Raw genomic sequence first — 221,015 nt, 5'->3', positions numbered from 1 at the left:
TAGCGGTCGGTGTCGCGCTGCTGGCGGCGCTCGGCGAGCACCCGCTCGGTGATGTCCGTGACCATCACGAAGAAACCCTGAACCCCGCCGTCGCTCAGGTCCGGCATGTAGGAGACCTCGGCGAAACGCGTCGCACCTGCGGCATCCGTGAGCGTGCGCTTGAAAAGCTGCGGCTCGCCGTCGAGCACCTTGGAAATGTGGGGGTAGTTGGCCTCGTACACAGCGTCGCTGAGCAAATCCCGGATGTGGATGCCGTGCAGTTCCTCGGGGGAGACCCCGAACCACTCGCGGTACGCGTCGTTGGCCAGCCGGTTGCGCAGCTCGGCGTCCCAGTAGCCCACCATCGCCGGAATGCCGTTGAGCACGGCCCGCAGCTGGGCGGGTACCTCCGGCAGCGGCGGCTGCCGTGCGTTCTCCCGGGCGAGAGCGCTGTGAATATTCATTGCCCCAGTATCTATTGCGGCGGCTCCCGACGGAAAACCGGGGCTGCCGCCCGCGCGGCCGCCCGGGCGGCCGTCTCTATCCTGTTCCGGTGGGCCGCCCAATCCTCGCCGGTACGCAGCGTCAGGTTTGGGTCGCCGGGTCCTTTCCCGGCCGTCCCGTCGATGAGTTCGCGGAGGATGTCCGCATGGCCCAGATGCTGCGCCGTTTCAACGCACAAGTGGACCAGGATCTGCTGCAGCGTGACGTGCCGGCGGTCCTCGGCCCACCATGGAACCTCGCCCGGGGCGTCCAGCGGAAGGGCCTCGATGGTGGCATCGCTGTGGGCAGCGGCGGCGTGGTGCAGTTCCACAATCTGGTCCCGGGTCTCGTCCGGGGTCGCCCACAAGTCGGCATCCGGTTCGGCACCCTCTTCCAGCCAGGGCAGGGGCTGGGCGTGGGGGCGGCCGAACACTTCGCCGAAGTAGCCGATCTCGACGCTGGCCACGTGCTTGACCAGGCCCAGGAGGTTGGTTCCGGTGGGCGTCACGGGCCGGCGGACGTCGTACTCATCCAGACCGTCCAGCTTGGCCAGCAGTTCGGCGCGGCGCAGGCGCAGGTACCGGTGCAGAATCTCCTTCTCGTCCATGCCCGGAATCCTACCGGGCCGCCCCCGCTTCAGGGCTGGAAGCGGTAGCCGATCCCGGCCTCGGTGAGCAGGTGCCGGGGTGCGGCGGCATCCGGTTCCAGCTTGCGGCGGAGCTGGGCCATGTACACCCGGAGGTAGTTGGTCTCCTTCGCGTAGGCCGGACCCCATACCTCGGACAGCAGCTGTTGCTGGGTGATGAGCTTCTCCGGGTTACGGACCAGCACTTCCAGCATTTTCCACTCCGTTGGGGTCAGGCGGACGTCCTCGCCGTCGCGGGTGACCCGGCGCTTGCCGAGGTCCACGGTGAAAGCGTCGGTTGTGACCACCGGTTCGTGCTCCGGATCGGCGCTGCGGCGCAGCAGCGCGCGCAGCCGGGCCAGCAGCTCGTCCAGCCCGAACGGCTTGGTGATGTAGTCGTCGGCGCCGGCGTCGAGGGCCTGGACTTTGTCGTCCGAGCCATGGCGGGCGGACAGCACGAGAACGGGAGCCTGGGTCCAGCTGCGGAGTTTCGCGAGGACTTCGGTGCCGTCCATGTCCGGGAGGCCAAGGTCCAAGACGATCAGCGCGGGCGGGATTCGGGCCGCAGCCAGGAGCGCGGACCGGCCATCCGACGCCGCAGTGACGTCATAGCCGTGGGCCCGCAGCGTGATCCGCAGGGCGCGCAACAGGTAGGGGTCGTCGTCGACCACCAGCACTGCGGTCATGGCACGTCCGTGGGGGAAGAGAGGATCGGCGGTGCATGGTGGCGCCGGACCAGCGCGGACTGGGGCTCGAGCGGCGCCTGGTCCGGGTCCTCCCGGAAGGGTGCACCCTCGGAGATCGGCAGGCTGATGACCATGGTCAGGCCGCCTCCCGGCGTGGCCTCCGCGCTGAGCCGGCCGCCCATGGCCTCGGTGAACCCTTTAGCCACGGCCAGGCCGAGGCCGACGCCGCTGGCCCGGCTCGCGTCATCCAGACGCTGGAAGGGACGGAACATCTCCACGACCTTCTCCGCCGGGACTCCCGTGCCGTGGTCGATGATCCGCATCTCCCCGGCGGGCCGGCCACCCACCATTGCGGGACTGAGTCCGCCGCTGCTGCCCGTGAGCACAATGTCCGAATCCGGGGCGTACTTCACGGCATTTTCCACGATGTTCGCGATGACACGCTCAAGCATTCCGGGATCCGCCTCCACCTCCGGCATGTTCGCCGGCAGCTCCACCCGGACCCGTCCGGCCGGGACTCCGTGCAGGCCGCCGCCCACCACCTCGTACCAGCGCACGGGCCGGAGCATGGGGGTGACGGAATCGGAGGTGATCCGGGACATGTCCAGCAAGTTTCCCACCAGGCTATCGAGCCGGTCGGAGCACTCGTCGATGGTCGCCAGCAGCTCCTGTTCCTCTTCCCGGCTGTAGCGGACACCGGGCTGACGCAAGCCCCCGACCGCGAGCTTAATGCCGGCCAATGGGGTGCGGAGGTCATGCGAGACGGCGCGGAGCAGCGAGGTGCGTACCGTGTTGCTTTCAGCAAGGCGGGCCAGCTGGCTCCGGCTGGCCTGCAGTTGCTGGTTCTCCAGCTGGGCCAGCAGGTGCACGCCAAACGCTCCAAGCAGACGCCGGTCGCTGGCCGGAAGCACCCGCCCGGAAAGGACCAGCCGGGTGGTGGCATTGATCTGTTCGACGTTGTCCCCGGACGGTCCGTCAGTGGTCGACGGGCCCCCGCCCTGGCGGGCTGCCACGGGTGGAAAGTCGCCGACGCCGGCCAGCAGCCGCCACTGCGCTGGTCCCGGCTCGGCGTCGACGTCGCCGCCAGCCAGGCCGAACAGGGCGGCGCCGCGGACCTGGAAGACGTCCAGAGCCTGTTCCAGCAGGCCCGTGACGGTGTCTTCGGAACCCGCTGCGCCGCGTGACAACTCGGCCAGCGTAGTTGCTTCGGCCCTGGCCCGGGCGGCCTCCTTGGAGCGCCGCGCGGAGAGGTCGACGACGACGGCGACGGCGGCGGACACGCCCACAAAGACCAGCAGGGCGAGAACATTCTGGGCGTCGCTGATGGTCAGGTTGCCCAACGGTGGGGTGGAGAAGTAGTTCACCAGCAGGCTGCTCCACAGCGCGGCGAAGATCGCAGGCCACAGCCCTCCGACCAGCGCCACAGCCACGGAACCCGTCAGCTGCACCAGCATGGACGTGGCCAGGTTCTTGTCCGGATTGACCGCCAGCAGCAGCTGGAGCAGCGCAGGAACAACAACAGCGAGGCCGAAGCCGACGCTGACGCGGAGCCTGCCCAGGTCCCTGTGCCGGTTCCGGCGCACACCGCTTGGGGCACGCTCCTGCGGCACGAGATGGACATCGATGCCGGCGGAAGCGCGGAGCACCCTGGCGGTGGTGCCCCCGCCACGGAGGCCCGCCATCAGGCGGGCTGCAGGGTCCTTGCGGGAGACGCCAAGGACCAGCTGGGAGGCATTGACGCTGCGCGCGAACTCCAGCAGCGCCTCAGCCGGATCCTCGCCGGTGACCACGTGGTAGCTGCCGCCAAGGTCCTGGACCAGCTGCCGCTGCCCTTCAAGGGCCTGCGGCGACTCGTCCGCGATCCCTTCGGAGGCCCTGACATGGACGGCCAGCAGGTCGATGCCGCTGACGCGGTGGAGCAACCGGGCGCCGCGGCGGATCAGCGCCTCGCCCTCGGTGCCCCCGGCCAGTCCGACCACGACCCGTTCCCGGGCCGGCCAGCTGTTGCTGATCCGCTTACCCTCCCGGTAGCTGGCCAAGCCCTCGTCCACCCGGTCGGCCAGCCACAACAGCGCGAGTTCGCGCAGGGCCGCCAGGTTCCCGGGGCGGAAGTAGTTGGACAGTGCCGCGTCCACCCGGTCCGGCGGCACAATTTTGCCGGCCGCCACACGCTGCCGCAGGAGGTCGGGGGAGAGGTCCACGAGTTGGAGCTGGTCGGCCCGCCGGACGACCCCGTCGGGGACGGTTTCCGCGGGACGGCCCTGGGTGATCGCACTGACGACGTCGGCCAGGGAGGCAAGCTGGTGGATGTCGAGGGTGGACAGGACGTTGATCCCGGCCGCCAACAGTTCGTCGATGTCCTGCCAGCGGTGCCGGTTCCTGCTGCCGGGGGCGTTGGAGTGGGCGTACTCGTCCACCAGGGCGGTGGCCGGCGCCCGGAGCAGGACGGCGTCCAGGTCCAGTTCCTCGACGTCGAGCCGGCCAAGGGGCACCCGGCTTGGCCCAAGCACTTCGAGACCCGCCAGCAGTGCGCGGGTCTCGCGGCGGCCCCGGTCGCGGGCGAAGGCGACGACCACATCCTCGCCGGCGCCCTGGAGCCGGTGCCCTTCCCGGAGCATGGCGTAGGTCTTGCCCACGCCCGGGGCGGACCCCAGGAAGATGCGCAGCGTTCCACGTGCCATGCAGCCATTCTTCCATTCCGACCAAGCCCCGGCGGAGGAGCGCGGCGTAAAGGATTCATCAAGATCCGCGCCAGGGGGGCTGCCGGAGTCCCGGCCGCTGCTAGCTTCGCAACTGAGGGGCAGAATGCGGCGCCCGCCCGTGAGAGAGGCGCCGTGAGGAAAGGACGAGATGACCACCCTGAGCAGGCCGCCGGTAGACCCGTCGGCGCCGAAGCCCGCCCGCCGGACCATCCTGCGGAATTGGCTGCTGGTGGGGCTGCAGGACAGCAAGGGCGCGCACCAGGGCCCCGGCGGCGTGCCCACGGCCCAGGAGAAGAAGCACACCTGGTGGCAGGTCATGTGCCTGACCGGCGTCGACTACTTCTCCACCCTGGGCTACCAGCCGGCCATCGCCGCGCTCGCCGCGGGGGTGATTTCGCCGCTCGCGACGCTCGTCCTGGTGGCGATTACGCTGCTCGGCGCGCTGCCGGTCTACCGCCGCGTCGCCGGCGAGAGCCACCGCGGCGAAGGGTCCATCGCCATGCTGGAACGGCTGATGCCGCGCTGGGGCGGAAAGCTCTTCGTCCTGGTCCTTCTCGGCTTCGCCGCGACTGACTTCATGATCACGATGACGCTGTCCGCCGCTGACGCCACCGCCCACCTGGTCCAGAACCCGGTGGCGCCCGGTTGGCTGCAGGGACAAAACGTCCCCGTCACCCTGATCCTGCTGGCCCTCCTCGGAGCGGTGTTCCTGCGCGGCTTCAAGGAAGCGATCGGCGTCGCCGTCGTGATCGTCGGACTCTATCTGGGCCTGAACGTCGTGGTCGTCGCCGCGTCGCTTTGGGAGGTGCTGAGCCATCCGCTGGCCGTGGACAACTGGTGGCAGGCCATCTCCACCTCGCACGGAAACCCGCTGCTGGCGGTCGGGTTCGCGCTGCTGGTCTTCCCCAAACTCGCCCTGGGCCTCTCCGGGTTCGAAACCGGCGTCGCCGTAATGCCGCAGATCAAGGGCCATGCCGACGATACCGAAGAGTACCCGGCCGGCCGGATCCAGGGCGCGCGCAAACTGCTGACCACCGCCGCCCTGATCATGAGCACCTTCCTGATCGTCAGCAGCTTCACCACCGTGGTGCTGATTCCGGAGCAGGAGTTCCAGCCCGGCGGCCAGGCCAACGGGCGCGCCCTGGCCTTCCTGGCCCACGAACACCTCGGCGTGGGCTTCGGCACCGTCTACGACATCTCCACGATCGCCATCCTCTGGTTCGCCGGCGCCTCCGCCATGGCCGGGCTGCTCAACCTCGTGCCGCGCTACCTGCCCCGCTACGGGATGGCCCCCGGCTGGGCCCGGGCCGTGCGTCCCCTGGTCCTGGTCTTCACCCTCATCGGTTTCCTGATCACATGGCTCTTCGACGCCGACGTCGACGCGCAGGGCGGCGCGTACGCCACCGGCGTGCTGGTGCTGATGACCTCGGCGGCCGTGGCCGTGACCCTTTCGGCCCGCCGCCAGCGGCAACGCAAGCGCACCGTGGGCTTCGGCGTCATTGCGGTCGTGTTCATCTACACCACCGTGGCCAACATCATCGAACGCCCCGAAGGCATCCGGATCGCGTCGATCTTCATCCTGGGCATCATCGTGATTTCCCTGCTCTCCCGCGCCCGCCGGTCCTTCGAGCTGCATGCCACGCACGTCCATCTGGACCGGCAGGCGCTGGAGTTCATGTCCGACGAGCTGGAAGGGCCGCTCCGGATCGTCGCCCACGAGCCGCTGCGCCTCAGCGCGGAGGCGTACCGGCAAAAACTGGAGTCCGCGATTGAGGTCAGCCACCTGCCGCTGGACTACCGGGCGCTGTTCCTGGAGGTCATCGTGGATGATTCCTCGGACTTCGAAACCGAACTGGAGGTCCGCGGCATCACCCGGCACGGCTACCGGATCCTTGAAGTGCACGGCCCCGTGGTCCCCAACACGATCGCCTCGGTGCTGCTGCACATCCGGGACGTGACCGGGCTGATGCCGCACATCTATTTCCGCTGGACCGAGGGGAACCCGCTCACCAACCTGCTGCGCTTCCTCGCGTTCGGCGAAGGAGAAATCGCGCCGGTCACCCGCGAGGTGCTGCGCGAGGCCGAACCCGATGTCACACGGCGGCCCTGGGTGCACGTCGGCTAGGACTGGGCGGCAACCAGTGGCTCGGGCTGGGGGCGCTACAGGGTAGGAAGATCCTGGCTCTTCGCATCCCTGGGCGTGGCCGTGGCGCGCTCGACGATTTCGCTGGCAATGGCGGTGACCTTGCGGTTCGTGTCGGCGCTCAACTGGCTGATGAGCCCGAATGCTTCATCTGCGTTGACCCCCGTGCGCCCCATGAGGATGCCTTTCGCCTGTTCGATAACCGCCCGGTTGCGGGCGGATGCCGCGACGGCTTCTGTGGCGAGTTGATGGCGGTCAGTATGGATTGATTGGGTGAGGTCCACGATGACGCCCCAGACACCGACGGGTGTAGTGCCTTCGAGGATGTAGTCCGCGGAGAAGAGCAACTTGTGCTGCCGGTTCTTTTTGTCGCGGATTGAGACGTAGATGGACGATGGCCCGCCCACGGTCGCCACGCGTTCCCAGTAGGCCTGGACTTTTGGCCGGTCTTCGGGCTCGAGGTGGGGGAAGACCATTTCCATGGACGGGACCACTTCGCCCCGTTCATACCCGTAGATTCGGTAGAGGCCGTCAGACCAGCGGAAAACGCCGTCGGCGAAGTAGTACTCGACCAGCCCGGTGGGGCAGTCGAGGAAGTCGTCGTTGGGGGCCCGGTCAGGGACTGACCCCGGATATTTGCTCTTTGATGTCATGGGCCGGGCCGTTCGACGTACTGCGCCCGGCGTTCCTGCGTCTGGGCCTGAAAGGTCCAGAATATCGCAGGGCCACTGTCTGACAACGAAACAAAGCCCCTCCGGAGTGACTCCGGAGGGGCTTCATGTTTTCTAGGAGAAGTGTTCCGGCAGGCCGGGCCTTCCTGAAAGCTTAGAGCGGGCGGATGTTCTCAGCCTGGGGGCCCTTCGGACCCTGGGTGACGTCGAACTCGACCTTCTGGTTCTCGTCCAGCGAGCGGTAGCCGCTGGAAGCGATTGCCGAGTAGTGGGCGAAAACGTCGGCCGACCCGTCATCCGGGGCAATGAAGCCAAAACCCTTTTCGGCGTTGAACCATTTAACTGTGCCTGTAGCCATGCCTTTATCCTTCTGAAATGCTGCTGATCTCCGGCGGCCACGGAAGGCCAACGGCTGCGGAGACATTCGTCCGCTGTCCCCAACGTACGGGGCGCAGGGCCGCGGTGCAAGAGGCTGAGTGCGGGAGTTAATCCCGGGCTGGAGCTATAGTCGGCTCACCATGACAACAATCTCGGTGGTCATTCCCACCCGGAACGATGCGCAGATGCTCGCCGCGTGCCTGGCGGCACTCGGCAGGCAGAGCCGCCGCGCCGACGAGGTGATCGTGGTGGACAACGGCAGCACCGACAACACTGCCGCGGTCTGCACGGCCGCCGGGGCGCGGCGGATCGTCGTTGACCTGCCCGGAATCGCGGCGGCTACCGCCCGCGGATTCGACGAGGCGGACTCGGAAATCATCGCGCGCCTGGATGCCGACTCCGTCCCGCCCGCCGACTGGCTGGAACGTGTCGAAGCCATCCTGGACAAGGCCGGTCCGCTGACCGCGGTGAGCGGGCCCGGGAACTTCTACGGCGGGACGCGGTTTGCGCGCTGGGTGGGCCGGAACATCTGGATTGCCGGTTACTTCTGGGCCATCGGTCTCCTGCTGGGGCATCCGCCGCTGTTTGGCTCAAATTTCGCCCTGCGGGCCGACGTCTGGGAAAAGATCCGCGGCACGGTCCACCGGGGCAGGCCGCCGGTGCACGACGACCTCGACATTTCCTACCAGATCCCGCCGGAGGTGTCCGTGCTCTGGGAGCCGGCGCTGCGGGTAGGCGTCTCGGCCCGGCCGTTCGAAAGCCGGCACGCCGTCGGGCGCCGGCTGTCGATGGCGTGGACGACGTTCGGCGTCGAGTTCAGGTCCGAGCGCCCGCTGCGCCGGCGCCGCCGCCGCAAGCGGTGGGAACGCGCCCACCGGCGCTAGCTGCCTGGCGGCGCCCCGTCGGCGTCGGCGTAGAGCGCGATCAGGTCCCGGCTCATCTGGTGCGGCGACGTTTCGCTGGGGCTGTGGCCGCCGCGGTAGACGGAGATCTTCGCGCCGATCGCCTGCGCAAAGCGGCGGTGCAGTGCGAGCGGCCAGAGGTCGTGTTCGCCGACGGCGACGAACTTCGGCAGCGCCGCCGCGGCCAGGACCGGCCGGAGGTCCGGGGCGTGCTGCATCAGCCCGAAAATGTCGTTCACAGCCTTCCGGCGGGTGAAGCGGAAGCGGTATCTCACGAAACGGATCCGGTTCTGCCCCACGCGGACCACGTTGCTGCGGATGCCCGCGATCATCAGCGCCGCGCCGACCCTGGCGCTGGCCCAGCCGCTGAACCGGCCGATCCGCTGGACCCCCCGGAAGCTGTTGCCGGGCTCGGGTGGGCAGCTGAGCAGCGTGAGGCTGCGGAACAGCTCCGGCCGTTGCGCGAACGCCACCTGCGCGACGATCGCGGCGAAGGAGTAGCCGACGACGTGCGCGGCGCCCTCCCCGTCCTCCAGCAGGGCGATCAGGTCGTCGGTGAAGAGCTGGTAGTCGTAGTGCTCCCGCGGCGGGTCGAGGTGCTCGGGGCCGGCGTCGGCGGACTCATACTGGCCCGCGATGTCGCAGCTGAGCACAAAGTAGCCGGCGGCCGCGAGCCGGGGCAGCATCAGCGAGAAGTCTTCCTTGGACCCCGTCGCGCCCGGGACCATCAGCACCCGTGGATGGGCCGGGTTGCCCATGGACAAGGTCGCCAGCTCACCGCTCGGCGCATGGAAGGTCCCGCGGACAGAGCCCGACGGCGGGGCGAACCAGTCGACGTCGGGCAGGGCGGCGTCCAGCCGGGCGGCCTCGTCGATGAGCCCCGAGCCGAAGACCCCGGGGTCCGGTTCCGGTGTGCCCGGAAGGTTGCGGCCTGTTGACGCCATGGACTAAACATAGCCCCCGGCGCGGGGGCGGTTCCCGGACGGCGGTCCGCCGGGGTCCTCAGGCGCCGGCCACCCTGCGCACGAACGCGTGCAGGCGGCGGTAGACCTCCTGCGACTCCGGGTAACGGAAGTCTTGCTGCCACGTGTGTTCGGTGTTTGGGGAGTCCCAGCCGTAAATCAGGGTGTCAACGTGCACCTCGTGCTTCCGCAGGCGCTCTATGAAGTTCAGGTTGGCGGCGTAGAAGAAGTCGCGTTCCGAGGTGGTCACGAAGACCGGCGGGAACCGGGCGTCGAGCCACTCGATCGGGGACAGGAAGCCGGCCGCCCTGCGCAGCTCCGCGATGCGGCGTCGGCCAGGGCGGCGCGCTGCCCGGGGCAGGAGCATCCGGACGAAGTCCAGGCTGAGGACGAAGCCCTTGTCGAAGAACACGGAGAAGTCCACGACGCTGCAATGCTGCACCAGCCCGCGCAGGCTTGAGGCGGGGGTTGCCGGCGCCAGCGCGTAATGGCCGGCCAGTTCGGGACGGAAGCTGGCAGCGGCAAGGAGAGCGGCGATCTGGCCGCCGGCGGAGTCGCCGCCGAGGACAATCCTGGCGGGGTCGCCGCCGAAGCCCGCGATGTTGTCGCGGACCCAGGCCAGCGCAGCGTTGGCGTCCTGGAGGACGTGGGCCATGTGGAAGCGCGGGGCCCGGCGGTAGTTCACGTTGACGGCGACCATCCCGCCCTCCGCTTGGCTGGCGCAGTACTTGGTCAGCGAGGCCTTGTCGCCCGAGGTCCAGCCTCCGCCGTGGAAGTAGACATAGACCGGCTGCGGCCCGGCGCCGTCCGCAGGAGCGGCCCCAGCGGCGGACGGGGTGATGACGTCCAGGCGGTGAGCCCTGATGCCGTCGCCCACGAAGTCAATGTCGTGGAAGTAGTCGACGCCGGTGACGGGGTCGGCGTTGAAGCGGGCCTTTTCGCTCGGGCCCAGCGAGTGCATCAGGACCCGCCAGGCCCACACCGGAACCCGGCGGAGCACGCCGCGCGCGCGGCGTGCGAGGCCGAAGGCGCCGCCGGCCCGCTGTGCAGGGTATTGCACGGGCTGCTGCGGGAAGGGTTGCTGGGGTGGGGGCTGGACCGCCGGGGTCATGCTGCCATTCTAGCTGGCACGGCTGTGCTACCACGGTGAGGACAGCCTGTTCCCGGCGGCACCCGGGGCTACGCCCCGGGCCTCAGCCTGGGTGCGGCTGAGCTCAGTCCGGCAGTTCCTGGACCGTGCCGGCGGCGCCGTCCACGGTGACCCGCTGGCCGGTGTGCAGCCTCGTGGTGGCATCCGGCACGCCCACCACCGCCGGGATCCCGTACTCACGGGCGACCACGGCCCCGTGCGAGATGACGCCGCCCATCTCCATGACCAGGGCACCGGCCGTCATGAAGAGCGGGGTCCAGCCGGGGTCGGTCGAAGGGGCCACCAGGATTTCGCCGGGCTCGAGGCGGGCGCCTACCGGGTCCAGGATCACCCTGACCAGCCCGGTGGCGGTGCCGGCCGATGCCGGGGTCCCGGACAGGGCGCCGGTGGCCGGACGCTTCGCCATCACGGCGGCCTCCACGTCGGTCCCGTCCGAGAGCAACACCCGCGGGATGTGGCGGCGGCGCAGTTCGACGTCGTACAGGCGGCGGCGGCTCGCGACGAGAGGCTGCATTCCGGCACCCCGCAGGGCCACCCGGAGCTCGGCGAAGTCCAGGAAGAACACATCGTCGGGCGCCGCGATAACCCCGGCACGCACCAGCTCTTCGCCAACCAGCAACAGCTGCCGGTGCATTTCGCCGAGGATCTTGACGATGTGGAACTTGGGCAGCTCGCGCAGGCCGGACAGCTCCCGGACCCGGCGCAGGCACAGCTCGAGCAGCCGGGCCCGCCACTGGCCCCGGGCGCCGGCGCGCTCCACGAGACTGCGGATCCTCTCCTCCGCGTGCTCGGCGGCCCGGCGGAATTGCCGGTCCGGGGCCTGCTCGGGGTCCTCGACGCGCAGGTAGTTGGAGATCATTCCCAGGATGTGGTCCGGCTGGTCCGACCAGCGCGGCATGCCCAGATCGATCTCGGCCACCGCCCGGTGGCCGTACCGGACCAGGAAGTCACGGACCCCGGCCTGCGCCGGCGCGGGAAGCGAGCCGGCGCGGTATGCCGCCGCGAGCCGCGCCGGGTCCTGCGCCAGGAAGACGTCCCGCGAGTCGGGATCGGCGCCGATCCCGACGGCCAGTTGCCAGAGTTCCAGGTCCATCTCGGTGGTCACATTGTGCGGCAGCCCGCGCAGTACCGCCTCCAGCTCGCGCGGCGGGGCGATGCCGCGAAGCAGCCGCCGTGCCACGGCCAGCATGATGTAGCCCACGGATGGCCCGGGCAGGGTGGCGCGGATCAGCCCGTCAATGGTCCGATTGGTGATCAGTTCGGTGTAGTCGAGCCGCTGCACGGCGGTGGCGGGCTCGGGCAGCACCAGCTCCGCTTCGAGGCGTTTTCCGTAGGCCTCGGCCCGGCGAAGTTCGGCCTCAGGCCGGAGGGCGGCGCCAAACAGCGCCGGGATCAGGCCGAGGAGCATGGCCAGGGTGGTGCTGGCCTCGGCGCCTTGGACCTGCCCACCGCCGGTGGCCCGGGCGGGCCGGGGGAGGGCCTTCCGGGGGCGTTGCCTGAGCGCGAATCGCGGATCCGCCAGCAGTTCGGGGAAGATCGCGGCCGATCTGCCGTCCGCCAGCGGCAGCACCCGCGTCAGGTAGCGGCGGCCCCACTTGTTCTGCACAATCGCGGTGAGGTCCACGTACATTCGCAGCCCGGGGTTGACGTACCGCCAGGGGCCCTTGCGGTTCCGCATCAGGCCGAGGGCCGCGAGCCCGATCGGCGTGATCGGTCGGGTGAGCCCCTGGAACAGGGTGCCGCAGAGGTAGACGCGCGCCCCGGCCGAGGGCGGATCAATGGGGGTCGGGGTGTTGGAGAACGGATCCTCCAGCGGATACAGCGTGGTGATCGGACGGGACTGCGTCAGCCAGGCCTTGCCCGCGGCGTCGATGACCCACTCCACATCCTGCGGCGCGCCGAAGAGACGCTGGACTGCGTCGCCCAGGCGGGTCAGTTCGGTGAGTTCGGCGTCCGCCAGGCTCCAGCCGCGTGCGGGACCGCCGTCGCCCGGAACCCGGGCCAGGACCGCCGCCGTCGCGGTGTCCACGGTGAACTGGTCAGGATTTACGGCGCCCGACACCACAGCCTGCCCCGCGCCGGGGCTGGCGTTGATCACCGTCTCGGTCCGGGTTCCGGTCACCGGGTTGGCGGTGAACATCACGCCTGCAGTGGCGGCGTCGACCATGAGCTGGACGACGACGGCGAGCCCCACCTCGCGGTGGCTGATCCCGTTGGCGGACCGGTAGGCCACCGCCCGGTCGGTCCATAGCGAAGCCCAGCAGCGCCGCACGGCGTCGACGACGGCGTCGGCGCCGCTGACGCCGGTGAACGAGTCCTGCTGGCCGGCGAAGCTTGCAAAGGGCAGGTCCTCGGCCGTGGCCGAGGACCGCACCGCGACGGCCGGCTGCGCGCCCAGCAAGCCGTAGGCCTCCCGCAGCGCCGCGTCGACGCCGGGCGGAACCGGCGCTGACAGGATCAGCTCTCGGGCGCTGGCCGCCAGGCGGTCCAGTTCCGCCGGCCCCGGACCGGCCGCCTGGCCAGCCGCTGCGCCGGTAGCGCTGTCGGCGGGCGCGCCGTCGGCAGCCGCGTCGAGCCGGGCGGCCAGGGCTGCCAGCGCGGGCGGGGCCGCGAGGCGGTAGGCGTCGGTGGTGAGGCAGAAGCCGCGCGGCACCGGAAAGTCCGCGGCGGTGAGCCTGCCAAGGTTCAGCGCCTTACCGCCGACCGACCGCAGGGGAGCGGAGGCGGTCCGGCCAAGGTCCAGCACGAACTCGTCCGGCGCAGCGGCGTCCGGCTCACCGTCGTCCGCTTCGGAGCGCATGGCTTGCGCGCCTAGTCGCTCGCCGGGTCGCCGGCGTCCTCCCACTGGACGTCCAGGTTGCGGAACACCGGCGGCGAATCGCACAGGGCCGCCATGCGCGCCGCGAATTCGGAGGTTTCCGGCCGCCGGGAATTCTCCATCGCCGACTCGTAGGAATCGAACTCGACGATGGTGAGGTACGTGCCGGGCCGGTCACGGTCCGCGGTGTTCAGGATCCGACGGAAGGTCGGGGCGGTTTCACCCTCGGTCCGGGAGGGCCTGCCGAGCGCTTCGATCTCCTCAATGCGGGACGACTGGTATTCGATGATCTGCACAAACCTGGCCATGACGGCTCCTTGACGGCTGCGGGTGCTGATGCGCATCACGCTAGACCCGCCGTCCCGGCAGTGCAAGGGCCGCACGATCCCCTGCCCGTTCGGCTAGGGCGTCAGCAGGACCTTGATGGCGCGCCGTTCGTCCATGGCGCGGTAGGCCTCCGGCGCCTCCTCCAGCGGCATGACGACGTCGAACACCCGGCCGGGGTTGATGCTGCCGTCCAGCACGTCGGCGAGCAGTTCCGGAATGTAGGTCCGGGCGGGAGCCATCCCGCCGCCGATCGAGATGTTGGTGTCGAACAGGTAGCGCAGCGGAATCTGGGCGCCGCCGGTCGGCACGCCCACGAAGCCGAGGGCGCCGCCCGGGCGGATGCTGTGCAGCGCCTGCTCCATGGATTCCTTGGTGCCGACGCATTCCAGCACGGAATCGGCCAGCACTCCGCCGAGCAGTTCGCGGACCTTCGCGACGCCGTCGTCCCCGCGCTCCGCGACGATGTCCGTGGCGCCGAACTCCCGGGCGATGGCTTGCCGGTCGGCGTGCCGGGACATGGCGATGATCCGTTCCGCGCCCAGCCGCTTGGCGGCCAGGACTCCACAGAGGCCCACGGCGCCGTCGCCCACCACGACGACGGTCCGGCCCGGTCCCGCTTTTGCCGCGAGGGCTGCGTGGTGGCCGGTGGCCATGACGTCGGAGAGGGTCAGCAGGCTGGCGCGCAGCGCGTCGTCGGGCTCGGTGATGCCAGGAACCTTGACGAGGGTGGCGTCGGCGAGCGGGACCCGGACTGCCTGGCCCTGGCCTCCGTCGATGGCCAGCCCGGCGTCGTCCTTGCCGCCCCAGCCGGCCAGGTGGTCGCAGGCGACCGAGACACCGTTGAGGCACTGCGGGCACTTGCCGCAGCTGACCACGAACGGCGCGATCACCAGGTCCCCCACGGCCAGATCGGTCACCGCGTCGCCGATGCTTTCGACCAGGCCGATGAACTCATGGCCGATCGCACGCGGCTCGTGCGTGGGCCGCACGCCGCGGTACGGCCACAGATCGGAGCCGCAGACGCAGGAGGCGGTGACCTTGACGACGGCGTCGGTGGGCTGCTGGACGGTGGGGTAGTCGCGGTCTTCAACCCGGATGTCGCCGGGGCCGTGGATGATGGTGGCGCGCATGGGGGCTCCTCGCCTGGTCGTGGATGGGGTGGAAACGAGTCTAGTCCTGGACGTCGGTGGCGGTCCCGGGGCGGAGCAGCCGGCTGATCCGGTCCTGGACCCTCAATTCCGGGGCGGACTCATGGTTGAACAGGATGCGGTAGATGACCGGCGCCACCACGGTGTCGATAATCTCCCGGGCCGCCGGCGCGGTTTCGCCGCGGGCTTCGGCCAGCCTCCGGAGCTCCTCGACATGGCCCTGCATAAGAGCGAAGTAGTCCCGGGTCACGGCGCCGTCCGCGAGCATGTCCCGCAGCACCTGCCGCCCCAGCGGGGAGGAAAATTCCTCGACGTAGGGGACGAACCAGGCCTCCATGTCCCCCCTGAGCGACCCGGTGTCCTCCACCTGCTCGGGCAGCATCCGGTTGGACGCGACGGCGGCGAGCAGCCGCGGCAGGTCCCCCCACCGCCGATAGATGGTCGAGGAGTTCACGCCGGCGCGTTCCGCCACCAGCGGCACCGACAGGGCCGAGCGGTCGCCGTCGTTCTCCTCCAGCAGCGCCCGGACCGCCTGGTGCACTGCCTGCTGGACGCGGGCGCTGCGGCCGCCGGGTCGCGGAGTCGCTGTAGCCATCATCACACCATGCTAAGGCACAACTTCTGCTTTAGTGGCGGCGTCCGGTGCTAGTCTCTTAATGCACAGATTGTGCGTTAGTTATCTGGTTGGCAGGCAGGGAAAGCATTGAAGAACACCGGTACCGCGTTCTGGCTTCACGCGGCGCTCCTGACGGTCTTTATCGGGGCCTCGTCGGCGCCGTCGCCGTTGTACGAGTTTTACGCTCGGGAATGGGGGCTCGGCTCCGCCGCTGTGACGGTCGTCTTCGCGGTGTACGCGGTGGCCGTGCTGCTGACGCTGCTGGTGGTCGGGTCGCTGGCGGACCATCTCGGCACGCGGCCCGTGCTGCTGGGGGCCGTGGCGCTGCAGATCGGGGCCATGATGACCTTCGCCTTCGCTCCCGGTCCGGAAATGCTCCTTGCGGCGAGGGCCCTGCAGGGTGTCGCTACCGGCGCGGCCATGGGCGCGGCCGGCGCCGCTCTGCTGGCCTTCGAAGGCGCCGGCCGCCGGGGCCGTGGTTCCCTCGTGAACAGTGCCGCTTCGCCGGTCGGGCTCTCCATCGGCGCGCTCGGCTCGGCGTCCCTTGTCCGGTTCCTGCCGGAACCGACCAAGACCGTGTACTTTTTCCTCGCGGCCCTGCTGCTGGTTCTCGGGACCGCCCTGCTGTGGCTGCCGAGCGCGGGGCGGAAAGCCCCCGGCTGGCTCCGTTCCCTGGTTCCCGAGGCGAAGGTCCCCAGTTCCGCGCGCAAGACAATGGCTGCGACCATGCCGGTGGCGGCCGCGACCTGGGCGCTCGCAGGCTTCTACCTCTCCCTCGGCCCTGCCCTTGCGCATTCGATCACGAAGGACAGTTCCGTGCTGGTGGGCGGGCTGGCCCTGTTCGCCCTCTTCGTCCCGGGGGCGCTGGCAATCCTCGTCGTCCGCCGCTGGTCCGACCGGAACACGCTCCTGACCGGCGTCGTCTCCCTGATCGCCGGGATATCCCTGACAGTCCTCGCCGTGCAGCTGGGGTCCGCGCCGCTCTACTTCACCGGCACCATGGTGGCCGGCGTCGGATTCGGCAGCGGCTACTTCGGCGCGATGCGGATGACGCTGCCGCTGTGCGGGCCGCACGAGCGCATCGGGATGCTCTCCAGCATCTACCTGATTTGTTACCTCGGCTTCAGCGTCCCGGCCGTGGCCGCCGGGCTGCTGGTCGCCGTGGCAGGGATGAAGGGGACGACGCTGATCTATGGTGCCGCGCTGGTGCTGGCCGCCGTCCCCGCCCTGGTGCTGACCGCCAAGGCGACGACCCGCAACAACCCCATCAACCCGGTTGCTGGACCGTCAGCAGCCTCCTGAAAGGAACTGACATGAGCTTCACCCTTCCGGCCGACATTGCAGGCCGACCCATCACCGTGATCGGCGGCGGCACGCTGGGCCGCCGCATCGCGCTGATGCTCTCGCTCCGGGGCGCCGAGGTGCGCGTCTTCGACACGAACCTTGCCGTGGCCCAGGCCGCCGTCGACTACATCGGAACCGAGCGTCCCGGCGTCGCGGATGAGTTCGGCGGCACTGCCGAGGGGCGGTTCACGGCCGGCGATGACCTTGCCGCAGCCCTCCGGGACGCCTGGCTCGTTGTCGAGGCGGTGCCGGAAAAGCTCGAACTCAAGAAGAAGATCTTCGCTGATCTTGACCGGCTGGCCGCGCCCGACGCCGTGCTGGCGAGCAATTCCTCCTCGTTCGCTTCGGCCGAATTCATCGACGGGGTGGACGCGCCGGAACGCGTCCTGAACCTGCACTTTTACATGCCGCCGGCGGTGCGCTCGGTGGAGCTGATGTCCAGCGGCCGCACCGATCCGGCGATCATTGAGCTGCTGATGGCCGAGCTGCCGAAATACGCGCTGACCCCGCACCTGGTCCGCAAGCAGAGCACCGGCTTCATCTTCAACCGCGTCTGGGCCGCGATCAAGCGCGAGTCCCTGCTGGTTGTGGCGGAGGGGGTTGCCGAACCCGAAGACGTCGACGCCTTGTTCCTCGACGTGTTCAAGGCCGACACCGCACCGTTCCGCTTCATGGACCAGGTGGGCCTGGACGTGGTTCTCGACATCGAAAACCACTACTGCGGGCTGGCCGGCGTGGAGAACAAGTCGGCGCCGCTGTTGCAGGACTACATCGAAAAGGGCTGGCTGGGGGTCAAGAGCGGCCGCGGTTTCTACAACGACTACTCCTGACCTTTGTTGCCCTAATCGTTGCCCTAGAAGCCCAGTGAGATGCCGCCGTCGACCCGCAGTTCGATCCCGGTGACGTAGGCGGACTCGTCGCTGGCCAGGAAGACTGCGGCATTGGCGACGTCCCAGGCGGTGCCCATGTGGCCCATGGGCACCTGGGCGTGCCGCTTCTTCAGCATCTCCTCGCGCTGCCCGTCCGCGTAGGCGCCGGCCAACTCGGCGGATTCGGTCACCATGGGCGTTTCCATCAGCCCCGGCAGGATGGCGTTGACCCGCACGTGCTTCGCCGCGTACTCCGCCGCGGTGGTGCGGCTCAGGTGGTTCAGCGCCGCCTTGGAGGAGTAGTAGGTGGCGTACGGGACGCCGGTCCAGCGGATGCCCGCCAGCGAGGAAATGTTGATGATGGAGCCGCCGCCCTGGGCAACCATGTGCGGGATGACGTGCTTCATGGTCAGGAACGGGCCCTTCAGGTTGATCGCGTGGACCCGGTCCCACTCGGCCTCGTCGAGTTCAACCACGCCGCCTACCTTGGCGATGCCGACGTTGTTGTCGAGGACGTCGATCCGGCCGAATTCTTCGATGACGGACGCGACGGCGCGGCCCACCGCGGCCGAGTCCGTCACATCGAAGGCGAGATGCCGTGCCTGGCCGCCCTCGGCCAGGATCAGGCCCTCCGTCTCCTTCGCTGCCGCCTCGTTGACGTCCGCGCACACCACCGTGGCGCCCTCGCGGGCAAACGCGATGGCCGTGGCCTTGCCGTTGCCCATTCCCGGGGCGCTCGAACCGGCGCCCACCACGAGGGCAATCTTTCCCTGCAGTCTCTTCGTCATCAGTGTTCTCCTAGATCTTGGATTTCTCGTTGCGCCAAAAAGTTTCGCGGATGTTCTTCTTCAGGACTTTGCCGTTGACACTGCGCGGCAGCGCGGGGACCAGGTGTACGGCTTTCGGTGCCCGGATGCTGCCCAGTTCCTGCTTGCACAGGGCGATGACTTCCGCCTCTGTGACGGTGCAGCCCTCGTTCAGTTCGACGACGGCGGTCACCGCCTCGCCCCAATCAGGGTGCGGGGAACCGACGACCGCGCAGTCGCGCACGGCCGGGTGGCTCCAGATCACCTGCTCGACTTCGCTCGGGTAGACGTTGAAGCCGCCGGAGATGATCAGGTCCCGCCGCCGGTCGGTCAGGTGCAGGTAGCCCTCCTCGTCGAAGACGCCGATGTCGCCGGTGTGCAGCCAGCCGTCGCGCAGCGCCTGCGCCGTTTGATCCGGGTTCTTGTAGTAGCCCTTCATGACCAGGTCGCCGCGGACGCAGATCTCGCCGGGGGTCCCGGCCGGAAGCGCCTGGCCGTCGTCGTCGCGGATCTCGACCTCGACCAGCGGATACGGCCGGCCGCAGGAGGAGAGCCGGGAGTCCGGGGCGATCGCGCCGGCCACGAAGTGCTCATCCGGGCGCAGGAAGGTCACCGACGCCGGCGCCTCCATCTGTCCGTAGAGTTCCATCATCACCGGACCGATCGCCGTCAGTGCCTGGCGCAGCTTCTCGACCGACATCGGGGCCGCGCCGTAGATCAGGTAGTGCAGCGAGGAGAGGTCCCGTGGTTGTTCCTTGAGGACCTCCAGGAGCCGGTAGATCACGGTGGGAGGCAGGAACAGGTCCGTCACCGCGTACCCCTCGATCGCGTCGAGGACTGCGCGGGGGTTCGCCTTGGGCAGGACCACCACGGTCCCGCCGCGGGCCGTGGCGGCCAGGCTCAGCAGGCCCGCGGTGTGCGTCATCGGCGCGGCGGCGAGGTTCACCACGGCATCCTCCGAGCCGTAGTGGGCCGCCATCATCAGGTGCGCCACAAACGCGGACAGGCTCCGGTTGGTGTTCATGACGCCCTTCGGCAAACCCGTGGTGCCGCCGGTGGGGGCCAGTGAGACCACGTCCTCCGGGGCCGCGTCGACGGCCGGCTTGGTCGCCGGCTGGGCCGCGATCCACTGGCTGAAGGGGGTTGTCCCGGGCGTCCCGGGTGCGGCGGAACCCGCGGCCTCGGCGGCGGCGTCCGGCCCGAACCGGATCCAGTGACGGACCCCGGGCAGCCCGTCCTGGAGCTGCCGGACCGGCTCGTCCAGGCCGGCATGGAAGATCACCAGTTCCGCGTCGAATCCGGCCAGCAGCTGCGCCGTTTCACCGGTCGGGCTCGCCGGGTTGGCCGGGATCCAGGTCAGTCCCGCCCGCCAGACGCCGAGCACACAGATCCACGCGAGGGGATCGTTCGGGGAGAGCACCGCGATCTTGGCATCGGGGGAGAGGCCCGAGTCCAGCAGTGCGTTGGCGATCCGGCAGGACAGTTCGCCGGCCTCGGTGAAGGTGAAGGCGGTTTCTTCCTGCACGTAGGCGACGCCATTCGGGTTGCAGCTCCAGCCGCGGTCAAAGAATCCGATCACGCTCACTGCGGCAGCCCCGTCCGGTAGCTCTCCTTGAGGCGCAGGAAGACCGCCGTCGTGATCGCAGCGAGGATGGTCAGGTACCAGCCGAAGGCGTCGATCATCTTGGCATCGGCCAGCCAGGTGGCCACGTACGGTCCCGTGCCGCCGACCAGCGCCACGCCCAGGGCGTAGGGGAGGCCGATGCCGGCGGCCCTGATCCGGGCCGGGAAGAGCTCGCACATCACGGCGGAGGTGATGGAGGTGTAGCAGGCGAGCAGCGTCAGGGCGGCCATCTGAACCAGCAGCAGGGACAGGAAGCTGTTCTGCAGCATGTGGAGCAGGGGGATGGTCAGCACGGTGAAGCCGACGCCGGACGCCAGCAGCAGCGGCTTGCGTCCGATCCGGTCCGAGAGGATGCCCATCAGCGGCTGCAGGACCGCGAAGTAGCTCAGCGAGATCAGGCCAACGAAAAGTGCGTTCTTCATGTCGAAGCCCACCGTGATGTGCGCGTAAGTAGGCAGGTAGGAGGAGAAGACGTAGAAGAACAGGGTCGGCGCGGCGTTGATGCCAAACACCAGCAGGCATTCCTTGGGGTGGGTGCGCATGAACTCGAAGGCCGAGGGCCGGGCGGGCTTGGCACCGGGCGGGACGGACGAATCGGCGGCGTCGTCGAGCGCCAGCGTTTCTTCGGCGAAGCGGCGGATGAACAGGCCGGCCACCGCGCCGAGGGTTCCGATGGCGAACGGCACGCGCCAGCCCCATTCGTGCATGGCGTCGTCCGGGAGCCCGGCCACGAGGAGCGCCACGGAGCCGATCGCCACCACGTTGCCGAGCGTCGCGCCGATGTAGAGGAAGCTGGAGAAGAAGCCGCGGCGGCCCTCCGGAGCCGACTCGACCAGGAACGTCGAGGAGGCAGCAAATTCGCCGCCGGTGGAGAGGCCCTGCAGGAGCCTGGCCACCACCAGCAGGATCGGCGAGAGCACGCCGACCTGGTCGTAGGTGGGTGCCACGGCCACCAGCAGGCTGCCGACGCCCATCAACATGACGGTCGCCGTTAGCGCCTTCTTCCGTCCCAGGCGGTCCGCCACCATGCCGCCCAGCAGGCCGCCGAGCGGCCGCATGAAGAAGCCGACGGCGAAGATCGCCATGGCGCTGAGCAGCGGGACCACGGGGTCGCCGGTCTTGGGAAAGAACTGGCTGGAAAAGTACAGCGCCAGCATGGAATAGACGTACCAGTCGAACCATTCGACGATGTTGCCGACCGTTGCGGCCGCGAGTTGACGGGTCCTGCTGACGGGTGGTGCTGCGGTGATGACGCTCATCCGGTGACTCCCAGATCCGATGGGCCCGGACGAAGGGTGCCGCATCGTCCGGCCCGTCGGGCACAGGGGTCAGCAGTTCGTCCGGCTGTGATGCAGACCACGCTACGGATGCGCCGCGGCCCCGAACATGGAGCCAGCTCAAAGGGAACGGACCGGGGGTTGTGGATTCCTACAACGGGCCGTCGACGGGCCTGTCTGGGCCGTCCTGGCAGGCCTCGAATGCCCAGCAGAGCTCCACGAGGGTCCCGGTCGCGTCGAGCCGGGTGCCGGTGAGCTGCTCGAACTTCTGCAGCCGGTAACGCAGCGTGTTCTCATGCACGGACAGTGCCCGCGCGGCTGCGGATATCCGGCGGTCGCTGGCCAGGTAGGACCGCACCGAGTCCAGCACGATCCGGCCGAATTCGGCGTCGTCGGCGAAAGGCGCCAGGTAACGCCGGCGCAGTACCTCGGTGACGTCCGGATCGCCGGCCGCGGTGCGCCAGGTCAGGTCCTCCAGGCAATAGGAGCCCCGGTCCGCCCGCCGCCACGCGGCAGCAAAAACGCGGTCGGCGACGGCGTCGGACTGAGCCAGGGCGGTGAGGGGCCGCGGGGGTCCGACGGCGACGGTCGCTGCCGCGCTGCCGGCAGCGGGTTTGGCGGCGAGGAAACCGACGACGTCGCCGGCCAGGACGGTCAACACCCCGTCGCCGCTGCGCAGCGGCGCCACCAGCTCGCCGAGAAGCTCGTCCGGGGACGTCCCCGGCCTGGCACGTGCGCGCAGGGCGCGGAATTCGCGCCGCGGATCGATCCCGAAGTCGGCGGAACGGGACACCAGTTCGGCGCCGGCGAGGGTGCCGGCCAGCACGGCGCGCAGGTAGCCCTGCCGGAGTTCGTGGTCGCGCACGGCCTGCCGGACGCTGCTTTCGCGGTAGGAATGCACCAGGGCCGCCGTGTAGGAATCGCTGACGCCCCAGAGCACCCGGTGCGCGGCGAGGACTTCCCGGTCGCCGAGCCGTAGCTCCTGGGCGATGTCGAGGAAGCGGTCCTGGATCACGGCCATGGAGAGGCGGTAACCGCGCAGCACGTCCTCGATCCGCAGGCCCTGATGAAACCGGACCTGCGCCACCCTGGCTTCGAGGCTGAGCTGCGATGACTCCGGCACGGTCCCGGATTTCACCGCCTGGATGGCCATCCGAAGGTTTTGTTCCACCGAGGAGCTGATGTCCGTCTCGGCCACGCCCCGGTACCCGGCCACGTCGGTGACGCAGCGCTCCACGCTGCTGGCCTTCAGGTACTGCAGGTCCCGGAAGAGCAGGTCGGCCACGTTTTCAATGCTGGACTCAGCCAAGGTTCGCCTCACACCACACTTGGGTCCCGTCGGCCTTATGGAGCATGGCGCGCTCGGCCGAGGTCCAGTACCTGACCCAGAGGATCTTTCCGTCCGGGGTCGCGAGCTCCACCGTTGCGGCGGCCGGGACACGGCCGGGCCGGCGCACCATCACGGGTGCGCCGGCCGCCAGGCCAAGCCAGTTGGTGACCCGTACCAGGTCCGCGGGCGGCGCCTCAGACGGCTTCAAGCACGCTGACGTAGTTCGCAATGCCCACGCCCCCCATATTCTGAACCGCGGCACGTCGCGGGGCGGCCAGCTGCATGTCCCCGGCGGTGCCGGTGAGCTGCATCGCCGCGATGACATGCTGCGAGACGCCGGTGGCCCCGACCGGGTGGCCCTTGGCCTTGAGTCCGCCCGAGACGTTGACCGGCAGCTTGCCGTCCTTGAAGACCCAGCCTTCCTTGACCGCGCGGGCGCCCTGGCCCGGCTCGGTCAGGCCCATGGCCTCGTACATCAGCAGCTCGGCGATGGTGAAGCAGTCGTGCACCTCCGCGAAGTCCAGGTCCTCCAGCCCGACGCCGGCCATGCCCAGGGCCCGCTGCCAGGAGGCGCGGGTCGCGGCAAAGGCGGTGGGGTCGCGGCGGTCGGTCGGGAAGAAATCGTTCGCCTGGCCGAAGCCGGCCAGCCGGACCGGCGCGGTGGCGCCGCCGGTGGGTGCAACGCTGAGCACGACGGCGGCGGCGCCGTCGGAGACGGGGGAGCAGTCGGTGCGGCGCAGCGGGTCGGCGACCATCGGGTTCTTGTCCGAGACGGTCTGGCAGAACTCCTCGCCGAGGTCCTTGCGGAGCTGGGCGTAGGGGTTGTCCACGCCGTTGCGGTGGTTCTTCGCGGCGATCGTGCCGAGCACGTCGGAGAGGTTCCCTGCGCTGGCGCCGTAGCGCTTCTCGTAGTGCTTGGCCACTTCGGCGAAGAGCCCCGTGAAGCCGGTGCTGGAGGGCTTGCCGGCCATGTCGTAGTCCGCACCGAGCAGGGCGGCGCCCACGACGTCGGCGCCGGCCTGGGTCATCTTTTCGGCCCCGATCACCAGGACCGTCTTGGCGGTACCCGCCAGCAGCGACTTGGTGCCCTGCTGGAACGCGGCCGAGCCCGAGGCGCACGCGTTCTCCACCCGCGTCGACGGCACGTTGGCGAGCTGCTCCGAGACCTGCAGTGCGAGCGAGGACGGGAACGCCAGCGGCATCATCCCGGAGTTGAACTGGCCCAGGTAGATCTCGTCGATCTGGCCGGGCTCGATGCCCGCGTTGCCGATCGCCTCGGTGGCAACCTGGACGATCAGGGACTCGAGGGTCTCCTCCGTGAGCTTGCCGAAGCGGCTGTGGCCCCAGCCGGTGAGCAGGACATCCTTGCCGAACTGGTCCTTGAGGCTCATGCCGTGGCTCCTTCCAGGCTGCCGGCTTCACGGGTGACGTCGAGGGAGGGATCGACGTCGAACTCGGCTTCGGTCTTTTCGCGGATCTCCGGCACGGTGGCGCCGGGGGCGAGGCGGGTGAGCGTGAGCTGGCGAACGCCCGTTTCTGCATTTTTCACCAGGTCAAACACTGCGAGGTCGCTGATGATGCGGTCCACGCAGCTCAGCCCGGTGAGCGGCAGGGTGCATTCCTTCACGATCTTGGCGGTGCCGTCCTTGGCGTTGTGTTCGGTGAGGACCACGACGCGCGGGGTGCCGGCCACGAGGTCCATGGCGCCGCCCATGCCCTTGACCATCTTGCCGGGGATGGTCCAGTTGGCCAGGTCGCCGGCGCCGGAGACCTGCATGGCGCCGAGGATGGCGACCTTGACGTGGCCGCCGCGGATCATGCCGAAGGAGGTGGCCGAGTCGAAGATGCTGCCGCCGGGCAGGACGGTGACCGTCTGCTTGCCGGCATTGATCAGGTCCGCGTCCTCCTCGCCCTCGTAGGGGAACGGACCCATGCCGAGCAGGCCGTTCTCGCTCTGCAGCACCACGCGGACGCCCTCGCGCAGGTTGTTGGCGACGAGCGTGGGGATGCCGATGCCGAGGTTGACGTAATCGCCGTCATTGAGTTCTTCGGCCGCGATGGCGGCCATTTCGTTCCGGGTCCAAGCCATGGTGTTTCTCCTGAAAAGTGTGGGTGGCGGCGCTCAGGCCGGATTAGACGGTGACGGCGGAGGCGGCAGCGTTGTCCGTCTCGGCCGCTTCGGCGCGGGGCCGGACGGTGCGCTGCTCGATGTCCTTGGCCCGGTAGCTGGCCTGCACCAGGCGCTGCACGAAGACGCCGGGGGTGACGATGTGGTTGGGATCGAGTGCGCCGGGTTCGACGATCACCTCGGCCTCCGCAACGGTGACGATGCCGGCCGTGGCGACCACGGGATTGAAGTTCTGCGCGGTGTAGCGGTAGATCAGGTTGCCGTCCGTGTCCGCGGTGTGCGCGTGGACCAGGGAGACGTCGGCCTTGATGGCACGCTCCTGGACATACGTTTCGCCGTCGAACTCCGCCAGCGGCTTGCCTTCGGCGACGAGGGTGCCGACGCCGGTCTTGGTGTAGAAGGCCGGGATGCCGGCGCCGCCGGCGCGGAGGCGCTCGGCGAGGGTGCCCTGCGGGGTGAACTCGACCTCCAGCTGGCCGGCGAGGTACTGCTCCGCGAAGAGCTTGTTTTCGCCCACGTAGGAGGCAATGACCTTGCGGACCTGGCCCGCCTCGATGAGCACGCCGAGGCCCTTGCCGTCCACGCCCATGTTGTTGGAGACCACGGTGAGGTCCTTGACGCCGGAGTCCCGGACCGCCTCGATCAGGTCTGCCGGAATGCCGCTGAGGCCGAAGCCGCCGACCGCCAGCGTCATGCCGTCCCGCAGCACGTCCTGCAGCGCCGCTGCCGCGCCGGATTTCACCTTTGACATTTGCATCTCCTCATTGAGCTTCTGAGTAACCGGCGGCCTGGCCACGGGACCGCCGCCGTGATCCACGTTGTGGACTGTTCGCCTGAGGAAGGAGCCTATGGTGTGGCGTAGAGCACTGTCAACGCCGCAAATCCGCAACTTTCCGTGCTTTTTTACAGTGTGGACGCTAGGCTAGGCACTGTCCACAATGTGGATGGTTTGATGATTGTTTTGCGAAATGCGAGGAAAAGATGAACTCCGTCCCCGTACAGGGAGCCCAGGTGGTAAGCCGCGTCGCGGCCCTGCTGAGGATCGTGGGACGGAAGCCGGAAGGCTCCCCGCTCGTGGAACTGGTCCGCGAATCCGGTCTGACGCGTCCCACCGCCCACCGGCTGCTCACTTCCCTGGCCGCCGAGGGACTGCTGGACCAGGATCCGCACAGCGGCAACTGGGTGCTGGGCCCGGAGATCCTGCTGATGGGATCGGTGGCTTCGGCGCGTTTCCCGCTGGAGGACATTGCCCGGCCCAGCCTGCGCCGGCTGGCAGAGGAAACCGGGGAGAGCGCCTTCTTCTCGATCCGCCGCGGCGCCGAGACGGTGTGCCTCCTCCGGGAGGAGGGCAGTTTCCCGGTCCGCTCCTTCGTGCTGCATGAGGGTGTCCGTTTTCCGCTGGGCGTTGCCTCCGCCGGCACCGCCATCATGGCGTTCCTGCCCGCGGCGGAGCAGGAAGAACTGCTGGCCGGCTGGGCCACCCACGCCGGGAGCTTTGCCGCCGCCCACAGCGAGGAAGTGGTCCGCGCGAACCTGGAAGCGACGCGGCAGGCAGGCTATTCGGTCAACCCGGGCCTGGTGCTGGAAGGCAGCTGGGGAATGGGCGCCGCCGTATTCGACCAGCGCGGCCGGCCGGCGTGGGCGCTGTCCCTGACCGGGATTGAACCGCGCTTCCGGGCGGACCGCCGCGAATACCTCGGGCGCCTGCTGATGGACGAAGCGCACCGGATATCCCTGCAGCTGCAGGGCAGTTGAGCCGCCGCCGGCGCCGTCTCGACAAACCGGCTGGCGCGGAGCACGATTGGAATTGCAGCCGTGGCTGCATGCGCTGTAGACAGCGCCCATTCCCCAGTCCGGGTGGCGCGTCTGGCCCAAAAACTACTTCCCCGCCTTAATGCTGGGGGACTGGGAGCAGGAGAAGAGAGCGGCGGACGCGGTCCAGGCCGGAGCGAAACGGCGTCGCGGGAAGCGGCGTCGGCGCACCAGATGAGCCGGGTTCCCGGCCGCAATCCTCCAGCCCCAAAAGGAATGAGTCCCATGACTCGCCGAGCAGAATCCCCTCACGCGCCGCGCTTGCTGCGCGTTCTCATCGCTTTCATCGCCGCGCTCGTGTTGCCAGTTACCGTCAGTGCTCCCGCCGTCAGCGCTGCCGCCGTCGCGGGTGGCGAAGAATCCGCCAGGACGTGGACGGTCCAGGTCGGGTCCGAATCCTCGAGCCAGGCCATCCAGGGCATGGCCTTCCTGCCCGGAAACATCTACATCAACGCGGGCGACCAGGTCACCTGGGAGGCCAACTCCGCCGAGATCCACACCGTGACGTTCCTGGCCAAAGGCCAGTCCCTGAGGTCCACCCAGCCCTTCAACCCATCGCTGCCGCAGAACATCTACCAGCGCGGCGGCAAGGCCTATGACGGGCATTCGTATTACAACTCCGGGGTCATGACGAACGTGTCCGACAGTGGCTTTAAGCAAGTCACGAAATACACCCTGGCATTCCCGCGCAAGGGCAACTTCACCTATTACTGCCTGGTCCACGGCATGGCCATGAAAGGAGTTGTCCACGTCCGGGCGGCCGGAACCGACTACCCGTACAGCCAGGCGCAGTACGACCGCCAGGCGGGGAGGCAGGAACGGGCCATCCTGCGGGACGGACGCCAGGCATGGGAGGACGCCCGGGACCAGGCGGACGAACACACCGTGATCGCGGGAACGGATAACGGAACGTCCATGGTGATGCGCTTCGTCCAGCAGAAGGTCGAAATCCGGGTGGGCGAGAAAGTGACCTTCGTCAACAGCGGCATGGGCGCCCCGCACACCGTCACTTTCGGCAAGGAACCCGCCAATGTCTTCGTCCCCCGGGGCAACCCGGCGAAGTTTGCCGGTGGAGACCTCAACTCAGGAATCATGCCCCCGCACAGCAAGTTCACCGTGACCTTCACCAAGGCCGGCGAGTTCGACTACATCTGCGGCCTGCATGACTTCATGGGCATGGTGGGCACCGTGGAAGTCCGGAGGTGACCGGGCGGAACGATCCGGCCAGGAACCCTTAGCGGAGCGTCACTGCTTCCACCAGGTGTCGAAGATGGTGACCGGGACGGTGCGCTTGTGCCGCGTCCGCAGGTATTTCTGCTCGATCAGCTCGGCCGCGGCGTCGGGGATGTCGCGGCCTTCGAGGTAGTCATCGATGGTGTCGTAGCTCAGGCCGAGTTCTTCCTCATCGGTGCGTCCGGGCTTGTGGTCCAGGAGGTCCGCCGTCGGGACCTTCTCCCAGATGCGGGCCGGGGCGCCGAGTTCGGCCAGCAGGGCGCGGTTCTGGCGCTTGTTCAGGCCGAACAGCGGCAGGATGTCCGCGCCGCCGTCGCCGTATTTGGTGAAGAATCCGGTCACGGATTCGGCGCCGTGGTCGGTGCCGATCACCAGGTAGTTGTGCTCCCCGGCCAGGGCGTACTGGGCGATCATGCGTGTGCGGGCCTTGGTGTTGCCCTTGTGGAAGTCGGAAATGCCGTTGCCCACGGTCTTTTCGAATTCATCCTCGAAGCCGTCCACCGCGGCCGAGATGTTGAAGGTCCACTCCGTTTTGGCCCGCACAAAGTCCAGGGCCGCCTGGGCGTCGTCCTCATCGTGCTGCACGCCGTAGGGAAGCCGCACCGCGACGAAGTTCGCCTCCACGCCCTCGGCGTCGAGCTCCTCGACCGCGAGCTGTGCCAGCCGTCCTGCCAGCGAAGAGTCGAGGCCGCCGGAGATGCCTAGGACGAAGCCCTTGGTGTGGCTCGCCTTGAGGTAGTCCTTGAGGAACATGACGCGTTTGCGCACCTCCCCGGCGGGGTCGATCCGGGGCTGCACGCCCATTTCTTCAATGATCTTCGCCTGGAGTTCACGCATGCCTCACAGCCTAGCCAGCCGAGTCAATCGTGCTCAACTGTTGCCGGCCGGCCGGGTGCCCGGTTTCGCTATGCTTCCGGACCGCCGCTGAGCTTCCGGACGGCCGCTAGGCGGGTCCGCGCTGCGTCTGTCCGGAACCGCCGCCCGAATCCGGAAGCGCCGCCAAGACCCCTCCCCCCGGCACCCCTCGCAGGCGTAGCGTATGGCCATGGAGACGACGGGATGCGTGGTGGCCGGCGGCGGTCCGGCCGGGATGATGCTCGGCTTGCTGCTGGCCCGGGCCGGGGTGCAGGTGACGGTCCTGGAAAAGCACGCGGATTTCCTGCGCGACTTCCGCGGCGACACGGTGCACCCGTCCACCATCCGGCTGATTGACGAACTCGGCCTCGGCCAGGAGTTCCGCCGCCTGCCGCAAAGCCGCCTGAAGAGCGTCGTGTTCCCGGTCCCGGGCGGGCCGCCGGTGACCATGGGCGACTTTGATTCGCTGCGGCCGCCGTACAACTACATCGCCATGATGCCGCAGTGGGATTTCCTCAACTTCCTGGCCGCAGCTGCTGCCGAGGAGCCCGGCTTCACCCTGCTGATGAGCCACACGGCCACCGGGCTGGTTCGCGACGGGGGCCGTGTCCGCGGGATCCGGTTCCGCGACCCGGACGGCGCGCAGGACGAGCTCCGGGCGGACCTGGTGGTCGCGACGGACGGCCGCCACTCCGCGTTGCGTGCCGCCGTCGGGCTGGCGCCGAAAGAGTTTCCGGTTCCTTTCGACACCTGGTGGTTCCGGCTGCCCCGGTATCCCGCCGAACTTGGCGAAGTGGCCGGGCTGGTGCCGGCGTTCGGCCCCGGGGAGGCGCTGGTGGCCTTGTCCCGCAACGATTACTACCAAATGGGCTACCTCGCCCCGAAAGGCACCGACGCCAGGATCCGTGCGGAGGGCGTCGAGGGCTTCCGGCGCCGGATCGCCGGGCTTCGGCCGGACCTCGCGGACCGGGTGGACGCCATCCGTTCCCTCGATGACCTGCACTGGCTCGACGTCCGCCTGGACCGGCTGCAGTCGTGGCACGTCAACGGTCTGCTCTGCATCGGCGACGCCGCGCATGCGATGTCCCCGGCCGGCGGTGTCGGCATCAACCTCGCCATCCAGGACGCCGTGGCGGCGGCGGAAATCCTCGCCCCCGCGCTGCTCCGCGGCCGGGTCACGGCGGCGGACCTCCGACGCGTCGAACGACGACGGCGGCTCCCGACCGTCGTCGTGCAGACGGGACAGCGGCTCATGCACCGCGCGGTCTTTGGCCCGATCATGGCCGGACAACGCACCAAGTTTCCGGCCGTCGCGCTCTTCCTGGCCCGGCGGATTCCAGCGGTCCGCCGCATCATTCCCCGGCTCATCGGCTTCGGACCCCGCCCGGAACACGCCCCCGCCTTCGCGCGCCGCGCCGAGGCCCGGCCCCAGCCGCACGCCTAGCCCCTCACTGACGTCGATGGCTGCGCAGGTGCCCATTGGCGTCACCAAAACGGCGGTTACGGAGCAGCGGATGCGCCTCAGCCGTGCGCGACGAGGTAACTGATCAGGCCGTCGACCGTGGCGACTGCCGGATAGTCGCGCTCCGGGATGTCCACGCCGGTCGCCGTGTCGATGGTTTCAACGAGCCGCAGGAAATCCAGCGAGTCCAGCTCGAGGTCCTGCCGGAGCCGGGCCTCGCCGCCGACGTCGTCCAGCTCAACATCCGGTGCGACTTTCCCCAGCGCGGCACGCACCGCGGCCCGGGCATCCTGTTCATTCATGGTGTCTCCGTCTTCACAGTTCGTCCGGCTTCTGCAGCAGCTCTTGGATCCGGGCAAGGAAGCGGCCGCCGCGCAACCCGTCGCTGACCCGGTGGTCGGCCGAGAGGGTGGCGATCGCGGCGGCCCGGACGCCCAGCATCCCGTTCTCCGCCCAGGGTTGCTCCAGCACGCGGCCAAAGCCCACCATCGCCACCTGCGGCGGATAGATCACCCCGTAGACGCTGTCCACGCCGAGGTCCCCGAGATTCGTCACGGTGATGGTGGGGTCCGCCATCTCGGCGCGCTGCAGCCGTCCGGCCCGCGCGCGGCTGACCAGGTCCCGCAGCTGTTCCATCAGCTCGTCGAGGGCCAGGGTGTCGGCGTCGTGGAGCGCGGGGGCCACCAGGCCACCCTGGCGCAGGGCCACCGCGACGCCCAGATGCACCGCGGCGCTGGGCCGGTACTCCCCGTCCAGATAGAAGCCGTTGACCTCCGGGACTTCCTTGGCCGCGAGCGCCGCCGCCTTGAGCAGGAGGGCGGAGGGCACTAACCGGGACGCCACCGGCCGCTGCGCATTGACGGTCTGCATCCAGCCGACGGCGGCGCGCAGGTCCAGGGTTGTGCTCAGGTAGTAGTGCGGGATGGTCTGCTTGGAGCGCGACATCAGCGCCCCGATGGCCCGGCGCAGGGTGGCCACCCGTTCGCGGGCCTCCGCGGGCTTCTCCGCAGCCTGCGCCGGCGCTTCCGGCGGGGCCGCTTCGGCCTCAGCCGCTTCCGCAGCCTGCGCCGATGCCGCCGGCGCTTCCGCAGCCGCCCCTCGCGGTCCCGCCTCCCGGAGACCGGCCTCCGGCTGGCGGGCTGCGGCGCCCTGCACGTCTTCGACGGTCACGGCGCCCTCCGGTCCGGTGCCGGCGACGGACGAAAGCTCGACGCCGAGTTCGGCGGCGAGCCGTCTGGCCCGCGGCGAGGACCGCACCCGCCCTGCGGCCGCCGGACGGGCTGCCACGGCGTGCTCCACGTCGGCGCGGGTGATCGCGCCATCCTTGCCGGTGCCGTGGATCCGTCCGGTGTCGACGCCGAGCCGGTGCGCGAGGTGCCGGACCGGCGGCGCGATCGGAGGGGCTTCCGGGGGAGGGGCCGGCTTCGCGGCCGCGGGCCGGGGCGGCGGCGCCTCGCGGCTGGGAGCCCCGACCTCGGCCGGGGTCTGCGTGATCCGGGCCAGCGGCGTGCCCACCGGCACGGTCTCGCCGATGTCCACGAGGAGGTCCGCGACCACCCCCTCCTGGAAGGATTCGACGTCCATCACGGTCTTGTCCGTGTCCACCACGGCCACGAGGTCGCCGCGGCGGACGTAGTCGCCGGGCTTGACCAGCCATTCGACGATCTTGCCGTGCTCCATATCGGCCCCGAGCGAGGGCATCAGGAAGTCACCCACGTGTCCCGACCGCCTCCCGCGCTGCCGCGACGACCCGTTCCGCAGAGGGCAGGGCGGCGAGTTCAAGGTGCTTGGAGTAGGGGATCGGCACCTCGGCGCTGCAGACCCGGCCTACGGGCGCGTCCAGCTCGAAAAACGCGTGTTCGCTGATCCGGGCGCTGATTTCGGCGGAGATGCTGCCGCTGCGCCAGCCCTCGTCCACCACCACGGCACGGTGTGTCCTGGCCACCGAGTCGAGGATGGCGGCGTCGTCGAGCGGCCGCAGCGTGCGCAGGTCCAGCACTTCGGCGTCGATGCCTTCGGCGGCGAGCTGCCCGGCGGCCTCGAGGGTGAGGGGGAGCGTCCCGCCGTAGGTGATGAGTGAGACGTCGGCGCCGGGCCGCCGGATGGCGGCGCTGCTGATGTCCACCGCCCCGGCGTCCTCGGCGAGTTCGCCGGGGACGTTGTAGAGCGAGCCGTGTTCGAAGATCAGCACCGGGTCCGGGTCCTGGAGCGCGGTCCACAGCATCCCGCGGGCGTCTTCGAGGGTGGCGGGGGTGAGGATCCGCAGCCCGGGGATGTGCGCGTACCACCCCTCCAGGCTGTGCGAATGCTGGGCACCAAGCTGGCGTCCGGCCCCGGTAGTCATCCGGATCACCAGCGGCACGTGGAACTGGCCGCCGGACATGTGCAGCAGGGATGCGGCGTTGTTCACGATCTGGTCGAGGGCCAGGAGGCTGAAGTTGACGGTCATGATCTCCACGATGGGTCGCATCCCGCCGAGCGCGGCGCCGATCCCGGCGCCGACGAACCCGGACTCGGACAGCGGGGTGTCGCGGATCCGTTCCGGCCCGAACTCCTCCAGCAGGCCCAGGCTTACGGCGAAGGAGCCGCCGTAAGCGCCCACATCCTCGCCCATCAGGAAAACCCGCTCGTCACGCTGTAGGGCGTCGCGGATCCCGGCCCGGAGCGCCTCCCGGTAGCTGGATTTCATGACCCGTCCCCTTCCTGCCAGGCGCCGGGGTCGCTGTACACAAAACGCGTGAGGTCCTCGAACGGCTCCGGCGTGCCGGCCTCCGCAACCTCGACGCCGGCCGCGACTTCCGCTTCGGCGTCGGCCTGCAGTTGCTGCCAGTCCGCTTCGGTCAGCTGGCCGGCGGCCTCCATCGCCGAGCGCAGCAGCGTGATCGGATCCCGCTCCAGCCACCGCGCCACCTCGGCCTTGTCCCGGTACCGTTCCGGGTCGAACATCGAATGCGCCCGGAAACGGTAGGTGCGCAGTTCCAGGAAGTGCGGCCCGCCGCCGGCCCGGACCGCGTCGACGGCGCGACGGGCGGTCTCCTCGACGGCCAGCACGTCCATCCCGTCCACGGCCCAGGCGGCAATCTCGTAGCCGGCCGCCTTCAGCGCGATGTCGGTCTGCGACTCGGAACGGCCCAGCGCCGTGCCCATCGCGTAAAGGTTGTTTTCACAGCAGAACAGCACCGGCAGCTGCCAGAGAGCGGCGAGGTTGAGGCTTTCATGGAACTCGCCCTCCGCGACGGCGCCCTCACCGAAAAAGCACACGGTGACGCGGGACCGGCCGGCCATCTTGTCCGCGAGCGCCAGCCCGACGGCGAGCGGCAGTCCGCCGGCGACGATCGCGTTCCCGCCGTAGAAGCGCGTGGCGGCGTCGAACAGGTGCATGGAGCCGCCGCGGCCTCGGCAGCAGCCCTCCACGAAGCCGTACATCTCGGCCAGGATCGAGCCGGCGGACACGCCGCGCAGCAGGGCGTGGCCGTGCTCCCGGTAGGTGGCGACGACGGCGTCCTCCGGCGCGAGGGTTTCCAGCACCCCGGCCGCCACCGCCTCCTCGCCGATGTAGACGTGCAGGAAGCCGCGGATCTTGGCGGCGCTGTACAGCTCGACGCACTTCTCCTCGAGCTGGCGCACACGCAGCATCTGCAGCAGCAGGTGCCGGCCGTGCGCGGGATCCAGCGGCCCGGCGGACGCCGCCATTGGCCCGGTCACTGCGGTCCCTCCGGCGCCGTGCCGGCTGCCCGTCCCGCAGCGCCGGGCTGCCCGCCGGGCTGGCCGTCGGACAGCCCGTCGGACAGCCCGTCGGGCGCCGCCCCCGGCGGGGACTCGATGGTGGACGTGTCGCCCTCCGGGAGCCCCAGTTCGCGGGCCTTGAGCAGGCGCCGGAGGATCTTCCCGCTGCGGGTTTTCGGCAGCGCCGTGGTGAAGTCCAGCAGCCGGGGTGCCACCGCGGGCCCCAGCCGTTTGCGCGCGAACCCGATGATATCCAGCTGCAGTTCCTCCGACGGCTCCCAGCCGGGGCGCAGCTCCACGAAGGCCTTGACCACCTCGCCTGCCACCGGGTCCGGAACGCCGATCACGCCGGCCTCGGCCACCGCCTCATGTTCCATCAGCGAGCTCTCCACCTCGAACGGGCCGATCAGGTGCCCCGAGGACTTGATCACGTCGTCGCCCCGGCCCACGAACCAGTAGTAGCCGTCGGCGTCGCGCTTGGCGAGGTCGCCGGTGAGGTACCAGCCGCCCACGAAGCACCGCCGGTAGCGCTCCTCCTCGTGCAGGTAGCCGCGGAACATCGAGGGCCAGCCGGGCCGCAGCGCAAGCTCACCCATCGTGTCCGGCGCGGTGACCAGCACCGCCTGCCCGTCCCTGAGCATCGGCTTGTCCTGTGCGTCCCGCACCACCAGCGCGGCTTCGATGCCGGGCAGCGGCCGGCCCATGGAGCCGGGGCGGATCTCGGTGGCCGCGAAGTTCGAAATCATGATGCCGCCGGTTTCGGTCTGCCACCAGTTGTCATGCACCGGCTGGCCGAAGGCTTCCTTGCCCCAGACCACGACCTCCGGATTGAGCGGCTCGCCGACGCTGGCGACAAAGCGCAGGGCGGACAGGTCGTGCCCCGTGGCGCGGTCCACCCCGGCCTTCATCAGCATCCGCAGCGCGGTGGGCGCGGTGTACCAGACGGTCACGTGCTGCTCGGCGAGGATCCGGTACCAGCGGTCCGCGTCCATCTCCTCCTCGTCCACGATGCTCGTCACGCCGTGGCTGAGCGGGGCCAGGACCCCGTAGGACGTGCCGGTCACCCAGCCGGGATCGGCCGTGCACCAGTAGATGTCCTCCGGATGCAGGTCCAGCGCGAAGGTGCCGGTCGCGTGGTGGGCGGTGACGGCGTCGTGGACGTGGATGGCGCCCTTCGGTGTCCCGGTGGTGCCGGACGTGAAGTGCAGCAGCGCCATGTCCTCGGGCCGGGTCGCCGCGATCTGCCCGTCGGCCGGGGCCGTCTGCAGCAGCGCGGCCAGGTCCAGGGTGCCCGGTTCCGGGCTGCCGTCGGCGTCGATCAGCAGCACATGCCGCAGCTCCGGCAGCGAGTCGCGCAGCTGGGCCACTTTCCGCCGGTAGAGCGCCCGGGTGGTGATGAGCGCGCGTCCGGAGCCCAGCTGCAGCCGCTGCCGCACGGGCTCCGGCCCGAAGGCCGAGAAAAGGGGGCAGAACACGCTGGCGTTCTTGAAGGTGCCGAGCATCGCAATGTACAGGGACGGGTTGCGGCCGGTGAGGGAGAAGACGCGCTCGCCGCGCCCGACGCCGAGGCTGCTCAGCACCGCGGCGAACCGGCTGCTTTGCTCTGCCAGCTCCGCGTAGCTGAGCGCATGGCTGCTCCCGTCGGCCCGGATGAAGCGCAGCGCCTCGCGGCCGCCGAGCCCGCCGGCCGCATGCCGGTCGGCCGCCTCGAAGGCGATATTGAGGCCCCGGCCATCCGGCAGGCCGGAGAGCTCCCGGCGGGCGTGATCCCAGGAGAACGCCGCGCAGCTGGCGTCATAGTCCAAGAGGTTGGGCCGAACCCGGAAGCTGCCGGGGTCCTTGGGGATTGCCGGCCAGCGGGTGGAAGGTTCGGTTCCTGCCGTCATGCTTACATCGGACGCCCGCCCCGCGCCGGCTGCCAGTGCCGTAAGTCCCGTGCGGGCGGGCCGGCCCGGGAGGAGGCCGCCGCCTGGCCGACATCTGGCGCCCGGACGGGGATCCGGGCCGGCGCCTGCCACTAAACTGGGTCCCATGACTGCCACCAGTGACTTTGCGGCCGACGCCGCTGCCGCCCGTGCCCGCCTCCTGGAACTGATCAAGGAGCTGGCCGTCGTGCGCGGCAAGGTCATCCTCTCCAGCGGCGCCGAGGCCGACTACTACATCGACCTGCGCCGCATCACCCTGCACCACGAGGCGTCCAAGCTCGTCGGCCAGGTCATGTTGTCCCTGCTGGACGACGCCGGGATCGACTTTGAGTGCGCCGGCGGGCTGACGATGGGGGCGGACCCGGTGGGCACCGCCGTCATGCATGCCGCCGTCGACGCCGGCCGCCCGGTGGACGCCTTCGTGGTCCGCAAGGCCCAGAAGTCCTACGGCATGGGCCGCCAGGTCGAGGGGCCCTCGGTTGAGGGCCGCAAGGTCCTGGTCCTCGAGGACACCTCCACGACGGGCGGCTCCGCGCTGACCGCCGTCGAGGGCGTGCGCAAGGCCGGCGGCAACGTCGTGGCCGTCGCCGTGATCGTGGACCGCGACACCGGCGCCAAGGAAAAGATCGAAGCCGAAGCCGGCGTCCCCTACCTGTTCGCTTTCGGCAAGGACGAACTGGGCCTGAGCTAGGGTTTCACCGGCGGCGGACACGTATGGACGGTGCTTTGGGGGTGACTTATCATTTCTTAAATACCCCCATCGGTACCTCTGTACCCGTAGTTGGAGAAACGCGCTATGCTCCCGCCCCAGGAATACCCTGCAACCGTCAGCACCGTCGACCAGGTCCAGAACCTCATCCTCGACAGCACTGACTTCGAAGAGTTTCTCAACGAACTCGCGCGTTTTTCCGCGCACCAGGTGGCAGGCAAGGGCGACGACGCGCTGTGCGGGATCACCCTGCTGCGGGACCGGAAGGCTGCGACCATCGGCTGGAGCAGCGAATCCGCCCGGGAAGTGGACGAGATCCAGTACCGGCTGGCGCAGGGTCCCTGCCTGACGGCGGCGCAGGAAGAGCGCGAGGTCTACGTCCCGGACCTTTTCGAGGAAGACCGCTGGGGCCCCGATTACGCCACCGCCGTCGCCTCGCACGGGCTGCGCTCGGTGCTTTCGGTGCCGTTCCACCTGCAGGGCGAAGCCCAGGCCGCGCTGAACCTGTATTCGGACGCACCGCACAAGTTCGACGGCGACGTCGCAGACCGGGCGCGTGACTTCACCCGGCAGATCTCCCAGGCGCTGCGCATGGCCGTGCGCTTTTCCCTGCACACGGACAGTGCCACGAACCTGCGGGCCACGCTCGAATCCCGCACGGTCATCGATATGGCGATCGGCATCGTGATGGCGCAGAACCGCTGCAGCCAGGAAACGGCGGTCCAGATCCTCACCGACGCGTCGAGCCACGGCAACGTGAAACTGCGCGACATTGCCACCTCGCTGGTGGAGTCCGTTGGCGGTTCGGCGACGCGGACGCACTTCCAGGAGCCGGGACGGCAGGCCGCCGGCTGACTAGCCGGCTGATCCGGGGACTTGTGCCCGCCCCGTCCCGCCGTTACGCTGATTGAGGTTGAGCCGTCGGCCATAGACACTTTCTTTGGAGTACCTATGGACCAATCTCTCAATGCCCAGGTGAAGCTCGATGTCGCCGCAGACGTCATCCGGATCGATGTCCGGGGCAGCCTCAGCCAGGATTCCCGCCCCGCCCTGATGCAGCTGATCCAGCGCATCCGACGCATGGGCGTCAGTTCACACATCCGCGTCGATCTCGCGCACGCCGACTTCGTGGAATCGGCCGCCCTCGCCGGCCTGCGCAACGACCTCAACGCCATTGACGGAGGAACCGGCCAGTTCGACGTTGCCGGGGCCATGCCTGTTGCTGCCGGGGTTTCGCTTGAACTACAGATGTTCGGCGACGACTTCGGAAAGGTGTTCCAGCCCCTGGACCTCTCCGCGGACTTCGTGGCCTCCATCAACCCGTCCGGGACCCGACCGCTGGCCCGCTACTCCGACGATGAGCTGCTGGCCGCCAGCGACTGTGTCTTCGGCAAGCTGGATGATCCGCGGAACGGTGCGCCCTCGGAGCTCCTGGCCAGGTACGAAGACATCAGCCTGGAGCTCGCCCGGCGCGAAGTCGGCCGCGCGCCCGAACCGGCCTAGGACGATCCCTCCGTTCCGCGACGCGGATAGTCCTCCGGGACGCGGAAAAGTCCGCTCGACGCGGGATTTCCGGCGCGCCAGGAATATTGCGCGTCGCCGGGCCGGAACCGCGTCGCGGATCGCTGTTTCACCCTCCGTTTCTGCTGCACCGTCGCAGTGGCTACGGTAGAGGTGTGCCGCATGAGACGGAAGCGAACGACGGGCGCGAACCCCGGGACGCCGAGGCCCGCGTACTCCGGCATGCCGCTGAACTCGAACGGTTTTCGCGGCGGAACTTCCTGATCGGCGCGGGTGCCGCCTCGGTCCTGGCCGGGGACATGCTGTTCACCCGCCGGGTGCAGGCCGAGCGGCGGGTGAACAAGATCCTCCCGGTGCCCGACGACGTCGCGGAACTGTATTTCCCCCACGCCAGCTGGTTCCTTTTCCCCGGCTACAAGACCAGCTGGGAAGAGGCGCAGTGGATCCTGAACTCGCTGCGCGGCGCGCTGACCAAGCGGGGTCAATTGGCCGCCGTCGGCTATTCCAACCTTGGCCTGGACATCGACAAGATCGTGATCGCGGTCATCGAGCACATCCGCGCCCACCAGCTCGACACCATCTACTTCTACGGCCACAGTTTCGGCGGCATGGTCTCGGTGCAGGTCGCCGCCCGGTTGCTGGAACTGCATGGCGTCAAGGTGGCGTTCATCCTGCTCGACTCCAGCCCTTCCAGCCGGTATGACGTCCTGGACCAGAGCTGGTTCGAGGGGGTGGTGTTCCTGTACGAGAGCGGGTTCCGGTTCCCCACCGTGCTGCGCGGCGGCTACGAGCTCGGCGAACGCATGCTGAACAAGCATGAACGCAGCTGGGGCCAGGTGCTGGACCAGACCCTGGAACAGCTCTCGCCGATTGCCCCGTCCAGCGTGCTGATCCAGACCGAATCGGCCTACATCTACCACTTCGACCTGAACCGCTTCGTCGGCAAGCTGGGGGACGCGAAGATGGCATTCATCGGCAACCCCGGGGACCAGACCGTGAGCTACGAGACGGCGCGGGACACCTGGATGCTGCGGTTCAAGGCGAACATGGTCTCGGATTCATTGCGGACGGACGGGGCGCGGCCGGCGCATGCCAGCCCGCAGTGGAACCCCTCGGTCTACCGGCCGCTCATCGAGGAGCTCCAGGACGAGTTCCTGCCGCTGCCGTCCGGCGGCGGCAAGAAGACCGCCTTCTAGGCCGAGGGCGGACCCCTCGGACTAGTCCGTTCAGATCTGGTTCTTCAGGTCCGCGACCGAGTTCAGGATCTGGTTGGGCCGGAACGGGTAGGCCGCAATGTCGTCCTTGTGCGTGATGCCGCTGAGCACCAGCACCGTGTGCAGCCCCGCCTCCATGCCGGCGATGATGTCCGTGTCCATCCGGTCCCCGATCATGGCGGTGGTCTCCGAGTGCGCGTCGATCTGGTTCATCGCCGAACGGAACATCATCGGGTTCGGCTTGCCCACAATGTAGGGTTCGCGGCCGGTTGCCTTGGTGATGAGCGCGGCGATCGCACCGGTGGCCGGCATCGGTCCGTCCTTGGAAGGCCCGGTGGCGTCGGGGTTGGTCGCGATGAAGCGGGCGCCGCCGAGGATCAGGCGGATGGCCATGGTGATGGCTTCAAAGGAGTAGGTCCGGGTTTCGCCGAGCACCACAAAGTCGGGGTCCTGGTCGGTGAGGATGAAGCCGGCCTCATGCAGCGCCGTCGTCAGCCCGGCCTCGCCGATCGTGTAGGCGCGGTTGCCGGACTCGGAGCCGCGTACCTGGTCCTTGAGGAACTGCGCCGTGGCCAGGGCCGAGGTCCAGATGTTCTCCTCCGGGATTTCCAGGCCGGAACTCTTCAGCCTCGCCGCGAGGTCCCGGGGGGTGAAGATGGAATTGTTGGTCAGGACCAGGAACCGCTTGGACGTGTCCACCCAGCGCTGGATCAGTTCCGAGGCGCCCGGGATCGGCTGGTTCTCGTGGACCAGCACGCCGTCCATGTCCGTCAGCCAGCACTCGATCTCCTGGCCGCTGCGGTACACCGAGGACGTGGACCGCACGTCATCGGAGTCTGAACGCTGGTCTGTCCCTTGGTCTTCATACTGGTCCGCCATGGTGCCCTCCGCCGATAGTGTGCCGCAACAGGTCCCAGTCTAATGTTGAGTCGTGACTGAACCCGAGACTCCCAGCGAACCCACTGCCGGCAGCGCGGCCGTTCCGGACGGCGAGGCGGAGCCCAAGGCGGAGGTCGGCGTCGGCCCCTGGCAGGGGCAGTGGCCGGAGGGCGAACACTGGGACCCTGACCTGCTCGCGGACGGCGACCGCCGCAACGTGGTGGACAAGTACCGCTACTGGAAGCACGAGGCGATTGTCGCCGAGCTGGATTCCCGGCGCCACAACTTCCACATCGCGATTGAAAACTGGCAGCACGACATGAACATCGGCACCGTCGTCCGCACCGCCAACGCGTTCCTGGCCAAGGAAGTCCACATCATCGGACGACGCCGGTGGAACCGCCGCGGGGCGATGGTCACCGACCGCTACCAGCACGTCCGCCACCACGCCACCGTGGAGGACTTTGTCGCCTGGGCGCACGGGGAGGGGCTGGCCGTGATCGGGATCGACATCTTCCCCGATTCCGTCCCGCTGGAAACCTACGAGCTGCCCCGGGACTGCGTGCTGGTATTCGGCCAGGAAGGCCCGGGCCTGACGCCGGAGGTCCACGAGGCCGCCGTCGCGACGCTGTCGATCGAGCAGTTCGGTTCCACCCGCTCGATCAACGCCGCCTCCGCGGCCGCGATCGCGATGCACGCCTGGATCCGCCGGCACGTCTTCAACCAGCTCCCGGGGTAGCGGCGCCCCGCGAAATGGCACTTGACGGCAGTGTCTGCGCCCAACACTGCCGTGAAATGCCACCTCGGCGCGGATTGCGGCAAAGGGCTGTGGATAACCGCATCGGACAGTGCCCGAAGCGGCAAGACTGGGCCCATGCGCCGGGCACCGCTTCCGTTCCATCTGACCACCGGATCCTTCTCACTCCGTGCCGCGGACAAGGCCGGCGTCACCCGCACGCGGACCGCGGCGCGGGATCTGGTGACCGTGTCCCGCGGCATTCGGGTCCCGACGGACTCGGCGGCCGCCGGAGCGGCCGCCCTGCGCGCCTATACCGACCTTGATGACGATTCCATCCTCGCGCTCGGCTCGGCGGCCCGCCTCTGGGAAGCACCGCTGCCGCCCTGGCAGGGCGAAGACTGGCGCATCCACCTTGCCCGCCGCCGCGGCTCCAGCATGCCGCGGCGGGCAAACGTCGTCGGGCATCTTCTGACGCTGCTGCCGGACGAAGTGGTGGAGCTCGACGGCGTCCGGCTCACCTCGCCGGCCCGGACGTGGCTGGACCTGGCCGCGGTTCTGGGGCCGGAGGAACTCGTGGCCGTGGGCGATTCCCTCGTCTGCGAACACGGTCAGGGACATCCGTTTCCCCGCCGGGCATTGTGCAGCGTCGCGGACCTGAGGGAGATGGCGGCCCGGCACCCGGGAGTCCGCGGCGTGCGCAAGGCGAGGACCGCCGCCGAACTCATCCGGGTGGGCGCCGACTCGGCGCCGGAAACGCACATGCGCCTCGCCCTGGTGCGCGCGGGCCTGCCCGAGCCGGTGCTGAATCACGTGGTGTGGGGCGAGCCGATGTGGGGTGGGGACACGGCCCCCGTGCTCTGGCCCGACGCGGCGTACCCGCAGTGGAGGCTCGCGCTGCAGTACGACGGGGCGCACCACAACGGGGAGGAACAGTACCTGAAGGACATCCGCCGGGCCGACACCACCACGAGGTCCGGCTGGCTGGAGCTCCGGGTTTCCCGTTTCGATCTTGCCGGTGACCGCCCCGCCGTCGTCCGCAAGGTCCGGGCGGCGCTGGAGAGCCGGGGCTGGCCCGCGAAATGACAGTTCGCGGCGATGTTGGGCGGCCACACTGCCGCGTGGTGCCATCTCGGCGGGAGGCGACGCAAGGCGCGGGAGCGAGTGTTACAGCCCCCGCGTGACCGGAGACACTGCCGTGCGCAGGAATGGCTAGGATGGTTCGTAGCCGACGAGGTTCACTCCAGGGTCAACCCAGCCCGCAGACGAAATTCACTTTAGGAGTCAGCATGCCCATTGCAACCCCAGAGATCTACTCCGAGATGATCGACCGCGCCAAGACGGGCGGCTTCGCGTTCCCGGCCGTCAACGTCACTTCCTCCCAGACCCTGAACGCCGCCCTGCGCGGCTTCGCCGAGGCCGAGTCCGACGGCATCGTCCAGGTCTCCACCGGCGGCGCCGCCTACTGGTCCGGCGCCTCCACCAAGGACATGGTGGCCGGTTCCCTGGGCTTCGCCGCGTTCGCCCGCGAAGTGGCCAAAAACTACGGCGTCAACATCGCCCTGCACACGGACCACTGCCCCAAGGACAAGCTGGACGGCTTCGTCCTGCCGCTGCTCGCCGCCTCCGAGGCCGAGGTCAAGGCCGGCCGCAACCCGCTCTTCAACTCGCACATGTGGGACGGCTCGGCCGAAACCCTGCAGGAGAACCTCCGGATCGCGCGTGAACTGCTCGCGCGCACCGCCGCGGCCAAGATGATCCTCGAGGTCGAGATCGGCACCGTCGGCGGCGAGGAAGACGGCGTCGAGAACGCCATCAACGACAAGCTCTACACCACGGTCGAGGACGCCCTCGCGACCATCGACGCCCTCGGCTCCGGCGAGAACGGCCGCTACATCACGGCCCTGACCTTCGGCAACGTGCACGGCGTGTACAAGCCGGGCGGCGTCAAGCTGCGTCCGGAAATCCTCAAGGACATCCAGGAGCAGGTCGGCGCGAAGATCGGCAAGGCCAACCCGTTCGACCTCGTCTTCCACGGCGGCTCCGGCTCCTCCGAGCAGGAGATCGCGGACGCCGTCTCCTACGGCGTGATCAAGATGAACATCGACACCGACACCCAGTACGCCTACACCCGCCCGGTGGTGGACCACATGTTCCGCAACTACGACGGCGTCCTGAAGGTCGACGGCGAGGTCGGCAACAAGAAGCTGTACGACCCCCGTGTCTGGGGCGCGTCCGCCGAAGCCGGCCTGGCCGCCCGCGTGGTCGAGGCCGCCCAGCAGCTCGGCTCCACCGGCAAGACGTTCTAGTCATGTCGGACGAGTTCCGCAAGAACCTGATGGGCCCCGAGCCCACGCTGCTGCCTGCCGAGACTGAGGTCAACGCGGGGCTGGATGCGGGCCAGGAGGCGCTGGATCTGGTGGAGAAGCACCCGACGTCCTCGCTGCTCTGGGCCGTGCTGGCCGAGGAAGCGTGGAAGGAAGGCCGGACCATCGATTCCTACGCCTACGCCCGGGTCGGCTACCACCGCGGCCTGGACTCGCTGCGCCGCAACGGCTGGCGCGGCGTGGGCCCGATCCCGTGGGAGCACGAACCGAACCGCGGCTTCCTGCGCGCCCTGTACTCGCTGGGCCGCGCGTCCGCGGCGATCGGCGAGGCCGAGGAGCCCGAGCGGATCGAGAAGTTCCTCAAGGACTCCGACCCCACCGCCAAGGCAGCCATCGAAGCCGAGGGCTGACAGGCACCGCGACTTAACGCAACGCGGGGTCACTTACGGCCCATTCCGCCAGCGCGGATGGGCTGTAAGTGACCCCGCGTTGGGGTTTAAACGACGACGGCGGGCGCGCACCTTTCGGTGGGCGCCCGCCGTCGTTAACGCGGGTGGGTCAGCTGGCCTTGGCCAGTCCGGTGCGGGCCATGGCGTCGGCGTAGGCGACGCGCATGTCCTCGAGGTACTGCTCCTGGCGGGCCGGGGTGCCGGCGAACGCGCGGCCGCTAAGCGAGCGGACCTTGTACGTCTTCAGGCCGCGGCGCCAGATCATCGGCACCTCGGTCTTGAGCAGCAGGTTGGCCAGGCGGTTGGCTTCGGTTCCGTGCGCCACAATGACGGACGCGCGCGGCACCAGGGCGAGGAACTTCAGCAACGGCTTGAGGCCGGCCGAGATCTGGTCCGGGGTGAACTTGCCGTTCGGCTCCTCGCCCACGTGCCACGGGTGGACGTTCCACGGCATGACGAACTCCGGGCGCAGGCCCAGCTTCCACTGGATGCCGAGCATGCGGGTGGCAGCTTCCTCGTCCCCGGCGGTGATGAAGCCGGACGGATCCGCCGTGCCGATGTTGGAGTACAGGCTGATGATGCGGCACTCGTCGATGTCGTGGGCGGGATCCACGTAGGGGACCGTGGTGCCAGCTTTGGCGGTCTGCAGTGCGTCGCACAGTTCGTTGACCGGCGCGACGTTAGCTTCGTAACGGCGGCTCAGGAGCTGTTCGCGGAAATTTTCAGTGGCCAGGGCTGTCATGTATTGCTGGGTCTCCTGCGGATTGGTAAAGCTGCCAGACCGGCTGCGGGCACGCCAAAGACAGGGCGCGCGGAGGCCGGAGTGGTTTGAAAATGTGGTGTGGACCGATTCCTGTTCGGTCTCTACCAGTCTATCAAGCCCCGCGAAATGTCCGGCGAGTTGCCCGGGCCGGCAGCGGCCGGCCGGCCCGGTCCGGCTACCAGAGCCGCTTGCTGGCCCGCCGTGCGCCTTCCCCGAGCGCTTCGAGCTTGGCATAGGCGATCTGTGGATGGACGCGGCCGCCGAGGCCGCAGTCCGTGGACGCAATCACGTTTTCGCGGCCCACCAGGTCCGCGAAGCGCACGATCCGGTCCGCCACCAGGTCCGGGTGCTCCACGACGTTGGTGGCGTGGGAGACGACGCCGGGGATGATCGACTTTCCCTCGGGAAGCTTGGTGTCCTCCCAGACCCGCCATTCGTGCTCGTGCCGCACGTTGGCCGCCTCGAAGGAGTAGGCGCCGGCGTTGATCTGCAGGACGGAGCCGATGATGTCCGCGAAGGGGATGTCCGTCGTGTGCGGTCCGTGCCAGGATCCCCAGCACACGTGCAGCCGGATCTGGTCCTGCGGGAGGTCGCGCAGCGCCCAGTTGGTGGCTTCGACCCGGAGCTGGATGAACTTCAGGTAGTCCTCGAGGCTCGGCTCGGGGTTGATCTGGTCCCAGCTCTCGGCCAGGGAGGGGTCGTCGAGCTGGACGGTCAGGCCGGCGTCGATGATGGCCTTGTATTCCTCGCGCATGGCATCGGCGCAGGCGTAGAGGAGTTCCTCATCGCTCTGGTAATACTCGTTGGCGACGCGGGCGCAGGAACCGGGGGAGAGGGAGGCGACGAACCCCTCGGTGAGGCCGGCCGCGGCCAGGCCGGTCTTGAGGTTGGTGATGTCCGAGGCCACGAGCGCCTGGCCGGTGTACGTCAGCGGCCCGGCGATTTTTGGCTGTGTGACGGCCTTGCGGTGGGCCAGGATCCCGGAGGAGGGGTCGTTGTACGCGTCGTTGAACTTTTGCCGGTCACGGCGGTCCGGGAACGAGGTGAGGACGATGTGGCCCGGCGAGGAACGGTGGACCTTGGCGTCGGCCCAGCGGTCCACCTCGGTGGGTTCCAGTCCGCCGAGCCGGGAGAAGGAGTAGTTCCACCAGGCGCCGTAGTCCACCGTGCTGGACATCGTGTGGCCGTACTCGCCGTCGTTGGGGATGTCGACGCCCAGATCCTTCTGGCGCTGCACGACGTCCACCACCGAGGTCTCCAGCAGATCCAGGAACTCGGGGGTGACGCCGTCGGCTTCCTTGGCCTCGTTCGCGGCGATGAGCTCCGGCGTCCGGGGCAATGAGCCGGCGTGGGTGACGCGGATGTGGTCGGTGTTCTGGGACATGGCGCGGTTCCTTCCATCGGTCCTGGCGGTAGCACCCTCGCTGGCAGGCCGGCCACGGAGGCAGGCTGAGTCCGGCAGGGTTGCTGCGGCGTCAACGGTCCAGGTCCCTCGGCCGCTCGGGATGGTCACTCTCACTTAATTCCACCCACGCCTTTGCCGCAAGTCGTGCCCGCTATGTGTCGCAGTGTCCACGCGGGGAGCAAAAACGGTGCCGGCCACCGATTTCGGCTAAACTTGGGTGGTAAGAGCCCCGGACTCTGGCGTTGATGGTAAGAGCACAGCGGTAGATCCGGGGCATTCTCATGAACGGTGCTGAGCTGCGGTGACCACCTGGTGGATCACACACAGTCCGGCCCGAACGAATGGGGGAGGATCCCATGCCAGCAATCGTGATCGTCGGAGCCCAATGGGGCGACGAAGGCAAAGGTAAGGCCACCGACCTGCTCGGCGGCCGTGTCGACTACGTCGTGAAGCCCAACGGCGGCAACAACGCCGGGCACACCGTCGTCGTGGGCGGTGAGAAGTATGAGCTGAAGCTCCTTCCTGCCGGCATCCTGAGCCCGAACGCAGTCCCGGTGATCGGCAACGGTTGCGTGGTGAACCTTGAAGCCCTGTTCCAGGAGATCGATGGCCTCGAAGCCCGCGGCGCGGACACCTCCAAGCTGCGCGTCTCCGCCAACGCCCACCTCGTGGCGCCCTACCACCAGGTGCTGGACAAGGTCACCGAACGGTTCCTCGGCAGCCGCGCCATCGGCACCACCGGCCGCGGCATCGGCCCCGCCTACATGGACAAGGTGGCCCGCCTCGGCATCCGAGTCCAGGATGTGTTCGACGCCTCCATCCTGCGGCAGAAGGTCGAAGGCTCGCTGCGGCAGAAGAACGAACTGCTGGTCAAGGTCTACAACCGCCGGGACATCGAGGTGGACGAGATCGTGGACTACTTCCTGTCCTTCGCCGAACGCCTGCGCCCGCTGGTCATCGACAGCACCTTCGTGCTGAACAAGGCCCTGGACGAGGGCAAAGTGGTCCTCATGGAGGGCGGCCAGGCCACGTTCCTCGACGTCGACCACGGCACCTACCCGTTCGTGACCTCCTCGAACCCCACCGCGGGCGGAGCCTCCGTGGGCTCGGGCATCGGCCCCACCCGGATCTCGCGCTCCATCGGCATCATCAAGGCCTACACCACCCGTGTCGGCGCCGGACCGTTCCCCACGGAGCTGTTCGATGAGATGGGCCTGTACCTGCAGAAGACCGGCGGCGAGTTCGGCGTTAACACCGGCCGTCCGCGCCGTTGCGGCTGGTACGACGCCGTCCTGGCGCGCCACGCCTCCCGAGTGAACGGCTTCACGGACTACTTCGTGACCAAACTGGACGTGCTCACCGGCATCGAGCAGATCCCCGTTTGCGTGGCCTACGACGTCGACGGCGTCCGCCACGACGAAATGCCGATGACCCAGACCGAGTTCCACCACGCCAAGCCGATTTTCGAGTACTTCGAGGGCTGGACCGAGGACATCACCGGCGCCCGCACCCTGGACGACCTGCCGGAGAACGCCCGGAACTACGTGCTGGCCCTGGAAAAACTCTCCGGCACCCGGTTCTCCGCGATCGGCGTCGGCCCGGACCGCGACCAGACGATCGTGGTCAACGACCTCATCAACGACTGACGCTTCAGCAACCGGCGCACGACGGCGGCGGCGGGTCACCTGCAATGGTGACCCGCCGCCGTCGTCGTTAAAGCCGCAGTTCGGGACCGTCACGGGGGCCGCCCAAAAAACAAAAAAGAAATTCTCATCGATGCGTAACCTTTCGGTGTGCCCCAGCGATTACTCCTTTGTAAGCGCCGCCCGGAGCCCTGGTCCCCCCACCAGGTCCGGCCGGCCTTGTAGCTGAAGATCCGACCGGCGCCTGCCCCCATCAGGCGCCGGGGACTTCGAGAGAGATCCGACGGGCACCTGCCCCATCAGGTGCCGACAGGACTTCGACCGTGAGTGCCGGCTGGCGCCTGCCCCCATCAGGCGCCGGCCAGCCTTCAACCAACCAAAGGATGTACGTTTTTCATGAAGAGTGTTAGCAAGACCACCAAGATTGCTGTCGGCGCCGCGATTCTCGCGGTCGGAGGTTTCTCCGGAATCGGCCTGGCCAACGCGGCCCAGACGTCCAGCACCCAGCAGGCTGAAGTGAACCACGCTACGCCCGCCACCCCCGCTGTTCCGGCCGTTCCGGCTACCACGGAACTGCCCGACGCACCCGCCACCCCGGCCGTTCCGGCCGTTCCGGCTACCCCGAACGCTGACGGGTCCGCCAAGGGCGACGCCGACGTCGAGGGTACCGAGGGTGCCGCTGAGGGCTCCGTGTCCGCCGATAAGGACGGCGTTGCCGTCGACGGTGCCGCCAATGCCAAGGGCGCTGCCGAGGCCAAGGCCCACGCCGGCGTAACCGTCGCCACCCCGGCCGTTCCCGCCGCCAAGGGCGCCCCGGCTGTCAAGGCCGTGCCGGCTGTTCCGTCGGTTGAGCAGCCCAAGCTCGACAAGTAAGCACCAAGCGCCTCTCTTCGGAGGCGACGGGGTGCGGCCGCTAGACTATCGGGGGCCGCACCCCCTGCAGTAACGGAAGGAAAGCCTCTTGGCAGACCAGCTGAGCGACGATGAACTGTCAGCAGCTCTGGCTGGCGACCCGTCAGGATTCAGCGCCGTCTACACCGTGATCTCCCCGGCGGTGCTCGGCTACTTCCGGGCCAAGGGCGTCGACGACGCCGAGGCCCTCACCCAGGACGTCTTCGTGGACGTTCTGCCGAGACTGGCCAACGTCACCGGCGGCCACACCGGGTTGCGGACCTTCATCTTCTCCGTCGCCCATGCCCGGCTGGTCGACCACCACCGGCGCGCCGAACGCACACCGTACCTGGCCGAATATGACCCGCTGAACGACGCGCGGTGTTCCGCTTCCGCGGAGGACGAGGCGCTTGGTTCCCTGGGCGGCCTGTCCCACACACTTGCCCGGCTCAACGAAGAGCAGCGGGAAGTCCTGGTCCTGCGGATCGTCGCAGACCTCTCCATCGATCAGGTGGCCGGCATCATGGGTAAGACCCCGGGTGCCATCAAACAGCTTCAGCGGCGCGGGCTCAGTGCCCTGCGCGAACTTGTAACCGAAAAGGACCACGCAGCATCATGACCGGCACGCGCGACCCCCAGCAGGATGGCAGCATCCAGGCGATGCTCCGTGACTCCGGCCTCGAAGCTGCCGCCGAACTCCGCAGCACCCTCGAGCAGTTGCAGGCCCTGGTGCCGGAGCAGGCACCGGCGCCCCGCGCAGACCTTGCCGCGCTGCTCTCCGCCGGTTCAGCTGATGCGGTGGCCCGCTCCGCCGACGACCTTCCGGCCGGTGTGAGCAGCTTGGCGGACCGGCGGCGCGGCCACAAACGCCGGATGGCCCTGATTGGTGGCGCCGTAATCGGTGCAATGAGCCTCGGCGCCGGCGCCGTGGCGGCCTCCAGCCACGACTTCCGTGAGAATGTGGGCCACACCCTCGGCGTTATCTTCCACCCCGCCGCCCCCAGCCGGACCCCTGCCCCTTCCGGCGGCACGCCCTCGGATCTGCCGGCGGCCCCGGTTCCGGTGCCGGCTGGCACGTCTCCGTCCCTGGCTGGTCCGGCGGCGCCCTCGGCCCCCGCAACGGCGCAGGTCCCGAAGCATGCCGGCCCCGTCGCTACTCCTCCCGCCGTCGGCCGCGGCGGAGTTCTTCCGACGCCGGGACACCGGCCCGTAAAGCCCGGCTCCCAGGGCCAGAACGGCCGGGGCCGTCGTTTTGAGCGCTCAAAACGACAACAACTGCGAGCCAGTTGGGTTAGGGGCCTCGTTTAGGCGAGTACCTGCCGCTTGGAGGAGATGACGCCGGTGTCGAAGCCCGCCAGATGCAGGCCGCCGTGGAAGCGGGCGTGCTCGATCTTCACGCAGCGGTCCATCACGACGTCGAGTCCCGCCGCCTCGGCTTCCTTCGCGACGTCCTCGTGCCACGAGCCCAGCTGCAGCCAGAGCGTCTTGGCACCCGCGGCGACCGCTTCATCCAGCACACCGGGCAGGTCATCATGCTTGCGGAACACGTCGACGATGTCCGGGCTCTCCGGCAGGTCAGCGAGCGAAGCGTACGTCGGCTCGCCCAGGATCTCCTTCACCACCGGGTTCACGAAGTAGACCTTGTAGCGGGTGGAGGACTGCAGGTAGGTCGCGACGAAGTAGCTCGCCCGCGACGGCTTGTCCGAGGCGCCCACAATCGCGATCGACTTGGCCTGGCGCAGCAGGGCCAGCCGCTCGGGCGCCGACGGGCCGGTCCAGGTACGGGTTTCTTCGGTGCTCATGCGTTTGCTCCGATCGTGCAGGTATCCGCGGGAAGGACTTCCCCGGCCGATGTGTCCGGGGCTGGATCTTCGGTTGCCGCGTCCAGAGCCTGGTCAAGGTCCCAGAGGATGTCATCGATGTCCTCCAGGCCGATCGAAATCCGGACGAGGTCCTCCGGAACGCCGGCGGATTCGAGCTGCGCCGGGCTGAGCTGCTGGTGGGTCGTGGAGCCGGGATGGATCACCAGGGTCCGGGAGTCGCCCACGTTGGCCAAGTGCGAGGCCAGCTGCAGGGACTCGATGAACTTCTGGCCCGCGGCTCGGCCGCCCTTGACGCCGAAGGAGAACACCGAGCCGGGGCCCAGCGGCAGGTACTTCCGCGCCCGGTCGAAGTGCGGGTGCGAGGGCAGTCCGGAGTAGTTCACGTAGGCCACCCGCTCGTCGGCTTCAAGCCATTCGGCCACCGCCTGGGCGTTCCTGAGGTGCTCGTCCAGGCGTTGCGGGAGCGTCTCCACGCCCTGCAGCAGCTGGAACGCCGACTGGGGGGACAGTGCGGGTCCGATGTCGCGCAGCTGCTCGCAACGCAGCTTGGTGAGGAAGCCGTACTCGCCGAAGTTCCCCCACCAGGAGACGTTGCCGTAGGAGGCCACCGGTTCGGTCATGGTGGGGAACTTGCCGTTGCCCCAGTTGAAGCGGCCGCTTTCGACGATGACGCCGCCGAGGGTGGTGCCGTGGCCGCCGAGGAACTTCGTGGCGGAGTGGATCACAATGTCCGCGCCGTGCTCGATCGGCCGAACCAGGTACGGGGTGCTCAAGGTGGCGTCGACGACGAGCGGGATGCCGGCGTCGTGTGCAACCTTGGCCAGCCCCTCAAGGTCCTGGACCTCCGACGAGGGGTTGGCCACCACCTCGACGAAGATCGCCTTGGTGTTGTCCCGGACTGCGGCGGCGTAGTCCGCCGGGTCGGTGCCGGCCACGAACGTGGTGTCCACCCCGAAGCGGCGCAGCGTGACGTCCAGCTGAGTCACTGTGCCGCCGTAAAGCTGGGATGCCGCCACAATGTGGTCGCCGGACTGGGTGAGCGCGGCGAAGGTAATGAACTCCGCGGCCATGCCAGAGGATGTGGCCACCGCGCCGATGCCGCCCTCCAGCGAGGCGATGCGCTCTTCAAACGCGGCCACCGTGGGGTTGCCGATCCGGGAGTAGATGTTGCCGTATTTCTGCAGCGCGAACAGGTTGGCGGCGTCTTGGGTGTCCTTGAACACGAAGGACGTCGTCTGGTAGATCGGCACGGCCCGGGCGCCGTGTTCGGCGTCGGGCGTGCCGCCGGCGTGCAGGGCGCGGGTGCGGAAACCGAACTTGCGGTCAGCCATTACGCGTTCACCAGCTTGCTGGCAGTGCCGGTGGCGGCCGGGGTGCCGGACAGGTCGAGCTCGACGCCGTGCTTGCGGGCGAGGTCCGCCTCGAGTTCGCGCACGATCGGCAGGATGTCCGCACCGAACGCGGCGACCTCCTCCTGGAAGTGCAGGTAGCCGGTGAGGAAGAGGTTCACGCCGATCTTCTTGTACTCCACAATCCGCTCGGCGATCTGCTCCGGGGTACCGATCAGCTGGGTCTTGAAACCGTCGTTGTACTGGACCAGGTCCTCGAAGCTGGAGTCGGCCCACATACCCTTGCCGTCCTTGGTGGACGCGCCGGCCTCCTGGACGGCGGCGCGGAAGCCCTCGACGGCGGGCTTGTGCGCCTTCTCGACGATCTCGCGCAGGGTGTCGCGGGCTTCCTTCTCGGAGTCGCGGGCGATGACGAAGCCGTTCAGGCCGAACCTGGGGGAGGGGAGAGCCCCCTCAGCGCCGCGCCCGGTGTCACCGGCAGCGGCAACCACGCCGGCGATGTTCTCCTTGAAGCCTTCCAGGTCCTTGCCGTTGGAGAAGTACCAGTCCGCGACCCGGCCTGCCGTGGCCTGGGCCGCGGTGGAGTTGCCGCCGAAGAAGATCTCCGGGTGCGCCCGCCCGGGCACATCCACGGGTGCCGGCTGCAGGGTGAAGTCGGTGATGTTGTAGTACTTGCCGGACTGGCTGTACTCCTGCTCGGTCCACAGCCCGCGGAGCACGCGGATGAACTCCTCGGTCCGGACGTAGCGCTCGTCGTGTTCGAGCCATTCGAGGCCGAAGTTCTCGAATTCGGCCTTGAGCCAGCCGGAAACGATGTTCACGGCGGCGCGGCCGTTGGAGATGTGGTCCGCGGTGATGATGAATTTAGCCAGCACGCCGGGGTGCCACATGCCCGGGTGGACGGCGGAGATCACCTTGAGCCGCTCGGTGGCGGCCAGCAGGGCGAGGCTGAACGAGGTGGCCTCGTGCTGCTTGTCCGCGCCGTAGGAGGCGGCGTAGCGGGTCTGGGTCAGCGCGTATTCAAAGCCGGAGTTCTCGGCGATCCGGGCCAGCTTCTTGTTGTACTCGAAGTCCCAGCCGGTGCGCTGTTCGATGGTGGACACCACCAGGCCGCCGGAGACGTTGGGGACCCAGTAGGCGAACTTCAGGGGTTCGGAAAGACGGGCGACGCTGCTGGTGTCAGTCATTGGTGTTCCTTACTTCTGGGGTATTTCCGGTGTTATTGCGGTCGCGCAGGACGGTCTGGATGCCGGCGATCGACGGTTCATTCTGCAGGGAGGTCGTGTCGCCGAGCGTGGTTCCTTCGAACAGTTGCGTCAGCAACCGGCGCATGATCTTGCCGCTGCGGGTCTTCGGCACGTCGGGAACGACGACGACGTCGCGCGGCTTCGCGATCGGCCCGATCCTTTCTCCGACCCAAGCCTTCAAATCCGCGGTGATTTCCTCCGTAGCCGCGCATCGCGCGAGCGAGAAACGAGCGAGTAAAGTGATCGGACCGGGGTCCCCGGGCGAGCTTGCGAGCTCGGGGGAGTCCGGGAACGCTAAGCGGCGGGAGGGGATCATCGCCGATTCCCGAAGCACAACGAACGCCACAATCGCGTGCCCGGTCTTCGGGTCGGCGACCGGGCAGACGCCGGCCTCCACGACGTCCGGGTGCGAGACGAGAGCAGATTCGATCTCGATCGTGGAGAGCAGGTGCCCGGAGACGTTGAGGGTGTCGTCCACCCGCCCGAGGATCCAGATGTCGCCGTCGTCGTCGTACTTGGCGCCGTCGCCGGCGAGGAACCAGCCTTGCTCGGCGTACTGGCGCCAGTAGGAATCGAAGTAGCGTTGCGGGTTGCCCCACACGGTCCGGGCGATGGCGGGGCCGGGGGCGTCCACCACGATGAAGCCCTGGACTCCGGGCGGGACGGTGTTGCCCGCCTCGTCCACGATCCGGGTGCCGACGCCGGGCAGCGGCCGGGCCGCGCAGCCGGGTTTGAAGTCGGTGTCCGTCGGGGCGGGGGAGAGGATGGTGGCGCCGGTTTCGGACTGCCACCAGGTGTCCACCACCGGCGCCGTGCCGGCGCCCACGTTCTCCCGGAACCAGCGCCATGCCTCGGGGTTGACGGCTTCGCCGACGGTGCCCAGCAGACGGATGGAGGAGAGGTCGTAGCCGGCCGGGACGCCGTCCGGGAACCAGCCCATCAGCGACCGGACCAGGGTGGGGGCGGTGTAGTACTGCGTGACGCCGTAGCGTTCGATGATTTCGAAGTGCCGGCCCGGGTGCGGGGTGTTGGGCGTGCCCTCGAAGATCACCTGCGTGGCGCCGTTGGAGAGCGGGCCGTAGAGCTCGTAGGTGTGGGCGGTGACCCAGGCCAGGTCCGCCGTGCACCAGTGGACGTCCCGGTCGCGGAGGGCCGGGTCCGGGTTGCTGAAGAGGTGCTCGAAGCTCCAGGACGCCTGCGTGAGGTAGCCGCCGGAGGTGTGGACCAGGCCCTTGGGCTTTCCGGTGGTTCCGGAGGTGTACATGATGAACAGGGGTGTCTCGGCGTCGAACGCCTCGGGTTTGTGGACGTCGGAGGCGGCCCCGACGGCGTCGTGCCACCACACGTCACGGCCTGCGGTCATCGGGACGGCGGCCAGGTGTTCCGGCGCGGTGGTGCGGTTGACCACCAGGACGTGTTCGATCGCGTTGTCCCCGGCGACGGCCGCGTCCGCGTTCGCCTTCACCGGCACGGCGACGCCGCGGCGGAACTGCCCGTCGGTGGTGACCAGCAGCTTGGCGCCCGTGTCTTCCACCCGGAACTTGAGCGCCTCGGCCGAGAAACCGCCGAACACGAGCGAGTGGATGGCGCCGATCCGGGCCACGGCCAGGGTGATGATCACCGTTTCGGGGATCACCGGAAGGTAAATGACCACCCGGTCGCCCTTGGCGATGCCGAGCTCCAGCAGGGCGTTGGCGGCCTTGGCCACGTCGCGCTGCAGTTCGGCGTAGGTGATGGTGCGGCGGTCGCCGGGCTCGCCCTCGAAATGCAGTGCCACCTTGTCGCCGCGTCCCGCCGCTACATGACGGTCGACGCAGTTGTAGGCGACATTGAGCTTCCCGCCGTCGAACCAGCTGATCTGCGGGCCCATGCCGGCCGCGGCGTCGGCCGGGACGCAGCGGTGCGCGGTGTGCCAGGGCTTGTCCTGGCCCGGCACGTCCGCCCAGTCGAGCCGGAGGGCGGCCGCCTCCCAAAACGCGATGCGCTCTTCCCCGATGGCCGGGAGACTGGCCGGTGCTGTCTCGGTAGCTACGCCCATCGTTTCACCGCCCATTTTTCGGCGAGGCCCAGCAGGGCGTCGGTGACCTTGCCGATCACGGCCAGCAGCACGATCGCCAGCAGGAGCCGGTCCGTGCGGCCGTTGTTCTGCGAATCCGTCAGCAGGAAACCGAGCCCCATTGAGGAGGCGATGAGTTCGGCGGCGACCAGGAACAGCCAGGCCTGGGCCAGCGCGAGCCGGAGCCCGGAGAACACGGCCGGCACCACCGCCGGGAGCTGGACCGTGGTCAGCAGCTTCACGCCCTTGAGCCCGAAGGCCCGCGCCGCTTCGACCAGGTTCCGGTCCACGTGACGCAGCGCGAGTGAGACCGTGGTGAAGACCGGGAAGAACGCGCCGATCAGGATCAGGGTGATCTTGGAGTCCTCGCCGATCTTCATCCAGAGGATCAGCAACGGCACCCAGGCCAGCGACGGGACGGCCCGGAGCGCGCCGATGGTGGGCGCGAGCAGGGCATCCGCGAACCGGGACAGGCCCACCAGGGACCCAAACACCAGTCCCAGCGCCGCGCCGGCCGCGAAGCCGATCAGCACGCGCTGGGTGGAGATCGCGATGTGCTGGCCGAGCTGGCCGCGCTGGAGCAGGTCTAGGCCGGCCTCCAGCACCATGGCCGGCGGCGGAAGCTGGACCACGCTGAACACCCCGGCGGCCGTGGAGAGTTGCCAGGCGGCCAGCACCGCAGCGGGAATGATCAGTCCAAGGAGCAGACGCGCCCAGCCGTTGGCCAGGATCCCGGCGGGGGACCATCCGTTCGCCGGGGAGCCGCCTCCACCCGTGACGGGGGAGTCCGGCTGGGCGGCGTCTGCCGGAGTTGCGGGGACGGCTGCAGCGCGCCCGTCCGCAACGTTGTTGCCGGTGAGGTAGGGATTTCCGAGGTGGGTCATCAGGAATCCTTGATGGCGGACGCGTCCGCCTTCTTCACCAGCGAGTCATCGAGAAGCGAGGCGACGGCGTCGTCGATCTGCTTCTGGCTTGCAACGTCCCCGGTTTCCACGAAGGTCGGGCCGATCTTCGCCAGCACCTTGCGCTGGGCCTCGCCCGGCGCCGGGTTGACATCGAGGTTGCTGCGCTGCAGCACCACGGTCTTCGCGACGGCGAGGTCCAGGCCGGCGGCGTCGGCGAGGATCTGTGCGGTTTCCTCCGGGTTGGCCGCCGCCCAGGCACGCGCCTTCTCGTAGGAGTTGACGACGGCCTGCGCCTGCCTGGGCTTCTCCCTAAGGAAGGATTCGGTGGCGTTCAGGAAGCCGTAGGTGTTGAAGGAGAGATTCCGGTAGAAGAGCTTGGCGCCCTTCTGCTCGGCCCCGGCCATGATCGGGTCGAGCCCGGACCACGCATCCACCGAGCCGTTTTCCAGCGCCGCACGGCCGTCGGCGTGCTGCAGGTTCTGCACGGTCACGTCCTTGGCGGACAGGCCGGCTTCGGAGAGCGACTGGAGCAGGAAGAAGTACGGGTCGGTGCCCTTGGTGGCCGCCACCGACTTGCCCTTGAGGTCGGCCACCGTGCTGATGCCGGAGCCCGGCTTGGTTACGAGCGCCGCCCACTCCGGCTGCGAGAAGATGTCGATCGCCTTGATCGGCGATCCGTTGGCCTTGGCCAGGAGGGCAGCCGAGCCGGCGGTGGAGCCGACGTCGATCGCGCCGGACCGCAGCGCCTCGTTGGCCTTGTTCGAGCCGGCGGACTGGACCCAGTTGACGGTGACGCCCTGGTCCTTCAACGCTGTCTCGAGCCAGCCTTTCTTCTTGATCACGAGGCTCAACGGGTTGTAGGTCGCGAAATCGATGTTCAGTGCGGCGGTCCCGGCGGCGCCGCTTGCTGCGGGCTTGCCGGAACCCTCGCCGGCGACGCAGCCGGTGAGGGCCAGGGCGGCGGAGACGGCCGCGGCCGTGAGGACCGAGCGGCGGGTGGTCTTGCGGGCGAAGGGCATGGAGGTTCCTTTGAGAACGGTGGATGCGGATGCGGAGGAGGTGAAGGACGGTGGGGCGGACCGGCGCGGCAGGCTGTGGCTGTGGCGCGGCCCGCGGCCGGTTGTCCGGGGAGCGGTGGGTGGTTAGTGGCCGTCGACGCCGAGGCTGGCCAGGAGCGAGGCCCGCATTCGGGCCAGCTCCGCGGAAGCCCGGTCCCGGGGACGTTCGCCGGGGACGACGACGGTGCGGACAATCGTCGCGCCCGGCGCCGGGGTGCCGGATTCGGTTGCGCGGGCTGGTTCCTTGCCGAGGACGATGATGCGGTCGGCCAGCTGGAGGGCTTCGTCGACGTCGTGGGTCACCAGCAGCACGGTGGTGGGCTCCGCCCGGTGGACCTGCAGCAGCAGGTCCTGCATCTTGATCCGGGTCAGGGCGTCGAGGGCGCCGAAGGGTTCGTCGAGCAGCAGGACGCCCGGGTTGCGCGCCAGGGCGCGGGCCAGGGAGGCACGTTGGGCCATGCCGCCGGAGACCTCGCGCGGCCGGTGCTTGGCGAAATCCTGCAGGCCCACGAGTTCAAGGAGCCGGGCGACCTTGGCCTTGCCGTCCCTGGCGCTGACACCGGTGGGCAGGCCGATGGCGATGTTGGCCTGCAGGGTGTGCCAGGGCAGCAGGCGCGGCTCCTGGAAGGCGAAGGCGCAGCGCGCATCCACACCCTGTACCTGGACGCCGTCGATCTCGACGGCGCCGGCACTGGGGGCATCGAGGCCGGCGGTGGCGCGAAGCAGGGTGGACTTGCCGCAGCCGGACGTGCCCAGGATGGCGAGGACTTCACCGGCCAGGACATCGAAGTCCACGTCGCGGAGCACGGTGTGGGCCTCGCTGCCGGAACCGAACGCTCGGCGCAGGCCGCGGAAGGACACCGGCAGCGCGGGCGTGCGGGTGGTTTCCCCGGCGGAGGCGTCCGCGGACGCGACAGTTGCGGAGGGGGACAGGACAGCAGTCATAGGAGTACTCCATCGGTCCTGGCAGTAGCACCCTACGGAACGAGCCTCCGGCACGGGTGGTCAGTCCGGCCGTTCCCGTGGCTCGCTACCTTGCTATCGGCGGGTTTCGGGGAGGAACTCCGACGACCAGGGTTGCTGCGGCTTCATCGATCCAGGTCTCTCGGCCGCTCGGGATGGTCACTACCCACTAAAACGGAATCACCGATTTCCCCCAAATCCGGCGCGTAATATTCGGACACCTGCCCGCTTCCCCTGGGCTGCCGGTCGATTGTTCGAAATGCGGACCGGGCGGCCCGGTGCGGCACGGTGGTCGGCCATAGGCTGTCTACATGACCCATGTGAACGACCCCGAGGTTATCGAACGGCTCCTGCGCACCAAGGGCAGGTGGGCGATCGTGGGCCTGACCACCAACGAGTGGCGCGCCGCCTATGACACGTCGCTGGATATCCGCGACCGGCTCGGCATGGAGATCATCCCGGTCAATCTTCCAGCGGACCCGGTACACGGCGAGACGGGCTACGCCAGGCTGTCCGACATTCCGGCGGCCAAGCAACCGCTCGACGTCGTGGACTGCTTCGTGAATTCGCACAGGGTGGGGGACGTGGTGGACCAGGCGATAGCCGTCGGAGCGAAGGCTCTCTGGCTGCAGCTGGGCGTCATCGACGAAGCTGCCGCCGCACGTGCCAAGGCGGCCGGCCTGGACGTGGTCATGAACGCGTGCCCGGCCCAGGAGGCGCCGCGCTTGGGGCTCTGACGGCCGCCGTCGCCGACGGCCACCACGGCCGGTAGCTGCGCTGACGGCCGGGCTAGGCTGGGAGCATGGACGCAGCAGCACTCCGCAGGATTTGCCTGGGCTTCCCGGGCGCCTTCGAGGACTATCCGTTCGGCCCCGATACCGCGGTCTTCAAGGTCCGTGCCGCGGTGCCCGGCGGGGCCCGGCACGAGGCCAAGATGTTCGCCCTGTCCGCACTGGACCCCGCGGACTTGGTCGTGAGCTTGAAGTGCGAACCCGCGCTCGCCGAACAGTTGCGGGCCGCGCATCCGGAAATTACCGGCGCCTGGCACCTGAATAAGCGGCACTGGAACGGGGTGCGGCTGGACGTTTCGTTGCCGGATTCCATGGTCCGCGACATGGTGGAGGACTCCTACGACCTTGTGGTCGCCGGCCTGAGCCGCCGCCAGCAGGAGCAGCTCGGCTGGGCCCGGCTGGCCCGCGGGGAGGCTCAGCCGTGACCCGACCGCGGATTGCCGGCGGCGAGCTGAACTATGCGGGGATCGGCGCCACCGAGACCGGCGCGCTGCCGGACGGGATCGAGTGCCTCGTCACCCAGGCCTACGTCGGCGACGGTGAAGCCGCCTACCGCCGGGCGGTGCAGGGCCTGCTGACCTGGCAGCTGCACAAGCGCGCCGGGTTGCGCGTCCGGGCGGAGTCCGGCGTCGTGCGCCCGGGGACGCGCGTGGTGAGCGGGTTCGGCGTCGGCCCGTTCCGGATCAACGCGCCCTGCGAGGTGGTGTGGGTGCGCCGACCCGTCGCTGGCGGCGGCCCGCAGTCCGCGGGATTCGGCTACGGGACCCTGCCCGGGCATCCGGTCCGCGGCGAGGAATCGTTCGAAATTTCGCTCGACGAACAGGGTCTCGTGCTGATCAAAGTCACCGCTTTCGGGGTTCCGGCCAACTGGTTCTACGCGGCCGGGGGCGCCGTCACCGCCGGGGCGCGCCGGATCGTCACTTCCCGATACCTTAGGAGTGCGCAAGAACTGGCCGCAGGTGTGAACTGAGAGGTGCAGAAAATGCTGAATCAACAGACCCTTGACCGCTTCTGGAACTTTGACGACCCCGGCCTTTCGGAGGCCCGCTTTCGCGCGGCGATCGCGGATTCGGCTTACGACGACGACGAACGTGCCGAGCTCGCCACCCAGCTGGGCCGTGCGATCGGCCTGCAGGGCAGGTATGAGGAAGCCGACGCGCTGCTGGACTCCATCGACGGCGACGAACCCACGGTGGCCGTCCGGGTGCTGCTGGAACGCGGCCGAGTGCTGAACAGCAGCGGCCACGCCGAGATGGCGGTCCCGCTGTTTGAGCAGGCCGCCGAACTCGCCGACCACCTGGGCGAGGATTTCCTGGCCGTCGACGCCCTGCACATGCTGGCGATCGCGGACACCGCTCACGCCGAGACGTGGACCCGCAGCGCCCTGGAGTACGCGTCCACGGCGCATGACGCCCGGGCCCGGCGCTGGATGGTGGCGCTGCACAACAACCTCGGCTGGACCCTGCACGAGGCGGGACGCTGCGCCGAGGCCATGGTCGAGTTCCAGCTCGCCGAGCAGTGGGCGGAAAGGGTGGGCACGCCGCAGCAGCAGGAACGCGCCCGGGCGGCCATCGATGCCTGCTGAGGCTCTGCCAGAATTGAAGCTCCGGAATTCCGAATGAAAGGCAACAGCTCGTGATCTTCATTGTCGTTAAATTCAAGGTCAAGCCCGACTGGTCCGATCGCTGGCTCGGCCTCGTGGAGGACTTCACCCAGGCCACCCGGCAGGAGCCCGGCAACCTGTGGTTCGACTGGTCCCGCAGCGTGGAGGACCCCAACGAGTTCGTCCTGGTCGAGGCTTTCAAGGATGACGCCGCCGGCGACCACGTCAACAGCAGCCACTTCAAGCAGGCCATGGCGGACATGCCGCAGGCACTGCAGGAGACGCCCCGGATCATCAGCCGCCAGTTCGACGGCGAGGGCTGGGACCGGATGGGTGAGCTCACCATCTGACCGGCGTCGATTGCTCCGAGCTTGTGAGGCTAGGGAGCCGGTGGGAAGCAGTCGATAGGCTGGGGTCATGTGGATCGGTTGGATTGAATTCGACGTCCTGCTCGGCGACGTTCACAGCCTGAAGGAGAAGCGCTCAGTCGTGCGGCCGGTCTTGGCCGAGCTCAAGCGCCGCTTCGACGTCTCCGTGACCGAGGCGGGATTACACGACCAGTACCGGCGTGCCGAAATCGGCGTCGGTCTGGTTGCGGCTGACCGGGCGCACCTGATCGAGGTGCTTGCCGCCGTCGAACGCTTCATAGCCGCGCGGCCGGAACTCGAGCTGCTCAGCGCCCGCCAGCGCGAACTGCGCAGCGACGATTAAGAAGCAACGCGGGGTCACTTACCGCCCATCCCGAGGGGATTTATGGGCGGTAAGTGACCCCGCGTTGCTTGGAGCCGGAAGTGCTAGCCGAAGTACTTCGGCAGGGTCGCCTCGTGGGCTTCGCGGAGTGCGTCCAGGCCCAGGGTGTCGACGCCGTTGATCTCCAGCTTGCCGCTCTCCGCGTCCACGACGCCGATCCGGACGTGCTCGAAGCCGCGGGCGGTGCACATGTCTTTGAACCGGATTTCCTCCGAGCGGGGCACTGCCACAATGGCGCGGGCCTGGGACTCGGAGAAGAGCGCGGTGAACAGGTCCACGCCGTCGCGGTCCATCACGTCCTGCAGCGAAATGCGGGCACCGACGCCGTAGCGCAGCGCGGACTCGACGAGGGCCGCCGCGAGGCCGCCTTCGGAGAGGTCGTGCGCGGAGTCGACCATGCCGTCGCGTGAGGCGTTGATCAGGATTTCACCGAGCTCGCGTTCCGCGGCGAGGTCCACCTTGGGCGGCAGGCCGCCCAGGTGTCCGCGCAGGTTGGACCATTCCGAGCCGTCCAGTTCCGCCGCCGTCGTGCCCAGCAGGTAGATGGCCTGGCCGTCCTCGCGCCAGCCCGAGGGCGTGCGGCGGGCGACGTCGTCCAGCTTGCCGAGCACGGCGACCACCGGGGAGGGGTGGATCGGCACGCTTCCGGTCTGGTTGTAGAGCGAGACGTTGCCGCCGGTGACCGGGATGCCGAGCACCATGCAGGCGTCGGACAGGCCGCGGATGGCCTCGGCGAGCTGCCACATGACGTCGGGATCCTCGGGGGAGCCGAAGTTCAGGCAGTCGCTGACGGCCATCGGCACGGCGCCGGAGGTGGCCACGTTGCGGTACGCCTCGGCGAGGGCCAGCTGCGCGCCGTGGTACGGATCGAGGTAGGTGTAGCGGCCGTTGGCGTCGGTGGCCAGGGCCACGCCCAGGCCGGTTTCCTCGTCCACCCGCACCACGCCGGCGTCGTCCGGGAACGCCATGGCGGTGTTGCCGCCGACGTAGCGGTCGTACTGGTCGGTGATCCAGGACTTGGAGCACATGTTCGGCGAGGCGACGAGCTCGGTGACCGCGGCGGCCAGTTCCGCCGGGGCGGCGGGGCGGCCGGTGTCCTGCACGGAGCCGGTGAAGGCGTCGGCCTGGACGGCGTCCTGCCACTCCGGGCGGGCGTACGGGCGGTCGTAGACCGGACCGTCGTGGGCCACGGTGCGCGGGTCGACGTCGACAATCACTTCGCCGTCCCAGGTAATGATCAGGCGGCCGGTGTCGGTTACCTCGCCCAGCCATGAGTACTCCACGGCCCACTTGTCCATGACCGCTTCGAACGCGGCGATGTTCTCCGGGGTGACCACGGCCATCATGCGTTCCTGCGACTCGGACATCAGGATCTCGCCCGGCGTCAGCGTGGGGTCGCGCAGCAGCACGGAGGTCAGCTCGACCTCCATGCCGCCGTCGCCGTTGGAGGCGAGCTCGGACGTGGCGCAGGAAATGCCGGCCGCACCCAGGTCCTGGATGCCCTCAACCAGGGATCCCTTGAAGAGTTCCAGGCAGCATTCGATCAGGACCTTCTCGGCGAAGGGGTCGCCCACCTGCACGGCGGGGCGTTTGGAGGGCTTGGTGTCATCGAAGGACTCCGAGGCCAGCACCGAAGCGCCGCCGATCCCGTCGCCGCCGGTGCGGGCACCGAACAGCACCACCTTGTTGCCCTTGCCGGAGGCGTTGGCGAGGCGGATGTCCTCGTGCCGCATGACGCCGACGGCGAGGGCGTTGACCAGCGGGTTGCCCTGGTAAACGGAGTCGAAGACCATTTCGCCGCCGATGTTCGGCAGGCCCAGGGAGTTGCCGTAGCCGCCGATGCCGGCCACGGCGCCGTGCATGACGCGGGCGGTGTCCGGGTGGTCGATGGCGCCGAAGCGCAGCGGGTCCATCACGGCCACCGGGCGGGCGCCCATCGAGATGATGTCGCGGACAATTCCGCCGATGCCGGTCGCGGCACCCTGGTAGGGCTCCACGAACGACGGCGAGTTGTGCGACTCGATCTTGAACGTCACGGCCCAGCCGTCGCCCAGGTTGGTGACACCGGCGTTCTCGCCGATGCCCACGAGCATGTCCTTCTTCATCTCCTCCGTCACCTTTTCGCCGAACTGGCGCAGGTGGTTCTTGGAGGACTTGTAGGAGCAGTGCTCGCTCCACATCACGGAGTACATGGCCAGCTCGGCGCCGGTCGGGCGCCGTCCGAGGACCTTGACGACCTCGTCGAACTCGTTCTGCTTCAGGCCCAGCTCGGCCCAGGGGAGCTCGGTGTCCGGGGTCCGGGCCGCGTTCTCCACGGTGTCGATGTTGAACTTCTTGGCGGTCTCCGCGGGCGCCGCCACTGCGGGTGTCTCCGTCATTTGTTGTCTCCCACGATCTTGTTCAGGACAGAGGTGAAGAAGCCGAGGCCCTCGGTGCCGGAGCCTTCTTCCGGGCCGAAGCCGGCTTCGACGGCGTGCTCGGGGTGCGGCATCAGGCCCACGACGTTCCCGGCGGCGTTGGAGATGCCGGCGATGTCGCGGCGGGAGCCGTTCGGGTTCCAGCCGACGTAACGGAACACCACGCGGCCCTCCGCCTCAAGCGCGTCGAGCGTCTTCTCGTCCGCGATGTACTGCCCGTCCTGGTTCTTCAGCGGCACCGTGATTTCCTGGCCTAGGGCGTAGTCGCGGGTCCAGTCGGTGGTGTTGTTCTCGACCCGCAGGACCTGGTCCCGGCAGAGGAACTTCAGGTGGTCGTTCTTGATCATCGAGCCGGGCAAAAGGTGCGACTCGGTGAGGATCTGGAAGCCGTTGCAGATGCCGAGGACCGGCAGCCTGGCGTCCGAGTTGGCGGCATCGATGACCTTGGCCATCAGCGGCGCGAAGCGGGAGATGGCACCGGCGCGGAGGTAGTCGCCGTAGGAGAAACCGCCGGGGATGACGACGGCGTCGACGTCGCCCAGGCTGGTGTCCGCGTGCCAGAGGGCCACCGGGGTGGCGCCGGCCAGGCGCACCGCGCGGGCGGCGTCGCGGTCATCGAGCGTGCCCGGGAAGGTGACGACGCCGATCTTGGCACCGGCGAGCTGGGGGTGAGCGGCGACGGCCACGGCCTCACCGATCAGGGGAAGTTCAGTCATCTCAGGCCTCGACGACCTCGACGTTGACGACGTCCTCAATGACCGGGTTGGAGAGCAGGGTTTCCGCGGCGTTCCGGGCCTGGGCCAGGATCTCCTCGGTCACCTCGCCGTCGACGGTCAGTTCGAAGCGCTTGCCCTGGCGGACAGAGCTGAAAGCGGTGAAGCCCAGGCGGGGCAGTGCACCCACGATGGCCTTCCCCTGCGGGTCGAGAATCTCGGGCTTGGGCATGACGTCGACAACGATCCGGGGCATCCGGCAACTCCTGTGCGTGAGCATTGGGTAAGGGCGCAGCGGAGTAGTGCCGTCTCACGCCGATCCGCTGTGTGGTGAGGACAACGGTGTTTAACAACAACATGGAACGGGCGCTCCGCGAGCTTGCACGCCCATTCTACCGGGCGGCGTGCATCACGGCGCATTCGTGACCGGGCGGTGCTCCCGGCGGCCCGGGTCTGGGGCGGCTATGGTCTCCGCAGGGTGCGCTCAGTAGGATGAGCCCCATGGCTGAGAAATCGAAATCCGTGTTGCTTCCTGTGATGGCCGCCGCCGTCTTCGCGGGCCTCGGCAGGATGGTGCTGCAGAAGATCAAGGCGGACCGGGCAGCCAGGTCCAGCAATGTGGCCGGCCCCCTTGATGACAAGACGAGGGCCTGGATCAGCGAGGTTGTCCGAACGCCCCGCCAGTAGCCAGCCGGTGCGGCCGGGGCCCAGCAGCCCCCATTAATTTCCCGTTTAAAGCCGAGGCGGCGTCGCCGCCCCGGCTTTGCCATGCCCCGGGAACGCGTCGATTGTCGAGTGATGTGACTAATTTCGATTAGTCACCTGTGGTCTATGTCATATTCAGCTCTCAGTCTGTACTGTATGAATCGGCTGGTATCCGCTGGGGGCGAGAGTCACCTCCTGATCCCGCACCCGAACCAGCCGTCGTCCCCGGCAATGGCGCCGGGACCGTTCCTTCTGAAAGGTTCCAATCACTCGTGAAATCACCAGGAAAGAGCTTCCTTCGAAGCGGGGGACTCCGGAGGGCCGCGGCACTGACCCTGGGCTTGCCGGTTCTCCTTTCAACAGTCGCCATTGCGCCCGCCACCGCGGCGCCGGCCCAAGGATCCGGCGTCGCCGGAATCGCGCAGAAGAATCTGGACCCCGCCAACTACCGGGATGGTCGGTACATCGTCGTGCTGGCTGAGAAACCGGCGGCCACGTACGACGGCGGGACGGCGGGTTTGGCGCCGACCAAGCCGCAGCAAGGCAAGAAGCTGGACACAAAGAAACCGGCCGTCCGGCAGTACGAAGCCCACCTCGAGAAGAAGCAGGCCGAAGTCGCCGGGAAGCAGAACGTCGCGATCAAGCGCCAGTTCACCGCGGCAGTCAACGGCTTTAGTGCGAACCTGACCTCAGACCAAGCAATCAAGCTGGCGAAGAACCCGGACGTGCTGGTGGTTGCACCTGACACCGAGAACGCTCCTGACTACTCCAGCACCGATTTCCTCAAGCTCAGCGGCGCCAATGGCACCTGGAACACCAAGTTCGGCGGCCAGGCGGCGGCCGGCAAGGGCGTCGTCGTCGGTGTTATCGACACCGGTTACACGCCGGGCAGCGCCTTCTTCGCCGGCGACCAGGTCAAGCCGCTCGTCGGCAGCCCGGTGGTCGGTGTGCCGTACCGCACTGAAGACGGCAAGATCGCCATGCTCAAGGCCGATGGAGACACCTTCGTTGGCGAGTGCCAGAAGGGCACCGAAACCGGAGCGGACTTTGACGGCTCGGCCTGCAACTCCAAGGTGCTCGCGGCGCACTACTTTGCCGACGATTTCACGAGCTATGTCAAGCCCGAGAACCGCTCTCCGCTGGAGAAGCTCTCCCCGGTCGACGTCGCCAGCCACGGCACGCACACGGCCAGCACCGCCGCGGGCAACGCCAATGTGGAGACGTTCGTTGACGGCCGCAGCTTCGGCCTGACCAGCGGCATGGCTCCGGCTGCCAAGCTGTCTATCTACAAGGTCTGCTGGGAAGACACGGATCCGAATACCGGCGGCTGCTATTCCTCGGCATCCGTGGCGGCCATCGATCAGGCAATTCAGGACGGCGTCGACGTGCTGAACTACTCGATCTCGGGCTCCACGACCACCACCACCGACCCGGTGTCCATGGCCTTCCTGTCTGCCGCATCGGCGGGTATCTTCGTCTCCGCCTCGGCTGGCAACTCCGGTCCAACCGCGAGCACGGTCAACCATGGCGCTCCGTGGCTGACCACGGTTGCCGCAAGCAGCTTCTCCCAGGAATTGCAGGGCACCGTCGAGTTCTCTGACGGCACCAAGTTCCGCGGCGCCAGCATCATGAACCGCGAGGTCAAGGACGCGGGTGTCGTGCTGGCAGCCAATGCGGCCGCCACCGCCGGGGACGCCAATGCGGCACTGTGCGGACCCGACACCCTGGACCCTGCCAAGGTCGCCGGAAAGGTTGTGGTCTGTGACCGCGGCGTCTTTGACCGCGTTGCCAAGAGCGCGGAGGTCAAGCGCGGCGGCGGCGTCGGCATGATCCTGGTGAACCTGAGCAACTCCTCACTCGATACGGACAAGCACTCCGTTCCGACCGTCCACGTGAACCCGCCGGCCACCGAGGCCATCAAGGCCAAGGTGGCCGCGAACCCGGCCATCAAGGTGTCCCTGATCAACAAGGACACCACCGGGCTTCCGCTTGAGGCGCAGCCGCAGATTGCCGGCTTCTCCTCCCGCGGCCCGCTGCTCGCCACCGGTTCAGACCTGCTGAAGCCGGACGTTGCTGCTCCCGGTGTTGCCGTACTGGCCGGCGTTTCGCCGATCGGCACTGGCGGGGACAACTTCGGCTTCATGTCCGGAACGTCCATGGCTGCACCGCACGTAGCGGGATTCGGCGCGCTGATCCTCGGCAAGAATCCGAAGTGGTCACCGGCCATGGTCAAGTCTGCGATGATGACCACCGCCTCCGACGTCAAGCTTGCCAATGGAAGCAAGGACCCGGACGTCTTCGCGACGGGTGCAGGCCAAGTCGATCCGGCCCGCGTCCTGGATCCGGGCCTCGTCTATGACGCCAATGACGAGGACTACCTGAAGTTCATCCAGGGCACCGGCGTCGACCTCGGCATGCCGGGTCTCGGCGTGACCAAGCCGCGGGATATGAATGTACCGTCCTTCGCGCTGGGCAACCTCACAGGCAAGATCGAGGTCACCCGCACGCTGACCGCACTGACCCCGGGCACCTACCGCGTCAAGGTCGATGTTCCCGGCGTCAAGGTGACCGTTACGCCGTCCATCCTGACCTTCGGCTACGCCGGCGACAAGAAGACCTTCAAGGTCTCGTTCGAAAACCAAAACGCGGCCCTGGGCAAGTTCGCCATGGGCACGCTGACGTGGCAGGGCGCAAACAAGAACGTCGCGTCCCCGGTTGCTGTCCGCCCCCAGGCGGTCGTGGCGGCCAGCGATGTGGCCTTCTCCTCCGAGGGTGGCACCGGCTCCGGCGCCATCAAGGTGGTCTCCGGCAGCAACAGCCCGATCAACATGACCCTCGACGGGCTGTCGAAGGCCGATTCGTCTGCCATCGAGCTGGTGCCCGGCGATGCGATTCTCGGGGCCAATGATGCAGCGAACTTCGGAAAGTCGGTTCAGGTCCCTGCCGGTGCACCGTTGGCCAAGTTCTCCGCCCTGTCCTCGGATCCGAATGCGGACTTCGATATGTACGTCGTGACCCCGGCCAATCAGCTGGTTCAGGTCGCAACGTCCTCGGCGAGTGAGTCCCTGTCCATCCCCAATCCGGCTCCGGGAACTTACCGGATCTTCGTCAACCTCTACGCCAGCCCCAACGGCCAGGCTACGAAAGCAAGCGTCGATGCGGCCGTCCTTGGCGCCAATGTCGGCAATGCGACTCTGACCCCGAACCCGCTGCGGCTCGCGAACGGAACGTCCGGCCAGGTCACCATGAACTGGAAGGGGCTGGCAGTTGGCTCCTACATTGGACGCGTGACCTACGCAGGCGCCAGTGAGCCGACATTTGTCAGCGTGCTGGTGACCCCGGCCGGCGCCGTAGTGGTTCCGCCGACTTCGGAGGACCAGGACAGCAACGACGGCCCCGGGGAGAGCACGGACCAGGGTAAGCACAACGGCAAGGATCACAAGGACAAGAAGGAGAAGGGCAAGAAGGTGAAGAAGGAGAAGGGCAAGATCCAGAATGCGGAGCTGTCCAAGGCTCCGAACAACGCCATCTAGGCGACTGAACACCAAGTAACAGCGATGGTCGGCGGTTTTCACCGCCGGCCATCGCTGTTTCGCTGTGTTCTGACGTGCCTCCGTGTTTAGGCGGCGCCGCCTCAGATGGCCCCGGTTGATCCCGCTGTGCCGCCCAGCAGCGGCGCCATGGCACGCCAGCGGGCAATTTCGCAGCCGTCGGTACGGCTGAATTCGCTACGAACGTCGCGGCCCAGGTAGCGCCCGGTGACCACGGCCACCTGCGGGCCGCCGTACTGCTGGGTGCACAGCCGGGGCGGGCCGGGGAGGGGGAAGAAGATTTCCTCGCCGTGCTGGCGGAGTGCCTCGAGTGCCGCGGCAGGATCCGGCAGGGTGGATGCGGCGGAGGCCCCGCCGTCGTCGGCGACCAGGCGGAAACTGACCTCCGGCGCCCCGGGCGCCTCCGTCAGCGTGATGGTGAGGTCGACGTCGTGCGGGCTGTCCGCTCCGTGGGTGGCCGTCATGGGCGTCCTTCCTGGGCCGCGGGAAGCGGGGGAGCCGCGACGGCGGCGGCCTCCAGCAGCGGCGTGAGTTCCTGCAACAGCCGTCGGCGCAGTTCCTGCGAGGCGTCGGCGAAGGCCCGCTGGTGCTCCACGTATTCGGCTTTGCCATCCGGGGTCTCGATCCGGATCGGCGGGTAACCCCATTCGCTCAGTTCGTAGGGGGAGGCCTGCATGTCCATTGCGCGGATCCGCCAGGAGAGTTCGAAGCAGTCCATGACCAGCTCGCTGGGCAGCGCGGGCGCCAGTTTGTAGGCCCACTTGTACAGGTCCATGTTGGCGTGCAGGCAGCCGGGCTGTTCCATGGTCCGTTGGTTCTCGCGGCTCGGCTTCAGGGTGTTCAGCGGCACCGCGTCCGGGGTGTAGAAGCGGAACGCGTCGAAATGCGAGCACCTGATCCGGTTGTCCTCGACCACCCGGTCCGTCTGCTCGGAACCGAGCCGCAGCTTCAGGTACTCGTGCCGCAGTTCGAATTTGTCCTGACGGTAGACCATGGCCCACTCGTGCAGTCCGAAGCAGCCGAACTGCGCCGGCCGGGCGGCCGTCCCCGCCAGGATGATGCCGGCAAACTGCACGGCGTCGCGCCGCTCGCCGAGGAACCGTTCGACGTCGACCGTCACCGCGTCCGTACCGGGCGCCAGACCCGCGGCGGCGAGTTCGCCGGCGTCGGGCACGCGGTAGTACTTCCAGCCGGAGCGCTCCGCTGCCGCCGGCCCGGACAGCACGACGCCGGCGCCCGGGTGCCAGCGGAGCAGCTGGCCAGGTTTTTGGGTGTAGTACGTGAAGAGGAAGTCTTCCACCGGGTGTTTTTGGCCGGCCGACCTCCGGGCGAGGTAGGGATCGGAATAGGTGCGGACGCGCTGCTGGTGGGCGGCTTCGCGCGCCAGCCAGGCGTCCTGCGGAAGGTGCTGCAGTCTAGACAGCCCCTCCGGTTGAGCCAAGGATGTCCTTGGCGGCCTTCCACTGGGCGATCTCGCAACCGTCCCGCAGGCCGAACTTCGACTCGACTGCCTTACCGTCGACGGAACCGGTGACGGTCGCCTGGTCCGGGCCGCCGTACTGCTGGGTGCACGCCTGGTCGGTGGCCCGGGGTGCGGGGCTGAGGAGCGCCGCATTCTTCTTCAGGGCGGCGCAGGCCGCAGCGGCGCTGGGGTGCTTGCTTTCCGCCGCCGGAACGCCGTTCTGGCAGACTAAGGTGTAGTTGACGGCCTTCGCGCTTTCGGAGGGCTTGATCATGATGGCCAACTCGGCGTTGCCCTGGCCGGGTCCGGCGGTAGGGGCCTCGGCCAACGGCGAGGGAGCCGGCGCGGTGGTTTCGGTGTCGGCGGAGGGGGTGCCGCCCGGCGTCGAGGCGGAGGCAGGGCCGGTGGACGAGGCGCTCGGCGCAGGTCCGCCGCCCGGTGAGCAGGCAGCCAGTCCGACGGCCGTCATCAAGATGAGCGCTGTGGGAATCAGGTTCTTGCGCATGGGCTCTTCTCCTCGGTCTCAGCCCCATTCTAGCGCCGCGGCCGGTCCCGGGCGCGGGGCGGAAGTACCCTAGCTGCGGGTATTGCCGTCCGCCGCCCGGGTGGCGTCGATGAGCCGCATCATGGCGGCATGCAGTTCGCCGACCTGCTCCCGGTCCAGGCCCAGCCGGGCCATCATGGTGCCGGGGACCGCCGTTGCTTGTTCCCTCAGCGCCGCGCCGCGGGGCGTCAGCCGCACGGCGAGGCTGCGCTCGTTGCCCTCGGCCCGTTGCCTGGTGATGTAGCCCGCCGTTTCAAGCCGCCGCAGCAGGGGCGAAATCGTGGCCGGTTCCTGGGCGAGGGCATCGCTGATGTCGCGGACGGTCCGGGGGCTGGATTCCCACAGACAGAGCATCACGAGGTACTGCGGGTGGGTGAGTCCCAGCTTGTCCAGCACCGGTTTGTAGGCGCCGACCACGCTGCGGGACGCGACGGTCAATGCGAAGCAGAGCTGGTGTTCCAGCAGGAGGTCCTCGTCCACGACGGCGGCTGCGGGACTTCCGGGGGTTTCGATGACATCGGTCATCCGGCCTCCTTCAAATAGTTAGTGTACTAATGATTAGCGTACACTGGTGGAACATCAGGTACGAAGGAGTGGGTAGCGATGGCTAAGGACAACACCGCCCAGCGGTTCATGCGGGCGACCGGAAAGCTGCGGGCCGTCTTTGGCCCGGCCAGCCGAACCTCGCTCGGCCATGAGATGACGGAGCAGAACCGCCAGCTGCTGGCCCAGCGGCAGGCCGAGACCCAGCAGTGGGAGACCCTGCACCGGCCAGACGGCAGCACTTACGTTGTGCCCCGCAACCCCGAGGACAAGTCCCTGCGCTAGGCCGGCCCGGCCCGCGCCGCTGCCCAAGCGGCGGGATCCGACCTTCGCACCGGCGAGGGTTCCCACCGCGCATTTTGCCGCAGTCGGGCGTAAAATGGGCACACTGGCGCCGCCCGCGCCACCGCTGTTCCGAATGGCCCATTAGCAGGAAATGGCCTTTCAGTAGGAGAGGGGGTGGGAAATATGGCACATGCGCTGAGGAAGGCTGCACTGAGCCGGCACCTGCACCCATCGTCCTGGGTGCGATTCCTGTTTGGACCCGCCTCGCGGGGGGATACCACCGCTCCGGTCGTGCACAGGCACGATGATTACGAGCTAGCGTCGGAGACCGATCTCGCCGGCTTCGAAGTGGAAACGGACTCGCAGGGACATCATTACGCCGTCCGCCGGGAAGACCTCCCGAAGGAACAAGTCTGACCCGCGCGGGGGCAGGACGGAAACGAAAAAGGGAGCGGCAGGTGCCGCTCCCTTTCTTATCGGCCGCGAAGCGGTCCGTGGCCTCCAGAAGTCCTAGCGGCCCGTGCCGCCGTAAACCGTGGCCTCGTCCTCGCTGTCCAGGTCGAAGGCCTTGTGGATGGCGCGGACGGCGTCGTCCAGCAGGTCGGCGTGGGTCACCACCGAGATGCGGATTTCCGAGGTTGAGATCATGTTGATGTTGATCCCGGCCTCGGAGAGTGCTGCGAAGAACCGTGCTGAGACGCCAGGGTGCGAGCGCATTCCGGCGCCGATCAGGGACAGCTTGCCGATCTTCTCGTTGTATTCGATATTCTCGAAGCCGATCTCGGCCTGTGCGGCGCGGAGCGCGGCGAGGGCGTCGGCGCCTTCCACGATCGGCAGCGTGAACGAGATGTCCGTCCGGCCGGTGCCGTGGGTGGAGACGTTCTGGACGATCATGTCGATGTTGGAGTGCGCGTCGGCGATGACCTGGAAGATGGCCGCAGCCTTGCCGGGGATGTCCGGAACGCCGACCACCGTGACCTTGGCTTCGGAACGGTCGTGTGCAACGCCGGAGATGATTGGCTGCTCCAAGGCAACTCCCTCTTGAATCGTGATCTTGTCATCGGCGCTGGGCAGTACCCAGGTGCCTTCGTTCTGGCTGAATGAGGAGCGGACGTGCAGCGGCACCCCGAAGCGGCGCGCGTATTCCACGCAGCGCAGGTGCAGGATCTTGGCGCCGGAGGCCGCGAGTTCCAGCATTTCCTCGCTGGAGATGCGGTCGATCTTCCTGGCGGACGGGACAACGCGCGGGTCCGCGGTATAGATGCCGTCGACATCGGTGAAGATCTCGCAGACATCGGCGTCGAGGGCCGCGGCCAGCGCCACCGCCGTCGTGTCCGAGCCGCCCCGGCCGAGCGTGGTGATCTCGTTCGTGGTGCGGCTCATGCCTTGGAAGCCGGCGACAATCGCGATGTGCCCCTTGTCCAGGGCCGTGCGGATCCGGTGCGGGTCAACGTCGATGATCCGGGCCTTGCCGTGGATGCCGTCGGTGATCATGCCGGCCTGGGAACCCGTGAAGGACTGGGCGGAGGCGCCGTATTTGTTGATGGCCATCGCGAGCAGGGCCATGGAGATGCGCTCACCGGCGGAGAGGAGCATGTCCATTTCCCGGGCCGGGGCGGAGTCTGTCACCTGGGCGGCCAGGTCGAGGAGTTCGTCGGTGGTGTCGCCCATGGCGGAAACAACGACGACGACTTCATCGCCGGCGTTGTGGGCGTCCACCACGCGCCGGGCGACCCGTTTGATACCTTCCGCGTCCGCCACCGAGGAACCGCCGAACTTCTTCACGACGAGGTGTTTGGTGGCGGCAGGAATCGCGGGCAGCTCCTGCGGCTGCGGTCCGGGGTGGACTTCGGTAGTGGGCAAACTCATGCGCGCACCCTCACTGGATCATCGGGGTTCTGGGCGAAGCTACTAAACGGCGCAGCCGAACGGCGCGACAGCTACTTCTGAACCAAGTTTATCGCCGTCGGCGGCCCGGAGTTGAATTGTGACCGAACGCCGGACGGACCGGGCCGCTGCCGGTGCCCGCTCTTGGTGGACATGCCCGTCGTCCGTCCCGGGGAGAGGACATGTCCCGCTGCGGCCGTGGACATGCCCGTTCGTGGGCGCGGAGGATGTACATATTCGTCGGCGGCCTCTGACATGCCCAGTCCCGTGCGCGGAGGATGGACATGTGCGTTTGCGGCGTTGGACATGTCCACTCCTGTGTTCGGGGGATGGGCATATGGGCACTATGTCCATTCGCGGCAGGGGCCGTTGGGCATGTCCATCGGCCGTGCCCGCCGTGTTTGCCCCGGCCCCCCTGCGCGCGGTAACTGGTTCAGTCGAGCCGGTCGGGCCGGTCGAGCCGGTAGCGCCAGGACGGAAGCTTCTTGCCCGCAGTGTCCTCGGCCGCGGTGAAATAGCGGTCTTGCCGGAAGCCGAGGCTTTCCAGCAGCCTGCGCGAGGGGAGGTTGGGTTCGTAGACGCCGGCGAAGACACTCCGGCTTCCACGGGCGGTGAACAACCATTCCACGAGGGCGCCGGCGGCTTCCCTGCCGAGGCCCAGCCCGTGGTGATCCGGGTGCAGGATGTACCCCAGACTCGCGGCATGGGCAGGGATCCTGCCGGGCAGCGGGGGAGCCTCTGAGTTCCAGGTCCGGCCGTCTCCAATGACCTCCCCGCTTGCCCGGAGCTGGATGGCCCAGGCGAAACTGAACCACTCCGCGGTGGAAGCCGCCGCAGCGGCCTGCACTTTCCGCGACCGGGCGCTGTTCGCGTCCGGGCTGAGGGCTTCGTGGGAGAGATACCGCACGGCATCCGGGTTGCCGCGGAACCGCAGGACGGCGCCGTCGTCGTCGGCGGTCAACGGACGCAGGATCAGGCGCTCGGTGCCGATTGGGGCGGGAGCGCCGCCGTCGGGGGCCACTGGGCCCGTCAGCTCAGCGCGTTGCGGCGGCCTTCGAAGGCGCGGCCCAGCGTGACTTCGTCGGCATATTCGAGGTCGCCGCCGACCGGGAGGCCGGACGCGAGCCGCGTGACGGCGATGCCAATCGACTTGAGCATCCGGGCCAGGTAGGTGGCCGTTGCTTCGCCCTCGAGGTTGGGATCCGTCGCGATGATGATTTCCTGGATGGCGCCGTCGTTGAGCCGGGTGAGCAGCTCGCGGATCCGAAGCTGTTCCGGGCCGATCCCGGCAATCGGGTTAATGGCGCCGCCCAGTACGTGATAGCGGCCGCGGAAGGAACGGGTGCGCTCCACCGCCAGCACGTCCTTGGACTCCTCCACAACGCAGATCACGGAGGGGTCGCGGCGCGGATCCCGGCAGATGTTGCACAGCTCCTGCTCGGTGACGTTGCCGCAGACCGTGCAGAACTTCACCCGCTCCTTCACCGACGTGATGGCCTCGACCAGGCGCTTCATGTCCTGCGGATCGGCTTCGAGGATGTGGAAGGCAAGCCTCTGGGCGGACTTGGGCCCGACGCCGGGAAGGCGGCCGAGCTCGTCGATCAGCTCCTGAACTGCACCTTCGTACACAATTTCCTCGTTCGTTTGGGGGAGTGGCGGCCCGTGCGGCCGCCGGGAGGGCTAGAAGCGCGGCGCCAGCGGGCTTCCGTCCAGGGAACGCTCTTCCAGCAGCTTCCCGCCCAGAATACGCTCGACGGCGGCGCGGCCGAAGACGCCCGACTCCTCGATGGTTTCGTCGTCGGCGCTGGGGACGTCCTGGACGTAGCTGGTGGCGGCGACGGCGGCGCGCGCTGGTGCCTTGGCCCGTCCGGCTTCCGCCTCGGGGCTGTTGGACAGGCGCTGGTAGAGGCTCTGCCGTCCGGAGGCTGCAGGGGCGCCGACCGGAGCCGTGGCCGCGACCGGGGAGGCCGCGGCGGTGATGACCGTGGGCCCGGCGGCGGCAGGGGCGGGCCCGGCCGCAGGTGCCCGGGTGGCAGCGGCGCCGTCGAATCCGGATCCGGATCCGGATCCGGATCCGGCGGAAAAGGCGCCTACCGGCTCCGGGATCTGGGCAGCCGCGGGCTCGTAGTGCGGCGGCTCCGGCTCGGGGGTGCGTTGCGCGGACTCCGCCACGGCCTCCGTGGAGGTGTGCCGCCCCACGTTCAATTCCGTGCCGACGGTCCAGACCCCGGGGGACTGCTCGACGGCGCGTGCCCACGGGTCCTCGGCGGCATCCTTGGCGGCCGGGGCAGGCGCCGGGGCAGATGACCGGGTCGTAGCGGGGGTTTCCTTGCTGGACCGGGCTCGGGCCGGGGTGCGCGCCGGTGCGGGCGCCGCTGGGGACGCGGGCCGGGCGGCTTCCGGGGCTGAGGGATCCCAGTCCAGCGGCGGCTCTTCATCCAGTGGCGGGGCGTCCTCGTCCCGCGGGGGACCCCAGTCGTCGTCCGGGTACGAGTACGAACCACCGGGCTCGGAGGCGGGGCCGTCGGTCGGCTCAGGGGCCGGGCCTGTGGGCGCGGCGGTCGCTGCCGGCGCCGACACCGGCTCGACCGGGGCCGGACGGGCAGGCTCCGGTGAGGGCGCAGATGCGGACTGCGGCGCGGGCGTTTCCGCGGCGGCGGCAGGTCCGGTTTCGACCCCATTGCCAGCCGTCGACGGGGATTCCGGGGCAGCCCCGGTCGCGGCGGGGGCAAGGCCCCATGCCACATCCGCCGACGTGGCCGGGGCCTCCCGGCTAGCGGGCGCTTTTGGGTTTGGCTCAGAGCTCGCTGAGCTGTTGGTGCCGCCGGCGACGGCCGTGATCTGGCAGTCGATGCCGATCGTCTTGTGGATCGCCTGACGCAGGTTCTCGGCGTGGTCCGCCCGGCCGAAAGCGCCGGCGAGCCCGGATGTCGTGAAGGAAAGGGTCAGGACCTGATCCTCGAAGTGCCCCACCTGCGCATTTGGTTCGACGAGAGCCCAGGTGCTGCGCTTGATCTTGGTCAGGGTCTGCAGGATCTCGGGCCACGCACGGCGCAAGACCTCGACGTCGGGTCCGGACCCGGAGACCGCCGCGGGGGCGGGTGCATGGGCTGGGGCGGCCGTCGCTGCAGCGGCGCCGGCCGCGGGGCGCTCGGCCGGTTCTTTCCGAGCCGGTTGGGCCGGTGCCGCCGGTGGGGACGGGGCGGTCTGGGCCGATTCGGTCGGTGCCGGCGGTGCTTGCGCCGGGCGGGAGGCGCCGTTCGGAGTCGCGGATTCCTCCACCGGCCAGTCGCTGGTGCTGACCCGCGGGGCCGTGAGCGCTGGCCGTTCCGGCTGCGCTTCCTGCGGCAGCGCCTCCGGGGCCGGGCTGGCCGAGGGCGCGCTGGTGGCGGCAGCCGGGGTCCGGTCCGAGGTTTCGGCAGGCCGGTTGGAGAGCGGGGCGGGCGGAGTTGCCCGATGTGCCTGAGGTGATGCCGGGGCCGCGGCAGCCGATGCCGCTGCAGGGGCGTGGCCGGGAGGCGTAGGAGCCGGTGCCGGTGCCGGTGCCGGTGCCGGTGCGGCAGCCGGCGACGATACGGGGGCGGGCGTCCCGACGTCGTTCCCGGCGTAATTCAGGCGCCGCTCCACCCGGTCGATCCGGGCGGCGATGCCGCGTTCAGTCTGCTCGGAGCTGGGCAGCAGGATGCGGGCGCACAGCAGCTCGAGGTGCAGCCGGGGGGACGTGGCACCGGTCATCTCGGTGAGCGCCGTGTTGGTCACGTCTGCAGCACGGGACAGTTCGGCCGCGCCGAGGTTGTGTGCCTGGTTTTGCATCCGCGCGATCTGGTCCGCGGGCATGCCGCGCAGGATCGATTGGGCGCTCTCCGGCATGGCCTGCACGATGATCAGGTCACGGAAACGCTCGAGCAGGTCCTCGACGAAGCGGCGGGGGTCGTGGCCGGTCTGGATGACGCGGTCCACGGCGCGGAACACGGTAGCGGCGTCGGACGCGGCGACAGCCTCGACGACGTCGTCCAGCAGGGAGGCATGCGTGTAGCCCAGCAGGGCCACAGCCAGTTCGTAGTCCAGGCCGTTCGGGCCGGCGCCGGCCATGAGCTGGTCCAGCACGGAAAGCGAGTCCCGCACGGAGCCGCCGCCGGCGCGGATGACGAGCGAGAGTACGCCCGGGGCCACAGGTACGTTCTCCTGCCGGCACAGCAGTTCCAGATATGCCATGAGCGGCTCCGGCGGGACCAACCGGAAGGGGTAGTGGTGGGTGCGGGACCGGATGGTGCCGATCACCTTGTCCGGCTCCGTGGTGGCGAAGATGAACTTGATGTGTTCCGGCGGCTCTTCGACGATCTTGAGCAGCGCGTTGAAGCCGGCCGAGGTGACCATGTGGGCTTCGTCAATGATGAAGATCTTGTAGCGGTCGCGGACCGGGGCGTAGGTGGCGCGTTCGCGCAGGTCACGGGCGTCGTCGACGCCGCCGTGGCTCGCGGCGTCGATCTCGATCACGTCGAGCGAACCGGCGCCGCCGCGGGCCAGTTCGATGCAGCTGGGGCACACGCCGCAGGGGGTGTCGGTGGGGCCTTCGGCACAGTTCAGGCAACGCGCAAGGATGCGGGCGGAGGTGGTTTTACCGCAGCCGCGTGGGCCGGAAAAGAGGTAGGCGTGGTTGACGCGGTTCTTCCGCAGGGCCGTCATCAGCGGGTCGGTGACGTGTTCCTGCCCGATAACGTCCGCGAACGAATCGGGGCGGTATCTGCGGTAAAGAGCGGTAGTAACAGTCACAGCTAAACCCTACCAATCGGCACAGACATAAAAGACCCCCCATGCACCCGCCAGAGCCCATTTACCCTTGCTACCTTCCGGTCCTGGGGGAGTTCAACAGGATGACGCCACATGAGGGGCCGTCGATTAGTTTACCCGACGATCGGGCGAGCCCCGAATCCGGGTGTTGGCCTGCTGTTTCGTGGCGGGACATGCCCATTCTTCGGGCCGCGGCGTGGGCATATGGCGACTATGTCCAACGTCCGATGGGAGCGTGGGGCATGTCCCGTGGCCGCAGGGCGGAGGGCTCAATTGGGCGAAGCCGGGAAGTTCAGGTAGTCTAGTATCTGCTTTTGATTCAGAAGCTACTGGAGAATTCGCCTAGCGGCCTATGGCGCACGCCTGGAACGCGTGTTGGGTTAACGCCCTCGGGGGTTCAAATCCCCCATTCTCCGCGGTTGGCCCCGGTCCATCGGACCGGGGCCTTTTTGCGTCCTGAGCCAGCGCGCCGCAGACGCGGGCCCCGCCGCAGTGAGGGTCCGCCGCCCAGTCACACTTACTCCGCGAACCCCAGCCGGCGGAGCCTTTCGCGTGCTGCCTGCTCACTCGGGCCAACCCGCCCCAGAGCGAGATGGACGACGCTTAGGGTGACTTTCGTCGCCAGTTTCACCGGCAGCGGGATCGGGCCCAGCCTTGCGGTCCGAAGCCCCAGCATCTTCCGGTATTTTGGCTCCAGGCTGGACACCGCTGCCGCAAAGAGCACCCGGTACCCTGGCCTGAGTGCGGGGTGGAGCGGGGGATCGCGGATGAAGGCCACGGTTTCGGCAACCTTGGCGCCCGAGGCCAGTTCGCCGTCGTCGTACCAGCGGTCAAGCTGCCGGCGCATGTCAGCCTCGCTCAGCGGCGGCGCCTCCACGCCCATCAGCGTCCCCGCCTGCGCCCACTCGCGGACGTAGGCGTCCGGGCCGCCCGGAATCGGCCCGCCCCAGATCTTGTGCGCGGACAGGAAGGCATCCGTGAAAGCGATGTGCACCCAGCGGAGCAGCTCCGGATCGTTCGCCGCGTAGGGCCGCACGACGCCGTGGCCGTCGGTGAATTCTCCGTGCACCGACTCGTGCAGCCGCAGCACCCAGCCGGACGCGGCGCGGGCGGCCCCCGTGGACCCGTAGGAGACGGTGAAGATCCAGCGGATGGTCCCGGCGAGCCGGCCCAGGGGGTCTTCGCGGAAGCGGGAATGGTCGTGCACCCCGGCCAAAGCCCCCGGGTGCAAGGCCTGCATCAGGAGGGCGCGGATGCCGGCAACAATCGTCGGCATGCCCCCGTGCACCGCCCAGACGGCGGAGCCCGGAAGGTGGAAGCCGGCGTCGTCGCCCTCAGCCAGGCGCCCCACCCACTCCGGGACCGCATCCCGGGTTCCGGTGAACGTCTGTTTGAGCTCGGACTGCCACTCCCTGAGGACATTGCGCATACTCCTATTCTTACCCGGTCGGTGCTGGGCCGGTACCTGTTTTCCCTGCGGGGCTACTGGGGCGCCACCCAATCCGCCGCGCGGTGGCCCGAAACCGCCCCGAACCTCGCGCGGACCCAGGCATTGCGGAGGTTCACAGACCCGGTCGAGTGTGTTCACATAAGGGGGTGGGCCCGTTGGGATGGGGGCCTGACGGAAAAATCGCGGGAGTCACATCGTGGGAAAACACTGGGGAAACTCAACGAGTGCGCAGTCCAAAACTTCGGAGGTCGTCGCGCGCTCTCTGGCGGCAGCCACGGGTCTGGCTCTTGCGGTGCTGGTTTTCGGGCCGTCCGCACCGGCGGGACCGTCAGCCCGGGATGCGGCGGTGCCGCTGGCCACCGGCTCCGCCGGCACGGGTTTGCTCGCTCCCGGGATCGCCGCTGACCCCGGGGGTGCGGCACGGGAGACCTCAAGGCTGACCGCAGACCGGCATGCCCTCATTTCCTTCGCCCGGACCACGGTCCAGACCACGTCCAAAGACGGCAAGGTCGAGCTCCGGGTCGCGTCGGCAGGCCTCTCGCGCCCGCCGAAGGGCTTCCTGATGGCGCCCCTCGAAACACTGCTGGAGTCATCCCCGTTCGGGCTGCGCACCAGCCCGCTGACCGGAACCGCCGGCGAGTTCCACTGGGGCCAGGATTTTGCCGCCCCGTGCGGCACCCGTGTGTATTCGGCCGACGCCGGTGTGGTGCGGGCCGTCGGATGGCACCCCTGGGGCGGCGGCAACCGGGTGGAAATTGACCACGGCAACGGCCTGATCACCACGTACAACCACCTTCAGGGCATCGCCGTGAAGAAGGGCGAATCGGTGGGAGTGGACGAAGTCATCGCCAAGGTGGGGACGACGGGCTCGTCCACGGGCTGCCACCTGCACTTCGAGACGATCCTCAACGGCTCGCACACCAACCCCTTGGACTGGAAGTTCCTCCCCACGCGGCAGGTGGACCGTCTCGACAACATCCAGATGGTCAGCTATGCGCCTGCTGCCGGCAAGCAGGGTGCCGGCAGCGCGGGGAGCGCCGGCGCGGACTGGGCCATTCCGGTGTCCGAAGATCACACCCATGCGGTGACCGGCGGGGTTCAGGAGACACACGTACCCGAGGTTCCGGCCACTGCCGCGGCGAAGCCGTCACCGACCCCCACCGGCTCGCCGCTAGCGACATCGACGCCGCCCGCCGCGCCGGCGCCGCCCGCCGCGCCGGCGCCGCCCGCTCCGCCGACACCGCCCGCCACGCCGACGCCGACCGCTCCGGCGACGACCGCTCCGGCGACGACCGCGCCGACGCCGGTGCCGACCGCTCCGCCGACGACCGCGCCGGCACCGGCCGAGCCCCCGGCCCCCACCCCCACACCCGCGGTGACTGATCCGGCGTCGGACCCGACCCCGCCCGCTCCGGCCCCCACCGCTCCGGCGGTCCCAGCGGAGACCGTCTCCACCGAGCCGACGGGCGCCCTGGAAACCGCGATCTCCCCGACTCCGTAGCCACGGCAGTCCGGCGCGGCCCGTACCCATACCCACGCGCCGTGGCAGCGAATTACCGTCGTGAACTGTTCCTGCCCCCAAGCCCGCGAGGAAACCAAGCCATGACATCCCTGCACTCCATCCCGCTGACCCTCAACGACGGCACCGAAACGGACTTTGGCCGGTTCCGCGGCCAGGTGGTGCTGGTGGTGAACGTGGCATCCCAGTGTGGTTTCACCCCCCAGTACGCAGGCTTGGAGGCGCTCCACAACAAGTTCCGCGAAGAGGGCTTCAGCGTCCTCGGCGTCCCGTGCAACCAGTTCGCCGGGCAGGAGCCGGGCGCCGACGCGGAAATCGCCGAGTTCTGCGAACGCAATTTCGGTGTGACGTTCCCGCTGACCGCCAAGGCCAACGTCCGCGGCAAGAACCAGCATCCGCTCTATGCGCAGCTGACCAAGTTCAAGAACGGCCTGCTGCCGGGCCTGGTGAAGTGGAACTTCGAGAAGTTCCTGGTGAATCGCGACGGCGAGATCGTGGCCCGCTTTGCGCCCACCGTGGAGCCCGACTCAGCCGAGGTCATCGAGGCAGTGCGGCAGGCGCTCGGCTGAGCCGCCGTCGGACCACCGCTGGTCCCTGCCAGCCAGCTTTGGGCGGCGGGGGAATGCAAGGGCACAAGGGGCCCTATCCCTCAGCATGCTTCAGGCCTAGACTGGCGAAACCCTCCGACATTCCGGGCATACCTGCGGCGCAGACACCTCTGCCCGTCGGCCGTGCAGCCGACGTAGCCCCGTGGAGGGCGCATCAGAACGCTTCGTGAGTCACAACTGGGCACTCAACATTGGGGTCCGTGAAACCAGGAGGAAAGTGATGACAGGAAACAAAGCCGTTGCCTACAAAGGGCCAGGAAAAGTCGAACTTATCGACATTGACTACCCCACCTTCGAACTCAAGGACGGCCCGGGGGTCAACCCCGCCAACGTGGGCCGCCCGGTGCGCCATGGCGTAATCCTTAAAACCGTTGCCACGAACATCTGCGGCTCGGACCAGCACATGGTCCGCGGGCGCACCACCGCCCCGGCAGACCTGGTGCTGGGCCACGAAATCACTGGCGAAGTCGTGGAAGTCGGCCCTGACGTCGAGTTCATCAAGGTGGGGGACATCTGTTCCGTCCCCTTCAACATCGCCTGTGGCCGCTGCCGTAACTGCAAGGAGCGCAAGACCGGCATCTGCCTGAACGTCAACCCCGCCCGTCCGGGCGCCGCGTACGGATACGTGGACATGGGCGGCTGGGTCGGCGGCCAGGCCAACTACGTACTGGTCCCGTATGCGGACTGGAACCTGCTGAAGTTCCCCGACCGGGACCAGGCGCTGGAGAAGATCATGGACCTGACCATGCTCTCGGACATCTTCCCGACCGGCTTCCACGGCGCCGTCACTGCCGGCGTTGGTGTGGGCTCCACCGTCTACATCGCCGGGGCCGGACCCGTGGGCCTCGCGGCGGCCACCAGCGCGCAGCTGCTCGGCGCCGCCGTCGTGATTGTCGGTGACATGAACGAGGACCGGCTCAAGCAGGCGCGCAGCTTCGGCTGTGAGACCGTCGACCTGTCCCAAGGCGGACCTGCCGAACAGATCGAGCAGATCCTGGGAGTCCCTGAGGTCGACTGCGGCGTCGACGCCGTCGGCTTCGAAGCCAAGGGGCACGGCCACGACGCCAAGGAGGCCCCGGCGACGGTGCTCAATTCGCTGATGGAACTCACGGCGGCCGGCGGTGCCCTCGGCATCCCCGGACTCTACGTCACGGGGGATCCGGGCGGCATTGACGAGGCAGCCAAGAAGGGGGCCCTTTCCCTGAGCCTGGGCACCGGCTGGGCCAAGTCGCTGAGCTTCACCACCGGGCAGTGCCCCGTGATGAAGTACAACCGCGGGCTCATGATGGCGATCCTGCACGACAAGGTCCACATCGCGAAGAACGTCAACGCCAAGGCGATTTCGCTCGAGGACGCACCGAAGGGCTACGCCGAGTTCGACGCCGGTGCCGCCACAAAGTACGTACTCAACCCGAACGGCTACCTGAGCTAGCCGCGAAGCAACCGAGTAATCCACTTTCCGGCGGACACAGCCTGCATATACGTAAGCAGGTATGTGTCCGCCGGAATACTCGATTTACACCCTTTTTCAAACATGCCTACTGGAGTTTGCACATTGCCGGCCGAATGTCTGGTTGGATAGATCTAACTGAGAGGGACGCTGGAGGCATCTGCCGCCACCCAACCAGGAAGGTTGCAATGGAGCTCATCGAGGCCGAGCACCCCCGGCCACGTCATTTCCTACTCCACCTGAGCGATCCGCATTTGCTGGGCGGTACGGATCCCCTGCACGGCGCGGTGGACGCAGATTCCCGGCTCAGACAACTCTTCGAGCAAGTCCGTGCCTCCGGCGCGCGCCCCGAAGCCGTGATCTTCACCGGCGATCTGGCCGACCGCGGCGAGGCGGAGGCCTACTCCAAGCTGCGCGGCATCGTGGAACCTGCCTGCCGGGCCATGGGCGCCAAAGTCATCTGGGCGATGGGCAATCACGACGACCGGACCAACTTCCGGACCAGGCTGCTGGACCAGCCAGCCGACGACGCACCTGTGGACCACAGCTACTTCATCAACGGCCTCCGGGTCATCACGCTGGACACCTCCGTCCCCGGGTTCCACCACGGCGAACTGAGCGCTGCGCAGCTGGAGTGGCTCGCCGCCGAGCTCGCCACCCCGGCACCCGACGGCACCATCCTGGCCCTGCACCACCCGCCGGTGCCCTCCGTGCTGGATCTTGCCGTACTGGTTGAACTGCGCGGCCAGGCAGCGCTTGCCGGGGTGCTGCGGAACTCCGACGTGCGAACCATCCTGGGCGGCCACCTGCACTATTCAACGACCGCCACGTTTGCCGGCATCCCCGTCTCGGTCGCGTCCGCCACCTGTTACACCCAGGACCTGAACGTCCCGGTGGGCGGAAGCCGGGGCCGGGATAGCGGGCAGTCGTTCAACCTGGTCCACGTCTACGAGCACACGATCGTGCATTCGGTGGTGCAAGTGGGCGACACGATGCCTGCGGTGGGCGAATTCGTTACGGCCGAAGAGGCCCAGCGGCGCATTGCCGCCGCGGGGATCCGGATTCCGCGCCAGGCCAGGCTTGAGGATCCGGCACAAACCCCGGGCCACCGCCGGATCACCACGCGGAACTAGCCGGCAGCTGCTTTCGCCGGCAGCTTCCCCGCGGCTAGTTCCCGTTTCTACTTCTCCCAGGGCGCCTTGATCGGGAAGTACTTCTCCAGGAAGTCCGTCACCAGTTCGGCGCGCTCCTCGGCAGCCACCTCCGGGAAACTTCCGTCGTTGAGGCAGAAGAAATCCATGTTGCGCTTCGAGAGCAGCTTCGGCAGGTAGTTCAGGCCGGCGCGGGCCGTCGTGTCCACGTACCGCACCTTGGCCGCAGTCTGGGTCACGGCCCGGCCGGTCAGCAGCGCGTAGTAGTGGTAGAACGAATTCGTCACGGAGATGTTGTCCGCGGCCCGGAACCGGCTGGCCGCCGTCTTCGCGAATTCGGCCGGGAACTCCTGTTCCATCTGCGCCACGACGCTGCGCCGGAGCGGCGCGGCGGTGTGTTCCAGGTGGCGGGTGGTGATCCGCCCGAACCGGTCCCAGAGCAGCTTGCGGTTCACCCGCGCCGCGTTCTCGAAACCGCTGCGCTCGGCGTCGTTGTCTCCCAGCCCGATCCGCGTCTCCGCCTCAATGAACTTGGTGATCCCGCCCGGGGTGAAGAACATGTCCGGCCGCACTGCCCGGCCGAAGAACATGTCGTCATTGGAATAAAGGAAGTGCTCGGAGAGGCCCTCGATGTGGTGGAGCTGACTCTCGACCGCCTGCGAGTTGTGCGTCGGCAGCACGGAGGGGTCGGCGAAGAACTCCTCGCTGCGGACGATCGTCACGCTCGGGTGGTCCGCGAGCCACTCCGGGGCGGGGGAGTCCGTCGCGATGAAGATCCGCCGGATCCACGGCGCGAACATGTAGACCGAGCGCAGGGCATACTTCAGCTCATTGATCTGGCGGAAGCGGGCCTCGTGGTCGTCTCCCTCTCCCACAACGACGCCTGCCATCCTCGCTCGGCGCGCGGCGATGTACTCGGGCGAGCTGCCGTCCACCCAGGAGAACACCAGATCGACGTCGAAGCTGATGTCGCTGGCGTGGTCGGCGAACATGTTCTCGATGGTGGGCCAGGTGTGGCCGTAGCGTTCGACGGTGCCGCGGACGGCGTCCTGGGCCAGCAGGGTCCGCCGGGTCAGTGAGTTTTCGATCGGCAGGATCAGCTGGTCGCCCTCAAAGCTCCAGAGCTCCAGCTGGACGCCGGCCGAGGCGCCGAACTCGAGGCCGCCGTCCGGTTCCACCCGGGGCCGGTACAGCCGGAAGATCCGGGCCTGGCGGTTGAGTGCAAGCTCACCGTCGGCCACCAGCACGGAGGACTTCTTCTTGGCGTCCACGGTCATCGAGTAGAACGGTTCGTCCCGGCAGGCCTCCACGAGGGCGGCGCGGAGTTCCCGACGGTTCTTCCAGTCCACGGCGATCACGGGGCGGTCGTTGTTGCCGCGGACCAGCAGGTAGTCCAGCTTTGCCCCGGCAAGCACGGAGCGCACGAACAGCAGGTCTTCCACCATGGCCTGGTACGGCGTGCGGTTTTCATTGATCAGCGCATACCTGCCGTGCCGGCGCACCACGTCGGAGCGCGTCCGGAGTCTGGCGACGGCGGCCGGCGAGGTGATCTCCGCGTGGGCGTGGTTGTCTTCGCTCGCCTGGCTGCCGTAGTAAATCTCGTCCTGGATCAATGCGTCTGTAATGTCGATTCTCCGAGTGGTTGAAGGTGCGTGGATCTCTACTTGCATAATAACCCGGGGCGCAAAAACGGCCCGGTGCGGGGCGCTCAGCCGGCCAGGGCGGCGCGCCAGTGACGCAGGAAGGCCGCGCCGGCGTCGTCGTGGATGACCTCGTCGCCGAGCCCCAAGTCGGCCGCGGTCAGGATTCCGTACGGCTTGACCGGCACGCCGTCGGCGGGACGGACGTCCACGTGCTTCACCGGGTGGTCGTTGTGGTGCAGCCAGTCGGCCATGGCGTAGTCGGTGCGCGAGTCGCCCACCGTCCGCCAGGCCTGTGGGGTGATGCCCTGGGCGGCCAGCAGCTCCACAGCCCGGCTCGCGCCGAGGTCCTTGCCCAGCCGGACGGATTCGATGTCGGTGGAGATGATGGTGGGGTCGACCCGGTAGTCGATCTGGTCATCGCTGTTCGGGGCGTGGTGGTCCAGCCGCACCACCCCCAGGCCGTGGCGGCCCATCAGGGCCATGGCGTCGGCGTCGAACAGCGCCTGTTCCTCGCGGTAGTCGGAGTTGGCGACGGCGACGTGCTGTTCCACGGAGACCATGGCCCGTTTGGTCTCGTCGTAGAACATGTGGGCGGAGTAATCCTCCGCGACAAGCCGCCGCACATCGTCCCCGAACGCCTGCGGGATGGCAAGTTCCCGGTCCACGTGCACGGCGCCGGCCCCGGCGGCGGTGTAGCTGAACCAGACGGCGCCCTTCTCGCAAATGGCGTGGATGGTGAGCCCCTCCGGCATTCCGGCAGCGATCATCGGCCCCATAACCTGCTCACGGATGAAGGCATCCGAACGGCCGGTGTTGAAAATGACCGGAATCCCGGCGGCCGCGAGGGCCAGCAGGTCCGCGATGATTCCCGGCTGGACGGTGCGGGTGAGCGGACTGGCCACGGGACCGTCGACGTCGAGCAGCAGGGCCAGCGGCGGGGCCGAAGGCACCAGGGCGGAGGTCTCGGTTGCAGTCATGCCTCCATTCTCTCAGCCGGGCCGGAACTTCGCCTCCGCCGGCGGACTCGTGACGCCGGGGCTCCGGACGGGCTAAAGCCGGAATGACCTTTCTGTGCCCGGCAGTGACAGCACCGGACGTATCGATGACAAATGGTCACTGTTTGGCCACAACCTCCGGCGCCGTGGCGACTTTGATTCCCCTGACCGGTGATCTTCCTTAGGCTTGCATGGTGATCTTCAAAGCTGTGGGCGAGGGACGCCCGTACCCTGACCATGGTTTCAATACGCCCAAGGACTGGGCGGCGTTGCCGCCGCGCCCGGTCCGCCTGGACGAGCTCGTGACCACCAAGCGCACCCTGGACCTGGAAGCGCTGCTGGCCGAGGACTCAACCTTCTTCGGGGACCTCTTCCCGCATGTGGTGGAATTCCGCGGCGTGCTCTATCTCGAGGACGGCCTGCACCGGGCCGTCCGCACCGCCCTGCACCAGCGCACCGCGATCCACGCCCGCGTGCTGGTGATAAATGGCTAGGAAGCCGAAGGATCTCTCGGTCCTGCACGGGCACCACGTCATCACCGGCGCCGATCTGCGGGCCACGTTCGCGGAGCAGGACGAGCTGTACAACCGGGTCCGGAAGCGGCGGCGCATCCTGCACGGCGCGGTCCTGTTGATCCTGCTCGGGCTGCTTGCCGCAGCCATTGTGGTGGCCTTGGCCATCATGAACGGCCAGATCAAGCTCCCGACGGCGGAGCGCAGCCAGGCTGCTGCGCCGCTGTGCCCGGACGCGACGTACGACTACACGCCGCCCGGGAAGATCAAACTGAACGTCTACAACTCCACAAGCCGCCCGGGTTTGGCCCGGACGGTGGCCAACGAGTTTGCGGCGCGCAAGTTCGTGGTGGGGGCGGTCGGCAACACCGAGTCCGGCTACCGCGGTGTGGCACTGGTGGTGTCCGGGGCTGCCGGCCAGTCCGCGGCGTTCAGCGTCCAGCGCAACCTGCCCGGCTCGGACTACGTCCAGGACGGCCGCAGCGACGCCAGCGTGGACGTCATCCTGACCGGGGACTTCAAACAACTGGCCAAGCCGGGGCTCGTGGACCAGACGCCGGGCAAGCTCAGCTGCCCCCGGGAGACCCGCCGGGTAGTCGAAGATCCCAGCCTGCCCGTGGTGCCGACCATCGTCCCGGCCAGCCCCAAGCCCTGAGTCTCCGGGAGGAAGGCGTCCAGGAGGAAGGCTTCCGGGAGGAAGGCTTCCAGGAGGAAGCGGGCGGGCTCGGCTACGCGCTCACGCGCAGGGGGCGGCCGGCGTCGTCGAACCTGGCCCCGGCACCCAGCTGGATGAAGCGTACCGTCCGGGCGATCCGCGCCTCCGCTTCCGGGTCCGCGCCGGCCCCGTCCCCGCGGGCCGCACTGGAGGAGAGCGTGCCGTGGATGAGCTGGGCAAGCTGGGTGATGTCCGCTTCGGGGAGATAGCCCTGGGCCATGCCGTCGCGCAGGATGTCCTGCAGCAGGAGGCTGAGTTCACCGACGTGGTCCGCCAGTTTGGCGAAGGAGGCAGGGGACAGGACAGCCCCCATGGCGGGGCCCGGCGGCAGGTGGCGGCGGCTCAGGTCCGCCACCTGGGCCCGCACGTAGAGCGCCAGCCGCTCCACGGGGTTCTCCAGCGAGGCCAGGGAATCACGCAGTTCGACGAGGAACCGTTCCGTCTCGTCCAGTGCGTAGGCAATGAGCAGCTCTTCGATGTCCGCGTAGTAGTTGTAGACGGCGGTGCGGCCGATCCGGGCGTGCCGGGCGACGTCGGTCATGGTCAGGCCGGGCAGCCCGTGCGTGAACAGCAGTTCGCCGAACGCGGTCAGGATCCGGCGCTGGGTCTCGGCTCGTTGGGCGGCGTTGCTCGCGGCCGAAATCCTGGGCATATGGACACTTTAGCGCGATCTGTCAGTAAAAAGGGGCGAAGCTTCGGCGTGCGTGCGCTCGCCGCCCCCGAGGCTGCCCCCGAAGCTGCCCCGCACCCGTCGGCGGCGTTCGGCGGCAGCCGGAGCCAAACCGGTCCGTGACGCGAGAAAAACATGCACCGGAAACGCCGCCGAAACCTCACCCGTGCATGCTGGTGCCAATGGAGCCCCGACGGAGGGGCTCCGCTGGGGAGGAGTTGGCTATGGGTAGGGAAGGTGCGATCCGGACGTGCGGGGAACTGGCCGCCGGGGACGAGATCGAGGCGTGGCACAACGGCAAGTTGTTCCACCGCGGGCGGGTCACCCAGACAATCCCGCTGATGGAGCTGTTCTGGATCCTGGACGCCCGGACCGGCGCCCGGAAACTGCTCGACGTCGAGGCGCTGGAGATCGTCCGCTGTGCCCCGGCCTCGCGGCTCGGGGTCACCGCAGGCCTGGCTCAGCCCGCCTAGGCCTCGGACGGGGACTCAGACAGGGCACCCGTCCGGGCCGCATGCGACGCCGTCCGAACCGGACGTGCCGGCGTCGACCATAACGAGCGGGTGGCTTTCCTGCCACGCCTGCTCCAGGGCTGCAGTGAAGGTTTCCGCGGGCTGGGCCCCGGAGATGCCGTATTTGCGGTCGATGACGAAGAACGGCACACCGCTGATGCCCAGGGCCCGGGCCTCGGCGAAGTCCTGCCGGACGTCGTCGGCGTACTTGTCCGAACTGAACAGCTCGTCCAGTTCGCCGGCGTCGATCCCGAGGTCGAGGCCCAATGAGGTGAGGTATTCACGGCTGCCGATGTCGCGGCCGTGCTCGAAGTGGTCGCTGAGCAGCCGTTCCTTGGCGGCATCCCGCTGACCGTGCGCGGCGGCGAGGTGGATCAGCCGGTGGGCCGTGAAGCTGTTGGCCACCACGACGGCGTCAAAGCGGTAGTCGAGTCCCTCGGCGCTGGCCAGGGATGCCACGTGCTCGAACATGCCGGCGACCTGGTCCGGGGCCATGCCTTTGCGGGTGCTCAGGTAGTCCAGTTCGGTGCCGTCGTAGTGCTCCGGCAGGGACGGGTCCAGCTGGAAGCTGCGCCACTGCACCTCCACCCCATCGCGGTGCGGGAACGCCGCGAGCGCGGTCTCAAAACGGCGCTTGCCGATATAGCACCAGGGGCAGGCCACGTCGGACCAGATCTCAATCTTCATGCTGGCGACAACCCCGCCGGGCCCGCGCTCATTCCCGTCGGCCCGCCAGCTTCCAAAGTCCGTTCCCGCGGTCAAGGGACGCGGAGGGACGCGGAGGGACGCGGAGGGGCGTGGTCAGGGCGCGAGCGAGCGTTCCATGACGAAGTCGTGCTCCACCGTGCTCCCCAGCCTGAACGACTTCGTGCCGACCTTCCGGAAGCCGGACTTCTCGTAGAACCTGATGGCACGGGCGTTCTGGCTGTTCACGCCGAGCCAGAGGCCGCGGGCGCCCGCGGCCGACGCCGCGACGATGCTGGCCTGCATCAGTTCGGCCGCCGCGCCGAGGCCGTGGTGCTCCGGGTGGACGTAGCACTTGCTTAGCTCCGTGCTCGGCCCGGCCCCGAGGACGGCAACCACGTCCGGATCCTGCGTGGCGCGGTCCAGGAGCAGGCTGTAGCCGCGGAGCGCCCCGCCCGCGTCGAGCACGAGCACGGTGACGTCCGGATCGGCCAAGTAGTCGCGGAAATTGGCTTCGCTGAGTGTGTTGGCCAGGTGCGCGGCGATGTCCTCGGGCTGGGATTCCGGCGGGCAGGCGAGCGGAAAGGTGATGGCGGCGAGTTCGGCCAGCGGGCCCGCGTCGTCGGCCGTTGCCTTCCGGATGAGGTGCGTCATGCGAAAAACCCTAGTCCGCGGACCGCGCTGCTTGACCTTCGTGAAGCTGGCTCCGTCATGTTCCGGCGGGTGCCGGGCGGGCCGCAGCCGCGCGTGATAGCAATGGGACTGATGAAAACATATTTCTGCCCGGATGCCAGTCCGCGGACCGCCGGGTGAGTGCCCTGGCGAAGATCCCGCGCGGCGGGCTCCTGATGATCGCGATCGGACTCATCGCCCTCAACATGCGCGGGCCGTTCGTGGCGGTCGCGCCGGTGGTGGGGAACATGCAGCGCGACCTGGGCTTTTCGCCGGTCGAAATCGGCTTCCTGACGGGCATCCCGGTGCTCTGCTTCGCGCTGGCCGCGCCGCTGGCATCGCTGACGGGCCGGAAGCTGGGGCCGGAGTTCGCAATCACGCTGACCCTGCTGGGCGTACTGCTCGGCGTCGTGGTCCGCTCCGCGGGCGGGGGTGCCCTCGTGATGCTGGGGACCGTGATTCTTGGCATCGCCATCACGATCGGCAACATTGTGGTCCCGCTGATCATCCGGCGCGACTTCAGCCCGGCCAAGCAGGCAGCGGCCATGGGCACCTACACCGCCGCGCTGAATATCGGCTCCTTCGTCACGTCCATGATTACGGCGCCGTTGGCGGAACTGCTCGGCTGGCGTCCGGCCATCGCGGCGTGCGCCCTCTTCGCGGTTGCGGCCGGCGCGGTGTGGGTGCTGGCCGCCGGCAGCAATTCGCTCCGGCCCGAAGCGATCCCGGGGGCGGATCCGACCCGAACGGCGGGGCGGCCCGCGTCCCGCTGGATCACCGTGGCGCTGACCGCGGGATTCGCCGGCCAGGCGTTTTCCTACTATGGGGTCACCGCCTGGCTGCCCAGCCTCCTTGCCGACGAACTGGGGCTGGCGCCGTCGGCGGCCGGCGCCGGATCCTCGCTCTTCCAGATCCTGGCGATCGCGGGCGGCCTAGGCGTCCCGTTCGTGGCGCGTTTTGCCAGCACGACGACGGTCGGACTTACCCTGGGGGCGCTGTGGCTGACGGTGCCGCTGGGGCTCCTGCTGGCGCCCGAGCTGTGGTGGCTCTGGTCCTCCTTCGGCGGCGTGGCCCAGGGCGGCGGCATCACCCTGATCTTCATCGCCATCATCCGGCTGGCCCGCGACCAGGCCTCGGCGGGCCGGATGTCCGCCGTCGTCCAGGGCTCCGGCTACTGTTTCGGCGCCGCGGCTCCCACCCTGCTGGGCTTCGTGCACGGCATCTCGGGCTCGTGGACCGGGCCCCTGCTGATGATCCTGGGCTCGGTGGCCCTGTTCATCCTGGGCTGCGCGCTGTCCCTGCGCCACATCCCGAAGGCGCACTGACCTCACTGAGCCCGGCCGGGCACCCCGGGTGAACGGACACTTGAGGCCCATGTTTTGTGGAAAACATGGGCCTCAAGTGTCCGCTCGACGCCGTTGTCGGGGACGGGGAGGGTCTTCCGTTGCCGGGCTGCCACCCCGGATTTCGGGGTGCCTGTTGCGAAGGGCGTGACAGCCCGGCGGACGGAATTCTTGCGGGGCCCGGTGCGGACGCCGTAGGCGGCGCCCGCACCGGGCCGGGCGGCTAGACGGCCACGAGGTCCTCGCAGTTGGCTGCGATGTCGGCGCTGTCGCGGGCTTCGTGCAGGAAGCGGTCGTAGGCCGGCAACGTCAGGAAGGCGGGGAACTCGTTGCCGAGCGTGACCTCCTCGAAGATGTCCCTGGCATCGGCGAAGCGGTCGCCTTCGAAGCGTTCCAGCTTGGCGAACTCCTCATCCAGCATGTCCTCCACCCACTCGCGGGTGATAACGTCGCCCGCGTCCGTGATGGCCCGGGAGAAGATCCACTGCCACAGCTGCGAGCGGGAGATTTCCGCGGTGGCGGCGTCCTCCATCAGGTTGTGGATAGCCACCGCGCCGTTGCCGCGCAGCCAGGACTCGATGTAGCGGATGCCCACCTCGATGTTGTTCCGCACTCCCTGCTCGGTGATCGTCCCCGTGGTGGAGGAGATGTCGATCAGTGCGCGGTCATCCGGCGTGACATCCTCGCGGAGGCGGTCCAGCTGGTTCGGACGGTCGCCGAGGACGCCGTCGAACACCTCGCGGCACACCGGCACCAGGTCCGGGTGCGCCACCCAGGAGCCGTCGAAGCCGTCGGCCGCCTCGCGGGTCTTGTCGGCGCGCACCTTCTCGAACGCGATGGCGTTGGCTTCCTCGTCCTTGCGGTTGGGGACGGCCGCGGCCATGCCGCCAATCGCCACGGCGCCGCGCTTGTGGCAGGCCCGCACCAGTTGTTCGGTGTAGGCCCGCATGAACGGCTGCGTCATGGTGACCTGGCCGCGGTCCGGCAGGACAAAGCGCGGTCCGCGGGTGCGGAAGTTCTTGATCAGCGAGAAGATGTAGTCCCAGCGGCCGGCGTTCAGGCCCGCGGCGTGCTCGCGCAGTTCGTAGAGGATCTCCTCCATCTCGAACGCGGCCGTGATGGTCTCGATCAGCACCGTGGCGCGGATGGTGCCCTGCGGGATCCCCAGCAGGTCCTGGGCCAGGACGAAGATGTCGTTCCACAGCCGCGCCTCGAGGTGGTTCTCGATCTTCGGCAGGTAGAAGTACGGCCCCTTGCCCTGGGCGATCAGGCGGCGGGCGTTGTGGAAGAAGTAGAGACCGAAGTCCACAATGCCGCCGGCCACCGGGGCGCCGTCAATGAGCATGTGCTTCTCCGGCAGGTGCCAGCCGCGGGGCCGGACCACGATCGTGGGCAGTTCCTCGGCAGCGCGGAGCTTGTACTCCTTGCCTTCCGGGGAGGTGAAGTCGATCCGGTGCTCCAGCGCGTCGGTGAGGTTCAGCTGGCCCTGGATGACGTTGCGCCACGTCGGGGTGGAGGAGTCCTCCATGTCAGCGAGCCACACCTTGGCGCCGGAGTTCAGCGCGTTGATGGTCATCTTCTTGTCCACCGGGCCGGTGATCTCGACCCGGCGGTCGGTCAGTCCCGGTGCCGGGGGAGCGACGCGCCATTCCGGGTCGTTGCGGATGGACTCGGTCTCGGGGAGGAAACGCGGGTCCTGCCCCTTGCTGATCTGCTGGCGGCGTTCCTGCCGGGCCCGCAACAGCTCCTGCCGGCGCTCCGCCGTCGCCCGGTGCAGCTTGGCAACAAAAGCCAGCGCGTCCGGAGTCAGAACCTCGCCCTGCCGGCAAATCGGCTGTGCGGTCAACGTAACCCCGTTGATAGTGAAGTTGTCAGTGAAGCTGTTCATTTCAATCTCTCCTTAGAGAAGAAGCAAGGTCGACGGCGAATGGTGACTCAAGCGCGAGGCCAAAGGTGCCGGGATTGCGGCAGCCTGCGTAAAAGGGGCCCTGTGTCCGGGCCCGTCCTCGCTCAGCGAGGTCGGACCCGGACGCGGGGAATAGCAGGCAGAGCAATGCCGGACCGAAGGCCGGATGCAAGGCCGCCGTCGTGAGTTAGTGGAACTGGCCTTCTTCTGTGGATCCCACGAGGGCCAAAGTGGATGCGTTCGGGTTGAGCGCGGTGGCGATGTCGTCGAAGTAGCCGGTGCCGACTTCGCGCTGGTGCTTAGTGGCGGTGTAGCCGCGGGCTTCGGAGGCGAATTCCTTTTCCTGCAGCTCGACGTAGGCGCTCATGCCTTCCCGGGCGTAACCGTGGGCGAGGTCGAACATCGAGTAGTTCAGGGCGTGGAAGCCGGCCAGGGTGATGAACTGGAAGGTGAAGCCCATGGCGCCGAGTTCACGCTGGAACTTCGCAATCGTGGCGTCGTCGAGGTGCTTGCGCCAGTTGAACGACGGCGAGCAGTTGTACGAAAGCATCTGGTCCGGGAAATCGGCCTTGACCGATTCAGCGAACTTGCGGGCCAGCTCCAGGTCCGGGGTGCCGGTTTCCATCCAGATGAGGTCGGAGTACGGGGCGTAGGCCTTGGCCCGGGCGATGCAGGGTTCGATACCGTTGCGGACCTTGTAGAAGCCCTCGGCGGTCCGTTCGCCCGTGATGAATTCCTGGTCGCGCTCGTCGACGTCGGAGGTGATCAGGGTGGCTGCCTCGGCGTCGGTGCGGGCGATGACGACCGACGGTGTGCCGGCGACGTCGGCGGCGAGACGGGCGGCGTTCAGCGTCCGGACGTGCTGCTGGGTGGGGATCAGGACCTTGCCGCCAAGGTGGCCGCACTTCTTCTCCGAGGCGAGCTGGTCTTCCCAGTGCACGCCCGAAGCGCCGGCCTGGATCATCGACTTCATCAGTTCGTACGCGTTCAGCGGTCCGCCGAAGCCGGCTTCGGCGTCGGCCACGATCGGCACCATCCAGTCCTCGACGGTCTGGATGCCTTCGGAGAACTCGATCTGGTCAGCGCGGAGCAGGGCGTTGTTGATGCGGCGGACCACCGTGGGAACGGAGTTGGCCGGGTACAGGGACTGGTCCGGGTAGGTGTGGCCGGAATTGTTGGCGTCGGCGGCAACCTGCCAGCCGGAGAGGTAGATGGCGCGGAGGCCGGCCTTGACCTGCTGCACGGCCTGGTTGCCGGTCAGGGCGCCGAGGGCGTTGGTGTACTTGCCCTCCTTGTGCTCCTCCGTGAGCTGCTTCCACAGCTTCTCGGAGCCGCGGCGGGCCAGCGTGTGTTCTTCGGAGACGCGGCCGCGGAGGCGGACGACGTCGGACGCCGAGTAATCCCGAGTGACACCTTCCCAGCGCGGGTTGGCAGCCCACTCGAGCTCCAGGGCGGCGGCCTGCTCTGTTGTGTCCTGGCCGGCCGGCTGCTGGGTGGGCTCAAATGCTGCAGTCATCTTTGTCTCCTTGATGGGTCCCGGCCCGCCAGTCTGCGTCTCTGCAAGTCCTGGCGGGTTGTTCCGAGGTAGTGAATCTTTCTGTGAGATCTACTTTTCTTTACTTTCAAGGGGGTTTCTAGGGGAAATCTATGGAAAGAAATGCACTTCTTCCCGTATTCTCAAGAAATGCATCCAAGCAGCTGGAACCGTCAGGCAGTACCGCCGTCCCACCCCGCCGAACCAGAGGTGGATGTCATCAGCATGGGCCGAAGGGTCCGGCACCTGCGCAAGGCGGCCGGGCTCACGCTCGATGACCTCAGCGCCACGGTCGGAACGGCCCCCAGCCAGCTGAGCCTGATCGAGAACGGCAAGCGTGAGCCCAAACTCGGCCTGCTCCAGCAGCTTGCTGCTGCGCTTGGCGTCAGCATCGACGAGCTGCTCGGCGCGGAACCGCCGAACCGGCGTGCGGCCCTGGAGATTGAGCTGGAGCGTTACCAGCGCAGCCCCATTTACGAGTCCCTGAAGCTGCCCAAGATCCGCATCAGTTCAAGGCTGCCGATGGACGTGCTGGAGTCCATGGTGGGGCTGCAGCATGAGCTGGAACGCCGCCTCAACGAGCAGGTCGCGACGCCGGAAGAGGCCCGGCGCGCCAACGGTGAACTGCGGGCCATGATGCGGGAGCGGAACAATTACTTCCCGGAATACGAGGCGGAGGCGCAGAAGGTGCTGGCGTCGGTGGGCCACACGTCCGGCCCGCTGTCCCACCATGTCATCGCCGACATCGCCGGGCACCTTGGCTTCAGCCTGCACCATGTGGGCGACCTGCCGCATTCCACCCGCTCGGTGACGGACCTCAAGAACCGCCGAATTTACCTCACGCAGAACGCCCGGAGCGACCACGACCCCCGTTCGGTGCTGCTGCAGGCCCTGGGCCACTACGTGCTGGGCCACCAGACGCCCACCAACTACGGCGACTTCCTGATGCAGCGCGTCGCCACCAACTACTTCGCCGCCGCGCTGCTGCTGCCGGAGCAGGCCACCGTGGAGTTCCTGCAGAAGGCCAAGGCGGCCAAGGAAATCGCGGTGGAGGACATTAGGGACGCGTTCGCCGTGTCCTACGAGACCGCGGCGCACCGCTTCACCAACCTCGCCACGCAGCACCTGGACCTGCGCACGCACTTCCAGAAGACGCACAAGAGCGGCATCATCTACAAGGCATACGAGAACGACGGCGTGACGTTCCCGCAGGACCACACCGGCGCCATCGAGGGCCAGCCCTCGTGCAAGAACTGGACCTCCCGGGTGGTGTTCGACGTGCCGGACAAGTTCAGCGCCTACAACCAGTACACCGACACCCCGGCCGGGACCTACTGGTGCACGGCCCGGACGGAGCGTTCCGCCAACGGGGAGTTCTCGCTCTCGGTGGGGGTGCCCTACGCGCAGGTCAAGTGGTTCCGCGGCCGCGACACCACGGAGCGCTCCAAGTCGACCTGCCCGGACGAGAGCTGCTGCAAGCGTCCGCCGGCCGCCCTCGCCTCCGAGTGGGCCGGCAACGCCTGGCCCTCGGCCCGCGCCCACTCGCACCTGCTTGCCGCGATGCCGCCCGGCGCCTTCCCCGGCGTGGACGAGACCGAGGTCTACTCCTTCCTGCAGGCGCACTCCGGGAACTGAGTTCGACGGGACCCGGCACTCTCCCTCAGGTCCGTCGGGCTGGGGGAGCGTTCGGTGGTTTGGTTGCCGAACCTGTGGGAGCGTTTTCGGGGCGTGGCTGACAGGCGCGCAGACTATATTGGCCAGTGTCAGCTCATCGATCCATCTCGCGGGAGCGTGCACCCATGGCCAAGGAACTTGCCACCCAGCTTGTCGAACAACTCCAGGCTGCCGGCGTGCAGCGGATTTACGGGATTGTTGGCGACAGCCTCAATCCGATCGTCGACGCCGTCCGGAAGACCGGCGGAGCGGCGAAGGGCGGGATCGACTGGATCCACGTCCGGCACGAGGAGGCCGCGGCGTTCGCCGCCGCCGCGGAAGCCCAGCTGACCGGCAAGCTCGCGGTCTGCGCGGGGTCCTGCGGCCCGGGCAACTTGCACCTGATCAACGGCCTGTACGACGCCAACCGCTCCGGCGCCCCGGTGCTCGCCATCGCCTCGCACATCCCGAGCAAACAGATCGGCAGCAGCTTCTTCCAGGAAACCCACCCGGACCGGCTCTTCAACGAGTGCTCGGTCTACTCCGAGCTCGTCAGCACGGCCGAGCAGGCGCCGCGGGTGATGCACAGCGCCATCCAGCACGCCGTCGCGCTCCGCGGCGTCGCCGTCGTGACCCTGCCTGGCGACATTGCCGGGCTGGAGGCGACCGCCGAAACCCCGGCGCCGGCAGCCTTCCGGCCGGCCGCCATGGTGCCGGACCCCGCCAGCGTGCGGGAACTGGCGGACGCCATCAACGACGCCGGTAAGGTCGCCATCTTCGCCGGGGCCGGCGTCGACGGCGCGCACGACGAGGTGATCGCGCTGGCCGAACTCCTCGCCGCGCCGATCGGTCACTCGCTGCGCGGCAAGGACTTCATGCAGTACGACAACCCCTACGACATCGGCATGACCGGGCTGCTCGGCTACGGCGCCGCGGCCGAGGGGATCGAGGACGCGGACCTGCTGATCCTGCTCGGCACCGACTTCCCCTACGACCAGTTCCTGCCCGGGACTCGGACGGCGCAGGTGGACCGGGCCGCGCAGAACCTGGGCCGGCGGACCGACGTCGACGTCGCCGTGCACGGCGACGTGCTTCCGACGCTGACTGCCCTGATGCCGTTGCTGAAGCCGAAGAAAAGCCGCCGCTTCCTCGACGCGATGCTCAAGAAGCACGACCGGCTGATGAACAAGGCCGTCGGGGCGTACACCCGCAGGGTCGAGAAGACCGAGCCGATCCACCCGGAGTACGCGGCCTCGCTGCTGGACCAGGTGGCGGCGGAGGATGCGGTCTTCACGGCGGACACGGGCATGTGCAATGTCTGGACCGCGCGGTATATCAACCCGCTGGGCACCCGGCGGCTGATCGGCTCGTACCTGCACGGCTCCATGGCCAACGCGCTGCCGCACGCCATCGGGGCCCAGCTCGCCTACCCCGGACGCCAGGTGGTTTCGGTCTCCGGCGACGGCGGGCTCTCGATGTTGCTGGGGGAGCTGATCACCGTCGCGGCGCACCGGCTTCCGGTCAACGTGGTGGTCTTCAACAATTCCACCCTGGGCATGGTCAAGCTGGAGATGCTGGTGGACGGGCTGCCCGATTTCGGCGTCGACGTCCCGGACGCCAACTATGCGGAGGTCGCCCGCGCCCTGGGGTTCCACGCCGTCCGCGTCACGGATCCGTCCCGGATCGAGGCCGCCTACCGCGAGGCGTTCGCGCACCCCGGACCCTCGCTCGTGGAGCTGATCACCGATCCCAAGGCACTCTCGATCCCGCCGAAGATCAAGGGCGCACAGATCCTGGGCTTCGCCACGGCGATGTCCAAGGTGGTGCTGAACCGGGGAGCCGGCGAGGCCGTGAGCATGGCCCGAAGCAACCTGCGCAACATCCCGCGGCGCTGACGGGCCGTCGCGCACCCGCGCGGCGCCCGGCCCGCCGCGCGCGGCGCGCCTCCATTTCGACGGTTCCGTGCGGGCTCGACGCTACGACGCATCGAGTGGGCAGGGAACCGTCGAAATGGCCAAGGGCTAGCGCGGGGCGGCCCCCGCTGGTTGACTGGCCGTAGGCGGATCCTCGCCGTTTTACGCGGTGGTACAGGCCTTGGGGGCGCGATGAAAAAGAAGATTCCGGCACGCCTTATTGCTGCCGCGGCCGCCGTGGCGCTGGTCGCCTCGGCCTGTTCGGCCGCGCCGCCGCCGCTGTTGAAGGCCGACGGCGTCGAACGCGTTGCGGCGGACCGCTCCGCCTACCCGGCCGAGCTGGCTCAGCTCCGGGCGTCGGCGCGGAAACTGGGCGCCGCGCTCCTCGCGGACGGCGGGGAGGCCGGAAATGGCAACGTGGTCTCGTCCCCGGGCAGCCTGCTGATTGCCCTGGCCATGCTGCGGACAGGTGCGACCGGGGCAACGGCCGCCGAGATGGACAATGTCCTGGGCCTCCCCGCCCAGCACCGCGACGAAGCCCTGGATGCCCTGCTCGTCTCTCTGGAAGCCTTCGACGGCGATCCCGGTTCGGTGGACGAAAAGAACCCGCCGCGCCGGCCGGTCCTGCACACCGCCAACGGCCTGTTCGTGGACAAAGGCGTGCCCACTGGAGAGGGGTACCTGCGCTCCCTGGCCCGGTACTACGGCACCGGCGTGTACCCGGTTAATTTTCAGGACGAGGACACCACTAAGCCGGCGATCGACGCCTGGGTGAACAAAAACACCGGCGGCCGGATCAAGAAAGCCCCCGCGGGGTACAGCAAATACAACACCTTCAGCGTGCTCAACTCGGTGTACTTCGCGTCTGCCTGGAAGGTGCCCTTCGACCCGGCGGACACCGCAGACCGTCCCTTCACGACGGCGGCCGGCCGGCAGGTATCGGTACCCACCATGTCCGGCGTCCAGGACGTCGCCTACGGCCAGGGCAATGGCTGGCAGGCCGTCGATCTTCCCTATGCCGAGGGCTTCGTGATGCGCCTGGTACTGCCGGATTCGGGAGCTCCCGGCACCGGGGTGCCATACCTTGCCGAGGCTGCGCGGGCCCTTGACGCGGCCGCCCCGTCGCCCACCCAGCTTTCCCTCCCGCAGTGGGACCAGAAGAGCACTTTCGAGTTGCGCGAGGTCTTCGCCAGCCTCGGCCTGCGGGAGACGCTCCAAACCGAGACGGACTTCAACTCGATCCAGCGTGGCCTCAAGATCACGCAGGCCGGCCAGTCCGCCAACATCACCGTGGCGGAAAAGGGCACGATTGCCGCGGCCGTGACCCAAGTCAACGCGGAGGCGGTGAGCGGCGCCGCTTTCACGCACACGATCCGTTTTGACCGGCCGTTCGTCTACGAAATCGTCCACGTCGAAACCGGGCTGCCGCTGTTCGAGGGCCGGGTGTCCGACCCCAGCCAATCATGAGACGCTCGCTCAGATTCTGCCGGTCAATATCGACCGACTCCTCAACCAGTGAGGGAGCGGCTGTTCGGTAGCCGCCGGACCTGAGGGAGCGTCGTCGGCTAGCGCGGGCCGCCCTGCCAGAGTGCGTCGAACGGCGCGCCCGAGGCCACCCGGTTCCGGATCCCCGCAGTGACAAAGTCTTTCGCCGTGCGGGCGGCCTCCAGCGGCGTCGCGCCCTTGGCAAGCTCCGCGGTCACGGCGGCGGCCAGCGAACAGCCGGCGCCGGAAACGGCGACCTCGCCCACCTTCGGGGCGGAGAGGACCTCCAGCGTCTCGCCGTCGTAGTAGACGTCGACGGCGTCGGGCCCGGCCAGGCGCACGCCGCCCTTGGCGAGTACCGCGGCGCCGCTGAGTTCGTGGATGCGGACGGCCGCGGCCTTGAGCGAGTCGACGTCGGTGATCTCCAGCCCGGAGAGCGACTCGGCCTCAAAGTGGTTCGGTGTGACGAAGGTGGCCAGCGGCAGGATCTGTGCCTTGAGCGCCTGGTCGGTGTCCAGGGCGTGGCCCGGCTCCTGGCCCTTGCAGATCAGCACCGGGTCCAGCACCACGTTCCGGAACGCAGAGTCGGCCAGCGCCGACGCCACCGTGGAAATCGTCGCCGGGCTGCCCAGCATGCCGATCTTCACCGTGTCCAGCACGGACGGCGCGCCGGACGCGGCGCCGTACGCCGCCGTCGTCGCCTCCAGCTGGTCGGCGATGACCTGCTGGTCCACCGGGACGAAGCGGTGGTTCCAGTTGTCTTTCGGGTCGAAGGACACGATGCAGGTCAGGTTCGCGATGCCGAAGACGCCGAGTTCCTGGAAGGTCTTCAGGTCCGCCTGCGCGCCGGCGCCGCCGGTGGCCTCGGAGCCGGCGATGGTCAGGGCGACGGCGGGGTAGGCGCTGGCGTCGGAGGTCACGTTGTCCACGGCGTAAGAAGTCATGGACCCATCCTGCCACTCGGGGAAAACGGGCCGCATTGTGCGTATGACCAATATGACCAAAACCCGAGTGTTCTGGATCACGGGGACTATGGTGGCGGACGGTGTTGCTCTCTTGCGACGCCGGATCCAGGAAGGTTCATTGATGAGCACCCAACTGTCCGAAGCGGCCCAGACCCGAAAAGCCGTCGGCAACATCCTCAAAGGCTCGGCCGGCAACCTCGTCGAGTGGTACGACCTCTACGTCTACACAGTCTTCGCGGCTTACTTCCAGTCGCACTTCTTCAACTCCAAGGACGAGCTCCAGGCCGGCCTCGAGGCGATGGCGGTCTTCTCGACGTCGTTCCTGATGCGCCCGATCGGCGCCTGGTTCTTCGGCCGCTACGCGGACCGCAAGGGCCGCAAGGCCGCGCTGACGCTGAGCGTGACGATGATGTCCGCCGGTTCCTTCGCTATTGCGGTGCTCCCCACCCAGCAGCAAATCGGCCTGTGGGCAATGATCCTGCTGGTCCTCATCCGCGTGATCCAGGGTTTCTCGGTGGGCGGCGAGTACGGCACCAGCGCCACCTACATGTCCGAGGCCGCCACCACCAAGCGCCGCGGCTTCTTCTCCAGCTTCCAGTACGTCACGCTGATCGGCGGCCAGATGCTGGCCCTGCTGGTCCTGGTCATCCTGCAGAACGTTATGCCCAAGGGCGACTTGGGCGAGTGGGGCTGGCGGATCCCGTTCGCGATCGGCGGCGTCGCGGCCCTCGTGGTGCTCTGGCTCCGGCGTTCCATGGAGGAGACCGTCTCGGCCGAACAGATCGAGGCCGCAAAGGCCCCCGCGGTGGCCGGTCAGGCGCAGCCGGGCACCATGAAGCTGCTGTTCACCAGCTACTGGAAGCCGCTGATGATCTGCATCGGCATCACGCTCGGCGGCACGGTGGCGTTCTACACGTACACGAACTTCATCCTGAAGTTCATGAATGACACCTCGGGCATCGCCAAGACCGACACCTCGGTGATCAACTTCTGGGCGCTGTTCATCTTTATGCTGCTCCAGCCGGTCTACGGCATCATCTCGGACAAGGTGGGCCGCAAGCCGCTCCTGCTCTGGTTCGGCATCACCGGCGTCCTGTTCACCTGGCCGCTGCTTTCCGCCCTGGCCGGCACCAAGGATCCGCTCACGGCGTTCCTGCTGATGATGGGCGGCCTGCTGATCGTGGGCGGCTACACGTCCATCAACGCCCTGGTGAAGGCCGAGCTGTTCCCCGCGTCCATCCGCGCCCTCGGCGTCGGGCTGGGCTACGCGATCGCCAACTCGCTCTTCGGCGGCACCGTCCCGCTGATCGGCGCGGCGCTGCAGAAGGCCGGCCAGGAAGAACTGTTCTTCACCTACGTCACGGTGGCCATCGCCATCTCGCTGCTGGTCTACATCTTCGCGCTGAAGAACAAGAAGTCCACGCACCTGGACCACGAACAGGGCCACGCCTGGGAGCCCGCGGATGCCCGCGAGGACGACGGCAAGGATCTCGTGGACGCCTCGCGCCGTTAGGGTTCCGAACGCTACCCTGGCGCCGTTTCGACGGTTCCCTGCCGCTTCGATGCTACGCAGCGTCTTGTCCGCAGGGAACCGTCGAAACGGCGCACCGCCGTCGTCGTCGTTAACGCCGGGGTTGCGGCGGGCAGGTGCGAGAATGGAGGCGGGTCCGGGCCCCGTGCCGCAGGAACCCCCAGTGCTAATACAGCCGGCCGACCCGCCCGTTCACGCGAACCGGGCCGCCGAGCGAACCACTACGAATGGAACGCCCATGACTTCCGCCAAGACCTTTCCGGCTGCCGCCCCGCCGAAGTTCGCCTCGATCGGTTCCCCATACTTCGGCATCATGCTGGCCGTCATGGCCGTGGTGCTGATCCTGTCCAACATCGGCGCCTCCAAGGGCGTGGCGATCGGCCCGATCATCACCGACGGCGGGTTCTTCCTCTTCCCGCTGGCCTACATCCTGGGCGATGTCATCAGCGAGGTCTACGGCTTCAAGGTGGCGCGCAAGGCGATCATCACCAGCTTCGCACTGTCAGCTTTCGCGTCCCTCTGCTACTGGGTCATCATCGCGCTGCCCGGCTTCGATGACGAGTATGGGGCCGCCAAGCAGTCCGCGCTGGAAGGCGCCCTGGGCCCGGTCCCGCAGATCGTGCTCGCCTCCCTGCTGGCCTTTTTCGCCGGCCAGACGATCAATTCCTGGATCCTGGTAAGGATGAAGGCCCGGACCGGGGAGAAGTCCCTGTGGGCCCGCATCATGGGGTCCTCCGTGGCCGGCGAGTTCGTGGACACGCTGATCTTCTGCAGCATCGCTGCCTCCGTGATTGGAATTACCGACGCAGCGATGTTCGTGAACTACGTCCTCGTTGGATTCCTCTACAAGACTTTCGTGGAGTTCGCCTTCGTGCCGCTGACCACGCTCGCCATTGGCTGGGTGAAGAAGCGCGAACCCAGCTACGGGACTGTCTAGCTCCGCCCGCAACATCCGCCGTTTCGACGGTCGCGAGCCCACTCGACGCTGAGAAGCGTCTAGCCGGCAGCGGACCGTCGAAACGGCGCGGAATCAGCCCCGGGCGCCGCGGTTCAGCGCCCGCAGGACCCGGTATTTGAACTCCACCTCGTTGAACAGGTGCTTCCACTCGATTCGGAGGAACGTCCAGCCCTGCTCCGTCAGCGCCTTCTCGCGCTGCCGCTCCGCGAATAGGACCTCTCCGGTGGGCCGGTAGTCGAAGTACTTGCTCTTGCCGTCGAACTCGAGGGCAACCTTGCGCTCGGGCCAGGCTAGGTCCAGCCGGTATTCCCCGAGCGGCGTCAGAACGCTGTACTGCAGCTCGGGCGGCGCAATCCCGAGCCGGTGCAGCAGTTCCCTCGTCAGGCTCTCTCCGGCTGATTCGGAGCGAGGATCGGCCAACTCGAGGGCCCGGCGCAGCGCCAACACTCCGTTACGCCCGGCTAGGGCACCACACTGGGCGCGGATCATGCCGAGATCCGCCCCCAGGCGGGCCGCACGATCGATCAGGATCACAGCCTGCGGCACGGTGAACATCAGGCAGCAATCCACGACCGTGCGTTCCAGGGACGTGCACGGCAATCCGTCCACGAAGCACATCTCGCGGCTTGTCACCCGCCTGGTGTGGGCGACGACGTCGCGCCCGTGCGAAATCCCCGAGGGGCAGCCGTTCTGCGTCAGGTGCACGCGGTCATCGACCCTCCACAGCTGGAGTTCATGGAGGCTGGCACCTGAGATGTGGCTGTACACGAAGCCTCCCGCCGACGTCGTCAGCGTTCCGAGCGCATGCGCCGAAATCAGCTGCCGACGTCGGGCCGGGGCATCGAGGCCCCGCCACCACTCGCCGCGGGCGTGGCAGCCACGGCGCAGCCGGACGAGGGTTCCGTCCCGGACGTGCCTGGCAATGGCCCGGGAATTTCGTCCGGATGCCAAAAGCTGGTCCGTGCGCCAGAGGGTCCCGTCATCGGGAAGTTTGGTGGGCATGGGACCAGCTTTGACCAACCGCCCGGCTCGCTCCAGAGCGCCGTGGGGTTATGTGGACAATGCCGTTTCGACGGTTCCTGCGGTAAGGCTGCTTGGTTACATCGAGCACGCAGGGAACCATCGAAACGGCCAGGACCATCGAAACGGCGAAGGCCGGGCGGTCCGTCAGGCCTTGAGCGTCCCGTCGAGGAGCTCGCGAAGCTCGCGGAAATGCCGTTCGGTGGCCTCCGGGTGGAACGCAGAGGTGTCCGCCATCGAATAGCCGTGGGGTGCCCCCGCGTAGACCTCGTTGGCAGCCTTCAGGCCCGCCGCGTCCAGGGCCGCACCGAGACGGGCAACGGCGTCGGTATCCATGCTCCGATCATGATCGGCGTGGCCGAAGACGAACCGGGCACGGGCGTTGCCGAGTCCCAGGTGGGGGCTGTCGGGCTCGTCGGTCGCCAGGCCGCCGCCGTGGAAGCCGCCGCAGGCAGCCACAGCGTCCGGGTGTGCGGTGGCGGTGCGGACAGCAAGCCGGGCGCCCATGCAGTAGCCGGTGACGCCGACCGGGCCGGGGGCGACGCCGTCCAGACCGCCCAAGGCCGCCAGCCACGCGTCGATGTCCGGCAGGGCTTTGTCCGTGGTGAGGCGGCCGACCCGCGGGAAGGCGGCCGCGCCTGCCGCCTCCCGGCCTTCCGGCGTGGTCATGTCCAGGTCCGGGGCCAGCTCGGCAACCGTTCCTTCGCGGTAGAAGACGTTCGGAGCCAGGACGACGTAGCCCCAGTCGGCGATGCGCTGCGCCATGTCCTGGATGCGGGGGCGCAGGCCGAAGGCGTCCATGTACAGGATGACGCCCGGGAACGGGCCCTCACCGGTGGAGGGGCGGGCCACCAGGGCCTCGGCTGTGCCGTCTGCGGCGGGAATCTCGATAAACATCCGGCCAGCCTATCCGACGCCATTTAGACGGTTCCCTGCGCGTTCGACGTTTACCCGCGTCGAACGCGCGGGGAACCGTCGAAGCGGCCGAAGGAGAGACGGGGGCGCGGCCGGAGCGGGAGCCTAGGAGTAATACCGGCCCAGGGTCTCGGCCTTGAATTCGAAGAAGGTCCCGGCCTCGATGGCGAGGCGGGCGTCGTCGACCATTTTCACCACGAAGCGCTCGTTGTGGATCGAGATCAGGGTGGCCGAGACCATCTCCTTGGCCTTGAACAGGTGATGGATATAGGCCCGCGAGTAGTTCAGGCAGGCGTAGCAGTCGCAGCCTTCCTGCAGCGGACCAAAATCGCGTTTGTACATGGCGCCGGAGAGGTTGTACCGGCCGGTGGGGTGGTAGAACGCCGAGTTCCGGGCCACCCGGGTGGGGGAGACGCAGTCGAAGGTGTCCGCGCCGTTTTCGATCGCGGTGAAAATGTCGTCCGGCTCGGAGATGCCCAGCAGGTGCCGCGGCTTGTTCTCCGGCAGTTCCTCGTTGCACCAGCGCACGATCGTGCCCAGGTTTTCCTTCTCCAGCGCCCCGCCGATGCCGAAGCCGTCGAAGTTCATGGCGCCGAGGTCCCGGCAGGCCTTGCGGCGCAGGTCCTCGTACTGGGCGCCCTGGATCACGCCGAACAGCGCCTGGTAGGGTTTCCCGGCACGCTCGGAGGTGAGCCGGAAGTGCTCGGTGATGCAGCGTTCGGCCCAGCGGCGGGTGCGCTCCAGGGACTCCTCTTGGTAGCCGCGGGAGTTCTGCAGCGTGGTCAGCTCGTCGAAGGCGAACATGATGTCCGCGCCGATCTGGTGCTGGACGTTCATCGAGATCTCGGGGCTGAACCGGTGCCGGTCGCCGTTGAGGTGGCTCTTGAACCAGACGCCCTCCTCGTCCACGTGGGCCAGGCGTTCCTTGCCGGGCGCGACGGCGTCGTCCGGGCCGGAGTGGTCCACCGACTTCATGTCGATGACCTTCTTGAACCCGGACCCCAGGCTCATCACCTGGAAGCCGCCCGAGTCCGTGAACGTGGGTCCGCGCCAGTTCATGAAGGCGCCTAGCCCGCCGGCCTCGTCCAGGATGTCCGCGCCGGGCTGCAGGTACAGGTGGTAGGCGTTGGCCAGCACGGCCTGCGCGCCGAGATCGGCGACGGCCTCGGGCAGCACGGACTTCACCGTGGCCTTGGTTCCGACGGCGATGAACGCCGGCGTCTGGATCTCCCCGTGCGGGGTGGCGATGGTGCCGGTGCGGCCCAGGAATTCCCCGCCGTTCGCCGCCACCTGCGCGCCCGACGGCGCGCACGTTTCGCTCAAGCGCTTGCCCACCCGGAAGGAAAACTCGGATTGCCGGGCAGGCAGCGGGGCGGAGGGGGCGGGTTCAGGATTCGCTGGCACCGTTCAAGTGTGCCAGCTAACACCGCGGAACCCTTAGTGCAGCGGGTCCGATGTGGGGTAGTTCTCAGCGCGCCAGTTGTCCCAGTAGTTGCGGATGGCCTCCAGCTGGTGGGCGCCGAGCTCGTAGGTGGAGACGATCACCAGGGAGCCGCCGTCGGGCCGGACCTCGGGGATGGCGGGCTGGTCCGCCACGATGACGAGGCCGTCGCCGTGTTCGGCGTACCCGTGCACGGTCAGGCCCACCTGGTGGTTGCTCCGGAACCAGACCTTCCCGGCAATCTCCTCCCCGGTGGCCAGGGTCAGCGAGTACGGCTCGCCCGGCGCGGGCACATCGGCCAGGCCCAGCTTGTCGATCGCGGAGCCACCCGTCCCGGGCACCGAGAAGAAGAACGTCCGCCGTTTGCCGTGCGGGTGGCGCTCGAGGGCGAAACGGAGCTGGTGCAAAGAGGTCAGCCAGCCCTGGGTGATGTCCTCGTCCCAGGCCGCCCACTCCGAATTGTGGTCGATCGCCGCGCGCGTCACGCTGACCTCCGTGCCGGCGGGGACCGGTTTGAGGGTGAAGATGTCGCCGCCGTCGACGACGAGCGACGTGTGGTCCGCGCTCTCGACCACGTTGGGGCTGAAGTAGATCGCGTTGATCTCGGCGGCCTGGTCGTCGGCCTCCCAGCCGTGCCACTGGGCCACCTTCGCGGGTTCGCGCAGCATCGTCCAGACCTGCGGCGCGTCAGAGTTGATCACCACGCTGAGATTGTTCGTCATGGGGCTGAATTTACCCCGCCCGGCCCTGACCGGGTAGGGCCAAACGCCCACCGATCGGCGTCCCGGGCGGGCCGCGTTCCGCCGGTGCGCTCAGCCGCGGACGGACTCGAGTTCGTTGCTGATCCGGCGTTCTATTTCCGGGCCTCCGATGGTCTGCGAGCCGCCGTGCGCGCGCAGGAAGAGGAGCGCCTCGAGCCGCAGCAGCCGCCACTCCCGCTCCGCATCCGGGTTGGAGTTGTCGATGGCGCGGAAGATTTCCTTGTCGTACAGGTTTGGCTCGTTGAGTGAGCGCTGGCGCACCTTGGCGTTTATCCGCGACTTAAACGGGTCCGTCTCCATGGCGTCCGGCGCCCGCAGGAACTTCTCATAGACGGCCGCGCGTTCGTCTTCCCCGCGCTGGCGGCAAATGTAGCTGGCCAGCGCCAGAGACGCTTCCACCGACGCCCAGCGGCCCGGGTTCCCGTCGAAGGGCAACACGTTGAGCAGGTCCGCGACGGCGAGGGCGTTGTCGGCGTCCTTGAGCACGACGAACAGTTCATGCGCCAGATCGCTGAGGTCCTTGAGGCAGCTGCCGGACTTGGTGTTGATGCCCTTGGTGAGCCGGTCGCTAAGCAACAACACGCCCAGCGCATCGGGGTGCGCCTCGGCCGCGGCCTCCACTACGGACTCCGGAGTTCCCTCCGCGATCGGGATCAAGGCCAGGTCCGCCTCGCTCGGTCCACTGACGGCCGGCGGAACCACCGGCGGCGGCGGGACGGCGACGGCGGACGGCGACGTCGGGCTGCCGTCCTCCGCGGGACGGGGCGGGACCACCTGCAGTTCCGGGCCGGCGTCGTCCGGGGAGGGAGCGGCGGGTTCGCCGGAAGCGGTCTCCGGAGCATCGTCGTCCTGGCGGCCGGCGTCGTCCACAGGGGACAGCTCCGCGGCCTCGGTCGGGGCGTCCCGGACCCGGACCACGGAGCCGGCGGCGATCCGCAGCACTCCGCCCCCGGTGAGGGTGGCGCGGACGATGGCGGGGGAACCGAAATCGTCGTTGTCGACGTCCACACGCTGGATTTCGGCGGTGCGCGTGGCGTCGGGCAGGAGCAGCAGATCCCCGGTCTGCAGAGATCCCGCCTGCCGTTCGCTGTAGTTCAGTGAGGCTGTGGGGTGGGTCATCTGGAGTCCTTAACTTCTCTTTCGGTCCGCTCAACAGTCTACAAAGACCGGCGCGCGAAGTCGGGGACGCCGGGGCGGCCCGGTCGTCCCGGGGGAGGTCCAGCTGCTCCGGGCGGACTCCCTAGTGGCCGACGCCCGCGAACGCAAGTGCCTGGCGGATCAGGGCGCCGCGGCCGCCGCTGAACTCCAGCTGCACGTCCGAGCTCATCACTTCCTCCGGGGTCATCCAGGTCAGTTCCAGGGCGTCCTGCCGCGGAGAGCATTCGCCGGTGACGGGGATGATGTAGGCCAGGGCGACGGCGTGCTGCCGGTCGTCGGTGAAGCCGGTGTGGGACGGGGATGGGAAGTATTCGGCCACCGTGAAGGGGACCGGGCTGATCGGCAGCTGCGGGAAGGCGAGCGGGCCAAGGTCCTTTTCCATGTGGCGCAACAGGGCCGCCCGGATGGTCTCGCGGTACAGCACCCGGCCGGAAACCAGGGACCGGATCATGGTGCCGTCCTCGTCGGCCTGCAGCAGGGTGCCGACCTCGTTCACGAACCCGAGCGGGTCAAGCCGGACCGGAACGGCCTCGACGTAGACCATGGGAAGCCGGCCGCGGGCCTCGAAGAGGTCCTCGTCGGAAAGCCAGCCGGGATTGGGGTCGGGGGTGCGAACGTTCATGGTTAAGTTCTACCCCATCCGCGTTCCCCCGGCGCCGGTCCTAGGCCTCTTCGGGGGCCGCGGCGATCCACAGGGCGTGGGGGTGGGCGGCACTGCCGTCCGCATCGGGGTTGCCCACGTGCAGCAGCGGCAGGGCGGCCTCCTCGACCGCCGCAACGTCATGCCCCGCCTCGGCGAGCCGCTCGCGCAGAGCGTCGAGGTCGCCGTCGTATTCGAAGGCCAGCCCGGCGCTCCCGGCGCCCGCAGCGGCGCCGACCATCAGGACGCCGCCGTTTTTCGCCGTGAACGCCTCCGTTTCGACGATGTCGGGGTCGGCGTAGCCGACACCGGGTGCGCCCGGCACCGGGCGGGGGCGGGCGCCGATGTCGCGCAGGGTCTGGGTCGCGGCCCGCGGATCCTGCGCGAACCAGACGCCGACGACGGCGAGACCCGGCTCCGCCTCCGCAGACGTGGACCAGGTGCCGTCGGACGCGCGCACGGCGGGATCTGCCAGGAAGCTGAACCCATCCGGCGAAGAGACCCGGCACGAGGAACCGTGGTCGGCGTCGATGAGCTCCGCCGTGGTGCCGCCGGCGGCACCGGTCGCGGCACCGGCTTCGTTGGTCCGGCGGGCAAATTCCGCCAGGTCGCCGACCTCGACGCCGAAGGAGGTGGTGCCGTCCTCCGCGGACCCCGCCTCGGCGAAGTGCAGTGCCAGGCGTCCCGCGCCGGCGTCGAACTCCCGCCAGGTGGGCTCGTCGGCGGTCTTGACCATGCCCAGGTCGGTCAGCAGCCGCTCCCACTGATCGAGCCGGGAGGTGAAATGGATGGGGCGGACACGCAGCATTGGTATCTCCCTGATGGTTCGGGGCCGGGAGCACAATGGTGCCATGGCTGCTGAGCTAAGGGAACTGCTGGTGAAAGACGCCGCCGAGTGGCGCGCGTGGCTGGAACAGCACCACGCGGAGAGCCCCGGGGTGTGGCTGGTGCTGCACAAGAAGGGCGGCTCGGTTACCGAACTGGACTACGAGGCCGCCCTGCAGGAGGCGCTGTGCTTTGGCTGGATCGACGGGCAGGGCAGGCGCCGGGATGCCGAGACGTCCTTCCAGCGGATGACCCGGCGTGGGCCGAAAAGCGTCTGGTCCGCGCGGAACGTGGAGCGCGTCGGGCGCCTCGAGGCGGCCGGCCGGATGGCGCCCGCCGGGCGCGCCGCCGTCGACAGCGCCAAGGCCGACGGACGCTGGGAGGCGGCCTATGCGGGCCAGGCCGCAGCCGAGGTGCCGGAGGACCTTGCCGCGGCGATCGCGGCGGACCCCCGGGCGCAGGCGATGTTTGAGGTCCTGACGTCGGTGAACCGGTTCGCGCTGATCTACCGGACCAACTCGGTCAAGCAGGCCGCCACCCGGGAGCGGAAGATCGCCGGCTTCGTGGACATGCTCGCACGCTTTGAAACGCCGTACCCGCAAAGCCGGCGGCCGAATCCCGGACCTTCAGCGACTTCCCGGTAACCGTCCGGGAGCCCGACAGCCTGGGGTGGGAAAATAGCCCAATGCCTACCACCCAAAGCGGGCCCTCGCGCGGCGCCGCCCCCACCCAGCGTTCGCAGCGCACGCTGTTCTTTGCCGCCGCAGGCCTGTTGGTGGCCGGCGAGGCCGTGTTCTGGCTCATGCTGGCCGCAGTCCAGACGGACTCGGGGCTCGCGTTGCTCGACGGCGGAGTCCATGACGCCCTGGTGGAGGACCGGTCGCCCCTCGCCACAGGAATCCTGGCTGCCGTCAGCACGGTCACCTCGCCAAGCTGGATGACGGTCATCGGGGGCCTGCTCGCGCTCGGCTGGGCGGTCTGGAAGCGCGAAATCTGGCGGCCGGCGTTGCTCCTCGGAGCCATGGCGGCCGCCTTCGGCGTGTCCACCCTGATCAAACACGAGGTCGCGCGCGGCAGGCCCTCGGCTACGGACTTCCTTATGGGCCCCGACGATGCCCTGTCCTTCCCCTCCGGGCACACCTTTGGTACCGGGGTCTTCCTGCTGGTGCTGGTGTACCTGCTGCTGGGCAGCGCCGGCGCCCGCACGGCGCGGCGTTCGACGGCGGTGCTGGCCTTCTCGGGGGCCGCCCTCGGCACGTTGCTGGTCGCGTTCAGCCGGCTCTACCTCGGCTACCACTGGCTGACGGACGTGGTCGCCTCGCTGGGCCTGGCGGTGGCCGTCACCGGCGTCGTGGTCCTGGTCGATGGCCTGCGCGGCGCCCGGACGGCGGACCCCCGGATGGCGGACCCGGACCAGGCGCCGGCCGCGCCGGCACTTCCGGCCTACCCGGCACTTCAGGCCGAGCCGGGTCTGCCGGCCCGGGCGGAGCAGAGGCCCTAGAACGCTACGCCGAGCGCCTGGGCGAGCACCACCGCGGAGGCTGAGGACCACGCCTGCGGGTGGCAGGAGGCCGGATACGGCACCGCGCGCCCCGACTCGGCCGCGGTGACGCCGGCGAAGAGCTCCGGGAGCCGGTGCCCGAACGACCCCGCGGCGCTCAGCAGGCCCTCGGCCAGCACCCGTGCCTCGGCGGTGAATCCCTCGCTGAGCAGGCCCCTGATCGCGATGGCGGTGTCGTGGCTCCAGACCGAGCCGCAGTGGTAGCTGAAGGGCCAGAATCCCGCCGCGCGCCGGGACAGGGTGTGCAGGCCGTAGCCGGAGAACAGCTCCGGGCTGAGCAGCCGGTCCGCCACGAGCCGCGCCTCCGCGGCGTCCAGGATCCCGGTGCCCAGCAGATGGCCCATGTTGGAGCCCGGGATGTCCAGCGGTTCGCCGTGGCCGTCGAGCGCCATGGCGGGGAACCGGCCGCCGTCGTCCTGAACCCAAAAGCGCTCGCGGAAGTTGTGTTTCAGCGCCTCGGCGAAGTCGCGCAGCTCCTGGGCCCCGGGTTCGCCGTACGAGTCGAACAGTTCTGCCGTCCCCACGGCTGCCTGGTAGGCGTAGCCCTGCACCTCGGAGAGTGCGATCGGGCCGTCGGCCTGGCGGCCGTCGCGGAACTGCATGGCGTCCCGGGAGTCCTTCCAGCCCTGGTTGCTCAGCCCGTGGCCGGAGGTGTCCTGGTAGCTGAGGAACCCGCCGTTGCCGGAGTCTGCACCGGCCATCCCGGCGGCCAGCAGCCACTGCGCGGCGCGGGCGGCGTTCGGCAGCAGGGCGCGGACCGCGGCGTCGTCGGTGCCGGCGCGGCCCAGCTCGCCGAGCAGGCACAGCCACAACGGGGTGGAGTCCACGGCGCCGAAGTACACCGGCGGCAGCCGCAGGGCCTGGCTTTCCAGCACCAGTTCCTTGGCCCGCAGTTCGTGCAGGATCTTGCCCGGCTCCTCGGCCGCTGCAGGGTCCGTTTTGGTGCCCTGGTAAGCGGCAAGGGCGCGCAGGGTCCCGGCGGCAAGGGCGGCGTCGAACGGCAGCAGCAGCCGGGCCGCCCAGAGCGAGTCCCGGCCGAACAGGGTGAAGTACCAGGGCGCCCCGGCGGCGAGGAACGGCGCCTCAGGGGCTTTCCGGGTGGCCAGCCGGAGCCCGTCGAGCTCGTCGAGGGCATTGTCCAGGAGCAGGCCGAGGTCCCCCTCCGGCTCGGTCCGGACCCGGCGGGCGGGCGGCGGCGCGGCCACCACGATGTCCTCGGTGTCGGCCAGCACGGCCTGCCACTCGGCTTCCAGCGGCCTGCCGCGGCCGGCGGTCCCGCGCCAGATCAGCCGTTCGCCGCGGGCCACCCTGCCGGGCGCGGAAACGGTCAGGGTCTTGCCGCCCTCGCTCCAGCGCAGCGAGGAATCATCCGCCGCCGCGGGCTGCAAGGGTTCGCGGTAGCGGCCGAGCCGGATGGCCGCCATGTCGGTGAAGTCCGCAGCCAGCCGCACCTCAACCTCCGCGTCCAGGGCCTCCAGCGAGGTGCTCAGCCGCAGCGAGACGCGGACAGCGCCGGGCGTGACGGTCCAGGTCTGCACAAGTTCGACGGCGGGATCCTCGGTGGGGCCCTCGATGCCGCGCACGAGTCCGCGGACGCGGAGCACCCCGCCGGGGGAGGCCTCGACCGTGGCCGGTTCCGGGGCGAAGCCGTTGACGGTCACCTCGGCCCGACACAGCATCCGGGTGTCGCCATGCAAGAGCCCGGTGAACCAGTCGCCGGCGCCTGTGGCGGTGGCTGTACCTGCGGCGCTCTCGCCGGATGCATCGCCGGCCAGCCGGCCGTCGGCGTCGAGCCACAACTGGGTGGGGGCGGCCACGGAACAGTGCTGACGGTGGAGTGCTGGCTGAACAGTCATGCGCCCCAGCCTATGCCGGAAGGCCGGGGCGGACCTAGGCCCGCCCGCGGTGCCGCCCGCCTGCAGGTCCGCCCGTCTGCAGGTCCGCCCGTCTGCGGGCACGCCGCCCGGCCGGCGGGGCTCAGTCCTGCGTGGTGTCCTCCATCGGGAAGGCCACGGCCTCACCCACCACCCTCAGGCACAGTTCGGTGCCGGGCCGGGCGATCGACGCGTTCCAGTGCCGGATGGTGATGATCTCGCCGCCGCCGGGGTAGCGGTGGTCGGCAACGGCGCCCTCGGCCAGGACCGGAGGAACGGCCAGCTTGAGCCGTACCGTGGTCTCCGGGCCGAAGTAGTCCGTGTCCACCACGGTGCCGCGGATGGGGCCGTCCTCCGCGATCCGGATCTGCTCGGGCCGGAGCATGAGCTGCACCCGTCCCTGTGCCGGCGGCCGGCGGACCGGAATGCCGCCCAGCGAGCAGGTGGCCAGGGAACCCTCCATCCAGGCGTCGAGGATCACGGCGTCGCCCAGGAACTCCGCGGTGGCCCGGTCCGCCGGGCGGGTGTAGACCACAAACGGGTTGCCGATCTGGGCGAGCTTGCCGCCGCGCATCACGGCGACCTGGTCCGCGAAGGAGAGCGCCTCGGCCTGGTCGTGGGTGACCAGGATGGTGGTCACGCCGGCGTCGTGGAGCACCTTGCCGACGGCGCGGCGGGTGGCGACGCGCAGCCCGGCGTCGAGCGCGGAGAACGGTTCGTCCAGCAGCATCAGTTCGGGCTCGCGGGCCAGGGCGCGGGCCAGCGCGACGCGCTGCTGCTGACCGCCGGAGAGCTGGTGCGGCCGCCGCTTGGCCATGGCCGGGTCCAGGGCGACCATCTCGAGCAGCTCCGCGACGCGGGCCTTGACTCCGCGGTGGCCGCCGGGGAGCTTGCCGGCGTCCAGTCCGAAGGAGATGTTCTGGCCCACGGTCAGGTGCGGGAAGAGGGCGCCGTCCTGGGCCACGTAGCCGACGTGCCGCTTGTGCGCGGGCACCCAGAGGCCGTCGCCGGCTACCTTGCGGCCATCGAGTGAGATGCTGCCGGTGTCGGGGTGCTCAAAGCCGGCAATCAACCGCAGCAAGGTGGTCTTGCCCGAGCCGGAGGGGCCCACGATCGCCGTCGTGCCGCCCTTCGCGACGGAAAGGTTGACGCCCTTGAGGACGGCCTGGGAACCGAAGTTCTTGGTGACGGCCTCGACTTCCAGGTGGCTGTTGGTGCTGGGCGCCACGGAGGGTGCGATCCGGGGTTCCGGAAGTCGGGAGGGGTTTTGTTCGGTCACTGTCCCGCTGCTTTCTTGGACTGCTGGAAAAGAAGGTAGGTCATCGGCGCCGAGATCAGGATCATCAGCAGGGCGTAGGGGGCGGCCCCGGCGTAGTCGATTTCGCTGCTCTTGCTCCAGAACTCGGTGGCCAGGGTGCGCGTCCCGTTGGGGGAGAGCAGCAGGGTGGCCGTCAGTTCGTTCACGATCCCAAGGAACACCAGGGCAGCGCCGCCGGCCGCGGCCGGAGCCGTGAGCCGCAGGGTAACCCGGAGGAAAGCCAGCAGCGGAGGCTTGCCGAGGGCCTGGGCCGCTTCGTCGAGCTCCTTGGGGGCCTGCGAAAGCCCGGAGCGGATGTTCACCAGCGCCCGGGGCACGAACAGCAGGACGTAGGCGGAGATCAGCAGTGCCGTGGTCTGGTAGAGGTCCGGTGCCAGCCGGATGCTCACGGTGACGAAGGCCAGGCCGACGACGATCCCGGGCATGGAGCTGGTGACGTAGTTGGAGAGCTCCAGGGCCTTGCTGAACCAGCCGGGATGCCGCACGGCGAGGTACGCCATCGGGAACGCGACCACGGTGGTGGCCAGGGCGCCGGCCAGGCCGTAGCCGAGGGTCTGCAGCAGCGCGGGCAGGAACTCATCGGCGGCCCAGATGTCCGGCCCGCCGGCGAAGATCCAGCGCAGCACGAACGTCAGCGGAAGCCCGAAAGCCAGCGCGGTCAGGGCCAGCAGGGACAGCTGCGCGGGCAGCTGGTAGGCGTGCAGCGGCAGGCGCAGTGCGCGGGCCTGGGCGCCGGAGCCCACCCGGGCGTAGCGGGCGGTGCCGCGGCTGCGGACCTCCACGAGGAGCAGGATCAGGCAGAGGAACACCAGCACGCTGGCCAGCATGTTCCCGGCCGTCCCGTTGAAGGTGGACTGGTACTGGACCATGATCGCGGTGGTGAAGGTGTCGAAACGGATCATCGCGAAGGCGCCGTACTCGGCCAGCAGGTGCAGTGAGACCAGCAGCGCGCCGCCGGTCATCGCGATCCGCAGCTGCGGCAGCACCACACGGAAGAAGGCGCGCCACGCCCCAAGGCCCAGGGAGGCGGCGGACTGCTCGATGGCGGGGTCCAGGCGGCTGAGCGTCGCGGCGGCGGGGATGTAGACCAGCGGGAAGTAGGACAGGGTGGCGATCAGCACGCCGGACCAGAGCCCGCCCATCGATGGCACGGCAGAGACCCAGGCGTAGCTGTTGACGAAGGCCGGAACCGCGAGCGGCGCCGCGAGCAGCACGGCCCACCACTTGTGTCCCTTGAGGTTGGTGCGTTCCACCAGCCACGCGCCGCCCACGCCCAGGATCAGGCAGAGCGGCACGGTGATCAGCGTGAGCAGCACGGTGTTGAGCAGGAGCTCGCCTACCCGGGCGCGGAAGATCAGGCCGACGGCTGTGTCCCAGCCGGTGGAGACTGTCATGACCGCCACGTAGCCGAGCGGGATCAGCGAAAACAGGGCGATCAGGACCGCCAGGATGGCCACCACGGAAACGCCGAAAGGCGGGCGGGGGCGTTTGCCCCTGCCCGCCGTCGGCGTGCTTCCGGTGGTTCCGGGAGCCGTTAGCGTTTTTGTCACTGCTTAGAGCAGGCCTGCCTTGGTCATCAGGTCGGTGACCTTGGCGGAGTTCAGCTTGGCCGGATCGACCTTGGGTGCCTGCAGTTCCTTGAGCGGAACCAGTTTGTCGTTGGACGGGACGTCCGAGCCGACGGCGTACTCAAAGGACGTGCCCTTTTGCAGCACTTCCTGGCCCTTCTTGCCGGTGATGAACTTCAGGAAGGCCTGGGCGGCCGCCGCATTCTTCGAGGACTTGAGCACGCCGCCGCCGGAGACGGACACGAACGCGCCGGGGTCCTGGTTCTTGAAGTAGTGCGGCGTGACGTTCTTGGAGTTCTCGCCGGTCTTGGCCTGGTCGCCGTAGTAGTAGTAGTGGTAGATCAGGGCGGCGTCCACCTCGCCGGCGTTGACGGCCTTCATGGCAGTGCTGTTGCCCTTGTACGCCTTGTAGTTCTCCTTCATGCCCTTGAGCCATTCCTCAGTGGCGGCCTCGCCCTTGAGTTCGAGCAGGGCGGAGACGATCGCCTGGAAGTCGGCGCCGGACGGCGATGCCGCCCACTTGCCCTTCCACTCGGGCTTGGCCAGGTCCAGCATGGACTTGGGCAGCTTGTCCTGGCTCAGCTTGGCCTTGTCATAGACCAGCACGGTGGAGCGGGCGGCGATGCCGGTCCACTTGTTCGTCGAGGGCCGGAACTCGGCCGGAACCTGGTCGACGGTGGCCTTGTCCACGTCCGCGAACAGCCCGGCGTTTTCCACCTGGGCCATGGCGGGGGAGTTCTCGGTGAGGAACACATCGGCGCGGGAGGCCGCGCCTTCCTGGATGATCTGGTTGGACATTTCGGTGTCGTCGCCCTGGCGCAGGGTGACCTTGATGCCCGTTTCCGCGGTGAAGGCGTCAACCCATTCCTTGGTCAGGGATTCGTGCTGGGCGTTGTAGACCGTAATCTCGCCGGCCGGCTTGCCGTCGGCTCCGGTGGTGCTGCCGGAGGTCGATGCGCCGGAGCCACAGGCTGCGAGGCTGAGGGCGGCGGTGGCGGCGAGGGCGATGCCTGCCAGCGCATTATTGCGGATCTTCATGAGGCTACTTTCTGCAAGGAAAAGGTCGTAGGTGCCTAACCTCCGTGAGCGGGAAGTTAGGGCATGCTCACTACGAAAAACTGTAGGTTAGCCAAACCTAAGCAACCAAGCCGAGAGCGCCTTAAGTGAGGAGGATCACACCAATTACGAAACTATTGCGTGACCTAATTCCCTGTGGAGGCTTCCTGGGCCGCTGTGGCGCTCGGCGCGGCGTCGCCCGCGTGGGTGGCGCCGGCCTCTGGGGTGGCAACGGCCGGAGCGCCAGCGTCTTCGGCCGCGGACTCTCCGCCGGACTCCTCGGCGGAGGGCTTCCCGACGGCGGGCAGCCTCCCGGCGATCGACGCCGCTGCCTCCATGACCATCCAGGCCTGCAGCTGCGTGGACAGTTCGACGGCGGACCCCGCCGGGTAGCTCCGGCGCGCCGGCAGCTCGGGGCGGGCCGAGAAGACCAGCCGTGCCCCGTTGCGTGCCAGCGGCTCCTGCGCCGCCACCAGGCGGCGGCCCTCCCAGAACGCCTCCGCGGTATCCGTCACCAGCAGGGCCGCCTCGGCCCGGGTCTCGGCGGACAGCCGTTCATCGACGGCCGCCAGGGCCAGGTAGCGGATGAGGACACCGGTGAAGAGGCCGCCGTCGCCGGTTCCCTCGGACCGGAGCACCGTGGCCTTGCGCCCCAGCAGCGGGGCCTGGACCGTGAGGCTGCGCCCCACCGCCGCGACCAGCGCAGCCGCCCGTTCCAGGTTCGCCTCACCGCCCAGCTCCAGCAGCGCACCCAGGACCGGGCCCTGGTTGTAGGTGTAGATGGCGCTTTCCAGCACCAGCTCTCCGCCGGGGGCGATCCGGAGGCCGTCCCGGTACATGCCCTGTTCCGGGTCGTAGAGCTTGGCGTCGAGCCAGTCGAGCAGGGCCTGTGCCTTGGCCGACTGACCGGTCCGGGCGTAGTACAAGGCGATCGGGGCCGTGGCCGGGGTGTTTTTGAAGTCGCGCTTCTTGCTCCAGAACGTGCCCCCGCCCAGGTCGTCGGTCGAGGCCGAGTCGAACTGGAGGGTGAGGCTCTTGAGGACCTTGGCGTTGCGGCGCCTGCCGGAGGTCTTGCGGGTGTCTTCGGCGAGCTTCTCCAGCCGCAGGGTGGCGAGGGCCAGCCAAGCCATGTCGTCGTAGTAGCTGTTGACGACGGTCAGGAAATTGCGCAGCCGGATGCCGGTGACCAGCCGGGAAGCCAGCTTGCCGGCGCTGGGCAGGTTGTCGCCGTCGAACTTGGCCGGGGTGTGGCCCTCGACGCCGAGTTCGCGGCGGCCGGTGTCCACGAGGCAGTCCACATAGTGTGCCTGCCACCAGTAGTGCCACGGCCGGGCCAGGTTCTTGAGCCTGCCGGAGGGGCGGGAAATCGCGGCGATGTGGGTGCCGGGCAGGAAGAAGAGGCGCTGCCCGAACAGCCGGGTCACCGAACGCGCGGCCTCATCGGCGCGGAAAGACCAATTCGGGGCGGGGGAATGGGCAGGTGCTGCGGTCATGGTTCAAGCCTAGTGGCGGCGGCGGCTCCGGCGCGGAATCTCAGGGCCGAGGTGCGCAATGTTTGCATTCCAGTTAACCTGAACTAACTAATGTTCCCTGGTGCCAGTGGGCTGCGCGCAGCTCACGGCCGGGTTCCGGTTCCACATCAAGGAGGATGCATGGACGTCTTGGGTACTGTCGCACTGATCACCGGCGGCGCTTCCGGTCTGGGGGCCGCGACGGCCCGGCGGCTGTTCGATGCCGGCGCGTCCGTGGTGCTGGTGGACCTGCCGGCCTCGGCCGGGGACGCCTTAGCCGCCGAGCTCAACGCGTCTGCCGACGGCGGCGCTGCGGGCGGCGGTGCGCCGGTACCGGCGAACCGTGCCGTCTTTGTCCCGGCGGACGTCACCAGCGAGGAGCAGGTGCAGGCCGCCGTCGACGCCGCCGTCGCCCTTGGGCCGCTGCGGATCGTGGTGAACTGCGCCGGCATCGCCACCCCGGGCAAGGTGCTGGGCCGGGACGGTGTGCTGCCTCTGGAGACCTTCAGCCGGGTCATCCAGATCAACCTCATCGGCACCTTCAACGTCATCCGCCTGGCCGCCGCGGCGATGGCCGCCACCGAGCCAGTTGCAACCGAGCTGGGCGGCGAGGAGCGCGGCGTCATCATCAACACCGCCTCTGTCGCTGCGTTCGACGGACAGATCGGCCAGCCGGCCTACTCGGCTTCCAAGGGCGCCGTCGCCGCCATGACGCTGCCGATCGCCCGCGAACTGGCGCGCTCGCTGATCCGCGTCGTCACGATCGCGCCCGGCATCTTCGAAACCCCCATGATGGCCGGGCTGCCGCAGGAGGCGCAGGACTCGCTGGGTGCGCAGGTGCCGCACCCGTCCCGGCTCGGCCGGCCCGCCGAGTACGCGAACCTCGCCGCGCATATCGTGGACAACGCCATGCTTAACGGTGAGACCATCCGGCTCGACGGCGCCATCCGGATGGGACCGAAGTGACCCTCGACGTGGGCACTTCCGCTGCCGCGGACCCGGCAGTGTCCGGGCTGCCGACTGCCGATTTCTTTGACTTTGAGTCGATGCTGAGCGCTGCCGAACAGGCGAAACTGGCCGAACTCCGGGAGTTCCTGGCCCGCGAGGTGGCGCCGTTCGCCACCCAGTGGTGGAACGACGCCGAGTTCCCGGCGCATATCCTGCCCAAGCTGGCGGCGCTGGAGCTCAGCGCACCGGCCCAGCGCGGCTACAGCAACCTGTTCGCCGGCCTGGTCATCGCCGAGATGACCCGGGTGGACACCTCGCTGGCGACCTTCTTCCTGGTCCACCATGACCTGTTCGTGGAGTCGCTCTACGGCTTTGGTTCCGAGGAGCAGAAGGCCCGGCTGCTGAAGGACGCGGCCGATCTGCGCACCACCGGGGCCTTCGCACTGACCGAGCCGGACCACGGCTCCGACGTGGCCGGCGGGATGGAGACCACAGCGCGGCGCGTGTCCGGCGGGGACAGCGGCGACCACTGGGTGCTCAACGGTGCCAAGCGCTGGATCGGCAACGGGACGTTCTGCGACTACATGCTGGTCTGGGCCCGCGACGAGGCCGACGGCGGCATCCGCGGCTTCATTGTCGACGCCACGCTGCCCGGCGTGCGCCGGAGCAGGATCGAAAACAAGATCGCGCTGCGGACCGTGCAGAACGCCGACATCGTGTTCACCGACGTGCAGGTGGCCGAGGCCGACCGGTTCGCCGGGATCAACAGTTTCGAGGACACCAACGAGCTGCTGCGGGGTTCGCGGATCATGGTCGCCTGGCAGGGCGTGGGGCAACAGCTTGCCGCGTTCGACGTCGCCCGGCAGTACGCCGTCGAACGCCGCCAGTTCGGGCGGCCGCTGGCCAAGTTCCAGCTGGTCCAGCAGCAGCTGGTGACCATGCTCGGGAACGCGGTGGCCAGCATGGGCATGATGGTCCGGATTGCCCAGCTGCAGGATGCGGGCGCGGCCGACATGCCCCAGGTGGCGCTGGCGAAGTCCTATGTGAGCGCCCGGATGCGCGAAAGCGTGGCGATGGGCCGGTCCCTGCTGGGCGGCAACGGGATCGTCACCGACTACCGGATGGCGAAGATCTTCGCCGATGCCGAGGCGATCTATACCTATGAGGGCTCGTACGAGATCAACACCCTGATCGTGGGCCGCGCCGTGACCGGGGTGTCCGCGATCGTCTAGCCAGCCGGGCCCTGCTAGGCGAAGGGCTGCTTTTCGCCGGCCTCGATCCGGTAGTCCAGGCTGTTGTTCTTCACCGGCATGGGGCAGGTGCCGTACGGGGTGAAGGCGCTGGGGTAGTTGATGGCCCGGTTGAAGTCCAGGATCACGGTGTTGTCCGGCCGCGGCCGGGCCGTGGAGACCTTGCGCCATTCGTCCGTCGTGTCTCCATTGGTCTCGTCGTGGAACGTGACGGTGAGGGCGCCGAGTTTCTCCTCCTCGGCCTGCAGGTGGCACTCATGCTCCTGGCCGGGGAGCCGGAACACGAGCTCGCCGACGGAACGGTGCACGCCGTCCACCAGCGGGTTGGCGGTCCCGATGGGCACGTCCACCGGCTCGGGATAGGGCGTAAACCGCGCCTCGATGACCAGGTCCGGCCGGTAATCAAAGGTGGGTACGCCGTCGAACCCGGTGAACACCGGCGACTTCGAATCCCGGGTGCGCAGCGCGTATCTGTTGGCCCGCATGGCGAGCTCCACCCTGACCTGCCGGCCGTCCGTTCCGCCGAACTGGACCCACAGCAGCGACTCTTCATTGCTAAGCGCCGCGCTGATGGTCCCGTCCACGGGCTCGCCGGTCTCCACCAGGGTCAGCCCGTCGGCCGCGGCTGCGGTAAGGAACGCCGTCGTCCCGTCCGTGGACCAGAGGCCGGGGACGAGTTCGACGGCGGCCGGGCTCTCCGGCAGCCACTGGAAGGAGGTCAGGGTGAGCCAGCCGTAGTCACTGGCGAGGGCCTCGTTGCGGTTCTTGCGGAAGCGCTGCCAGCGGGCGAGTTGTGCGTCAGTGGGGGACGGGGCGGCGGTCAAAGGGCACCTCTGCGGGTATCAGCCCAACTAGCTCGCAGTTGTTGTCGTTCTGAGGGCTCAAAACGGCAACAACTGTCTGTCAGTTGGGGGTGGGCGGGTTGGTCAGGGCGGCCGCAACCAGTTGGGCCGCGGTGGTGCGGGCGGCGGCGGCAGCGGCGGGGTCGGCGTCGAGCACACCGCTGGCCAGGCCGCCGTCGAGGACGAGGGTCAGGCTGCGGGCCAACCCGTCCGGATCCTGGGCGCCGGCCTGCTCCGCCAGGTCCCGAATCCACGCCAGGATGTGCTGTTTGTGGGCGACCGTCCGTTCATGCACCCGGGTGCCGGAGGCCGACTCGGCCGCGGCGTTGATGAAGGCGCAGCCGCGGTAGCCGTCCCGGCGGCAGGCGGTGGAGAGTGCGTCGAACAGGCCCACGAGTTGATCCGCGGCGTCCGGCCCGGCGGCTTCGGCGGCGGCGTGCAGCTGCCCGGTCCAGACCCCGTCAACCTGTTCCAGATAGGCCAGGATCAGGTCATCCTTGGCCGGGAAGTACTTGTAGAAGGTGGCCTTCGCGACGCCGGATTCGGCGATGATCGTGTCGATGCCGGCCGCCCGGAGTCCCTGCGCGTAGAAGAGCCGGAAGGCCGTCGCCAGGATCTTGTCCTTGGCCTGCCCTGCCGGCGTCCGGACACTGCGCGGCCCGACGGCGGTTGGTGCGGTGGCTGCTGTCGGCGTCATAACTTCATGGTACACAGACCAGTCTGTCCGGGCGCGGTCCGGGGCCGTCTGACGGGCGGCCGGCGGAGCCAGCCGAGGCCGCTCCCAGGTCACAGTCCGCCGACGGGACGCTTGCCGTAGACAGTTCTGTCTGGTAGCGTCTCGCAGCGGTAGACGGACTTGTCTACCCTCAATGATCCGAAAATGTCCTACCGAATGAGGTCCCCATGAAAATTGCAGTATTCGGCACCGGCACGGTCGGTCCCGCCGTCGCAGGCGCCCTGGCAAAGCTCGGCCACGACGTCGTCATCGGAACCCGCGATCCGCAGGCCACGCTGGCCCGGACCGAGGCGGGACCGATGGGCGGCGTCCCGTTTGCCCAGTGGCACGCGGAGCACGGCGAAATTTCCCTGACCACCTTCGCCGAGGCCGCCGCCGGCAGCGAGATCGTTGTCAACGCCACCAACGGCACCGGTTCCCTCGATGCGCTGGCCGCCGCCGGCGCCGCCAACCTGGCGGGCAAGGTCATCGTCGACATCGCCAACCCGCTCGACTTCTCCCAGGGCTTCCCGCCGTCGCTGAACCCGGTGAACACCGACAGCCTCGGCGAGCAGATCCAGCGCGCCTTCCCGGACGCGCGGGTAGTCAAGACGCTCAACACGATGAACGCCGGGATCATGGTTGACCCGGCCAGCGTGGCCGGCGGTGACCACTCGGTGTTCGTCTCCGGCAACGACGCGGACGCCAAGACGGTGGTGGCGGGGCTGCTGGCGGACCTGGGCCACCGCGACATCATCGACCTGGGCGACATCACGACGGCCCGCGGGACGGAAATGCTCCTGCCGATCTGGCTGCGGCTCTGGGGTGCCTTCGGAAACGCGGACTTCAACTTCAAGATCGCCCGCTAAAACCGCCGGGCCCCGCCGGGTCCAGCCGAACTGGCTCGCAGTTGTTGCCGTTTTGAGCGCTGAAAACGGCAACAACTGCGAGTTAGTTGGGTGCGGCGGCCGTCGTCAAGGGTCCCGACACTATCTGAGACGGATTCCCCGCGTGAGCGTGAGCCGGGTAACATCCCATGGGTACAAGTAACCCGGCTCACAGTATCCAGCGCAGTGTACGAGCCAAGTCGAACCCTCGAAAGATTGTTTCCATGGCTGACACTGCATTGACTTCCGGTACGGACCTCGCCTCCGAACTGCGCGCCGACGTCCGCCGGGTGTCCACCCTCCTCGGCGAATCCCTGGTCCGCCAGCACGGCCCCGAGCTCCTCGACCTCGTCGAGCAGGTCCGGCTGCTGACCAAGGAATCGAAGGAGGCCGCCCGGGGCGGCGCCGATGCCACCGGGCCGTGGAGCTCGTACGACGTCGTCGCCCAGGTCCGCGAACTGCTCGGCTCGCTGCCGCTTGAGCAGGCAACCGACCTGGTCCGGGCCTTCGCGTTCTACTTCCACCTGGCCAACGCCGCCGAGCAGGTCCACCGGGTCCGCGGGTTGCGGAGCCGGCAGGAAAAGGACGGCTGGCTGGCCAAGGCCGTCGAGGAAATCGCCGAACAGGCCGGATCCGCCGTGCTGCAGGATGTCGTGGATGAACTCGACGTCCGGCCCATCTTCACCGCGCACCCCACCGAAGCATCCCGCCGTTCGGTGCTGGACAAGATCCGCCGGCTTTCCGACGTGCTGGCCGAATCCACCCGGGAGGGCACCTCGGCCCGCCGCCGCCAGGACCGCCAGCTGGCCGAGGTGATCGACCAGATGTGGCAGACCGACGAGCTCCGCCAGGTCCGGCCCACCCCTGTGGATGAGGCCCGGAACGCGATCTACTACCTCACCGGGATCCTCGGCGACGCCATGCCGGAGATGCTCTCGGACCTGTCCGAACTCCTCGGCGAGCACGGCGTCACCCTGCCCGTCACGAAGGCGCCGATCCGCTTCGGCTCCTGGATCGGCGGTGACCGGGACGGCAACCCCAACGTCACCGCCGGCGTCACCCGCGAAATCCTGCAGATCCAGAACCAGCACGCCGTCCGGATCAGCATCGGCCTGATCGACGGGCTCATCTCCATCCTGTCCAACTCGACCGCGCTGGCGGGGGCGGACCAGGCGCTGCTGGACTCGATCGACGTCGACCTGGGGAACCTGCCCGGACTGGACCGCCGCGTCCTGGAGCTCAACGCGCAGGAACCGTACCGGCTCAAGCTCACCTGCATCAAAGCCAAGCTGCTCAACACCGGCCGCCGGGTCGCCGCCGGCTCGGCCCACGAGCCCGGCCGCGACTACGCCGCCACCGCGGAGCTCCTGGCCGAACTGGGCCTGCTCGAGGTCTCGCTGCGGAACCACCACGCCGGCCTTGCCGCCGACGGTGCGCTGGCCCGCGTCCGGCGCGCGATCGCCTCCTTCGGGCTGCACCTCGCGACGCTGGACATCCGCGAACACGCCGACCACCACCACGACGCCGTCGGGCAGCTGATGGACCGCCTCGGCGGCCCCGGCGTGCGCTACGCCGAACTGAGCCGCGCCGAACGGCTCGAAGTGCTCGGCTCCGAGCTTGCCTCCCGCCGCCCGCTCTCCGGCCACCCGATTAAGCTCGACGGCGTCGCGGACGGCACGTACGACGTCTTCCGTGAGATCCGCCGCGCCCTGCGCACCTACGGCCCGGACGTGATCGAGACGTACATCATTTCCATGACCCGCGGCGCGGATGACGTCCTGGCCGCGGCCGTGCTGGCCCGCGAGGCCGGGCTGGTGAACCTTTTCGGCGAGGCGCCCTATGCCAAGATCGGCTTTGCCCCGCTGCTGGAAACCGTGGAGGAGCTGCGCGCCTCGGCCGAGATCGTGGACGCGCTGCTCTCGGATGCGTCCTACCGCGAGCTGGTCCGGCTGCGCGGCGACGTGCAGGAAATTATGCTCGGCTATTCGGACTCCAATAAGGAATCCGGCGTGATGACGAGCCAGTGGGAAATCCACAAGACACAGCGCAAGCTGCGCGACGTCGCGGCCAAGCACGGCGTCCGGGTGCGGCTCTTCCACGGCCGCGGCGGCTCGGTGGGCCGCGGCGGCGGCCCGACCTACGACGCGATCATGGCCCAGCCCAACGGCGTGCTCGAAGGCGAGATCAAGTTCACCGAGCAGGGCGAGGTCATCTCGGACAAGTACTCGCTGCCCGAGCTCGCGCGCGAGAACCTGGAGCTCTCCCTCGCCGCGGTGCTGCAGGGATCGGCGCTGCACCGTACCCCGCGCACCTCGGAGGACCAGCGCGAGCGTTACGGCCACGTCATGGAGACCATCTCCGATGCGGCATTTGCCCGCTACCGGACCCTGATTGACGATCCGGACCTGCCGGCCTACTTCATGGCCTCCACCCCGGTGGAGCAGCTGGGCTCGCTGAACATCGGTTCCCGCCCGTCCAAGCGCCCCGATTCCGGTGCGGGCCTCGAGGGGCTGCGGGCCATTCCGTGGGTCTTTGGCTGGACCCAGTCGCGGCAGATCGTGCCGGGCTGGTTCGGCGTCGGCTCCGGACTTAAGGCTGCGCGCGAGGCAGGCAACTCGGCCCAGCTCGTGGAGATGATGGACGGCTGGCACTTCTTCCGCTCGGTGCTCTCCAACGTCGAAATGACGCTCGCCAAGACGGACATGGACATTGCCGGCTACTACGTTTCGACCCTGGTGCCGGCCGAGCTGCACCACCTGTTCCACGCCATCCGCGCCGAATACGAGCTGACCGTGGCCGAGATCCAGAACCTGACGGGGGAGGACCTGCTGCTCGACGCGCAGCCCACGCTCAAGCGCTCGCTCGAGATCCGGGACCAGTATCTGGACCCGATCAGTTACCTGCAGGTGGAGCTGCTGCGCCGCGTCCGCGCCGAGGCCGCGGCAGGGGAGGGCACGCCCAACGCCGAGATCGACGAACGCCTCCAGCGGGCCATGCTGATCACCGTCAACGGCGTCGCGGCGGGCCTGCGCAACACCGGGTAGTCCGCGCCCCGGCTCCGGCTAGGGTTGTTCCATGCCGTCGTTCCAGACCAGACTCAAAATCACCGGACTCAAGCCGGGCACCCCGCCGGAAGCCGTGATGGCGGCTGCCGTGGAGGCGCTGGGAACGCGGCACCACGTGGAGTCCAACCAGCTGGAACTCGCCGGCGGGGTCCCGCAGCTGAACCTCCGCTTCCTGGTGGACGCCACGGCCTACGCCGCGGAGAACAGCCAGGCGCTGGAGTCGGCCGCCATGATGCGCGACGCCGTCGAACGCGTTGCGGTGACCGGGAACCTGACCGTGCTGCGGCGCAACAGGGGACGCTGGGCGCCGGTGTAGCCGCGCGGGGCCCAGCAGCGCGGACCCAGCAGCGCGGACCGTGGCGGGAGCGGAAGTGCCGGTCTAGAAGTCCAGCTCCGCGTCGGGGTCCGCCTCGGGGGAGCCGGGTTGCACCACGGGGGAGCGGTTGCCGCGGCGGCGGGTGACGACCACCCCGACGACGGCGCCGATCACCAGCCCAAGGCCCACTCCGATCAGCGAGCTCGCCCAGAACGGCAGCTTGGTGGCCGAACCTGTGATGTACCCCAGGCCCACCGACCAGACCGCCCACAGGCTGCCGCCCAGCGCCGCGCAGAAACTGAAACCGCGGGTGGACACGTTGGCGATCCCCGCCGCGGCCGTGGTGGCAAGTCGGCCGCCCGGGATGAAGCGGATGCCGATGATGGCCCCGTAGGTCGACGATCGTCCGGCCCGAGCGATGGCCAGGTGCACGCCGCTGTGGAACCTGCGGCCCCAGCTCCACCGGTCCAGCACGTGGCTGAGGCGGCGCTTGAAGAGCTGGAAGACCATGATGTCCCCCAGCCAGGAGGCCAGGGCGGCGAGAATTGCCACCAGGAAAACGTTGGCCCGGCCGTCGGCAGACAGGGCTCCGGCGGTGATGACCACCATCTCGGAGGGGACCGGCGGGAAGATGGCGTCGCCGAGGACCACGGGGATGATCCAGAAATAGATCGCGGCTCCCCAGGTGTCCGCATTGGCCAGGTCCATGGGCACAAGTTACCGCATATCCGGCGGGGATCAGTGGTTGGCGCTAGTGGGCTTCGGAAAGTTCGAGCCGGCTGCGGTACTCCACCGGGCTGCCCGAGATGGGGTCCACGAAGCGGATGCCGCGGGCCAGGAGCTGAAGCGGTTTGGCGTAGTCGTCCGGCGCCTTGTCCAGCAGCTCGGGATAGAACGCGTCGTTCACAATCCCGAGTCCCAGCGACGCCATGTGCACGCGGAGTTGGTGCGTCTTCCCCGAGTGCGGCTCCAGCCGGTAGAGCGCACGGCGCGGGGCGGCGGCGTCGGGTGCGTCAAAGGTGCGCAACCGCTCGATCCGGGTCTCGGCGTTGGGCACGCCCTCGATGACCTCGGCGAGCAGGTAGCTGCGGGACTTGGTCATCCTGTTGCGCACGACTACCGGGAAGTCGACGGCGGGGTGCCCCGGGGCGGGCTCCGCGGCGGACACGCACTCGTATTCCTTCTGAACCTGGCGCTTCTCGAAGAGCACCTGGTATTTCCCTCGGGTCTCAGGGTTGGTGGAGAGCAGCAGGATGCCGGCCGTCATGCGGTCCAGGCGGTGCATCGGGATCAGGTCCGGCAGCCGCAGCTGGTTCCGCAGGCGCACCAGGGCCGACTCCTGGATGTAGGTGCCGCCCGGGGTGGTGGGCAGAAAGTGCGGCTTGTCCACGACCAGGAGGTGCTCGTCCTGGTGCAGGATGTTCAGTTCCACCGGGATGCGGGTCTCGGGCGGCAGCGAGCGGTAGTACCAGATGAAGGTGTGGCGCTGCAGCGGGGTGGTGCGGTCCAGCGGTACGCCGGCCTCGCCCACGATTTCGCCGGCGTCGAAACGGTCCTCGATGCCCTGCGGGTCGATGTGCCCCCAGCGGTGCATCATGTAGTCCATGGCGGTGTCCCACGGCCCCTCGTCCGGCAGCCGCAGGCGGGTCGCGTTCACGCCGTCACGCACGGGCAGGGGGGATTGCATCACCGGTCCATTCTACTTTGCCCGCCCCGCCGCCCCGCTTGCCCGCCGTGCCCCGCCCGCCTAAGCCCCGCCCGCCGTTTCGACGGTTCCGTGCCCGCTCGATGTTTCCAAGCGCCGCATCGGCAGGGAACCGTCGAGACGGGGCCGACGACAAAAAAGTTCTTGACAAATAAAACTGTCGGTAATCAGACTTGGAGCATGTTGGATATCGAAGTGATCGAAGACCCGGCCGCGGCGGAGGCATCCTTGGATCCGATCCGGACCCGCATCCTGCGCGAGCTGGCCGAGCCGGGATCGGCAACACAGCTGGCCGCGAAAGTGGGCCTGCCGCGGCAGAAAGTGAATTACCACCTGAAAGCCCTCGAGCGGCATGGGCTGGTCGAACTCATCGAGGAGCGCAGGCGCGGCAACGTCACCGAACGCATCCTGCGGGCGACGGCGGCGTCGTACCTGATTTCGCCGGCGGCGCTTGCCTCCGTGGCCCCGGACCCGCACCGGTTCTCGGACCGCTTCTCTGCGGTCTGGCTGCTGGCGCTCGCGGCCCGCATGGTCCAGGAAATGGGCCAGCTGATCGCCGGGGCCACCGCGGCCAGGCAAAAAATCGCCACCTTCGCGATCGACGGCGAGGTCACTTTCCGGTCCGCGGCCGACCGGGCGGCCTTCGCCGAAGAGCTCGGCGTCGCGGTGACCCGGCTCGTGGACAAGTATCACGACGGCGGCAGCGGCGTCCCGGCGGACGCCTCGCCAGGGTCCCCGGCAGCCCGGCCGGCCGGACGCAGGCACCGGCTCGTCGTCGCACTCCATCCCTCGCTGAAGGCGACGGCACGCACAACAACCCACGCAACCCCGAAAGACGCAACCGGCCAAGCTAAGGAGCAGGACAATGACTGACAAGCGCGAATTCGAGATCGTTCACGACACCGAACTGCCCGGCACGCCCGAACAGGTGTGGGAGGCCGTCACCAAGGACACCCCCGCCTGGATGTTCCCCACGGACCAGTGGCCCGCGGTGCGTACCGTGGACGAGTACCCCTCGCATCTGGTCACCCGGATGGACGGCCCGGACGGCTGGTTCAACCAGCTGGAGCACGTGCTGGAACCGCTAGGCGGCGGCCGGGCGCGGCTCCACTACGTCCACAGCGGCATTTTTGCAGACAACTGGGATGAGCAGTACGACGGCGCCAGCAAACACACGGCCTTCTACCTCCACACCCTGGGCCAGTACCTGCAGCACTTCAACGGCCGGCCCGTCGTCTTCACGGACATCCAGGCGCCGGCCGCGTCCCAGGTCCCGGACGGCTTCGACCGGCTCAAGAAGGCCCTCGGCGTCGCCGGGTCGGCCCCCGGCGACGGGGTGGAGCTGGACGTCGACGGCGTCGGGCACCTGGCCGGCGAAGTGGACTTTGCCAACGAAAACTTCCTCGGCCTGCGGACCGCCGACGCGATGTACCGCTTCTTCGGCCGCAACAACTTCGGGGCGCCGGTGGGCATGACCGTGCACGACTTCAGTGGCAGCGGGGACACCGGGGCGACGTCGAACGCCTGGGCCGGATTCCTGGCGAAGGTCTATGCCTAGGTCTTCGCAACCAAGCCCCACTCGCCGTTTCGACGGTTCCGTGCCCGCTCGATGTTTCCAAGCGCCGGATCGGCAGGGAACCGTCGAAACGGGCCGGGGGCCGGGTCAGGCGATGGCCGCGGCGGGCTGGGCGGGGAGGTTCCGGCGCAGCTGCGGGGAGCGGTCCAGCCGGTCCTGGGCCGCGCGCAGGGCCAGCACCGCGGACTCCAGCTGCTCCGGCGGCAGGGTGAACGGCAGCCGCAGGTAGTACTCGAAGGCGCCGCCGACGCCGAACCTGGGTCCCGCCGCGAGGCGGATGCCGAAGTCCGGGGCGAGCACCGCCAGGGCGGTACTGACGGGCGCGGGAAGACGGCACCAGACCGACAATCCGCCAACGGGCCGCTCCGGCTCCCAGTCCGGAAGATGCCCGCGGATCAGGTCCAGCAGGCAATCCCGGTTTCCGCGCAGCGCGGCGAGCCGGGCGGGCAGCGGCTCGGCCAGGTCCTTGACCAGGTGCGCCGCGGCGAGCTGCTCCACCACCGGACCGCCCAGGTCCAGTGTGGTCCGCGCCGCGGCGAAGCGCTGGATCAGGGGCTCGCTGGCACGGATCCAGCCGGTGCGCAGCCCCGCCCAGTGCGACTTGCTGAGCGATCCCAGGGACACCACCGCCGGCCCGAACGCGGCCATCGGAGTGGAGCTGGCGCCGTCGAGGTTCAGCTCCCGCAGCGTCTCGTCCGCCACCAGCACGGTGCCTGACGCCACGGCGGCCGCTACCAGGCGGCGCCGCTGGGCGTCGGGCATGAGCCGGCCGGTGGGGTTGTGGAAGTCCGGCACCACGTAGGCCATCGACGGCCGCTGCTGCAGCAGCGCCGATTCCATCGCCTCCAGGTCCCAGCCTGCCTGGCCCCCGGCGCGGGCGTGCTCCGTGTGGGCGCCGCCGCCGTGGGCCGCGGGCATGGCCACCGTCACCGGGCGGCAGCCCGCGGCCCGGATCGCGTCGAGGGCATTCGGGTAGCTCGGATGTTCCACGAGCACCTTCCCGGACCGCCCGGCGAGGGTCCGGAGCACGATGTTCAGGGCGTGCTGCGCGCCGGAGGTGACCAGGATCTGCCCGGCGGTGGAGGGCACCCCGGCCGCCGTGTAGCGGGCCGCAATCGCCTCCCGGAGCGGACCCACGCCGAGCGCGTCGTACCCGAAGCCGGGCAGCAGCGCCGGCAGCTCCGTCAGTGCGGCGGCAAACGCCCGGTGCACCACTTCGCCGCTGGCTGGCAGCGAGGCGTAGGCCAGGTCGAGGATCCCGTCGGGAACCGCCAGCCCGGGGGGGCCGCTGAGCCGCAGGCCGCCGTCGTTCCCGCCGGGATGGGCCGGGCCGTGGCTCGGGATGCAGCTCCGGCTCCGGCTGCCCTGGCCGCTGCTGAGGAAGCCCTGCTCGCGCAGCAGGGCGTAGGCCGCAGTCACGGTGGTGCGGCTGATGCCGAGGATGGCTGCCAGCGACCGCTCGCTGGGCAGTGCCACATCGAGCGGGATCCGGCCGTCGAGAATGAGCAGGCGGACCACGTCGGCCAGCTCGCGGTAGGCGGGCGAGGCGCCGACGTTCCACTTACCCAGCAAGCGGGTGAGGGAACTCGGATTCAGGGAGCCGGACATAAAGCCAGTATTCCAAACTGGCTATGGATTACAAGGCCAGTTTTCCGGCAGGATGGTGGCCATGATGACGCGCAGACTCCTCCAGCTCCTGATCGGCCTAGCCCTGTACGGCGTTTCGCTCGCCATGGTCATCCGCGCCAGCCTGGGCACGGCGCCGTGGGACGTCTTCCACCAGGGACTCGCCGGCAGGACCGGGCTGAGTCTTGGCACCGTAGTAATCATCGTCAGTTTCCTGGTCCTGCTGCTGTGGATCCCGCTCCGGCAGTGGCCCGGGGTCGGCACCGTCAGCAACGCCGTGCTGGTGGGGGTCTTCGCCGACCTCGGGCTGGCGCTGATCCCCAAGTTCTCGCACCTGGGTGGCCAGGTCGCGCTCCTGATCGGGGCGGTGCTGCTCAACGGCGTGGCCTCCGCCCTGTACATCGGTGCCCGCCTGGGGCCCGGAGCGCGGGACGGCCTGATGACCGGACTTGCACGGCGCACCGGCTGGCCGGTGCGGGGCGCGCGGACCGGCATCGAGGTGGTGGTGCTGGGCGCCGGCTGGCTGCTGGGCGGCTCGGTCGGCGTGGGGACCGTGCTCTATGCGCTGGCCATCGGACCCCTGGTCCAGCTCCTGCTGCCGCGCTTCACCGTCCCCGAGCTGAAGTCCGCCGAGCTGAAGTCCCCCGGAGAGGTCCTGCCCGCTGCGGACGACCAGCCCGCAGCGGAAGCGGCCGTGGCCGGGGCCTCGACACCGGCCACCTAGATCCACGGACGGAGCCTGGCGGCCGCGCACCCGGCCGGCCGCGTCAGGCTCCGAGCAGGGGCTGGCAGCTGGGGCAGAAGTAGATGTCCCGTTCCTCGGTGCCGGTGGCCTTGGCCAGGACGCCGCGCCGGATGGGGGTGCCGCATTTGAGGCAGGGCTGGTGCTCCCGCCGGTACACCCAGTAGCCCGGCCGCCCCGCCGTCCGGCCGACCGGAACTCCGCGAGCGTTGAGCACCGTGACGCGGCGGCCCGGGCCGAGGTTGGCTGTCAGCAGGACCTTCGCGTCGGTGATCATCGCCGCCAGGTCCGGGACCGCCGAGACCGGCGACGCCGGGTGGACGCCGGACAGGAAACACGCCTCGCAGCGGTAGATGTTGCCGATGCCGGCCAGATTGCGCTGGTCCAGGAGCGCGACGCCGATCGGCACCTCGGGTGCCGCGAGCAGGCGGCGTTCGGCTTCCGCCATGTCCCAGTCCGGGCCGAGCAGATCCGGTCCGAGGTGGCCCACGACGCTGGCCTCCTCCGCCGTCGGGATGACCTCCAGCAGCCCGAGCGAAAATCCGACGGCGTCCGCCGACGCCGTGCGGAGCACACAGCGGGCGGTGAAACCGGGCTTGCGCCAGCGCCCGCCGGGGGGATAGACCTGCCAGTTCCCCTCCATCTTCAAGTGTGAGTGGATAGTGAGCCGGTCCTTCGGGGCCGGTCCCGTCACGCGCATCAGCAGGTGCTTGCCGCGGGGGACGACCTCCTGGACGGTCCAGCCGCCCAGCTTCAGCGTGGCGAAGCGCGGCACCCGGAAATCGGACGCCAGCAACTCCTTGCCGGCCAGCGCGGCGTGCAGCTGCGCCGCAGCGCGGAAAACGGAATCGCCCTCAGGCACGGATCCTCAGTCCCTTCGGGGTGGAGTAGGCGCCGGCTTGGGCCAGGGCGGCGGCAACGGGGGTGTCCAGGATGCCGTGGCCGTTGACCTTTTCCATGATGAGCTTGTCGACGGCGCCCCGGGTCACGACACCCACGAGGGCTGCGCCGGCGGCGGCCAGGACTTCGGCGTCGGTGCTGAACGCCAGCAGGGTCTTCCCGCCGCGTTCGACGTAGAGGACCAGGGCTCCGTCGACCAGCACCACCAGGGCACCTGCCTTCCGGCCCGGCCGGTGGCCGGTGCCTGCCTCCTCATTCACGGCCGGCCACGGCAGCGCGGCCCCGTACGGGTTCGCGGGGTCCGTGGCGGCGAGTGCCAGGGCGACCGGCTCGGTCTTGTTCAGCTGGGCGTCCTCGACGTAGGAGCGCAGCCGGTCCACGGTGGCCGGCACGGCGAACTGGGCTGCGCCGAGGTGCTCAATGAAGTAGCCGCGGCGGCAGCGCCCGGCTTCCTCGAGCCGGGCCAGCACCTTGTACATCAGGCCGAAGCCGCCCAGGATGTTCTCCGCCATGACCGATCCGCGGGTGACCACGCCGTACCGGTCGAGCAGGAGTTCGGCGGTGGCGCGGGCGTGGATGGTGGCGTCGAGTTCGGGGGCCGGGAGTGCGGACCAGCGCCCCGCAGCCAGGGGAGGCGTGGGGGCGGCGCCGCTGACGGAGCCGTAACGGCCGCCGGTAAGGCCCGGCGATCCGAGCAGGCCGGTCCCGTGGGCGCGTCCCAGCCGGCTGAGCCTGGGCGCACGGGCCCGCGGGGCGCGCCCGACCTGCCGGTGCGCGGTGTGCCCGCCCGCGATCAGCGCCCGGACCGGAGCGAACGTATCGCCGGTGATCCGGCCCGCCCAGGCCAAATCCCAGAGTGCGGACACGACGTCCTGGTCGCTGAGTACCGAATCCATCCCGCCGGCAATGTCGGTTAGCTGCCGGAAGAAGTAACCGCCGCCGTTGTTCCGCAGGTGGTCCAGGAGCCGCTGCTGCGCGTCGCCGGGTTCGAAGTCCAGGGCCGGGTTCAGGGTCAATTCGGCGGAATCGGCCAGGTGCAGGCTTACCCAGCCGTCGTTGCCGGGCAGTGAGCCGGCTCCGGACCAGAGGACCTCGCCGGCGGCCATGAGCTCGTCGAGCATGGCCGGCTGGTAGTTGGAGACGCGGCTGGCCAGGACCAGCGGTTCCCAGGCGGAAGCCGGAATCGGCACGCCGGAGAGCTGGTCGATGGCGGTGATGATGCCGTCCAGCCCGCGCAGCGCCGACTGCCCCCGGGTGCCGGGTGTCCGTACGTTTTGCCAGGCCGGGAGGAACCGCCCGTAGGCGGACATATCCACGGGCTCGACCTCGGCGCGCAGCGCGGCCAGGGAGCGGCGGCGGAGCTTGCGGAGCACCTCGGCGTCGCACCATTCGCTGGCGCTTGCCGAAGGCATAACGGTCGCCGGGGCCGCCGGGGCCGCCGGGGCAGCCGGTGCAGGCGCGTCCGCTGTCTCCTCGGCTGACCCGCTTTCCGGTGCCGTGACGTGGGGCCGGAACTCGCCCTCGACGGCGCGCCCATCCGCGGCCAGCCGCTTGAGCGCCGTGCCGACGACGGCGACGCCGAGTCCCAGCCGGGCGGCGGCCTCGGCGGCGGTAAAGGGCCCGTGAGTCCGGGCGTACCGCGAAACGAGGTCGCCCAACGGGTCCGCGACGGGTTCGATGAACGCCAGCGGCACGCCCATCGGCAATGGAACGCCGAGGGCATCGCGTAGCCTGGCGGCGTCCTCGACAGCGGCGAACCGCTCGGCGCCGCCGATGTTGACCTTGATCGCACGGTTGGCCCGCTGTAGCGCGGCCAGGTGCGCCGCGGCCTCGGGGCTGCCCGCCGCGATTTTGGCGGGCTCCGGCCCCGCATCGGGCACGCCGTCGACGGCGCCCTCTCCTGCTGCAGCGTCGGCAAGCTCCGTTCCGGACGCGGCCTTGGTTGCGGCGGGCTGGATCTCGGCCTCCAGCCGGGCGGCGACTTCGTCGGGGGTGAGCGGGCCCAGCAGCCGGAGCAGGTCGGCCACGCCCTCCAGCCCGCGCATTCGGCGGTCCGGCGCGAGGCGCTGGAGTTCAAGCTCGGTGGCCTCGATGACCTTCGCGTCGAGCAGTTCGCGCAGCTCCACCCGGCCCAGCAGTTCGTTGAGCAGGGTGGAATCCAGCGCCAGGGCGGCGGCCCGGCGCTCGGCCAGCGGCGAATCGCCCTCGTAGAGGAACTGCGCCACGTAGCCAAAGAGCAGGGACTTCGCGAACGGCGAGGGCTGCTGCGTGGTGGTCTGCAGGATCCGCAGTTCGCGCCGCTCGATCGAGGCGGCAATGTCCTTCAGGGCCGGAAGGTCGTAGACGTCCTGCAGGCATTCGCGCACGGTTTCGAGCACGATCGGAAAGGTCGGGTACTTCCGGGCGACGTCCAGCAGCTGGGCCGAGCGTTGCCGCTGCTGCCAGAGCGGCTGCCGCTTTCCGGGGGTCTGCCGGGGCAGCAACAGGGCGCGGGCGGCGCACTCCCGGAAACGGGAGGCAAACAGAGCGCTGCCGCCGACCTCTGCGGTGACAATCTGTTCCAGCTCCTCGGGCTCGAAGAGGAACAGTTCGGCGCCGGGCGGTTCGTCCTCCATCATCGGCACCCGCAGCACGATGCCGTCGTCGGCGGCCATCGCGGAGCCGTCCATCCCGTAGCGCTGTTGCAGCCGCTGGCCTACGGCGAGGGCCCACGGCGCGTGCACCGGCATGCCGAAGGGGCTGTGCAGCACCACCCGCCAGTCGCCGAGCTCGTCGTGGAAGCGCTCGACCACGAGGGTCGTGTCGCTGGGGACCACCTCGGTGGCGAGCTTCTGCTCGGCGAGGTACTGGATCAGGTTGTTGGCGGCGAAGTCGTCCAGGCCGGTGGCCTTGCAGCGCTCGGTGGCCGGGCCGACGTCGGACGCCGAAAGTTCGCGCATGAACGCGCCGAGGGCCCGGCCCAGGTCCACCGGCCGGCCGAGCGAGTCGCCCCGCCAGAACGGCAACTTGCCCGGCTGGCCGAAGGCGGGGGAGACAAGGACGCGGTCGTGTGTGATGTCTTCGATCTTCCAGCTGGTGGCGCCGAGGGCAAAGATGTCGCCGACGCGGGATTCGTAGACCATCTCCTCGTCGAGTTCACCCACCCGGCGGCCGCCCTTGGCCGTGGATGCCTGGCCCGCGGCCTTGCCGTCGCCGGTGCCGCCGGGGGAGCCGGTGCCCTCCACCTCCGTGCCGATGATGTACACCCCGAACATGCCGCGGTCCGGGATGGTGCCGCCGGAGGTCACGGCCAGCCGCTGCGAGCCGGGGCGTCCTTCGATGGTGCCGGCGTTGCGGTCCCAGACAATCCTGGGCCGCAGTTCGGCGAATTCGTCGGACGGATAGCGTCCGGCCAGCAGGTCCAGGGTGGCCTCGAACGCGGAGCGCGGGAGCGAGGCGAAAGGTGCGGAGCGGCGGACGGTGGCGAACCACTCCTCGACGTCGATCGCGCCGAGCGCGGTCGCGGCAACGGTCTGCTGGGCGAGGATGTCCAGCGGGTTGGCCGGGACGTAGAGCCGTTCGATCTTGCCGTCCAGCATGCGTTCCACGGTGATGGCCGTGTGGACAAGGTCCGCCCGGTGCTTGGGGAAGAGCACTCCCTGGGAGATCTCGCCGACCTGGTGGCCGGCCCGGCCCACCCGCTGCAGCCCGCTGGCCACCGAGGGCGGCGACTCGACCTGCACCACGAGGTCCACCGCGCCCATGTCGATGCCGAGTTCCAGCGAGGAGGTGGCCACGACGCAGCGCAGCCGGCCGGATTTCAGGTCGTCTTCAATCATGGCGCGCTGGTCCTTCGACACGGACCCGTGGTGTGCCCGGGCCAGGACCGGGTCGGCGCCCGCGGTGCTGCCGGCCTGGGCCATCATGTGCGCCGGCGTCGCGGTCGAGGCGGGCAGCGAACCGTCCGGCCCCGCCGCACCGCCGGCTGCCTCGTCCCAGCCGCCGCCTTCGGCCATCAGCTGGCGCTCGGCGTAGATCTCGTTGAGCCGGGCGGTGAGCCGTTCCGCGAGCCGGCGGGAGTTCGCGAACACGATGGTGGACTGGTTGGCCAGCACCAGGTCCACGATCTTCTCCTCGACGTGCGGCCAGATCGACGCGTGCGGCTGCAGCCCGGACGCCGGCCCCGAGTCGAAGGCCCCGGCGGCGCCCTGGAGATCGGACATGTCCTCGACCGGGACGGAGACGGTCAGGTCCCAGGTCTTCTTGGACGGCGGCGCGACGATCTCGACCGGTGCGGAGCCCGCCAGGAACTGCGCCACGAGTTCCTTCGGTTCCACCGTCGCGGAGAGCCCGATCCGCTGGGCCGGTTTGGGCAGCAGCGCGTCGAGGCGTTCCAGCGAGACGGCCAGGTGCGCGCCGCGCTTGGTGCCGGCCACGGCGTGGACCTCATCCACGATGATGGTGTCCACCTCGTCAAGGGTCTCGCGCGCCTTGGAGGTGAGCATCAGGAAGAGTGACTCGGGGGTGGTGATCAGGATGTCCGGCGGGTGGCTGAGCAGCGAGCGTCGGTCCGCCGCCGTCGTGTCCCCGGAGCGGACCCCCACCGTGATCAGCGGCGCGGGCAGGCCGAGGCGCTTGGCGGTCTGGGTGATGCCGATCAGCGGCGCGCGCAGGTTGCGTTCGACGTCGACGCCCAGCGCCTTGAGCGGGGAAATATACAGCACACGGGTTTTCCGCTTCGGAGCCTTCCGCCGCCCCTTGGCGGCCGCGGCATCCAGCCCGGGCAGTCCGGGAAGTTCCTCGGGGGCCGGCGGTGCGGAGACCAGCAGCCGGTCCAGTGCCCAGAGGAACGCCGCGAGGGTCTTGCCGGAGCCGGTCGGCGCCACCACCAGGGCGTGGGCTCCTGAGGAAATGGCATTCCAGGCGCCGTTCTGCGCCGGCGTGGGCGCGGAGAAAGCGCCCAGGAACCACTCCCGGGTCGGCCGGCTGAACCGGTCCATGGCCTCGGCCGCAAGTGTGCCGCCGGCGAGCTCCTGCCCCTTCATTCCTCCATCATGCCTTAAGGCACCGACACTATTTTGCGGCGCGATTTGGCGGTGGGGTCCGTTGATGGGGTCCGGCGGTGCCCTGGGGCGGACGCTACATCGCGGTGAAGGCCGAGACGGTCAGGAGCTTGATCGCCGACTCGCGGCAGGCGTCCTTGGGTGCGGCGATGAACAGCGACGCCGTGTCTTCCGGCGGGTACACCCGGAAGCCGGCAGCCGGGGTGTGGGTGCAGCTGGGGTAGTTGCCGGCCTGCGTGTAGCGCAGGGTGGCTTTTCCGGACTTGCCCGGGGCGAGCAGCACGTCGGCAACGGGCGCCGAGTCGTCGCGTGTCGCCGCGGCACCGATGGGGGCGCCGCTGGCGCCGGCGGTGAGCGATACTCCGGCGAAGCCCTTCAACAGGCACGGCTCAGCGCCGGAGTTCTTCAGGATCAGCTGCATATAGACGCTTCCGGCCGCGCCCCCGCCCCGGGCGTCGAGGGACCCCTTGAGGTTGGCGGCCTTGCAGAGGGCAGGACCGGTCGCGGTGGATGTGGTGGCAGTTGCGGGCGATGCCGTAGCAGTTCCGCCGGACGCGGTCGTGGCAGGGCTGGCGGAAGCCGTCTCGCTGGCGGAGGCCGACGGCGACGTGGCGGTCGTGGCGCCCTGGGACTGGCTTTGGGGCTGGCTTTGGCCGCAGCCGCTGAGCAGCAGCGCAACCGCGGCGGCCGCCGTCACGGAAGTAATTACCAGTTTGTTCTTCATCTGCTGAGGCCTCATGGCACAACTTTGATGTTCCACGGTTGCCTTAGTCAACGACGCCACGACGAAGGGCCCGGATTGATGCCCGGATTGTGATTTCCGGGCATCAACCGGGGGTGCGTTACTTCGCGGGTGCTGGCTTGCGGCTGCGGAGCAGGGCGAGGCCGCCCAGGACCAGGCCACCGACGCCGGCGACGAGGCCCGCCCAGCTTCTGGCCTGGCCGCCGTCGTCGTTTGTCGCGGCCGCGCGGGCCGCGGGGGAGGACCCCGCCGGCTCGGCGCCGTGTGCGTCATGCCCGTCCGCCTCCGTGGCGGCTGCCGGCGCCGTCACCGTCAGCGACGGCGCCGGGGACTTCAGCGCATGGGCGTCCTGGCCCGCTGCCGGGACCTGCGACCAGTCCACCCGGCCGACTTCGCAGCTCTGCAGGGTCGGGAAATAGAGGGTCTTTCCGGCAGCATCCGGCAGCTTCACCGACAGCACCAGCGCGTCGCGGAGCTCCGGGCTCAGCGGCGCCTTGGCGGTGTAGACGATCTGGCTGGTGCGCTTGGTGATCGATGAGCCGTCGGCCAGCTTCTTCGGCGCCGCCAGCTTTTCGGTGACCTTGGCCGCCGTCCAGTTGGGGTTCACGGTGGGCTGGGCGTCGTCGAGCTCCGGCGGCAGGGTGATGGCCACCTTGGTGGTGGCGGATTCCGCGCAGCCGTGCGGGATGGCGAAGGTCAGCAGGGCATAGGAGTTAGCGGTGGTCTTGTCCGGGGAGACGCCGACGTGGGCCGAGGCGCCGCTGATGCCGGCGAGCATCAGGGCGGCGGTGGCTCCGGCGGTTGCGGTGCCGGAGAGGGTGCGGCGGAGGGCGGTGTGTCGCTGTGTGGTGGTCAAAACAGGTGCCTTTCAGGCGTGCGCGCGGCACTCAGTGCGGCACTCAATGCGGCGCGCGGAAACGGGGGAGGCGCGGGGCAGCTGCCCGCCGTGCCGGGGGCACGGAGACTTTGCGGGGCAGGAACGGCCGCAGCCGGAAGGAAAGTTAGGAGGAAAAGACGACGACGGCGGGCGGCCCGCGGCGGCAATCGCGCCGGAGGTTGCGCCACGGCAGCGGGACGGCGCCGACGGACCGGCGCGGCAGGACGCGCGTGAGGGCCGGACGCGGCAAGACCGCCGCGGGGAGCTGGACGAGCGGGCGGAGCCACGCGGCGAGTGACCAGAGCGCATCCTCGCCCTTGGCCAGGATCAGGGCGCAGGCAACGGTTGCCAGGGCGTGGCCGGCGAGCATGGACAGGGCCAAGGCGGAGTCCAGCTCGTGGAGCCGGAGGTGGTCCGCCGGGACCGGAATCGTGGCCAGGCCCGCGTGGTGCGCCGGCGCGGCAATTCCGCCGATTACGGTGCCGGACGCTGGCCCTGACCCTGTCCAGCCGGCCGGCGTGCTGAACGCGGCGAAAGCCTCATGCAGCACCACCTGCCCCGCGCCGAGCAGGCCGGTCATCGCGGGCAGGTTGAGCTTCAGCCTGGTGGCCGTGGTGGAAACCAGTCCGGTGAGGGCCAGGAAAGCGAACAGGATGGCGGGGGCGGGAAGCTGGCCTCCGGCGACAACGTGCGCTGCGGCGGCGAGCGTCACGATCGTCGTGGCGACGATGGCCGAGCGCAACGCGTGGAAGGGTGCTCTGGCGGCGGTGCGCATGGAACACTCCCTTCACCGGCGGCGGTCATGGTTGCTCCCGCGGGCGTCCTGCCGGCAGCGGGTTGTCCCTTGATTCTAGCGGCGATTTCTACAGGGCTACGAAAAAGGACTGTCTGCTACGAAGCGGACACCCCGGTCCGGGGACCGGGGTGTCGTTGTCATGACTTCCGGCGGGTGCGGCGGGACTCAGTTGCCGACGGCGGCTGCCGACGCTTCTGCGGCCCCGGCGAGCCGGATCCAGGTTTCCACCACGGTGTCGGGGTTCAGCGACACGGAGTCGATGCCTTCCTCGACCAGCCATTCGGCGAAGTCCGGGTGGTCGCTCGGGCCCTGCCCGCAGATGCCCACGTATTTTCCGCGCGCCTTGCACGCCTTGATGGCCATGCTCAGGAGCTTCTTGACGGCAGGGTTGCGCTCGTCGAAGCTGCCGGCGACGATCGAGGAATCCCGGTCCAGGCCCAGCGTCAGCTGCGTCATGTCATTGGAGCCGATGGAGAAGCCGTCGAAGTAGTCCAGGAACTCGTCCGCGAGCAGCGCGTTGGACGGAAGTTCGCACATCATGATGACCTCGAGGCCGTTTTCGCCGCGGCGCAGCCCGTTTTCCGCGAGTAGGTCGATGACGCCGCCGGCTTCGTCCAGGGTGCGCACGAACGGGATCATCAGCTTGACGTTGGTCAGGCCCATCTCGTTCCGCACGAAGGACAGGGCCTCGCACTCCAGGTCGAAGCAGTCCCGGAAGGATGGTTCCAGGTACCGCGAAGCGCCACGGAAGCCGATCATCGGGTTCTCTTCGTGCGGCTCGTAAGCGGGCCCGCCGAGCAGGTTGGCGTACTCGTTGGACTTGAAGTCGGACATCCGCACAATCACCGACTCCGGCGCGAAGGCAGCGGCGATGGTTGCCACGCCCTCGGCCAGGCGCTTGATGTAGTAATCGCGCGGACTGTCATAGGCGGCAATGCGTTCCCGGATCTCGGCGAGCACGTCCGCGGGCTGATCGTCCATGTTCAGCAGCGCCTTCGGGTGGATGCCGATCTGCCGGTTGATGATGAATTCCAGCCGGGCCAAGCCCACGCCGTGGTTGGGGAGCTGGGCGAACGTAAAGGCCTGCTCGGGGGTGCCGACGTTCATCATGACCTTCACCGGCGCCTCGGGCAGCTGGGTGATTTCGGTTTCCTCGACGCTGAAGTCCAGGATCCCTTCGTAGATCAGGCCGGTCTCGCCGTCGGCGCAGGAGACCGTCACGTCGAGGCCGTCGGAGAGGACGTCGGTGGCGTCCCCGGTGCCGACGACGGCGGGAATCCCCAGCTCCCGGGCGATGATGGCCGCGTGGCAGGTGCGTCCGCCACGGTTGGTCACGATCGCGGAGGCGCGCTTCATGATCGGTTCCCAGTCCGGGTCGGTCATGTCCGCGACCAGGACGTCGCCGGTCTTGAACGCGGCCATCTGGTCGATCGCGGTGAGGATCCGGACGCTGCCGGCGCCGATCCGCTGGCCGATGGCGCGGCCCTCCACCAGGACCCGGCCGGAGTCGTTCAGGCGGAAGCGGCTCAGGCTGCCGGAGGCCCTGCGGGACTGCACGGTTTCCGGGCGCGCCTGCAGGATGTACAGGCCGCCGTCGAGCCCGTCCTTGCCCCATTCGATGTCCATCGGGCGTCCGTAATGGTTTTCGATGGCGACGGCGTGCCGGGCGAGCTGCTCGACGTCGTCGTCGGTCAGGCTGAAGCGGTTCCGCAGGGACGCCTCGACCGGGACGAAGTCGATGGTGTGGCCAATTTCGCGGTTGCTGGTGTACGACATCTGGAGCGCTTTTTCGCCGAGTCCGCGCTTGAGGATGGCCGGGCGGCCTGCCGCCAGGGCGGGCTTGTAGACGTAGAACTCGTCCGGGTTGACTGCGCCCTGGACTACGGCCTCGCCGAGGCCGTAGGAGGAGGTGACGAAGACGGCGTCCTTGAAGCCGGATTCGGTGTCCATGGTGAACATGACGCCGGATGCGCCGACGTCGGAGCGGACCATGCGCTGGACGCCTGCGGAGAGTGCCACCTCGGCGTGCTCGAACTTGTGGTGCACGCGGTAGGCGATGGCCCGGTCGTTGTAGAGGGATGCGAAAACGTCCTTGATGGCGGTCAGGATGTTCTCGATGCCGCGAACGTTCAGGAAGGTTTCCTGCTGCCCGGCGAAGGAGGCGTCAGGAAGGTCCTCGGCCGTCGCGCTGGAGCGGACAGCCCACGAGAGGTCCTCGGAGCCGCCGTGCTTGTCCACCAGTTTCTGGTAGGAGTCGCGGATCTGCGCTTCGAAGTGCGGCAGGAAGGGCGTCTCGCGCATCAGGGTGCGGATCTCCTGGCCCGCTGCGGCAAGGGCCGTCACGTCGTCGGTATCCAGGCCCACCAGCCGATCGGCAATCTTCTGGTCCAGTCCGGAGTCGGCCAGGAAGCTGCGGTAGGCGTCCGCTGTCGTGGCGAAGCCGTCAGGAACCTGGACGCCGGCAGAGGTGAGGTTCTGCACCATCTCGCCGAGGGAGGCGTTCTTGCCGCCTACCCTGTCCAGGTCCTTGAGTCCGAGTTCTGAGAACCACAGGATGTCCGTCGTCATGGTTGCTGCTCCTTTGCAGATGATGCCTTAATGCCGCCTGCGTGGGCGGCCGCCGTTTGCTGGGCGCAAGTCCTGTCCACAGTGACAGGTCGGCGCCGGTGATTCCACACGATGTGGTCCACGCAACAGTTGTGAAGCGTGGCCTCAGTGCTTGAGGTTCATCTTCTGGAGGATGGTGGCTGCCATTTCCTCCACGGACACGCTGGCCGAATTGAGGTACGGGATCCCGTGGGACACGTACAGCCGTTCGGCGCTGCGCAGTTCGAAGCCGCACTGCCGCAGTGACGCGTAGGGCGAGCCGCGGCGGCGTTCGGTGCGGACCTGACTCAGGCGCAGGGGATTGGTGGTGAGGCCGAAACACTTGGAAACGAAAGGCCGCAGGGGCTTGGGGAGTCCCTCGCGTTCAAAGTCCTCGTCCACCAGCGGGAAGTTCGCGGCGAAGATGCCGTGCTGCAGCGCCAGGTACATGGTGGTGGGCGTCTTACCGCAGCGGGACGGGGCCACCAGGATGACCTGCGCCTTCTCAAGCGCGCGCAGGCTCTGCCCGTCGTCGTGCTCCATGGCGTATTCGACGGCGGCCATCCGGGACTGGTAGCGGGCTGCGTTGCCCAGGCCGTGGGCCCGGCCGGGTTCCCCGCTGGCTTGCGTCCCCAAGGCCTGCTCCAACTGCCCGACGTGGGTCCCGATCAGATCCACGATGATCCCCTTGCAGGTGCCCAGCGTCTGCCGGATGTCGCTGCCGACGGCGGTGGAGAAGACGATCGGCTGCTGGCCCGTGGCCGCGAGGTTGTCGATGACCCTGACGACGGCGCGCGCCTGGTCGACGGTGGTGATGAAGGGGACCGTGATGCGGTCATATTCGTTTGCGGGGAACTGCGTCAGCAGGGTGTTGCCGAGCGTTTCCGCGGTGATGCCCGTACTGTCCGAAAGGAAGTAGACCGGGCGGGGAGCGTCATTGGTCATGAACGCATTGTGCACCAGCGGGGGCCGCGCGGTCTTCCATGACGCATGCGGCCGCCGCCGGGGTGCCGGCCGGACTGCGGGGAGTAGGCTGTGACCCACATCGCCAAAGGAGGCCGCATGAGCTACAAATACCGGACCGTCAGGGTCCGCGGTACGGACCTGGTCGGCACCATTGCGCGCAGGCACGGGGGCGCGCCCGAAATCTACGAGACCTCGAAGGACCCGAGTACTTCTGTGGTTCCCGTGTTCTTTCCGGAAACCGGCGAGATCCGCTTCTTCGACCGGTCGGTGCTGGAGGACGTTGTCAGCCCCGCGGGCTAGGAGCAGCGGCTGGCGTGACCTAGTGCGCGTTGTCCGCCCCTGGGTCGGGCTGGTCCGCTGTGGACTCGCGGAAGACCAGAATTGGGCAGTGGGCATGGTGGACCGCCTGGGTGGACACGGAACCAAGCAACAGCCCCGTGAAGCCGCCGTGGCCGCGTGAGCCAACGGCAACGACGTCGGCGTCCCGCGAAGCGTCCACGAGCACCGCGGCGGCGCTGCCCTGAACAATGCGTCCGTTGATCTGAACGCCCTGGCCCCGGACCCGGGCAAGTTCCTCATCGAGAATTGACTGGGCGTCGGTCTGGAACACCTCGTAGTCCCAGGCCTGGCCGAGGGCGTCGGTGACATAAGGGAAGTGCCAGGCCGTGAGGGCCAGCACTTCACCGCCGCGAGCCTTGGCTTCCTCAACAGCCCAGTCCATTGCCGCCCGGGACTGCTCGGAACCGTCCACGCCAACCACGATTCTGTAGCTCTCGTTTCCGGCCATATGCCTTCCTTCCAAATGCCAGGCCCGATGCCGGGCGGTGCAGTGATTCCTCATCCTGACAGCGCCGCACCCGGGCCGGGAGTGCCATTGGGCACGGATCCCGCACGCGGTCCCGGTCCTGGGTGACAGTGGAGGCCGGCCGGATAGGCTGAGGACATGCCCGCTTCTCCGCTGGTCGCTGTCTGTGGCCCCGCCTCGTGGAACCACCTCATCCTCCTCGACCACCTCCCGGACCCTGTTCCGCACATGCAGTTCGCCCGCCGCGCCTGGCACACGGTGGGAGGCACCTCGGCGGGCAAGGCCTTGCACCTGGCGGATCTCGGCGTCCAGGTGCGCTTGTGTTCGCCCTTGGGCGCGGACGACGCCGGCGGCCGGGTGCGCGACGCCCTCGCCACGGCCGGCGTCACCATCGAAGCGATTGCGTCGGACCGCACCGAGCGTCACGTCAACCTCATGACCGACGGCGGCGGCCGGGTATCGCTCTACGTTTCGGTGCCCTCCCCGCCGGCGGACGACGACCTCGACGCTGCCGCGGCAATAGTGGCTGCAGCCGAAGTTGCCGTGATTGACCTGAGCGAACTTGGCTTGTTGTTGCTCGAGCGCGACGAGGTCCGGCAAACACCGCTGTGGGTGGACCTTCATGACTTCGACGGATCGTCCGCGTTCCATCAGCCATTCCTGCGGGCGGCCGATACCGTATTTATGAACGACGACCGGACCGACGATCCCTGGGAGCTGATGCGCTCCTGCCTCGCCCGGGGCCCCCGCCTGGCTGTGTGCACCCGCGGGGCAGAGGGTGCGGTAGCGCTGGAAGCGGACGGGACGCGGCATGAGGTCGCTGCTGTTCCCGCGGATGTGGTGGACACCAACGGTGCCGGCGATGCGTTCATGGCCGGGTTCCTGGGCGCGAGCCTGCAGGGCGCGTCCGTGACTGAGTCCCTCAAGGCGGCGGCCGTCCAGGCCCGCGTCGCCATTGAGAGTGAGCATCTGCACCCCGTCCTCGGGGGCTGATTCGCTGGCGCCCGATCCCGGGTTGGCAGTAGCCAGGTGCCTGCCAGCGGGACCGGCTTAGAGGCCGGTCGGGAACTTAAACGTTGCGGGCATCGGCTCCGGGGCCGTCCCGTGGAACAGGACGACTTCATCGTGGGCTTTCAGGACGACAGCTTGGGCCGGCCCCGCCTGCTTGGCGCCGTTCACAGCGACGGACCAATCCGAGATGGGTGCATGCGCGGTCCCGGGCTTGCCGGTGCCGTCCAGGACACCCCATTCGGTCAAGAGCTGGCCAAGCGTGTAGGTAGCCCCGGCGACCGGCGCCTCAATGTGGATGATGCCGGTCTCGTCATGTGTGTGCAGCGCCGAGATGCCGTTGGGTTGGCCGGCTGCGGTGAAGCTGAAGCCGATGTCCGCCGGGACAGGAACAGGCTTGCCGTCCACGAAAACGTCCAGATGGGCGTGGAAGTGCTCGGCTGCGCCCTCCTCGTTGAGGACCGCCAGGCCTGCCGCTTTGATCCGTTCGGCTCCGCCCTTGGGGTTCAGCTCCCAGCCCGTGGTCGGAGCCGCGGCTGCGGCGGATGAGGTGGCGCTCGCGGCCGGGGCGGTCGGGCTCGGAGCAGGGGCGGCGGTCGAACATCCCGAGACGGACAGGCAGGCAGCGCCCAGCATCACGGAAAGCGGGAGGAGCTTCTTCACAAGGGCTTCCTTCATTCGGGAGCAGGGGCAACGGTGGATCTGTGCGGGGGAGGCGAGAGGTGTTCGTGACTCCTAAGCCTACGTGGCAGGATCTTCCAGTCGTTTGCCATGGCAGGGGGCGGCCCCCGGGACGGGGTTTGGCCGGACGAGGCTGGACAACTCGACGCTGGTGCCTCTGTCAGCCACGTTGTCGAGGTCCGGAACGGTGACGCCAACGTGGTCGAACCGCACGATTCGTGTCATGAGCGGCACCCCCAAATGATCGTTTCTGGATGGTCTAGGCCGGCGTCTACGGTGAACTTTGCGGCGGAGTCGCGGTGCGAGGAAAGGCCCTATTGCGGGGGTGAGGTTATCCCTTGCCTTGGGCCGCGGGAGGTACGAAGATGAGCGCAGAATCAGCATTTCATCCGCAATCAATTCAAGGGAGATTCTCATGTTGCTTTGGATAGCCATCATTATTGCTGTTCTCTGGCTTCTGGGCTTGATCGGGAACATTGGCGGCGGGTTCATTCACCTGCTTCTGGTGATCGCCGTCGTGGTCCTGATCTTCCACTTCATCCGCGGAAGGTCGCGCACATAGAGGCCGATCCCGAGCAATCCTGCCCACGGCGTCTTGCTGCCCGCAAATTCAACAGGCCTCACGTCTACGTCAGCCGTGGGCAGGTCCACGCACCTGCCACACCAGCAAGTACGCCGCGGCTGATCCTGGTGTTGGCGCTGCTCGGCCGCGAGCTTCGTCGGAAAGTCGCAGGCAATATTGAGAGCCTGCCGGGCGGCCATCTAGTGGATATGGAACGTGGCGAGTCTCCAGTAGATGAGGGCGTTGCGAACGCCGGTCAGGGCCTGGAGCGTATGGGGTCCGGTTCCGTGCATCAGGATGACGCCGCTCGCACGAACCCGCGGGGTGGTGCGGTCGCCGAATTGCACGCGGCGGATGATGGTGCCGGCTGATGAGCCGTCCCAATCGCGCGTGTCAACGGTCCAATAGGCGGGGCGGCATCCTGCACGGGCCAGGGCGTTGTAAACCCTGAGGCTGAACGCGCCGGCACCATAAGGTGGCCGACAGAGCTTGGGTGACGTGGTGGGTATGACGCTGCCGTACCGGTGGACCTCGGTATAGATCTGGTTGGCGGTCATGCGTGAGTAGTCGCGGTGGTCAAAGCTGTGATTGCCCAGCAGTTGACCGGCCCTGGATATCTGCGTGCGATAGGTCGGGTGGGCGAGCATGCATTGGCCGGTGAAGAAGAATATGGCTTGGACGTTATAGTGACGCAGCCAGTTCAGGAGTCCGGTGAGACGAACCTGGGTGGCGCAGTCGTCGAAGGTTAGTCGCACTCTTGGCCCGTGATAGTACAGATGCAGGATCTCGGAACGTTCGGCAGATGACATCTGGGATGCATATGGTGCCGGCGGCATGGGGTTGGTGACTTTCTGGATCACATCCGGTTGTGCCGCGGCCCAGCTCGGCGCCGGAGCGCTGAAGCCGACAATGACCAGTAGGGCTACGACGATCGGTCGCCAAACCTTCATTGGCAGTCCCCTTTTCCGCAACTGGGAATGAACTGCGATGAGCACGAGGCAGAGATCGGAGCATTCCCGGATTTGAGTGTCCCCCCGTCACCGACGCCGCAATAGGGTCAAGGGTCCTTTCCCAGGAACTGAGGCCCGGGTAGCGCCGAAGGGACGGCGGCCCGGAGATCGGCTTTTGAGGCGGAGCTGAAGCGCAAAGTCGGCGTGCGGCCCGGGCCTGCGGAATCAAGTTTTGGCCTAATCATTGCCAATGAGCCAGTCGCGGGAAAGCAAAAGGCCCCTGCTTCCCTTGTAAGTAAAGGGAAGCAGGGGCCTAGCTACGTGGCGGTGACGGTGGGATTTGAACCCATTTCATCGTTCCCGCAGTTTCGCGGAAAATCCTGAAAAACCTTGGTTTTCCAGCTAAACGGAGGACTCTTGGTCACACTCTCCAACTGTTGAAAACACCACTTCACAGCGATTCCTTTGCCAATTCTTTGCCAAGGGACCGATCCCGTCGGGCCGGGTCGAGTCCGCTGGCCACGGTGATCAAGTCCGTCCTTGAACAGATGTGGGGGCGGAATCCGGTGACGCGTTCAGGACCGGACCGGGCGGCCCCTCGTTCTCCCTCTCTGCCAGCCCGGGATCGCGGCGTCAAATTGGGCGGCCTGTCAGGGGGAGGGTATCTTCTCTTAGCTTCTGCCTTTGCCCGTGGATCCACGCTCCGAGGGCGTGGTCTTGTTCGGTGCTGGATTCCCCTGTCGCAACTACCCGGCCTTTGATCGCAACAGGGGCGAGGATCCTCCCGTGGGCCGCGCGGTACCGCTGCACAGCATAAAGTTTGAACTCAAAAGAGAACACCCGTCGTGTTGGCTTGGCCACCAGTGTCGTACTTCCGCGTGTCCGCCATCGACCACATAAACGTTTATGGCACCTCTACCTACTCCGATTCGAGTCGCTACCGCCAAAGCACCCCAACGGGTTTCAAACTTTGCTACCGCGGCCTCGCGCTGCTCCTCGGACAACGAACTTCGACAATGCATAAAACTGCTCCCCGAAAGTCAGAACTGATTTCTCAATCCAACTTTCGGGGAGCAGCTCACATTGTGCCGTCCCTCTTCTCGTTATGCCGAGAAGAGGTAGGGAGCGTCAGCTGGCCGGGCCCTTCCCAGAACCGTGATCGGGGTCCCCGGCGCGGCCCCTACGTGCCGCGCGGGCAATGAGGAAGACCACCGCGCCGGTGATCAGGAAAGGCAGGATGACCAATAAATGCCACACCTCGAGTCTCATAAGTTCCCCCATTTCTCAGAGTCACCATTTCGACGCAGCCTACCCTGCCCGGCGCGAGCTACCCCGTGACCACCACGCCCAAAAGACGACGGCCTCCAACCCATTCAGGGGCGCAATGAAGACATCGCCCGCAGACGGCCTGGCGATGTCCAGTCGAGGACTACCAGCGCCAGCGCTCCGGCTACGGCAACTGTGAACACCACAGCCAGAAACAACAGGAGTTTGCGGGGCAGCACAGGCTTGCTACTGCTGGCCGGGCAGACCGGCAGCTCGCGCGGAAAGAATTGCTCTGGATCCGAAGACAGCACCGGCAAGAAGGAGAATGACGGCGGACCCGATCAGGTACCAAACTCCGTCGGAAGTCAGTGCGGTGTATACGCCGATGAGAGAGAAAATAACTGCCCCCAGCGACCAAATGAGCGTTGCCCTCTTGGTGTAATTCATGCGCCTAGCTTAGGCCAAGGATAAGAACGGGCGTCCGCTGGCGCGGCCGGCTGTTGGGTCCAGTGCTGTCCGTCGCAGGGCTCCGGCCTGCCTTGGCCCTGTCTGTCTACGACGATGCTCCTATAGGCGTCAAATGTGGATGGTGCCCGGAGCCTGGGGGCTCCGGACCCCGTGTTCCCGCCGACCGTTTGGCTCGGAGCCCGATAGTGCGGCGCGGCTCATGTGTTAGGAGGTTTTCGTTGCAGCTCGCCGCACTTAGGCTAATGTCGCCACATGGAGCCCATTCGCCGATTCCCATCTGCTCTTTATACAACTGCCCTCGAGTCCTGGTCGTTTCTCGACTTCGCTGGCAAAAGTCCCCTCTTCACGTCACCCTTTGGAGACGTCTTTCTCCAGGCAGAAAACGGCTTCTGGTTTCTGGATGTGCTTGCAGGCGAACTGCGCCATCAATGGTCGAACGAGGGTGAGTTAAACGCCGAACTGAACTCTCGTGCAGGGCAGAATGAGTATTTGATGATCAGTTTGGCCAGCCAGGCTGAGAGCTCTGGTCTGCAACCAGACGACGGCGAGGTCTACAGCTTCCGCATTCCGCCCGTGCTGGGAGGTGCAACCGACGTCAGTAATATCGAAGTCACTGACTTTGTCGTGGCCTTGGACATCGCCGGACAAGTCCACAAACAAGTTCTGACGCTTCCGCCCGGTACTCCAATAAGCGGCATCTCTCTGTCGTAATTATTGACCTCGTCAACCCAGGATCGCGGTTGTTCGCTCGGTCAGCCATTGGCGGTAGGACGTGGCGAGGTCGTCGTTTCGGAGGAGGCCGCGTTCCAGACGCGACAGGATGGACACGCATTGGCCAAGTTCGCCGGCTACGGTCGTGATGGTGATCCCGAGTTCGGTCCGCATTTGTCGGAGGTCGGAGTTGTTGCCGACCGGACAAGGCTCTTCAGATGAAGCAGGCACCAGAATACGGAGTGGTGGGTGACTTTCGGGCTTTCTGGGGTGCAGAGCGATAGCCGCCCGTTGGAGGATCGTTGATCGGCCGCTCAGCCGGTGTTAGCGTGAGGGCGATTGGGGGAGGAACAGTGTTATTGCTCGGGTGGGGCTTGTTGGAGCGTTTTGTCCAGGCCGACGTTGCGATCCGCACGACGGCCGGCGCGGGTGTGCCTCCGGTAACGGCTCTCGTTCTCGTTGCTCTGGTCGTTGCCCTGGCAATCCTCATGGCGCGTACCTTCCACGCGCTTCTCTGCACCCTTCCGGCTCCAGGGGTCCACTCTGTCGCCCTGGGTCTGCGTGATCTAAACGGTCCAGGCTTCCTGTCTTTGGTTCTATCCGCACCCGTCGGTGGGACAGGTCCCCGCGCTCCGGGCGGACGTCCCCGTCGCCCCGGGAGCCTCCACGCAGCCCTCTAGAATCCGACTCCGACTGATTCCGGCACTCTAGCCGTACACGGCTGGAACGTGCCTCCGCGCTGCTTGCGCTGCCCCTCCCGGACGACCCTCAGAACACATCTCTGACTGCCGCCATAAGGAGCTCATCGCCATGTCCCCCGAGACCCTTTTCTCCTCACTCCCACTCCGAAGGAAGCCTCCGAGGTACCGCTGGCCGGCGCGCCGCCGCCTTGGACTGCTGTGGAGGCTCGCCCGTCGGCTCTCTCGCCGTGTGACTATGCGAGCCACTCTGTTCGGCGGGTGGGTCTGGTTCGCGGCCGGCTCGCTGGTTGGATTCGAGGCGTTCGACATCGTCTTCGGCACGTTCGCCCTCGCCCCGGAGCTGCTCCCGCTCGTCATCCTCGGGCTCGCACTGACCTGGTATTTCCGCGGTCAGTTTCGAAGGTTTTCGACGCGTGCCCGGGCGTATCGGCGCCTGCGACGCCTACGTGCCGATCGCAGCTGACTCTGCCGGCAGGCCCATGGTTCTGCGGACGCCTTGGCGCCCGATAGGGGATCCGTCAGCGGGGCGGGTGACAGGGCATTAGCCTTCCGCAATGTCCCTGAGGGTCTGCGTGTGGCCCGCCCAGGCCTCGTGTCCGTTCGCGGTCAGGCTGGCTGAGGTTCTCGGCAGCTTGCCTGCGAAACTCTTTTTGATCTTCACGTAGTCCGCCTGTTCCAATGCGGACAGTTGCTTACTGAGGACGGAATCGCTGACCTGGATGGCATCGCGGAGGTCCTTGAAGTCCAGAGATTCCGCACGAGCCAGCGCGGCCATGATGGAAAAACGGATGGGCGAGCTGAAGAGTTCGTTGAGCTTGTGACGGGGATGATCCGCGGAAGTGCTCATGCGCGCAGTTCGCGGAAGGCTGCGGCCAGGCCAATGCCGGCCAGGGCAATGGCGGCGGGAATATAGAACCACAGGTTGCCGTCGGGGAAGAGACTTACCCCCAAGCCCAGAGCAACCGCGTATAGGGCGAAATAGGCGAACAGGGATGTCAGGAACCGTTTCGTATATCCGGCTTTTGTTGAGGTCTGAAACATCGGCCAGATGCTTGCAGTCGCGGCGGCCCAAACTGCAACAGACGTGGCCATCAGCGGCGCGCCGTATCCGGTGTGGGACACGATCTGCAGGCCGACCATCAGCATCGAACCCAGGATCGCCAGGCTGGTGAAGATCATGGCCACTGGCCAAGCCGCGGCATTGGTCGATGCGGCGCCGATCGAATCGGCGCGGGCCAGAAGCTCTTGTGCCTCTTCCGGCGATGGGCTGTCCGTTGTCTCGTCCATGACGGGTTCTCCTGCTACTGGCGGTTGGTTGCATGAGTCTAGGAAAGTACTTTCCACCCTGTCAAGTACTTTCCATTTAGCGATTCGGATCGTTCTCGTGAAGGCACTGCCAGCAGCCGGTCGGACCAGGGTCAAACCTGGTGCGTTCCAGCCTGACACCTCTACCGTGCATGCACGGTAGAGGATCCGCTTACGGGCTCAAATCCTCAGCTTGAGCGAGAAGGACGTCCGATATGCTCACTCCGAACGGGCTGCCGAACAGCCCAGACCTTGGGGGAAGACATGGATCACAAGACGAAGCTATTGATCGCGGGCGCTGGGATTGCCGGCTTGAGCGCACTGACACAACTTCTGTTCGTCATAACCAAGCTCCCTGTCATCTTTTGGTCAGATCTTCTGGGCGGAATCGCCGCAGCCATCGTCATTGCAATTTTCCTGGTCCTTCTCCGTGGTCGCCTTCGGCGGTCGGCATAAGGGCCTCAGCGGCTGACACGTCTGATGACCAAGTGTCCCGTCGAGGGATAAGAGATCGGACTCATTGATGGCTATGACTTCTCTGACCAAGGCCCGGTTGAGGAAATCGACATTGATCGTTCTCGTGGTCACGATTGTTGCTTTGGTGGTGGCCCTCGCTATCCGGGAGTCGGACAACGGGTCCTCCCCATTGCTGACCATCATCTATCAGGGCCTCGGGGCCATTGCGGGACTGGGCACAGCCTTCGTGGTGGTCTTTGTTCCCCTGTATGCGTGGCAGGAAAGCCGCAAGAACCAACGCGAAGACGATCGTTCTCAGTGAACGGCGCGTCCCTAAGCCGATCGCTATTCGGCCGAGAATGGGGCCAACCGGTAGTGCTGTTTTCGGCGCGCGGCGACGGGCAAAGTGAGGGGAAGGCTTTACTAGGTAGGACTTGTGTCCCGTCGTCCCTGTTTGGCAGGTCAGCTTAGCCGTGACGCGTCAGCTTGTAGTGAAGGCGGACGGCGACGGCTGAATGAAGGCGAATGACGTGATCGGTTCGAAGGACACCGTCGTCATCAACGTATAGCCGGAAGGTCTCATGCAGCGGAACACGTGCCGCATGTACAACGCCCCTACGGCTCACCGTGATGTAGGCGCCGTCCGTGCCGAACGAGCCACGCGTGGAAAGCAGTTCGAGCGAACCGTCGGACAGGGCGCGCGGCCGCAGGAAGACCTGCACGTTGCCTGACTCCAGGGGAAAGCTCACGTGCACGCTCGGTTGCGTGGTTTCAGGCAGCGTCGTCACGCGGTAGTAGCCGCTGTACACGTACGCTCCCGTGGATCGAAGGGTCCGGATCCATCCCGCGCCTAACTGACGCCCGTCCGAGGCAACTACTGCGGCAATGTCACTGTCTATCCCGTAGGCGGCCTCAAGAGGTCGGGTGGGAATGGTCAGCTGCTGGACGCGTCGGCCGAAATAGCGGGCGATGACCTCGCCGCCGGGCCGGAAAAGCGGGTTCCACTCCGTCCAGACCTCCATGCTCCAGCAGGATGTGTGCTCATAGAAGTCACGGATATGGGGATGGACCGCGGCAGCACGAAATTGAGGACCGTCCAACGCAGCGAACTCCGGGAGCAGTCCCGCATCGGGCTGATCGCGCACGATCAGGCCGTTGATGGCAGCCGCCGTGTCGGTGAGCCAGTTATCGCCGATGACGGAATCGCTATGCATTGGTGCGCTGAGCCATGCCTGGTTGCCGCTCAGATCGACACGGCGGCCCGACACGCGCCAGATTGCTCGAGTCATCCGGTCTACTCGGTTCATCACATCAGGCACTTGAGGAGTCTGTCACAGGACAGGCTCTCCTTCTGCGAAGGGAACAGCTAAGCCGTCCCCCACAAGTAGATCCCTTTGCGGGCAATCCATCGGCATAACGGCAAGGTCCCAGGCCTGCGGTCTCTCAACTCTTACGTGCGGCCACGGGCCGGCCCACAGCCAGATCAACGACGACCAAAACCGACGCACCCAAGGTAGCGAAGGAGAAGATGACGGCAACGATCAGCAGTGACCGTGGAAGGATCACCGGACTAGGAACGGCCAGGATTTTCAGCCGCGCGAATGGTCAGGATTGCTTTTGAAGCAAAGACAATACCGGCCAGAAGAAGAATGACGGCCGAGAGCACCAGATACCAGGTGCCACCGGATGTCATCGAGGTATAGACGCCCAGGAGAGAAAAAATAACTGCCCCCAGCGACCAAATGAGCGTAGCTCTCTTGGAGTTATTCATGAGCCCAGCCTAGGCCAAAGACCAGAGCGGGCGTCCGCTGGCGCGGCCGGCTGTGGGTCCAGTGCCGGCTCCGCAAGGCTCCGACGGCCCTGGCCCTGTTCTGTCTAAGACCTTTTGGCTGCTGTCCTGTCGGATTGTACGTGCCCGCTCCGGCCCGTCTAGCCCCTCCTTCGTCGTGGCCTGCGGCGAGGAATTCTTCGACGGCGCTCCTTCGTCGCTGATTTCCTTACGAAGATTTCCGCCCCTTGCCCTGCGGGTAGACAGGCCTCCGTCGGCCACAGCTCCGCAAGCTTCGCCAGCAGCCAAAACAACGGGGGAGAAGGGGAAGCTGGCCGGTCACCTAAACCGCCCCACTCACCGGCAATATCTTGGTCACCGCCCGCATCCGTTTCCAGCCGCTTGACAGACATAGAAGCGTCGGGGGGAGAGGGGAAGCTGGCCGGTCACCTGAGCCGCCCCACCCACCGGAATCCTCTGCAAAAGGAGCAACACCATGAACACCACACCCACCCTCGAAATGCTCGACCCGGCCACCCTGACCGTGGACATCAACGTCCGCAAGGACGCCGCCCTGACGCCCGATTTCATTGCCAGCATCAAAGAGCACGGCGTGATGGAACCCGTCATCGCCCACCGCAAGGACGACGGCGTGGTGCACGTCCTGATGGGACAGCGCCGCACCCGCGCGGCCGTTGAAGCCGGACGCGCCAGCATCCCGGTGATGATCATTGAGTCCCCCGAGGAAGCCGAACGGATCGTGACGCAGGTCGTGGAGAACATCCAGCGCGCCGAACTGACCGAAGCGGACGAGGCCGACGCCTACCACCAGTTGTCCCTGATCGGGGTCTCAGCCGCCGCGATCGCCAAGAAGACCGGGCGGACCAAGACCACCGTGGAAGGTGCGTTGAAGGCCAAGTCCTCGAGCGCCGGAGCCGCCGCCCTGGGCAAGGGATACACCATAGATGAAGCGCTCATCATGGCCGAATTTGAAGGGAGCCAGGACGCCACGGAGGAGTTGGAGTCCGTGATCGCGGACGAACCCGATCAGCTCGTGCACGTCGCGCAGATGCTCCGGGACCGCCGCGACCGTGCCGCCGCCCTCGCCGCCCTCATCGCCGAGCTCGAGGCGCAGGGCAAGACCATCGTGGAGGACGCCGGGCACTATGCCAACGAAGAGAACCTGTACGTCTCGGCCGCGAAGCGGGCCGACGGGGAACCGGCCACCGACGAGGACGCCAACTCCTACCTGATCAGCACCGACTACCGGGGCCAGCACAACGCCAACCGGGTCATCACCGGCTGGCAGGACCTGGGCTTCACCCCGAAGTACGAACGCTACGACGGCGGCACGCAGGCCCAGAAAGGCCCGATGACCGAGGAACAGAAAGCCGAGCGGAAGACCCTGATCGCCAATAACCGCGAGATGGAGAGCGCCACGAAGGTCAGGCGTGAATTCGTGAAGACCCTGCTGTCACGGAAGACCGCGCCGAAGGGCTGGCAGTACTTCACCGTCCACGCCATCACCCACGACCCCGAAACGGCCAGCGGCTACGACGGCAAGGTCGCCACCGAGATGATCGGAGCCAAGACCGGAGAGGACACCGACCGGTGGGGCTGGAACCCGTTGCGGGATCACACCGCCAAGACCACCGCACGGCCCGAGTTCTCCCTCATCGCCCTGATCTGCGCCGGGTATGAAAAGACCATTCAGAAAGACTCATGGCGGTCCGCCGAGAAGCGGCACTTCCACTACCTGAACCAGCTCACCGCCTGGGGTTACACGGCAAGTGCCGTGGAGCAGATCATCATCGACAAGCACACCACCGACACCGAGTAAACGGACAGTGAGCCGGGCGACTGTACCCCAGAGGCAGCCGCCCGGCCACTCACCCCAGCAAGGCCAGGAACCTCCCAGAAGTGGGGCGGTCCGCCGCCCAGGGCGAACCAAAGCAGCCACTCACCAGCGACGGACCGCCATTAACCGCGACCACGCAGCAGGCCAGCCAGCACCCGCGGGACCAGGAACAACGAGGTAACCGGCCCGCGGCAGCACCGCAACCATTCAGCTAAGCTGAACCACATATTTCCTTTGCAGAGGGAAACCCAGGAAGGGCCGGCACATCATGTGCCGGCCCTTCCGTTTTGAAGGTCGGCGCAGGGTTTCTGCTAGGAGCGGCCGTCGGGACTGTTTCCAGCCTAATTCGTCAGTTCGGATAGGCCTACCGAAACAGGTGCTTGGCGAGGACCAAAGAGGAACCCTGAATGGGACGTTCGCGCGACACAGCGCCAATTCCGGCCGTACATACGAGGACAGGTGATTGGCTGGGCTGCATGGAAGAGAAGTTTGTGCGCTATGAGGCAAGCATGCCTAACGGCCGCGGATTCCACCCAGGCGTCTTCGCTCTCGCCAACGGCTTGGCCAAGGACGGGAGACTTAGCGCCGAGGACTGGGCATCCTGGCGCAGCGCGAACGATCACTACAACGCCGCATACGCGGACCCTTCGACGGTGGACAGATCCGTCTACGACCGTGCAACCAACCCGTCAGCCCAGTCCTGGTTCAAGCGCACGGCTGCGCATCTGGTGACCGGAGTGGAGTTCTACACGGAACTTCTACATCGCTATGACGTCGGCTGGCGGGTGCTCTACTCAAATGATCCAGGAAAGGTTCTCTACGAAGACGACGTCCAGATCGTTGTCGCACCTCATTAGCGTCGTGACCCATTGGGTTGCTGGCAGCGCGACAGGCTGGCAACATTCAGGGGTCACGTTGAGGGAAACCCTCTGCGGCACGGTCCACTAGGGGATCCCTCTGTGGACACTTGGTGTTCGCGCAGTCAACTTCAAAAGAAGACGTGATCGCCTCGGTCTATCCGACAATAGGTTGAGACGGTTTCAGGAGAAGTTCCATCGCACGTTGGTCGATGGCGATAGTTTTCAAGCGGGAAGCTGTTCCGGGATGGGGTGAAGCAGGCCCGAGGCGCAGGCGCTCACAGATGCATCTAGGGTGGAACCATGGGGGAAGCAACAAGAACTCAGATTTCCGACTGGGTACCGGGCAGCCGTAGAAGATCTCTGATCGCGTGGGCTGCCGTCGCTGCCATCCTTGTCCTTGGTTGGGGTGCGTACGCAGGAACGCTTCGATCCCTGGTGGGTTTTGACGTCGGTTGGCGTGCGATTGTCTGCGACGGCGAATACTTACCAGCGTCCTGTGCGCCGAAGTCAGGATGGCGAAAGTTCGAAATGATAATCACCCTGGCCCAACTCGTTGTCTTTCCTGTGCTCACCTTCAAAGGGGTCAGGTCGGCATCTGGGCCCTGGTTCAACCGCGGCTGGATGCTCTGGGTAGCAGCGGCCCTGCTGATCTGCATCGTCGCGGCGCCCCTGAACAATCCTTACCTCAACTACCTCCCGTAGCCTCCGCCGGTACACCTAGCTTCGCTTCTTGGCTCGTTTGAACCTGGGACGGCACCCTGGAGATGCTTCTTCACTTGAGTAGGCCACCCAGCCCCATAGTCGTCTTGCGATTCAAGACGAATATGAAGGCCACCGGAAAATTCTGGGCCTATTTCCCCGCACCGTGCGCAGGGAACTGTTCGATGACCTTCCCGGTGGATGTGTCCACGATGACGATCGTGTCCCGGGGCCAAGCGGCATCGCGTCTGACTTTGTAGCTGACATCGGAGAGTCGTGTTGGTTGGCCGGCCTCGTTAAGGGTGCGGTTGAAAGCGTCGATGACCTCTCCGGTGTTGGTATCTACCGTTACCGTCTCGCGCGGAAGTCCACTAGCGTCCCCCGATGTCGGCGTCGAATTCCACCACCCCTCGTAACCCCCAATGTGGGATTCTGTACTGGCAGGGGCTTCCTGGGCCGGCGTTGCCGCTGCCTGAACTGCCATCGAGGTGCCCATGGTGGTACTGAGCACCACCAGGCCAGTAGCGGCAAGGTACTTCTTCTTCAATTGACCCCCAAGTTGAAGCTATGCGTGACTGCAGACGCTACCAGAAGCCACCCCAGCTGACGCATGGATCCGCGTGTTAGGCGTACGGTCCGCATGGGTCGGTCAGCACCAGTGTCACTTGGACTTTTCGAGTCAGAATGGCTTGGTGCGGCAACTTGGTTATTTGTCAGTTTCCGAAGTCGACGGTACAGCCCGCCCGGTGGAGGATCGGCTTATGGAAGCGTTGATCACTAAGGCCGATCGTCTTCGCGGCCGTTCTTTCGGCTTTCCTGCCACGCATACATGGGAACAAAGACCACGACGAAGGCTGTACCCAGTCCCGCGATGCCACCGAGGCCCTGATAGATGATGGTCAGCAATGGGGAGGAACCGTGGTCCGACTCCCGGATAACGAGAGCCGACACGAAAGCAACAATCGTGACCACGAGAACGATCAATGTCGCTTTCCTCAACCGGGCCTTGGTCAGAGAAGTCATAGCCATCGATGAGTCCGATCTCTTCATGGTGGACTGGCCGGACGATTGCGCAGTGGGCCGAAGCGAATGACCTGAGTGTTGCAGGGGCAATGCCGAAGTGGCAATAGCTCCAATCGACCTAATTGGGGGTTGCGCGCCGGGCCACGTGAGCACCAATGAACGGCTTCAGAATCCCTGCCCGAGCCGGTGTATCATCGGCGCTCCGGCGCCCGTTCGGGGATCCCTCCACGGACACTACCTGCACTGGGCCGCCATCAGGGTGCCGCGCCAGCTTCAATCCGGCTGTGTTTCCCAACCGTTTGGCAGGATCCCCGCTGCTCCTTCGGTAGATTGATGACAATGTCTGGGGGATCAACCATGTGGAGGCCTAAGTGTCTTTAGCCGAAGAGCTGGATGCGCATTACCGTACGCATATCGGTGCAGATCCCATGCGATGGGGTGAGCCGGGGATGCAGCCCCCACCTGTTTCTCTGCACGAATGGAACGCTGAAGCGAATCGTATGCGGATTCACTTTTACGCGAGTTACGGGATGTCCCTGGCTGCGCTCAGGGGATCTATTGGTCACGGGGTGGAGCTCTACTCGGGCGTTGCTAGTAAGTCAGATCGATTCCGTGACGCCTTAGTCGCATTGGCCAGCAATGCCAGGGACTCTGGAATTATCCTGCGAGACTCTCAGATACTGGATCAACAGAAACCAGTCATCGTCGGACTCGCTTTCACTGGATGGATCTTCTTCGACCGCTCTCCTGAGCTGCTACCCGATCTTGCTCTCAGCAACGGAAGCCACATCAAATTCCTCGACTCCGCTCCGCTCTTTGCTCAAGAGATTGAGCATGCGCGTAGCAACGGCGTAGATGCGTTGTTTGATGTCTGGAACGCTGAGGAAGTGGAAGTTTGGAACCACGAGCGGTCTCTCCCTCATCTTCTGGGCAGCGCAGAATCGCCATAAGGCATCCAGATGGGGATCCCTGACCGGGCACCAGGGTGACATTTAGCGCTGCGTTGAGTGGTAGGCCTATGGCGCGGTGATCTTGATGCCGGCGACCGCACCAGTCCACGCAGCACCGGGATCGCGGCGGACGGTCAACTGAGTGCCGACATGTCCTCGATCCAGCTGGACGATGTGCGTCTCAGGTTTCGAGCACTCAACTGTGAAGGACGTGGCGACCGTGGTTTTTGAAGCATTCTGCATCAGTGCGACCTGGGCATTTTTCGTGCCGACGCAGGCCACTGTGACGTGGTAGAAACCGGCTGTCTTGACGGTTGCGGCTTTACGGAAGCCAACCACCGGCCCGTCGACAGGTCCGGAGTCAGTCAGTAGCACCGTCCCGGGCGAAGCAGCCAGCTTCTTTTCCAGTTCCTCGTAGTTGCGGGTTTCCAGGGCAAGTACGTCAGGATCTTTTGCCGGGATCGTTGGCGGGGGCCACTGGGTGGTGGCGGGACCGGCCGACATCGGAGGTGACGGTGGATGTACTGGGGCGACCAGTTGAACCTGACGTACCGTTGTAACCCCTAAGCAGGATCAAGACCAATCAGGAGTTGCGAACATGTCTAAGGCCTCGAAAGTACTTTTCATAGTCGCCGGAGTGCTAGGCGCAATCATGCTCCTCGTGATCGCCTACATCTGGATTGGCGCGCAAGTGTTCGGGATAAACACCTCTCGACTTGATCCATCGCAAGGACCGTCCTGGCCCATGGAAGTGGTTGCTTGGTCCTTAATCGGCGCGGTAATTGCCGCGGCCGCCGGACTAAGTCTGACCATCGCCTCAAGGCGGGCGTCGACTAAACCGAGGGCTTAGCCTGAGCGAACCACACTGAGCGAATATCCCGCGGGCGGTGTTCCAAACCGGGACACCGCCCGCGGTCTCACCACTGGGAACATCGGGGCGCAGCTTCTGCAAAACTGAACCACTAGCGCGGACTGGAACTGCGCTGTGCTAGGCATCCTTGCTCGTCTGTCCAACGCTTGCCTCGTCACACACCAAGCCCTACCTAATACGCTCCAATTAATCGCTGAGCGTCGTTAACAGCTGTCACCCGACGGAAGACTGTTACAACGTCCGTGGACCTGGTCCCTGGACAGCATCACGGCCGCACCTGGGTACCGGTCGGGCCGTCTTGGTGGGCTCCAATCAAGTTGACACAATCACTCAAACGGGCGTCAGGCCACCGACCGCTAACCACCTGAGACGAGAATGTTTTCGGTGACCTTGGTCCACCCCTCCGATTCCAGCTTGCGGGTGTCGGAGCCGTCTGCGATCAGCATGCTGGCCGATGCGCTGCCCACGCTTGAGACCTCGACGATCCGGCCGGTCGTGTTCAGGGTGCTGCAGCCGGCCATCCAGCGGGGATCTTCACCTGGCGGGACGACGACCACGCAGGCCACCGTGGCATCGTCATTTTCGGCGGCAAAGTACCTGACACCATCCCGGGTGGCGAGCAGGCGGGCGCTGTCCGCCTTCACATCCTGTTGGAAGGTGACGCCTGGCGGCAGCTTGTCTTCCGGCGTCGCGGCACGGTCCAAGGCCTTTAGCCCGGCTTGGCCGGAGCAGCCGCCCAGCAGTAGTGCTGCGCCGACCACGGCGGTAATAACCGGAAATGGATAACGTGTCATGTCGCTGCCCCCAAGCTATCGATTCCATGACGGTACACGAAGACCACGACCAAGGGACTTACGAGCACTGACGGTGTCCACATGGTTCGTTAGGGGAATCAGGTCGACCACTCCTTTTGGCCACCGAATTAGTGGCGTCGTCCCGTTAGGGGTCTGTCTGGATTGACATTCAAGCCCGTCCCATATGCCGGTGGTCCATCGGACGCTATAAGCGTCCGGTAGGGAATCCCCCACTGCGACACGAATCGAGTCAGACAGGGGCAGAGGTCACTTCTCGGCCGACGATCATAGCTAAGAGGTCGTCTAGAGTTCCGTGGCACTTCTCCAACTCAGGTAGGTGGTAAAACGTGCTGGTGGCCTCAAGGTCGTTGATGATTTCGTCCGTCGAATGCAGGATTGTCCTTCTGCCTTGCGCGATCGCAATGCCAAGCTCAACATGCGTGCTCTTCCCGCCTGGAAGCAGGATTACGACGACGTCGGCACCCATCACTGCATCTCTCTCATGCTGCCCGATGGAGCGCAGATCACCGAGGGTGACAGTACCCGCATCGCGCGCCGACGCGTTCTGGGTCCAGTCGTACGTGTTGACGTAGCCCTTGCTTTCCAAGGTTTGCGCGACGTACCGGACGTTGACGATATTCCTGAAGCTCGACGCAACATAGAACCTTTTCAAAGCTTCTGCCTCCTGAATGGAACTGCGACCATTGTTCTTTACTGAGCCGGGCCCGGTGCGTCACGTACGCCCCGAAAGGCATCCCTTACTGCATCACCCTGATACTGCAGGGCCTGCAGCGGCGCTTCTGACGGCAGGCCCCACAGGGGAAGGGATTGCAAGCCCGAGTCGCAAGAGGGCGCGGCCACTACGGCGATTAGCCGCGTCTCAGTCTTGATGCTGGCAGAACCAGTAATCGACAGAGAACACGATGTCCTCAGAGGCCATCCGGCAACTTTGATCTAAGTTCTGCTGCCCGGGAAGCGAGCCTCTGACGCTGGTCCCGGGTGAGCCTTCTAATTTGCATGTCGAGGACTACCCTGCTGCCCAACTCGTCCACGCCCAACAGCTGACCCACCCGACGTCTTGCTTCGTCCTCGTCCTCTGAATCTTCAATCACCTGGAAGACCTCGTCACGCCGGTCCATCGCCCGTAGCAAGGCATCGAGGATCATCAATTCGTCCCTTATCCGCCGCTCATCCTCATCCATGCGGCGATTCTTGCACGACGGAGGTCATTCGGCATTGCGTCCGGCTGCGGTTCCCCCTGTGGGCACGTCCGCTTAGCAGACGACTTTGAACAGTTTGTGCAGCGGAGTTCGAATAGCGACAGCTTCGATCCTCCAGGGCATGATTTTCGTGTCTCAAAAAACTGTAGGTTTCCAAGACTCCGGGCCGAGATCGACGCGTCTGGATTGTGGGAGCTACGTGGGCGGAACGAGCCTGAAAGCGTATCGGGTCTCCGCGCCATCGCCGGGCTTCATCTTGAAATCTACTCTGTCAGTGCCGGATTCCAGCTGTACCGTCCTTTTGAAGATGTTCCCATTGCAATGGACCTGCACCGGGGCGACGACTTCGGCACCGGACCAGCTGGCCACCGACAGTTCGGTCCCGGAGGGTCCTTCACACAAGAACTGCAATTCGTAAGTGCCGGATTTGGCGGACATTCCAAAGCTGGTGGGGGAATTCGAAGCCGCGGAGCCGAAGTTCTCTCCTGGCACTGCAGGTTTCAGTTGCTTTGATGACCATTCGCTCATGTCCGCTTGCGCTGAAGCCATGGGGTCAGTGTTGGGCCCGATGGCAACCCCGGCGGCTGTGGGCCTGCCGGTCGACGGGATCGCGCTAATCGTGATGGGACCGCCCGCGTGCCTTAGGAATCGCTGGAACGTGGCGTCGCAGTCAACGTCTGTTGACAGCGGAAGCCCATCGCCCTCAACGATCGTCAGTTTGGCAAAGTAGCCGCCAGCACACGCGGCCGTGACAACATAGTCCCCGGGCGCAAGTACAGTGGCCAATTTCCCGGCAGGCTCTGATTCCGTAGGCATACCAGCGTCCGTTACGGATGCGCCAAGCAGACGGGCCACGTCACCAACGTTTTCCTCAAATGACCGGGGCGGCACCGTCGCCCCTTCGGACGATGAGCTAACTGTCTGCCCAGGGGGATCACTGTACGTACAACCCGCCAGCGCAAGGACGAGTCCGGCCAAGACAGGCAGTACTCTTCCGCGCTGAGTCTGCATCCCCCAATCAACTGACATTCCCTGAGCCTACAACCCCGCGTTTGCGTGACTGGGGAGACGGGCCGATCGGAAGCTGCCGCGCGCATACTCGTCGTCGGCAACTAGCGACAGAGAGCGATCACAGAACGCCGCCACAAAGCGTGGAAGCCCACACCCCAGCTCGCAATGACGCAGTTCAACGGTGTGTGCGACCGGTGGAGGATCCTCATCTGGGGTGCTGCAAGTAAGCCCGGATAGTCCAAAATGACAGACGACGCCCTATGCTCCGTCGGCTAGCTCTTTTATCTGCAGACGCTGCTCTTCCCACTGATCGGGCGTGAGGCCTGGAATGTTTGGCGCTGATGGGCGCAAACCGATGAAACCGTCCAACTGCTCGCGCACGATGTCCAAGTGTCCGGCATGACGGTGAGACTCGGCGATCATATGCACCAAGAGGCGTTCTACCGTAGTGTGGCGATGCTTTGTCCACCACTGCACCACGGCCGGTGTATCCAGCTCCAATTCGTCGAGCACTGCATCTGCTGCGACGGTTGTCTCCCGATAGATCTTGACCGCATCGGCCAGCGTCATATTCGGCGGCGGGAGGAAGTCTGCCTGAGCGTCCCGGGATGCGATAACGCCCTGGATGACGGGGTTCTCAATTTCCCGTCCAAGACATGAAATGAAGTACTGGGATTCGATGACGGCCAAGTGGAGCAGTAGGCCCATGACGTGCGTGCCTGTCGGAGTAAGGGGAGAACGCGCCTGGGCATCACTCAAGCCCTCACATTTCCACAAGATTGCTTCGCGGGCATCGTTCAGATACTCACGAAGCTGCGCCGCTCTGTCATTCGTATCGGTTGGCATGAGCTGAACGCTACAGGCTACTGCTGCCGCCGGTGTGCGCTCGAGGATCCCCTTACCGGCATTTGAACTCATTTCCTGACCGGCACCAGGTGTCTCATAACCTCAGTGTCTCGAATCCCTAGGGATTCAGGACACTTAGGTTATGAGACACATCGAGTCAGATCTGGCGACCGGTTCACGTGTTCGTGACTTGTCCTAATTCCCTGTTCTCGTGTGAACGCCAGCAGCCCAGTACCCACCGCAGCCGCCCGGCTCGTCAGACCACCAGGGTTAAGGGTGTGCCGGATAACCATCACATCATCGCGCGCCAACCCCGCAGCTTTGAGGATGTGGCCGAGGTTGAGCTCACCCGATGGGTCGATATCCACAATCGGTCTCCTTGGGGTCTGCCACGCAAGCCGAGAGAAGCGGTTGCCTGGCGGCTGGAGCCGTTCAGAGCGGCGATCGATGCCATGCTGACCGAGGACACGGCGGCGCCGAGGAAGCAGCGCCATACTGCCCGCAGGATCCTGGCCCGGCTCATTGAGGAGCATGGTGCGGAGGAGCTGTCGTATTCGACGGTGCGTGATTATGTCCGGATCCGCCGGGCCGAGATCGATGTGGAGGCGGGCCGCCGGGTTGAGGCGTTCATCCCGCAGGAACACGCCCCGGGCGCGGGTGGGTAGCGTTGGCCCATGGGACTCATCTACGACAACCCGGACCTCGCAGCCCTGACACTGACGCGGCTCGCCGCGGAAGAATCCGAAGGACCCGGCGCCCTGGAAGGGCGCATGTACGAATACTTGAACGGCCTGGAACAACGCAACGGCACCGCTTACCTCGAACTGGTGGCCATCACCCTCGCCCGGGTGCACTTCAAATCTCTGGACGATCTGGCCCGGGCCACCGGGGCAGACTCAATAGCCCTGCTGGATGCCGCCGAAGTAGACGCGCTCGAGGCCCTGTAGCAGCCCAGTGGTGCCCCCTCGCCGGCGGCGCGCCCATCCGGTCTGAAACCGCCCGGGGCGGCAGGTGTCCGGTAGCGTCCACTCCGCAGAATCATCCCGAGGAAATGAGAAGCTACCGTGGCAGCCGACTACGACGAAGTGAAACCCGACGTCGCGGAATCTCGCGCCGCGTCCCTCGAGGCCCTCAAAGAAGCCAACTCATCCGACGCCCGCAGCGTCGTCCTGGAACTGAACGAGACAGAGACCATTGATGGCGTCGAACTCCCCGGCGCCGACCTCTCCGGCGAGGAACTCATCATCCATGTCATCCCCCAGGCAGAGGATGAGTTCACCTGCTACGCCTGCTTCCTCGTCCGACACCGTTCCCAGATCGCCAGTGAGAAAAACGGTCACCGCTACTGCACTGAATGCGCAGCCTGACACAGTCTGTCCGTTGCCGGTCATGGTCTGGCCGCCAGGAGGTCCTGACGGCGGTTTCTTACCTGCCCCGTCGAGCGGGCTGAGCTACGCGCCGCTCGCGACCGCCAGGCCGGGGGCGGGGCGGCCGCGGACGCCCAGCTTCGTGAGCGCGAGCGGGCCGAGGATGGTTCCGCTGAGGATGACCCCGGCGAAGATCAGGCACGACAGCTGCCAGGATCCGACCTCGTACAGCAGACGCGCCAGCAGAGACCCGGCGGCCGCGCCGAGCATCTCGGAGTTGGTCAGCAGGCTCATGCCGCGCCCTACGCGGTGCCCGTTGACCTCGGCTACGACCGCCCGCTGGATCGGCAGCAGGATTGCCCAGGAGGCACTCGTCAGGACCCAGAGCGCGGCGATCACGAGCGGACCGGGCGAGAACGCGAGACCGGCCGCAGTCAGTGCCGACGCGGCGGACGCGATGACGTATCCAGTGCGCCGGCCCCGCCGTTCGACGAACCGATGCAGCACGCGGGGAAGAGTCGTGAGCGCGATGCCCCCGGGCAGGTAGGTGAGTGCAATCTGGTAGACCTCGAGCCCGAGCGCCTTCTGCAGGTGCAGCAGCAGAAGCAGCGACACCCCGGACTCGGCGACCGCGGTCATCAGCGCAATCAGCAGCAGCGGGGCGAGGCGCTTTCCATCGCCCCGGATCCCGCCCGGCGTCTGCTCCTGCGGCGGCGCCAGGAATCGTGGCACCCGGAACAGCAGGACCGCCGCGGCGATACAGGCAACGGCGAGGGTTCCGAAGACACCGCTGAAGCCAATCAGCGGCAGGAGGACCATCGCCGGAATCCAGAAGAACCACGACCCGAGTGCTTCTGATGACAGCAGCCCGGCCAGGGAGCCGGAGTCACGATCGAGGGACTCGGCCGCGATCGCCCGGACGGCGATCCAGAAGAACGCCCCGCCCACGCCGCTCACGACAGCAGCGGCGAAGGCCAGCGGAAGCGACGTCGCGAGGGCGTAGCCGATGCAGCTCACCGCATACAGCAGTGCTCCGGCCGCAGCAACTGTCGTCCGCACCCGTGTGTCGACCAGCCAACCGGAAAGCGGACGAGCGATCACCGAGACGACGAGCTCAACGGCGATGAGGGCGCCGATCGCGCTTGGCGTGATGCCAAGTTCGGTGCCGCCCCAGAGCGGGATCAGGAAGTCCAGCAATTCCGCCGACCCTCCGATCAGGGTCGCGGCAGTGCCCGCTGCTGTCCTTCGATCCGGCTGAGTCCCCATGCCCGGATCCTATGTGAAGATTCACGGATCACCCTCGCGTTTCCATCGCTCGGGCACGTCGCAACGCCTGTCGGGACAACACATCAAAGACTTCCGGATGGACTTCGGGGAGACGACGGTCATCCGGGACCTGTCCTTCGATGTTCGGGCCGGGGAAACGTTCGGGTTCCTGGGCAGCAACGGCTCGGGGAACACCACGACCCTCCGGGCTTTGCCAGGGATTTATCAGCCGACCGCGGGGACCCTGCACATCGGCGACGAGCCCTTCGCCCCGCAGGACGGGGCCAGGCTCGGGTACCTGCCCTCCTGGGCACTCCAACGAGCGGCAAGGGATCGCACCGCCATCACCCCGACGAACCACGCCGCCTGCGGATCCCGGCGACCGCCACCGGCGGCGGAAGGACCACGATCAGGAACGTCGCGATCGGCCCGAAGAACATCGAAATCAGAAACCAGGCGATCCGGCTGGCCCATGGGAGCGCGACAAATAGCGCCGCCCAAACGCCGCCACTTACCGCTGGACGTCGCCGCAGCTCGAACGTGAACAAGATCCCGCGTACCTCTGAACGTGCTCCTTACACGCCTGGATGTTGCGGGCCGCGCGGCCGAGATCTTGACGTCGGACTTGCATTTTGCAAGTATGAGCCGCATGAGCCTCTTCATCACCTGCCCGGTCGAGAGCGTCGAGCGCGCGACCGCCTTCTACACCGCCCTGGGCTGGACCCTCAACCCAGAAATGTCCGATCACAACGTGTCATGCTTCGCGATCGCGCCCGAGCAGTACGTCATGCTCGGCAGCCGAGAGATGTATGCGAGCGTCGGCGGCGCCGAAGAGCTGGTCGGCGGACCAGATACGCCCTCGAAGATCACTGTCTCGTTCGACCTCGGCAGCCGTCAGGCGGTCGATGAGCTCGTCGAGCGCGCCGGTGCCGCCGGCGGGCGGACCGGTGATATCGACGACTACCCATTCATGTACCAGCGCCAGTTCGACGACCCTGACGGCTATCACTACTCGCCGTTTTGGATGAAACCGGACGCCGATCCGACGGAGTGAGCGACCTCGCCGCGGCACTTGATATCGTGGGAGCACGGTGGGCCTTACTCATCGTGGAGCGGCTGCTCGACGGGCCGCAGCGCTACGGCGATCTGCAGCGCGACCTCGGAGTGCCGACGAACATTCTCGCGACCCGCCTGCGCGAGCTCGAGACGGCCGGGGTACTGTCCCGTCTGCCCCTCCGGCACAACACCCGGGCCTATGCGCTGACCGACCGCGGAATTGCGTTGCGTGAGGCGATCATCGCGCTAGGACGCTGGGGCAGCGATGAGGCCTAGGCGTGGCGCGGAATCGCGATACGCTCCGACGAGTTGGCTGGGCTCTGCCCCTGCAACACTTGGGCGGGCTGGATCCATAGAGGCGTACAGGGTGTTGAGCTGATGGTGGAGGGTTCGCTGCCTTGGCGTGTCGGCTTCGGTTGTCGTTGCGCTACGCGTTGAGACTGTTTAGCCACTCAGAGAAGGAGAACTGTGCCCGTCAGCGACACCTGGAAAAAGATCCGAACGACGACCGCGTACAAAGGCTTCGTGATGATCAACCGTCAAACCTATGAAGAGCCAAGTGGAGCCGTGACCGACTGGGCGTCATTGCCGGCCGTGACTCTGCAGCGACCCTCGCATTCACACCTGCAGCAAGTCACGTCGTCCTTTTCGAACAGTTCCGCGTTGGACCCGAGAAGGCACTGCCCGAACTCCCCGGGGGATACCTCAACAGCAACGAGCAACCCGCGGTTGCAGCTCTTCGAGAATTACGAGAAGAAACCGGCTACCACTCAGAATCAGCCTTCTACACCGGCTCAGAGTGGTGGGCTGCGAACTCATCGAGACGTAAGCACCTCGTCATCGCGGCCAACGCTTCAGAGACATATGAGACGACGTGGGATGAGTCTGAATCGGGCCACGTGCGCCTTCTTCCCGTTTCAGAACTCATGGATTTTCTGGTCAGCGGAGAACTCACCGACGCTGGACTTGCCTGCCGCGGTATGGCAGCCCTCGCGCGCAGCAATCCGGATAGCCAAGTTCTCGCCGATCTCCGTGACTGCGTCCGCAAACTTCTAGTCGCCCCGTAGGACTTGCGATAGCAGCGCTTCTTGCATGACGCGGCTCGTCTGGATCATCGCCAGCGGAGCGCCCGCTAGGGATCCCCTGTCGGGCGCCAAGGCGTCCGCAGAACCATGGGCCTGCCGGCAGAGTCAGCTGCGATCGGCACGTAGGCGTCGGAGGCGCCGATACGCGCGGGCACGCGTCGAAAACCTTCGAAACTGACCGCGGAAATACCAGGTCAGTGCGAGCCCGAGGATGACGAGCGGGAGCAGCTCCGGAGCGAGGGCGAACGTGCCGAAGATGATGTCGAAAGCCTCGAATCCAACCAGCGAGCCGGCCGCGAACCAGACCCACCCGCCGAACAGAGTGGCTCGCATAGCCACACGGCGACAGAGCCGAGGGACCAGCCTGCAGAGCAGTCCAAGGCGACGGCGAGCTGATGATCGGTACCGCGAGGGCTTGGAGCGGCGTGAGGGCACGACGGTATTGGGGGACATGGCGATGAGCTCCTTGTGGCGGCAGTCAGAGAAGTGTTCTGAGGGTCGTCCGGGAGGGGCCGCGCAAGCAGCGCGGAGGCACGTTCCAGCCGTGTACGGCTAGAGTGCCGGGGTCAGTCGGAGTCGGATTCTAGAGGGCTGCGTGGAGGCTCCCGGGGCGACGGGGACGTCCGCCCGGGGCACGGGGACCTGTCGCGCCGACGGGTGCGGATAGAACCAAAGACAGGAAGCCTGGACCGTTTAGATCACGCAGACCCAGGGCGACAGAGTGGACCCCTGGAGCCGGAAGGCTGCAGAGAAGCGCATGGAAGGTACGCGCCATGAGGATTGCCAGGGCAACGACCAGAGCAACGAGAACGAGAGCCGTTACCGGAGGCACACCCGCGCCGGCCGTCGTGCGGATCGCAACGTCGGCCTGGACAAAACGCTCCAACAAGCCCCACCCGAGCAATAGCACTGTTCCTCCCCCAATCGCCCTCACGCTAACACCGGCTGAGCGGCCGATCAACGATCCTTCACCGGACAAAGGAAGGACGAGTCGGCTGAGCAGGTCCACTAACGCGGCCATAACCAATACCAATCAATCCAGCGCTTAGGCTGCTGTCATGAGTAACACCATGAGAGTAACGCTCATCTGGTCGATGGGGGCAGTCCGCAGCGAAGGTGACGCCTGGTCGACAGGCGCGCCCAACTTCGCCACGGACGTGGTGGCGGAGACCGCCAGCCTGGACGACGCCGCTCTGCTGCACGCCATCGAGGAGTGCCGTGGCCAGGCGTAGCAGGGACGTCCCCCAGGATCCGGATTATCTGCCACCGCGGCCTCCGGAAGCGCGGGTGGTCCACCGTCTGGGGCAGAACGGCGAGATGACCGCATACTCCGCCGAGGAGTACGGAGTACGCAAAGACGACGGGCTCGGCATCATCAAGCCCGTCAACAGTGCCAACGGCATCCTCTTCCTGGCAATCCTCCTGACGATCGGAATGGGAGGGCTGGTCTACTTCGTCGTCCAAGTGGCACGGCAGGGCGCATGGGACATCGCCGGAGAGATGTGGTGGGTCTTTCCCGCCTGCATCTTCCCTTTCACCGCTGCTTGGTACAACTACTTCAAAGAGCGCAAGGCCGAGAGGCTCCGAAGGGCCCGTAACCTGCCGCGGCCCGTTGATTAAGCTTGGTGTGGGGCTTTTTCGGTTCCGGCCTGGCCGGCCGTGACGTAACCGACTGCGCCCCGCCGGACGCAAAGTCAAAACTGGCCCATCTACAGCAGCTACTCCGTCCGTCGGACTGGTCGGCTGACGCGGCATGGTCGGTTCCGGCCTGATGCAGCGCACGCTGGACGAGGGCGACTTCGCCACCATCAATCCGGTCTTATTCTCCACCTCGAACGCCGGAGGTGCCGTCCCCGCCGTTGCGGGTGCTGCGGCGGGCGCCGCCTGCAAGCGCGAGGACGCGTTCTGGATCGACGCCGCCTCCGCCCTGCGACGACTCGATCATCGTCCTGGCCCCGATCAACCCACCTGCACTCAGGTAGTCGCCGGATGGTCTACGATCGGGCTGGACTCTGAGCATCGCCGCGTAGTGGACGCTGCCGCCATCGCCGAGCGGATCCGGCTCCGGCCCCGGACGGCACGCTTCTCGAATGTCTGGATCGACGTCGTCTACTCGACTGCCCGCCGGTCCGACACATGGACTGCCCACCACTAGGAAGACGCTATGAACATCAACCCAATCACCTCTGCCAACCAGGACGGCCGGCCTCTTGATTACTGGACCTCGGCGGATCTGGCGCGGGTAAGCCCGCCCGGCGCGCCGTCGAGGTTGCGACAGCTCGCTGATGCCCAGGGCGCCGTAGCGGCGGCGTGGAGCAGCGCAATTGGAGCCGGTCCCGTCCTCCTTCTGGCCGGAAGCTTCGCCACGGCCGTCTCCGGCAACTTCGCATGGGTCCTGGTCCTCGCTCCATCGGGCGCTGCCTTGACGGCACTCGGCCTGGTCTCGTGGCGGAGAGTGCGCGGTTCCCTGCCGAACACCAGCCGGACCTACATCACCCGAGGCCCGGGATCCGCCCGCGGCGGCATCATGATGGCAGCCGCACTGGCCATCATCTTGGGTGGAATCCTGGCTGCCGCTGCCCCCGGGATCGCCGACCGGGGCGGCGCAGCTCTGACCTCGGTGGGCGGTGCATACGTATTCGTCGTGGCCCTCCTGGTAGCCGCCATCCTCGTCCCGTCAGTCGTGATGGGACGGGCCCGGCAGTCCTTCCGGCGCCGAATCGAGGCGGACCCCGGGCTCCGCTCGGCGGTCGAACACGACCTGGCAACCTGGCATGACCGGCACGGTATCAGCTACGGCCCTCTCTAACGCCCACCGGGCTGGGAAAGGTACCAAATACAGGCTTCTCTCGTCACCGCGCTAATTTCGCGGATCGAGGAGGCGAGTGAGCCCTTTCGTGCCGCCAGGGAATTCCCGGCCGCCATCCCGGAGTCTCACTGAAAGTCGCCGAGGTGATCATCGCCGAAACCGGCGCGGACAAGGCCCGCTTCGAAACACCCGGCCGGCTCGCTTCCTAGGCCGGTGTGTGTCCTAGCGCCAACGAATCCGCCGAACGGATCAAATCTGCGCACGTCCTGCACGGCAACAAATATCACAAAGCCGCCCTGGGCATCGCGGCCCGAGCACGGACATCTACCTGGCAGCAAAATACTGGCGCGTCGTCGCCCGCCGCGGACCCATGAAAGCTGAAAATTTCAGCGATAAATGGCGGAATCTTCACAGCACTATTTGGCGCACGGAGCTGACCGCAAGGGGGGTCCCCCACCTGTTGCATACACCGCTGAGCTGCCGCATTGCGAGCCGGGTTCAATCGGCGTCCTGTAACCCCCGTCCGGTGAATCGAACGATGAAGGGGCGTGATAGGGGACGCCGGCGAGGCCGGACGCGTCGGCCAGGGCGGTGGTGCAGGCTGCTGATGCTCCGGGCGGATTCTCTGCTACCGCGAGAGTAGTTTGTCACCGTGGGTGTCGTTATCTGAACTCAGCTGCACGGATTGTTCGAAGCTGTCAGCACCGCGGCTTTGTCACGGTGAGGCTGCTTCGCCGCGCGGACACTGCGCCTACCGCTACACGTTTTGGGCCCAGTACTTCGCCGAGTTCACAGCATCGACCCCAAGCCCCCAGCTGGCAAAGAACGCGGCAAGGGCCAGGACCGCAACGAGGGCGGCGCCGACTATCCGGATCGGCGGGCGCGGAAGGGTGTACATCGACACCGCGGCGGCCGTTACGGACGCCGCAGGAATGATCATCGAGATAGCCATGGTCCATTGCCGGGTAGGGATCTGTTGGCGCCAGTAGGAGGCTGTGTGTTCATCGGGTTCCCAGTCGAACCCGGAGGCGAATGCGACGATGGTTGAGATGAGCGTCAGGAACAGCAGACCAGCACCAAGACCTAACCATTTGCCACCGTTCCAGCGTGTCCTCATGTTTGCCATCAAACCACGGACCTCGCCAGCCGATGAACCCACTGCGGCGTTCCCGAGCCGGCACGGGAAATAGGGGGTCTTCATCGCCACGGGGGCGGGTGCGACGGTCCTGGTTCTTGTGCATCGCTTCAGCCGTCTCCCATCGGACGGCTCCCCGGGAATATCTCGTGAGCATCCCGGACTCTGAGTTGCTCTCGGGCCCAAGTTGAAATTGTTCTCGGGGAGACTGCGCGCAAGCACCAGTCGACTCAGCCGGTTGGTGGGGTCGAGCATCGCCGAACCGAGCCCCTCATTTCAAAAGGTGCCTTACTGGCTCTCACTAGTCCGTCTCAGAAGCCTACGCTTTCGAGGCATTTCGATTAGCAATTGGGGCCTCAGGTTTTAGCTCACAGTCTTAGTTACTGGGAATATCCTTCAGCGTTTCTAGGCAACCGCGGTACGGCTACCGCCGCTGCTGTGATCAGGGCCGCAAGTAGGAAGGCGACGGTGAGGCCCCACGCGGCGGAAGCTGTGCCTGCGGCCGCCGCGCCGAGCGCCTGCCCAAGTACCAGGGCGATGAAAAGCAGGGAAGTGCCTGACGCCGCATGTTTGAAGTCGCGTTCCGTCGTCCAGGCGATAAGCGCCCCGGTTGCGGCGGTGTAGCCCCACCCGAAAGCAGCGCAGGCGACCAGTGCCAGGGCGGTGATGCCGGGTGCGACCCCCAGCAGCAGGGTGGTGCCGGCGACCGCGGAGGAGCTGAGCGCCCACGCGGTCCGCGGAGATAGGCGGCTCATTGGTCGGGCAGTGGCGATGACGGCTGTTCCTCCGGCTCCGAGGGCTATCCATGCTCCTATAGACATGGGCGCGCTGGCGCCGGATGCCACCAGATGGGCTCGGCCGAAGGTCCAGACTGCAGCTGAACCCGCACCAAACAGGAGTGCGGCGGCAATGATGTGGACGTGCGCTCCGAGCCAGGTCCTGGGCGGGAGCCTAGGCTTAGTTGACCGGCGGGTGCGTGCTTCGTCGAGCCGTAGGACGAGGACAGCGACGGCGATCGTGGCCCCTGCTGTGATGAACCAGGGGAGTCTCCAGTTGGGCAGGAGGACCAGCGCCAGGACCCCGGCGGCGATCAGTCCGGGCCCGGTACCCGCGTTCACCATTGATTGTGCGCGATCGTTGTCCTTCTTGTGGACGTTGCGTCCGATGATTGCCACGAGGGCGGGGGAGGCGAGGCCCGCGCCGGTGGAGCTGAGGACGGCGAAGGCGGCAAAAACTTCCGGTTGCATCGCTGCTGCCATGCCTGCGGCTCCAATGCCTGCGCAGAGGGCTGCCCCGATGACGAGCCGGCGTGGATGAGCGGAGCCGGCGCGCAGGCCAATGAGCGCGCCAACACAGTAGGCAAGGGAAGCGCCGGAGGAAATGAGGCCGGCAGCGGCTGCGTCCAACGCAAGCTCTGCTTGCACGTCAGGGATGAAGAGGCCGTATGCCATTCGGACCAGCCCGTAAGTCATCGCGATGAAGCCCGTACCAGCGGCAGTTAGCACGCGATTTCTTCCAGATTTAAACGAAAACGAGCGTTTCATTTTTATAGCTTAGGCTATGGGTATGGGAATCCGTTCACGCACTCAGGAAAAGTTGCTCGACGCGGCGGAGGAGCTTTTCTTCAGCCGCGGCATAGCTGCTACGCCCGTGGATGCGGTCCTCGAAAGGGCCCGGGTGTCGGCGGCCACGCTCTACCGCGGCTACCCCAGTAAGGAAGCGCTCGTCGCCGCCGCCCTTTCCAGGCGCCATAAGGCATGGATAGCCGCATGGGACCAAGCCATTGAGCACCAAACAACCGCCCGGGGAAAGCTCTTGGCAGTCTTCGATGCGTTGGATGATTTCATGGCAAGCCCGGGCGGTGCTCGCTGGTGCGCGTTTCTTGGTTCTGCCGCCGAGTACGCCCCTATGCCTGCCGAAATCCTCGAAGCCGTGCGGGCAGACACTGCGTCCTATCGAAGCCGGCTTGCCGAGTTCGCCGAGCCCGTCGCTGGCCGCCATGCCGAGGCTCTCGCGGAGGAGCTGCTGCTCGTGGTCACCGGCGTCCTGGCGATGAGACTGCGCGAGACCGGACACGGAACAGCTACTGCACGCCAGATTGGCAGCCTTCTGGTTGAAGCCCGAACAGCCTGACGGCATACAAGACGAACTGCGGTTCATGCCGGCTGAGTGACTTTTGGCCACAATCCGCTCGGGCCGATGCGCTCTGTGCGACGGGGAAGCAAGCCCGGGCCGGGATTCCCACGGCGCCCGGAGTGGGTGGCCAAATCCCGCGTACGCGATCAGGCTGGCGTTGACAGATAAATTGGCCTTGGAGCGGTTTTTCTGACCGCGCCCGAGAGTCGAAATGCCCATACCTGCGGCGGTTCCTTGAATAGTCTTTCTGATGGTCTGGACCCGTTCGTGCGGCACGGGAAATACGCGTTTTTGGGCCCTGCGGGGGCGACCTGACTTTGGAGGCCGGAATGTGGTCAAGGCTTGAGGCGTATCTCTTCCCTCTCCCCGCGGGCGCAGCCGGTCCCTCGGGCACCTTTGAGTTCCAAGTGTCGTCGCGGACGATTGAGTGGTCCGAAGGCCTGTTCGGGATTCATGGGCTAAGTCCGGGCGAGGTCGTACCCACATTGGGGCTTTTCATGGCCCACAAACATCCTTTGGACCGAGCGCGCGTGCTCGCGATCTGGGCAGATCTGGTTCGCGACGGGGGCCAGGGTGCTTTACTTCACAGGATTATGGACATCCAGGGTCGGGAGCGACGCGTCTTTTCGGCCATCCAGGCCATCGCCGGCTCTGCAGGGAAGGTCGAGTCTGTACGCGGTTTCATGATCGATGTGACCGAAAGCCTCCGGATCGAATCGCAGGATGCGGCCGCCCAGGTCATAGAACGTGTCTATGCCCATCGGGACCTCATCGAACAGGCAAAGGGCATCGTCATGGCCCTACGAGGCACGGAGGGTCCGGCCGCCTTCAACGTTCTGTCTGCAGCGAGCCAGCACCTTAATGTGAAGCTATATGTCGTGGCGGAACGCCTGGTCCGCGCCGCGGCGGAAGGCCGGGCCGCAGAACATCTCGCGAGGCTCCCGAGTTCAGGAGCGCCGTGAACGGCCTGGGCTGAGCTGGTTTCGGGACCCGCCGCACGGTGACGTCGGTCCCACTCCGGTGGGCTCGCCGGGCCACTGTCAATTTTGCGGCGCTTTCGCCGATGCGGACGCTCGGCGGCGGCGGAGCAGACTTGCCGCGGGGGAGATTGGTTGCCCGGCGCCCGTATCTCCCATAGGGTGCTAAGCAAGCTTAGTTTCGGTCCCGGGGGACCGTGTTGCCCCCGGACACCGGGCTATGACGGCCTATCTCTAGGAGCAACTACCCCATGCGCGAAGACAAGATCACTATCCCCGGCGCCGCCGCCGTCGAGTCCCCTGAGGTCAACGAACCCACGGTCCCGCGCGAGCCGCTGCCCCCAAAGCCGGACCAGCAGGGGCCCGAAGCCGTGTCCCCGACCGGAACTCCCACCGGCGCCCCGGTCCATTCGCGGGCCCAGTCCGGCCCCTATCTCACCACCGCCCAGGGGCTCCGGCTCTCCGACACTGACCACTCGCTCAAGGCCGGCCGCCGGGGCCCTGTCCTGTTGCAGGACCACCACCTGCGGGAGAAGATCACGCACTTCGACCACGAACGGATCCCGGAACGCGTTGTCCATGCACGCGGTGCCGGCGCACATGGCGTATTCCGCTCCTATGGCACGGCAGCGAATATCAGCCGCGCCGGGTTCCTCGCCAAGGATGTCGAGACGCCGGTGTTCGTCCGCTTCTCCACCGTGCTCGGCTCGCGCGGTTCAGCGGATACTGTCCGGGACACCCGCGGGTTCGCCACGAAGTTCTACACGGACGAGGGAACCTTTGACCTTGTCGGCAACAACATCCCGGTTTTCTTCATTCAGGACGGGATCAAGTTCCCGGACATCATCCACGCCGGAAAACCCCACCCGGACCGCGAGATCCCGCAGGCCCAGAGTGCCCACGACACCTTCTGGGACTTCGTGTCGCTCCACACCGAAGCGCAGGCCCACACCATGTGGAACATGTCCGACCGCGCCCTCCCACGCTCCTACCGGACCATGGAGGGCTTCGGCGTTCACACCTTCCGCTTCGTCAACGCTGCTGGGAAGACCAGCCTGGTGAAATTCCATTGGAAGCCCAAGCAGGGCGTCCACTCGCTGGTCTGGGAAGAGGCGCAGCTGATCAACGGCATGGACCCGGACTTCCACCGGCGCGACCTCGCGGACGCGATCGAGGCCGGCGCGTTCCCCGAATGGGAACTGGGCGTGCAGGTCTTCCCGGACACGGAGGAGGAGTTCTTCGAAGGGATCGACCTGCTGGATCCCACCAAGTTCATCCCGGAGGAGCTCGCCCCGGTGCAGCCCATCGGTCTGATGACCCTTAACGCCAACCCGGTGAACTACTTTGCCGAAACCGAGCAGGTTGCCTTCCACCCCGGTCATCTGGTGCCCGGCATCGACGTTACAAATGATCCGCTGCTGCAGGTGCGGCTGTTCTCCTACATCGACACGCAAATCTCGCGGTTGGGCGGCCCAAACTTCAGCCAGCTGCCGATCAACCGCCCGCAGGCGCCGGTGAACGACATGCTGCGGGACGGCATGCACCAGACCGCCGTCCACGGCGGAACCGCGCCCTATCACCCGAACTCGCTCGATGGCGGCTGCCCCTTCATGGCGGGGGCCGATGTCGGCGCCTTCATTGACTTCCCCGAGGAGCTCGCCGCGGCCGTAAAGGAACGGAAGTCCCCGGCGACGTTCGATGACCACTACAGCCAGGCCAAGTTGTTCTTCCGCAGCCTGGCACCTGTGGAGCAGGATCACGTGATTCAGGCCTACACGTTCGAGCTCGGCAAATGCCGCGAGCAGGCCATCCGGGAACGCCAGCTGCGGGCCCTGGCAAACATCGACGCCGGACTCTGCGCCGCGGTCGCCGCCGGTCTCGGCATGGCCGCCCCGACCGAGACCGAGGAGGTGGCGGACGCGGCACCGAGCCCGGCGGTTTCGCAGCTCGGCGGCACCTGGCCGGTGGCCGGCCGGATCGTGGGCATTGTCGCTGACGCGGACAGCGATCTGGACGCCGTCCAGGCGGCCCGGGAGGCCCTGGATGAAGCCGGCATCGTTCCGCTCGTCATCGCCCCCACCGGCGGAACCCTTGGCGGGCCCGACGGTGGCATCCCGGTCCAGCGCACCTATCTCACCGCGCGCTCCACCGAGTTCGACGCCGTGCTGCTGGCTGGCTCCGGGGCACCCTCGCCGGACGCGCAGCCCGGTAAAGACGCGAAGTCGGGCCAGCCCGGATCCGCCGTCGATCCCCGCCTCGTCCTGCTCCTGACCGAGTCCTTCCGGCACGCCAAGGCCATCGGCGGGTGGGGTGCGGCCGCCGGATGTCTCGAGGCCGCTGCCATCCCCGCAGACGCTGCCGGCCTCGCGCTGGGCGACGCTCCCGGGGATGTGGTGGCCCGACTGGCTGAGCTCCTGGCTGCGCACAGGGCCTGGGAACGCTTCCCGGCTACAGGAGCCTAGCGGTCGCATGCACCGGCGGTCATAAGGTACCCGGACCGCACCGGGGCGCCCGATTCCTGAACCGCCCCGTTTCGTCGAAGCGGTGCGGTTCAGGAATCGCATACGGCCCTAGACCGTATGGGACTGGCAGCGGGAGGTCAGCTCTGCCCCAACAGACGAGGACAAACTAACCGCTGTCTTCCCCGCGCTGGCCCGGTATCGCTCCGGACCAGCCACCGCCCGGTGGTGCGCCTTTCTCAGTGTGGCAGCGGAGTCGCCCACGTCCAGCGGACAAGGGGCGCTAGGCACTAACGCCACGGTTTCAGCCTGGGAGACCGCCGCCGCCGTTGTAGCCACCGTTGACCCGGGTGGCGTTCGGGTAGTTGCGGCCGTCATTGCCCAGCTCGCGATCTCGGATGGCGTCGAAGTGAGGGTGTTTGTTACCAACGCCCGCCTTCTTGCGTTTGATGACGAGGAAGTAGATGGCAGTTGCGATCAAAGCCGTGATAACGAAGGCCGCGATTACTGTCTGAGTTGTGTCCATGGCTTGAGTGTCCTCTCTATCCCGCGCGACTGGTGGATCCATACGGACCAATCATTACCCGCTGATCATTTTCCGGACGCTATCGCCCCGGCCGGTCGGGTCGGACCCTGTATGACCACATTCTTGCCGCGGCATGGACGGAACCGGTGATCGATGCCGCAAAGGTAGAAATTAGGCCGCCCGCGAAGGAGGGCAAAGCCTGGACCGTGACCCGGGCGAACGCGGTCGCGGTCGACCCCGTTTGCACCCCATCACCACCGGCATTATCAAAAGACCTACAGGCGCGCCGTTTAGAGGGCTCAGATCGTTGTGGCGGGCAGTTCCGGAGCCTGCCGGTCGAGACGAGCGAGACCGGGCGCGATAACTGCGGCGACTACCGCTTGGACGATGACCGCGATCCAGAACAGTCCCACGCCTGAGGTCATCACGCCCGAGAAAGCGATAGCCACATCAGTGAAACCGTGGAATAGCGAGACGATGAGGACGCTGCCCCGCGTCCTGTTGAAGAGCCAACCGATTACGACCGAGGTTGCGAGGGCCGAGACGATGAACCCCTCGAAAGGGATATCTGATTGGAAGGTGCCGGGAATGAAGAACAAGGGAAGGTGCCAGCAGCCCCAGAGAACGCCGAGAACGAGGGACGCGCTGAGCGGGCTGAATCGGCGCTGCAAACGGGGAAGTGCGTAACCCCGCCACGCCGTCTCCTCGGTGAGGAGCCACTCCCATATGTTGAGTAGAAGCAATCCTGCCAGGGTGCCAACCGGAACGAGGACACCGGTTTGAGCGGGCATCCCGGCGGCCGCTCCGATGCCGGCTGTGACCGCGGCCAGCGCTGCGGGCAGGCCAACCGCCACGAGATACCAGGCGACGTGAACCTTCCATCGGATCAACCGCAGCAGAAGGTCCTTGACTGCGGGCCAGCCGCCGGTAATTGCCGCCGTTCCACACGTCGCGACGGGAAGGCCGAGCCAGAAGGCAAGGGATTGGGGAATGTGCCAGCCGATGAGCCCAGAATTCTGGGCGAGCGTGGTCCCCCACACGAACCATGGGAGAACAAATGAGGCAACGAAAAAGACAACGAGGGGGTGGCGTTTCACGGCACCGTTCTCCGGGTGCGGGTGTGATCTGGACGGGCACGAAAATAGCGTGAGATAACGAAAGAGAGTGGAATCGCGAGCACCCAGCTGACTTCAGCGGCTGTCGGCCCCATCAAGATCGCCACCAAGATCGAAAAAAGGAAGATGCCGGGGATGGGCAACGAAAGTACGAGTACGTATCGGAAAACATCGATCGATAGCTCCGGATTAACAAGCTGGCCGTGCCAGGCGTAGACCCAAATGCCAGTGAGCAGGAAACCCACGAGCGAGATTGTCCCGGCATAGACATACACGCTAAGGCGTTCGTCGCCATAGGAGGCCAGGATGCCCGTAGGCAGTGGAATCGAGGCAACGAAAAGCAACAAAAAGAGGTTCAGCCGGACGAGATTTTGGTCGTACCGGACGATCACTCGGAACTTGCGATGGTGTGACATCCAAACCATGCCCACGACAACAAAGCTGAGCATGAAAGTCAGGTAGCCCGGTACCAGCGCCAGGAGCGCCGGTCCCAGGTCGGTGCCCTCCACTTCAGGAACATGGAGTTCGACGATGAGCAATGTCATAGCAATGGCGAAGACCGCGTCGCTGAAGAACACGAGGCGATCCATGGCATCACCCTCGGCCACGAGGCGCAGATAGCGATGGTAAGTATCCATCGGATTGGTCCTGAATCGAATGGTCCGTAATGGCAATTTACGTCCCGATGGTACTCGGGCCGAACACGTTCTTGCCAGCAATTGACCCGCCGACTTCCGTCTACAGGATCGGATTCCTGGCCAGCAGCGACAGCGTCGGCCTTCCGGCCTGACCGAACCCGCGTTCGCGGCGGCCCTGCCATCCGCGACGTCCACCTGGATGGCGGCGGGACGTCTCGAATCGCTATCGATTCGAGGCCAACGCGGATCCTCCAGCGCGCCACCCATCCGCGCGTGCCCACGGCGCGTCCCCTAAGAAGTGGTCGGCATCAGCGATTTAGGCAGCCATCAGGCTTAGGCCTGCTGGCGTAGAAGCACCCGTCGTCATGGGACTTACCCTAGCGCCCACGAAGGGCCGCGCGGCGGCCGACCCCTCATGTGACGTCCGTCCTGGGATCGGCATACGGGCATGTGCTCGTGCCGCACCACCCGGTGCCCAACCAGAGGCCTTGACAGGCTAACTACTTAGATAGACAATCTAGTTATGACTGATCTGGCCGCTGATCCGCAACCCACAGGAAGCGCGGACTGGCCAAGTGATTGGCTCCGGGCCACACTTGGCTTCCTTGCCCTCCGCGCATTATCATCCGGGCCCTCTTATGGCTACGCGATCATCAGCGAGCTCGAGCGCTATGGGTTCGGCACCATAAAGGGCGGGACCCTGTACCCACTCCTCACCCGGTACGAGACTGCCGGCCTGGTCACCACGGAATGGCGGGCCGGCGACGGCGGTCCTGGCCGGAAGTACTTCGCACTGACAGATCAGGGCCGCGCCGAACTCACCCGCTTGAGCGCTGACTGGCTCCGCTTTGCCGTCACCAGCACCCATTATCTCGATCCCAAGCGGCTCACGAAGGAGATCCCCGCATGACGCGGCAGACCAATGATAAGAAGTGGTTCGACCAGCTCGTCATGGAGTTACGTGTGCGCCAGGTGCACGGGAGCGCCATCGGTGACACCATCGCAAGTGCCAGGGAGCTCCTAGGTGATACCGGCCAACCGGCCGAGGAAGCGTTCGGGCCAGCCCGAGACTACGCTGCCGCGCTCGAGCTCCCGTCCGAGCCAAAGCAGGACTGGGTGCGAAAAGCGCTCTGGCCGGCACTGCTCGGGCTCCTGGCCTTCCTGCTCTTCAATCAGGCAGTGGTGTCCTGGGCGCGGTCGGAACTGCTGCTGGTTTCACCTGCACAGCTAGCTCTCCTCGCTATACCAGTCATGCTCCTGGCCCTCCTGCCGCTCTACCTCGACGCCCTCATACGGCGCATCTTGGCCTGTATCGGAGTCACCGCGGTTTGTGTCATGGCAGGCCTCCTCTCAGCTTTTGCGATTCCTAAGAGTCGGGCCGAGGCATGGCTAGCGATCGACCCGCTGCCCTGGCTCATAGGAAGCGCTCTCGTGATGGTGGCACTTTCAGTCATGAACACCATCCGGTCATCCCACTCGGAGGACGACAACGACATCACCGATCCGCTCTCCGGGACGACGGACAGCGCCGGACGAGGCGCGAAGGCAGCGGTTCAGGTAGCTAACTGGCTCTTCCCAATACTCGCCATCGCCATGCTCGGCCTCGCACTGGCATTCCGCTAGATTAGCGGGATGCCTGCAAACATCTTGTCGCGGTGGGGGGCTGGCCGCTCTCCGCCGCTCCGGCAGCCAGCGTTGCCCTGATGAGACCGGCGGAAATGTTCAGCAGATCACATTGAGTAGACGAGCTCGTTCCGTATGAGCAATGTGTTGGTGGGGCACGAGGTCAGGGGCGAGGGTCTGCACTGTCGACGGCGTTGAAGCCTGCGGAAATCTTCCTCAGCGCTCGAATGTGGTCGTCGAACGCGCTCCTGCCCGCGGCGGTGAGGCGCAGCCAAGTAATACGGCGGGAATCGGCACGCGACGCTGAGGCCATTTTCGTCGAAGTAACAAAGCCCGAGGTAACGAGCGCCTTCAAGTGCTTCGAGAGCGTCGCGTCGCTGACGCCGAGCGTGTCGCGCAGGACGGCGAAGTCCAGCTCATCGACCGAGCGGAGGAGGCCACATATCCGCAGCCGCAGCGGCGCGTGGATAACCTCGCTAAAAACGCCGTCAGCGGTCATGGCGAAGGCGCTCTCGCAATGACGAGAAGATGACATGCGTAAGCCACAGCGTCAGCACGAAGGCGGCGCTGGCTGATGCTGCAATCCACCAGCGAAGGCCCAGAGAGTCAAGCCCGAGCGAGACGCTGTGGAGAGCGAGGGAGCCCAATGCCGCCGCCGTGAACGCCGCCCACTCTCGCGCCCCGAATCGCGAGATCTTGATGCCCGTCGCCCGGTAAGTGTTGCCAACGAGAAGAAACCCAACAACGGCGGCCGCGATAAGGACGAAGTTTCGGGTCGGCTCGTCGGGGAAGGCGGGGATCGACACATACGCGGCAGCGATCAGCCCGTACCCCGGAGCCAGCCACCTAGGTGCCCGGAAGTGCTTAACGAGCCTGGCCCGGTCGGCCTCAAGCTCATCGAGAATATCCGGCACAAAGCGTGAGCCGCGCGACTCGCCGGGGATCATGTCATTTTCCATATCGGAAAGTCTATTCTGTTACTTTCCAAAGTCGCAAGTGATTCTGCAGATCAAGTCCCTGCCCCTTTCCTCAAGGGAGAACCGCTCGCATCGACGACCCCGGGAGGCGCCGTAAGCCGGCGGACCAGCGGACACTCCTGCGGTGAATAGGGGATTCCATCCGGTGCGCGCCTGTGTCTAGTCAGCCCGAAAGGTGCGCGCGGATACGCACGATGGCAGCTACCGGGTCAGCGCACGAGACAAGCAACCAGGTGCCGGCGCCGCCCTGAATCCGGATGGTCGGGCCGCCCACCAGATAGCCGGTTCCCCCGCCGGGGAGTACCCGTAGGCCCATTCCCTCACGGATTCCGGTGGACGGGCCGGCAGAGACCGCCGTTATCTCCCGGTAGGCGATTGTGGTGGAAAACAAGCCCGCTACGCGCACGGACAGATCCGTCTCCCCGAGGCGGATCCGCGCGTTCATCCGCAGCGCCGACACGAAAACCAATGCGATCACCAGCCCCAGCCAGGGCTGGCCCGTCACCGACAGAACGATGACGGCTACGAAACCTACGCCTGTGAGCACCGTCTGGTACCGCGTGGGCATGCCGGTCCGGAACTCTGCGCGCGCGCTTTCTCCCCGCTTCATCCGGGCAGTCTTCCGGGTCCACTTCGTCCCGGCAACTTCACGCGGGGCACGTGACACCTTGCGCCAAAAGATGAGCCCCACAAAGCACGTAAAAGAAGATGGCCGAAAACGCGGAAGCGAGGACAATCCGTTACTTATCCAGCAGACGTGGTCTGGTTCGTCTCAGAGCCCCGTGGGGTTTGCCTGCGAGGTAGAACTGCGGGCCAGAATTCAACCGCGCTGCGTGCTGCCGCGAGAGCCAACATATGGATTGGTTACTCTTCAATGCTCGCGGTCATCCCTGCTTCCCCTCAGATGATTGCGGACAAAGCCCCGCGATCGTCGGCGATACGCGCACCCTAGACTGCCAGCGGACCCCGCATCTATCCCGCAGATTCGCCGACAACTGACGACAGCATATGGCAGTCGAAAACAGCCCTGACCTGGGACGATCGAAGGTGCTGATAGCCCGCAGAAACCCCCGAAAGAGCCGTACTCTTAGTCGGCTCATTTGCGTATTTGAGGGTTCCTTCTCGCGGTCGGAGGCCTTCGACCCCGTGCCGTTGATCATCCCGGTGCGCCGTTAGGCCGTCACGGCTAGTCCGACGCTGCAGGTTGGACGTCGGGGCTGGAGCGTAAAGTCGTTGGCTGGCCGGAGGCGCCGAACTTAAGCTTTGCCAATTTATTGCCAATGAGCCCGGTCCGGGCATAGCAAAGGCCCCTGCTTCCCTTGTAAACAAAGGGAAGCAGGGGCCTTAGCCATTGGCGGTGACGGTGGGATTTGAACCCACGTTGGCTTTTACACCAAACAACATTTCGAGTGTTGCACCTTCGGCCGCTCGGACACGTCACCAACCTGACTAGGGTACCGGAGCAAGGCGCCCAACCCCAAAACGGCCGCCGAAAAGCGCCCCGCCGCGCCCCGCCGCGCCCCGCCCGCAGCCCCGAAGCTTCCCCCTGTCCCCCCTCGGCACTAGATTCGTAAGCAAGATGAGCAACTCGAACAAGGTCAACCAGGCAACAACCACCGCAACCGCATATTGGACCGTCGGCCCGGAGCAGGGCGAACTCCGGCGCGAGCAATTGCGGGCACCCGGACCCGGCGAAGCGCTCGTGCGCTCGCTCTACTCCGGCATCAGTAAGGGCACCGAGATGGTGGTGCACAACGCCCGCGTGCCGGAATGCATCGCTGAGGAAATGGCCGCACCGCATCAGGTAGGCAGCTTCCCGTCGCCGGTGAAGTTCGGCTACCTTTCCGTCGGCGTCGTCGAGGAGGGCCCGGCCGAGTGGCAGGGCAAGACGGTCTTCTGCCTCTACCCGCACCAAGACCGCTACATCGTCCCGGTCGAGTCGCTCACCCAGGTCCCGGACGACGTTCCCGCCCGCCGCGCCGTCCTCACCGGCACCGTGGAAACCGCGGTCAACGCCCTCTGGGAGGCCGGTCCCCGCCTCGGCGACCGCGTGGCCGTGATCGGCGCCGGACTGGTCGGCGGCATGGTCGCCAAGCTCCTCGGGTCCTTCCCGCTCGGCCGGCTGCAGTTGATCGACGTCGACCCCGCTAAACGCGCCTTCGCCGACACCCTCGGCGTCGACTTCTGCCACCCCGACGACGCACTGCCGGACTGCGACATCGTGATCCACTGCTCCGCCTCGCAGGCCGGACTGCAACGCGCCCTGCAGCTGGTGGGCGACGAGGGCGAGATCATCGAGATGTCCTGGTACGCGGACCGCCTGGTCACCCTGCCGCTGGGGGAGGACTTCCACGCCCGGCGGCTCTCCATCCGCGCCAGCCAGGTGGGCGTGGTGGCCCGCGCCCGCCGCCACCGGCGCACTAACGCCGACCGGCTCCAGCTCGCCGTCTCGCTGCTGGCTGACCCAGTCTTCGACACCTTCCTCACCGGCACGTCCGACTTCAGCGAGCTGCCCGACGTCGTCCAGCGCGTCTCCGACGGCAGCCTGGACGCGCTCTGCCACGTCATCGAATACCCCGCCCCCGCAACAGAAACCACGAGGTAATCCGTGTTCAGCCTGACCGTACGTCGCAATTTCATGATCGCCCACAGCCTGCCGCGCCCGGCCTTCGGCCCGGCCCAGGGCCTGCACGGGGCCACCTTTGTCACAGAGGTGACCTTCCGCCGTCGGACGCTGAACGACGATGCGATCGTGCTGGACATCGGCGAGGCCGGCGACGTGCTGGACGCCGTCCTGGCGGGCCTGAACTACAAGAACCTCGACGAGCACCCGGACTTTACCGGCAAACTCAGCACCACCGAAGCCTTGGCCCAGTACATCGCCGACGCCGTGGCAGGCCAGATCCGCGGCGGCCAGGACGGGAAGGCCCTTGCCGGCATCGAGGTCACCCTGCGCGAAACTCCCGACGCCTGGGCCAGCCACTCGCTCGAGTTCGACGCCGGCTAGCAGCCCCGTGGATGCCCCCGGCCTCCGCCTCCTGGTGCCCGGCAACGTGCGCCACAACTCCGGCGGCAACGCCTACAACGCCGCACTGCTCCGCGCCCTCGCAGACCTCGGCGTGGCGGCGGTGTCCTGCGAGGTCGACGGCGACTGGCCGGTCGGCAGCCCAGCGGACCGGCAGCGGTTCGGCCGCCTGCTTGCCGAGTCCGACGCCGGCCATGTCACACTCGTGGACGGTCTGGTGGCCTGCGGGGCGCCGGACGAGCTCGAAGCCGCGGCAGCTGCCGGGGCGCCGGCCTGGATCCTGCTGCACATGCCGCTGGGGACGCATCCGGAACTGGAACACCGCGCGCTGCAGGCCGCGGCCGGCGTTATCTGCACCAGCACCTCCGCCGCGGCGGGCCTGCAGGAACGGCATGGCCTGGACGGCTTGGCCCGAATCAGCGTCGCGCTCCCCGGCGCCGAGCCGGCACCGTCCGCGGCCGGTTCCGAGCCGCCCCACCTCCTCGCACTGGCCGCGCTGCTGCCCAACAAGGACCAGTTGCTGCTGCTGCGCGCCCTCTCGGAGCTCATGGACCTGGCCTGGACAGCATCCCTTGCCGGTTCGGACACCGCGGATCCCGCCTACGCCGCCCTGCTCCGGCAGGAATCGGAGCGCCTCGGCCTGACGGACCGCGTCCGGCTACCCGGCGAGCTGCGCGGAGCCGACCTGGCCGCCGAATGGGAGGCCGCTGACCTCAGCCTGCTCATTTCCCGGGCCGAGACCTATGGGCTGGTGGTCACCGAATCCCTGGCCCGCGGCGTGCCGGTGATCGTCCGGGAGGGAACCGGCGCCGTGGAGGCGCTCGCGGCCGGCACTCCCGGAGCAGCAGGCACTCCCGCAGTGGCAGCGCCGGCCCTGCCCGGCGCCGCCGTCGCACTTGGCGAAGATCCGGCACCGCTGGCAGCCCTGCTGCGCCGCTGGCTCACCGAACCGGCCCTCCGCGCCGAATGGCGGGCCGCCGCCCGGGCCGCACGGGAGCACCTTCCCGGCTGGGACGCCACGGCGCGGGCCGTGCTGGCCGTCCTGGCCGCGGCCGGCCCACCTAACTAACCCGCGCTAGTTGTCGTTTTGAGGGCTCATAACGACAACTATTGCGAGCTAGTTGGGCCAAGCGGGTGGAGAATGACCCCATGACTACCGAGCCCACGACCGTGCAACTGCCGCCCGCGGAAAGCCTCACGCCCGAGCGGCTCCGCGCCTGGTCGTGGCACCGGCAGGGCCTGGACGGCTCGCTGGCGGGGTGCACTGCGGAACAGGTGTTCGCCCGGGCCGGCTGGGCACGGTCCGTTGGCGGGGCCAACCCGTACCTCACGCTCTTCGCCCGGGCCGGCATCCGGCGCTCTCAAGTGGACCGGGACGTCCTGGCGCACCGGATCCTGGAACTCCCGACGGCGCGCGGCTGCACCTACGTGCTGGGCGCGGAAGACTTCGCCTGGGCGCTGCGGCTGGGACGGGACGCCGCCGAGGCCGGCTTCAAGGTCGTCGGCCGGCTCGGCGTGGACCGCGGCGAAATTGCCCTGCTTGAGGAGCAAGTGCTGCACGCCCTTGCCGAGGCCGGGGTGCCGCTGGACCCGCGGCAGCTCAAGGATGAACTCGGCGATTCGGTCCGCAACCTCGGCGAGGAGGGCAAGAAAAAGGGCGTCACCACCACGCTGCCCACGGCGCTGGGCATCCTGCAAGCGGACGGGCGGATCCGCCGGGTCCCCGCCAATGGCCGGCTGGACCAGCAGCGCTACGCCTACGAGCCCTGGGGGCTGCCGCCGAGCACGCTCAGTGACGATGAAGTCCGCGCCGAGCTGATCCGGCGCTACCTCGGCTGGACCGGAGGAGCCACCTTCAAACAGTCGCAGTGGTTCACCGGCTTCACGGTCGCGCAGAGCAAGGCGGCGCTCGCCGCCGTCGACGCCGTCGAGGTCCCCGCCGCCGCCGGCGGAGACCCGCTCTGGATGCTGCCCGACGACGTCGAACGACTCGCCGCCTTCGAAGAACCGGCCGAGGAACAGATCCAGCTGCTCGCCGGAACTGATTCGCTGGTGCTGCTGCGCCGGAACGCGGGGGAGCTGCTGGCCGCGGAGGACCAGGACAAGAAGGCGCTGGGTCCGCTCGCGCTGCAGGCCGACCTGCCGGACCACCCCATCTTCGACCGCGGCAGGATCATCGGATTGTGGCAGTACGACCCGGGCCGGGAGAAGATCGCCGCCTGGGTGTTCGGCACGCCCACGCCGGCCGTGACCCGGCGGATCGCCGAGGTGGAGGCCTGGATCAAGGAGGACCTGGGCGATTTCCGCGCCTTCAGCCTGGACTCGCCCGCCTCCCGGCAGAAGCGGATCGACGCGCTGCGGGCGTCCACGACGGCCACCGCCGAGCGGTAGCTCACCGCCGCGTTATGGGGGCCAGCTCGCTGTTGGGGGCAGCCGCCGGAGCGGCAGCGTCAGGCGCCGCGGTGCCCGGCGAAGAAATCCCGCAGCAACCCGCCGCACTCCTGCTCCCGGACCCCGGCGTACACCTCCACCCAATGGTTCAACCGGCGCTCGCGGAGAATGTCGAACACGGAGCCGGCGGCCCCGGCCTTCTCGTCCCACGCGCCGAAGACCACCCGCGGAATCCGCGCCAGCACCACGGCGCCGGCGCACATGGCGCACGGCTCCAACGTCACCACCAGGGTGCAGTCTTCCAGCCGCCAGCCGTCGTCGGCCGCGCCCTCCAGCGCCCGCCGCTCGCGCAGCCGGGCCGCGGCCTCCCGGATCGCCACCATCTCGGCGTGCGCCGTCGGGTCCCCGAGTGCCTCCCGCTCGTTGCGCCCGGCGCCGAGCACCGAGCCGTCCGGTCCGATCACGACGGCGCCGATCGGCACGTCCTCGGTGGCCAGCGCCCGGCGCGCCTCGGCAAGGGCCAGGCCCATCCATTCCGCATGGCGTGGCTCGGGGGTAGTCATGGCTCAATGATAGTTTCGACCCTAAGCAAGCTGTGCACTTAAGCGGGTGCACCGGGAAGTCGGGAGAGGGCATTGAGCACCAAGACTGAGAGCTGGCTGATGCGGCGCTGGGGAAAGTGGGTGGTGCCCTATGCCGCACTCTGGATCACCATGCTGATCGGCGGCGTCGTCGTCGTCGCCCTGGCGCTGACGAGCGCGGAAGTCTACGACAACGTTGTGGACGACGCCGGCCTGGCAAGCCTCGACAAGCCCACGCTGGGGTTCATGCAACAGCTGCGCAGTCCCGGCCTGGACGCGTTCGTCACCGGGTTCACCAATATTGGCGGTGGAATCGGCATGCCGATCCTGGCCAGCATCCTGACGGCATGGCTGATCTGGGTCTCGCGGACCTGGCGGCCGCTCATCCTGATCGGCGGAGCCGCCGCGGTGTCGATCACCGCTACGACGGTGGGCAAGAAACTGATCGGCCGGGCCCGCCCCGACTTCGCGGACGCGGTGCCGCCTTACGAGACGTCGCCGTCGTTCCCCAGCGGCCACACGCTGAACACCACCGTGGTAATCGGGCTGGTGGTCTACCTCGCCTGCCTGCAGGTCAGACGCACCATAGCCCGCGTCGGTTTGATCACCGCGGGTGCGATCTTCATCCTTGCGATGGGCATGAGCCGCGTCTTCCTGGGCCATCACTGGATGACCGATGTGATCTTCGGCTGGGCCCTGGGGCTGGGCTGGGTGGGGATCGTGATCCTGGCCCACAGGCTGTTCCATGTGCTGCGGCACCGGGAACACACCGGCCCCGCGCCGACGTTCGACAACGATGCGCACGTGCGCGACGGCGCCCCCGCCCGCGGCCGCAAGGGCAGCACCGCGGAGCGGACCGCCGACGCCGATACCCCGGACCCCGCGGGACGGTCCTGAAGGTCCGGGTGGTAGTTTTGACCCATGCGCACTCTCGTTGTCGACCACCCGCTGGTCGCCCATAAACTCACCGTTCTGCGGGACAAGAACACCCCGTCCCCGGTCTTCCGCCAGCTCACCGAGGAGCTCGTCACGCTCCTGGCCTATGAGGCAACCCGGGACGTCCGCACCGAGCCGGTGACCATCGAGACGCCGGTCAGCACCACCGTCGGCACGGCTTTCACCAAGCCCACCCCGCTGGTGGTTCCGATCCTGCGCGCCGGTCTCGGCATGCTGGAGGGCATGACCAAGCTGGTGCCCACCGCCGAGGTCGGCTTCCTGGGCATGGCCCGGGACGAAGAGACCCTGGACATCATCACCTACGCCGAGCGCCTCCCGGAGAACCTGACAGACCGGCAGATCTTCGTCCTGGACCCGATGCTCGCCACCGGCGGCACCCTGCGCGAGGCGATCAAGTTCCTCTTCAAGCGCGGCGCGTCGGACGTCACCTGCATCTGCCTGCTGGCCGCCCCGGAGGGCCTGGCCAAGCTGGAAGAAGAGCTCTCGGACGCCAACGTGACCATCGTGCTGGCCTCCATCGACGAGAAGCTCAACGAAAAGTCGTACATTGTGCCCGGGCTGGGCGACGCCGGAGACCGCCTGTACGGCATCGCGGTCTAGCCGCCGGCATGCACTGCTGCCCTCGCGGGTAGGGCGGTTGAAACGTCCCCGCGGTCAAGGGTTCCGGCGTAAGGCGTCCGGGACTAGCCTGTGCCCATGGACTGGAAACTTGAACTCGTGTTTGTCCCCGTGTCGGATGTGGACCGGGCCAAGGACTTCTATGTGAACAAGGTCGGCTTCAACGCCGACTACGACGAACGGCCCACGCCAGGCATCCGTTTCGTCCAGCTGACCCCGCCGGGTTCCGGGTGCTCGATCGCGATTGGCGAGGGCCTCAACGACGCCCCGCCCGGCACCGCCCCCGGCCTGCAGCTGGTCGTCAGCGACATCCAGGCGGCGCACCAGCAACTCAAGGGCAACGGTGTGGACGTCAGCGACATCGATGTCCAGGACTGGGGGCATTTCGTCTACTTCGCCGATCCCGACGGCAACAAATGGGGGGTGCAGTACATTCCCAACCGTCCGAACGGCTAGCGCGGCGGCCCGTATTCCGCAGGCGGCGCGGCGGCAGGCGCACGTGAGGCCCCGGATCCAAGGATCCGGGGCCTCACTCATGGCATGCAGCCTCGGCCGCGCTTAGTACCAGTTGTTCGCGTAGTGGAAGTTCAGGGCGCCGCACGGTGAACCGTAGCGGTCCTGCACGTACTCCAGTCCCCAGTTGATCTGGGTCCGGTAGTTGGTCCGGTAATCGGCGCCGGCGCTGGCCATCTTTTCGGCGGGCAGCGATTGGACCACGCCGTAAGCGCCGCTGCTGGCGTTGGTAGCCGTGGTCTTCCAGTCGGACTCCCTGGTCCACAACTTCATCAGGCATTGCATCTCGCTCGGGGCCCAGCCGTGGGCGGGCAGCTGAGAGGCGGCGTAGGCCTGCGCACCGGCGGGGTCGTCAATGGCGACCGGCTTCGCGGGAGCAGGCGCCTTGGCAGCCGGAGCAGGCGCCTTGGCAGCCGGAGCCTTGGCCGCCGGGGCCTTGGCGGGCTTGATTTTGGAGGCCTGGGCCTCCACGCTCATCGGGGCGGGCGAGGTGGGCGTGTTGCTGCCGACGCGTTCGAAGTCCAGGGTCTGCAGGGACGCGGCAGTGTCTTTCGACGCTTCGGCCGTATGCGCTGCAGTGCCGGAGGCCTGGCCCGCGGCCCCTGCCCCCAGCAGGACGGCGAAAGCGGTGGCTACGACGGCGGCGCGCTTGCCATTGGTCCGGGCACGGGGCCGGGACGGGCTCGAAGTGTGCTTCGCCGGCTCGGCGCGGTGGCGCGCGCGCTCGGCGTCGGACGTGCGTTTAGCGCCTTCTGGGCGCGTGGGTGCCTTGATTTCAGTCATGTTCGCCTCTCAACGCCTACGGAGTTAGCTGTCGGGTTCGGATGCGAAATCCGGCCGCACGGAATCTCGACGTGGCGGCTTAACCCCAAGGGTGCATGGATGCAGAATGCCCGGGAACTCTGGGTTCCCCGTCTCTGCCTGGTCCATGGGAATCCGGGTAGCGGCAGAGTTTGGCGTCAGCCCGGACACGCGGCCAGATCGATGGCCGCACCCTAAAACGGTACCGGACTTTCAATCAGATGTCACATTTAGGTAACGGCTGGCCCCCGGTAAGCATCGAGCGGGCACGGAACCGTCGAAACGGCGCGGCGGAGACGGAGGCAAGCGGGGAGAGGAGCCTACTTCGCCAGCTTGTACACGGTGGCGTTCCCCACGGTCTGGGCCTGGTAGTTGGCCGCGACCCAGCTGGCGACCTCGGAGTTGCCGCCGCGGCCCCCGCCCAGGCCGCCCATGCCGCCGGAGATGAAGTAGCCGATCTCGCCGCGGCCCACCATCGCTTGGAACTGCTCGAGCGTGGGGTACGGGTCGCCGCCGTTCCAGCCGCCCAGCGCGATCACATTGGTGCCGGTGGCGAGTTCCAGGCTGGCGGCCTGGGTGGCGCCGGAGACAATCCCGGACCATTTGGCGCCGGAGGACTTCAGCAACGCTGTCAGCTCAGCCGACGCCGTATCCGCGCCGGGTCCGCCGGGCCCGCCGGCGGCCGCCCCGCTGGAACCGGCGATCCCGCCGTCCGGCCTGCCGGCCGCCCCGAAGCCGCCGCCCATCGCGGACGCGGTGGGCCCGGAGGTGGGGATTGACCCCGAATGCGCCTGGGCCGCCGTCGCCAGCGTCCAGGCGGTGGTCCCGAGCCCGCCGGCCAGCAGTGAAAGGACCATGACGCCGGCCGCAGCGGCTTTGCGGAGCCGGGCCGGGAGCGCCGCCAGGCTGTCCACCCGGAGCAGCAGCGCCGCGGCGGCCAGCACGCCCAGGACGACGGCGATCACCCGGAGCCCGGGCAGCCATGCCGGGTCGCGGCCCAGGAGCACGGCGGACCAGACCGAGGCGGCCAACACCGTCACGGCCAGGACCATCCGAGCGGGCCAGTGGGTCCGGCCGCGCCACAGTTCCGCCGAGCCGATGCCCACCAGGGCCGCGACGGCGGGGGCCAGTGCCACGGCATAGTACGGATGCACGGTGCCGCTCATGAAGCTGAGGATGCCTGCCGTGATCAGCAGCCAGCCGCCCCAGAGCAGGAGCGCGGCACGGGTGGCGGAGGTCCGGGCCTCTCGCCGGGTGAACCACAAACCTGCCACCAGCAGGACCAGGGCCGCCGGCAACAGCCAGGACACTTCTCCGCCGAAACTGGTCCCGAACATCCGGGTGATCCCGGCCGCGCCGCCGAAGCCCACGTTGCCGTTTCCGCCCGGGCCGCCGGCATTTCCGAAAGGATTTCCGCCGGGCATCCCGCCGCCGGACCCGGTGATCCGGCCCAGGCCGTTGTAGCCGAAGGTGAGTTCCAGGAAGCTGTTGGTCTCCGACCCCGCCATGTACGGCCGGGCCGAGGCGGGAGTGAGCTGGAACAGCGCCAGGTAGCTGCCGGCCACGACGGCGATCCCCGCCGCGGCGGCGAGGAGGTGCAGGAGCCGGCGGCCGAGGGTGGTGGGTGCCGCCCACAGGTAGGCCAAGGCCAGTCCGGGCACTATCAGGAAGCCCTGCAGCATCTTGGTCAGGAACGCCAGGCCGATTACCGCGCCGGCTGCGGCGAGCCATTTCCAGCCGGCCTTTTCGATGGCGCGGGTGGTGAGGTAGGCGGCCAGCACCAGGCACAGGGTGAGCATGGCGTCCGGGTTGTTGAAGCGGAACATCAGGGCTGCCACTGGGGTCAGCGCCAGGGCACCGCCGGCCAGCAGGCCCGCCGCGGAACCGGACACGCGTTTGACGGTCAGGTACAGAAGTCCGACGGCGGCCACCCCCATGAGCGACTGGGGAATGAGCATGCTCAGTGCCGAGAAACCGAAGATCCGCCCGGCGAGGGCCGGGATCCAGAGCGCGGCCGGTGGCTTGTCCACCGTGATGGCGTTGCCCGCGTCGAGGGAACCGAACAGCAGCGCGGTCCAGTCCTTGGTGCCGGCCTGGATCGCTGCGGCGTAGAAGGAGTTGGCGTAGCCGGTGGCTTCCAGGTTCCACAGGTACATCACTGCGGTGAAGACCAGCAGCAGGGCCGCCGAGGGCCGCACCCACCACCGCTGTGGTCCGAACAGCAGGCGTGCCCGGCGGTCCTGCGCGGCGGCCGGTCGAGGAGCTGCCGGGCGGGTCGCCGTCGTCGAGGGTGCGGGCGCCGATGCGGGCGTGCTGCCGGCCGGGCCGCCGGTGGCGGGGTCGAGGGTTGCGGTCATTTACTTGGCCGTTTCTGTGTGGGGGAGGGCTGAGTCGTTGGCGGCGGACGCCGGAGCATAGGGAACGGCGCCGGGGGCCGGAGGAATGGGGGCGCCCCGACGGCGGAAGACCACGTGCCGGAACAGCAGGAATTTGATGGCGGTGGCGGCCAGGTTGGCGGCGGTCACTGTGACCAGTTCCAGCCAGCGGTCAGGGGTTCCGCCGGACGTGCCGTGGACGAAGGCGAGCGCACCGGAGGTCAGGGCCAGCCCGATCCCGAATATCAGCAGCCCCTCGAAATGGTGGCGGGCCGCCTGGCTGCTGCCTTGGATGCCGAAGGTGAAGCGCCGGTTCGCCGCGGTGTTGGCCACCGCGGTAGTGAGCAAGGCGAGGAAGTTGGCCAGCTGCGGGTCCATGATTCCCCGGCAGAGCACGAAGATCAGCAAGTACGCGAGGGTCGAGGCCACCCCGATGCTGCCGAAGCGCACGAGCTGGCCGAAGAGGCTTCCGCCGGGGCTTTGTTCCTGGGCCCGGGACGAAGCCGGCAGCGGTCCGCGGGCCAGGGCGGAGCGGAGTTCGGGAACCGGGATCCGGCCCGAGAGCAGGTCCCGGCTCAGCCGGGCCATGCCGCGCAGGTCCGCGATGGCCGTCCGGACGATGTCCACGCTGGAGTCCGGGTCGTCGGTCCAATCGACCGGGACTTCGTGGACGCGCAGGCCGCACCTCTCGGCGAGTACCAGCAGCTCGGTGTCGAAGAACCAGGCGTTGTCCAGTGTGTGCGGGAGCAGCTGCCGGGCCACGTCCGCCCGGATGGCCTTGAAGCCGCACTGGGCGTCGCTGAAGTGGGCGCCCAGGCACGACTGCAGCAGCAGGTTGTAGCTGCGCGAGATGAATTCCCGTTTGGGTCCGCGGACCACACGCGAGTTGTGGGTCAGCCGGGTCCCGATCGCGAGGTCCGAGTGCCCCGAAATGAGCGGGGCCAGCAGGGGGCCGAGCGCCGCCAGGTCGGTGGACAGGTCCACGTCCATGTACGCCAGGAGCGGCGACGGCGAGGCAAGCCACACCTTGCGCAGCGCATTCCCGCGGCCTTTTTCGGCCATGTGGACGACGGTGATCTCCCGGAGCTCACGGGCGACGCGTTCCGCCGTCTGGAGTGTTCCGTCGGTGCTGGCGTTGTCCGCCACCGTGATCCGAAAGGAATGCGGGAAGCAGCCGACAAGGTAGGCGTGCAGCCGGCGTAGGCACGCTTCGAGGTCACGTTCCTCGTTGAACACCGGAATGGTGATATCCAGGACCGGTGTGGTGGTGCGGGTGTCGATGGCTGAACGCAGGCTCCCGGGGCCGGTGAACGCCGGGGTCAACGGGCCCGGCCCGGGCGGCGTCGCCGTGGAGTGGGGCTGTGGTCCTGGGGCCTGGTCTGTGAACGTCATGGCTCAACTTTCCCGGCGCCCCATATGAGGGCTTTAGGGTCAAGCTGTGCGGGGGCTGTGGAAGTGAGGACCGGCGCCGCCGTGCCGGCGTCCGGACCAGAGCGGCGGCCCGCTACGCCAGCGGAGGCGCCGCGGGCAGCCGGACGGCGAACTCTGTCCGGCCCGGCCGGGACGTGACCTCGACGGTCCCGCCGTGCGCCTCCACGATCGACTGCACAATCGACAAGCCCAGGCCGCTGGTGCCCTCGGAAGCCGCGGCCGCTGTCGCGACCGCCGACGTGCCCTCACGGCTTCGCACCGGACGGGCCGCGGGACCGGCGGCCGGGTTGGTGCGCGCGGCATCGGCCCGGGCGAACCGGGCGAAGACCCGGCCGAGGAATTCGGGAGCGATGCCGCTGCCGTTGTCCGTCACGGTGACCACGGCGCTGCCGTCAGCCGAACGCGTGACGCCCGTGACCACCTTCGTCCCGGGGGCCGTGTGTTTGCGGGCATTGGACAGGAGGTTGGCGAGGACCTGGTGAAGCTGGGTCGCGTCCCCGCGCACCACCACGGGTTCGTCCGGGAGCTCCAGCTGCCAGAGGCGGTCGGGTGCCATGACTTTCTCGTCGCTCACCGTTTCGACGGCCAGCTGGGTGAGGTCGACGTCGGTGACCTTGAGCGGCTGCCCCTCGTCCAGCCGTGCCAGCAGCAGCAGGTCCTCCACCAGGGTGGTCATCCGCTCGGACTGGCTTTGGACGCGGGCTAGTGACTTCTCGCCGTCGGGCGTGAAATGCTCGGTCATCCGCATCAGCTCCGTGTAGCCGCGGATCGCGGTGAGCGGGGTGCGGAGCTCGTGCGAGGCATCGGCGACAAACTGCCGCACCCTCATCTCGCTCTCCTGCCGCGCCTCGAGGGCGTTGGAGACGTTGTCCAGCATCTGGTTCAGCGCGTAGCCCACGCTGCCCACCTCGGTTCCCGGATGGGCAGCCGACGCCGGGACCCGCACGCCCAGGGCCACCTCGCCGGCGTCCAGCGGCAAACGCGAGACCTTGGTGGCCACCTCGGAGAGCTGTTCCAGCGGCTTCATGGTCCGCCGGATGAGAGCGGTGCCGGCGAGGCCGATCAGCACGAGGCCGCCCGCCGATACCACCCCCAGGGTCCAGACGAGCGAGGCCAGCGTGTTCTGCTTTTCGTCCAGTGGGAGGCCGGTGACGATCACGTCGCCATAGGGTGCGCGCACAGCCGTCAGCCGGTAGTCGCCGGCCGAGAGGGTCCGGTCCACGGGCACGCCGTTCGGGGTCAGGGCCAGGAGGACGGCATTGTCATCGGAGGACAGGCTCTTTCTGGTGGCGTCCCCGGCCAGGAAGCCTGCGCTGGCCACCGTGCCGGCCAGCAGCCGGGCGTTGAGCGTCCCGATGCCCTGGCCCCGGGCTTCGAGCGGGTCGGGGCGCCTTCCCGCATCGTCCGGGGAGGGCCTGCCGAACTCGCTCGACCGGTGGGATGCCTGCTCCAGCTGGGTGTCGAGCTGCCGGGTGAGGAAAGCGTCCATGGAGGCGTAGCTGAAGACTCCCACGGCGCCGCAGATGGCCACGAGCAGCGCCATGGCGACGAGGACCAGCCGGGTACGCAAATGCCACGTGGCCGGGTTGCGCCAGTCGCGCCCGGGTACGGGTGTCACGCCGGAAAGAGCGGGCACGGATCAGTCCGCCGGTTTCAGCACGTAGCCGGCGCCGCGCACCGTGTGGATCATCGGTGCGCGGTTGGCGTCGATCTTCTTGCGGAGGTAGGAAATGTAGAGTTCCACGATGTTCGCCTGGCCGCCGAAATCGTAGTCCCAGACCCGGTCCAGGATCTGGGCCTTGCTGATGACCCGTTTGGGGTTTTCCATGAGGTAGCGCAGCAGCTCGAACTGGGTGGCGGTCAGATGGATATCCTCACCGGCCCGGGTAACGTCCCGGGTGTCGACGTTGAGCACCAGGTCACCCACCACGAGTTCGGCGGTGTCCATGGCGGCCACCCCGGAGCGCTGGACCAGTCGGTGGAGCCGGAGCAGCACCTCTTCCATACTGAAGGGCTTCGTGACGTAGTCATCGCCGCCGGCCGCCAGCCCGGTAATGCGGTCCTGGACGGCGTCTTTGGCCGTGAGGAACAGCGCGGGAACTTCCGGCGCGAACGCGCGGATCCGGCTGAGCAGTTCGACGCCGTCGAACCCGGGGAGCATCACGTCCAGCAAGAGCACGTCGGGGCGGAAATCCTTGGCAAGCTTGACCGCTCCGGGGCCATCCGCCGCCACAGCCACGGACCAGCCAGCCATCCGGAGCCCCATGCTCATGAGCTCCGACAGGCTGGGCTCATCGTCCACCACCAGCGCGCGGATGGGCGAGCCGTCCGGATGCGTGAGCTGGGGCAGGTTATTGGTCATGGAGTGCGAAGTGGCCATGGGACGACTCTCCGATCTGCCGTTGAGGCGCGGCTTTGGGGACCCTGTGCGGCACCTGTGAATCTCAGACTACCGAGCTGGAAGCCGCCCCGGGAGCGGGAGGCCTGGTTCGGTACGGCTGCCGACCGGACGCCCGGTCCCGCTGAAAGGTCACAGGCGCGGCTGTTGGCCCGCACAGCCCCGGCACAGGACCGCTTACCACGCTGGGGTGGACACAAATCCGCACCCCGACAGGAGAAACACCATGAGCGGTCAGCAGCCCGAATCCGGTTCCCGCCCGATCCCCGAACCCGTCTCCGACGCCCCCACCCCGGCGGCGCCCGCGCCCGTCACCACGCCCTATGCCGCCGCGCAGCCTGCCGCCGGGCAGCCGGCGGCCTCGCCGGCGGCCGCGCCGGCGGAAGCCGGACAGCCCGCTGACGGTCGGGCCCCCGGCTGGGGTGCGCCGGCCGCCCCGGGCTGGGGTGCGCCGTCGGCCGCAGCCCGGCAGACCTCGGCGGGGAAGCCGTGGACCCTCAAGCGGGGACTCGCCGTCGCGGGCGCGGCTGTTGTGCTGGCAGCCGGCGCCGGCGTCGGCGTGTATGCCCTCAGCTCAAGTTCGGCGGAGGCCAGCGGGACCGGGGTCGGGGCAGCCGGCGGGCCCGGCAGCGCCAGCCAAGGCTCCGTCCCGGGGATGCCGGACGCCCCGCAAGGAGGGTTCGCGGGAGGCGGAATGTCCGGGCAGGGCGGTCACGACGACTTCGCAGCGGGCATGGGCGGCCTGGCCGGCGGGCTGTCCGCAGCTGTGCACGCCGAATACGTCGTGCTGAACGGAAGCGAGTACACCGCCATGGCCGAGCAGCTGGGAACAGTGAGCCAGGTCAGCGCGTCCTCCGTCACGGTCAAGAGCAGTGACGGGTTCGCCCGCAGCTATGCCCTCGGCAGCAACCTGGTGGTGAGCAACATGGAACAGCGGCGCCAGCAGGCCGGCGGAACAGGCTCCCAGATGAGCGTTGCGGACATTGTCGCCGGCGGGACCGTGCGGGTCGTCGCCGCGAAGGACGGATCCGGTTACACGGCCTCGTCGGTCCAGATTGTGGCGGCCACCGCCACCGGCCAGACCAACTGACTTCCGCAAACTTCCGCACCGGGCACACTGCCGGGCCACGCGGCCCGGCAGCGTGCCCACTCCGTGGACTACTGGCGGCGGCGGAACTCTTCCGAATGGATTCCGCCATTGATGCCTACAGTGAACGTTTTCCGGCCTGAGGGCCAGGATGGCGAAGAATCTTCGGCAAGGAGCGCCAAAGAGCCGTTCGGTCGGCAAAACACATATTGATTCGCCTGCTTATCAAAATTGTGATTTACACTACAATCGCCATTTTCGTCTCACGATGCGGACTTTGGAGTCCATTGTTACTTGCTAGTTCTTATTGTTACGTTGCACACTTCAATTGTGAACAAGAACTCAACAGCACCTGCAGCCGCAGCTTCCTGGATCAGCGCACCAGCTGGTACTGAGATGCCCTGTTGTCGAATGCACGCCTAACTTCTACACCCCAGAACGTTTCTAGGCATTCGCCCCCAGCCCAGCGTCGGGCGCCCCTCCCCAGTTCTCATTGCGGGGAAATTAGCATTCGAGCCGCGATGACGGCCATTCACATTGAGGTAAGCATTCCATGTCAGTTGCATCCGGATACGTCCACATCTCCGTCCGTAACGCCAACAAGGCCGGCCAGAACGGCCTCCGCCAGGGCTTCGGCGGCCGTCCGAGCTTCCCCGCCGGATCCGGCAACAGCTTCCCCGCCCCCGGCTATGCCGCGCAGGGCTACAACCCCAGCTCCTACGGCCAGCTCCGCGCCGTCCCCGCCGCCGAGCCGGCCCCGGCCACCGCACCGACCCCGGTGATCGCCTCCGGCAACGGCAGCCCGGTCCGCCCCGTGCCCAACGACAACGTGGCCCGCGGCTTCGTGCTCTACATGGGTATTGACGAGGAGACTGCAGCCGCTGCCGGCACCTCGATTGCCAAGCTGGCCCAGGAGATCCGCGCCTACGCCCAATCGCTTGTGGCCGGCGCCGAAAGCTATGCCGCCGTCGCCGTCGCCCCGGCGTCCGCGCCGGGTTCCGCGCTCGACGTCGTCCGGTCCACCTTCGGCGATCCCACCGCCGGTGCCCGCCAGCGCGCCGAGAACGCCCGGCTGCAGCAGCCCCAGGACCCGCGCCCGTCCGGCGTGCTGATCGACCTCGCCCGCCGCGAAGTGGCGCTCGACGGCGAATCGCTGAACCTCACGTTCAAGGAATTCGAGCTGCTCAACTACCTCGTGGAGAACGGCACCCGCACCGTGGGCCGCGACGAACTCCTTGAGGGCCTGTGGCGCAATGCCGAAGAGGTCCCCAACGAGCGGACCATCGACGTGCACATCCGCCGGCTGCGCTCCAAGCTTGGCCGCCTGGCCAACACCGTGCGGACGGTGCGCGGCCAGGGCTACCGGTTCTACGAGCACCCCGAAGTCGTAGTCTGGGCCGCTCCGGAATACTCCATCTAGCTCTTAGCTTCACGCAAAGCGCCCGCCCCTCCTTTGGGGCGGGCGCTTCCGCTTTCGCGGCACGATAGTCACGCGCGCCCGACGGCATTTTGCCGTGCCTTAGACACCTCCCTCGTTCCTCGGTCGGCGATGCGGCACTACGCAAAACGCCGCCGTCCGCGCTGTCGGGATGCGCCGCTGCGCTGCAGCGCCCTCGCAACACGAACTGACATTCCGGAGCACGGATCGACGGAGTATGTGCCTCCGCGGGGTTTGGACTCTGTTGCGTTTGGGGGCTTCGGCGTAGTCTCGGTCCCGTCGATCCGACTATTGGGAGGAAACATGTCCGTTGCACGCATTACTACCCTGAGCTCCAACTCCAAAACCTCGTTTGACGCCGCCATCAAGGAAGGCGTCGACCGGGCCAACAAGACCTTGCGGAATGTCACCGGGGCATGGGTCAAGGAGCAGAAAGTTGAAATCAGCGACGGCGCCGTCGTGGCCTGGCATGTGGTGCTGGAAGTGACCTTCGTCCTGGACGACTGACAGGTCGCCCGCTGTGGAGCGCGCTCGTGGCCAAGCCGGCCGCACTAGGATTGAGCCATGAGCGCGCATCACATCAAACGTCTGGTGCTCATGCGGCACGCCAAGGCGGACTGGCCGGGCGGCGTCGCCGACCACGAGCGGCCGCTCGAAGAGCGCGGGCACCGGGAAGCGCCGCTGGCCGGGAAGTGGCTCCTTAAACACGGTGTGGTCCCCGACTTCATCCTCTGCTCCAGCGCCCTGCGGACGCGGCAGACCTGCACCTGGGTGTGCAGCGAACTGGGGGACAAGGCCCCGACGCCGAAACTTGAGGACGGCCTTTACGGCGCCTCGGCCCTGCGCATGTTGGCGGTTATTAACCATGTCCCGGACACCGTCACGACGCTCATGGTGATCTCGCACATGCCCGGTGTGCAGGACCTGGCCATGCATCTGGCCTCCCGGGACTCCAACCATGACGCCTACATGGACGCGGCCACGCGCTATCCCACCAGCGGCCTGACGGTCTTCGAGACTGAGAAGTCCTGGGCAGAGCTGGACGGCCAGGACGCACGGCTGACCCACTTCAAGGTGCCCCGCGCGAAGTAGCAGGCCAGTGCACCGGCCAGCCGATGGTCAGCACGATTATTGTGTTGTTTACTGATGCTGTTATTGCTTTTACTGCCGGTGTTTTCTTAGCGACCGAGGGAAAAGGTGGATCAACGTGGATTCAGGACAGCTCGTAGGGATCATCGTCGGCATCGTAGTGGTGCTCGCGATCATCGCCGTGGCAATGTATCTCAGCCGCAAGCGCAAGACGGAGGCTGACCGGAACCGGGCCGCCGAGATGCGCGAAAAAGCGGAGGCCGACCAACTGGCTGCGAGGGACCATGAGGCCAAAGCGGCGCGGGCGGAGGCCGACGCAAAGGCCGCCGAAGTCGAAGCCGAGCGCCTCCGCATGCAGGCCCGCGGCACACAGCAGGAGGCAGACACCGTCCGTGCCGGTGCCGAGGAACAGCTCCGCCGGGCCGACGATGTCGACCCGGATGTCGTAACGACCGAACGCGGCGATGACCAGGCCCAGGAGACACGCACCCACGATGCCCACCCGCACGAGGAACTTCACCCGCACGAGGAACTGCGCCGGGACCGGGGTGACCGCGATCGCACGGCAGGAACCGGCGACGCCGCAGGGTTCCGCGAGGAAACGGTGGCGGAGCGCCGCGACACCGAGGACCCGCACGGCGAACGGCCGCGCAATCTCTGAGGCGCGGCAACGGCGACGGCCGCGGGTGCGATGACCCCTCGACATTCCGGGCTTGCCCTGCTCGTCGCCGTCTTGTGGGGCGTCAACTTCGTTGCCATTGACCTTGGCCTGCACCCCGACGGCGCGCAGATGCCGCCGCTGCTGTTCGTGGCCATGCGCTTCGCTCTCGTGGTGTTTCCCTGCATCTTCTTCATCCGCAAGCCGGACGTCAGCTGGAACGCCATCATCGGCATCGGGCTGCTGATGAGCGCAGGCCAGTTCGGCCTGCTCTACCTGGCCATGGCCCTCGGCATGCCCGCGGGCCTGGCCTCGCTCGTGCTTCAGGCCCAGGTCCTGCTGACGGTCCTGCTGGCGGCGGGAATCCTGGCCGAACGGCCAACCCGGAGGCAACTCGCCGGCGTCGTGCTGGGGATTGCCGGGCTCGCCGTGGTGGCCGTAGGCCGCAGCCTCGTGGCCCCGCTGCTGCCCCTGCTGATCGTGCTGGCCGCGGCGCTGTCCTGGGCCGGGGGCAATATCGTGGCGCGGAAGGCAAAGGCCGCCTCCGGGCTCGGGCTGGTGGTGTGGTCCGGCGCGGTGGTGCCGTTGCCGCTAGCCGGACTCTCGCTGCTGGTGGACGGGCCGGCGGCGGTGTCGGATGCCCTGGTGCAGCTGCAGCCGGTGACGATGCTCAGCGCGCTCTACACTGCCGTGTTCGGTTCCCTCGTAGGGTATGGCATCTGGAACCGCCTGCTGGGGCTCTACCCGTCCTCCGCCGTCGTTCCCTTCACCCTGCTGGTCCCGGTGGTCGGCATGACAACGGCCTGGCTGGTGCTGGCCGAGGTGCCCTCGGCGGCGGAAGTTGCCGGCGGACTGCTGCTCCTGGCCGGCGTGGCGATCGCCGTGCTGCGGGGTGGTCAGCGCCGGGTGGGGGCTTTGGCGGCGGGGCGGGCCGGGGCCTTGACCGGCGGTTTCGCCGGCGCCTTGGCAGCCGGCTTGGACCCCGACGACGCCGCCGGTGACGCCGGCCGCTTGGCGGCCGGCACGGCGGAACGTGGCGCCGAAGCCCGCGGAGCGGCGGAGCGCGGTGTTGCGGGCCGTGCCGCGGAGGCGCGCGGCGTCGCGGACCGTGGCATCGACGCGCGGGCGGCAGGGCGGGCAGCGGGTCTGCGGGGCGCCGCCCCACTGGACGCCGAAGCCGGGCGCCGGGACGCGTAAGGGGCGAGGGGTGCGGGTCGGCGGCCGGGCAGGACGGTGCCGGCGAGCAACAGGACCAGCGTGAGCGCTCCGGCGGCTGCCGAGAGGTAGAAGTACAGGTCTGGATGCTCGGTATCAACGTTGGTGGACAAGGCGTTCGGATCCGGGTTGAAGGCCAGCCCCCACTGGCGCAGGAACGCGATGCCAAACGCGATGAAGAGGATGCTGCCGACGCCGCTTGCCAGCAGTGTCTTGTACCGCCGTCGGACCAGCACCTCGGCCACGGACGCCACATAGGCGACGGCGGAGGCGGCGAGGAACCAGAGCCCCACCGTTTCGTGCAGGGTGACGCCGGTGAGGGCCAGCAAGGCCAGAGCGGCAAGGGATGCTCCGATGGCAGTCTTGCCGCTGTTACCCATGTGGTGCATGTGACTAATCATCCCCGAGTGCGACTACTTCACAACGTAGCCACGCATGATCGCCATGATTGCGGCGACACTTTGCGCCCGGGTGCGTTCGGGGTTGTAGGTCTGCCGGTCCAGCCCCACGACAAAGCATGCCCCGAAGATGGCCGTCTCCAGGCTGCCGCGGGACAGCGCGGGATCCACCGGGTACTTGGCGGCCACGGCCTCGATCGCGGCGCCAATCACCCCGAGCAGCCGGCCGCGGAGCTCGGTGAAGGTGTCCTGCCACTCGCTGGGCGTCCGCCAGTTCTCGCTGACCCACAGCCGGGCGAAGGAGGGGTATTCGGCCATGAAGTCCATCGCCTGGCCGATCATCTCGTCCATCGCCTCCAGCGGATCCGCCGGCCCGTCCTTGACGCTCAGCAGCCGTGCCATCAGGATGTCCACGCCGTGCCGCAGCAGTTGGGCGATCAGATCCGACTTGCTGCCAAAGTTGTAGTACACCGTGCCCTTGGAGACCCCCGCGGCCGCGGCGATTTCGTCGACCGTCACGCCGGCGGCCCCGCGCTCGCCGATCAGCTCCATCGACGCCTCGAACAGCTTCTGCTTGGTGGCGTTGGTGCGTCCGGGCCGCAGCTTCTTCCCTGCGTCGGCGGCGGTCGCCACGTCCACGCGGGGCTTGGTGCTCATACGGCGATCTCCGGCTTCAGGGTCTTGAGGGTCCAGAACTTGTGTTTCCGGACGGCCACGGCGGACATGGCCAGTCCCAGCAAAGTGTAGCCAACCAGGCCCAGCATGGTGGGCAGGATGCTGGCCAGATCGGCTCCGTAGATCAGGTGCCGCATGCCATTGACCACATAGCCCATTGGCAGCAGCTGGTGCACCACGTGCAGCGGCTCCGGTGTGGTCTGCCAGGGGAAGGTGCCGCCGGAGGAGACCAGCTGCAGGACCAGCAGGATCAGCACCACCAGCTTGCCGGGCGAGCCGAGCAGCGCCACCACACCCTGGATGATCGCACTGAAGGCCATGGCAGCTGCCAGCATCAGGACCCACATCAGCACGGGATGGGCGGGATCGAGGCCCAGCCCCACATCCACCACGAGGGTCAGCAGGCTGGCCTGGACCGCGGCAACCGCCAGGAACGGCAGCCAGCCCCCGACGGCGATCTTCCACGTCGGAGCGTTGGACGCCAGGGCGCGCTGCGTGACCGGCCGCATCGCCTGGATCAACATGAAGACACCGATCCACAGGGCCAGGGTCAGGAAGAACGGAGCCAGTCCGGCCCCATAGGAACCCGCTTTGGCCTGTGAGACGTTGCTGACGGCCACGGGGTCCGCCATGACCTTGGCGAGGCTGTCCTTCTTTGCGTCGTTCGGGTTGGGTACCTTGCCCGCGCCCTTGGCCAATTCGGTTGCGAGGGTCCCGGCGCCGTCGGACGCTTTCGCCGAACCGCTCTCGAGCCGCGCTGCGCCGTCGTCGAGCTGCTGGGCGCCCTGGGCGAGTTTTTCCGCGCCGGCCAGGGCGTTTTGCTGACCGGCGGCGAGTTCCGCGGTGCCGCCGGCGAGCTGATCCGCCCCGGCGGAGGCCTTCCCGACGGCGTCGCTCAGGGCCGGGGCCGCGCCCGCCAGCTGCGCGGCACCCGCGCTGACTGCGGCGGAACCGTCCGCCAGTTGCTGCACCTGGGCCGCCGCGCCTTGGAAAGCGCCCGCCGCTCCGGAAGGCGCCGGCGCGGTGTTGGCGTCGTAGTCGGCCAGGATGGCATCGGCCTGGGCCTGGGTAATGACGCCGGCGGCGACCAGGCGGCCATTGGAGGCCACGACCCGGCCGCGCTGGGCCTGCGCCGCGGCTTGTTCCGCGGACGCGAGCTGGCCCGCCATGCCCTGCAGCTTCGTGTTCAGTGCGGCGTTTCCGGCGGCCACCTGGGCGGCGCCGTCGGCCAGCCGCTGCGTATTCGCGGGCAGCGTGGACGTCTTGTCGTTGAGCTCGCGCAGGCCGCCGGCAAGCTGCCCGGCCCCGGCGTTCAGGGTGTTGGCCCCGTCGAGGAGTTTGCGCTGCCCGGCCACCAGTTCGCCGGTCCCGTTCCTGAGGGAGGAGGTGCCCTGGTGCAGGCTGGCCGCGCCGTCGTGCAGCGAAGACACCCCGCCGGCGAGGTCCCGCGCGCCGTCGGCGGCCTTGAGCATCTGGGAGTGGATGGTGCCGAAGCCGGTGAGGAGCTGGTTGGCGGTCTCCTGGCCCACTTCTTTCGCCACCGTCGAGTGGACGGCGGTGGTGAGCTTGTCCACGATCGTGCCGAGCAGGTAGTTGTTGGCGTCGTTGGTGGTGACGTTCAGCATGGCCTGGTTGGCGGCGTCGAAGCTTCCCGGCGAGACCAGGTTCGCGGAGAAGTCCCGGGGGATCTTGAGCGCGAACGCGTACTGGCCGCTGCTCACGCCCTGGTCCGCTGCCTCCGCGCTGGAGACGGTCTGCCAGTTGAAGACGTGGCCCTCGACGAGGCTGTCGGCGACCTTCCGGCCGGCCTCCAGCCGGGTGCCGTCGGCGGAGCTGGCGCCGGTGTCCTCCACCACCAGGGCGGCGTCGATCTGGTTCAGCTTGCCGTAGGGATCCCAGTTGGCGTAGAGGTACACCGCCCCGTAGAGCAGGGGCACCAGGGTCAGCGCCAGGATGGTCAGCTTCGGCAGCAGGCCGCCGGTCATGCGCTTGAGTTCGGAACGGGCCAGCCGCAGCACGGTCATCGGGCATCCTCGGTTTCGCGGTCGTGGTGGACATCCGCCGTTTCCGGCGCGGGGACGGCGTTGCCGATCTCCGCGACTGGACCGGTCCAGCCCGGCGGGAGGCTGCCGATGGCGGCGACGACGGCGAGGGGACGGCCGCCGTCGTACGCCAGCTCCTGAAGCCGCGGCAGCCAGTCGGCCGGATCGCCGCTGTGGCGGTCCGGGGAATCGACCACCAGCAGGTCGGTGTGCGGATTGGCCAGGGCCAGCGCCGTCAGCAGCTCGAGACGGCGGTCGGCGGGCAGCTCCTCGGCCCAGCGCCCGGCGATGTCCTCGAAGCGGTTGACCTTAAGCCACGGCGTGCTGAGCAGCGCGCCGCGGTAGCGGCGGGGGATCAGGGCGAGGTCCTCGGTGACCAGGTCGCGCACGCTCAGGTGCTGCTCCGGCTCGTTCACCCCGGGGGCGTCGACGACGGCGCTCGCCTGCCGCAGCTGCTTGATCCGGCCGCCGCCGTCCCACTCGAGGGTGCCGGCCGAGGGCTTCATCCGGCCGCTCAAGGTCAGAGCCAGGGCGGTGCGCTGGTCCTGGCGTTGGCCGGTGACGAGCAGGAGTTCACCCCGGGCCGCCTGCAGCGAGGTGGGCGGGAGCAGGTAGTCCCGCCGGCCCTTCACGTGAAGCTGTTGAACGCAGAGCAAGGAAAGCCTTTCGCAGAAATGATCTACTCCAAGGCTAACTAAACTGACCGGTCAGTTCAAATAGATGTGGGCGAACAGACACTTGGGGCCCCGGAACCGACGGTTCCGGGGCCCCAAGTGTCTGTTCGGGCTTAGAGGCCGTACTCCTCGAGCAGCCGCAGCCACACCTCGCTGATCGTGGGATAGGACGGGACGGCGTGCCAGAGCCGGTCCAGCGGGACTTCGCCGACGACGGCGATGGTCGCCGCGTGCAACAGCTCGGCAACATCCGGCCCGGCGAAGGTGGCGCCCAGCAGCACTTTGCGGTCCTCATCGACCACCAGCTGGGCCCAGCCCTTGTAATGCTCGGAATGCAGCGAGGAGCCGGCCACCTGGATGGGGAGCTGCACGGAGGTGGCCCGGTAGCCGTCCCTCTCGGCCTGTTCCAGGCTGCGCCCGACATTTGCCAGCTCGGGGTCGGTGAAGACCACATTGGGGACGGCGTGCTCGTCCGCGGTGTGGGCGTAGCGGCTCCAGGCGGCCGGCTCGCCGGTGAGCGTGCCCTTGGCGCGGGCGGCAATCGCGTCGCCGGTGGCCCGCGCCTCGTATTTGCCCTGGTGGGTGAGCAGGACCTTGCCTGCGGCGTCGCCGACGGCGTAGAGCCACGGCCTACTGTCGTTGCCGTCGGCTCCCCGGACGAGCCCGCTAGCGTCCGTCTCGAGCCGCGGGGCCTTCCCGTCGTCGGCGGACAGGCCCACGCTCTCCAACCCGATGCCCTCCACGGCGGGGTGCCTGCCGGTGGCGACCAGGAGCTTGTCCACCGTGACGCTGCCGCCGCCGTCGAGCGTCAGGGTCAGGGAGCCGTCGTCGTTCTCATGGACGCCTTGGGTGCCGGTGCGGAGGTGGAGTTCGACGCCGTCGGCGCGCAGCCCCGCCTGGACCAGCTCGGCCGCCGGGGCCGGAAAAGCTCCCAGCAGCCCGCCGCGGGCCACGACCGTCACGGTCGACCCGAGCCGGGCGAAGGCCTGGGCGAGCTCCGTGCCGGCCACGCCGCCGCCGAGCACACCGAGCCGCGCCGGGATCTCGTGCGCGGAGGTGGCCTCCCGGGTGGTCCAGAAGTCGACTTCCTCGAGGCCTTCGATGGGCGGGATGGTGGGGCGCGACCCGGTGGCCAGCACGATGGCGTGGCGCGCCACGAGCTTGTAGCTGTTGCCGTCCACGCCGGCCACCTCCGCCCGGCGGGCCCCGGTGATCCAGCCGTGGCCGCGGAGCAACTCGATCCCGGTGTCCTCGACCCATTTGACCTGGCTGTCGTCCTGCCAATTGGAGGTGAAGTAGTCCCGCCGCTTCAGCACGGCCGCGGCGTCGAGCACCCTGGTGACCGCCTCCCCGGCGCCCGGCACGGTCTGGGCGCCATGGAGTGCGGTGCCGGGCCGGAGCAACGCCTTCGATGGCATGCAGGCCCAGTACGAACACTCGCCGCCCACCAGCTCCGCCTCCACCAGGACGGCCGTTAATCCGCCCCGGACCACGCGCTCGGCCACGTTCTCGCCCACCGCGCCTGCCCCGATCACGATGACATCGAATTCACGCTCAAAGTGTGCCGTCATGGCAACAGCCTAACCCCGCCGGGAGGGGCTTTGACGGGACACTGGGCAGGAGGTGGGACGTCCGCTACCCTGAGGATCACCTTTGGGGAGGAGTCCAGCCGTGTGCGCAGCCAATTCGGACGCGGGCGACGCCGGGCCGCCGCGCCGGTTGGGGGCGCAGGCCCGGCTGCGCGCCCTGCAGGCCGACATCATCGAGCTGATCCTTGAGCGGGAGCTGGAGCCCGGCGACCCGCTGCCCACCGAAAACGAACTCGCGGCGCTGCTGGGGATCGGCCGGAACACGCTGCGGGAGACGCTGAAGGTGCTCCAGGCCCTGGGCGTGATCGAGATCCGGCACGGCTTCGGCATGTTCGTGGCCGCGAGCAACTTCGAGGCTCTGGTTGGCGGGCTCAGCTTCCGGGCGCGGATGTCGCTGCGGCACCGGGGGCGGGAGGCGCTCGAGCTGATCGAGGCGCGGCGGCTGCTGGAGTCGGGGCTGATCGGCGTGTCCATGGCGCGCATGACGGCGGACCACCTGGCGGGACTCGAGGCGGCGGTGCTGCGGATGGAAGAGCTGGCCGGGTCCGGGGAACACTTTGTCGAAGCCGACGCCGATTTCCATCGCAAACTGTTCGAGCCGCTGGGCAATGAGCTGCTACTGGGCTTGGTGGACGCATTCCAGGCGGTCTACCGCCGGATCCAGCTTGAACTGGGCGGCGACGCCCGGCCGGCTGCCGCCGACGTCGAACCTGCCGGAGCCGACACCGCCGACGTTGGCACCGCCGACGTCGGCACTGCCGCGGGGGCTGCGCTGCACCGGGGCATCTACGAGGCCGTGGCGGCGGGCGACGCCGTCCTCGCCGCGGAACGGCTGGGCAGCCACTTCGACGGGATACGCCGGCGTATCGCGGCTGCCGCGGGGGAGTAAGTCGCCGGCCGTGGCCCGGTTTCCGCTACCGTTTGAGACCGGTGCGGCCCGGATCGGACCTGCCTCTGTCCGGAACCGCCGCGGATTTCTGAAACAAGCCGGGAAAGCAAAAGATCCGCACCGGCGGACCGGTGCGGATCTTTTCTATCTGTGCGCCCAAAGGGATTCGAACCCCTGACCTTCTGTTCCGTAGACAGACGCTCTATCCAGCTGAGCTATGGGCGCATTCTCGGCTCTTCGGGAACTTCTCGCTCCCCGAACCTCGAATTACTTTACGCGAGAGGGGCCCAGAGTTCCAAATCGAGAGCCATGTAATCTGCCCGACTAGACCGGTCTACGTGACCTTGATCACAAAAAGACCAGCGCTCGGAGATATTAAACCTTGATTTTCCGGGGATTTTGGATCTCGGCTCCATCGTCAACCCGTATTTGGGCCTGAAACTGAATCACCCGCGAGACCTAGCATTTAGGACACACCACTGAACCCGAGGAAGGGAACCGTAATGGGCGATCTGGCGCGACTGCCGCTGCTTGAGAAAGCACCCACCACACATGCTGGACTGCTGGCATGGGTTGAAGAGGTTGCTGAACTGACCCAGCCGGACCGGATCCACTGGGTTGATGGCTCGGAAGAAGAGAACACCCGGCTCACGGACGAGCTCGTGGCGGCCGGAACCCTGACCCGGCTGAATGAGAAGCTGTTCCCGAATTCCTTCGCGGCATTCTCAGATCCCGCCGACGTCGCCCGCGTCGAGGAGCAGACCTTCATCTGCTCCGAGAACGAACGCGATGCGGGCTTCACCAACAACTGGATGGCTCCGGCGGAGATGAAGGAGAAGCTGCGCGGCCTGTTCAGCGGCTCCATGCGCGGCCGCACCATGTACGTCATCCCCTTCGTCATGGGCCACCTCGACGCCGAGGACCCGAAGTTCGGCGTGGAGATCACGGACAGCGCCTACGTTGTCGCCTCCATGCGCATCATGGCCACGATCGGCACCGACGTGCTGAACAAGATCACCGCCACCAACGCCTTCTTCGTCCCGGCCCTGCACTCCCTGGGCGCCCCGCTGGCCCCGGGGCAGGCTGACGTCGCCTGGCCGTGCAACCCGGACAAGTGGATCGTGCACTTCCCGGAGGAGCGTTCCATCTGGTCCTTCGGCTCCGGTTACGGCGGCAACGCCCTGCTCGGCAAGAAGTGCTACGCCCTGCGCATCGCCTCGGTCATGGCCCGCGACGAGGGCTGGCTGGCCGAGCACATGCTCATCCTCAAGCTGACTTCGCCGGAGAAGAAGAACTACTACATCTCCGCGGCGTTCCCCTCCGCCTGCGGCAAGACCAACCTCGCCCTGCTTGACCCCACGATCGAGGGCTGGGATGTCGAAACCCTCGGCGATGACATCACCTGGATGCGGATCGGCAAGGAAGGCGAACTGCGCGCCACCAACCCCGAGGCCGGCCTGTTCGGCGTCGCCCCGGGCACCGGCTGGGGCACCAACCCCAACGCCATGCGTGCCATCGCCAAGGGCCACAGCATCTTCACGAACGTTGCCCTCACGGACGACGGCGGCGTGTGGTGGGAAGGCATGACCGACGAGGTCCCCGCGCACCTGACCGACTGGCAGGGCAACGACTGGACCCCGGCGTCGGACCAGCCTGCCGCGCACCCGAACTCCCGCTTCTGCACCCCGATTTCGCAGGTCGACATGCTGGCCGAGGAGTACTACAGCCCGGAGGGTGTGGAGCTCTCCGCGATCCTCTTCGGCGGCCGGCGCAAGACCACAGTGCCGCTGGTGACCCAGGCCCGCAGCTGGACCAACGGGATCTTCATGGGCTCGACGCTCTCCTCGGAGACCACGGCCGCCGCGGCCGGACAGGTCGGTGTGCTTCGCCGCGACCCGATGGCCATGCTGCCGTTCATCGGCTACGACGCTGGCGACTACCTGAAGCACTGGATCAGCGTCTCCGGCAAGGCCAACCCGGAGCGGCTGCCGCACATTTTCCTGGTGAACTGGTTCCGCCGCACGGCTGACGGCGGTTTCGCGTGGCCCGGCTTCGGCGACAATGCCCGTGTCCTCAAGTGGGCCATTGAGCGCATCGAGGGCAAGGCCGACGCGGTGGAGACTCCCATCGGCTTCGTTCCGACCGGCCATTCGCTGGACCTCACCGGCCTGGACCTGACCCACGCCCACGTCGAGGACGCCGTCCGCGTGGACCGCGAGGAATGGGACGCCGAGCTGGCCTCCATCGAGGAGTGGTACGCAAAGTTTGGCGACTCGCTGCCGGACGCGCTGCGCGCCGAGCTCGACTCGCTCAAGGAACGGATGTCCGCGCACTAGCAGGCGGTTGATCCAACGACGGCGGCCCCGCACCTTGGATAAGGTGCGGGGCCGCCGTCGTTCCCTCATCGATTGTCCCCACCGGTTCCCTAGCCTCACAAGTTCGGCTGGGGAACCCTCCCGGCGTGGCCCCACCGCAGATGCCCTTTTGAGGCCTCAGAACGGCCGTTGCGGAGCTGCCGATGAGTCATGGCGGGGCCGGTGGCTGCCGGGACCAAGGCCCCTAGCCTGTAGTCGGGAGCGGCCGTAGGCTCGTCGCATTCATCAGCCGGGCCTGACGCTGACTGCCAGGGATGCGGGGAACATCCCGGGCGCGCGGCGGCGTGCCCTCCGCCTGCCCCGGCAGGCGAAACCCCAGGAGCACTCATGCTTGTCACCGAGGATATCCAGGCCCTGTCCGAAGCTGTCAGCGGAACGGTCGCTTTGCCGGACAGCCCAGAATTCGCGGCCGAGACGTTCGCGTTCAACGCCGCTACCGTCCACCGGCCCGACGTCGTCCTGGGCGCCAGCACCGCCCAGGACGTCGCGGCCGGGGTCAAATGGGCGGCGGAACGCCGGCTGCCGGTGGCGGTCCAGTCCACCGGGCACGGCGCCGACTCAGTGGTCGAGGGCGGACTGCTGATTAACACCAGGCGGTTGCAGGAGCTGCACATCGACCCGGTGGAGCGCACTGCGAGGGTGGGGGCAGGAGTGAAGTGGCGCAGCGTCCTGGAAGCGAGCGTTCCGCTCGGGCTGGTGGGACTGCACGGCTCGAGTACCGACGTCGGCGTCGTGGGATACACCGTCGGCGGCGGGCTTCCAGTGCTGGGCCGCGCCCACGGCTTTGCCGCTGATCATGTCCGGAGCATGGAAGTGGTCACCGCGGACGGTGCGTTGCGCCGGATTGACGCCGAGGCCGAAGCCGAGCTGTTCGCGATGATGCTCGGCGGCAAGGGCAACTTCGGGATCGTGACCGAACTCGAGTTCAGCCTTTTTCCGCTGGGCGAGTTCTACGGCGGCGGCATCATCTATCCGGGTGCCGATGCCGCCCTCATCCTGGCGGCGTTCCGGGAGTGGTTGCCTACGCTGCCGGAGGACGCCTCGCCCTCGATTTCGCTGCTGCGGCTTCCCGACATGGAGTTCGTCCCCGCGCCGCTCCGGGGCCAGTTTGTGGTGCACCTCCGCTTCGCCTTTCTGGGGAACCGGGAGGCCGGCGATGCGCTGCTGGCCCCGATGCGCGCCGTTTCGAGCCCGTTGATGGATACGGCCGGCCCCATGAGCTACCTGGACGTTGACCAGATCCACATGGATCCGGCGGATCCGCTCCCTTTCACAGCCGGCGGAGCGCTGCTGAAAGATCTCGGCGACAGGACCCTGGCGGAGCTGCTGAAACACACCGGCGAAGGCTCGGACTGTCCGCTCCTCCTGGTCGAAATCCGGCCGCTGGGTGGCGCCTTGGCCCGTGCCGGGGCGCTGCCGAACGCCGTGTCGGGGCGGGACGCGGCATTCCTGCTCTTCCTGCTCGGGTTCAAGATGCCCCCGGTCGCCGAGGCCGTCTCGGCAGCCATCCGCACGGTCCTGGCCGCGATGGCTCCGCACTCGACGGGTTTTACCCTGGTCAACTTCCACGGCGAACCCGGCGATGAGGCTGACCGTTCCAGGGCATGGTCGCCCGCCGTCTATGAACGGATGAGGGCCGTGAAGTCCAGCTACGACCCCGGCAATCTCCTGCGGTTCGGCCACGCGATCACCGGTGTGCCGTCGTGAGGTGAGGTGAGGCCCGGGCCAGGGCTCCTGGCCCGGTTATCCACGACGGCGGCCCCGCACCTTGCGCAAGGTGCGGGGCCGCCGTCGTTCTTTCATCGATTGCTCGGGACTCAGTTGGCGAGCCAGATGTCCGGCCCGAAGACCTCGTAGTGGATCTTGGTGGCGGGGATGCCCGCATTGATGGCCTCGTTGCGGATGTTCTTCATGAACGGCAGCGGACCGCACAGGTACAGCGAGGCGTTGGCCGGCAGGTCCACGTCGCGCAGCGACATGAAGCCTTCCTTCGCCCCCGCCTCCGGCCGCTCGAGCCAGAGCTGCAGCTCGGCTGCTTCCAAGCGCTCGACGTCGTCCGTCATCTGGGAGCGCAGCGCCCAGCTGTCCAGGGTGCTTTCCGCGTGCAGGACCAGCACCTGTCGGTCCGAACCGGCCTCGGCAAGGGCGCGCAGGATCGAAGCCGACGGCGTGCAGCCGATGCCGGCCGACGCCAGGACCACGGGGCCCTCGCTCTCCTTGAGCGTGATTTCGCCGTAGGGGTTGGAGATCTCGAGGATGTCCCCGACCTCGACGTGGTTGTGCAGCACGGGGGAGACCTCGCCGCCGTCGTCGAGCTTGGTGGTGAAGCTACGGCTGGTGCCGGCGTCGCCGGAGAGTGAGTACTGGCGGACCTGGCGCAAGCCCTCCGGCAGGGTGACCTTGACGCTGACGTACTGGCCGGGGAGGGCCGGGGTGATGGGGGTGTCGTCGGCCGGTTCCAGGGTGAACGTCATGGAGCCGGTGCCGGCGGGGGTCTTCGCGGCGACCTTCCACGGGGACCACATCTTGCCGTTGGCCTGGCCGGCGTAGAGGCCCTTCTCGAGCTTGATCAGCGCGTCGGCCATAAGCCAGTAGACCTCGGTCCAGGCCTCGGCGATTTCCGGGGTGATGACCTCGGCCAGGTCTTCGGCGATGGCGGCGAAGAGGTGCTCGTAGACCACCTGGTACTGCGGCTCGGTGATGCCGAGCGAGGCGTGGCGGTGCGCGATGCGCGACAGCACGGTCTCCGGCAGGGTGCCCGGGTTGCTGACAAGGTGGCTGGCGAAAGCGGCGATGCTCCCGGCCAGGGCCTGCTGCTGGTTGCCGGAGCGCTGGTTGGAGCGGCTGAACAGCCCGTCCAGCAGCTCGGGGTGGGCGCCGAAGAGCCGGGCGTAGAACTTGGGGGTGATATCGCCGATCCGGGAACCGACCAGCGGCAGGGTGGCCTCGATGACGGGGAAGGACTTGTCCGAGAGCATGCTGACTCCTGAGATAGTGGCCCGGGGTCTTCAACCGGACCGTTTCTGAAATACCTGCATTTCAAATACAAGTATTTATGCCTCAGTTCTACACGGCGTAGAAAACGGTTGCAAATCGGGTGACGCCCGGGCGGGGCGGACTCCGGAGGGGGATCGCGGCCTCGGATGCCGGGGCCGCGCCTGGTTAGAGGCTGGCTACAGGCCCGGGCGCAGGCCGATGGCCTGGAAGACCGGATTCATTTGCCGGGAGGTCGGCAGCGAAGCGACGACAATGTCATCAAGCTCACGGTAGAACGCCTCACGCGCGCGGCCCAGGGCGCTGCGCAGCCGGCACTCGTTGATGAGCGGGCAGGCGCCCGCGGCAGCCACGCAGTCCGCCGGGTCGGTCCGGGTGTCCAGTGCGCGCAGCAGCTGCCCGACGGTGGCGGCCCGGCCGGCGCCGCTGAGCCGGGACCCGCCATTGCGGCCGCGTTCGACGTCGATCAGGCCGAGTTCGCGCAGCTTTGCCATTGCCTTGCTGACGTGGTTGTAGGGCGTGCCGACGGCGTCCGCGATGCTCTGGGTGGTGAGCAGTTCGCCGTCGGCTGCGGCCGCGAGCACCATCATCGCGCGCAGGCTCACGTCCGCGAAGGCGTTGATCTTCATGGCACCGGCTTGGTCTAGTCCACCCAGACGGCGGGTTCGTTGGTGTCGGCGGAAAGCTCGCCAAACTCCAGCTCGTGCGTCGCCGGGTTCGCGCCGTAGGGCAGTACCGCTGCGAAGACGGAGCCGTCCTGGTGCTCGGCGGCCACGTGGATCGCGTCCGAGTCCTCTTCCAGCAGGGTGATGTCGCAGACGATCGCGGCGGCGCGGAACTCGTCCCGGTGCTGTCGGAGCAGCTCGGTGAGGTCGTTGATCATGGCGTCGGCGTCGAAATCGGCGTCGCTGTCCCCGGCCGCGTCCGCCGGGGTGACAGCCACCAGGCGGACTTCGCCGTCGTTCTCCACCACCAGGGCGAAGGGCAGGAAGCCGCCGTTGCGCTCGAGCTGCTCCTGGGCCGCACCCACTCCGGTGCCGAGCAGGTTCTCCAGGTCGGTGGCGCTGGCATCCGGCACCGAGCCGCGCCAGGAGTCCTCAGCCGGATCCGCCGGCTGCAGGACGGCCCCCTGGGTCTCCGGTGAATCGGTCATGGCGATCAGCCCCGGACCAGGGCCAGGACCCGGTCGCGGACGCGTTCCATGGTTTCCTGGTCCGTGGCCTCGACGTTCAGGCGGAGGAACGGCTCGGTATTGGACGGGCGCAGGTTGAACCAGTAGCTTCCGTCAGCGGCGATGAAGGTGCTGCCGTCGAGGTAGTCCACCTCGACGTCTTCGTCGTAGAAGTCCACGCGGACACGCTCCACGGCGGCGGCCTTGTCCTCGATTTCCGAGTTGATCTCGCCGGAGGACTTGTAGGGCTCGTATTCGCGGCCGAGCTCCGACAGCGGGCCGTCCTGCTCGCCGAGGGCAGCCAGGACGTGCATGGCGGCCAGCATGCCGGTGTCCGCATTCCAGAAATCGCGGAAGTAGAAGTGGGCGGAGTGCTCGCCCCCGAAGATCGCACCTTCGGCCGCCATCACGGCCTTGATGAAGGAGTGTCCCACCCGGGTGCGGAACGCGCGGCCGCCGTCGTTGACCACCAGTTCGGGCACCGCCCGCGAGGTCAGCAGGTTGTGGATAATCGTCGGCGTTTCCTCGCCGTTGGCCTTGGCGCGGGCGATCTCGCGGCGCGCCACCATGCCGGTGACGGCCGACGGCGAGACCGGCTCGCCCTTTTCGTCGATCACGAAGCAGCGGTCGGCGTCGCCGTCGAACGCCAGGCCGATGTCCGCGCCGTGCTCGACGACGGCGGCCTGCAGGTCGCGCAGGTTTTCCGGCTCCAGCGGGTTGGCCGGGTGGTTCGGGAAAGATCCGTCGAGCTCGAAGTAGAGCGGGATGATCTCGAGCGGCAGCTTGGGCAGCAGCGTGTCACCCAGCACGGCGGGGGTCGTCATGCCGGCCATGCCGTTGCCGGCGTCCACCACGACCTTGAGCGGTCGGGATCCGCTGAGGTCAACGAGGCTGCGCAGGTACTCGGAGTAGTCCTTGAGGACGTCCCGCACGCTGATCAGGCCGCGGGGGCCGTTCGCGGGGATGGTGCCGGCGTTGAGGTATTCCTCGGCCAGGGCCTGGATCTCCTTCAAACCGGTTTCGGAGGAGATCGGCACGGCGCCGGCCTTGGCCATCTTGATGCCGTTGTACTCGGCCGGGTTGTGGCTTGCGGTGAACGTGGCGCCGGCAGCGTTCAGGGCGCCGCAAGCGTAGTACAGCTCGTCCGTGGAGATCAGGTCGAGCAGCTGGACGTTGGCGCCGCGGGTTGCCGCGCCGTTGGCGAAGGCCCGGCTGAACTCGGGGGAGGAGGGGCGCATGTCGCCGCCGACCAGTACTGTCTGTCCGGCCAGGTCCAGGACGTCCACAAAGGCAGCCCCGACGGCTTCGACGATTTCCGCGGTGATGGATTCGCCCACAATTCCGCGCACGTCGTAGGCCTTGAAGGAAGCCGAGAGGTCAAAAGTCTTTGTCTGGTCGCTAGTCACGGCTCCCATCTTACGTGGAAGCCGCCGGGGACCGTCCGCGCCGGCCGCGTATGTGGATACGGATTGTCCACATACGACTCCGCCCGCTTCGTGGCTGTCGGAGGGGACTGGGATACTGAAGCAATGGCCAATAACCAGAACGCTGCAGTCCTTTCCGCAACCGAATCACCCTCCGCCGGGGGTACCGGGACGCGTGAGCAGGCCCAGGCGGTGCTGCGCGAACTTGTGGGGCACCCGGATGCTGAGTTCCACGACGGCCAGTTCGAGGCTATCGAGGCCCTCGTAGACGGCGGCCGGCGCGCCCTTGTCGTGCAGCGCACCGGCTGGGGCAAGTCGGCCGTGTACTTCGTCGCGTCCTTGCTGCTGCGCCGCCGCGGAGCGGGCCCGACGCTGATCGTGTCCCCGCTGCTCGCGCTGATGCGGGACCAGGTCGCCGCCGCCGCGGAGGCCGGGGTCCGGGCCGTGGCCATCAACTCGGCAAACCAGCTCGACTGGGACACCGTCCGCGAACAGCTCGCGGCCGACGAGGTGGACGTGCTCCTCGTGTCCCCGGAGCGGCTCACCAACCCGTCGTTCCGGGAGAACCAGCTGCCTGAGCTGGTCCGCCGGACCGGGCTGCTGGTGATCGATGAGGCGCACTGCATCTCGGACTGGGGCCACGACTTCCGGCCGGACTACCGGCGGATCGCCGACCTGATCACCCAGCTGCCGGACAGCGTCCCGGTCCTGGCCACCACCGCCACCGCCAACTCGCGGGTGGTGCACGACATCGAGGAACAGCTCGGTGAGGGCGTGCTGACCATCCGCGGCGCCCTGGGCCGTGAGTCCCTGCGGCTGGGCGTGCTGCGGCTGCCCGACTCCCGGGAGCGGCTGGGCTGGCTGCTTACCCACCTGAAGGACCTTCCCGGCAGCGGCATCATCTACACCCTCACCGTGTCGGCCGCGGAGGACACCGCCCGGCTCCTGGCCGAGGCCGGCCACGAAGTGCTCGCCTACACCGGCCGGACCGACCCCGCGGACCGGGAACGCGCCGAGCAGCTGCTCAAGGACAACCAGGTGAAGGCGCTGGTGGCCACCTCCGCCCTCGGCATGGGCTTCGATAAGCCGGACCTTGGCTTCGTGGTGCACCTCGGGGCGCCGTCGTCCCCGGTGGCCTACTACCAGCAGGTCGGCCGTGCCGGCCG

Annotated in this window: 214 protein-coding genes, 3 tRNA genes, 1 other RNA gene, 3 pseudogenes and 1 riboswitch (2 of these 222 cut by a window edge); of the genes and pseudogenes, 97 read left to right on the top strand and 124 right to left on the bottom strand. The window is 67.7% G+C overall.

The features are described from left to right. The 4 genes in view from AC1DBL_RS09235 to AC1DBL_RS09220 are tightly spaced (at most 29 nt apart) and all read right to left on the bottom strand, a layout consistent with a single transcriptional unit that may run on beyond the window. A protein-coding gene (locus AC1DBL_RS09235) for a sensor domain-containing diguanylate cyclase (protein WP_476925975.1) crosses the window boundary here: on the bottom strand, window positions 1-443 show its start. 1,315 nt of this gene lie to the left of the window's left edge; 443 of the gene's 1,758 nt are visible here — the first part of the coding sequence; it begins with the start codon at window positions 441-443; the stop codon falls past the left edge of the window. Between the two features lie 11 nt (window positions 444-454). Next, window positions 455-1,069, bottom strand: a complete 615-nt coding sequence (locus AC1DBL_RS09230; RefSeq protein ID WP_441417958.1) for a DinB family protein — start codon at window positions 1,067-1,069, stop codon at window positions 455-457. A gap of 29 nt (window positions 1,070-1,098) precedes the next feature. Next, window positions 1,099-1,773, bottom strand: coding sequence for a response regulator (locus AC1DBL_RS09225; RefSeq protein ID WP_476925974.1), 675 nt, complete (start codon window positions 1,771-1,773; stop codon window positions 1,099-1,101). After that, window positions 1,770-4,454 (bottom strand): DUF4118 domain-containing protein, encoded by a 2,685-nt coding sequence (locus tag AC1DBL_RS09220; protein WP_476917772.1) that lies wholly within the window; start codon window positions 4,452-4,454, stop codon window positions 1,770-1,772. Before AC1DBL_RS09220 ends, AC1DBL_RS09225 begins: the two co-directional genes overlap by 4 nt. Before the next feature lie 169 nt (window positions 4,455-4,623). Here AC1DBL_RS09220 and AC1DBL_RS09215 point away from each other — a divergent pair, with 169 nt between their 5' ends. Next, complete coding sequence (locus AC1DBL_RS09215) at window positions 4,624-6,600, top strand: APC family permease (RefSeq protein ID WP_441417955.1); 1,977 nt, start codon at window positions 4,624-4,626, stop codon at window positions 6,598-6,600. Window positions 6,601-6,635: 35 nt separating this feature from the next. On the opposite strand, the gene AC1DBL_RS09210 is transcribed toward AC1DBL_RS09215, so the two are convergent. Together AC1DBL_RS09210 and AC1DBL_RS09205 are read right to left on the bottom strand one after the other, a co-directional pair. Continuing rightward, a complete protein-coding gene (locus tag AC1DBL_RS09210) occupies window positions 6,636-7,271 on the bottom strand; it encodes a PAS and ANTAR domain-containing protein (RefSeq protein WP_476892901.1) in 636 nt (211 codons plus the stop codon). Window positions 7,272-7,443: 172 nt separating this feature from the next. After that, window positions 7,444-7,647 carry a cold-shock protein gene (locus AC1DBL_RS09205; protein WP_013599688.1) on the bottom strand — a complete coding sequence of 68 codons (204 nt, stop codon included), beginning with the start codon at window positions 7,645-7,647 and terminating at the stop codon, window positions 7,444-7,446. Window positions 7,648-7,807: 160 nt separating this feature from the next. Here AC1DBL_RS09205 and AC1DBL_RS09200 point away from each other — a divergent pair, with 160 nt between their 5' ends. After that, window positions 7,808-8,551, top strand: coding sequence for a glycosyltransferase family 2 protein (locus tag AC1DBL_RS09200; protein ID WP_441417953.1), 744 nt, complete (start codon window positions 7,808-7,810; stop codon window positions 8,549-8,551). Here AC1DBL_RS09200 and AC1DBL_RS09195 read toward each other — a convergent pair. The 6 genes from AC1DBL_RS09195 to AC1DBL_RS09170 all read right to left on the bottom strand — a co-directional run bounded on the left by AC1DBL_RS09195 (window position 8,548) and on the right by AC1DBL_RS09170 (window position 15,572). After that, complete coding sequence (locus tag AC1DBL_RS09195) at window positions 8,548-9,513, bottom strand: alpha/beta fold hydrolase (RefSeq protein WP_441417952.1); 966 nt, start codon at window positions 9,511-9,513, stop codon at window positions 8,548-8,550. The two genes, AC1DBL_RS09200 and AC1DBL_RS09195, sit on opposite strands and share 4 nt — an antisense overlap. A gap of 58 nt (window positions 9,514-9,571) precedes the next feature. Next, window positions 9,572-10,642 carry an alpha/beta hydrolase gene (locus AC1DBL_RS09190; protein WP_441417951.1) on the bottom strand — a complete coding sequence of 357 codons (1,071 nt, stop codon included), beginning with the start codon at window positions 10,640-10,642 and terminating at the stop codon, window positions 9,572-9,574. 103 nt (window positions 10,643-10,745) lie between these two features. Then, window positions 10,746-13,481: a PEP/pyruvate-binding domain-containing protein gene (locus AC1DBL_RS09185; protein ID WP_476892900.1), complete on the bottom strand. Its 2,736-nt coding sequence runs from the start codon at window positions 13,479-13,481 to the stop codon at window positions 10,746-10,748. A gap of 11 nt (window positions 13,482-13,492) precedes the next feature. Further along, window positions 13,493-13,807: a hypothetical protein gene (locus tag AC1DBL_RS09180; protein WP_441417949.1), complete on the bottom strand. Its 315-nt coding sequence runs from the start codon at window positions 13,805-13,807 to the stop codon at window positions 13,493-13,495. Window positions 13,808-13,900: 93 nt separating this feature from the next. After that, complete coding sequence (locus AC1DBL_RS09175) at window positions 13,901-14,956, bottom strand: zinc-dependent alcohol dehydrogenase family protein (protein ID WP_441417948.1); 1,056 nt, start codon at window positions 14,954-14,956, stop codon at window positions 13,901-13,903. Window positions 14,957-14,996: 40 nt separating this feature from the next. Further along, complete coding sequence (locus AC1DBL_RS09170; RefSeq protein WP_476892899.1) at window positions 14,997-15,572, bottom strand: TetR/AcrR family transcriptional regulator; 576 nt, start codon at window positions 15,570-15,572, stop codon at window positions 14,997-14,999. A 105-nt stretch (window positions 15,573-15,677) separates the two neighbouring features. Between AC1DBL_RS09170 and AC1DBL_RS09165 the strand changes: the two genes are divergently transcribed. Next, window positions 15,678-16,892 (top strand): MFS transporter, encoded by a 1,215-nt coding sequence (locus AC1DBL_RS09165; RefSeq protein ID WP_441417946.1) that lies wholly within the window; start codon window positions 15,678-15,680, stop codon window positions 16,890-16,892. 11 nt (window positions 16,893-16,903) lie between these two features. Next, window positions 16,904-17,764, top strand: a complete 861-nt coding sequence (locus AC1DBL_RS09160) for a 3-hydroxyacyl-CoA dehydrogenase family protein (RefSeq protein ID WP_441417945.1) — start codon at window positions 16,904-16,906, stop codon at window positions 17,762-17,764. 23 nt (window positions 17,765-17,787) lie between these two features. Here AC1DBL_RS09160 and AC1DBL_RS09155 read toward each other — a convergent pair whose 3' ends face one another. The 8 genes from AC1DBL_RS09155 to AC1DBL_RS09120 all read right to left on the bottom strand — a co-directional run bounded on the left by AC1DBL_RS09155 (window position 17,788) and on the right by AC1DBL_RS09120 (window position 25,719). Further along, window positions 17,788-18,591: an SDR family NAD(P)-dependent oxidoreductase gene (locus AC1DBL_RS09155; RefSeq protein ID WP_441417944.1), complete on the bottom strand. Its 804-nt coding sequence runs from the start codon at window positions 18,589-18,591 to the stop codon at window positions 17,788-17,790. A gap of 10 nt (window positions 18,592-18,601) precedes the next feature. Further along, window positions 18,602-20,194, bottom strand: coding sequence for a class I adenylate-forming enzyme family protein (locus AC1DBL_RS09150; RefSeq protein WP_476892898.1), 1,593 nt, complete (start codon window positions 20,192-20,194; stop codon window positions 18,602-18,604). Beyond that, window positions 20,191-21,492 carry an MFS transporter gene (locus tag AC1DBL_RS09145; protein WP_476925973.1) on the bottom strand — a complete coding sequence of 434 codons (1,302 nt, stop codon included), beginning with the start codon at window positions 21,490-21,492 and terminating at the stop codon, window positions 20,191-20,193. The genes AC1DBL_RS09150 and AC1DBL_RS09145 overlap by 4 nt, the downstream gene beginning before the upstream one ends. Window positions 21,493-21,661: 169 nt before the next feature. Further along, window positions 21,662-22,819, bottom strand: a complete 1,158-nt coding sequence (locus AC1DBL_RS09140; RefSeq protein ID WP_441417942.1) for a PucR family transcriptional regulator — start codon at window positions 22,817-22,819, stop codon at window positions 21,662-21,664. After that, window positions 22,812-23,048: a hypothetical protein gene (locus AC1DBL_RS09135; RefSeq protein ID WP_441417941.1), complete on the bottom strand. Its 237-nt coding sequence runs from the start codon at window positions 23,046-23,048 to the stop codon at window positions 22,812-22,814. Before AC1DBL_RS09135 ends, AC1DBL_RS09140 begins: the two co-directional genes overlap by 8 nt. Continuing rightward, complete coding sequence (locus tag AC1DBL_RS09130; protein ID WP_441417940.1) at window positions 23,035-24,231, bottom strand: acetyl-CoA acetyltransferase; 1,197 nt, start codon at window positions 24,229-24,231, stop codon at window positions 23,035-23,037. Before AC1DBL_RS09130 ends, AC1DBL_RS09135 begins: the two co-directional genes overlap by 14 nt. Next, window positions 24,228-24,929: a CoA transferase subunit B gene (locus tag AC1DBL_RS09125; RefSeq protein ID WP_441417939.1), complete on the bottom strand. Its 702-nt coding sequence runs from the start codon at window positions 24,927-24,929 to the stop codon at window positions 24,228-24,230. Before AC1DBL_RS09125 ends, AC1DBL_RS09130 begins: the two co-directional genes overlap by 4 nt. Window positions 24,930-24,972: 43 nt before the next feature. Next, on the bottom strand, window positions 24,973-25,719 hold the full coding sequence (locus AC1DBL_RS09120) for a CoA transferase subunit A (protein ID WP_441417938.1): 747 nt from the start codon (window positions 25,717-25,719) through the stop codon (window positions 24,973-24,975). A gap of 230 nt (window positions 25,720-25,949) precedes the next feature. On the opposite strand from AC1DBL_RS09120, the gene AC1DBL_RS09115 reads away from it, so the two are divergent. Beyond that, on the top strand, window positions 25,950-26,723 hold the full coding sequence (locus tag AC1DBL_RS09115) for an IclR family transcriptional regulator (protein WP_476892896.1): 774 nt from the start codon (window positions 25,950-25,952) through the stop codon (window positions 26,721-26,723). Between the two features lie 282 nt (window positions 26,724-27,005). Continuing rightward, window positions 27,006-27,986 (top strand): plastocyanin/azurin family copper-binding protein, encoded by a 981-nt coding sequence (locus AC1DBL_RS09110; protein ID WP_476892895.1) that lies wholly within the window; start codon window positions 27,006-27,008, stop codon window positions 27,984-27,986. 39 nt (window positions 27,987-28,025) lie between these two features. Here AC1DBL_RS09110 and nadE read toward each other — a convergent pair whose 3' ends face one another. After that, entirely contained in the window at window positions 28,026-28,850 is an 825-nt protein-coding gene (nadE, locus tag AC1DBL_RS09105) for an ammonia-dependent NAD(+) synthetase (protein WP_441417935.1), read from the bottom strand. 208 nt (window positions 28,851-29,058) lie between these two features. Here nadE and AC1DBL_RS09100 point away from each other — a divergent pair, with 208 nt between their 5' ends. Then, complete coding sequence (locus AC1DBL_RS09100) at window positions 29,059-30,312, top strand: FAD-dependent oxidoreductase (RefSeq protein WP_441417934.1); 1,254 nt, start codon at window positions 29,059-29,061, stop codon at window positions 30,310-30,312. Window positions 30,313-30,389: 77 nt separating this feature from the next. Here AC1DBL_RS09100 and AC1DBL_RS09095 read toward each other — a convergent pair whose 3' ends face one another. The 5 genes from AC1DBL_RS09095 to acsA are packed head-to-tail and all read right to left on the bottom strand — an operon-like array spanning window position 30,390 to window position 35,942. After that, window positions 30,390-30,632 (bottom strand): acyl carrier protein, encoded by a 243-nt coding sequence (locus AC1DBL_RS09095; RefSeq protein WP_441417933.1) that lies wholly within the window; start codon window positions 30,630-30,632, stop codon window positions 30,390-30,392. Between the two features lie 13 nt (window positions 30,633-30,645). Continuing rightward, window positions 30,646-32,046, bottom strand: coding sequence for a dihydrolipoamide acetyltransferase family protein (locus AC1DBL_RS09090; protein WP_476892894.1), 1,401 nt, complete (start codon window positions 32,044-32,046; stop codon window positions 30,646-30,648). Continuing rightward, the gene (locus tag AC1DBL_RS09085; protein ID WP_476925972.1) at window positions 32,039-33,019 is read right to left on the bottom strand and encodes an alpha-ketoacid dehydrogenase subunit beta; all 981 of its coding nucleotides are present in this window, start codon (window positions 33,017-33,019) and stop codon (window positions 32,039-32,041) included. Before AC1DBL_RS09085 ends, AC1DBL_RS09090 begins: the two co-directional genes overlap by 8 nt. Beyond that, window positions 33,016-34,023, bottom strand: coding sequence for a pyruvate dehydrogenase (acetyl-transferring) E1 component subunit alpha (gene pdhA, locus AC1DBL_RS09080; protein ID WP_476893034.1), 1,008 nt, complete (start codon window positions 34,021-34,023; stop codon window positions 33,016-33,018). Before pdhA ends, AC1DBL_RS09085 begins: the two co-directional genes overlap by 4 nt. Before the next feature lie 8 nt (window positions 34,024-34,031). Further along, window positions 34,032-35,942 carry an acetate--CoA ligase gene (gene acsA, locus AC1DBL_RS09075; RefSeq protein ID WP_476925971.1) on the bottom strand — a complete coding sequence of 637 codons (1,911 nt, stop codon included), beginning with the start codon at window positions 35,940-35,942 and terminating at the stop codon, window positions 34,032-34,034. Between the two features lie 145 nt (window positions 35,943-36,087). Between acsA and pyrE the strand changes: the two genes are divergently transcribed. The 4 genes from pyrE (at window position 36,088) to AC1DBL_RS09055 (ending at window position 39,407) form a co-directional block, all read left to right on the top strand. Further along, entirely contained in the window at window positions 36,088-36,672 is a 585-nt protein-coding gene (pyrE, locus tag AC1DBL_RS09070) for an orotate phosphoribosyltransferase (RefSeq protein WP_175322180.1), read from the top strand. A 105-nt stretch (window positions 36,673-36,777) separates the two neighbouring features. After that, complete coding sequence (locus AC1DBL_RS09065; RefSeq protein WP_476892892.1) at window positions 36,778-37,545, top strand: GAF and ANTAR domain-containing protein; 768 nt, start codon at window positions 36,778-36,780, stop codon at window positions 37,543-37,545. A 96-nt stretch (window positions 37,546-37,641) separates the two neighbouring features. Continuing rightward, complete coding sequence (locus AC1DBL_RS09060) at window positions 37,642-38,193, top strand: hypothetical protein (protein WP_476925970.1); 552 nt, start codon at window positions 37,642-37,644, stop codon at window positions 38,191-38,193. Window positions 38,194-38,366: 173 nt separating this feature from the next. Beyond that, window positions 38,367-39,407 carry a thioesterase domain-containing protein gene (locus AC1DBL_RS09055; protein ID WP_476925969.1) on the top strand — a complete coding sequence of 347 codons (1,041 nt, stop codon included), beginning with the start codon at window positions 38,367-38,369 and terminating at the stop codon, window positions 39,405-39,407. A gap of 30 nt (window positions 39,408-39,437) precedes the next feature. Here the strand turns inward: AC1DBL_RS09055 and AC1DBL_RS09050 are convergent, their stop codons facing one another. Then, window positions 39,438-40,304 carry an HAD-IIA family hydrolase gene (locus tag AC1DBL_RS09050; RefSeq protein ID WP_441417926.1) on the bottom strand — a complete coding sequence of 289 codons (867 nt, stop codon included), beginning with the start codon at window positions 40,302-40,304 and terminating at the stop codon, window positions 39,438-39,440. Window positions 40,305-40,356: 52 nt separating this feature from the next. Here AC1DBL_RS09050 and AC1DBL_RS09045 point away from each other — a divergent pair, with 52 nt between their 5' ends. From AC1DBL_RS09045 to AC1DBL_RS09030, 4 genes are all read left to right on the top strand, one after another. Next, a complete protein-coding gene (locus AC1DBL_RS09045; RefSeq protein WP_476917832.1) occupies window positions 40,357-41,043 on the top strand; it encodes a TrmH family RNA methyltransferase in 687 nt (228 codons plus the stop codon). 135 nt (window positions 41,044-41,178) lie between these two features. Beyond that, a complete protein-coding gene (locus AC1DBL_RS09040) occupies window positions 41,179-42,126 on the top strand; it encodes a hypothetical protein (protein ID WP_476925968.1) in 948 nt (315 codons plus the stop codon). A 203-nt stretch (window positions 42,127-42,329) separates the two neighbouring features. Then, window positions 42,330-43,349, top strand: coding sequence for a class II fructose-bisphosphate aldolase (gene fbaA / locus AC1DBL_RS09035; protein WP_175322196.1), 1,020 nt, complete (start codon window positions 42,330-42,332; stop codon window positions 43,347-43,349). Between the two features lie 2 nt (window positions 43,350-43,351). Then, complete coding sequence (locus tag AC1DBL_RS09030) at window positions 43,352-43,777, top strand: DUF3151 domain-containing protein (protein ID WP_476917830.1); 426 nt, start codon at window positions 43,352-43,354, stop codon at window positions 43,775-43,777. Between the two features lie 148 nt (window positions 43,778-43,925). On the opposite strand, the gene AC1DBL_RS09025 is transcribed toward AC1DBL_RS09030, so the two are convergent. Together AC1DBL_RS09025 and AC1DBL_RS09020 are read right to left on the bottom strand one after the other, a co-directional pair. Then, window positions 43,926-44,558, bottom strand: coding sequence for a uracil-DNA glycosylase family protein (locus tag AC1DBL_RS09025; protein WP_441417922.1), 633 nt, complete (start codon window positions 44,556-44,558; stop codon window positions 43,926-43,928). Window positions 44,559-44,754: 196 nt separating this feature from the next. Then, the gene (locus tag AC1DBL_RS09020) at window positions 44,755-45,963 is read right to left on the bottom strand and encodes a cobalamin-independent methionine synthase II family protein (protein WP_441417921.1); all 1,209 of its coding nucleotides are present in this window, start codon (window positions 45,961-45,963) and stop codon (window positions 44,755-44,757) included. Between the two features lie 377 nt (window positions 45,964-46,340). Here AC1DBL_RS09020 and AC1DBL_RS09015 point away from each other — a divergent pair, with 377 nt between their 5' ends. From AC1DBL_RS09015 to AC1DBL_RS09000, 4 genes are all read left to right on the top strand, one after another. After that, on the top strand, window positions 46,341-47,630 hold the full coding sequence (locus AC1DBL_RS09015) for an adenylosuccinate synthase (protein ID WP_441417920.1): 1,290 nt from the start codon (window positions 46,341-46,343) through the stop codon (window positions 47,628-47,630). Between the two features lie 393 nt (window positions 47,631-48,023). Further along, entirely contained in the window at window positions 48,024-48,500 is a 477-nt protein-coding gene (locus tag AC1DBL_RS09010; RefSeq protein ID WP_441417919.1) for a hypothetical protein, read from the top strand. 88 nt (window positions 48,501-48,588) lie between these two features. Continuing rightward, window positions 48,589-49,137, top strand: coding sequence for an RNA polymerase sigma factor (locus AC1DBL_RS09005; RefSeq protein ID WP_441417918.1), 549 nt, complete (start codon window positions 48,589-48,591; stop codon window positions 49,135-49,137). After that, window positions 49,134-49,826, top strand: coding sequence for a hypothetical protein (locus AC1DBL_RS09000; protein WP_476925967.1), 693 nt, complete (start codon window positions 49,134-49,136; stop codon window positions 49,824-49,826). Before AC1DBL_RS09005 ends, AC1DBL_RS09000 begins: the two co-directional genes overlap by 4 nt. On the opposite strand, the gene AC1DBL_RS08995 is transcribed toward AC1DBL_RS09000, so the two are convergent. The 7 genes from AC1DBL_RS08995 to AC1DBL_RS08965 all read right to left on the bottom strand — a co-directional run bounded on the left by AC1DBL_RS08995 (window position 49,823) and on the right by AC1DBL_RS08965 (window position 57,901). Continuing rightward, window positions 49,823-50,320: a CoA-binding protein gene (locus AC1DBL_RS08995; protein WP_476925966.1), complete on the bottom strand. Its 498-nt coding sequence runs from the start codon at window positions 50,318-50,320 to the stop codon at window positions 49,823-49,825. The two genes, AC1DBL_RS09000 and AC1DBL_RS08995, sit on opposite strands and share 4 nt — an antisense overlap. Continuing rightward, window positions 50,317-51,672, bottom strand: a complete 1,356-nt coding sequence (locus AC1DBL_RS08990) for an O-acetylhomoserine aminocarboxypropyltransferase/cysteine synthase family protein (protein ID WP_476925965.1) — start codon at window positions 51,670-51,672, stop codon at window positions 50,317-50,319. Before AC1DBL_RS08990 ends, AC1DBL_RS08995 begins: the two co-directional genes overlap by 4 nt. Next, window positions 51,672-52,877 carry a dimethylsulfone monooxygenase SfnG gene (gene sfnG / locus AC1DBL_RS08985; protein WP_476892884.1) on the bottom strand — a complete coding sequence of 402 codons (1,206 nt, stop codon included), beginning with the start codon at window positions 52,875-52,877 and terminating at the stop codon, window positions 51,672-51,674. Before sfnG ends, AC1DBL_RS08990 begins: the two co-directional genes overlap by 1 nt. Further along, window positions 52,870-54,975, bottom strand: coding sequence for an acetate--CoA ligase (locus AC1DBL_RS08980; RefSeq protein ID WP_476925964.1), 2,106 nt, complete (start codon window positions 54,973-54,975; stop codon window positions 52,870-52,872). The genes sfnG and AC1DBL_RS08980 overlap by 8 nt, the downstream gene beginning before the upstream one ends. Then, entirely contained in the window at window positions 54,966-55,877 is a 912-nt protein-coding gene (locus tag AC1DBL_RS08975; RefSeq protein ID WP_441417912.1) for an ABC transporter permease, read from the bottom strand. Before AC1DBL_RS08975 ends, AC1DBL_RS08980 begins: the two co-directional genes overlap by 10 nt. After that, window positions 55,877-56,917 carry an aliphatic sulfonate ABC transporter substrate-binding protein gene (locus tag AC1DBL_RS08970; RefSeq protein WP_476925963.1) on the bottom strand — a complete coding sequence of 347 codons (1,041 nt, stop codon included), beginning with the start codon at window positions 56,915-56,917 and terminating at the stop codon, window positions 55,877-55,879. Before AC1DBL_RS08970 ends, AC1DBL_RS08975 begins: the two co-directional genes overlap by 1 nt. A gap of 123 nt (window positions 56,918-57,040) precedes the next feature. Next, window positions 57,041-57,901 (bottom strand): ABC transporter ATP-binding protein, encoded by an 861-nt coding sequence (locus AC1DBL_RS08965; protein WP_441417910.1) that lies wholly within the window; start codon window positions 57,899-57,901, stop codon window positions 57,041-57,043. A 329-nt stretch (window positions 57,902-58,230) separates the two neighbouring features. On the opposite strand from AC1DBL_RS08965, the gene AC1DBL_RS08960 reads away from it, so the two are divergent. From AC1DBL_RS08960 to AC1DBL_RS08935, 6 genes are all read left to right on the top strand, one after another. After that, window positions 58,231-58,656 (top strand): CoA-binding protein, encoded by a 426-nt coding sequence (locus AC1DBL_RS08960; protein WP_476925962.1) that lies wholly within the window; start codon window positions 58,231-58,233, stop codon window positions 58,654-58,656. Between the two features lie 65 nt (window positions 58,657-58,721). Next, window positions 58,722-59,135 (top strand): MmcQ/YjbR family DNA-binding protein, encoded by a 414-nt coding sequence (locus AC1DBL_RS08955; protein WP_476925961.1) that lies wholly within the window; start codon window positions 58,722-58,724, stop codon window positions 59,133-59,135. Further along, the gene (locus AC1DBL_RS08950) at window positions 59,132-59,680 is read left to right on the top strand and encodes a DUF1990 family protein (protein WP_476925960.1); all 549 of its coding nucleotides are present in this window, start codon (window positions 59,132-59,134) and stop codon (window positions 59,678-59,680) included. The genes AC1DBL_RS08955 and AC1DBL_RS08950 overlap by 4 nt, the downstream gene beginning before the upstream one ends. A gap of 12 nt (window positions 59,681-59,692) precedes the next feature. Then, a complete protein-coding gene (locus AC1DBL_RS08945; protein WP_476925959.1) occupies window positions 59,693-60,295 on the top strand; it encodes a hypothetical protein in 603 nt (200 codons plus the stop codon). Between the two features lie 50 nt (window positions 60,296-60,345). Further along, window positions 60,346-60,663, top strand: a complete 318-nt coding sequence (locus AC1DBL_RS08940) for a putative quinol monooxygenase (protein WP_476925958.1) — start codon at window positions 60,346-60,348, stop codon at window positions 60,661-60,663. Window positions 60,664-60,730: 67 nt separating this feature from the next. Further along, window positions 60,731-61,024 (top strand): DUF503 domain-containing protein, encoded by a 294-nt coding sequence (locus tag AC1DBL_RS08935; protein WP_476925957.1) that lies wholly within the window; start codon window positions 60,731-60,733, stop codon window positions 61,022-61,024. A gap of 83 nt (window positions 61,025-61,107) precedes the next feature. Here the strand turns inward: AC1DBL_RS08935 and purL are convergent, their stop codons facing one another. The 3 genes from purL to purS are packed head-to-tail and all read right to left on the bottom strand — an operon-like array spanning window position 61,108 to window position 64,449. Beyond that, complete coding sequence (gene purL / locus AC1DBL_RS08930; RefSeq protein WP_441417903.1) at window positions 61,108-63,441, bottom strand: phosphoribosylformylglycinamidine synthase subunit PurL; 2,334 nt, start codon at window positions 63,439-63,441, stop codon at window positions 61,108-61,110. After that, window positions 63,438-64,196, bottom strand: a complete 759-nt coding sequence (purQ, locus tag AC1DBL_RS08925; RefSeq protein ID WP_441417902.1) for a phosphoribosylformylglycinamidine synthase subunit PurQ — start codon at window positions 64,194-64,196, stop codon at window positions 63,438-63,440. The genes purL and purQ overlap by 4 nt, the downstream gene beginning before the upstream one ends. Window position 64,197: 1 nt before the next feature. After that, a complete protein-coding gene (gene purS, locus AC1DBL_RS08920; protein ID WP_011690410.1) occupies window positions 64,198-64,449 on the bottom strand; it encodes a phosphoribosylformylglycinamidine synthase subunit PurS in 252 nt (83 codons plus the stop codon). Between the two features lie 245 nt (window positions 64,450-64,694). On the opposite strand from purS, the gene AC1DBL_RS08915 reads away from it, so the two are divergent. Continuing rightward, window positions 64,695-64,880, top strand: a complete 186-nt coding sequence (locus AC1DBL_RS08915; RefSeq protein ID WP_441417901.1) for a hypothetical protein — start codon at window positions 64,695-64,697, stop codon at window positions 64,878-64,880. A gap of 290 nt (window positions 64,881-65,170) precedes the next feature. Then, on the top strand, window positions 65,171-68,431 hold the full coding sequence (locus AC1DBL_RS08910) for a S8 family serine peptidase (RefSeq protein ID WP_476892877.1): 3,261 nt from the start codon (window positions 65,171-65,173) through the stop codon (window positions 68,429-68,431). Window positions 68,432-68,532: 101 nt separating this feature from the next. Here the strand turns inward: AC1DBL_RS08910 and AC1DBL_RS08905 are convergent, their stop codons facing one another. From AC1DBL_RS08905 to AC1DBL_RS08890, 4 genes are all read right to left on the bottom strand, one after another. Further along, window positions 68,533-68,913: a serine protease inhibitor gene (locus AC1DBL_RS08905; RefSeq protein ID WP_441417899.1), complete on the bottom strand. Its 381-nt coding sequence runs from the start codon at window positions 68,911-68,913 to the stop codon at window positions 68,533-68,535. Beyond that, window positions 68,910-69,890, bottom strand: a complete 981-nt coding sequence (locus tag AC1DBL_RS08900) for a 3-methyladenine DNA glycosylase (RefSeq protein WP_476925956.1) — start codon at window positions 69,888-69,890, stop codon at window positions 68,910-68,912. Before AC1DBL_RS08900 ends, AC1DBL_RS08905 begins: the two co-directional genes overlap by 4 nt. Further along, window positions 69,865-70,416: an SSI family serine proteinase inhibitor gene (locus AC1DBL_RS08895; RefSeq protein ID WP_476925955.1), complete on the bottom strand. Its 552-nt coding sequence runs from the start codon at window positions 70,414-70,416 to the stop codon at window positions 69,865-69,867. Before AC1DBL_RS08895 ends, AC1DBL_RS08900 begins: the two co-directional genes overlap by 26 nt. Window positions 70,417-70,485: 69 nt before the next feature. Beyond that, window positions 70,486-70,980: a MarR family winged helix-turn-helix transcriptional regulator gene (locus tag AC1DBL_RS08890; RefSeq protein WP_476925954.1), complete on the bottom strand. Its 495-nt coding sequence runs from the start codon at window positions 70,978-70,980 to the stop codon at window positions 70,486-70,488. A 78-nt stretch (window positions 70,981-71,058) separates the two neighbouring features. Here AC1DBL_RS08890 and AC1DBL_RS08885 point away from each other — a divergent pair, with 78 nt between their 5' ends. Together AC1DBL_RS08885 and AC1DBL_RS08880 are read left to right on the top strand one after the other, a co-directional pair. Beyond that, the gene (locus AC1DBL_RS08885) at window positions 71,059-71,283 is read left to right on the top strand and encodes a hypothetical protein (RefSeq protein ID WP_175322223.1); all 225 of its coding nucleotides are present in this window, start codon (window positions 71,059-71,061) and stop codon (window positions 71,281-71,283) included. Window positions 71,284-71,466: 183 nt separating this feature from the next. Next, entirely contained in the window at window positions 71,467-71,700 is a 234-nt protein-coding gene (locus AC1DBL_RS08880; RefSeq protein ID WP_441418171.1) for a hypothetical protein, read from the top strand. Between the two features lie 93 nt (window positions 71,701-71,793). Here the strand turns inward: AC1DBL_RS08880 and AC1DBL_RS08875 are convergent, their stop codons facing one another. From AC1DBL_RS08875 to ffs, 5 genes are all read right to left on the bottom strand, one after another. Then, window positions 71,794-73,152 (bottom strand): aspartate kinase, encoded by a 1,359-nt coding sequence (locus AC1DBL_RS08875; RefSeq protein ID WP_175322225.1) that lies wholly within the window; start codon window positions 73,150-73,152, stop codon window positions 71,794-71,796. Between the two features lie 451 nt (window positions 73,153-73,603). Then, the gene (locus AC1DBL_RS08870) at window positions 73,604-74,191 is read right to left on the bottom strand and encodes a GNAT family N-acetyltransferase (protein WP_476925953.1); all 588 of its coding nucleotides are present in this window, start codon (window positions 74,189-74,191) and stop codon (window positions 73,604-73,606) included. Between the two features lie 8 nt (window positions 74,192-74,199). Beyond that, entirely contained in the window at window positions 74,200-74,799 is a 600-nt protein-coding gene (recR, locus tag AC1DBL_RS08865; protein ID WP_441417894.1) for a recombination mediator RecR, read from the bottom strand. Window positions 74,800-74,850: 51 nt separating this feature from the next. Then, on the bottom strand, window positions 74,851-77,943 hold the full coding sequence (locus AC1DBL_RS08860; RefSeq protein ID WP_476925952.1) for a DNA polymerase III subunit gamma and tau: 3,093 nt from the start codon (window positions 77,941-77,943) through the stop codon (window positions 74,851-74,853). Between the two features lie 27 nt (window positions 77,944-77,970). Further along, window positions 77,971-78,067: signal recognition particle sRNA small type (gene ffs / locus AC1DBL_RS08855), an RNA gene on the bottom strand. Between the two features lie 225 nt (window positions 78,068-78,292). On the opposite strand from ffs, the gene AC1DBL_RS08850 reads away from it, so the two are divergent. Next, window positions 78,293-78,377: transfer RNA gene (locus AC1DBL_RS08850), tRNA-Ser, on the top strand. A 101-nt stretch (window positions 78,378-78,478) separates the two neighbouring features. Here the strand turns inward: AC1DBL_RS08850 and AC1DBL_RS08845 are convergent. Then, entirely contained in the window at window positions 78,479-79,390 is a 912-nt protein-coding gene (locus AC1DBL_RS08845) for an oxygenase MpaB family protein (protein WP_441417892.1), read from the bottom strand. A 313-nt stretch (window positions 79,391-79,703) separates the two neighbouring features. Between AC1DBL_RS08845 and AC1DBL_RS08840 the strand changes: the two genes are divergently transcribed. The 4 genes from AC1DBL_RS08840 (at window position 79,704) to AC1DBL_RS08825 (ending at window position 84,121) form a co-directional block, all read left to right on the top strand. After that, window positions 79,704-80,912 (top strand): M23 family metallopeptidase, encoded by a 1,209-nt coding sequence (locus AC1DBL_RS08840; RefSeq protein ID WP_476925951.1) that lies wholly within the window; start codon window positions 79,704-79,706, stop codon window positions 80,910-80,912. Between the two features lie 101 nt (window positions 80,913-81,013). Beyond that, complete coding sequence (locus AC1DBL_RS08835; protein ID WP_441418938.1) at window positions 81,014-81,499, top strand: glutathione peroxidase; 486 nt, start codon at window positions 81,014-81,016, stop codon at window positions 81,497-81,499. 259 nt (window positions 81,500-81,758) lie between these two features. Beyond that, entirely contained in the window at window positions 81,759-82,970 is a 1,212-nt protein-coding gene (gene fdhA / locus AC1DBL_RS08830; protein ID WP_441418939.1) for a formaldehyde dehydrogenase, glutathione-independent, read from the top strand. A 206-nt stretch (window positions 82,971-83,176) separates the two neighbouring features. After that, the gene (locus AC1DBL_RS08825) at window positions 83,177-84,121 is read left to right on the top strand and encodes a phosphodiesterase (protein WP_441418940.1); all 945 of its coding nucleotides are present in this window, start codon (window positions 83,177-83,179) and stop codon (window positions 84,119-84,121) included. A 47-nt stretch (window positions 84,122-84,168) separates the two neighbouring features. On the opposite strand, the gene AC1DBL_RS08820 is transcribed toward AC1DBL_RS08825, so the two are convergent. Then, the gene (locus AC1DBL_RS08820) at window positions 84,169-85,809 is read right to left on the bottom strand and encodes a stealth family protein (RefSeq protein WP_175322233.1); all 1,641 of its coding nucleotides are present in this window, start codon (window positions 85,807-85,809) and stop codon (window positions 84,169-84,171) included. Between the two features lie 38 nt (window positions 85,810-85,847). Continuing rightward, window positions 85,848-86,759 (bottom strand): hypothetical protein, encoded by a 912-nt coding sequence (locus tag AC1DBL_RS08815; RefSeq protein ID WP_441418941.1) that lies wholly within the window; start codon window positions 86,757-86,759, stop codon window positions 85,848-85,850. Between the two features lie 212 nt (window positions 86,760-86,971). On the opposite strand from AC1DBL_RS08815, the gene AC1DBL_RS08810 reads away from it, so the two are divergent. Both AC1DBL_RS08810 and AC1DBL_RS08805 read left to right on the top strand, forming a co-directional pair. Continuing rightward, complete coding sequence (locus tag AC1DBL_RS08810) at window positions 86,972-87,271, top strand: type II toxin-antitoxin system VapB family antitoxin (protein ID WP_175322235.1); 300 nt, start codon at window positions 86,972-86,974, stop codon at window positions 87,269-87,271. Beyond that, window positions 87,264-87,944 (top strand): LytR C-terminal domain-containing protein, encoded by a 681-nt coding sequence (locus AC1DBL_RS08805; RefSeq protein ID WP_441418942.1) that lies wholly within the window; start codon window positions 87,264-87,266, stop codon window positions 87,942-87,944. Before AC1DBL_RS08810 ends, AC1DBL_RS08805 begins: the two co-directional genes overlap by 8 nt. A gap of 73 nt (window positions 87,945-88,017) precedes the next feature. On the opposite strand, the gene AC1DBL_RS08800 is transcribed toward AC1DBL_RS08805, so the two are convergent. After that, window positions 88,018-88,656 (bottom strand): TetR/AcrR family transcriptional regulator, encoded by a 639-nt coding sequence (locus AC1DBL_RS08800; RefSeq protein ID WP_441418943.1) that lies wholly within the window; start codon window positions 88,654-88,656, stop codon window positions 88,018-88,020. 242 nt (window positions 88,657-88,898) lie between these two features. On the opposite strand from AC1DBL_RS08800, the gene AC1DBL_RS08795 reads away from it, so the two are divergent. After that, window positions 88,899-89,147, top strand: a complete 249-nt coding sequence (locus tag AC1DBL_RS08795; RefSeq protein WP_476892866.1) for a hypothetical protein — start codon at window positions 88,899-88,901, stop codon at window positions 89,145-89,147. A gap of 15 nt (window positions 89,148-89,162) precedes the next feature. Here the strand turns inward: AC1DBL_RS08795 and AC1DBL_RS08790 are convergent, their stop codons facing one another. After that, window positions 89,163-89,873, bottom strand: a complete 711-nt coding sequence (locus AC1DBL_RS08790; RefSeq protein ID WP_476892865.1) for a DsbA family oxidoreductase — start codon at window positions 89,871-89,873, stop codon at window positions 89,163-89,165. 114 nt (window positions 89,874-89,987) lie between these two features. Continuing rightward, window positions 89,988-90,524, bottom strand: coding sequence for an N-acetyltransferase family protein (locus AC1DBL_RS08785; protein WP_476892864.1), 537 nt, complete (start codon window positions 90,522-90,524; stop codon window positions 89,988-89,990). Between the two features lie 194 nt (window positions 90,525-90,718). On the opposite strand from AC1DBL_RS08785, the gene AC1DBL_RS08780 reads away from it, so the two are divergent. Beyond that, complete coding sequence (locus AC1DBL_RS08780) at window positions 90,719-91,867, top strand: MFS transporter (protein WP_476926058.1); 1,149 nt, start codon at window positions 90,719-90,721, stop codon at window positions 91,865-91,867. 241 nt (window positions 91,868-92,108) lie between these two features. On the opposite strand, the gene aceB is transcribed toward AC1DBL_RS08780, so the two are convergent. Both aceB and aceA read right to left on the bottom strand, forming a co-directional pair. Beyond that, on the bottom strand, window positions 92,109-93,773 hold the full coding sequence (aceB, locus tag AC1DBL_RS08775) for a malate synthase A (protein WP_476925950.1): 1,665 nt from the start codon (window positions 93,771-93,773) through the stop codon (window positions 92,109-92,111). A gap of 205 nt (window positions 93,774-93,978) precedes the next feature. Beyond that, complete coding sequence (gene aceA / locus AC1DBL_RS08770; protein WP_441418948.1) at window positions 93,979-95,307, bottom strand: isocitrate lyase; 1,329 nt, start codon at window positions 95,305-95,307, stop codon at window positions 93,979-93,981. Window positions 95,308-95,448: 141 nt separating this feature from the next. Between aceA and AC1DBL_RS08765 the strand changes: the two genes are divergently transcribed. From AC1DBL_RS08765 to AC1DBL_RS08755, 3 genes are all read left to right on the top strand, one after another. After that, window positions 95,449-96,960: a helix-turn-helix domain-containing protein gene (locus AC1DBL_RS08765; protein ID WP_441418949.1), complete on the top strand. Its 1,512-nt coding sequence runs from the start codon at window positions 95,449-95,451 to the stop codon at window positions 96,958-96,960. A gap of 164 nt (window positions 96,961-97,124) precedes the next feature. Beyond that, window positions 97,125-98,873, top strand: coding sequence for a pyruvate dehydrogenase (locus AC1DBL_RS08760; RefSeq protein ID WP_476892862.1), 1,749 nt, complete (start codon window positions 97,125-97,127; stop codon window positions 98,871-98,873). A gap of 210 nt (window positions 98,874-99,083) precedes the next feature. Continuing rightward, entirely contained in the window at window positions 99,084-100,358 is a 1,275-nt protein-coding gene (locus tag AC1DBL_RS08755; protein WP_476925949.1) for a serpin family protein, read from the top strand. A gap of 98 nt (window positions 100,359-100,456) precedes the next feature. Here AC1DBL_RS08755 and AC1DBL_RS08750 read toward each other — a convergent pair whose 3' ends face one another. Beyond that, window positions 100,457-101,320 (bottom strand): hydroxymethylpyrimidine/phosphomethylpyrimidine kinase, encoded by an 864-nt coding sequence (locus AC1DBL_RS08750; RefSeq protein ID WP_476925948.1) that lies wholly within the window; start codon window positions 101,318-101,320, stop codon window positions 100,457-100,459. Window positions 101,321-101,462: 142 nt separating this feature from the next. On the opposite strand from AC1DBL_RS08750, the gene AC1DBL_RS08745 reads away from it, so the two are divergent. Further along, complete coding sequence (locus tag AC1DBL_RS08745) at window positions 101,463-102,854, top strand: MFS transporter (RefSeq protein ID WP_476917671.1); 1,392 nt, start codon at window positions 101,463-101,465, stop codon at window positions 102,852-102,854. Window positions 102,855-103,110: 256 nt separating this feature from the next. Then, entirely contained in the window at window positions 103,111-103,809 is a 699-nt protein-coding gene (locus AC1DBL_RS08740) for a queuosine precursor transporter (RefSeq protein WP_441418954.1), read from the top strand. A gap of 93 nt (window positions 103,810-103,902) precedes the next feature. Here the strand turns inward: AC1DBL_RS08740 and AC1DBL_RS08735 are convergent, their stop codons facing one another. From AC1DBL_RS08735 to AC1DBL_RS08705, 7 genes are all read right to left on the bottom strand, one after another. Then, window positions 103,903-104,832: a type IV toxin-antitoxin system AbiEi family antitoxin domain-containing protein gene (locus AC1DBL_RS08735; RefSeq protein ID WP_476925947.1), complete on the bottom strand. Its 930-nt coding sequence runs from the start codon at window positions 104,830-104,832 to the stop codon at window positions 103,903-103,905. 165 nt (window positions 104,833-104,997) lie between these two features. Continuing rightward, on the bottom strand, window positions 104,998-105,747 hold the full coding sequence (locus tag AC1DBL_RS08730) for a dienelactone hydrolase family protein (RefSeq protein ID WP_441418956.1): 750 nt from the start codon (window positions 105,745-105,747) through the stop codon (window positions 104,998-105,000). Between the two features lie 123 nt (window positions 105,748-105,870). Continuing rightward, on the bottom strand, window positions 105,871-107,169 hold the full coding sequence (gene tgt / locus AC1DBL_RS08725; protein WP_441418957.1) for a tRNA guanosine(34) transglycosylase Tgt: 1,299 nt from the start codon (window positions 107,167-107,169) through the stop codon (window positions 105,871-105,873). A 33-nt stretch (window positions 107,170-107,202) separates the two neighbouring features. Then, entirely contained in the window at window positions 107,203-107,928 is a 726-nt protein-coding gene (locus tag AC1DBL_RS08720) for an SRPBCC family protein (RefSeq protein ID WP_476925946.1), read from the bottom strand. 90 nt (window positions 107,929-108,018) lie between these two features. Then, window positions 108,019-109,086, bottom strand: coding sequence for a DUF6707 family protein (locus AC1DBL_RS08715; protein WP_441418959.1), 1,068 nt, complete (start codon window positions 109,084-109,086; stop codon window positions 108,019-108,021). A gap of 121 nt (window positions 109,087-109,207) precedes the next feature. Next, a complete protein-coding gene (locus AC1DBL_RS08710; protein WP_175322253.1) occupies window positions 109,208-109,747 on the bottom strand; it encodes an NUDIX hydrolase family protein in 540 nt (179 codons plus the stop codon). 40 nt (window positions 109,748-109,787) lie between these two features. Continuing rightward, a complete protein-coding gene (locus AC1DBL_RS08705; protein ID WP_476925945.1) occupies window positions 109,788-110,573 on the bottom strand; it encodes a VOC family protein in 786 nt (261 codons plus the stop codon). A gap of 43 nt (window positions 110,574-110,616) precedes the next feature. Between AC1DBL_RS08705 and AC1DBL_RS08700 the strand changes: the two genes are divergently transcribed. Both AC1DBL_RS08700 and AC1DBL_RS08695 read left to right on the top strand, forming a co-directional pair. Further along, entirely contained in the window at window positions 110,617-111,234 is a 618-nt protein-coding gene (locus AC1DBL_RS08700; protein ID WP_476925944.1) for a YdeI/OmpD-associated family protein, read from the top strand. Window positions 111,235-111,275: 41 nt separating this feature from the next. Then, a complete protein-coding gene (locus AC1DBL_RS08695; protein ID WP_441418962.1) occupies window positions 111,276-112,091 on the top strand; it encodes a phosphatase PAP2 family protein in 816 nt (271 codons plus the stop codon). Here AC1DBL_RS08695 and AC1DBL_RS08690 read toward each other — a convergent pair. The 5 genes from AC1DBL_RS08690 to AC1DBL_RS08670 all read right to left on the bottom strand — a co-directional run bounded on the left by AC1DBL_RS08690 (window position 112,088) and on the right by AC1DBL_RS08670 (window position 119,460). Then, window positions 112,088-114,007, bottom strand: coding sequence for a glycogen debranching N-terminal domain-containing protein (locus tag AC1DBL_RS08690; RefSeq protein ID WP_476925943.1), 1,920 nt, complete (start codon window positions 114,005-114,007; stop codon window positions 112,088-112,090). The genes AC1DBL_RS08695 and AC1DBL_RS08690 overlap by 4 nt on opposite strands. 121 nt (window positions 114,008-114,128) lie before the next feature. After that, on the bottom strand, window positions 114,129-115,304 hold the full coding sequence (locus tag AC1DBL_RS08685) for an ABC transporter ATP-binding protein (RefSeq protein WP_441418964.1): 1,176 nt from the start codon (window positions 115,302-115,304) through the stop codon (window positions 114,129-114,131). Next, complete coding sequence (locus tag AC1DBL_RS08680; protein ID WP_476917675.1) at window positions 115,301-116,893, bottom strand: ABC transporter permease; 1,593 nt, start codon at window positions 116,891-116,893, stop codon at window positions 115,301-115,303. Before AC1DBL_RS08680 ends, AC1DBL_RS08685 begins: the two co-directional genes overlap by 4 nt. Window positions 116,894-116,896: 3 nt before the next feature. After that, the gene (locus AC1DBL_RS08675; protein WP_441418966.1) at window positions 116,897-117,949 is read right to left on the bottom strand and encodes an iron ABC transporter substrate-binding protein; all 1,053 of its coding nucleotides are present in this window, start codon (window positions 117,947-117,949) and stop codon (window positions 116,897-116,899) included. Window positions 117,950-118,113: 164 nt separating this feature from the next. Beyond that, window positions 118,114-119,460, bottom strand: coding sequence for a glycoside hydrolase family 76 protein (locus tag AC1DBL_RS08670; protein ID WP_476917676.1), 1,347 nt, complete (start codon window positions 119,458-119,460; stop codon window positions 118,114-118,116). Between the two features lie 159 nt (window positions 119,461-119,619). Between AC1DBL_RS08670 and AC1DBL_RS08665 the strand changes: the two genes are divergently transcribed. Both AC1DBL_RS08665 and AC1DBL_RS08660 read left to right on the top strand, forming a co-directional pair. Further along, window positions 119,620-120,444, top strand: coding sequence for an SDR family NAD(P)-dependent oxidoreductase (locus tag AC1DBL_RS08665; RefSeq protein ID WP_441418968.1), 825 nt, complete (start codon window positions 119,620-119,622; stop codon window positions 120,442-120,444). Between the two features lie 80 nt (window positions 120,445-120,524). Next, window positions 120,525-121,658, top strand: coding sequence for an acyl-CoA dehydrogenase family protein (locus AC1DBL_RS08660; RefSeq protein ID WP_441419057.1), 1,134 nt, complete (start codon window positions 120,525-120,527; stop codon window positions 121,656-121,658). Window positions 121,659-121,672: 14 nt separating this feature from the next. Here AC1DBL_RS08660 and AC1DBL_RS08655 read toward each other — a convergent pair whose 3' ends face one another. Both AC1DBL_RS08655 and AC1DBL_RS08650 read right to left on the bottom strand, forming a co-directional pair. After that, window positions 121,673-122,500, bottom strand: coding sequence for a DUF1684 domain-containing protein (locus AC1DBL_RS08655; protein ID WP_441418969.1), 828 nt, complete (start codon window positions 122,498-122,500; stop codon window positions 121,673-121,675). A 79-nt stretch (window positions 122,501-122,579) separates the two neighbouring features. Next, window positions 122,580-123,215 carry a TetR/AcrR family transcriptional regulator gene (locus AC1DBL_RS08650; RefSeq protein WP_441418970.1) on the bottom strand — a complete coding sequence of 212 codons (636 nt, stop codon included), beginning with the start codon at window positions 123,213-123,215 and terminating at the stop codon, window positions 122,580-122,582. A gap of 206 nt (window positions 123,216-123,421) precedes the next feature. Between AC1DBL_RS08650 and AC1DBL_RS08645 the strand changes: the two genes are divergently transcribed. From AC1DBL_RS08645 to AC1DBL_RS08635, 3 genes are all read left to right on the top strand, one after another. Further along, window positions 123,422-124,102, top strand: coding sequence for an NADPH-dependent F420 reductase (locus tag AC1DBL_RS08645; protein WP_441418971.1), 681 nt, complete (start codon window positions 123,422-123,424; stop codon window positions 124,100-124,102). A gap of 242 nt (window positions 124,103-124,344) precedes the next feature. Further along, window positions 124,345-127,164 carry a phosphoenolpyruvate carboxylase gene (ppc, locus tag AC1DBL_RS08640; protein ID WP_476917678.1) on the top strand — a complete coding sequence of 940 codons (2,820 nt, stop codon included), beginning with the start codon at window positions 124,345-124,347 and terminating at the stop codon, window positions 127,162-127,164. A gap of 31 nt (window positions 127,165-127,195) precedes the next feature. Further along, window positions 127,196-127,501, top strand: coding sequence for a hypothetical protein (locus AC1DBL_RS08635; protein WP_476917679.1), 306 nt, complete (start codon window positions 127,196-127,198; stop codon window positions 127,499-127,501). A gap of 63 nt (window positions 127,502-127,564) precedes the next feature. On the opposite strand, the gene AC1DBL_RS08630 is transcribed toward AC1DBL_RS08635, so the two are convergent. Both AC1DBL_RS08630 and AC1DBL_RS08625 read right to left on the bottom strand, forming a co-directional pair. Continuing rightward, the gene (locus AC1DBL_RS08630) at window positions 127,565-128,209 is read right to left on the bottom strand and encodes a DedA family protein (RefSeq protein ID WP_441418973.1); all 645 of its coding nucleotides are present in this window, start codon (window positions 128,207-128,209) and stop codon (window positions 127,565-127,567) included. A 43-nt stretch (window positions 128,210-128,252) separates the two neighbouring features. Continuing rightward, window positions 128,253-129,188, bottom strand: coding sequence for an RluA family pseudouridine synthase (locus tag AC1DBL_RS08625; protein ID WP_476893031.1), 936 nt, complete (start codon window positions 129,186-129,188; stop codon window positions 128,253-128,255). 198 nt (window positions 129,189-129,386) lie between these two features. On the opposite strand from AC1DBL_RS08625, the gene AC1DBL_RS08620 reads away from it, so the two are divergent. Together AC1DBL_RS08620 and AC1DBL_RS08615 are read left to right on the top strand one after the other, a co-directional pair. Beyond that, window positions 129,387-130,079: an ArsR/SmtB family transcription factor gene (locus AC1DBL_RS08620; RefSeq protein WP_476925942.1), complete on the top strand. Its 693-nt coding sequence runs from the start codon at window positions 129,387-129,389 to the stop codon at window positions 130,077-130,079. Further along, window positions 130,072-130,764: an SRPBCC family protein gene (locus AC1DBL_RS08615; protein WP_476925941.1), complete on the top strand. Its 693-nt coding sequence runs from the start codon at window positions 130,072-130,074 to the stop codon at window positions 130,762-130,764. The genes AC1DBL_RS08620 and AC1DBL_RS08615 overlap by 8 nt, the downstream gene beginning before the upstream one ends. A 105-nt stretch (window positions 130,765-130,869) precedes the next feature. Here the strand turns inward: AC1DBL_RS08615 and yczR are convergent, their stop codons facing one another. After that, window positions 130,870-132,390 carry a MocR-like transcription factor YczR gene (gene yczR, locus AC1DBL_RS08610; protein ID WP_476925940.1) on the bottom strand — a complete coding sequence of 507 codons (1,521 nt, stop codon included), beginning with the start codon at window positions 132,388-132,390 and terminating at the stop codon, window positions 130,870-130,872. Window positions 132,391-132,451: 61 nt separating this feature from the next. On the opposite strand from yczR, the gene yczE reads away from it, so the two are divergent. Then, a complete protein-coding gene (gene yczE / locus AC1DBL_RS08605; RefSeq protein WP_441418977.1) occupies window positions 132,452-133,132 on the top strand; it encodes a membrane protein YczE in 681 nt (226 codons plus the stop codon). Between the two features lie 43 nt (window positions 133,133-133,175). Here yczE and AC1DBL_RS08600 read toward each other — a convergent pair whose 3' ends face one another. From AC1DBL_RS08600 to AC1DBL_RS08570, 7 genes are all read right to left on the bottom strand, one after another. After that, on the bottom strand, window positions 133,176-134,012 hold the full coding sequence (locus AC1DBL_RS08600) for a DNA-formamidopyrimidine glycosylase family protein (protein ID WP_441418978.1): 837 nt from the start codon (window positions 134,010-134,012) through the stop codon (window positions 133,176-133,178). Then, window positions 134,005-139,074, bottom strand: coding sequence for an Lhr family helicase (locus tag AC1DBL_RS08595; RefSeq protein ID WP_476925939.1), 5,070 nt, complete (start codon window positions 139,072-139,074; stop codon window positions 134,005-134,007). Before AC1DBL_RS08595 ends, AC1DBL_RS08600 begins: the two co-directional genes overlap by 8 nt. 94 nt (window positions 139,075-139,168) lie before the next feature. Then, a complete protein-coding gene (locus tag AC1DBL_RS08590) occupies window positions 139,169-139,831 on the bottom strand; it encodes a DUF4232 domain-containing protein (protein WP_476892839.1) in 663 nt (220 codons plus the stop codon). Window positions 139,832-139,934: 103 nt separating this feature from the next. Beyond that, window positions 139,935-140,612: a YcnI family copper-binding membrane protein gene (locus AC1DBL_RS08585; RefSeq protein ID WP_476926057.1), complete on the bottom strand. Its 678-nt coding sequence runs from the start codon at window positions 140,610-140,612 to the stop codon at window positions 139,935-139,937. Between the two features lie 223 nt (window positions 140,613-140,835). Next, the gene (locus AC1DBL_RS08580; RefSeq protein ID WP_476892838.1) at window positions 140,836-141,486 is read right to left on the bottom strand and encodes a hypothetical protein; all 651 of its coding nucleotides are present in this window, start codon (window positions 141,484-141,486) and stop codon (window positions 140,836-140,838) included. 186 nt (window positions 141,487-141,672) lie between these two features. Beyond that, the gene (gene ppsA / locus AC1DBL_RS08575; RefSeq protein WP_476925938.1) at window positions 141,673-144,075 is read right to left on the bottom strand and encodes a phosphoenolpyruvate synthase; all 2,403 of its coding nucleotides are present in this window, start codon (window positions 144,073-144,075) and stop codon (window positions 141,673-141,675) included. Window positions 144,076-144,219: 144 nt separating this feature from the next. Continuing rightward, on the bottom strand, window positions 144,220-145,038 hold the full coding sequence (locus tag AC1DBL_RS08570; RefSeq protein ID WP_441418983.1) for a pyruvate, water dikinase regulatory protein: 819 nt from the start codon (window positions 145,036-145,038) through the stop codon (window positions 144,220-144,222). A 117-nt stretch (window positions 145,039-145,155) separates the two neighbouring features. On the opposite strand from AC1DBL_RS08570, the gene AC1DBL_RS08565 reads away from it, so the two are divergent. After that, window positions 145,156-145,359 (top strand): hypothetical protein, encoded by a 204-nt coding sequence (locus tag AC1DBL_RS08565; protein WP_069950597.1) that lies wholly within the window; start codon window positions 145,156-145,158, stop codon window positions 145,357-145,359. Window positions 145,360-145,378: 19 nt separating this feature from the next. Here the strand turns inward: AC1DBL_RS08565 and AC1DBL_RS08560 are convergent, their stop codons facing one another. Further along, window positions 145,379-145,846: a universal stress protein gene (locus AC1DBL_RS08560; RefSeq protein ID WP_476925937.1), complete on the bottom strand. Its 468-nt coding sequence runs from the start codon at window positions 145,844-145,846 to the stop codon at window positions 145,379-145,381. Between the two features lie 156 nt (window positions 145,847-146,002). Here AC1DBL_RS08560 and AC1DBL_RS08555 point away from each other — a divergent pair, with 156 nt between their 5' ends. Beyond that, window positions 146,003-146,857, top strand: a complete 855-nt coding sequence (locus tag AC1DBL_RS08555) for a carbohydrate kinase family protein (RefSeq protein ID WP_476925936.1) — start codon at window positions 146,003-146,005, stop codon at window positions 146,855-146,857. A gap of 57 nt (window positions 146,858-146,914) precedes the next feature. On the opposite strand, the gene AC1DBL_RS08550 is transcribed toward AC1DBL_RS08555, so the two are convergent. Next, complete coding sequence (locus AC1DBL_RS08550) at window positions 146,915-147,535, bottom strand: hypothetical protein (RefSeq protein WP_476925935.1); 621 nt, start codon at window positions 147,533-147,535, stop codon at window positions 146,915-146,917. 78 nt (window positions 147,536-147,613) lie between these two features. Beyond that, window positions 147,614-147,778 carry a hypothetical protein gene (locus AC1DBL_RS08545; protein WP_476925934.1) on the bottom strand — a complete coding sequence of 55 codons (165 nt, stop codon included), beginning with the start codon at window positions 147,776-147,778 and terminating at the stop codon, window positions 147,614-147,616. A gap of 190 nt (window positions 147,779-147,968) precedes the next feature. On the opposite strand from AC1DBL_RS08545, the gene AC1DBL_RS08540 reads away from it, so the two are divergent. Further along, window positions 147,969-148,115 (top strand): lmo0937 family membrane protein, encoded by a 147-nt coding sequence (locus AC1DBL_RS08540; protein WP_441418987.1) that lies wholly within the window; start codon window positions 147,969-147,971, stop codon window positions 148,113-148,115. A 200-nt stretch (window positions 148,116-148,315) separates the two neighbouring features. Here AC1DBL_RS08540 and AC1DBL_RS08535 read toward each other — a convergent pair whose 3' ends face one another. The 3 genes from AC1DBL_RS08535 to AC1DBL_RS08525 all read right to left on the bottom strand — a co-directional run bounded on the left by AC1DBL_RS08535 (window position 148,316) and on the right by AC1DBL_RS08525 (window position 150,778). Next, window positions 148,316-149,065 carry a polysaccharide deacetylase family protein gene (locus tag AC1DBL_RS08535; protein ID WP_476925933.1) on the bottom strand — a complete coding sequence of 250 codons (750 nt, stop codon included), beginning with the start codon at window positions 149,063-149,065 and terminating at the stop codon, window positions 148,316-148,318. Between the two features lie 633 nt (window positions 149,066-149,698). After that, window positions 149,699-149,905, bottom strand: a complete 207-nt coding sequence (locus AC1DBL_RS08530) for a helicase associated domain-containing protein (protein ID WP_476926056.1) — start codon at window positions 149,903-149,905, stop codon at window positions 149,699-149,701. A gap of 672 nt (window positions 149,906-150,577) precedes the next feature. Continuing rightward, window positions 150,578-150,778 carry a hypothetical protein gene (locus tag AC1DBL_RS08525; RefSeq protein WP_476925932.1) on the bottom strand — a complete coding sequence of 67 codons (201 nt, stop codon included), beginning with the start codon at window positions 150,776-150,778 and terminating at the stop codon, window positions 150,578-150,580. A gap of 273 nt (window positions 150,779-151,051) precedes the next feature. Between AC1DBL_RS08525 and AC1DBL_RS08520 the strand changes: the two genes are divergently transcribed. Both AC1DBL_RS08520 and AC1DBL_RS08515 read left to right on the top strand, forming a co-directional pair. Next, complete coding sequence (locus tag AC1DBL_RS08520) at window positions 151,052-151,510, top strand: T6SS immunity protein Tdi1 domain-containing protein (protein ID WP_476925931.1); 459 nt, start codon at window positions 151,052-151,054, stop codon at window positions 151,508-151,510. A gap of 936 nt (window positions 151,511-152,446) precedes the next feature. Then, window positions 152,447-152,674, top strand: coding sequence for a hypothetical protein (locus AC1DBL_RS08515; protein WP_476925930.1), 228 nt, complete (start codon window positions 152,447-152,449; stop codon window positions 152,672-152,674). A gap of 78 nt (window positions 152,675-152,752) precedes the next feature. Here AC1DBL_RS08515 and AC1DBL_RS08510 read toward each other — a convergent pair whose 3' ends face one another. Then, window positions 152,753-153,058: a winged helix-turn-helix domain-containing protein gene (locus tag AC1DBL_RS08510; RefSeq protein WP_476925929.1), complete on the bottom strand. Its 306-nt coding sequence runs from the start codon at window positions 153,056-153,058 to the stop codon at window positions 152,753-152,755. Next, window positions 153,055-153,498, bottom strand: a complete 444-nt coding sequence (locus tag AC1DBL_RS08505) for a hypothetical protein (RefSeq protein WP_476925928.1) — start codon at window positions 153,496-153,498, stop codon at window positions 153,055-153,057. Before AC1DBL_RS08505 ends, AC1DBL_RS08510 begins: the two co-directional genes overlap by 4 nt. A 547-nt stretch (window positions 153,499-154,045) precedes the next feature. On the opposite strand from AC1DBL_RS08505, the gene AC1DBL_RS08500 reads away from it, so the two are divergent. Then, entirely contained in the window at window positions 154,046-154,294 is a 249-nt protein-coding gene (locus tag AC1DBL_RS08500; protein ID WP_476925927.1) for a hypothetical protein, read from the top strand. Between the two features lie 145 nt (window positions 154,295-154,439). Here AC1DBL_RS08500 and AC1DBL_RS08495 read toward each other — a convergent pair whose 3' ends face one another. Both AC1DBL_RS08495 and AC1DBL_RS08490 read right to left on the bottom strand, forming a co-directional pair. Then, window positions 154,440-155,291 carry a hypothetical protein gene (locus tag AC1DBL_RS08495; RefSeq protein WP_476925926.1) on the bottom strand — a complete coding sequence of 284 codons (852 nt, stop codon included), beginning with the start codon at window positions 155,289-155,291 and terminating at the stop codon, window positions 154,440-154,442. A gap of 251 nt (window positions 155,292-155,542) precedes the next feature. Then, complete coding sequence (locus AC1DBL_RS08490; protein WP_476925925.1) at window positions 155,543-155,743, bottom strand: hypothetical protein; 201 nt, start codon at window positions 155,741-155,743, stop codon at window positions 155,543-155,545. A gap of 493 nt (window positions 155,744-156,236) precedes the next feature. Between AC1DBL_RS08490 and AC1DBL_RS08485 the strand changes: the two genes are divergently transcribed. The 3 genes from AC1DBL_RS08485 to AC1DBL_RS08475 all read left to right on the top strand — a co-directional run bounded on the left by AC1DBL_RS08485 (window position 156,237) and on the right by AC1DBL_RS08475 (window position 159,160). Continuing rightward, window positions 156,237-157,580, top strand: coding sequence for a ParB/RepB/Spo0J family partition protein (locus AC1DBL_RS08485; protein ID WP_476925924.1), 1,344 nt, complete (start codon window positions 156,237-156,239; stop codon window positions 157,578-157,580). 527 nt (window positions 157,581-158,107) lie between these two features. After that, a complete protein-coding gene (locus AC1DBL_RS08480; RefSeq protein WP_476925923.1) occupies window positions 158,108-158,455 on the top strand; it encodes a hypothetical protein in 348 nt (115 codons plus the stop codon). 531 nt (window positions 158,456-158,986) lie between these two features. After that, entirely contained in the window at window positions 158,987-159,160 is a 174-nt protein-coding gene (locus AC1DBL_RS08475) for a hypothetical protein (protein ID WP_476925922.1), read from the top strand. A 148-nt stretch (window positions 159,161-159,308) separates the two neighbouring features. Here AC1DBL_RS08475 and AC1DBL_RS08470 read toward each other — a convergent pair whose 3' ends face one another. Both AC1DBL_RS08470 and AC1DBL_RS08465 read right to left on the bottom strand, forming a co-directional pair. Then, window positions 159,309-159,671 (bottom strand): hypothetical protein, encoded by a 363-nt coding sequence (locus tag AC1DBL_RS08470; RefSeq protein WP_476925921.1) that lies wholly within the window; start codon window positions 159,669-159,671, stop codon window positions 159,309-159,311. A gap of 263 nt (window positions 159,672-159,934) precedes the next feature. Next, window positions 159,935-160,186 carry a hypothetical protein gene (locus AC1DBL_RS08465; protein WP_476925920.1) on the bottom strand — a complete coding sequence of 84 codons (252 nt, stop codon included), beginning with the start codon at window positions 160,184-160,186 and terminating at the stop codon, window positions 159,935-159,937. A 365-nt stretch (window positions 160,187-160,551) separates the two neighbouring features. On the opposite strand from AC1DBL_RS08465, the gene AC1DBL_RS08460 reads away from it, so the two are divergent. Continuing rightward, a complete protein-coding gene (locus AC1DBL_RS08460) occupies window positions 160,552-161,130 on the top strand; it encodes a suppressor of fused domain protein (protein ID WP_476925919.1) in 579 nt (192 codons plus the stop codon). Window positions 161,131-161,196: 66 nt separating this feature from the next. Here the strand turns inward: AC1DBL_RS08460 and AC1DBL_RS08455 are convergent, their stop codons facing one another. Together AC1DBL_RS08455 and AC1DBL_RS08450 are read right to left on the bottom strand one after the other, a co-directional pair. Continuing rightward, complete coding sequence (locus AC1DBL_RS08455; protein WP_476925918.1) at window positions 161,197-161,634, bottom strand: hypothetical protein; 438 nt, start codon at window positions 161,632-161,634, stop codon at window positions 161,197-161,199. A 723-nt stretch (window positions 161,635-162,357) separates the two neighbouring features. Then, the gene (locus AC1DBL_RS08450) at window positions 162,358-162,795 is read right to left on the bottom strand and encodes a hypothetical protein (protein WP_476925917.1); all 438 of its coding nucleotides are present in this window, start codon (window positions 162,793-162,795) and stop codon (window positions 162,358-162,360) included. A gap of 337 nt (window positions 162,796-163,132) precedes the next feature. Between AC1DBL_RS08450 and AC1DBL_RS08445 the strand changes: the two genes are divergently transcribed. Further along, complete coding sequence (locus tag AC1DBL_RS08445) at window positions 163,133-163,513, top strand: hypothetical protein (RefSeq protein ID WP_476925916.1); 381 nt, start codon at window positions 163,133-163,135, stop codon at window positions 163,511-163,513. A gap of 211 nt (window positions 163,514-163,724) precedes the next feature. Here the strand turns inward: AC1DBL_RS08445 and AC1DBL_RS08440 are convergent, their stop codons facing one another. From AC1DBL_RS08440 to AC1DBL_RS08430, 3 genes are all read right to left on the bottom strand, one after another. Next, complete coding sequence (locus AC1DBL_RS08440; protein ID WP_476925915.1) at window positions 163,725-163,997, bottom strand: DNA gyrase subunit A; 273 nt, start codon at window positions 163,995-163,997, stop codon at window positions 163,725-163,727. A gap of 213 nt (window positions 163,998-164,210) precedes the next feature. After that, window positions 164,211-164,564: a hypothetical protein gene (locus AC1DBL_RS08435; protein WP_476925914.1), complete on the bottom strand. Its 354-nt coding sequence runs from the start codon at window positions 164,562-164,564 to the stop codon at window positions 164,211-164,213. A gap of 720 nt (window positions 164,565-165,284) precedes the next feature. Next, window positions 165,285-165,872 (bottom strand): DinB family protein, encoded by a 588-nt coding sequence (locus AC1DBL_RS08430; RefSeq protein ID WP_476925913.1) that lies wholly within the window; start codon window positions 165,870-165,872, stop codon window positions 165,285-165,287. Between the two features lie 410 nt (window positions 165,873-166,282). Here AC1DBL_RS08430 and AC1DBL_RS08425 point away from each other — a divergent pair. The 3 genes and pseudogenes from AC1DBL_RS08425 to AC1DBL_RS08415 all read left to right on the top strand — a co-directional run. After that, window positions 166,283-166,528 (top strand): annotated as a pseudogene (locus AC1DBL_RS08425) (IS21 family transposase); the annotation flags it as partial. 18 nt (window positions 166,529-166,546) lie between these two features. Beyond that, window positions 166,547-166,819: a hypothetical protein gene (locus AC1DBL_RS08420; protein ID WP_476925912.1), complete on the top strand. Its 273-nt coding sequence runs from the start codon at window positions 166,547-166,549 to the stop codon at window positions 166,817-166,819. A gap of 117 nt (window positions 166,820-166,936) precedes the next feature. Continuing rightward, the gene (locus tag AC1DBL_RS08415) at window positions 166,937-167,239 is read left to right on the top strand and encodes a DUF4193 domain-containing protein (RefSeq protein WP_476925911.1); all 303 of its coding nucleotides are present in this window, start codon (window positions 166,937-166,939) and stop codon (window positions 167,237-167,239) included. 84 nt (window positions 167,240-167,323) lie between these two features. Here the strand turns inward: AC1DBL_RS08415 and AC1DBL_RS08410 are convergent, their stop codons facing one another. Further along, window positions 167,324-168,505, bottom strand: a complete 1,182-nt coding sequence (locus AC1DBL_RS08410; RefSeq protein WP_476925910.1) for an MFS transporter — start codon at window positions 168,503-168,505, stop codon at window positions 167,324-167,326. A gap of 97 nt (window positions 168,506-168,602) precedes the next feature. Between AC1DBL_RS08410 and AC1DBL_RS08405 the strand changes: the two are divergent. The 4 genes and pseudogenes from AC1DBL_RS08405 to AC1DBL_RS08390 form a co-directional block, all read left to right on the top strand. Continuing rightward, window positions 168,603-168,809: pseudogene (locus tag AC1DBL_RS08405) on the top strand (ATP-binding cassette domain-containing protein); the annotation flags it as partial. Between the two features lie 345 nt (window positions 168,810-169,154). Beyond that, window positions 169,155-169,559: a VOC family protein gene (locus AC1DBL_RS08400; protein ID WP_476925909.1), complete on the top strand. Its 405-nt coding sequence runs from the start codon at window positions 169,155-169,157 to the stop codon at window positions 169,557-169,559. Continuing rightward, window positions 169,556-169,837 carry a winged helix-turn-helix transcriptional regulator gene (locus AC1DBL_RS08395; RefSeq protein WP_476925908.1) on the top strand — a complete coding sequence of 94 codons (282 nt, stop codon included), beginning with the start codon at window positions 169,556-169,558 and terminating at the stop codon, window positions 169,835-169,837. The genes AC1DBL_RS08400 and AC1DBL_RS08395 overlap by 4 nt, the downstream gene beginning before the upstream one ends. 299 nt (window positions 169,838-170,136) lie before the next feature. After that, complete coding sequence (locus AC1DBL_RS08390; protein ID WP_476926055.1) at window positions 170,137-170,628, top strand: NUDIX hydrolase; 492 nt, start codon at window positions 170,137-170,139, stop codon at window positions 170,626-170,628. 123 nt (window positions 170,629-170,751) lie between these two features. Here AC1DBL_RS08390 and AC1DBL_RS08385 read toward each other — a convergent pair whose 3' ends face one another. Then, window positions 170,752-170,979, bottom strand: coding sequence for a hypothetical protein (locus tag AC1DBL_RS08385; protein WP_476925907.1), 228 nt, complete (start codon window positions 170,977-170,979; stop codon window positions 170,752-170,754). Window positions 170,980-171,704: 725 nt separating this feature from the next. Here AC1DBL_RS08385 and AC1DBL_RS08380 point away from each other — a divergent pair. The 4 genes from AC1DBL_RS08380 (at window position 171,705) to AC1DBL_RS08365 (ending at window position 173,455) form a co-directional block, all read left to right on the top strand. Then, window positions 171,705-171,878, top strand: a complete 174-nt coding sequence (locus tag AC1DBL_RS08380; RefSeq protein ID WP_476925906.1) for a hypothetical protein — start codon at window positions 171,705-171,707, stop codon at window positions 171,876-171,878. Window positions 171,879-171,963: 85 nt separating this feature from the next. Next, complete coding sequence (locus AC1DBL_RS08375; protein ID WP_476925905.1) at window positions 171,964-172,266, top strand: hypothetical protein; 303 nt, start codon at window positions 171,964-171,966, stop codon at window positions 172,264-172,266. Between the two features lie 133 nt (window positions 172,267-172,399). Beyond that, window positions 172,400-172,801 (top strand): hypothetical protein, encoded by a 402-nt coding sequence (locus AC1DBL_RS08370; protein ID WP_476925904.1) that lies wholly within the window; start codon window positions 172,400-172,402, stop codon window positions 172,799-172,801. A gap of 9 nt (window positions 172,802-172,810) precedes the next feature. After that, window positions 172,811-173,455, top strand: coding sequence for a hypothetical protein (locus tag AC1DBL_RS08365; protein ID WP_476925903.1), 645 nt, complete (start codon window positions 172,811-172,813; stop codon window positions 173,453-173,455). Window positions 173,456-174,212: 757 nt separating this feature from the next. Here AC1DBL_RS08365 and AC1DBL_RS08360 read toward each other — a convergent pair. Together AC1DBL_RS08360 and AC1DBL_RS08355 are read right to left on the bottom strand one after the other, a co-directional pair. Then, complete coding sequence (locus tag AC1DBL_RS08360) at window positions 174,213-174,572, bottom strand: hypothetical protein (protein WP_476925902.1); 360 nt, start codon at window positions 174,570-174,572, stop codon at window positions 174,213-174,215. 398 nt (window positions 174,573-174,970) lie between these two features. Then, window positions 174,971-176,062, bottom strand: a complete 1,092-nt coding sequence (locus tag AC1DBL_RS08355; protein WP_476926054.1) for an MFS transporter — start codon at window positions 176,060-176,062, stop codon at window positions 174,971-174,973. Between the two features lie 94 nt (window positions 176,063-176,156). Between AC1DBL_RS08355 and AC1DBL_RS08350 the strand changes: the two genes are divergently transcribed. The 3 genes from AC1DBL_RS08350 to AC1DBL_RS08340 all read left to right on the top strand — a co-directional run bounded on the left by AC1DBL_RS08350 (window position 176,157) and on the right by AC1DBL_RS08340 (window position 180,165). Then, a complete protein-coding gene (locus tag AC1DBL_RS08350) occupies window positions 176,157-176,723 on the top strand; it encodes a TetR/AcrR family transcriptional regulator (protein ID WP_476925901.1) in 567 nt (188 codons plus the stop codon). A 332-nt stretch (window positions 176,724-177,055) separates the two neighbouring features. Beyond that, entirely contained in the window at window positions 177,056-177,688 is a 633-nt protein-coding gene (locus AC1DBL_RS08345; RefSeq protein ID WP_476925900.1) for a PAS and ANTAR domain-containing protein, read from the top strand. A gap of 266 nt (window positions 177,689-177,954) precedes the next feature. Then, the gene (locus tag AC1DBL_RS08340; RefSeq protein WP_476925899.1) at window positions 177,955-180,165 is read left to right on the top strand and encodes a catalase; all 2,211 of its coding nucleotides are present in this window, start codon (window positions 177,955-177,957) and stop codon (window positions 180,163-180,165) included. 301 nt (window positions 180,166-180,466) lie between these two features. Here the strand turns inward: AC1DBL_RS08340 and AC1DBL_RS08335 are convergent, their stop codons facing one another. From AC1DBL_RS08335 to AC1DBL_RS08325, 3 genes are all read right to left on the bottom strand, one after another. Further along, window positions 180,467-180,688, bottom strand: coding sequence for a hypothetical protein (locus AC1DBL_RS08335; RefSeq protein ID WP_476925898.1), 222 nt, complete (start codon window positions 180,686-180,688; stop codon window positions 180,467-180,469). Between the two features lie 299 nt (window positions 180,689-180,987). After that, complete coding sequence (locus AC1DBL_RS08330; RefSeq protein WP_476925897.1) at window positions 180,988-181,785, bottom strand: CPBP family intramembrane glutamic endopeptidase; 798 nt, start codon at window positions 181,783-181,785, stop codon at window positions 180,988-180,990. Continuing rightward, complete coding sequence (locus AC1DBL_RS08325; RefSeq protein WP_476925896.1) at window positions 181,782-182,441, bottom strand: TMEM175 family protein; 660 nt, start codon at window positions 182,439-182,441, stop codon at window positions 181,782-181,784. The genes AC1DBL_RS08330 and AC1DBL_RS08325 overlap by 4 nt, the downstream gene beginning before the upstream one ends. 523 nt (window positions 182,442-182,964) lie before the next feature. On the opposite strand from AC1DBL_RS08325, the gene AC1DBL_RS08320 reads away from it, so the two are divergent. Both AC1DBL_RS08320 and AC1DBL_RS08315 read left to right on the top strand, forming a co-directional pair. Further along, window positions 182,965-183,351 carry a PadR family transcriptional regulator gene (locus AC1DBL_RS08320; protein ID WP_476925895.1) on the top strand — a complete coding sequence of 129 codons (387 nt, stop codon included), beginning with the start codon at window positions 182,965-182,967 and terminating at the stop codon, window positions 183,349-183,351. Beyond that, entirely contained in the window at window positions 183,348-184,064 is a 717-nt protein-coding gene (locus tag AC1DBL_RS08315) for a hypothetical protein (RefSeq protein ID WP_476925894.1), read from the top strand. The genes AC1DBL_RS08320 and AC1DBL_RS08315 overlap by 4 nt, the downstream gene beginning before the upstream one ends. Window positions 184,065-184,227: 163 nt before the next feature. Here the strand turns inward: AC1DBL_RS08315 and AC1DBL_RS08310 are convergent, their stop codons facing one another. The 4 genes from AC1DBL_RS08310 to AC1DBL_RS08295 form a co-directional block, all read right to left on the bottom strand. Further along, window positions 184,228-184,563, bottom strand: coding sequence for a transcriptional regulator (locus AC1DBL_RS08310; protein WP_476925893.1), 336 nt, complete (start codon window positions 184,561-184,563; stop codon window positions 184,228-184,230). Continuing rightward, entirely contained in the window at window positions 184,553-185,023 is a 471-nt protein-coding gene (locus tag AC1DBL_RS08305; RefSeq protein ID WP_476925892.1) for a hypothetical protein, read from the bottom strand. The genes AC1DBL_RS08310 and AC1DBL_RS08305 overlap by 11 nt, the downstream gene beginning before the upstream one ends. A 181-nt stretch (window positions 185,024-185,204) precedes the next feature. Beyond that, on the bottom strand, window positions 185,205-185,651 hold the full coding sequence (locus tag AC1DBL_RS08300) for a hypothetical protein (protein WP_476925891.1): 447 nt from the start codon (window positions 185,649-185,651) through the stop codon (window positions 185,205-185,207). Window positions 185,652-186,393: 742 nt separating this feature from the next. After that, window positions 186,394-186,483, bottom strand: a tRNA-Ser gene (locus AC1DBL_RS08295). A gap of 137 nt (window positions 186,484-186,620) precedes the next feature. Between AC1DBL_RS08295 and AC1DBL_RS08290 the strand changes: the two genes are divergently transcribed. The 4 genes from AC1DBL_RS08290 (at window position 186,621) to AC1DBL_RS08275 (ending at window position 190,457) form a co-directional block, all read left to right on the top strand. Next, window positions 186,621-187,646, top strand: a complete 1,026-nt coding sequence (locus AC1DBL_RS08290) for a zinc-dependent alcohol dehydrogenase (protein ID WP_441418989.1) — start codon at window positions 186,621-186,623, stop codon at window positions 187,644-187,646. A gap of 3 nt (window positions 187,647-187,649) precedes the next feature. Then, complete coding sequence (locus AC1DBL_RS08285; protein ID WP_476925890.1) at window positions 187,650-188,048, top strand: 6-pyruvoyl trahydropterin synthase family protein; 399 nt, start codon at window positions 187,650-187,652, stop codon at window positions 188,046-188,048. Window positions 188,049-188,055: 7 nt separating this feature from the next. After that, on the top strand, window positions 188,056-189,135 hold the full coding sequence (locus AC1DBL_RS08280; RefSeq protein ID WP_476909019.1) for a glycosyltransferase: 1,080 nt from the start codon (window positions 188,056-188,058) through the stop codon (window positions 189,133-189,135). Between the two features lie 80 nt (window positions 189,136-189,215). Continuing rightward, on the top strand, window positions 189,216-190,457 hold the full coding sequence (locus AC1DBL_RS08275; protein WP_476925889.1) for a DNA glycosylase AlkZ-like family protein: 1,242 nt from the start codon (window positions 189,216-189,218) through the stop codon (window positions 190,455-190,457). 59 nt (window positions 190,458-190,516) lie between these two features. On the opposite strand, the gene AC1DBL_RS08270 is transcribed toward AC1DBL_RS08275, so the two are convergent. Further along, a complete protein-coding gene (locus tag AC1DBL_RS08270; RefSeq protein WP_476909021.1) occupies window positions 190,517-191,020 on the bottom strand; it encodes a nucleoside deaminase in 504 nt (167 codons plus the stop codon). 99 nt (window positions 191,021-191,119) lie between these two features. On the opposite strand from AC1DBL_RS08270, the gene AC1DBL_RS08265 reads away from it, so the two are divergent. From AC1DBL_RS08265 to AC1DBL_RS08255, 3 genes are all read left to right on the top strand, one after another. Continuing rightward, window positions 191,120-191,935, top strand: a complete 816-nt coding sequence (locus AC1DBL_RS08265; protein WP_476926053.1) for a phosphatase PAP2 family protein — start codon at window positions 191,120-191,122, stop codon at window positions 191,933-191,935. Window positions 191,936-191,959: 24 nt separating this feature from the next. Beyond that, window positions 191,960-192,595 carry a uracil phosphoribosyltransferase gene (gene upp / locus AC1DBL_RS08260; RefSeq protein WP_441418994.1) on the top strand — a complete coding sequence of 212 codons (636 nt, stop codon included), beginning with the start codon at window positions 191,960-191,962 and terminating at the stop codon, window positions 192,593-192,595. Between the two features lie 96 nt (window positions 192,596-192,691). Beyond that, window positions 192,692-193,069, top strand: a complete 378-nt coding sequence (locus AC1DBL_RS08255) for a VOC family protein (RefSeq protein ID WP_476925888.1) — start codon at window positions 192,692-192,694, stop codon at window positions 193,067-193,069. A 102-nt stretch (window positions 193,070-193,171) separates the two neighbouring features. Here the strand turns inward: AC1DBL_RS08255 and AC1DBL_RS08250 are convergent, their stop codons facing one another. The 5 genes from AC1DBL_RS08250 to AC1DBL_RS08230 form a co-directional block, all read right to left on the bottom strand. Beyond that, complete coding sequence (locus AC1DBL_RS08250; protein WP_476925887.1) at window positions 193,172-193,909, bottom strand: aggregation-promoting factor C-terminal-like domain-containing protein; 738 nt, start codon at window positions 193,907-193,909, stop codon at window positions 193,172-193,174. Continuing rightward, window positions 193,908-194,088: riboswitch (cyclic di-AMP (ydaO/yuaA leader) on the bottom strand. Its footprint overlaps the gene before it by 2 nt. A gap of 159 nt (window positions 194,089-194,247) precedes the next feature. Next, window positions 194,248-196,284 carry a glycosyltransferase family 39 protein gene (locus AC1DBL_RS08245; RefSeq protein WP_476925886.1) on the bottom strand — a complete coding sequence of 679 codons (2,037 nt, stop codon included), beginning with the start codon at window positions 196,282-196,284 and terminating at the stop codon, window positions 194,248-194,250. Beyond that, complete coding sequence (locus AC1DBL_RS08240; protein ID WP_476925885.1) at window positions 196,285-197,694, bottom strand: bifunctional glycosyltransferase family 2/GtrA family protein; 1,410 nt, start codon at window positions 197,692-197,694, stop codon at window positions 196,285-196,287. Window positions 197,695-197,806: 112 nt separating this feature from the next. Further along, window positions 197,807-199,351 carry a HAMP domain-containing sensor histidine kinase gene (locus tag AC1DBL_RS08235; protein ID WP_476925884.1) on the bottom strand — a complete coding sequence of 515 codons (1,545 nt, stop codon included), beginning with the start codon at window positions 199,349-199,351 and terminating at the stop codon, window positions 197,807-197,809. A 21-nt stretch (window positions 199,352-199,372) separates the two neighbouring features. Beyond that, window positions 199,373-200,113 (bottom strand): response regulator transcription factor, encoded by a 741-nt coding sequence (locus AC1DBL_RS08230; RefSeq protein ID WP_476925883.1) that lies wholly within the window; start codon window positions 200,111-200,113, stop codon window positions 199,373-199,375. Between the two features lie 244 nt (window positions 200,114-200,357). On the opposite strand from AC1DBL_RS08230, the gene AC1DBL_RS08225 reads away from it, so the two are divergent. The 6 genes and pseudogenes from AC1DBL_RS08225 to AC1DBL_RS08200 form a co-directional block, all read left to right on the top strand. Beyond that, window positions 200,358-201,221: a hypothetical protein gene (locus tag AC1DBL_RS08225; RefSeq protein WP_476925882.1), complete on the top strand. Its 864-nt coding sequence runs from the start codon at window positions 200,358-200,360 to the stop codon at window positions 201,219-201,221. A 550-nt stretch (window positions 201,222-201,771) separates the two neighbouring features. Then, window positions 201,772-202,638, top strand: a complete 867-nt coding sequence (locus AC1DBL_RS08220; RefSeq protein WP_441419001.1) for a winged helix-turn-helix domain-containing protein — start codon at window positions 201,772-201,774, stop codon at window positions 202,636-202,638. A 321-nt stretch (window positions 202,639-202,959) separates the two neighbouring features. Further along, on the top strand, window positions 202,960-203,163 hold the full coding sequence (locus tag AC1DBL_RS08215) for a dodecin family protein (RefSeq protein WP_146335814.1): 204 nt from the start codon (window positions 202,960-202,962) through the stop codon (window positions 203,161-203,163). Between the two features lie 57 nt (window positions 203,164-203,220). Beyond that, a complete protein-coding gene (locus AC1DBL_RS08210) occupies window positions 203,221-203,748 on the top strand; it encodes a SixA phosphatase family protein (RefSeq protein ID WP_138767460.1) in 528 nt (175 codons plus the stop codon). 115 nt (window positions 203,749-203,863) lie between these two features. Then, entirely contained in the window at window positions 203,864-204,406 is a 543-nt protein-coding gene (locus tag AC1DBL_RS08205) for a hypothetical protein (RefSeq protein WP_476925881.1), read from the top strand. Window positions 204,407-204,436: 30 nt separating this feature from the next. Next, window positions 204,437-205,378 (top strand): annotated as a pseudogene (locus tag AC1DBL_RS08200) (EamA family transporter); the annotation flags it as partial. 653 nt (window positions 205,379-206,031) lie between these two features. On the opposite strand, the gene AC1DBL_RS08195 reads toward AC1DBL_RS08200, so the two are convergent. The 4 genes from AC1DBL_RS08195 to AC1DBL_RS08180 form a co-directional block, all read right to left on the bottom strand. Then, window positions 206,032-206,673, bottom strand: coding sequence for a TetR/AcrR family transcriptional regulator (locus tag AC1DBL_RS08195; protein WP_476925880.1), 642 nt, complete (start codon window positions 206,671-206,673; stop codon window positions 206,032-206,034). Then, complete coding sequence (locus tag AC1DBL_RS08190; RefSeq protein ID WP_476925879.1) at window positions 206,670-208,715, bottom strand: YhgE/Pip family protein; 2,046 nt, start codon at window positions 208,713-208,715, stop codon at window positions 206,670-206,672. The genes AC1DBL_RS08195 and AC1DBL_RS08190 overlap by 4 nt, the downstream gene beginning before the upstream one ends. Then, window positions 208,712-209,389, bottom strand: a complete 678-nt coding sequence (locus tag AC1DBL_RS08185) for an ABC transporter ATP-binding protein (RefSeq protein WP_476925878.1) — start codon at window positions 209,387-209,389, stop codon at window positions 208,712-208,714. The genes AC1DBL_RS08190 and AC1DBL_RS08185 overlap by 4 nt, the downstream gene beginning before the upstream one ends. A gap of 131 nt (window positions 209,390-209,520) precedes the next feature. Continuing rightward, the gene (locus AC1DBL_RS08180) at window positions 209,521-210,978 is read right to left on the bottom strand and encodes a dihydrolipoyl dehydrogenase family protein (RefSeq protein ID WP_476925877.1); all 1,458 of its coding nucleotides are present in this window, start codon (window positions 210,976-210,978) and stop codon (window positions 209,521-209,523) included. Window positions 210,979-211,078: 100 nt separating this feature from the next. Here AC1DBL_RS08180 and AC1DBL_RS08175 point away from each other — a divergent pair, with 100 nt between their 5' ends. Continuing rightward, on the top strand, window positions 211,079-211,885 hold the full coding sequence (locus AC1DBL_RS08175) for a FadR/GntR family transcriptional regulator (protein ID WP_476925876.1): 807 nt from the start codon (window positions 211,079-211,081) through the stop codon (window positions 211,883-211,885). 151 nt (window positions 211,886-212,036) lie between these two features. Here AC1DBL_RS08175 and AC1DBL_RS08170 read toward each other — a convergent pair. Then, window positions 212,037-212,110, bottom strand: a tRNA-Arg gene (locus tag AC1DBL_RS08170). Between the two features lie 278 nt (window positions 212,111-212,388). Between AC1DBL_RS08170 and AC1DBL_RS08165 the strand changes: the two genes are divergently transcribed. After that, window positions 212,389-214,221: a phosphoenolpyruvate carboxykinase (GTP) gene (locus tag AC1DBL_RS08165; protein WP_441419009.1), complete on the top strand. Its 1,833-nt coding sequence runs from the start codon at window positions 212,389-212,391 to the stop codon at window positions 214,219-214,221. Between the two features lie 366 nt (window positions 214,222-214,587). Beyond that, a complete protein-coding gene (locus AC1DBL_RS08160) occupies window positions 214,588-215,967 on the top strand; it encodes an FAD-binding oxidoreductase (protein WP_476925875.1) in 1,380 nt (459 codons plus the stop codon). A gap of 110 nt (window positions 215,968-216,077) precedes the next feature. Here the strand turns inward: AC1DBL_RS08160 and AC1DBL_RS08155 are convergent, their stop codons facing one another. The 4 genes from AC1DBL_RS08155 to AC1DBL_RS08140 all read right to left on the bottom strand — a co-directional run bounded on the left by AC1DBL_RS08155 (window position 216,078) and on the right by AC1DBL_RS08140 (window position 219,831). Next, a complete protein-coding gene (locus AC1DBL_RS08155) occupies window positions 216,078-217,238 on the bottom strand; it encodes a globin domain-containing protein (RefSeq protein ID WP_476892815.1) in 1,161 nt (386 codons plus the stop codon). Window positions 217,239-217,433: 195 nt separating this feature from the next. Further along, complete coding sequence (locus AC1DBL_RS08150; RefSeq protein ID WP_441419012.1) at window positions 217,434-217,883, bottom strand: RrF2 family transcriptional regulator; 450 nt, start codon at window positions 217,881-217,883, stop codon at window positions 217,434-217,436. 14 nt (window positions 217,884-217,897) lie between these two features. After that, a complete protein-coding gene (locus tag AC1DBL_RS08145) occupies window positions 217,898-218,407 on the bottom strand; it encodes a hypothetical protein (RefSeq protein WP_476925874.1) in 510 nt (169 codons plus the stop codon). Window positions 218,408-218,412: 5 nt separating this feature from the next. Beyond that, entirely contained in the window at window positions 218,413-219,831 is a 1,419-nt protein-coding gene (locus AC1DBL_RS08140; protein ID WP_441419014.1) for a phosphomannomutase/phosphoglucomutase, read from the bottom strand. Window positions 219,832-219,954: 123 nt separating this feature from the next. Between AC1DBL_RS08140 and AC1DBL_RS08135 the strand changes: the two genes are divergently transcribed. After that, window positions 219,955-221,015, top strand: partial view of a RecQ family ATP-dependent DNA helicase gene (locus AC1DBL_RS08135; protein ID WP_476925873.1) — the 5' end (the start) only. 1,129 nt of this gene lie beyond the right edge of the window; the window shows 1,061 of its 2,190 coding nt (coding positions 1-1,061); the start codon lies at window positions 219,955-219,957; its stop codon lies off the right edge, out of view.

The sequence above is a fragment of the Arthrobacter sp. 10T44 genome, from assembly GCF_056393885.1.
This window is presented reverse-complemented; position numbering and strand designations above follow the sequence as displayed.

Excerpts from the sequence above, each read along its gene's own strand:
- AC1DBL_RS08765 (WP_441418949.1), top strand. The coding sequence starts at position 95,449 with ATGCACTTCTTCCCGTATTCTCAAGAAATGCATCCAAGCAGCTGGAAC.
- AC1DBL_RS08720 (WP_476925946.1), bottom strand. The coding sequence starts at position 107,928 with ATGACGAACAATCTCAGCGTGGTGATCAACTCTGACGCGCCGCAGGTC.
- AC1DBL_RS08145 (WP_476925874.1), bottom strand. The coding sequence starts at position 218,407 with ATGACCGATTCACCGGAGACCCAGGGGGCCGTCCTGCAGCCGGCGGAT.
- AC1DBL_RS09205 (WP_013599688.1), bottom strand. The coding sequence starts at position 7,647 with ATGGCTACAGGCACAGTTAAATGGTTCAACGCCGAAAAGGGTTTTGGC.
- AC1DBL_RS08715 (WP_441418959.1), bottom strand. The coding sequence starts at position 109,086 with ATGACCCACCCCACAGCCTCACTGAACTACAGCGAACGGCAGGCGGGA.
- AC1DBL_RS09125 (WP_441417939.1), bottom strand. The coding sequence starts at position 24,929 with ATGGCTTGGACCCGGAACGAAATGGCCGCCATCGCGGCCGAAGAACTC.
- AC1DBL_RS09095 (WP_441417933.1), bottom strand. The coding sequence starts at position 30,632 with ATGAATGAACAGGATGCCCGGGCCGCGGTGCGTGCCGCGCTGGGGAAA.
- AC1DBL_RS08195 (WP_476925880.1), bottom strand. The coding sequence starts at position 206,673 with ATGAGCACCAAGCCCCGCGTGGACGTGGCGACCGCCGCCGACGCAGGG.
- AC1DBL_RS09220 (WP_476917772.1), bottom strand. The coding sequence starts at position 4,454 with ATGGCACGTGGAACGCTGCGCATCTTCCTGGGGTCCGCCCCGGGCGTG.
- AC1DBL_RS08360 (WP_476925902.1), bottom strand. The coding sequence starts at position 174,572 with ATGAGGACACGCTGGAACGGTGGCAAATGGTTAGGTCTTGGTGCTGGT.
- ppsA (WP_476925938.1), bottom strand. The coding sequence starts at position 144,075 with ATGACGACGGACATCCTGTGGTTCTCAGAACTCGGACTCAAGGACCTG.
- AC1DBL_RS08995 (WP_476925966.1), bottom strand. The coding sequence starts at position 50,320 with ATGAGCACCGAAGAAACCCGTACCTGGACCGGCCCGTCGGCGCCCGAG.
- AC1DBL_RS08820 (WP_175322233.1), bottom strand. The coding sequence starts at position 85,809 with ATGCAAGTAGAGATCCACGCACCTTCAACCACTCGGAGAATCGACATT.
- AC1DBL_RS08785 (WP_476892864.1), bottom strand. The coding sequence starts at position 90,524 with ATGACGCACCTCATCCGGAAGGCAACGGCCGACGACGCGGGCCCGCTG.
- AC1DBL_RS08225 (WP_476925882.1), top strand. The coding sequence starts at position 200,358 with ATGAGCGGTCAGCAGCCCGAATCCGGTTCCCGCCCGATCCCCGAACCC.
- AC1DBL_RS08155 (WP_476892815.1), bottom strand. The coding sequence starts at position 217,238 with ATGCTCTCGGACAAGTCCTTCCCCGTCATCGAGGCCACCCTGCCGCTG.
- AC1DBL_RS09170 (WP_476892899.1), bottom strand. The coding sequence starts at position 15,572 with ATGATGGCTACAGCGACTCCGCGACCCGGCGGCCGCAGCGCCCGCGTC.
- AC1DBL_RS08325 (WP_476925896.1), bottom strand. The coding sequence starts at position 182,441 with ATGGATACTTACCATCGCTATCTGCGCCTCGTGGCCGAGGGTGATGCC.
- AC1DBL_RS09160 (WP_441417945.1), top strand. The coding sequence starts at position 16,904 with ATGAGCTTCACCCTTCCGGCCGACATTGCAGGCCGACCCATCACCGTG.
- AC1DBL_RS08565 (WP_069950597.1), top strand. The coding sequence starts at position 145,156 with ATGAGCTACAAATACCGGACCGTCAGGGTCCGCGGTACGGACCTGGTC.
- AC1DBL_RS09200 (WP_441417953.1), top strand. The coding sequence starts at position 7,808 with ATGACAACAATCTCGGTGGTCATTCCCACCCGGAACGATGCGCAGATG.
- AC1DBL_RS08560 (WP_476925937.1), bottom strand. The coding sequence starts at position 145,846 with ATGGCCGGAAACGAGAGCTACAGAATCGTGGTTGGCGTGGACGGTTCC.
- aceB (WP_476925950.1), bottom strand. The coding sequence starts at position 93,773 with ATGAACAGCTTCACTGACAACTTCACTATCAACGGGGTTACGTTGACC.
- AC1DBL_RS08165 (WP_441419009.1), top strand. The coding sequence starts at position 212,389 with ATGGGCGATCTGGCGCGACTGCCGCTGCTTGAGAAAGCACCCACCACA.
- AC1DBL_RS08540 (WP_441418987.1), top strand. The coding sequence starts at position 147,969 with ATGTTGCTTTGGATAGCCATCATTATTGCTGTTCTCTGGCTTCTGGGC.
- AC1DBL_RS08555 (WP_476925936.1), top strand. The coding sequence starts at position 146,003 with ATGCCCGCTTCTCCGCTGGTCGCTGTCTGTGGCCCCGCCTCGTGGAAC.
- AC1DBL_RS09060 (WP_476925970.1), top strand. The coding sequence starts at position 37,642 with ATGGACCAATCTCTCAATGCCCAGGTGAAGCTCGATGTCGCCGCAGAC.
- AC1DBL_RS09185 (WP_476892900.1), bottom strand. The coding sequence starts at position 13,481 with ATGCGCTCCGAAGCGGACGACGGTGAGCCGGACGCCGCTGCGCCGGAC.
- AC1DBL_RS08665 (WP_441418968.1), top strand. The coding sequence starts at position 119,620 with ATGGACGTCTTGGGTACTGTCGCACTGATCACCGGCGGCGCTTCCGGT.
- sfnG (WP_476892884.1), bottom strand. The coding sequence starts at position 52,877 with ATGACTGACACCAGCAGCGTCGCCCGTCTTTCCGAACCCCTGAAGTTC.
- AC1DBL_RS08450 (WP_476925917.1), bottom strand. The coding sequence starts at position 162,795 with ATGACACGTTATCCATTTCCGGTTATTACCGCCGTGGTCGGCGCAGCA.
- AC1DBL_RS08385 (WP_476925907.1), bottom strand. The coding sequence starts at position 170,979 with ATGCGAGCCACTCTGTTCGGCGGGTGGGTCTGGTTCGCGGCCGGCTCG.
- acsA (WP_476925971.1), bottom strand. The coding sequence starts at position 35,942 with ATGACGGCAGGAACCGAACCTTCCACCCGCTGGCCGGCAATCCCCAAG.
- AC1DBL_RS08315 (WP_476925894.1), top strand. The coding sequence starts at position 183,348 with ATGACGCGGCAGACCAATGATAAGAAGTGGTTCGACCAGCTCGTCATG.
- AC1DBL_RS08710 (WP_175322253.1), bottom strand. The coding sequence starts at position 109,747 with ATGAACGTTCGCACCCCCGACCCCAATCCCGGCTGGCTTTCCGACGAG.
- AC1DBL_RS09120 (WP_441417938.1), bottom strand. The coding sequence starts at position 25,719 with ATGTCAAAGGTGAAATCCGGCGCGGCAGCGGCGCTGCAGGACGTGCTG.
- AC1DBL_RS08420 (WP_476925912.1), top strand. The coding sequence starts at position 166,547 with ATGGGACTCATCTACGACAACCCGGACCTCGCAGCCCTGACACTGACG.
- AC1DBL_RS09030 (WP_476917830.1), top strand. The coding sequence starts at position 43,352 with ATGTCGGACGAGTTCCGCAAGAACCTGATGGGCCCCGAGCCCACGCTG.
- AC1DBL_RS08745 (WP_476917671.1), top strand. The coding sequence starts at position 101,463 with ATGAGCACCCAACTGTCCGAAGCGGCCCAGACCCGAAAAGCCGTCGGC.
- AC1DBL_RS09145 (WP_476925973.1), bottom strand. The coding sequence starts at position 21,492 with ATGAGCGTCATCACCGCAGCACCACCCGTCAGCAGGACCCGTCAACTC.
- AC1DBL_RS08355 (WP_476926054.1), bottom strand. The coding sequence starts at position 176,062 with ATGACTTACGGGCTGGTCCGAATGGCATACGGCCTCTTCATCCCTGAC.
- AC1DBL_RS08545 (WP_476925934.1), bottom strand. The coding sequence starts at position 147,778 with ATGACACGAATCGTGCGGTTCGACCACGTTGGCGTCACCGTTCCGGAC.
- AC1DBL_RS08570 (WP_441418983.1), bottom strand. The coding sequence starts at position 145,038 with ATGACCAATGACGCTCCCCGCCCGGTCTACTTCCTTTCGGACAGTACG.
- AC1DBL_RS08520 (WP_476925931.1), top strand. The coding sequence starts at position 151,052 with ATGGAGCCCATTCGCCGATTCCCATCTGCTCTTTATACAACTGCCCTC.
- AC1DBL_RS08780 (WP_476926058.1), top strand. The coding sequence starts at position 90,719 with ATGATCGCGATCGGACTCATCGCCCTCAACATGCGCGGGCCGTTCGTG.
- AC1DBL_RS08660 (WP_441419057.1), top strand. The coding sequence starts at position 120,525 with ATGCTGAGCGCTGCCGAACAGGCGAAACTGGCCGAACTCCGGGAGTTC.
- AC1DBL_RS08440 (WP_476925915.1), bottom strand. The coding sequence starts at position 163,997 with ATGGATGAGGATGAGCGGCGGATAAGGGACGAATTGATGATCCTCGAT.
- AC1DBL_RS08945 (WP_476925959.1), top strand. The coding sequence starts at position 59,693 with ATGCTGAATCAACAGACCCTTGACCGCTTCTGGAACTTTGACGACCCC.
- AC1DBL_RS08885 (WP_175322223.1), top strand. The coding sequence starts at position 71,059 with ATGGCTAAGGACAACACCGCCCAGCGGTTCATGCGGGCGACCGGAAAG.
- AC1DBL_RS08455 (WP_476925918.1), bottom strand. The coding sequence starts at position 161,634 with ATGTCGGCCGGTCCCGCCACCACCCAGTGGCCCCCGCCAACGATCCCG.
- AC1DBL_RS09130 (WP_441417940.1), bottom strand. The coding sequence starts at position 24,231 with ATGAGCCTCAAGGACCAGTTCGGCAAGGATGTCCTGCTCACCGGCTGG.
- AC1DBL_RS08735 (WP_476925947.1), bottom strand. The coding sequence starts at position 104,832 with ATGCCCACCAAACTTCCCGATGACGGGACCCTCTGGCGCACGGACCAG.
- AC1DBL_RS08760 (WP_476892862.1), top strand. The coding sequence starts at position 97,125 with ATGGCCAAGGAACTTGCCACCCAGCTTGTCGAACAACTCCAGGCTGCC.
- AC1DBL_RS08340 (WP_476925899.1), top strand. The coding sequence starts at position 177,955 with ATGCGCGAAGACAAGATCACTATCCCCGGCGCCGCCGCCGTCGAGTCC.
- fdhA (WP_441418939.1), top strand. The coding sequence starts at position 81,759 with ATGACAGGAAACAAAGCCGTTGCCTACAAAGGGCCAGGAAAAGTCGAA.
- AC1DBL_RS08675 (WP_441418966.1), bottom strand. The coding sequence starts at position 117,949 with ATGAAGATCCGCAATAATGCGCTGGCAGGCATCGCCCTCGCCGCCACC.
- AC1DBL_RS08335 (WP_476925898.1), bottom strand. The coding sequence starts at position 180,688 with ATGGACACAACTCAGACAGTAATCGCGGCCTTCGTTATCACGGCTTTG.
- AC1DBL_RS08590 (WP_476892839.1), bottom strand. The coding sequence starts at position 139,831 with ATGAGGCCTCAGCAGATGAAGAACAAACTGGTAATTACTTCCGTGACG.
- AC1DBL_RS09155 (WP_441417944.1), bottom strand. The coding sequence starts at position 18,591 with ATGACGAAGAGACTGCAGGGAAAGATTGCCCTCGTGGTGGGCGCCGGT.
- purS (WP_011690410.1), bottom strand. The coding sequence starts at position 64,449 with ATGCCCCGGATCGTTGTCGACGTCATGCCCAAGCCCGAGATTCTCGAC.
- AC1DBL_RS09230 (WP_441417958.1), bottom strand. The coding sequence starts at position 1,069 with ATGGACGAGAAGGAGATTCTGCACCGGTACCTGCGCCTGCGCCGCGCC.
- purL (WP_441417903.1), bottom strand. The coding sequence starts at position 63,441 with ATGACGGAGACACCCGCAGTGGCGGCGCCCGCGGAGACCGCCAAGAAG.
- AC1DBL_RS08750 (WP_476925948.1), bottom strand. The coding sequence starts at position 101,320 with ATGACTTCTTACGCCGTGGACAACGTGACCTCCGACGCCAGCGCCTAC.
- yczR (WP_476925940.1), bottom strand. The coding sequence starts at position 132,390 with ATGTCCGGCTCCCTGAATCCGAGTTCCCTCACCCGCTTGCTGGGTAAG.
- AC1DBL_RS08915 (WP_441417901.1), top strand. The coding sequence starts at position 64,695 with ATGGCTGAGAAATCGAAATCCGTGTTGCTTCCTGTGATGGCCGCCGCC.
- AC1DBL_RS08790 (WP_476892865.1), bottom strand. The coding sequence starts at position 89,873 with ATGAAGATTGAGATCTGGTCCGACGTGGCCTGCCCCTGGTGCTATATC.
- AC1DBL_RS08585 (WP_476926057.1), bottom strand. The coding sequence starts at position 140,612 with ATGCTCGCCGGCATCAGCGGCGCCTCGGCCCACGTCGGCGTCTCCCCG.
- AC1DBL_RS08690 (WP_476925943.1), bottom strand. The coding sequence starts at position 114,007 with ATGACTGTTCAGCCAGCACTCCACCGTCAGCACTGTTCCGTGGCCGCC.
- AC1DBL_RS08305 (WP_476925892.1), bottom strand. The coding sequence starts at position 185,023 with ATGGAAAATGACATGATCCCCGGCGAGTCGCGCGGCTCACGCTTTGTG.
- AC1DBL_RS08880 (WP_441418171.1), top strand. The coding sequence starts at position 71,467 with ATGGCACATGCGCTGAGGAAGGCTGCACTGAGCCGGCACCTGCACCCA.
- AC1DBL_RS09175 (WP_441417948.1), bottom strand. The coding sequence starts at position 14,956 with ATGCGCGCCACCATCATCCACGGCCCCGGCGACATCCGGGTTGAAGAC.
- AC1DBL_RS08620 (WP_476925942.1), top strand. The coding sequence starts at position 129,387 with ATGTTGGATATCGAAGTGATCGAAGACCCGGCCGCGGCGGAGGCATCC.
- AC1DBL_RS09050 (WP_441417926.1), bottom strand. The coding sequence starts at position 40,304 with ATGGCGGACCAGTATGAAGACCAAGGGACAGACCAGCGTTCAGACTCC.
- AC1DBL_RS08365 (WP_476925903.1), top strand. The coding sequence starts at position 172,811 with ATGAACATCAACCCAATCACCTCTGCCAACCAGGACGGCCGGCCTCTT.
- AC1DBL_RS08500 (WP_476925927.1), top strand. The coding sequence starts at position 154,046 with ATGACTTCTCTGACCAAGGCCCGGTTGAGGAAATCGACATTGATCGTT.
- AC1DBL_RS08635 (WP_476917679.1), top strand. The coding sequence starts at position 127,196 with ATGCCGTCGTTCCAGACCAGACTCAAAATCACCGGACTCAAGCCGGGC.
- AC1DBL_RS08510 (WP_476925929.1), bottom strand. The coding sequence starts at position 153,058 with ATGAGCACTTCCGCGGATCATCCCCGTCACAAGCTCAACGAACTCTTC.
- AC1DBL_RS08265 (WP_476926053.1), top strand. The coding sequence starts at position 191,120 with ATGCGGCGCTGGGGAAAGTGGGTGGTGCCCTATGCCGCACTCTGGATC.
- AC1DBL_RS08230 (WP_476925883.1), bottom strand. The coding sequence starts at position 200,113 with ATGGCCACTTCGCACTCCATGACCAATAACCTGCCCCAGCTCACGCAT.
- AC1DBL_RS08705 (WP_476925945.1), bottom strand. The coding sequence starts at position 110,573 with ATGCTGCGTGTCCGCCCCATCCATTTCACCTCCCGGCTCGATCAGTGG.
- AC1DBL_RS08515 (WP_476925930.1), top strand. The coding sequence starts at position 152,447 with ATGCGAGCCACTCTGTTCGGCGGGTGGGTCTGGTTCGCGGCCGGCTCG.
- AC1DBL_RS08965 (WP_441417910.1), bottom strand. The coding sequence starts at position 57,901 with ATGACTGCTGTCCTGTCCCCCTCCGCAACTGTCGCGTCCGCGGACGCC.
- AC1DBL_RS09025 (WP_441417922.1), bottom strand. The coding sequence starts at position 44,558 with ATGACAGCCCTGGCCACTGAAAATTTCCGCGAACAGCTCCTGAGCCGC.
- AC1DBL_RS08650 (WP_441418970.1), bottom strand. The coding sequence starts at position 123,215 with ATGACGCCGACAGCAGCCACCGCACCAACCGCCGTCGGGCCGCGCAGT.
- AC1DBL_RS08475 (WP_476925922.1), top strand. The coding sequence starts at position 158,987 with ATGATAATCACCCTGGCCCAACTCGTTGTCTTTCCTGTGCTCACCTTC.
- AC1DBL_RS08375 (WP_476925905.1), top strand. The coding sequence starts at position 171,964 with ATGACCGCATACTCCGCCGAGGAGTACGGAGTACGCAAAGACGACGGG.
- nadE (WP_441417935.1), bottom strand. The coding sequence starts at position 28,850 with ATGCGTGAACTCCAGGCGAAGATCATTGAAGAAATGGGCGTGCAGCCC.
- AC1DBL_RS08955 (WP_476925961.1), top strand. The coding sequence starts at position 58,722 with ATGGACGCAGCAGCACTCCGCAGGATTTGCCTGGGCTTCCCGGGCGCC.
- AC1DBL_RS08795 (WP_476892866.1), top strand. The coding sequence starts at position 88,899 with ATGGGTAGGGAAGGTGCGATCCGGACGTGCGGGGAACTGGCCGCCGGG.
- AC1DBL_RS08630 (WP_441418973.1), bottom strand. The coding sequence starts at position 128,209 with ATGGACCTGGCCAATGCGGACACCTGGGGAGCCGCGATCTATTTCTGG.
- AC1DBL_RS08825 (WP_441418940.1), top strand. The coding sequence starts at position 83,177 with ATGGAGCTCATCGAGGCCGAGCACCCCCGGCCACGTCATTTCCTACTC.
- AC1DBL_RS08240 (WP_476925885.1), bottom strand. The coding sequence starts at position 197,694 with ATGACGTTCACAGACCAGGCCCCAGGACCACAGCCCCACTCCACGGCG.
- AC1DBL_RS08845 (WP_441417892.1), bottom strand. The coding sequence starts at position 79,390 with ATGCGCAATGTCCTCAGGGAGTGGCAGTCCGAGCTCAAACAGACGTTC.
- AC1DBL_RS08490 (WP_476925925.1), bottom strand. The coding sequence starts at position 155,743 with ATGAATAACTCCAAGAGAGCTACGCTCATTTGGTCGCTGGGGGCAGTT.
- purQ (WP_441417902.1), bottom strand. The coding sequence starts at position 64,196 with ATGACTGAACTTCCCCTGATCGGTGAGGCCGTGGCCGTCGCCGCTCAC.
- AC1DBL_RS08890 (WP_476925954.1), bottom strand. The coding sequence starts at position 70,980 with ATGACCGATGTCATCGAAACCCCCGGAAGTCCCGCAGCCGCCGTCGTG.
- AC1DBL_RS08970 (WP_476925963.1), bottom strand. The coding sequence starts at position 56,917 with ATGCCCTTCGCCCGCAAGACCACCCGCCGCTCGGTCCTCACGGCCGCG.
- AC1DBL_RS08275 (WP_476925889.1), top strand. The coding sequence starts at position 189,216 with ATGACTACCGAGCCCACGACCGTGCAACTGCCGCCCGCGGAAAGCCTC.
- AC1DBL_RS09100 (WP_441417934.1), top strand. The coding sequence starts at position 29,059 with ATGGAGACGACGGGATGCGTGGTGGCCGGCGGCGGTCCGGCCGGGATG.
- AC1DBL_RS08150 (WP_441419012.1), bottom strand. The coding sequence starts at position 217,883 with ATGAAGATCAACGCCTTCGCGGACGTGAGCCTGCGCGCGATGATGGTG.
- ppc (WP_476917678.1), top strand. The coding sequence starts at position 124,345 with ATGGCTGACACTGCATTGACTTCCGGTACGGACCTCGCCTCCGAACTG.
- AC1DBL_RS08380 (WP_476925906.1), top strand. The coding sequence starts at position 171,705 with ATGAGTAACACCATGAGAGTAACGCTCATCTGGTCGATGGGGGCAGTC.
- AC1DBL_RS08580 (WP_476892838.1), bottom strand. The coding sequence starts at position 141,486 with ATGCGCACCGCCGCCAGAGCACCCTTCCACGCGTTGCGCTCGGCCATC.
- AC1DBL_RS08220 (WP_441419001.1), top strand. The coding sequence starts at position 201,772 with ATGTCAGTTGCATCCGGATACGTCCACATCTCCGTCCGTAACGCCAAC.
- AC1DBL_RS09190 (WP_441417951.1), bottom strand. The coding sequence starts at position 10,642 with ATGACCCCGGCGGTCCAGCCCCCACCCCAGCAACCCTTCCCGCAGCAG.
- AC1DBL_RS08730 (WP_441418956.1), bottom strand. The coding sequence starts at position 105,747 with ATGTTTATCGAGATTCCCGCCGCAGACGGCACAGCCGAGGCCCTGGTG.
- AC1DBL_RS09065 (WP_476892892.1), top strand. The coding sequence starts at position 36,778 with ATGCTCCCGCCCCAGGAATACCCTGCAACCGTCAGCACCGTCGACCAG.
- AC1DBL_RS08270 (WP_476909021.1), bottom strand. The coding sequence starts at position 191,020 with ATGACTACCCCCGAGCCACGCCATGCGGAATGGATGGGCCTGGCCCTT.
- AC1DBL_RS08625 (WP_476893031.1), bottom strand. The coding sequence starts at position 129,188 with ATGCAATCCCCCCTGCCCGTGCGTGACGGCGTGAACGCGACCCGCCTG.
- AC1DBL_RS08160 (WP_476925875.1), top strand. The coding sequence starts at position 214,588 with ATGCTTGTCACCGAGGATATCCAGGCCCTGTCCGAAGCTGTCAGCGGA.
- AC1DBL_RS08990 (WP_476925965.1), bottom strand. The coding sequence starts at position 51,672 with ATGGCTGACCGCAAGTTCGGTTTCCGCACCCGCGCCCTGCACGCCGGC.
- AC1DBL_RS08975 (WP_441417912.1), bottom strand. The coding sequence starts at position 55,877 with ATGACCCACCTCGGAAATCCCTACCTCACCGGCAACAACGTTGCGGAC.
- AC1DBL_RS08215 (WP_146335814.1), top strand. The coding sequence starts at position 202,960 with ATGTCCGTTGCACGCATTACTACCCTGAGCTCCAACTCCAAAACCTCG.
- pdhA (WP_476893034.1), bottom strand. The coding sequence starts at position 34,023 with ATGGCGGCGTCCGCCGGGCCGCTGGATCCCGCGCACGGCCGGCACCTG.
- AC1DBL_RS08250 (WP_476925887.1), bottom strand. The coding sequence starts at position 193,909 with ATGACTGAAATCAAGGCACCCACGCGCCCAGAAGGCGCTAAACGCACG.
- aceA (WP_441418948.1), bottom strand. The coding sequence starts at position 95,307 with ATGACTGCAGCATTTGAGCCCACCCAGCAGCCGGCCGGCCAGGACACA.
- AC1DBL_RS08465 (WP_476925920.1), bottom strand. The coding sequence starts at position 160,186 with ATGGCTATGACTTCTCTGACCAAGGCCCGGTTGAGGAAAGCGACATTG.
- AC1DBL_RS08875 (WP_175322225.1), bottom strand. The coding sequence starts at position 73,152 with ATGAGTTTGCCCACTACCGAAGTCCACCCCGGACCGCAGCCGCAGGAG.
- AC1DBL_RS08800 (WP_441418943.1), bottom strand. The coding sequence starts at position 88,656 with ATGCCCAGGATTTCGGCCGCGAGCAACGCCGCCCAACGAGCCGAGACC.
- AC1DBL_RS09020 (WP_441417921.1), bottom strand. The coding sequence starts at position 45,963 with ATGTCCCAGAACACCGACCACATCCGCGTCACCCACGCCGGCTCATTG.
- AC1DBL_RS08300 (WP_476925891.1), bottom strand. The coding sequence starts at position 185,651 with ATGAAGCGGGGAGAAAGCGCGCGCGCAGAGTTCCGGACCGGCATGCCC.
- AC1DBL_RS08700 (WP_476925944.1), top strand. The coding sequence starts at position 110,617 with ATGGCTGCTGAGCTAAGGGAACTGCTGGTGAAAGACGCCGCCGAGTGG.
- AC1DBL_RS08400 (WP_476925909.1), top strand. The coding sequence starts at position 169,155 with ATGAGCCTCTTCATCACCTGCCCGGTCGAGAGCGTCGAGCGCGCGACC.
- AC1DBL_RS08290 (WP_441418989.1), top strand. The coding sequence starts at position 186,621 with ATGAGCAACTCGAACAAGGTCAACCAGGCAACAACCACCGCAACCGCA.
- AC1DBL_RS08815 (WP_441418941.1), bottom strand. The coding sequence starts at position 86,759 with ATGACTGCAACCGAGACCTCCGCCCTGGTGCCTTCGGCCCCGCCGCTG.
- AC1DBL_RS08180 (WP_476925877.1), bottom strand. The coding sequence starts at position 210,978 with ATGACGGCACACTTTGAGCGTGAATTCGATGTCATCGTGATCGGGGCA.
- AC1DBL_RS08245 (WP_476925886.1), bottom strand. The coding sequence starts at position 196,284 with ATGACCGCAACCCTCGACCCCGCCACCGGCGGCCCGGCCGGCAGCACG.
- AC1DBL_RS08190 (WP_476925879.1), bottom strand. The coding sequence starts at position 208,715 with ATGACCGTGCTGCGGCTGGCCCGTTCCGAACTCAAGCGCATGACCGGC.
- AC1DBL_RS08805 (WP_441418942.1), top strand. The coding sequence starts at position 87,264 with ATGGCTAGGAAGCCGAAGGATCTCTCGGTCCTGCACGGGCACCACGTC.
- AC1DBL_RS08740 (WP_441418954.1), top strand. The coding sequence starts at position 103,111 with ATGACTTCCGCCAAGACCTTTCCGGCTGCCGCCCCGCCGAAGTTCGCC.
- AC1DBL_RS08485 (WP_476925924.1), top strand. The coding sequence starts at position 156,237 with ATGAACACCACACCCACCCTCGAAATGCTCGACCCGGCCACCCTGACC.
- AC1DBL_RS09010 (WP_441417919.1), top strand. The coding sequence starts at position 48,024 with ATGAAGAGTGTTAGCAAGACCACCAAGATTGCTGTCGGCGCCGCGATT.
- AC1DBL_RS09195 (WP_441417952.1), bottom strand. The coding sequence starts at position 9,513 with ATGGCGTCAACAGGCCGCAACCTTCCGGGCACACCGGAACCGGACCCC.
- AC1DBL_RS08210 (WP_138767460.1), top strand. The coding sequence starts at position 203,221 with ATGAGCGCGCATCACATCAAACGTCTGGTGCTCATGCGGCACGCCAAG.
- AC1DBL_RS09210 (WP_476892901.1), bottom strand. The coding sequence starts at position 7,271 with ATGACATCAAAGAGCAAATATCCGGGGTCAGTCCCTGACCGGGCCCCC.
- AC1DBL_RS08895 (WP_476925955.1), bottom strand. The coding sequence starts at position 70,416 with ATGCGCAAGAACCTGATTCCCACAGCGCTCATCTTGATGACGGCCGTC.
- AC1DBL_RS08755 (WP_476925949.1), top strand. The coding sequence starts at position 99,084 with ATGAAAAAGAAGATTCCGGCACGCCTTATTGCTGCCGCGGCCGCCGTG.
- fbaA (WP_175322196.1), top strand. The coding sequence starts at position 42,330 with ATGCCCATTGCAACCCCAGAGATCTACTCCGAGATGATCGACCGCGCC.
- AC1DBL_RS08935 (WP_476925957.1), top strand. The coding sequence starts at position 60,731 with ATGTGGATCGGTTGGATTGAATTCGACGTCCTGCTCGGCGACGTTCAC.
- AC1DBL_RS08345 (WP_476925900.1), top strand. The coding sequence starts at position 177,056 with ATGTGGTCAAGGCTTGAGGCGTATCTCTTCCCTCTCCCCGCGGGCGCA.
- AC1DBL_RS09000 (WP_476925967.1), top strand. The coding sequence starts at position 49,134 with ATGACCGGCACGCGCGACCCCCAGCAGGATGGCAGCATCCAGGCGATG.
- AC1DBL_RS08595 (WP_476925939.1), bottom strand. The coding sequence starts at position 139,074 with ATGAAGGGGCAGGAGCTCGCCGGCGGCACACTTGCGGCCGAGGCCATG.
- AC1DBL_RS08320 (WP_476925895.1), top strand. The coding sequence starts at position 182,965 with ATGACTGATCTGGCCGCTGATCCGCAACCCACAGGAAGCGCGGACTGG.
- AC1DBL_RS08645 (WP_441418971.1), top strand. The coding sequence starts at position 123,422 with ATGAAAATTGCAGTATTCGGCACCGGCACGGTCGGTCCCGCCGTCGCA.
- AC1DBL_RS09215 (WP_441417955.1), top strand. The coding sequence starts at position 4,624 with ATGACCACCCTGAGCAGGCCGCCGGTAGACCCGTCGGCGCCGAAGCCC.
- AC1DBL_RS08960 (WP_476925962.1), top strand. The coding sequence starts at position 58,231 with ATGACCCATGTGAACGACCCCGAGGTTATCGAACGGCTCCTGCGCACC.
- AC1DBL_RS09180 (WP_441417949.1), bottom strand. The coding sequence starts at position 13,807 with ATGGCCAGGTTTGTGCAGATCATCGAATACCAGTCGTCCCGCATTGAG.
- upp (WP_441418994.1), top strand. The coding sequence starts at position 191,960 with ATGCGCACTCTCGTTGTCGACCACCCGCTGGTCGCCCATAAACTCACC.
- AC1DBL_RS09225 (WP_476925974.1), bottom strand. The coding sequence starts at position 1,773 with ATGACCGCAGTGCTGGTGGTCGACGACGACCCCTACCTGTTGCGCGCC.
- AC1DBL_RS08615 (WP_476925941.1), top strand. The coding sequence starts at position 130,072 with ATGACTGACAAGCGCGAATTCGAGATCGTTCACGACACCGAACTGCCC.
- AC1DBL_RS08480 (WP_476925923.1), top strand. The coding sequence starts at position 158,108 with ATGCCTAACGGCCGCGGATTCCACCCAGGCGTCTTCGCTCTCGCCAAC.
- AC1DBL_RS08255 (WP_476925888.1), top strand. The coding sequence starts at position 192,692 with ATGGACTGGAAACTTGAACTCGTGTTTGTCCCCGTGTCGGATGTGGAC.
- AC1DBL_RS09015 (WP_441417920.1), top strand. The coding sequence starts at position 46,341 with ATGCCAGCAATCGTGATCGTCGGAGCCCAATGGGGCGACGAAGGCAAA.
- yczE (WP_441418977.1), top strand. The coding sequence starts at position 132,452 with ATGATGACGCGCAGACTCCTCCAGCTCCTGATCGGCCTAGCCCTGTAC.
- AC1DBL_RS08670 (WP_476917676.1), bottom strand. The coding sequence starts at position 119,460 with ATGACCGCAGCACCTGCCCATTCCCCCGCCCCGAATTGGTCTTTCCGC.
- AC1DBL_RS09110 (WP_476892895.1), top strand. The coding sequence starts at position 27,006 with ATGACTCGCCGAGCAGAATCCCCTCACGCGCCGCGCTTGCTGCGCGTT.
- AC1DBL_RS08695 (WP_441418962.1), top strand. The coding sequence starts at position 111,276 with ATGCCTACCACCCAAAGCGGGCCCTCGCGCGGCGCCGCCCCCACCCAG.
- AC1DBL_RS08535 (WP_476925933.1), bottom strand. The coding sequence starts at position 149,065 with ATGAAGGTTTGGCGACCGATCGTCGTAGCCCTACTGGTCATTGTCGGC.
- AC1DBL_RS08835 (WP_441418938.1), top strand. The coding sequence starts at position 81,014 with ATGACATCCCTGCACTCCATCCCGCTGACCCTCAACGACGGCACCGAA.
- AC1DBL_RS08435 (WP_476925914.1), bottom strand. The coding sequence starts at position 164,564 with ATGGCTTCAGCGCAAGCGGACATGAGCGAATGGTCATCAAAGCAACTG.
- AC1DBL_RS08505 (WP_476925928.1), bottom strand. The coding sequence starts at position 153,498 with ATGGACGAGACAACGGACAGCCCATCGCCGGAAGAGGCACAAGAGCTT.
- AC1DBL_RS09115 (WP_476892896.1), top strand. The coding sequence starts at position 25,950 with ATGAACTCCGTCCCCGTACAGGGAGCCCAGGTGGTAAGCCGCGTCGCG.
- AC1DBL_RS08350 (WP_476925901.1), top strand. The coding sequence starts at position 176,157 with ATGGGAATCCGTTCACGCACTCAGGAAAAGTTGCTCGACGCGGCGGAG.
- AC1DBL_RS08980 (WP_476925964.1), bottom strand. The coding sequence starts at position 54,975 with ATGGGCGTAGCTACCGAGACAGCACCGGCCAGTCTCCCGGCCATCGGG.
- AC1DBL_RS08525 (WP_476925932.1), bottom strand. The coding sequence starts at position 150,778 with ATGAATTACACCAAGAGGGCAACGCTCATTTGGTCGCTGGGGGCAGTT.
- AC1DBL_RS08905 (WP_441417899.1), bottom strand. The coding sequence starts at position 68,913 with ATGACGGCCACCCACGGAGCGGACAGCCCGCACGACGTCGACCTCACC.
- AC1DBL_RS08310 (WP_476925893.1), bottom strand. The coding sequence starts at position 184,563 with ATGACCGCTGACGGCGTTTTTAGCGAGGTTATCCACGCGCCGCTGCGG.
- AC1DBL_RS08370 (WP_476925904.1), top strand. The coding sequence starts at position 172,400 with ATGGTCGGTTCCGGCCTGATGCAGCGCACGCTGGACGAGGGCGACTTC.
- AC1DBL_RS09085 (WP_476925972.1), bottom strand. The coding sequence starts at position 33,019 with ATGAAATCCAGCTACCGGGAGGCGCTCCGGGCCGGGATCCGCGACGCC.
- pyrE (WP_175322180.1), top strand. The coding sequence starts at position 36,088 with ATGACTGCCACCAGTGACTTTGCGGCCGACGCCGCTGCCGCCCGTGCC.
- AC1DBL_RS08410 (WP_476925910.1), bottom strand. The coding sequence starts at position 168,505 with ATGGGGACTCAGCCGGATCGAAGGACAGCAGCGGGCACTGCCGCGACC.
- AC1DBL_RS09040 (WP_476925968.1), top strand. The coding sequence starts at position 41,179 with ATGCGCCGGGCACCGCTTCCGTTCCATCTGACCACCGGATCCTTCTCA.
- AC1DBL_RS08430 (WP_476925913.1), bottom strand. The coding sequence starts at position 165,872 with ATGCCAACCGATACGAATGACAGAGCGGCGCAGCTTCGTGAGTATCTG.